This window comes from Thermohalobaculum sediminis, from assembly GCF_023487995.1.
Lineage (GTDB): Bacteria > Pseudomonadota > Alphaproteobacteria > Rhodobacterales > Rhodobacteraceae > Thermohalobaculum > Thermohalobaculum sediminis.
This window is the reverse complement of record NZ_JAMFKN010000007.1, coordinates 56,285-227,125: the sequence shown is the minus strand read 5'-3', so window position 1 is coordinate 227,125 and position 170,841 is coordinate 56,285. Positions and strand designations below refer to the sequence as shown.

Genomic DNA, 170,841 nt, shown 5'->3' with positions numbered 1-170,841 from the left:
GGAGGGCATCACTTCAATCGACCGAGCGCCTGCCATGCACTAACAATCAACTTGGACCGACCAATCTGGGCCACTCACATCTGCCAAGGCTCCGGCCCCATCCATTTTTAGGGCAGTAGGGAAAGTCGAGAAATAGCTTTCTGGAATTACTTTGCTCCATCACTCTGATATAGTCGAGAAATCCATACTCAATTAGCTTCGAATGAACGGGCACAAGGCGCTTTGAGGAATCCGTTTTAAGCTGCTTTTCATCAGCTTCATTTAAGTCGAAACACCAGATATCATCCTTCTTGCGAATGTCGCTCAGGTGGAGCTGTGCGATCTCCCCTAACCGGGCGCCAGTGAAGAGCGCTATCAGCGGTCCCCACTTTTGGTAGTCCTTGCGTATCAATCCGCGCTCGTTGTGTAGAAGCTCTGAAAGCATCAGCATGCACTGATCCTGACTAAATGCTTCTCGGCCATCGCCACTACGCTTGCTGCTTCCTCGAACATTCATGCCCGCAAAGAAGTTTTCATCCACATATCTATGCGACTTACCCCACTTGAAGAGCGCGCTATACGCTGCGAGGTACGTATTGATCGTCTTGACACTGATAGTAGAAACACCAGTGACTGATAGCACTTCGTCGAGGGGTAAGTTTCTCGTTTTGGGATTCTTATTTCTATTCTTTGGATAGTGGAGCAATACAGCCTTCAGATTACGCGCTTCGCTCGACGTTATCGAGCGTACGTCCGCCTCGGCTCCAACCACCTCAAACAGCAGTGCGAAGTGCTCTTCCTTCTCGTTCAGCGTCTTTGCGGACCACTGATTGCCGACCTTCCCTTCCTCGAGATAACGCTCCGCCATGTCCTTCAATGACGTTCGCCCTGCATTCGGTATCGCGGCGGGTTGAACGATCTCGGCACGGGGCGCTGCGGGATCGAAGGTGAAGCTCTCGAATGACGCATCGTGCGCCAGCACGGCTTCGATGTAGGCCCGATAGCCGCGCTGGAACTCGGCGGACAGGATTTCGTGCTCCGGCGTCCCTTGGGCCACGGAGAATCCGTAGAGCGCCTGTAAGCGCCGTAGAGCCTCGTCTCGGTCTTCCCGCTGCCCGGACCACAGCTCAGCGGACAAGGGCGCCTGAGCGACCGTACGCGCGCTCTCCAGCACCGCGAGATCGTAGCCCGAGAGACGGCCGTTCGCCGCGATGTGATCCGTCCGCTTGTCGAGAAGGGATTTGAAGTGCCGCTGGATGACGGCGCGCATTTCATCATAGCGCATTCGGGAGGCCACCGCTCTGGAGGTCAGGATGTCTGCGAGGGCAGCTAGCTGTCTCGCTAGGCTCAGAGCCTCACGACGATCTCTCGTGCGAAGCGAGACCTTGATATCCGAGACTTTGCCGTACGGATGCAGCGCCTCGGGGATCGGCCATCGGATATAGTAGACGCCATGTCGCGAGAGAGTCAGGTAGGCGGGAATCCCCATAGCAATGTCTCACCTGCATGTCTCACCCGAGAACTGCAGCCGCAAGGCATTGCATTTAAAGGATATGGTGGGCGGTACTGGGCTCGAACCAGTGACCCCAGCGATGTGAACACTGTGCTCTACCAACTGAGCTAACCGCCCGTGCGGCGGACACATAGGCGCGCGGGGGCGCCTTCGTCAAGCGGATTCGGCCCGCGCGGGCTGCAGGCGCTCCAGCAGGCCCGCGATCTCGTCGAAATGCGCGGCCACCGCTTCGGGGGCGAGCTGATCCAGCGGCTCGGCGGCGAAGCCGAAGCTCACCAGCACGCAGGGCACGCCGGCGGCGCGCGCGGTTTCGCGGTCGGTGACGGTATCGCCCAGCATGACCGAGCGGGAGGGGTTCGCGCCTATGCGGCGCGCCGTCTCGCGGAAATGCTCGGGGTCGGGCTTGCGCACGCTGAGGCTGTCGGCGCCCAGAACGGCCCCGAAGCGGTCCAGCACGCCCAGCCGCTCGAGCAGCATCAGCGCCAGCCGCTCGGGCTTGTTGGTGCAGACGCCCAGCCGCCAGCCCTGCGCGTCCAGCCGGTCGAGGCAGGCGCCAACCCCGTCATAGAGGCGCGAATGCACCGCAACCGCGCCGGTATAGGCATCGAGCAAGTCGAGATAGAGCGCATCCGTAAGTGCGACCGACTCGGGCGCGTCCGGGTCGCGGCCGTCGCGCGACAGCGCGCGGCGGATCATCGAGCGCCCGCCGCGGCCCGCGAACACCCGGTCCTCGGCCATCGTGAGCAGCGGCAGGCCGCGTGGCGCGAGCGCCGCGTTGGCGGCGTTGAGCAGATCCTCGGCCGTGTCCGCCAGCGTCCCGTCGAGATCGAAGATCGCGCCTCGCATCCGTCCCCTCCGCCCCGCCCCGCCGGGTCCCGGCAATGAACGGAAACAGTTTCTGATCCGCGCGCCACTTTGCGGGCGGCACGCGCTCGGGATATAGAACGCGAATGTCAGCGTCCAGCCCCACCGCCCGCCCCATAGCCGTCGTCGTGCTTGCCGCGGGCAAGGGCACGCGGATGCGCTCGGCGCTGCCCAAGGTGCTCCACCCCATCGCCGGGCGTCCGATGCTTGGCCATGCGCTGGCCGCCGCCGCGACGCTGGCGCCCGCGCGGGCCGCCGTGGTGGTCGGCCATGGCGCCGAGGCGGTGGGTGCGGTGGCCGAGGCGGCGCTGCCCGGCGCGCGGATCTGCCTGCAAGCCCAGCAGAAGGGCACAGCGCACGCCGTGCTGGCCGCGCGCGCGATGCTCGAGGGCTTCGCGGGCGACGTGGTGATCCTCTACGGCGACACGCCCTTCATCGCGCCCGGAACGCTCGCCCGCCTCGTCGCCGCGCGCGCCGGCGCGGCGGTGGCGGTGCTGGGCTTCGAGGCGGCCGAGCCCGGGCGCTATGGCCGACTGGTGCTCGGCGGCGACGGCATGCTCGACCGCATCGTCGAGGCGAAGGACGCGACCGAGGACGAGCTCGCCATCCGCAGCTGCAATTCCGGCGTGATGGCGGCGGACGCAGCGACGCTGTTGCGGCTGCTCGACCGCGTGGATTGCGACAACGCGCAGGGCGAATACTACCTGACCGACGTGGTGGGGCTGGCGCGGGCCGAGGGGCTCGCCTGCCGCGCCGTCCTTTGCGACGAGGTCGAGACCATGGGCGTCAACGACCGGGTCGAGCTTGCCCGCGCCGAGGCGATCTACCAGGCCCGCGCGCGGCACGAGGCGATGCTGGCGGGCGCGACCATGACGGCGCCCGAGACGGTGTTCCTCAGCTGGGACACGGTGCTGGGCCGCGACGTCACGATCGGCCCCAGCGTCGTCTTCGCCCCCGGCGTGCGCGTGGCTGACGGCGCCGAGATCCGCGCCTTCTGCCATCTCGAAGGGGCCGAGGTGGGGGAGGGCGCCATCGTCGGCCCCTTCGCGCGGCTTAGGCCCGGCGCGCGCATCGGCGCAGGCGCCCATGTCGGCAATTTCGTCGAGATTAAGAACGCAAGCCTCGGCGACGGCGCCAAGGCAAATCACCTGACCTATGTCGGCGACGCCTCGGTCGGCGCGGGCGCGAACCTTGGCGCGGGCACGATCACCTGCAACTATGACGGCTTCGACAAGCACCGCACGGACATCGGCGCGGGCGCCTTCATCGGCGTCAACGCCGCGCTGATCGCGCCGGTGAGCGTGGGCGCGAACGCCTATGTCGCGACCGGCACCGTGGTCACGCGCGACGTGCCCGAGGATGCGCTCGCCATCGCCCGTGTGCCGCAGGAGAACCGCGAGGGCAGCGGGCGGCGCCTGCGCCAGACGCTGAAGGCCCGCAAGGCCGCACGCAAGGACAAGCCCGATCGGGCGTAAGGGGGCAGCGAGACCATGTGCGGCATCATCGGCATCCTGGGGCAGCTCGAAGCCGCTCCCCGCATCCTCGACGCGCTCAAGCGGCTGGAATATCGCGGCTATGACAGCGCGGGGCTGACGACGCTGTCGAACGGCAAGCCGATCAGGCGGCGCGCGGTTGGCAAGCTGTCGGCGCTGCGACAGCTGGTGGCGGCCGAGCCCGCGCCCGGCAGCGCTGGCATCGGCCACACCCGCTGGGCCACACATGGCGCGCCGACGGTCACGAACGCCCATCCCCACGCGGCGGGCCCCGTGCATGTGGTCCACAACGGCATCATCGAGAACTTCCGCGAGCTGCGCGCCGAGCTGACCGCGGCCGGCCGCCGCTTCGAGACCGAGACCGACACCGAGGTCGTGGCCCAGATGGTCGCGCAGCTCATGGCCGAGGGGGCCGAGCCCTTCGAGGCGGTGAGCCGCACGCTCGACCGCGTCAGCGGCGCCTTCGCGCTCGCCTTCCTGTTCGAGAACCAGCCCGACCTGATGATCGCCGCGCGCCACGGCTCGCCGCTCGCGATCGGCTGGGGCGAGGACGAGATGTTCGTGGGCTCGGACGCGCTCGCGCTCTCGCCCATGACGGCCGAGATCACCTATCTGGACGAGGGCGACCGGGCGATCCTGCACCGCTCGGGCGCGCGGATCTTCGACGCGCAGGGCCGGCCGGTTGAGCGCGCCCGGCGGCATGTCTCGATCGAGCAGTCGATGGTCGAGAAGGCCGGGCACAAGCACTTCATGGCCAAGGAGATCCACGAGCAGCCCGGCGCGCTCGGCCTCGTGGTCGCGCGCAACGTGGCGGCCGACCGCACGCGCATCGCCTCGCCCGCCGACGCGCTGCCCTGGGCGCGGCTGTCGCGGCTCCTGCTGATCGGCTGCGGCACGGCCTCCTATGCCGGGCATGTCGCGAAATACTGGTTCGAGGCGATGGCGGGCCTGCCGGTCGAGCTCGACATCGCCTCGGAGTTCCGCTACCGCGACCACCCGCTCTCGGGCGAGGAGGGCGCGATCTTCATCAGCCAGTCGGGCGAGACCGCCGACACGCTGGCGGCGCTGAGGCACGTCGTCGGACGCGTGGCTGCGACCGCGGCGGTGGTGAACGTCGTTGAAAGCTCGATCGCGCGCGAGGCGGGGATCGTGCTGCCGATCCTTGCGGGACCCGAGATCGGCGTCGCCTCGACCAAGGCCTTTACCTGCCAGCTCGGGACGCTCGCGGCCGCGGCGATCCTGGCGGCCCGGCTGCGCGGGCGGATCGACGCGGGCGCCGAGGCCCGGCTGGTCGCCGAGTATGTGGAACTGCCCCGCCTCCTCGCCACCGCGCTCGAGGACGAGCCGCGCATCGCCGCGATCGCGCAGGACATCGCTCTGGCGCAGGACGCGCTCTATCTGGGCCGCGGCCCGATGTTCCCGATCGCGCTCGAGGGCGCCCTCAAGCTCAAGGAGATCAGCTACATCCACGCCGAGGGCCATGCCAGCGGAGAGCTCAAGCACGGACCCATCGCGCTGGTGGACGACAGCGTGCCCGTCATCGTCATGGCGCCGCGCGACGCGCTGTTCGAGAAAACCGTCTCGAACATGCAGGAGGTGATGGCCCGCGGCGGGCGCGTCGTGCTGGTGAGCGACGCCGCCGGGATCGCGGCCGCGGGCGACGGCGTCTGGCGCACCATTCGCATGCCGGACTGCGCGGCATGGCTCGCCCCGGTGCTCTACGCCGTGCCCGCCCAGCTTCTCGCCTACCACGCGGCGCTCGCCAAGGGGACCGACGTGGACCAGCCGAGAAACCTCGCCAAATCGGTTACGGTAGAGTAGACTTGCGCGCAAAACATAAAGTGCGGATCTATCCGTTGGGGAAGAGCGAGGGCATTCTCATGCTGAGGCATGCATTGATGGTGGCGGCGGGCCTTGCGCTCCTCGGCTGCGCCGGGAAGCCGAAGGAAGTCGCCCAGACGGCGGCACCCGAGATCACGATCCGGCCCGACTGCTACACGGTCGTGCTGTTCGACAAGCACCCGATCGTCCCGCCCGAGGCTGGGGTCGCGCCGGAACATGCCCGTTTCCTCGGCCAGTGGAAGCAGGGCGCCTGGAACGGCGAATGGTGCCATGACCTGTTGATCACCGAGGTCAGGAAGGACGGCGAGGTGCGCATGGTCGACATGCACGCGCCCTACGAGCCCTGGGGCCAGCCGGCCACCGCCTTCCAGCGCATCGGCCGGATCGACAAGGACGGCAATCTGATCGTGCGCTACGGCACCGAGTCGGTGCGCTACCGCATCGAGCAGGGGCGCCTCGTCGCGCAGCGCTCGGGCGTGCACGGAAACCTCGTGGCGGTGCTGCAGCAGGACGGCTACACGCCGCTGCCGCCGATGCGCCCCGCCAACTCCCTTGCCGCGAGCGAGACGCAGGGCCTCGCTGCCTCGAAGGTCGCAGCGCTCCAGTGACGCGGGGAGGGGCGGCGCGGGGTCAGCCTGTGCCGCCCTTCAGCGTCACCATGATCTCGTTGCGCCGCAATGCCGGGATGGTCCAGGGCGGGTTGTAGCCCGCCGCCTGCCAGTCGCCCTCATGTGCCATGCCCCGTTCCGCCAGCCACGCGGCAAGGCGGGCGCGCTCGCGTTCGATCGACTCGGCGTCGAGGACGCCCGCGAAGCGCGCCACGGCCACCCGCCGGGCAGGGATCAGCGCGATCGCGACCGTGGGGTCGGTCGGCCGCGGCGCGGTCTCGGGGGTCATGCTTTCGGGCAGCACGAAGACCGTCTCCCACCCGCCTTCGGCGGCGCCGGTCACGACCGGCGCGGTCATGGCGATCTCGCGGCCCCGTTCGGCCGTTCCGGTGATCACGGGCGCGGTCATCGTGATGTCCTGACCATCGTCATTCGCGCCGCCGATATAGTCGAACAGCCGCCCGAAGCCGCGACGCACGGCGGGGCCGCGCTCGGTGTCCCCGACCACGGTGCGTGCGACGGTCAGCGCGGGATAGTCGCGGATCTCGATGCCATCCTCGGCCGACACCAGCGTGAACGGGGGTTCCTCGGCCGCCTTTCCTCCCACCACGGAGCACCCCGCCAGCATCACCCCCGCCGCCATCGCGGCCAGCCGCGCCACCATCCGGCTCATCATGTCTCACCCTCGGAGTGCTCCGGCCTGCGGGTGATCTAGCGCGCCGCCGGACGGCTTCGAGGGATGGCGCTCAGAGCCTGCGGAAGGTCAGGTAATGCGGCCGCCGCCCCTCGCGCAGCGCCTTGGCCTCGTAGCGCGTGCCGGGCCAGTCGTCCCAGGGCACGGCGATCTCCGCGACCCGGACCCGCTCGAAGCGGGCATCTCCCGCCATCACCCGCAGGGCGTGGCGCACGTAGTCGGGCACATCGGTCGCCACCCGGAACTCGGCGCCCGGCCTCAGCACTCGGGCAAGCTGGTCGATCTGCGGCGGGTTGACGAAGCGCCGGTCGTGATGGCGCCGCTTCGGCCAGGGATCGGGGTAGTTGAGGAAGGCGCGGCCGACCGAGCCCGAGGGCAGCACGTCCATCAGGTCCCGCGCGTCCCCCGCCAGCACGCGAAGGTTTTCCACCCCCGCCCGCTTGATGGCCGCGAGCAGCATGGCGACGCCGTTGATGAAGGGCTCGCAGCCGATGATGCCGACATCGGGGTTGGCGACCGCCTGCGCGATCATGTGCTCGCCGCCGCCGAAGCCGATCTCGAGCCACGCCTCGCGCGCGCCGGGGAACAGCCGGGCGAGGTCGATGGGGTGCCGCTCGGGGTTCTCCTCCCACGACACGTCCGGGGGCGCCAGCGTGGCCAAGCGGGTGTCGATCAGCTCGCGCTGACCCTTGCGCAGCGTCTTGCCGTGCCGGCGGCCGTAGAAGTTGCGCCAGGGCGCGCCGTCCTCGCGGGTGGGCATGTCGCGCTTCTCGCTCATCACGGTCCCCGAAAGCGAAGGCGCCCGGGGTTGCCCCCGGGCGCCGGATCGTGGCCGACCGGGCGCCCGGTCAGATGACGCCCCTCAGCGCGGGCGCGAGGTCGAGCTTCTCCCACGAGAAGCCGCCATCGCCCTCGGGCTCGCGGCCGAAATGGCCGTAGGCGGCGGTGCGCTGGTAGATCGGGCGGTTCAGCCCCAGTCGCGTGCGGATGCCGCGTGGCGTCAGGCTCATCACCTCGCGGATCGCCGCCTCGATCTTGGCGGCGTCCTCGGTCTCGGTCCCATGGCCGTCGACATAGAGAGCGAGCGGCTCGGCCACGCCGATGGCGTAGGCCAGCTGGATGGTGCATTTCGAGGCGAGCCCCGCCGCCACCACGTTCTTGGCTATGTAGCGCGCGGCGTAGGCGGCCGAGCGGTCCACCTTGGTCGGGTCCTTGCCCGAGAAGGCGCCGCCGCCATGCGGCGCCGCGCCGCCATAGGTGTCGACGATGATCTTGCGCCCCGTCAGCCCCGCATCGCCATCAGGCCCGCCGATCACGAAGCGGCCGGTTGGGTTCACGTGCCAGACGGTCTTGGCGTCGATGAAGCCGTCCGGCAGCGCCTTTCGCACGAAAGGCTCGACCAACTCGCGCATGTAGGCCGAGGTCACCTCGCGCCCCGCTGCGTCGCGCTCCAGATGCTGGCTCGAGACCACCACGGTGTGGGCGCGCACCGGTCGGCCGTCGCGGTATTCCAGCGTGAGCTGGCTTTTCGCGTCCGGGCCGAACAGGGTCGAGGGGTCGGCATGGCGCGCCTCGGCCATCAGGCGCAGGATGCGGTGCGAATAGAGGATCGGCGCGGGCATCAGCTCCGGCGTCTCGTCGGTCGCATAGCCGAACATGATGCCCTGGTCGCCGGCGCCCTCGTCCTTGTTGTCAGAGGCATCGACGCCCTGCGCGATGTCGGCCGACTGCTCGTGCACATAGCAGTCGATCTCGGCCGTCTTGAAGTGGAAGCCCTTCTGCATGTAGCCGATCTTGCGGATCGTCTCGCGCGCCGAGTCGATCATGTCCCTCGGGGCGACGGCGTTCTCGGGGCTCACCTTGATCTCGCCCATCAGCACCACCCGGTTGGTGGTGGCGGCGGTCTCGATCGCGACGCGCGCCTCGGGCTCGCGCGCGAGGATCATGTCCACGATGCCGTCCGAGATCTGGTCGCAGACCTTGTCGGGATGCCCTTCGGAGACCGACTCCGAGGTGAAGAGATAGTCCTTGCGCGCCATGCCCTGCTCCGCCTCCGTACCTCGCGACCGGGTCCGCCCGATCCGGCCTGACGCCATTGCATGACGCGGCGCGCGGGTCAACCGGCAAGGGGTCGCGCGGGCGGCGGCGCAGCCGGGCGGCGAACAGTACGAACAGCACCACGCCCAGCGCGGGTGCATCGCCCGTCGCGGCATAGATGGTGGGCGCGAGCGGCGCGGGCAGGCGGGCGTCGAACGCGCCGTGGGTGCCCAGGGGCAGCGAGGCAAGGATGCGCCCATGCGGGTCGATCATCGCCGAGATGCCGGTGTTGGCCGCCCGCACGAAAGGCAGTCCCTGCTCGATCGCCCGGAAGCGCGCCTGCGCGAGATGCTGCTGCGGCCCGCCGAAATTGCCGAACCAGGCGTCGTTGGTGACCTGCAGGAACCACTCCGGGCGAGGCCCCTCGGGGATCACCTCGTGCGGGAAGATGGCCTCGTAGCAGATCAGCGGCACGAAGCCCGGCAGCCCCGCCACATCGATCCGCCGCGGGCCGGGGCCGGGCCGGAAGCCGCCCCGCACCGCGAGCTGGCGTATGCCGAGCCGCCCGATCACCGGCTGGAGCGGCACGTATTCGCCGAACGGCACCAGATGCGCCTTGTCGTAGCGACCGGCGAGGCTGCCGTCGGGCAGGATGGTCATCAGCGCGTTCGACCAGTCATAGCCCCCGGGAGCAGGTTCGCGGTGCAGGGCGCCCAGGATGACCGGCGCGCCGTTCGCGGTCGCGGCGATGGCGGCGCGCTCGTCCGGCCGCTCGGCCGGTAGGAAGGTCACGGCGGTCTCGGGCCAGATCACCGCGGCGGGCGGGCCCAGCGCGGGGTCGGCGGGTGCGGCGGTGGCGTCCAGCAGCCGCCGGTGGAAAAGGGCCGCGTAATCCGGATTCCACTTGAGTTTCTGCGTGGCGTTCGGTTGCACCACCCGCAGCACCGGCGCGTCGGGCGCGTAGGCGGTCGCCTCGGGCATCCGCGCCGCCCCCCAGGCCCAGAGCGCGGGGACCACGGCGACCGCGAGCGCCGCCGCCACCTGTCCCCGGCTGCGCCGGGGCGACGCGATCGCGACGACCGGCAGCGCCGCGACGCCGTAGGTTATCAGGCTCAGCCCATGCGGGCCGATCACGCTCGCCGCCTGCGCCACCGGCGTCTCGACCCAGACATAGGCGGCGAGCCCCCAGGGCAGGCCCGTCAGCACATGGCTGCGGGCGTATTCCACCAGCGTGATCAGCGCGGCGATCAGCGCCACGCGCCACAGGCTGCCTGGCTTCCAGCCGCGCCGGGCGAGCCAGAACGCCCCGGCCCAGAACAGCCCCAGCCCCGCCGGCAGCAGCGTCACCGCGAAGGGCATCATCCAGGCGAACTGCTCGGCATCGACCATGAAGGCGTGTCCGATCCAGAAGAGCCCGGTGAGGAACATCCCGAAGCCCGCCGCCCAGCCCACCGCCGCCGCCTGGATCGGCCGCGCGGTGCCGTCGACCAGCCAGACCAGCACGGGCATGGCGAGGAACCAGAGCGCGGGCACCGAGACCGGCGCCTGCCCGGCTGTCAGCGCCATGCCCGCGACGAAGGCCGCCAGAAGCCTCCGCCACCCGGCGAGCCCCGTCACCCCGGCGGCGAGGCGTCCGGCGAGCGTCATCGTGGCAGTCTCGGGCATGGTGTCGCGCATCCGATCGGCGTCCCCGGTGCTGGCGTCCGCGTGGGGGTCTGCTCAGGACGATGGCCGGACGGCGACGCCGCATGGCACGGCACGGCTCCAGCGTGCGCCCGGGGTCCTGCGCGCCGCGGTCACTCGGCGGCCTTGCGCGCGGCGGGGCTTGCCTGGCTCGCGCCCTGCACGATCAGGCGCAGCCGCTTGATCCGCCGCGGGTCGGCATCGACGATCTGGAATTCGTGGCCGGCGGGGTGCGCGATCACCTCGGCGCGGGCGGGCACGCGGCCCGTCAGCATGAAGACGAGGCCGCCCAGCGTGTCCACGTCCTCCTCCCAGTCGGGCAGGCGCAGGGTGACACCCTCGGCCTCCTCGAACTCGGCGATGTCGGCGCGGGCGTCGATGAGATAGACGCCCGGGCTCTCCTCGCGCCAGTGGGCGATCTCCTCCTCGTCGTGCTCGTCCTCGATGTCGCCGACGATCTGTTCCACCAGGTCCTCGATGGTCACGAGGCCGTCGACGCCGCCAAACTCGTCGATCACCAGCGCCATGTGGATGCGCGAGCCCTGCATCTTCTGCATGAGCGCCGCGATCCGCATCGAGGGCGGGACGAACAGTGCCGTGCGGATGTGCTTGCGCAGGTCGAAGTGCTCGTCGCTCGCGGCGCGGCCAAGGCCGTAGGCGATGGCGAGATCCTTGAGGTGGACGAACCCGATCGGGTCGTCCAGCGTCTCGCGGAACACCGGCAGGCGCGACAGGGACCCTTCCTTGAAGGCGGCCGTCACGGTGTCGAGCGTGCTGTCGACCCCCACCGCCACGATGTCGGCGCGCGGCGTCATGACATCGACGACGCGCAGGTCGCGCAGGCGCAGGATGTTGGCGATCATCGCCCGCTCGGCGTCCGACAGGGCGGCCATCGCCGCGCCGATGCCGGCAGCGGTCACGATCTCGCCGTCCTCGTGGAGGGCGGGCGACAGCGCGTCGGCGGCGCGCCGCAACAGGCGGCTCACGAAGGGTTCCGGCCCGGACTCGGGCCTCGTTCGGTAGGGTTCTGTGTCTTCCACGGTGCGGCCCTCGTCCGAGGGCCCGGGACTCGAGCCTGCGTCCATCGCTCAGTTTTCAGGCGGCTCTGCCGCGTCTCCTTCGCTATAGGGGTCCGCAATTCCGGCGGCGAGAAGCGCGCGCCGTTCGATCCCCTCCATCAAGGCTGCATCCTCGTCCGACTCGTGGTCGTGACCCAGAAGATGCAGGCACCCATGCAAGATCAGGTGGATCGCATGATCTTTCAAGGGGATTGACGCGCTTTCGGCCTCGCGGCGCATGGTCTGAAGCGCGATCGCCACATCTCCCAGCGGCACCGGCACCCCGGACTCTCCCGGCGGGGGCGGCATCGGGGCGTCGCCCGGGCGCGCGGGCGACAGATCGAAGGCGGGCCAGGACAGCACGTTCGTGGGCATGGGCTTGCCGCGGAAATCGGCGTTGAGCGCGGCGATGCGGGCGTCGTCGCAGGCGAGGATCGCGATCTCGTAGCCCTCGGGGGGAACGTCCGCGCCCTCGAGCGCCATGCGCGCCGCGCGCTCGGCGACCTCGGCGAAGTCAGGTAGCGCCTCGAGCCAGCCGGGCTCCTCGACGACGAGATCGACCAGCCTTCCCCCTTGCGGGTCGTCGCCCGCGGTCATGCCCCGCCCAGTCCCGCGCGGTCATAGGCGTCGACCACCTTCGCCACCATCGGGTGGCGGATCACGTCGGCCGAGGTGAAGCGCACGAAGCCTATGCCCTCGACCCCTTCCAGCACCCGCAGCGCCTCGACGAGGCCCGATGGGACGCCGCGCGGCAGGTCGATCTGGGTGGGATCGCCGGTGATCGCCATGCGGCTGCCCTCGCCCATGCGGGTGAGGAACATCTTCATCTGCATGGTCGTGGTGTTCTGCGCCTCGTCCAGAACGACGAAGGCGTTGGCGAGCGTGCGCCCCCGCATGAACGCCAGCGGCGCGATCTCGACCTTGCCCTCCTCCATCAGCTTGGGCAGCTGCTTGCCCGGCAGCATGTCGCCCAGCGCGTCGTAGAGCGGGCGCATGTAGGGGTCCATCTTCTCCTTCTCGGTGCCCGGCAGGAAGCCGAGCCGCTCGCCCGCCTCGACCGCGGGGCGCGAGAGGATGATCTTCTCGACCTGCCCCTCGATGAACATCGACACGGCCGCTGCCACCGCGAGATAGGTCTTGCCGGTGCCCGCGGGTCCGATGCCGAACACCAGCTCGCGCTTGAACAGCTCGGTCACATAGCCGCGCTGCACGGCCGAGCGCGGCTCGATCACCTTGCGCCGGGTGCGGATCTCGATCCGCCCGCCCGGGAACATGTCGAGCTGGCGCGCGGTGGCGGGCGGGTCCTCGGTCATGCCGCGGACCGGCGCGGGGTTCGCGCCGTGGGCGCCCATGCGGATCAGCGCGTCGACATCGCCCTTCTCGGCCGGGCGGCCCTGCTCGAGCCGGTCGTAGAGCGCCTCGAGCGCCGCGCCCGCGTCGTGGCGCGCGGCATCCGTCCCGTGCAGCACCAGCCGGTTGCCGCGGCGCATGATGACCACGTCGAAGCCCTGCTCGAAGGCCGCGAGGTTGCGGTCGAAGGGGCCGCAGAGGTCGATGAGGAGGCGGTTGTCGGGAAATTCTAGGATCGTCTCGTCGTCCATGGTCTCGGCCGTGCGGGTGTCCCTGAGGGGCGAGCTGACCACGAGATGATGTCTCCCTTGCGTCGTCTGCACACAAATCGTGGAGCAGGCCGCACCGGTCTGCAAGCGGAAATCCGCGGGCGCGGCGCGGCGCTACTTGATGAGCGGCAGGAGTGCCCGGAACGCATCGGTCCCGGCGCGACCCAGCCATTCGAACACCACCATCTCGGTCGTCACGATCCCCGCGCCGCTGGCCTGCAGGCGGTCGAGGCAGGCCTTCTCGGACTCGGGCGTGCGCGACGAGGTGGCGTCGGTCACGACGAACACGTCGACGCCCTGCTCCATCATCTCGGCCGCGGTCTGCATGACGCAGATATGCGCCTCCATTCCGGCGATCACCGCCTGCTTGCGACCCGTGGCACGGAACGCGGCCGCGAAGCCCCGGTCCTCCATGCAGGAGAAATGCATCTTCGGCAGAACCCGCGCGCCGGTGGCCTGCGCGACCCTGGCCAGTTCAGGCACGGTGTGGCCAAGGCCCTTGGGATACTGCTCGGTCAGCAGGACGGGCACCCCCAGTTCGTGCGCCGCCGTCATCAGCGTGCGGGCGTTGCGGATTGTGCGGGCCGGCGCCTGCATCGCGGGCACCAGCCGTTCCTGCATGTCGATGACCACGAGGCAGGACGCCTCGGCGCGGATCAGCATTCCCGGTTCCTCCCGGCAGCAGGGTGTGGCACGTGGTATACCACAGTTGCTGCCTGCGCGCCCGCCTGTCAAGGGCGGGCGCCGAGGGCCGGGGTCACTCGGCGGGGACGCGCTGCCCGATTCCGGCCTGCGCGGCGCCGTTCGACGTGGCGCGCGCGAGGACGATCGAGCCGGTCAGGCCCGAGAGGAGCGAACCCGCCAGCACGCCCAGCCGAACCGCGTTCTGGTGCTCGGGGTCCGAGAAGGCCAGCGTCCCGATGAAGAGGCTCATGGTGAAGCCGATGCCCGCGATCAGCGCAACCGCATAGAGCTGCATGAGCGTCGCGCCCTTGGGCGGCTCGGCCAGACCCAGCCTGATCGCGCCCCAGGCACAGCCGAACACGCCCACCTGCTTGCCGACAAAGAGGCCGAGCGCGATCGCGAGCGTGAGCGGAGCCGTGAGGTCGGCGAACGTGAGCCCGCCCAGCGGCACGCCGGCATTCGCGAAGGCAAAGATGGGCATCACGAAATAGGCGACATAGGGGTGCAGCCCGTGCTCGAGCGTTTTGAGCGGCGAGCGCCCCTCGTGGTCCTTGCCGATCGGAATCGCGAACCCAAGCGCCACGCCCGCGAGCGTCGCGTGCACGCCCGACTTGAGCACGCAGACCCAAAGGAAGATACCGACCAGGATGAAGGGCGCCTTGCGTTTGACGCCGCCGACGTTCATGCCCGCCAGCACCGCGAGACCGATGGCCCCGAGCGCGAGCGCCTCGATCGACAGGCTCGACGTGTAGAACAGCGCGATGATCACGATCGCCGCGAGGTCGTCCACCACCGCGAGCGCCAGCAGGAACGCCTTGAGCGCCGGCGGCACCCGGTTGCCGAACAGCGAGAGCACGCCAAGCGCGAAGGCAATGTCGGTCGCCGCCGGGATGGCCCATCCCACGGCCTCGGCCGAGTCGATCCCGACAATGCCGATGAACACCAGCGCCGGCACCGCCATGCCGCCGATGGCGCCATAGACTGGCAGCGCCGCCTTGCGCCATTCCGAGAGCGAGCCCTCGGCGATCTCCTTCTTGATCTCGAGCGCGACGAGGAAGAAGAACACCGCCATCAGCGCGTCGTTGATCCAGAGCAGGATCGGCTTCGAGATCGCGGCGCCCCCCACGCTGAGCGTGATGTAGGTGGTCAGGATCAGGTCGTAGGTGGGTTTCAGCGCGCCGATGTTCTCGGACAGCACGCCCGCGAGCGCGGCAAGCGCGAGCAGGATCCCCGCGCGTGTCTCGTTCGACATGGTGGCAAGACGCGCGATCATTTCCCCCTCCGAGCTGTTGTCCGATCAGATCCCTCAGATAATGTGGGGTAGCGCAGGGTCAACCTTGGGACGAGCGGATTTCGGGCCGGTCCCGCGCAGGCGGGCGAGAACCACGGCTCAGGCGACCAGCCGCCCCGCCAGCGAGTTGGTGCCCACGCCCTCGATGGCTACGGGCACGATCCGGCCGAGCAGCCCCGCATCCGCCGCGAGATGCACCGCCTGGAGCCAGGGCGAGCGGCCGACCATCTGGCCCGCGTGCCGGCCCGGCTTCTCGATCAGCACCGGCATCTCGCGCCCGACGCAGCCCGCCTGGAAGGCCGCCTGTTGCTCGCCGAGCAGGGACTGGAGCCGCGCGAGGCGCTCGGCCTTCACCGGCTCGGGCACCTGCGAGGCGGCATCCGCTGCCGGGGTGCCCGGGCGGGCCGAATACTTGAACGAGAAGGCGCTCGCATAGCCGACCTCGCGCACCAGCGTCAGCGTCGCCTCGAAATCGGCCTCGGTCTCGCCGGGAAAGCCCACGATGAAGTCGCCCGAAAGCGCGATGTCGGGCCGCGCGGCGCGGATGCGGGCAACAAGGCGCAGGTAGTCGGCCGCGGTGTGGCGGCGGTTCATCGCCTTCAGGATCCGGTCCGACCCCGCCTGCACCGGAAGATGCAGGTAGGGCATGAGCTTCGGCACCTCGGCATGGGCGGCGATCAGGCCGTCATCCATATCGTTCGGATGCGAGGTGGTGTAGCGGATGCGCGCGAGCCCCTCGATCTCGGCGAGCGCGCGAACGAGGTCGCCCAGACCCCAGGCGCGTCCGCCCGGCCCCTCGCCATGCCAGGCATTCACGTTCTGGCCCAGCAGGGTGATCTCGACGACGCCGCGGTCAACCAGCTCGCGGGCTTCCGAGAGGATCCGCGCGGCGGGACGCGAGACCTCGGCGCCACGGGTGTAGGGCACGACGCAGAAGGCGCAGAACTTGTCGCAGCCTTCCTGCACCGTCAGGAACGCCGCCGGCGCGCGCCGCGCCTTCGGGGCCTGTGGCAGGTGGTCGAACTTGTCTTCCTCGGGGAAGTCGGTGTCGATCTGGGGCCCGTCGCCACGGGCCGCGCGCTCGGCCATGGCGGGCAGGCGGTGATAGGCCTGCGGGCCGACGACGAGGTCGACCATCGGCTGGCGGCGCAGGATCTCGGCCCCTTCGGCCTGGGCGACGCAGCCCGCCACGGCGATCTGCATCCGCCCGCCAGCGGCCTCCTTCGCCGCGCGTAGGGGCCGCAGCCGTCCGAGGTCGGAATAGACCTTCTCCGCCGCCTTCTCGCGGATGTGGCAAGTGTTGAGGATCACGAGGTCGGCATCCTCGGGGCTCGCGCCCTGCTCGTAGCCCGCCGCCGCCAGCGCCGAGGACATGCGCTCGCTGTCATAGACGTTCATCTGACAGCCGTAGGTCTTGATCCAGAGCTTCCTCGGCGCGCTCATGTGCTTCCCCTCGGGCGGGCGGTCCGACAAAAGGCGACGGCGCGGGAGCACGCGCCCCCGCGCCGTCCTTATCCCAGCCGTTGCCTTCGCCGCAATGGCGGGCGGCGTTCTCAGGCCTTGCGCTTGCGGCCCAGCCCGATCTTCTTCGCAAGCTGCTGGCGCTTGGCGGCATAGCTCGGCGCGACCATCGGATAGTCGGGCGAAAGGCCCCACTTCGCGCGATACTCCTCGGGCGTCATGTTGTAGGCGGTCTTGAGGTGGCGCTTGAGCATCTTGAGCTTCTTGCCGTCCTCGAGGCAGACGATGTAGTCGTCCGTCACCGATTTCTTGATCGGAACCGCCGGTTTGAGTTCGACCTCGGGCTCCTGCTGCGGCGCTCCAAGCCCTGCGAGCGTCGAATAGACCGTCTCGATCAGGCCGGGCAATTCTGCGCTCGGCACCGCATTATTCGAAACATGCGCCGAAACGATTTCGGCCGTCAGGGCCATCAGTTCGCCGTGCTCCACGCTTTCGTCCGTCATTCCGCCGATCCCTTCGATTCTTCTGCCATCCATCGAACCGCGGCCATCCCGGTGCTCCAGAAAGCCGCGTGGCGCACCTTGATCCTGCGCCTGTTATTCCGAACCTTCGTCGGCAAATATAAGGATAGAGACGGGGTTGCAAATAAATTTCGCAAATTTTTTATCGATTATTTCGTGAAACCCGGTCGCGGCCGCCTGAATAGGCGCTAGTCGTGCCAGCGATGGACCATGCCTTCGACGCCCGTCATTGCGCCGGGTACCAATTCCCGCGCGAGAAGCCGGTTGAAGTTCACGGGCTTCGGGTAGTCGAGCCCCTCGGCCAGGTCGCGCCGGAAGCCGAACCGGCGATAGTAGGGCTCGTCGCCGACCAGCACGACCCGCTCCCACCCCGCCTTCTTCGCGAGATCGAGCGTCTCGGCGATCAGGAGGGCCCCCAGACCCTCGCCCTGCAGCGTCGGGTGGACCGCGACGGGACCGAGCAGCAGCGCCGGCCACTCGCGCTCGCCGATCAGCACCGGCCAGTAGCGGATCGCCCCCACCACCACGTCGAATTCGTCGCGCGCCACGGTGCAGAGCCCGGCCACCGGCGCCACGCCCTCGCGCAGCTGGTAGGACGACAGCGCCGAGCGACCCGGCGCGAAGCACAGGTCGTAAAGCGCCTCAACCTCCCAGGCGTCGCTTTCGCGTTCTCTCAGCAGGCGGAACATGTGGCGCGGGGCAGTCGGTCGGCGGGTTGCGGGCGGGCTCCCGGCTCGCTACCACGCATGACCCGGACTTGCCAGAGGGAGCCCCCGATGTTCTACCGCCCGGCCGACGGCCACGGCCTGCCGCACGACCCGTTCAAGGCGATCGTCGCCCCCCGTCCGATCGGCTGGATCTCGACGCTCGACGCGGCGGGTGCTGCGAATCTCGCGCCCTACAGCTTCTTCAACGGCTGCGGCGACCGCCCGCCGATGGTGATGTTCGCCCAGACCGGGGCCAAGGGGCCGGGCGAGCCACAGAAGGATTCGGTCTCGAACATCCGCGCGACGGGTGAGTTCGCCTGCAACGTGGTGGGCCGGGCGCTGACGGACGCGATGAACGCCTCATCCGGTCACTACCCTGCGGGCGCGGACGAGTTCGAGATCGCGGGGCTGGAGAAGGCGCCCTGCGAGGTGATACGCGCGCCCCGTGTCGCTGCGGCGCCTGCGGTGCTGGAATGCCGCGCCGTGCGCATCCTCGACGACCTGCCCGCGTGGTCGCCAGGCTGGCGCAACATCATCGTGATCGGCGAGGTGGTGGGCGTGCACATCGACGAGCGGTGTCTGAAGGACGGCCTCCTCGACGTGCTGACCTACAACCCGGTCGCGCGGATGGGCTACATGGACTACACCGCCGTGACCGACAAATTCGCGCTGAAGCGCCCGGGCTGAGGGGGACGTCATGACAGAGGCCATGATCGGCATCATCGGAGGCTCGGGCCTCTACGCCATCGACGGGCTGGAAGGCGCAGAATGGGTGAGCGTGGACAGCCCCTGGGGCGCGCCCTCGGACCAGATCCTGCGCGGGCGGCTGTCGGGCGTGCCCGTGGCCTTCCTGCCGCGCCACGGCCGCGGGCACCGCGTGGGGCCGACCGGCATCAACTATCGCGCCAACATCGACGCGCTGAAGCGGGTGGGGGTGACCGACATCCTCAGCTTCTCGGCCTGCGGCTCGTTCCGCGAGGAGATGGCGCCGGGCGATTTCGTGCTGGTTGACCAGTTCATCGACCGCACCTTCGGGCGCGAGAAGTCGTTCTTCGGCACTGGCTGCGTCGCCCATGTCTCGGTGGCCGAGCCCACCTGCGCGCGCCTGCGCGCGGCGCTTGCCGCCACCGGCGTCGCGGGGCTGCATGTGGGCGGGACATATCTTGCGATGGAGGGGCCGCAGTTCTCGACTCTGGCGGAATCGCGCCTCTATCGCGAGCAGTGGGGGGCCCATGTGATCGGCATGACCAACATGCCCGAGGCCAAGCTCGCCCGCGAGGCCGAGATCTGCTACGCCACGGTCGCGATGGTGACCGACTACGACTCGTGGCACCCCGACCATGGCGAGGTCGACATCACCGCGATCCTGCGCACCATGCACGCCAATGTCGACAAGGCCAAGGCGATGATCGAGGCCGCCGTCCCCGCGCTGGGCGGCCCGCGCGCGCCATGCCCGCATGGCTGCGACCGGGCGCTGGAATACGCGATCCTGACTGCCCCCGAGGCCCGCGATCCGGCCCTGACGGCCCGGCTCGACGCCGTGGCGGGGAGGGTGCTGTGAGCCTTTTCACCCTCGCGGAGCTCGAGGCCGCGGCCGATCTCGTCCACCGCCACATGCCGGCCACGCCGCAATACGCCTGGCCTCTGCTGGCCGAACGCATCGGTGCCGAGGTCTGGGTCAAGCACGAGAACCACACGCCCACGGGCGCCTTCAAGGCGCGCGGCGGGCTGGTCTATCTCGATGACCTCGCGCGCCGGGGCGGCTGCCGGGGCATCGTCACCGCCACGCGCGGCAATCACGGCCAGTCGATCCCCTTCGCCGCCCGCGCTCACGGCATCCCGGTGAAGGTCTACGTTCCGCACGGCAATTCGGTCGAGAAGAACCGCGCGATGGAAGGCTGGGGCGCGAGCGTCCACGTCCATGGCCGCGATTTCGAGGAGGCGCGGCTCGAGGCCGTGCGCGTGGCCGAGGCGGAGGGGCTGCACCTGATCCCGCCCTTCGATCCCGCTCTGGTGAAGGGGGTGGCGACCTACGCCCTGGAACTGTTCCGCGCGGTGGCCGAGCTCGACGCGGTCTATGTGCCGATCGGCATGGGCTCGGGCATCTGCGGACTGATCACGGCCCGCGATCTCCTCGGGCTGAGGACCGAGATCGTCGGCGTCGTCTCAGCCCATGCCGACGCCTATGCGCTGAGCTTCGAGGCGGGCGAGATCGTCGAGACCCCGACCTGCGTGACCTTCGCCGACGGCATGGCCTGCCGTGCGCCATGGGCCGGGCCGCTGGGGATCATCGCGAATGGCGCGGCCCGCGTCGTCCGCGTGACCGATACGGAGGTCGCCGAGGCGATCCGCGTCTACTTCGCCGACACCCACAACGTCGCCGAAGGGGCAGGGGCCGCGGCGCTGGCTGCGCTGATGCAGGAGCGCGAGAGGATGAAGGGCAAGCGCGCCGGCGTCATCCTGTGCGGTGGCAACATCGACACCTCCTGGTTCGCCGAGGTGTTGCGGGGCGGCGTGCCGAAGGCGGCCTGAGTGCCGCGCCTGCCGCTCGGCCTGCGGGAGGCCCTCGACGTGGCCGGCAGGCATTCCTGCCGTCACTCCGGACCGCGATAGTCCGCCAGCCCGTCCACGATGGCGCCGATGCCCCACAGCACCAGCGCGAAGGCCACGATGCAGATCAGCAAATTGCCGATGCTCTGCAGCAGCCGCTGCCAGCGCGGTGCGTCGTCGGGAAAGAATCGGATCTCCGGGCGCAGCAGGAAACGCGACGCGAGATAGCCGAACAGCAGCGCCGCGAGGGCCAGATGCAGCGCCCGGAAGCCAAGGCCGGGAAAGCGTGTCGCAAGGAGCTGGGCAAATCCGACGATGAGTGCCCAGCGCACCACCTGGAATGCCTCGCCGACGAACGCCTCGAAATTTCTCCCGAGGCGGTGCCGGAACGCCTGATCGGCCATCAGATCGACGAGCTTCCACATGCGGCCGAGCCTGCCCCGAGGCGATGGCCGGCGGGGGTCAACACTTCGTGCTCGACGCGCCGGACCAGCGCCCGCTGACCCGCCGCCCCGCGCATCCCTTGCGTGCGGTCCGCATTCTGTTCCGCATCTCGCGCCTCGGGCGCCAGCAAACCGGAACAGGAGAACGGCCATGAATGCCGCAGCAATCCGCACCCTCCAGACCCGCCTTGCCCTCGCGGGGCATCGGGCCGGCCCCGCCGACGGGCTGCTCGGACCGCGCACCGGGGCGGCGATACGCGCGTCGCTCGCGGCGCGGGCCGATGCGCCGGGGGGCTGGACGGGCTGGCCAGCGCCGCGCCGGGCGGTCGGGCTGCTGCAACTGATGGCCCGCGACGCGGGGATCGATCCCGGCCCGGTGGACGGGTTGTGGGGCCCGCGCACCGCCGCCGCGGCGGAGGCGCTGGCCGCCGAGACCTCCGCGCCGAACCCGCCCGGGCCCAACTCGCCCGCCCCGGCGGTGCCGGAGCCGCGGTCGCCCGAGCCTTCCATCGCCGCCGCCGCCGCAGTTCTGCCCGGCTCCACCGCTGACGCGCGAACCGCGCCCATCGACGCGCCGCGCCCGGTCGCGCGGCCCGCGGGTGCGGAAGGTGCGCCCTGGCCCCGGCAGGGCTTCGCCGCGATGACCGGCTTCTACGGCCCCAACGGCCTCCCGGGCGGGCACACGCCGCCGCTGGTGCGCGTGCCCTGCCCCTGGCCGCTGCGCCTCGCCTGGGAGTCCGACACCGTGGTGGGCGCCATCGCGATCCACGAACGCTGCGCCGACAGCCTTGCCCGCATCCTCGCGCGCGTCCGCGACCGCTATGGCCCGGCCGAGATCGCGCGCCTCGGCCTCGACCGCTTCGGCGGCAGCTATGCGGCCCGGCGGATGCGCGGCGGCTCGCGCTGGTCCACCCATGCCTGGGCGGCGGCGATCGACTGGGAACCCGCGCGCAACCGCCTGACCTGGCGGCGCGACCGCGCCATGCTCGCCCATCCCGACGCCGAGGACTGGTGGCGCATCTGGGAGGAGGAGGGCTGGCTCAGCCTGGGCCGCGCGCGCGACTTCGACTGGATGCACGTGCAGGCCGCGCGGCTGTGAGGGCAGGATTCCGGCTTGCATCGGTCGGGAATAAGTCTATACATAATCCTCGCGCAGATCACGACGCGGGGGCTTTCCATGACCACTCTCTTTGCCAGCCACGCGCTCCTGCCCGACGGCTGGGCCGAGGGCATCGAGCTCGACATCGCCGCCGACGGCAGCATCGCCGCCATCCGACGCGGCGTCGAGCCCGCGGGGCGGCCGGCCCGCATCCTGTTGTCCGCGCCCGCGAACCTGCACAGCCACACCTTCCAGCGCGCCATGGCGGGCATGACCGAGCACCGCGCCGAGGGGCGCGACAACTTCTGGTCGTGGCGCTCGCTGATGTACCGCTTCCTCGAGCATCTCTCGCCCGGTCAGATCGAGGCGATCGCGGCGCTCGCCTTCGTCGAGATGCAGGAGGCGGGCTTCGCCAGCGTGGCCGAGTTTCACTACGTCCACCATCGCCCCGGCGGCGGCACCTATGCCAACCTCGCCGAGACCTCCGAGCGGATCGTCGCGGCGGCCCACGCGACCGGGATCGGGCTCACCCATCTGCCCGTGCTCTACACCTATGGCGGCGCGGATGGGCAGCCGCTCGCGGGCGGGCAGCTTCGCTTCGGCTGCGATCTCGACCGCTTCGAGCGGCTGGTCGAGGCCGCGGGTGCGGTTGTCGCCGCGCATCTGCCGCATGACGCGCGGCTGGGCATCGCGCCGCACTCGCTGCGCGCGACCTCGCCCGAACAGCTTGCCGCGCTCGCGGCCAGCCATAAGGGCCGGCAGATGCACATCCACGCGGCCGAACAGCCCAAGGAGGTCGAGGATGTCGTCGCCTGGCTGGGCGCGCGGCCGGTCGAATGGCTGCTGGGCAATCTCGACATCGGGCCGCGCTGGTGCCTGATCCACTCGACCCACATGACGCAGGCCGAGACCGAGGCGCTGGCGCGCTCGGGCGCCGTCGCCGGGCTCTGTCCGATCACCGAATCGAACCTGGGCGACGGGCCGTTCAACGGTCCCACCTTCCTCGCGGCGGGCGGGCGGATCGGGATCGGCTCGGACTCGAACGTGCAGATCGCCGTGGCGGCGGAACTCAGGCAGATGGAATACAGCCAGCGCCTGCGCGACCTCGCCCGCAACGTCATGCTGACGGCGCCCGGCTCGGTCGGCGAGACGCTCTATGGCCGCGTGCTCGAGGGCGGGGCGCAGGCGCTGGGCCGCCCCTCGGGCGCGATCCGCCCGGGCCTGCTCGCGGATCTGGTGACGCTCGACGCCGATCATCTCAACTTCGCGGGGCTCAGGCCCGGCCAGTTCCTCGATGGCTGGATCTTCGGCGGTGCCGAGGGCGCGGTGCGCGATGTCTGGTCGGCCGGGCGGCACATGGTCCGCGACGGGCGCCACGTCGCGCGCGAGGGCGTCGAAGCCGCCTACCGGCGCGCCCTGGCAGACCTGGTCGACCGGATCTGAGGGCGGACGCGTGGTCACCTATCGCAGTATCAAGGCCGAGATCCTCGACGGCATCATTCGCCGCCGCTGGGCGCCGGGCGACCTGATCCCGAACGAGGAGGACCTCGCCCGCGACTATGGCTGCTCGCGCTCGACGGTGAACCGCGCGCTGCAGGAACTGGCCGATCTTGGCATCCTCGAGCGCCGCCGCAAGGCGGGCACGCGGGTGGCGCAGCGCACCTCGCGCGGTGCGCTGATCCAGATCCAGATCGTGCGCAACGAGATCGAGCAGAGCGGCCGGCGCTATGGCTACGTCCTTCTGGAGCGTGCCGAGGCGTGGGCCGGCAGCGAGACGGCGGCGCTGATCGACGCGCCGCGCGGCGCGGCGCTGATGCACCTGCGATGCCTGCACCTGGCCGATGGCGCGCCCTGGCAGATCGAGGACCGACTGATCAGTCTCGCCGCCCTGCCCACCGCGCGCGAGGTGGATTTCGAGGCGCTGAGCCCGAACGAGTGGCTGGTGACGCAGGTGCCCTACTCGCGATCCGAGCACATCTTCAGCGCCGAGCCCGCCAGCGCCGAGGAGCGCGAGCGCCTGCGGCTGCGGCCCGACGAGCCCGTCTTCGTGATCGAGCGCCGCACCTGGCTGGCCGGGCAGGCGCTCACTTACGTCCGCCTCTCGCATCCCGGTCTCGCGTATCGCATGATCTCGCGCGAGGATGATCTTCTCGCCGCGCCGGAGGCGTGACACCGGCGCGTTGTTGCGGGATCGTCGCGGACAGAAAAAGCTCGGGGCAGCGGAGGCGGACATGCGGAACAGCCGGGTCGGTATCGTCGGGATCATGGCGGCGGCGCTCGCCGCCATGGGGGCTGGCGCCGCGGGCGCGTCCGAGCGGATGACCGATGGCCTGCTCACCTACCTCGCCCGCATCGCCCTGCCGCCCGAGGCGGTGGCCGTCGTCGAGATCCGCGGGCCCGACGGCGCCCTGGCCGCTGAGGCACGCATCCCGACTGCGGGCCGGCAGGTGCCGATCCCCTTCGCGCTCGCCCGCCCCGAGGGTGAGGGCATGTCGCTTGGCGCCGCCATCTTTGACGGCGGCCGGCCGCTCTGGCTCGGTGGCCCCGTGCCGCTTGGCGCCGACGGCGAGGGACCGGGCGAGATCATGCTCTCGCCTCTGCCGGCCGCGGGCTACCTCCATGTCCTGCGCTGCGGCGCCGAGGAGATCACGCTCAGCCTCGCGGCCGAGGCCGCCGCGATGACGGCGCGCGGCAAGCGGGCGGTGCTCGAGCAGGTGCCCGCCGCGTCCGGCGCGCGCTACGAGGCGCCGGGCGATCCCGGCACCTATCTCTGGCTCAAGGGCATGGAGGCGCTCGCGAGCCTTGGCGGCGCGGAACTCGGTCCCTGCGCGATGGGCGTGCCCCGTGCCGAGCCGCCGCTGCGCGCGCGCGGCAACGAGCCGGGCTGGAACCTCGAGATCGCGCAGGGGCGCCTCACCCTCGTGACCGCCTATGGCGCCGAGCGGCGCGAGGCGGCGCTGCCGATCCCGGTCATCAACGCGGCCGAGACCGTCTACCGCCTCACCGGGCCCGATGCCACGATCCGCGTGTCGACCGCGCTCTGCCGCGACGATGCGACCGGGATGCCGCATCCGCGCACCGTTAGCGTCGAGATGGGCGAGACCCTGCTTCGGGGCTGCGGCGGCGCTCCGGTCGACCTGCTCGCAGGGGGCGAATGGGTGGTCGCGGATATCGCCGGGCGCGGCGTGATCGACAGCGCGCGCGCAACCCTCGACTTCGCCCCCGGCGAGGCGGCGGGCCCCGGCCCGATGGCCGAGGGGCGCGTCTCGGGCAGCGGCGGCTGCAACCGCTACAGCGCGGGCTTCAGACTGACGGGCGAGGGGCTTTCGGTCGGCCCCGCCGCCTCGACCATGATGGCCTGCGCCGAGTCGGTGATGAACCAGGAACGGGCCTTCCTCGATGCGCTGGCGGGCATTGCGGCCTTCGACATCGACGAGACCGGCGCGCTGATCCTCAAGGCCGCGGACGGGCGCAGGCTGCTCCTGGCCCGGCGCGGCTGACGCCCCACCGGCGGACGAAAACGGCTCCGGGGTTGCCCCCGGAGCCGAGACGCGGCCGCCTTCCGTTCAGCTCGCGCTGGTGATGCGCTCGAGCGAGACGTCCTTGCCGTCGCGGATCTCGTAGAGCTCGAAATCGCGGCTCGCCAGCATGCCGTTCGGAAGGAAATCGACCGACGAGCTTGCGCCGTCGTAGTTGACCTCGGCCCCCGCCGCGATCTTCTCGGCGCCTTCGGCATAGGTCGTGACCCGCTCGCCCGGCGCGTTCGAGATGGCGAAGATCGCCTTCGCGACCTCGAAGGGATCGAGATTGCCCGCCTTGGCGATGCCCAGCAGCAGCGTGTTGATCTGATCGTAGCCGGCCGAGCCGAAGGGCCGCTGCACCTGCCCGTTGGGCTCGAGCCCGACGAAGCGCAGATAGGCGTCGAAGGTGTCCTTGCCCACGGGCGGCACCGGGAAGCCGTGCAGGATGCCGTTCGCGGCCTCGCCGACCGCCTCCTTGAACTGCGGGCCGGTCGAGAGCGAGATGGTGATCACCTGCCCCTCGTAGCCCGAGCGGAAGATCTCGCGATAGACCGCCGTGAAGTCGGTCACGTAGGACGGGATGAACACCGCCGGCGGGTTGCCGGCGATCAGCCGCTCGACCTCGGCGCGGTAGGAGGGCTGGTTGGGATTGTAGAGGAAGGGCTCGTTGACGACCTTGCCGCCGCCCTCCTCCAGCGACTGCTGGAAGGTGCCGATCATCGAAGTGGTGAAGTCGTTGTTGATCCCCATCACCGCGATTTCCTTGAAGCCGCGCGCCACGGCGAGGCGCGCGATTGCCTTGCCCCAGGCAGGGTTCAGCGCCTGGAAGTCGAAGAGCAGCCCCTTCTTGTCGCCGGCCGGGATCGACTCGGACGACGAGGTGCACATCTGGATGACGTTCGCCTCCTGGCAGAGCGGCATGACGCCCAGCGTCACCGAGGACGACCAGGTGCCGAGGATCGCCATCACCCGGTCGGCGTCGATGAGTTTCCGCGCCGCCCGGACCGCGACCTCGGGGTTGGTCTCGGAGTTCTCCTGCGTCAGGATGATCTCGCGCCCGTTCACGCCGCCCTGGCTGTTGACGAGCTCGACCACCAGGCGGTGGGCCTCGGCGATCTCGGGGCCGAAGGGGCTGCCGCCGCCGGTGTTGGGCGTGAGGCTGCCAATGCGGATGGCGTCGCCTTGCGCGAAGCCGGGGCGCGCGATCCATGGCGCGGCGAGCGCGCCTGCGCCCAGCACGAGGGCATGGCGGCGGGTGAAGCGGGGGGTCTTCAGGCTCGGCATGGTCGGACTCCTCTCGGTTGTCATGCGCCCTTTGCGGGCGTCTCCAGTCGGATGCGGGGTTCGGGCAGAAGTCCCTCGGGGCGGAAGCGCACGGTCACGATGATCAGCACCCCGATGAGCGCGATGCGAAGTGCCGAGAGCCGCTCGGCGTCGAGCCCGGGCACGACGCCGGTCAGGAACCGGCTGCCCTCGAGGATCACCATCACCAGCGTAGCCCCCACCAGCACGCCGCGGTTGTTGCCGGTGCCGCCCACGATCAGCGACATCCAGACGCCGATCGCCAGCGCCGTGGTGAAATGGTCGGGCGAGATGTTCTGGACCCAGTGCGCATAAAGCGAGCCTGCGGCCGCCGCCAGCGCCGCCCCCAGCGCGAAGGCCTTGAGCTTGAAGCGGAAGACGTCCTTGCCCAGCGCCGCGGGCACCAGCTCGTCTTCGCGGATCGCGCGCAGCACGCGGCCCATGGGGGCGGTGCGGATGCGCTCGACGATGACGAAGGCGACCACGACCAGCAGCGCCACGAGGCCGAGATAGGCCCAGGCGCTGGCCTCGCGGCTGAGCCCCTCGGGGATCGGGCGGGTCTCGATGGGAAAGCCGCGTGGGCCGCGGGTCAGCCAGTCCTCGTTGAGCGCGAGGAACCGCACGATCTCGGCAAATCCCAGGGTGGCGATGGCGAGGAAGTCGCCCACCAGCCGCGCCGAGAGCCCCGCCACCGCGAGCCCCGCCAGCGTGCCCACCACGATCGCCATGGCAAAGCCCGCGAGGAACGGCATGCCGCCGAGTTCCGTCGTGATGGCGCTGGCATAGGCGCCCAGCGCATAGAAGCCCGCGAGGCCGAAGTTCAGCATCCCCGTCAGGCCCCATTGCAGGTTCAGCGCCAGGGCGAGGACGACGTAGAAGCCGACAGAGGTGAGGATGGCGACGAGATAGGCGGTCATCGGCTCACTTCCTCACCAGCTCGCGCCCCAGAAGGCCGTAGGGCCGCAGCAGCAGCGCCAGCACGATCACGACGAAGCCCACCGCCGCCTTGTAGGACGGGCTCATCACCAGCGCCGTCACCTCCTCGGCCAGTCCCACCAAGAGCGCGCCCAGCACCGCCCCCATGGGCGAACCCACGCCGCCGAGGATCGCGGCCGCCAGCACCGGAATGATCAGCGCCCAGCCGAGCCCGGGCTCGATGGCGAGGTCCACGCCGGCCAGCACGCCGCCCAATCCCACCAAGGCCCCCGCGCCCGCGATTCCCGCGGCATGGATCTTCCCCACCGGCACGCCGCGCACCGCCGCGAGCGTGGGGTCGTCGGCCGCCGCCCGCACCGCCCGGCCCCAGCGCGAGAGCGAGAGCCACAGCATGACGCCCGCGACCGAGGCCGCCGAGACCGCGATCACACCAAGCTGCTCGGGCGCGAGGCGCACCGGGCCCAGCACCCATGGCCGGCTCAGCGGCAGGTCGAAGCCGCGGATCTGCCCGCCATAGCCAAGGCGCAGCGCGTTCTCGACGACCAGCGCGACCGCGATCGAAACCAGCAGCAGCGTGGCGCCTCCCGCCGCGCGCAGCGGCGCATAGGCCAGCCGGTCGGCGAGCCACAGCCCCGCCGCCGCCACCGCCATCCCCCCCGGCGCCGCCAGCCACAGCGGCAGGCCCACGGGCACGTTCAGCGTCCAGCAGGCAAAGGCGCCCAGCGTCATCAGCGCGCCCACGGCGAAATTGGCGAAGCGGAACAGCGCGAACAAGAGTGTGAAGCCCACCGCGGCGGGGGCGATGATCGCGGCCGAGGAAATCGCGTTCAGGATCGTCTGCATCAGGCCGCCCGCCCCAGGAACAAGGCGCCCAGATCCGGCGCGGCCTCGATCTCGGCGGCTGTGCCGGCGGCCGCCACCTGCCCGTCGACCAGCACCATCGCGCGGTCGGCCCGGGCCAGGGCCGCGCGCGCGTTCTGCTCGACGATCAGCACGCCCAGGCCCTCGTCCGCCAGCCGGCGCAGCAGCTCCAGAAGCCGCCCCACGAGCGCGGGCGAGAGGCCCGCCGTCGGCTCGTCCACCAGCAGCACCTTCGGCTCGACCATCAGCGCCATGCCGACCGCGAGCGTCTGCCGCTCGCCGCCCGACAGCCGCCCGGCGATGCGGCGCGAGAACCCCGCCAACTCTGGCAGCAGGCGCAGCACCTGCGCGCGCCGCTCGGCCAGCGCGGGCCCTGCGAGCCAGCCGCCGATGCCGAGGTTCTCCTCGACCGTGAGGCTGCGGAAGATGTTGCGCTCCTGCGGCACATAGGCCGCACCGCTCGCGGCGATGCGCGCAGCGCTCGCGCCCGTGACGTCCTGTCCCATCAGCGTCACACGGCCGCCCATGACCTGCGCGGCCCCGGCGAGCGCCTTCAAGAGCGTCGATTTGCCCGCGCCATTCGGGCCGATCAGCGTCAGCATCTCGCCCGCCGAAAGGCTCAGCTCGACGCCATGCACGATCTCGGCAGCGCCATAGCCCGCGCGCAGCCCGGAGGCTTGCAGCAGCAGGCTCATGCGGCCAGCCCCAGATAGGACTCGACCACGCGCGGGTCGGCGCAGACCGCGTCGAAATCGCCGTCCGCGATGGGCTTGCCGCCGGCCATCACCACCACCCGGTCGCAGAGCCGCCCGATCAGGCCCATGTTGTGCTCGATGACCATCAGCGTGCGGTCGTGCTCGCGCCGGATGCGCGCGATGGTGTCGGTGAGGTGGTCCAGAAGGGCAGGCGCCACGCCTGCCCCCACCTCGTCCAGCAGGATCAGCGGCGCCCCGGTGATGAGGCAGCGCGCGAGTTCCAGGAGCTTCTTCTGCCCGCCCGACAGCGCCCGGGCGGGTTCGTGCCGCTTGTCGGCAAGCCCCACCGTCTCGAGCAGTTCCCCCGCCCGCGCGATGGCCGCGCGCTCGGCCCGGGCCACCGCGGCGGGCCGGACCAGCGCGCGCCACAGGGCCTCGCCCGGCTGGTCGGGGGCGGCGAGCACCAGGTTCTCGATCACCGTGAGCCGGTCGAGCTCGCGTGCAAGCTGGAAGGTGCGCGTGAGCCCGCGCCGCGCGCGGGCGTGGGCGGGCAGCGCCGTCACGTCCTCGCCGAACAGTAAGACCTGCCCGCGATCGGCGCGCTGCACGCCCGACAGGAGGTCGAACAGCGTCGACTTCCCAGCCCCGTTCGGCCCGATCAGCCCGAGGATCTCGCCGCGCCCGACCGACAGCGAGGCTCCGTCCACCGCGACGACGCCGCCGAAGCGCTTGCCGAGCCCCCGCGCCTCGAGCGCGGGGCCGGGTGCGGGGGTCATGCGCCCAGCGCGGCCACGCGCGCGGATGCCTCGACCTCTTCCTCGATCTGCAGCGCGTCGTTGAACTTGTTGAAGAACCCGCACAGCGTCGTGCGCAGCGTCAGCTCGACGATCTGGGCCTCGGTGAAATGGGCGCGCATCCGCTCGAACAGCTCGTCGCGCAGGCGGTGCGGGTCGGTCCAGACTTTCTCGGCGAATTCGGCGACGAGGCGGTCCACCTCCGTGAGGCCCGGCGCGGTGTCCCATTCCAGCAGGCGGTCGATGGTGTCCGGCGCCATGCCCTCGACGGCGAGGAAGGGCTTGTGGTGGGCCACGCAATAGTCGCACTCGTTGAGCTTCGAGACCACGACGATGGCGATCTCGAGATAGCGCTTGGGCAGGGTCTTGGCCTCGCGCAGTTCCATCAGCATGCCCATCAGGTGCCTGAGCGCGGGCGGAACATGGGCGAACACGGCCGCCTGGTTGCGGAACGGGCCGTAGCCCGAGGCGAAGTCCTCGTAGACCTTCGCGAGGTCGGCGGGAAGCTCGTTCGACGGAATGCTGCGGACGCGTGCCATGGATCACCTGTGGTCGGTCTCAGGGAGACGCCATCAAGCAGCCTCGAGCCCCAGCTTGTCCAGTTCCGACTGCAGGAAATTCGCGATCGCGCGCATACCCGTGAGCTTGATTTCAGCCGCGGCCTCGGCGCTCGCGTTGTAGTTGGTGTTCGTGTTCACGTCGTAGACCAGCGGCATGCCGTCCCGGCCGGTGGCGAACTCGATCCCCGCGATCTCGATTCCCGCGATCCGCAGGAAGCGCTCGAGCCGCGCGCGCAGCGTGTCGTCGATGAGCGGGATCACCCTGAAGGCCGGGCGCGCGCGCCCCGGCACCTCGCAGACATCGGCGGGGCACAGCTCGAAGCCGCCCGAGGCGACATGGGCGGCGAGCGCGTCGGCGTTCTCGAACAGCCGCACCCCCAGCCCCTTGCCGCCGCGGTTGGGCTTGAGGATGAAAGATCCGGCGCCGAAGGCCGCGCGAGCCGCCTCGACCAGCCGCTCGCGCCCGACCACCGCCACGGTTCGCGGCGTCGCCACGCCTGCGCGGGCCAGCGCCGCGTACTGGCGCACCTTGCTGATCTCGAGGTCGAGCGCCGCGGGGCCGTTCACCACGCGCCGCCCGTGCTGCGTGAGCCAGGCCAGCGTCGCCGCCGTCAGCTCGGCCGAGAAGCGGTGGCCGCGGGTGTGCGACGACGCGCTCATGCGGTTGTAGAACACGCCCTCGGGCGGCGGGGCCGACAGGTCGATGGCGCGCTCGACCAGGAACCAGTCCTCCCAGTTCGCGCCGATGCCGTCCAGCGCGGCGGCGAGCGGCGGCAGCCAGTCGGGGTTCTCGTGCGACACATGGATGCGGGTCATCGCGCCTCTCCTCGGGCCGTCCGGGATGCCTGCGCCGGCCGCGGCGCGGGCCACGGCAGCGATTGGACGCAGAAATGGGTGAGTCGCGAATGATTTACAACTTCTTCATATTACACGAATAATTTCACGAGATTTATGGTAAAATATGCTCCAACGCCCGACGTCGCGCCCGGGGCAGTCCGACTCCGCCTCAGCCCTCCGGGACCGGCCAGGGCACGCCGGCACGCGCCGCGATCCCTGCGGCCAGTTCGGCCGCGGCCCCGGTGCGGCTCAGGGTGTTCGCGCGCACCTCCTCGGGGTCGACCGCGCGCCGGGCCTCGCCCGCCTGCTGCGCAGCGTACGCGACCGCGGCGGCCACCTCGGCCGCGGCCAGCCGGTCTTCGATCGGCGGCAGGATCATGCCGGGCCCGTCTGCCGACAGCGACTCGGCCCGCCGCACAAGGGCGTCCGCAGCCGCGAGCGCCATGGCGTCGGTGATGCGCCGCGCGCGGGCGTCGAGAACGCCGCGGAACAGGCCCGGAAAGGCCAGCGCGTTGTTGACCTGGTTGGGAAAGTCGCTGCGCCCGGTCGCGACGATCTCGGCGCCGGCGGCCAGGGCATCCTCGGGCCAGATCTCGGGCACGGGATTCGCGCAGGCGAACACGATGGCCCGCGGCGCCATGCCCGCGACAGCCTCGGGCGGAATGGTGCCCGGGCCGGGCTGCGAGAAGGCGAGGCAGACATCGGCCCCCCTCAGCGCCTCGGCGATGCCGCCGGCGATCCGCTCCGGGTTGGTCTCGCGGCAGATCGCCCATTTCTCGGGCAGCGTCTCGCGCGCGGCCTCGATGTCGGCGCGCCCGGTATGCAGCGTGCCTGTGCTGTCGCAGGCGACCATCCGCACGGGATCAGCCCCCGCCGCGCGCAGCAGCCGGCAGGTCGCCATGTTCGCGGCCCCGATGCCGACGAAGGCGATCCGCACCTCCCCAAGCCGCCGGCCCGTCAGCGCGAGGGAGCGCCTCAGCCCCGCGAGCGCCGCCACGGCCGTGCCCTGCTGGTCGTCGTGCCAGACCGGGATCGGCAGGGTCTCCTGCAAGGCTTCCAGCACGCGAAAGCAGGCGGGCGTCGCGATGTCCTCGAGATTGATCGCCCCGAAGCCGGGCGCGATGGCGCGGGCGATGGCGATCAGCTCGTCGGCGCCGCTCGCCTCGACGCAGACCGGCACGGCATCGACGCCGCCCAGCATCTTGAAAAGGAGCGCCTTGCCCTCCATCACCGGCAGCGCGGCCTCGGGGCCGATGTCGCCCAGGCCCAGCACGCGGCTGCCATCGGTCAGGATCGCCACGGTGTCTCCCCGGCCGGTGAGGTCGAACGAGGCCGCGGGGTCCGCCGCGATCGCCCGGCTCACAGCCGCGACGCCGGGCGTGTACCAGAGCGCGAAATCCTCGCTGCCGCCAACCGGCACCTTCGGCGCCATCTGGATCTTGCCGCGAAAGCGCCGGTGCCCTGCCAGCGCACGCGCCGCGATGTCGGCGCCGCGGGGGTCGCCAACGTTCACCGCATCGCCTCCGACAGATACGCCACCGCGGCGTCCGGCGTGGCGATCCGGGGGTAGTCGGCCTCGGGGATGGCGACGCCCAGCCGCTTGTGCAGCGCGGTCACGAGGTTGAGCACGTCCATCGAGTCGAGCCCGAGATCGTCCTGCAGATGGTCGCCGCCCCCGATCGTGTCAGCGTCGAGATCGGGCGCGACGCGCACGAGTTCGGCAAGGAAGGCGGATCTGATCTCCTCGGGTGTCATAGTCCCTCCGGGTCCTGCATGAGCCGGTCGATCCCGGCGAGGAAGCGCGCGCCCTGCCGTCCGTCGCTGGCGCGATGGTCGGCGGCCAGCGTCACGGTGACCAGCGTCCGGGGAACGACCGAATCGCCCATGACCCAGGGCCGCCGCGCGGGCGTCCCGAAGCCCACCAGGGCCACCTGCGGCGGGTAGATGACGCCGGTGAGGCTGTCAGCCCCGCGTTCGCCGAGGCTCGAGACCGTGACGGTCCCGTCAGTCATCTCCGATCCCCTCAGCCGCCCCGCGCGGACGCGCTCGACCAGATCGCGCATCGCCGCCATCAGTGCGTCGAGCGACAGTTGGTCGGCGTCGCGGATCGCGGGCGCGATCAGCCCGCCGCCCCGCATCGCCACCGCGACGCCCGCGTGGACGGCCGTCGCGGGCCGGAAGGCACCGCCCTCGTGATGGCCGTTGACCTCGGGCACCTCGCGCGCCGCGAGCGCCGCGGCCTTAACGAACAGCGCGCCCATCAGCAGGCGCTCGGCCGGCGGGCGCGCGGCATTGCGGGCGGCGAGCCAGTCGGTGGCGGCCTGAAGGTCGATCGTCTGCGACAGGTAGTAATGCGGGATCTCGCGCTTCGAGCGGCTCATCGCCGCCGCAATGGCCGCGCGCATCGCGCCGAGGTCAAGGCCGGGCTTGCCAGGCCTCGATGCGGGCGTTCCAGCCGGCTCGGCGCTGGGGGCCGCCGACGCCGACGCCTCCGCGCTCCGGGCCGCCGCCTCTACATCCGCGATCAGGATGGAACCCCCCGGCCCTGACCCCCGCACCGTGCCGAGCGCGATGCCCAGTTCCACCGCCCGCGCCCGCGCGGCGGGCGAGGATGGCGGCGCGCCCGCGGCGGGCAAGGATGGCTGCGGTGCGCCTGCCACGGGCACGGGCATCGGTGGGCGGGGCGCCGCGGCCGCCTCGGGCGCCGGTCGCGTCGGCGCGGGGCCTTCGTGTGCGGTGGCAGCCGATCGCCCCGCTGTGGCAGGGACCACGCTCTCCCGCGCCTCAGGATGCGCTCCTGGCTCGGCGCTCGCGGGGCCGGCCGCCGCCTCGCCGTCGCCCCGGATCAGCGCCATCGGCGTGCCGACGGGCAGCGTCGCGCCGATGGCGGCGTCGAGGCGCTCGACGACGCCCGCCTCGAAGCACTCGATCTCGATCGCGCCCTTCTGCGTCTCGACCACCGCGATCACGTCGCCGCGGTTCACCCGGTCGCCGGGAGCGATCAGCCATTCGACCAGCTTGCCCGCCTCCATGTCGGCGCCGAGCGAGGGCATGGCGAAGACGCCCATCTCACGACCTCCCCAGCGCGGCCTTCGCCGCCGCGACGATGGCGGGCACCTGCGGGATCGAGGCATCCTCGAGATGCTTGGGGTAGGGGATCGGCACCTCGGCCGAGCACACACGGCCCACCGGCGCGTCGAGCGACCAGAACGCGCCCTCGACAATCCGCGCCGCGATCTCGGCCGACAGCGAGCCGGTGCGCCAGCCCTCGTCCACCACCACCGCGCGGCGCGTGCGCGCGACCGAGCCGAGGATGGTGGCATCGTCGAGCGGGCGCAGCACCCGCAGGTCGATCACCTCGGCCTCGATGCCGTCCGCCGCCAGCGCCTCGGCGGCCTCGAGTGTCTTCCACAGCGAGCCGCCATAGGTGATGAGGCTCAGGTCCCGCCCCGGCCGGCGCACCGCGGCGCGCTCGATCTCGACGGCGCCCGCGTCCGCGGCGATCCGACCCGCGCGGTTGTAGAGCATCACGTTCTCGAAGATCAGCACCGGGTCGGGCTCCTGCAGCGCGGTCCAAAGCATGCCCCGCGCGTCCTCAAGCGTCGCGGGCGCCAGCACCCTCAGTCCCGGAATATGGGCATACCAGCCTTCCAGCGAATGCGAATGCTGCGCCGCCAGCTGCCGCCCCGCCCCGGTGGCCATGCGGATCACCAGCGGCACCCCGAACTGGCCGCCCGACATGTGCCGGATGGTGGCGGCGGTGTTCAGGATCTGGTCCAGCGCGAGCAGGCTGAAATTGACCGTCATCAGCTCGACGATCGGGCGCATCCCCGCCATGGCCGCCCCGATCCCGGCACCGGTGAAGCCCGACTCGGACAGCGGCGTGTCGCGGATGCGATCGGGCCCGAACTCGGCCATCAGGCCCTTCGAGACGGCATAGCAGCCGCCATAGGCGCCCACGTCCTCGCCCATCAGGAACACCCGCTCGTCGCGGATCATCGCGTCCATGATCGCCGCGCGCACGGCCTCGCGGTAGGTGGTCTCGACGGTGTTGCCGGGCTGCGCGGGCGGGGGCGGCGGCGCGGGGCGCGCCTCGGCCACCACGTGATGGGTGAGGTCCTCCAGCGGCTCCCAGGCGGCTGCTTCGGCGAAGGCCACGGCGGCGTCGATCTCGGCCTCGGCCTCGGCCTCGATCCGGGCCACGTCGTCCGCGTGGATCAGGGCGTTTTCCATCAGCCAGCCCTGGAAGCGCACGATCGGGCCCTTGCTGCGCCACGCCTCGACCTCGGCCTTGTCGCGGTAGAGCTGGGCGTCGAACATCGAATGGGCGCGGAAGCGGTAGGTGCGGCATTCGAGGAAGCGCGGGCCTCCGCCCTCGCGGATCGTCGCCACCGCCCGGCGGGTGGCGGATTCGACGGCGACCACGTCCATGCCGTCCACCTCCTCGGCCTCGATGCCGTAGCAGGCGGCCTTGTCCCGGATGCTGGCGACCGATTCCGAGCGCCCAAGCGCCGTGCCCATCGCATAGAGGTTGTTCTCGCAGACGAAGAGGCAGGGCAGCCGCCACAGCGCGGCAAGGTTCATGGTCTCGTGGAACTCGCCCTCCGCGACCGCCCCCTCGCCGAAGAAGCAGGCGGTCACGCGGGCTTCGCCGCGCATCTGGTCGCCGAGCGCGAGCCCCGCCGCCAGCGGCAGCCCGCCGCCGACGATGGCGTTGCCGCCGTGGAAATTCGTGGCCGCATCGAACAGGTGCATCGACCCCCCGCGCCCGCCCGAGCAGCCGCTAGCCTTGCCGAACATCTCGGCCATCACCGTCGTCATCGGCAGGCCGCGCGCCAGCGCGTGCCCATGCTCGCGATAGGTCGCGACCACGCGGTCCTCGGGTTCCAGCACCGGGATCGATCCCACCGCCACCGCCTCCTCGCCGTCGTAGAGGTGCAGGAAGCCGCGGATCTTCTCGCGCGTGTAGAGCTCGGCGCAGCGGTCCTCGAAGCGGCGGATACGGATCATGCCGCGCAGAAGCTCCAGCATGTGCGCGCGCGTGAGGTGCGGCTTGAGGTCGGTGCTCATGTCTCGTCGGTCTCCAGCGTCGAGAGGTCCCCCTCGGGCAGGCCAAGCTCGCGCGCCTTCAGAAGCCTGCGCATGATCTTGCCCGAGCGGGTCTTGGGGAGCGTCTTGCGGAAGGCGATCTCGCGGGGCGCGACCGCCGGCCCCAGCCGCTTGCGCGCATGGCCGCGGATGTCGCGCTCCAACTCCTCGGACGGCTCGAATCCCGGGTTCAGCGTGACATAGGCCTTGACCACCTCGCCCGCGGTCTCGTCCGGCAGGCCGATCACCGCGGCCTCGGCCACCGCGTCGTGCTCGATCAGGGCGCTCTCGACCTCGAAGGGGCCGATCAGGTGGCCGGAGCTCTTGATGAGGTCGTCCGCCCGCCCGACGAACCAGTAATAGCCGTCGCCGTCGCGCATCGCGAGATCGCCGGTCAGGTACCAGCCGTTGGCGAAGCACTTCGCGTAGCGCGCGGGCTCGCCCAGATAGGCGCGCATCATCGACGGCCAGCCGGGCCTGAGCGCCAGTTCCCCGATCGCGCCGTGGCCGAGTTCCCGCAGGCCCCCGTCGGCGCGCGCGACGATCCCGGCCTCGACGCCGGGCAGGGGCTTGCCCATCGAGCCCGGCTTGACGTCCATCGCGGCCGTGTTGGCGATCATGATGCCGCCGGTCTCGGTCTGCCACCAGTTGTCGTGGAAGGGGCGGCCGAACACCTCGCGACCCCAGACGACGGCCTCGGGGTTGAGCGGCTCGCCCACGCTCGCGAGGAAGCGCAGGGCCGAGAAGTCGTGCCCGCGCGCCGCATCCGCGCCCGCGCGCATCATCATGCGGATGGCGGTGGGGGCGGTGTACCAGACCTCGACCCGCTCGCGCGCCAGCGTCGCATACCAGCGCTCGAGCTCGAACTCGGCCTCGTCCACGATCATCCGCGCGCGATGCACCAGCGGCGCGATGATGCCGTAGGAGGTGCCGGTCACCCAGCCCGGATCGGCGGTGCACCAGTAGGTGACGCCCGGCCCCAGTTCCAGCGCGAAGGCGCCTGTCGCGGCATGGGCCGCCACCGCGCCGTGGACATGCACCGCCCCCTTGGGCTTGCCCGTGGTGCCCGAGGTGAAGTGGATCAGCGCCATGTCCTCGGGGCCCGTCGCCACGGTCTCGAAGCGGTCGGGCGCGGCCGCCATGGCGGGCCCGAGCGCGATGCAGCCTTCGGGTGCGTCGTCGTCGGCGATCAGCACGGCCTTGAGCGACGGCAGATCGTGGCGCCACGCCGCCACCTTGCGCCGGTAGAGCGCGCCGGTCGTGACCAGCACGCTGGCCGCGCCGATCTCCATCCGAGAGCGGATCGGCTCGGGGCCGAAGGCCGCGAACAGCGGCGTGAAGGTCATCCCCGCCTTCAGCGTTCCCAGCGCCGCGGCATAGAGGGCGGGCACCCGCCCCATGAGGGCGAACACCCGGTCGCCCGGCTCCAGGCCCAGACCGGCGAGGACGTTCGCGAACCGCGCGGCGTCTGCAGCGAGTTCGGCGTAGGTGAGGTCTCGAGACCCGCCCTCGCGGCCCAGCCAGCGGATCGCGGTGTCGGCGCCGTGGCCGGCCACGACATGGCGGTCCACTGCCTCGTGTGCGATGTTGAGCCCGCCGCCCGGCAGGCCGTCGAGCATCTCGCGCGCGTCCTCCCACGTGAAGCGGGCCCGCGCGGTCTCGGGGTCGGGCAGGCGGGCTGCCCGCCGCTCGGCCTCGGTCTTGTGGATCGTCTCCCAGGCCATCGCGACTCTCCGCCCGCGGCGTTCCGGGCGAAAGACTAGCCCGAGACCGGGGCGCGGCGTCTTGATCGGGGTCAAACCCGTGCGAGGCAGGTCCTCAGCGCCGGATCGCCAGCAGCACGGCACCCGCCACCGCCGCCAGCGCGCCAAGCCGCAGCGGCCCGACCGGATCGCCCAGCAAGAGCCCCGCCGACAGCACCCCCACCACCGGGATCAGGAGCGTGCCGATCGTTGCCGCCGCAACCGGCAGGCGGCCCACGAGCACCACCCAGGCGGCATGACAGGCGACCATCGGCCCCGCGATGTGGAAGGCCAGCACCCACAGCACCGGCGCCGAGGGCAGCGCCGCCTCCCACGGCCGCTCGAACATCAGGGCGCCGACCACCGCCGGCAGCGCGGCCACGCCCACGAGCCATGTGGTGCGCGCGACCGGCCCCATGCCGGGCGCGGCGCCCTTCAGCAGCACGGTGCCGATCGCCCAGGACAGCGCCGCCCCCAGCATGAAGGCGGGCCCTGCGGGCGCGGCCACCAGCCCCACCGGATCCTCGGCGATCAGCAGCGCCAGCGCCCCCATCCCCAGCGCTATGGCGCCCGTGCGGCGCGGGCCGACCCGCTCGCCCAGGATCATGGCCGACAGGATCGCCGCCCAGACCGGCATGGTGAAGGCGATGATCGCGGCCTTCGACGTCTCGGTCAGAAGCTGCCCGAAGGCCGTCAGGAGGTTGAACCCGAACACGGTGAACAGCCCCGCCGCCACCAGCCGGCCTGCCTCGCCCCGCGGGGGGGCGAGGCTCTCGTCCCTGAGCCGCGCGATCGCGGCGAGGCAGGTGGCGCCGGCCAGCAGCGCGACCGCCCGCAGGGTCCAGGGCTCGACCTCGGCGAGGATCGTCTTGACCGCGGGCCAGTTGAGCCCCCACAGTAGCCCGATCACCCCGATCAGCGCGAGATCGCCCATGCCGCCGCCCCTCGCGTCGCCGCGGGCACGCGTGGGGTCGTGGTCGGGCTGATCCTTCATCGGGCGGGGGCTTTCCTTGCGGCGCGCCGGCCGCGCGGGCAAAGTCGCGCGACGACCGTCGAGAATTTCCCCGAGGATAGCATGATCCCGCTCACCGGCTATACCGACCGCCTGTCCGCACGCCCGGGCGAGGCGATCGCCTTCCGCATATCGTCCTCGGGCGAGGGGCCCTATGACGCCCGGCTCGTGCGCATCGTCTGCGGCGACCCCAATCCCGCGGGGCCGGGGCGGATCGAGCACGACCTTGGCCATGTCTTTTCGGGTCGATTCCCCTCGCGGGTGCAGACCCATGACATCGGCTCGATGGCGGTGGTCGAGGCCGGGGTGCAGCCGGCAGGTGCAGTCACGCTCGAGGCCATGGTCTGGCCGACCCTGCCGGGCAGGGGCGCGCAGGCGGTGTTCTCGGCCTTCGACCCCGAAACCGGGGCGGGGGTGGCGCTGGGGCTCGACGAGACCGGCGCCGCGATGGTGGTGATCGGGAGGGCGGGGCAGGCGCCGGTCGCGGTATCGACCGGTCGCCCCCTCGCAACTCGGCACTGGGCGCGGCTCCGCGCCAGCATCGACCCCGCGACGGGCGCGGTCGAGGTGGGGCAGGAGGCGCTGCATCCGCCCTTCGGCCGCCCCGAGGTCGCGCGGGCCACGGGCAGCATCCCGCCGGGTCCCGTGCCGCTGGCGCCGCGCTGGCACATCGCGGCGCTGGGGGTCGATGGCACCGGTCGGTCGGTCCGGCACTTCAACGGCAAGATCGAGGCGCCCGCGATCCTGTTGGGCCTGCCCGCGGGCGTGCTTGGCGACGCGGCGGGCTGCGCGCCGGTCGCGCGGTGGGACTTCTCGCGCGACATTCCCGGCACCGCGATCCGCGACACCGGGCCGAACCGCCTCGACGGCCGCCTCGTCAACCTGCCCGCGCGCGGCATGACGGGGGCCGCATGGACCGGGCGCGAGATGTGCTGGCGCCACGCGCCCGACCAGTATGGCGCGATCCATTTCCACGACACCGACCTCGCCGATTGTGGGTGGGAGACCGATTTCACCTTCACGGTGCCCGCGGACCTGCCCAGCGGCGTCTACGGCATGCGCCTGACCTGCGGGGGCGAGGCCGACACGATCCCCTTCTTCGTCCCCGCCGCCCGCGGGCGGCGCGGCGCCGACCTCTGCGTGCTGATCCCGACCTTCACCTATGTCGTCTACGGCAATTTCGACCGGCCCGACTTCGACGACACCTACCGCGCGCGGGCGGCGGAACTGGGCATGGGGCGGCATTTCCCCTCGGATCACCCGGAATACGGGTTCTCGACCTACAACACCCATTCCGATGGCAGCGGCGTGTGCCATTCCTCGCACCTGCGCCCGCTGATGACGCTGCGGCCCGGCTATCTCAACCAGGTGGACCGGGCAGGCTCGGGCCTGCGGCATTTCTCGGCCGACACGCATCTGCTGGCATGGCTCGACGCGCGCGGCATCGCCTTCGACGTGATCACCGACCACGAGCTCGACGCCGAGGGGCTCGGGGCCATCGCGGGCTATCGCGCCCTGCTGACCACCACGCATCCCGAGTATCACACGGCCGCGACCCTCGACGCCCTTGTCGACTACCGCAACGGCGGCGGGCGGTTCTGCTACCTTGGCGGCAACGGCTTCTACTGGCGCGTCGCCCGCCACCCGGAGATGCCCGAGGCCATCGAGATCCGCCGCGGCGAGGGCGGCATCCGCGCCTGGGCGTCCGAGCCAGGCGAGTATTTCAACGCCTTCGACGGCGCCTATGGCGGGCTGTGGCGGCGGCAGGGGCGCCCGCCGCAGTCGGTTGCGGGGGTTGGCTTCTCGGCGCAGGGCACGTTCGAGGGCTCGCATTACCGCCTCGCGCCCGGCGCCCGCGACCCCCGCGCCGCCTGGATCTTCGAGGGGGTCGAGGGCGAGGTGCTGGGCGATTTCGGCCTCTCGGGCGGGGGCGCCGCGGGCTTCGAGCTCGACCGCGCCGACACCCGCCTCGGCACGCCCGCCCACGCGCTGATCCTCGCGCGGTCGGAAGGCCATTCCGAGCGCTTCGTGCTGGTGCACGAGGAGCAGCTCACCCACCTCGTGACCCTGCCGGGCGAACCCGCGCGCGACCTGATCCGCGCCGAGATCGTCTTCTACGAGACACCCGCAGGCGGCGCGGTGTTCGCGACGGGCTCGATCACCTTCTGCGGGAGCCTGCCGCACGACCGGTTCCACAACCCGGTGTCGCGGATGATGGAGAACGTGGTGCGCCGCTTCCTCGACCCCGCCCCCTTCGCGATGCCGGGCTGAGGCATCAGGCCGTAACGGCGGGGCGGTGTTCGTCGAGGAAGCGCCGCGCCCGCTCGTAGCCGCGCGCGGCGCGCAGGATCGTGGCCTCGGCGAAGGGGCGCCCGACCAGCTGGAAGCCCACCGGCAGGCCGTTCGCGCTGACACCGCAGGGCAGGGTGACGGCGGGCAGGCCGAGGTAGTTGAAGGGCCGGGTGCAGTGGCCCAGATCCTCGGCCCGCACGCCGGGCGCGCCGGCGTCCGCGTCGATCGCCGGCGGCTCGAACGGCCAGACGGGGGCGAGGATCGCATCGACCTCGCCGAACGGTCCATCCAGTGCCGCGCGCAGCAGCCGTGCCCGTCGCCCCAGCGCGGCGAGATAGGCGGGCGCGCTGACGAACAGGCCCGCGGCCATCCGGCCCAGCGTCTCGGGGCCGTAGTCGGCGGCGCGGGTCCCAAGCCAGGCCCGGTGCTGCGTCGCCGCCTCGACATTGATGAGCACGACGTTGAGGCGGTTCGCAAGCTCGATGCCGGGGATCGCGACGCGGCTGACCCGCGCGCCTTCCGCCGCCATCAGATCCGCCGCCGCCCCGATCTGCGCGCGCGTGGCTTCGTCGAGCGGGTCGAAGAAATAGCTCTCAGCGACCCCGATCCTCAGGCCCGCGAGCCCGTCCTCGATGTCCGCCATCAGGTCCACGGGCGGGCGGTGCTGCGACTGCGGGTCGTCCGCGTCGAACCCCGCCATCGTCTGCGTCAGCAGCGCCGCGTCCCGCACGCTGCGGCAGAGCGGCCCCACCGTGTCGAGCGAGCCCGCGAGCGGGAACACGCCCGACCGCCCGATCAGCCCGGCCGTGGGCTTGAGCCCGACCAGCCCGCAGGCCCCGGCCGGCAGGCGGATCGAGCCACCGGTGTCCGAGCCAAGCGCCGCCGGCACCGCGCCCGCCGCCACGCAGGCGCCCGAGCCCGACGACGAGCCCCCCGGCAGATGCGCGGGGTTCCACGGGTTTCGCACGGGCCCCGTGTGGGCGTTGCGCCCGTCCGGCCCCAGCGCGAACTCGACGGTGTTGAGCCGGCCCAGATCGACCGCCCCCGCCGCGTCGAGCGCCCGGATCGCCGTCGCCGTCCGCGTCGCGACATGCCCCCTGAGGATGCGGCTGCCGGCCTCGAGCAGCCAGCCCTCGCGTCCGTAGAGGTCCTTGTGCGCCATCGGCACGCCGGCGAGCGGCCCCACCTCGTCGCCGCGCGCGAGCCGCGCGTCGATCGCGCGCGCCTGCGCCAGTGCCGCCTCGGGCTCGAGCCGGGCGACCGCGTTGAGCCGCGGGCCCACGCGGCCGAGCGCGTCGAGATGCCGCTCGGCCAGTTCCACGGCCGAGACGGCGCGGTTCCGCACCAGGGCTGCGATCGCCTCGACCCCCGCGCCCAGCGTGGCGTCGGCGGGCGCGGGCGCCATGGGCGCGGGCGCAGCACCGCCTCCCGTTGCCGGGCGCGCGGCCTCGGCTGCCAGGGCCGCGGGAAAGACCGAAGGATCGGCGGGCTCGGCCGGGTCGTGCGCCAGCCCCTCGGCTACGGCGCTGTGGCGCGCGGCCATGGCGCGCGCGCCGTCGATCATCGCCTCGGGCACGCCCTGCCGGGCCAGCACCGCGCCCCAGTCGGTCATGTCGGTCATGCGCTCGCGGCCTCCGCCAGTTCCGGGATCTGCCACTCGCGACCGGGGATCGAGGCCAGCAGTTCGCGGGTGTAGGCGTGCTGCGGGTCGGCGAAGACATCGGCGACGGGGCCGTGCTCGACGATCTCGCCCTTCGACATCACCGCGATGGTGTCGCAGACCTGCGCCGCCACCCGCAGGTCATGGGTGATGAAGACGATGCTGAGGCCCAGCCGCTCGCGGATCTCGGCCAGGAGCTCGAGAACCTGCGCCTGCACCGAGACGTCGAGCGCCGAGACCGGCTCGTCCGCCACCAGCACCTCGGGGTCCATGGCGAGGGCACGGGCAAGCCCGATGCGCTGGCGCTGCCCGCCCGAGAACTCGTGGGGGTAGCGCTCGGCCATGTCGGGCTTCAGCCCCACGAGCCCCAGCAGCTCGCGTGCCCGGGCCTGCGCCTTCGCATGCGGCGCGCCTTGCGTCACCGGCCCCTCGGCAATGATGTCGCCCACACGCCTACGCGGGTTGAGAGAGGCATAGGGGTCCTGGAACACCATCTGCACCCGGCGCCGGTAGGGCTTGAGTGCGGCCTTCGAGAGCCCCGCGAGGTCGATCCCGTCGAGGTCGATCACCCCCGCATCGGGTTGGATCAGCCGCACCAGCATCCGGGCGACCGTGGACTTGCCCGAGCCGGACTCGCCCACGATGCCCAGCGTCTCGCCGCGCCTGAGCGTGAAGTCGACATCGCGCACGGCGTGGACCTCGCGCGTCTTCGCGGGCCAGCCGCCCATCCGGTAGGTCTTGGTCAGACCGTCCACCTTCATCAGGCCGCGTGCCTCCGCCCGCGCGCGCGGGCGCGGCGTGAGGCTGGGGATCGCGCGGATCAGGGCGCGCGTGTAGGGCGCCTCCGGCCGGTTCAGGATCTGGTCGGCCTCGCCCGTCTCGATCACGCGGCCGTGCTGCATCACCACGATGCGGTCGGCGATCTCGGCCACGACGCCGAAATCATGGGTGATGAACATCACCCCCGTGCCATGGCGGTCCTGAAGCTCGCGGATCAGACGCAGGATCTGGGCCTGCGTGGTCACGTCGAGCGCGGTGGTGGGCTCGTCGGCGACCAGGACCTTTGGGTCCATGATCAGCGCCATGGCGATCATCGCGCGTTGGCGCTGCCCGCCCGAGAGCTGGTGCGGGAAGGACGCCATGATCCGCGGCGGGTCGGGAAGCTGCACCTCGGCCAGAAGCGCCAGGATCCGCTCGCGCCGCTCGGCTGGGCCGAGGTCGCTGTGGACGATCAGCACCTCCTCGATCTGGCGGCCCACGGTCATCAGCGGGTTCAGCGCCGTCATCGGCTCCTGGAACACCATTGACAGCTGCTCGCCGCACAACCGCCGCCGCTCGGCCCGCGTCAGGGTCAGCAGGTCCTGCCCGGCGAACAGGATCTGGCCCTTCGAGGCGCGCACCCGCGGCTCGGGCAACAGCCCCATCATCGCGCGCGCGGTAAGCGACTTGCCCGAGCCCGACTCGCCCACCACGCAGACGATCTCGCCCGGCGCCAGCGTCATCGACAGGTTCTCGACCGCGTAGGGGCGGTCCGAGCCCGGCGGCAGGCTGACATGCAGGCCGCGGATGTCGATCAGCGGCGCGCTCATGCCTTGCCCTCGCGCAGGCGCGGGTTCAGGGCGTCGTTCAGCCCCTCGCCGACGAGGTTGATGGCCAGCACGGTCAACAGGATCGCGAAGCCCGGGAAGGTGCAGATCCACCACGCCCGGCGCAGCACCGTGCGCCCCGCGCCGACCTGGAAGCCCCAGCTCATCACGTTGGGGTCGCCGAGACCCAGGAAGGACAGCCCCGACTCGATCAGGATCGCGGTCGCCACCATCAGCGAGCCCGCGACTATGATGGGCGAGAGCGCGTTCGGCAGGATCTGCACCAGGATGATCTTCCAGTCCGGCATCCCCATCAGCACGTTCGCCTGCACGAACTCGCGGTTCCTCAGCGACAGGAACTCGCCCCGCACCAGTCGCGCGAGCGCCGGCCAGGACACGACCGCGATGGCGATCACGATCGACTGGATCGAGGGGCTCATGATCGCGACCAGGAGGATCGCGAAGACGAAGGAGGGGATCGTCTGGAACACCTCGGTGATGCGCATCAGCAGGTCGTCGATCCAGCCGCCGTAATAGCCCGCCAGCGCCCCCATCGTGGTGCCGAACACCACCGCCACCAGCGTCGCCACCAGCCCGATCATCAGCGAGGTGCGCGCGCCATGCGCGATCCCCGCCATGACGTCGCGGCCGAGCGTGTCGGTGCCGAACAGCCAGTCGCCGAAGGGCGGCGACATCGGCCGCCCGGCAAGGCTGAACGGGCTTTCGGGGTAGAGCACCGGCGCAATCGCGGCGAGGGCCACCACGCCCGCGAGGATCGCAAGGCCGAACAGCGCCGCCCGGTTGCGGGCGAACAGCCGCCATAAGCGGGCGAGGCGCGCAAGTCGCCCCGGCGCCGCGCCCTGCGGAAGGGTTTCGGAAAGCTCGTTCATCGTGCTTCGATCCTCGGGTCGAGGAAGGTGTAGAGGATGTCGACGGCGAGGTTCACGACCAGCACCAGCATGGCCGACAGGAGGAAGATCCCCATCAGCAGGTTGAGGTCGCGCGCGAACAGCGACTCGAAGGCAAGCTGCCCCAGCCCCGGCCAGCCGAACACGGTCTCGACGATGACCGAGCCGCCGATCAGGCTCGAGACCTGCACCCCCGCCATGGTCACGACCGGCAGGAGTGCGTTCCTCAGCACGTGCCGGAAGGTGATCCGCCGCTCCGACAGGCCCTTGGCGCGGGCGGTGACCACGTAGTCCATCCCTGCCTGTTCGAGCATCGAGGCACGCATCAGCCGCGTGTAGAGCGCGAGGTAGAACAGCGACAGCGTCACCGCCGGCAGCACCAGGTGATGCGCGATGTCCCACACCCGGTCCCAGCCGGTGTGGAAGGCCGCGACCTCCTCCATGCCGCTGGTCGGGAACCAGCCGAGGTTGATCGAGAACACCACGATCAGCATCAGCCCCACCCAGAACAGCGGCGTCGCGTAAGAGACCAGCGCGAGGATCGAGATCAGGTTGTCGCGCCAGGTGTTCAGCCCCGTCGCGGCCAGCAGCCCCAGCAGCACGCCCGAGCCGACCGCGATCACGATGGTCGTGACCATCAGGATCAGCGTCGGCCCCAGCCGGGCGAGGATGAGGTCGATCACCGGCATCTCGTGCCGGAAGGAATAGCCGAAGTCGAGCATCAGCACCCGCCCGACATATTGCGCGAGCTGCAGCGGCACCGGCTGGTCCAGCCCGAACTTGGCGCGCAGCTCGGCCATGTATTCGGGTGTGGCGCTGCCCGCCTCGCCCGCCAGCACGTCAGCGGCGTCGCCGGGCGCGAGCTTGAGCAGCAGGAAGTTGATGATGACGATCGCGAGCAGGATCGGGATCGCCTGCACCACACGGCGCAGGATAAGAGCAAGCCGGCCGGTCATGCTGTCCTCCGCGCGGGCGCCCCGGCCCGATGGCGGGGGGCCGCGGGCGACGGCCCGCACCCCCCCTTTTCAAACGCGCGGGACACCGCGCCGCTCACTCCTCGAGCCAGACGTCGGCGAAGGAGTGATAGACGCCGAGCGGCCCCATCACGGCGTTCTTCACCTTGGTGTTGTGGACCGTGGTGAATTCCAGTTCGTGCATGAAGATGATCGGCGTCGCATCGACGACCTTGCGCTGGAACTCGTGATAGATTTCGGCGCGCTTTGCCGGATCGTTCTCGATGCGGGCCGCGTCCATCAGGGCGTCGGTCTCGGGCGAGGACCACTTGGTGCCGTTGACGAACACCGTGCCGGGCCGGATCTGGTTCGAGTGGTACTGCCGGTGGACGCCCAGCACCGGGTCGGGCAGGCCGTAGAGCCAGTTCGACGACATCTCGTAGTCGTAGTCGGTGTAGACGCGCTTGAGCCAGGTCGGCACGTCCTCGTAGCGCAGCTCGGCCGCGATGCCGAGCTCGGCCAGCACCTGCTTGACGTATTCGCCGAAGCGCCGCCACTCCTCGCCGTAGGGCGTCAGGTCGTGGATCATGCTGAAGCGGATCCCGTCCGCGCCCCGGGCCAGCCCCGCCTCGTCCAGCATGGCGTTGGCCTTGGCGATGCGGTCGTCGACATTGATGAAGTCGGTCACGCCCTCGGTCGTGTAGAGCCCGGTGGGCTCGAAGGCCGAATGGATCGGGCCGGTGGCGGGCTTGCCGAAGCCGAACCAGACATTGTCGATCACGAACTGGCGGTCCACGGCGGTGGCGATCGCCTTCCGGACCAGCGCGTTGTCGAAGGGCGCCTTAGTCGTGTTGAACTGGAGCTGCATCATCGGCGCGACATACTCGTAGCCCTTGGTCGTCACCTCGATCTCGGGCATGTCGGCAAGGCGGGGCACGTCGATGTTCGGGATCGAGCCGAAGGCGCCGTAATGCACCTCGCCCGACTCGATCGCCGCGGTGCGGGTCGAGGCGTCGGCGATGAAGCGAACCACGACGCGGTCAAGGTAGGGCTTACCCTCCTGCCAGTAGTCGTCGTTGCGGTCGAGCCGGACATACTGGCCCTTCTGCCACTCGACGAACTTGAACGGCCCGGTGCCGATGGGCGCGTTGGCGGTCGGATTGTTGCGCGGGTCTGTGCCCTCGAACAGGTGCTTGGCGGTGATCGGGCTCTCGTAGCCGTTGAGCGAGACCATCAGGTAGGGCGCGGGCTCCGAGAGCTTGAGAACGGCGGTATGATCGTCGGGCGTCTCGACGGACTCGACCACCTTCAGCGTCGCGCCGCCGCGGGGATGGACCTCGCGCAGCACATTCATGATGCCGTACTGCACGTCCGCCGAGGTGAATGGCTTGCCATCATGCCACGTCACGCCCTGGCGCAGCTTGAAGGTGATGCTCAGTCCATCGTCGCTCATCGACCAGCTCTCGGCCAGCGACGGCTTGATCTCGAAGCCGGGGCCCACGTCGATCAGCCCCTCGTAGACCTTGGCCACGACCTGTCCGATCGGGCCCGAGGTCGACAGATAGCTCGCCAGCGTCGGCGGCTCAGGCACCGTGACCATGACCAGCGTGCCCCCGCGGGTCTGCGCGAGCGCGCCGGGCGCGGGATGCGCCGCGACGAGCCCGAGCGAGAGGCCCAGCGCGGCGAGGATGCGGCTGTGTCGTCCCATGCGTGTGATCCTTTCCCTGTTCCCTGTTGGGCCCTGTTCCCTGGCGGGCAGCCGGCCGGCCACGTCCTCGGCAGTCCGGCACGAACCCTGCCGTAACGTTAGCCCAGTCGCGACGCGTGAGAAGGCGCGTTCTGCCGATTTGTGGGGAAATCTTTGAGCCAGTTTGCGAAAAATCGTTGGCCAGTTGCGAGGTGCCGGGTTCCGCGGCAATCGGCGGTGCAGATGCCGCGCTTCGGGGCAGTCTGCGCAGCGTCGCGGCGAATCGTTGCGCAAGCCAGGGCGTGCCGGTCGGGCGCCGGGAATCGGCTGCGCCTGCTCGGGCAGTTGCCATCTGATTGCGATTAATTTAATTTGAGCGCTCAGATAAAATAGTGGATCACGAGATGCCTCTCGAAAACGATCTCCTGAGCGTGCCAAACGACTGGGACCGCCGCGGCCTGCCGGCCTGGACCTACACGAGCGAGGACCTGCTCGGGCTGGAGGCCGAACACCTGTTCCGCAGCCACTGGCAGATCGTCTGTCACGTGGCCGACCTGCCCGAGCCGGGGGACTTCCTCACCCTCGATCTCTGCGGCGAGCGGGCGCTGGTGGTGCGCGGGCGCGATGGCTTGCTGCGCGCCTTCCACAACCTCTGCCGCCATCGCGGCTCGCGGGTGGTGGCGGGCGAGCGCGGCAACATTCGCGGCGCCATCATCTGCCCGTTCCACGGCTGGACTTACGACCTCGACGGCTGCCTGCGGGGCGTTGCACATCCGAAAAGCCTGCCGCCGCTCGATCCCTCGGAATGGGGTCTCAAGCCGCTCGAGATGGAAATCTGGCATGGCCTGATCTTCGTGCGCTTCAAGCCCGGTCCGCAGCCCTCGGTGGCCGACCTCATGGCCCGCCACGAGGCCGAGGTCGCGCCCTACGGCATCGCCGACATGGTGGCCTGCGAGCCGGTCGACTGGGGCGAGGAAAGCCCGGTCAACTGGAAGGCCGTGCGCGACGTCGACAACGAGGGCTACCACGTCGCCATGGCCCATCCCGGCCTGCACGACCTCTATGGGCGCTATTATTTCGACGAGGCTTTCCACCAAGGCACCTCGCGCAGCTTTGCCACCTTCAACCCCGGCCCCGGCAAGCTGTGGAGCGTGCGGGGCTACAAGTCGGTGCTGCCCGAGGCCACCTGGCTGCCTGAGAGCCACCGCCGAGCCTGGCTCTATATCGGCATCTTCCCGAACGCGGTCATCGGGCTCTACCCGGACTCGGTGATGTTCTACCAGGAGTTCCCCCTCGCGGTGGATCGCACCCGGCTTCGCGCCGCCGTCTACCGCCGCCGCGACGAGAGCCGGGCGCTGCGCGCCGCGCGGTACCTCAGCAGCCGCATCGACCGCATCACCGCCGAGGAGGACCGCCAGCTCACCGTCTGGTCCTGCGAGGCCACGCGCTCCTCGGCCTATGACGGCGTGATGCTGTCGGACCTCGAATACGGGGTGAAAAGCTATCACGACCACTTGCGCGCCGTGCTTCCCGTGGTGAATCTGCGCGAGTGCCCGCCCGCGGGCGAGATCGCGGCGATCAACGAGCGCATGAGCGCGGAGCGCGGATGAACGACGGCCGACCACGCAGCACGGAGCCGGGGGCTTGAGCCTCGCAGCGGCTGAGGCCCCGCCCGCGCCCCGCCGGCGCTGGCTGCGTCTGCCGGGCCGCGAGGCCCGGCGCGGGCTGGCGCTGGTCAGCCCGACTTTCCTCTATGCGCTCATGCTGCTGGCGGCGCCGCTTACGCTGGTCGTGCTGATCAGCTTCTGGACGCAGGACTACCTGACGCTCGACCGGACCTTCACGCTCGCCAATTATCGGACCGTCTGGCTCGATCCGCAGGAATCGCCGCTCTACCGGCTGCTGATGGGCCGCTCGCTGGCGATCTCGGGGCTGGTGACGGTGGCGACCGTGCTGCTCGCCTACCCGATCGCCTATTTCGTGGCCTTCCATGTCGAGCGCAACAAGGCGCTGTGGTTGTTCCTGATCACCATTCCGTTCTGGACCAGCTACCTGCTGCGGGTGTTCCTGTGGAAGGTGATCCTCGGCTACAACGGGGTGCTGAACAGCGCGCTCATGGGCATGGGCTTCATCGACCAGCCGCTGACCTTCCTGCTGTACAACGCCAACGCCGTGGTCATCACGCTCGCCCATGCCTGGGCGCCCTTCGCCATCCTTCCGATCTACGTCGCGCTGTCCAAGATCGACCGCAGCCTGCTCGAGGCGGCCGAGGACCTCGGCGACGGCCCGCTGCGCCGGTTCTGGCGGGTGACGCTGCCGCTCTCGATGCCCGGCGTGATCGCGGCCGCGCTGATCGTCTTCATCCCAACGGTGGGCGACTACGTGACGCCGCGCCTCGTCGGCGGCACCGACGGGCTGATGATCGCGAACATGATCCAGGTGCAGTTCGGAAAGGCCAACAACGCGCCCCTCGGCGCTGCGCTCTCGGTCTCGGCGATGCTGATCGTGGCAGCGATCTCGCTGCTGTTCCTGTGGCTCAACCGCCGCTTCTCGCGTGGTGGCGCATGAGCGGGCGGCGTGGCGGACCGGGCTGGCTCAGGGGATACGCCATCGGCTATCTCGTGTTCCTCTATGCGCCGGTGTTCCTCCTGCCGATCTTCGCCTTCAACGACAGCGCCATCATCGCCTTTCCGCTGAGGGGCTTCACCACGGCGAATTTCGAGCAGCTCTGGGCCACCGAGGCGATGCATGGCGCGCTGGCGAACAGCCTCAAGGTCGCCGTCGCGGCGTCGGTGATCTCGACCCTGCTGGGCATCTGCGCCGCGCGCGCCTCGGCGCGCTACGAGTTCCCGGGGCGGCGCCCGATCATCGGCTTCATCATGCTGCCGCTGGTGCTGCCCGAGATCATCGTGGCGGTGGCGCTTCTGGTGGTGCTGGTGCAGCTCGGCTTCTCGCTCTCGCTCTGGACCGTGGTGCTGGGGCATGTGCTGATCTGCACGCCCTTCTCGATCGCCGTCCTGTCCTCGGCCTTCCTCAACATGGACCGCAGCCTCGAGGAGGCGAGCCAGGACCTCGGCGAGGGGCGCGTGATGACCTTCCTGCGGGTGACGCTGCCGCTGGTCGCACCGGGCATCGTCGCGAGCCTGCTTATCGGCTTCACCATCTCGCTCGACGAGTTCATCATCGCCTTCTTCCTCACCGGCACCGAGCCCACGCTGCCGGTCTATATCTGGAGCCAGCTTCGCTTCACCGCCAAGCTTCCGGGGGTGATGGCGCTGGGCTGCATGCTGCTTCTGCTGTCGCTCGCGCTGCTCGGCGCGGCCGAGTATTTCCGCCGCCGCTCGGCGCGGCAGACCGGATCAACCGGGGGGTATCTGTGACCGACGACCGGACGCGCGGCCGCGCGCTCATCACACTCGACCGGGTCGAAAAGCGCTTCGGCGAGGTGGCGGCGCTGGACGGCGTCTCGGCCGAGATCATGGAGGGCGAGTTCTTCTCGCTGCTCGGGCCCTCGGGCTGCGGCAAGACCACGCTGCTGCGCCTCATCGCGGGCTTCGACGAGCCCACGCGCGGCACCATCGCCATCGACGGCAAGCCGATGGCGGGGGTGCCCGCGAACCTGCGCCCCACCAACATGGTGTTCCAGAGCTACGCGATCTTCCCGCATCTCGATGTCGCCCAGAACGTGGCCTACGGCCTGCGTCGGCTCAGGCTCGGGCGCGAGGAGACCGCGCGCCGGGTGACCGAGGCGCTCGGCATGGTCGATCTCGCGGGTTACGGCAAGCGGGCCGCGCACGCGCTCTCGGGCGGCCAGCGCCAGCGCGTGGCGCTCGCGCGCGCGCTGGTGATGCGGCCCAGGGTGCTGCTGCTCGACGAGCCGCTCTCGGCCCTCGACAAGAAGCTGCGCGAGCAGATGCAGGTCGAGCTCCGGCGCCTGCAGCGGGCCGTCGGCATCACCTTCATCCTGGTCACCCACGACCAGGAGGAGGCGCTCATCATGTCCGACCGCATCGCGGTGATGTTCGACGGCCAGATCGCCCAGCTCGCCAGCCCCGAGACGCTCTACCGCCGCCCCGTGAACCGCCGCGTGGCCTCCTTCATTGGCGTGATGAACTTCTTCGAGGCCCAGGTGACCGGCGAGGCGGCGGGGCTGATCGAGCTCGATGTCGCGGGGCTCGGCCGCATCGCCATCCCGGCCGAACAGGCGCCGGGCGGCGTCAACGGCGCTTCCGTCAGCGTCGGCATCCGGCCCGAGATGCTGACACTGCTGTTCTCCGAGAGCGACCGCGCCGAGCACGAGGTCAGCGGCGAGGTGGTCGACGCGGTCTACTACGGCGACATGACCTATTACGACCTCAGGCTGCCCGGCGCCGCGCGGCCCGCAACGGTGTCGATGCGCAACACCGCCGGCCGCCCGATCCTGCGCCCCGGCGAACGCGCGCGAGTGGGCTGGGGCCGCGAGTCGCTGATCCTGCTCGCCTGAGCCGCGCAACCCGGGGCGCGCGCGCCTCCGCGTCTTGCGACCGCGCCGTTGCGGGCGTCGCCCGCCCCGCCAGCCAGAACGCGCCGGTGCCGTCCGGCGCGGCGTCACGACCCGAAGATTGCGTCCATGTTCCTGATGATCGTGACCAGCAGGCATATGCCTCCGATCACGAGCGCGAGCCAGAACAGGAACTGCATCAGGAAGGCGGTGCTGCCCATCGCGATCGCAATGCCGGGCAGCATCGGGGCTTCCCGAAGGAACAGCCCGATCGCCCCGAGAACGGCCGCCACGCCGGCAAGGACGGGTCCGGCGAACAACATGATCCGCTCGGTGGTCCATGTCCGGGAAGCCACCTCCGGCGCCGGCGACGGCCCCTCCGACGGCGCGCGCTTCGCGCTCGCCCGGATCTCGGCCGCGATTTCGCCGATCGTCGTCGCCGCACTCTTCTTCGGCTCCGCGAAGGTGCCGGACATGTGCAGCGTCACGACGACGAGCGCGATCGCCGCGACGATGAAGGCCGCAAGTCCCCAGACAGGACGCCGCTCGCTCGCGCGTGTCGTCATGAGAGCCCCTCAAATCCACCCAGTGCCAAGGTCTTGTCTCAGGTCAATGCGTCTCGACTGTGGCAGATCCTCGTGATCGGATCTACGGGCACCAGTCGCGACCGGCACGATGGCGCAGGACCGTTCGATACCGACCACCGGCGTCTCCGGCGAGAGCCCGGCAGGGGCGAGAACCTGGGGGCGAGAACCGGGGGGCGAGAACCGGTGGCGGTCGGCCATGGGCGCGGACCGGCTCCCGTTGCCTCCCTCGAGAACCGGCCGCTGCGCACGCGATCAACGCCGTCCGTCCTGGCCGGGCCGCCAGTCCTGCGCCGCGTCCAGCCGCGCGCGGGTCCAGCGGTGGAAGGCATGGATCTCGCATTCCTCCTGCATCGGCATGCCCTGCGCGAAGGGCGCGGCGCGCAGCCCGCGCTGGTTCATTGCGCAGGCGGCGGCGTCCTCGGCCATCACCTGCCGGGCGAAGGCGACGATCCGCCCGAGGTCGAAGCCCCGGCTCGGCCGCTCGACCCTGCGCCCCGGCGACACGGCGCGCGTGGGCTGGGGGGGAGTCGGTGATCCTGCTGGCGTGAGGTGGCCTGTGGGCGAGGGGTGCCGATGCTTCGAGCCCGTGCCCGCGACTGATGGCAGCCATGTGGCGCCCAAGTTCTTTGCCGGACGAAGCGACCCTTGATTTTGGAAGGTTCAGTCCTCGACCCCGAACTGCTCAGCGGGTCAGGGAATTCTCGACAAAACCGCGAAGGGGTCATCGACGGCGATTGTGAACGCAGCGTTCAGGGCGACGCAGCTAGTGACTGCCTTCCGGACGGCCGTTTATGTACGGCGACAGCACGGCATATGCGAATTCGTGGCAGGGCGTCGGGATGTCCAGTTCCCTGCCCCGACGGATCACTTCGCCGGATATCCAGTCAAGCTCGATCCGTTTGCCGCGCAACAGGTCATCAAGCATCGACGCATGAATGTGCGGTGGAAGACTCATGAGAAAGTCGAAAGCGCTTTGCCCCGCGTCTTTGGGCAAGGCCTCATGCGACGCCCGGGCTATCGCTGTTGTCTCGTCGACAAGGGATTTCAGAAGGTTTCGTGCGGCTTCCGTCTTTTGGATGGCGCCGATATCCAGCCTCGTCGAAACCGTTATCGCCGAGTAAGCCGAGAGCCGGATGAATTTCTCCCAAAGGGATCGCCAGATATCCTCCGACAGCGTTGCCGGAACGCCGCTGGTCGTGAAGGCGTCGTGGATCTTTGCGGCTTGCTCTGACGACCCGCCCTCGTAAGGGCCGAAGGTAATACCGCCCAGTTCCGCTTCTGCAGGAGTTCTGATGACACCGGGTTCCTTGATGTCTGCAGGCAGCATCACGACACCCGGAAGGACGCGGTGCGCACCAAAATGTCTTGCCAGGACCGGTTGCGCCCACACGCCATTCTGGACCGTCATGATCGCGGTCTCCGGCCGCAGAAGGCCGCTGATCTCGGGGACCGCCGTTTCGACGTCATAGTTCTTGACCGCGAAGAAGATCAGATCGCCCTCGCCGACCTTTGTGAGGTCATCGGTCGCATCGACGTGGTTCAAGTGAAAATTCCCCGAGCGGCTTTCGATGCGCAAGCCATTCTGTTGCATGGCCTTCAGATGCGCTCCTCTGGCAATGTAGGTGACGTCGTGCCCGCTCTGCTGCAGTCGGGCGCCGAAAAAGCATCCCAAAGCGCCTGCGCCATAAATGATCGTCCGCATTGTGCTGCCTCTTCGAACAAATTCCTCAGTCTATTTAAAAGGAAATGATCGTCGGAGTCTCGGATTCGCTTGCGTTTTATACAGAACAGATAAAGTTGGTGCCCACTTGTAGCCTGGAGAAGCCGCCCGGAATTCCTGGAATATAGCTCCGGGGTGGAGGCATCCCCCCGGTCGATCCGTCACCCGTCCGTCTCCGCCAGCCGTTCCCGGACCCAGCGGTGGAAGGCGTGGATCTCGTATTCCTCCTGCATCAGCGTGCCCTGTGCGAAGGGCGCGGCGCTCAGCCCGCGCTGGTTCATCTCGCAGGCAGCGGCGTCCTCGGCCATCACCTGGCGGGCGAAGGCGACGATGCGCCCGAGGTCGAAGCCGGGCTCGGCTGCGCGTCCCGGCGGCAGCAGCCACTCGGCGGTGAGGCGGGTGCGCACGGGGCCCAGCGGCGTCACCCGCACCGCGCGGGCGTAATCGACATGGCCCACGACATAGAGCGAGGGCAGGGCGACCCCGAAGGTATGTCCGCGCGCGACATCCTCGGCCGTCAGGCCCGGCAGGGCCGCGCCCTGCGCCTTGCCCCCCACCGCCCAGGTCTCGGCCCCTGCGCGCAGCGTGCCGGCAAGCCGCGGGTCGGGCGCGTCGGGGCGGGCCCGCCAGTCGGGGTCGTCCTCGCGCACCATGATGCCGCGGCCGTAGATCGGCACCAGATCGCACAGCGCCGGATGGATGCCAGGGCAATGCAGGCACTCGTTGAAGTTCTCCCAGAAGATCTTCCAGTTGCAGGCGACTTCGATCTCCTCGCGGTGCGCCACCTCGAGCGCGGCCAGCGGCCAGTTGGCGATCGGCGCGAGGTCGCGCGACGCCGCCGCCTCGAATCCGGACTGCCCGCCGCCCGCGGGGTTGACGAAGACGAAGCCGCCCCATTCCGCCACGCCCGCGGGGATCAGCCCGTGTTCGGCGCGCACGAAGCCCTCGACCGACCGCGCCGGGCCGGTGGCGATCAGGCGGCCCGTCAGGTCATAGGCCCACTGGTGGTAGGGGCAGACCATGAGCGGGCGATCGAGCCGCCCCGCGCCGTGCGGGCAAATCTCGGCGCCGCGGTGACGGCAGACGTTGTGGAAGGCAGCGAGCGTGCCGTCCGCCCGGCGCACCGCCACGATGTTCGCAGGCCCCGCCGGCCCCGCGCGCCAGCTTGCGGGCGCGATGTCGGATACGCGGCAGAAGGCGATCCAGCCGTGGCCGAAGATGGCCCGCATCTCGCGGGCATGGTGGTCGGGGTCGGAATACCATGTAACCGGCAGCCCGGGTTCGGCCCGGGCAAGGCCGTTGAAGTCGGCTCTGAAGGGGCTCTCTCCGGGCATCCTCGCCCTCGTCCTGCATGCGCCGCCCGGACCGGCCCGGACGGCGCCGGTGTCGGGCTCAGAAGCCCGCCTTGATCTTCTCGAACTCGGCGATCATCGCCTCGCGCATCGCCGAGGGCACTGGCGCCTGCCACAGCGTCTTGTCGGTGTAGGCCTCGAAGTTGTCGAAGCCCATCTCGGCCAGCGTCTCGGCCGGGATCGCCTTCATCCCCGCCTCGTTGGAATGGCCGTAACCCCACGCGGTCACGATGTATTCGGCCGTGCGGTGCTCGAGCCAGGCGTTGATGAAGTCGTAGGCCTTGGCCTCCGATCCCTGCCCGTCCTTGAGATCGACATAGCCGCAGACCCAAGTGGACGATCCCTCCGCCGTGTCGCGGTTCATGGCCACCGGCTGGCCCTCGGCCTGCATGGTGGTCGGCGTCTCGTTCCACGCCCAGGACAGCACCACCTCGCCCGAGCCCATGAGCTGCGCGAGCTCGGCGCCGTCCTGCCAGTAGGCGCGCACGTTCTGGTGCACCTTGCGCAGGAAGTCGGACGCAGCCGCAAGGTCGGCATCGGTCGCCTTGGTCCAGTCCTTGACGCCGGTCGCGAGGAAGCCCAGCGCGTAGGCGTCGTCCACGTTGTCGGGGATCGAGACGCGGCCCTGATATTTCGGATCGGCGAAGGATTGCAGCGTCGCCGCGTCCTCGGCCGGCACGAGGTCGGTGCGGTAGGTCAGCCCCGTGGCGCCCCAGTCCATCGGCACGACGTAATACTTCCCGTCGACCGAGAAGCCCTCCATGTCCTTGAAGCCGGCCATGAGGTTGCCCCATTCCGGGATCAGTTCGGTCTTGATAGGCTCGATCAGCCCCGCCTCGCGCCACTTCACCACCGACTGCGAGCAGGGATGGGCGAGGTCCGCGCGGAAGCCCGCGCGCATCTTCTGGAATGCCTCCTCCTCGTCGCTGAAGAAGCTGAAGGTCGGCACGTCGCCATGCTTCTCGGTGTAGGCCTTGAAGAATTCGGGGTCCTCGTAGCCCGCCCAGTCGAACACAACGAGCTCGGGGTCGGCGGCCATGGCTGGGACCGCGACGAGCGTCGCGAAGGCGGTCGTGGCGAGGATCCGGCTGATCGGCTGCATCGTTCCAACTCCCTGTCAGCTTCGGGCTCCGGCCACGCGGACTTGACCTCGAAGGTACCCGCCGCCCCACCCGTTTCCCTTTATCGGCGAAAAGGTTAGCAGGGTCGGCGGCAGGCACAAGCAGAATCCCGCACAAGCCCCGCGCTGGGCGCGGCGGACGGCGCGCATGGGGCTGGCGGAGGCGCCACACGGCTGCCATGATCGTCGCCGCAGACCCGACGGAGGATCCGTGCAACGCGATCGCAGCCCCGAGGCGGAAGTCGAGGCCTATCTCGCCCGCCACCCCCAGACCCGCCATGTCGATGCCTTCCTGATCGACCTGAGCGGCAATGCCTTCGGCAAGCGCCTGCCCGTCTCGGAACTCCCCAAGCTCTACGCCGAGGGCACGACCATGTGCGCGGCGATGCAGCTTACGGACGCGCGCGGCACCTGCTGGGACGTGGCCGGGCTGGGCTTCTCGGACGGAGACCCGGACGGGGCCTGCCGCCCGGTGCCGCGCACGCTGGTCCCCGTCCCCTGGGCGCCCGAGCCGCGCGCGCAGGTGCTGATGCGCTTCCGGGATTCACAGGGCGCGCTGTGGTACGAGCCGCGCACGATCCTCGAGGGCGTGGCCGCGCGGTTCAAGGCGCTGGGGCTCAGGCCGGTCGTCGCGGTCGAGCTGGAATTCTACCTCATCGACCGCGAGCGCACGGCGCTGGGTGGGCCGCAGCCCCCGGCCTCGCCGGTGTCGGGCCGGCGTGGCGCCGCGGGGCACGTCCTGGGCATGGCGCAGCTCGACGAGTTCGCCGCGGTGATCGACGCGATCGAGGACGCCTGCCGGGTTCAGGGCCTGCCGGTCACCACGGTCTCGAAGGAATACGGATCGGGCCAGTTCGAGATCAACCTCGCGCATCTGGCCGACCCGATGCGCGCGGCCGACCACGCGGCGCTCATGCGCCGCGCCGTGGTGGCGGTGGCGCGGGCGCGGGGCATGGACGCGACCTTCATGTCCAAGCCCTACGCGGACCAGTCCGGCAGCGGGCTCCAGATCAACCTGAGCCTCGAGGACGAGGGCGGCGGCAATGCCTTCGATCCGGCCCGCCCGAAGGCCGCCGAGCGGCTGGGGCAGGTGATCGCCGGCATGCAGGCGATGCTGCCCGAGACGATGGCGGTGTTCGCCCCCAGCTTCCACGCCTATCGCCGCTTCGCGCCCGACCAGTTCACGCCGGTGACGCTCGACTGGGGCGAGAACAACCGCTCGGTCGCCTTCCGGGTGCCGCTGTCCGACGGGCCGGGGCGCCGCATCGAGCACCGCGCGGCGGGAGCCGAGGCGAACCCCTACCTGGTGATGGCGGCTGTGCTGGCGGCGGCGCATCACGGGCTCGCGCGCGGGCTCGAGCCCACGCCCGTCGCGACCGGGAATGTCGGCGCCGCGGTGGACCCGAGCCTGCCGCTGACGCTGTGGTCCGCGCTCGACGCGATGGAGCGGGCCACGGTGCTGCCCGAGTATTTCTCGGCCCGATATGTCGAGGCCTATGTCCAGGCAAAGCGCGCCGAGTTCGACGCCTTCATGGCCGAGATCCTGCCGCGCGAGCATGAATGGTACCTGTGAGGGCATGATGGTCGAGGGTGCGATTCACGCCGGCGGCTGCCTCTGCGGCGCCTGCCGCTTCGAGGCGCAAGGCGCGCCCCTCGACGCTGCCTACTGCCATTGCCGGATGTGCCAGCGATCCTCCGGCGGGCCGGTGCAGACATGGGCCCTGTTCCCCGAGGCGCGCTTTCGCTATGTCGCGGGCCGTCCCGCGGTCTACCGCTCGTCCGACTGGGGCGTGCGCGAGTTCTGCCCGGTCTGCGGCTCGCAGCTTGCGTTCCGCGACGCGGACGGGGTGTCGCTCAACACCGGCTGCCTCGACGACCCCGAAGCGATGCCGCCCCGCAAGCACATCTGGTGCGAGAGCCGCATCCGCTGGTTCGACACGGCCGACGACCTGCCGCGCGAGTGAGGGTGCGGCCTGTCCGGCGCGCAGGCCAGCCCGCTCCGATCTGAACGCACGCCGTCATCGCCGCGCCGCTGCGGGGTTGGACCCGGGGCGGCCGGTGTCGTCGGCCGTCCGGGAGCGGCCCCGGCGCGTGGGCCGGGGCCGCGGGATCGCCCGTGTGGGTGCAGCCTCACCCGAGGCGCCCTCACATCATCTCGGCCTCGACCTGTCCGATCGCCTTGTCGAGGATGTCGAACATCCGGTCGATCTGCGGGCGGGTGATGATCAGCGGCGGCGAGAACACGCACATGTTTATCAGCGGCCGCACGATCAGCCCCATCGCCTCGCATCTGGCATCGACGCGGGCGCCGAACTCGGCGTCGATGGCAAGGCGCTCGCGCTCCGACATTCCCGGCGCGGGGCGCCCCTCGACGCAACCGACCAGCCCCATGCCGCGGGTGTCGCCCACGATCGGGTGGCGCCTGAGATCGTGCAGCCGCGCCTGGAAGTGGGGCGCGATCTCCCGGACATGCTCGAGCAGGCCCTCGCGCTCGATGATCTCGATGTTCTTCAGGGCGGCCGCGCAGCAGACCGGGTGGCCGGAATAGGTGTAGCCGTTCTTGAACACCGCGTCCTCGCCGCCATGGGCGCAGATCTCGGCCATCAGCCGGTCCGAGATGAGCGTCGCCCCCAGTGGCAAATAGCCCGAGGTCAGCCCCTTGGCGCAGGTGATCATGTCGGGGACGATGCCGAACACGTCCTCGGACGCGAACCAGTGGCCGAGCCGACCGAAGGCCGTGACCACCTCGTCCGAGATGTAGAGGATGTCGTTCGCCCGGCAGATCTCGCGCGTCCGGCGGTGGTAGCCGGCGGGCGGGACGATCACGCCGCCCGAGGCCATGACAGGCTCCGAGATGTAGGCCGCGATGGTCTCGGCGCCATAGACGCTGATCGCGGCCTCGAGATCGGCCACCTTGGCGTCGCACCAGTCCTCGACGCTCATGCCCTCGGGCCGGATGTAGGGGTTGATGTTGGGCAGGAAGTGCACCAGTCGCTTCTCGGTGTCGAGCGGGTTGCCATCGCGCTCCTTGGCGGTCACGCTGGCGGCGAGATAGGTCGAGCCGTGATAGCCCTTTTCGCGCGCGAGGAAGCGCTTCTTCTCGGGCTGGCCGCGCAGGTTGTTGTAGAACTGCGCGAACCTCAGCGCCGTGTCGACCGCCGACGACCCGCCGGTCGAGAAGAACACCGTCTTGAGGTCGCCCGGCGCCATCGCCGCGAGCCGGCGCGCGAGCAGTGCCGAGGGTTCCGACGCGAACGCCCAGGGGCTGTGATAGGCGAGCTTGAGCGCCTGCGCCGCGATCGCCTCGGCCATCTCGGCGCGGCCATAGCCGATCTGCACGTTCCACATGCCGCCAGGGCCGTCGATAAAGCGCCGCCCCTCCGGGTCTATGAGGTGGATGCCCTCGCCCTCGGCCGCGATCATGCGGTCGGCATCCTCGCCGCCCACGGTGTCCCATGGGTGGAAGAAATGCCGGTTGTCCCATTTCTGGACCGTCTCGGGCGAGATGTTCGGGGTCTTCTGCGAGGTCACGGTGTTCATCGGCGTCACGCTACTTTCGGCTTCCGGCGAAAGCTCCTTCAGAAGCGGCCGGGCGGGGTTGCCCGGGCGCGGGGTGGGCGGAAGACGCCGCGGTCGGTGACGGTGGCGCGGGTCATCGTCCGCTCCCAGCGGCCTTCCTTGAGGGTGTAGATCTCGGCGCGGAGGCCGGCGCTGAGCGCTGCGCGCGCCTCGATCTCAGCAAAGGCGATGTTTCGCTTGGCGGTCGGCGCCCAGACGGCGGATGTGGCGTGCCCGACCTCGTGCCGCCCGCGGCGGTAGATCATCGCGCCCGCGGCGGGCTTCGTGCCCTCGATGTCGAGCATGACGAGGCTGCGGCGCGGCCCGTCCTTGGCATGACGCACCAGCGCCCGGCGCCCGTTGAAATGGGGCTTTGCAAGATCGACCAGGTGCCCGAGCCCAAGCTCGAAGGGCGTGCGCCCGCGCGAGGGCCTGAGCGCCCGGTGGATCGGCTGGAACTCCGCCCCCGCCGCGATGAACCCGGCCTCGATCCGGGCGATATCGACCGCCGCATACCCGATGGCGCGCAACCCCAGATCGACCCCCGCGGCCCACAGCCGGTCCCACAGCGCCAGCGCACCCTCAGGCCTGACCCACAGCTCGTAGCCCAGATCCCCAGTGAAGCCGGTGCGCGAGACCGTCAGTCCCGGCTCGGGCTCGGCCATGCCGAAGGGGCGCAGCGCGGGCAGGCCGAGCCCCGCCGCCTCCAGCACCGCATGGCTGGTCGGGCCCTGCAGCGCGAGGGCGGCAACATCGTCCGTCTCGTCCGCGATGGTGGCGTCGAAGCCCCAGGCGATGTCGTTGAGCCATGCGAGTTGGCGCTCTTGGCAGCACAGCCGGAAATCGTCGGCCCCAAGACGGAACAGCGTCCCGTCGTCGATCACCATCCCGTCCTCGTCGCACCACAACACATAGGCCACGCGCCCCGGTGCAAGGCGGCTCACGTCGCGGGTGACGAGGCGGTCCATCACCCGCGCGGCGTCGGGCCCCGTCACGCGGTATTTGCGCATTGGTGAGACGTCGAACAGCGTCGACTGGTTGCGGATGGCGAAATACTCGGTCTCGACCGCCCCCAGCGCACGCGGGCTGAGGCAGCCCGCCCAGTCCATCCAGTCCTCGGCCGTCGAGAGCGCGCGCAGCCGCGCCTCGAAGGGCGTGCCGATCAGCCCCGCGCGGCTGGCCGGGCGGGGGCGGGGCGAGACGGTCTCGCGCGCCATCCGGTTCATGCCCGCACCCCCGCGCCAAGCGCCGCGAGCGCGGCATTCCGCCCGGGCAGGCCGGTGACATCGCCGCCCGGGTGCGCCGCGGCGCCACAGAGCCACAGGCCCGGCAGCCCCGTGGCATACCGCGCCATGCCGTTGACCGGCCGCAGCGTCAGAAGCTGGTCGGCTGCGAACTCCGCATGGTGCCAGTGGCCGCCGGGCGCCCCGGTTGCGGCCTCGATCTCGGCCGGCGTGGTCAGCCGCGCCTCGCGAACCAGATCCGGCAGGCCCGGCGCATGGACTGCGAGCGCAGCCACGACCGAGCCGATTACCCCCTCGCGCGCTTCGGTGGTCCACCCCCCGTCCGGCGCGCGCGGCAGGTGCTGCACGATGGCCGAGAGCCGCGCGCCCGCGCCCTCGGGCTCGATCAGGATCTCGGCCGCCGGCGCCCCGGGGACCGCGCCGTATTTCACCGGATCGAACGCCGCCTCAAGCGCCGCGACCGAGGGCGCGAGCAAAAGCCGCGCGCGGTGCAGCGTCGCGGGCAGCCCCTCGAGCCGTGGCATCGCCGAAAGGCACAGGTCGAGCCGCCCCGCCGTCCCCTCGGCCCGCACCTGCCGGATGCGCCGGCAGGCCTCGGCGTCGAAATGCGTGGCCCCGGCAAGCCGCAGCGTCGGCAGCGCGCCCAGCGACGAGAGCACCAGCCCCGCCCCGATCACCTCGCCCGAGGCGAGCCGCAGACCGCGCACCCGGTCGCCCTCGACCACCAGCCCCGCCGCTTCCGCGCCATAGCGGATCGCAGCTCCCCGGGCCTCGGCGGCACGCGCGAGGCGCCCGGCAAGGACCGCCATCCCGCCCTCGGGGCGATACCGTTCGCCGCCCTGCAGGTGGCGGTAGATGAGCGTCAGCACCGTCCCCGGCGCCCGCGGCCCGGTGCGCGAGCCGAGAACGGCATCGAAGGCGAGGCTCGCGGCCAGGGGTCCGTCCGGCATCGCGTCGAGCACCAGATCGGCCGCGTTCGACAGGATCACCCGCAGGAACTCGCGCCGGTCGTCGCGGGCAAGGCGGCGGATGTCGAGGCCGAGCCGCGCGAGGCCCAGAAGCTCGGGCAGCCCCGCGCGGTTCATCAGCCCCACGCCGAGGCGCGGCGGCGCCATCCGCACCAGCGGCGCCAGCACCGCGGCGAACCGCGCGACCCGCCAGCGCAGCGCGCGGTAGGCGGCGGCGTCGGGGTGCGCCGCGCCGTCGGCGAAGCGCGCGGCCCCGCCTTCGATCACCACATGCCGGCCATCGGGCGAAAGCGCGACGGTGGGCAGCGCTGGGCCGAGGCCCAGATCGGCCGGCGAGACACCGAATTCTGACAGCGCGTCGGGGTGCAGGTTCCAGACGAACTGCCCAAGCTCGCCCGTCCCCGCCCCGGTCATCAGCCCGCCGGGGCCCTCGCCCTTCTCGACCACCGTCACCCGCGCGCCACGCCCGGCCAGCGTCGCGGCCGCGGTCAGCCCGTTCAGCCCCGCCCCGATCACCACCGCCGAGAGGTTGCGCGCGCTGTCGAATGCCATCGCCCCCTCCCTCACGCTGCCCGGAAGGCGCGCTCGGCCCGGCAGCGGCGCCCCGCGTCGCGCAGGATCTCGCGCGCCGCGTTCGCGCCGGGCGCGGCCATCACGCCGCCGCCGGGATGGGCCGAGGACCCGACGAGGTAGAGCCCCTTCACCGGGCTGCGGTAGTCGGCGTAGCCGGGAACGGGGCGGTTGAACAGCAACTGGTCGAAGGTCAGCTCGCCCTGGAAGATGTTGCCCTCGGTCAGCCCCACCTCGCGCTCGAGATCAACCGGCGTGCGGACCTCCGCATGCAGGATCAGGTCACGGAAGCCGGGGCTTACCGCCTCGATCCGGTCGAACACGGCGTCGGCGAAGCCCCGTCGGGCGGCCTCGTCCCAGTGCGCCGGGTCGCGCGTGCCGTCGCGCGCCAGATCGTAGGGCGCGTATTGCACGAACAGCGTCATCATGTGCTTGCCGGGCGGCGCCATGGTGGGGTCGATGCGGCTGGGGATCAGCATGTCGAGATAGGGCAGGGCCGACCAGCGCCCGGCCTTCCAGTCGTCATAGGCGCGTTCGAGCTCGGCGAGGCTCTCCGACACATGCAGGTCGCCCGACAGGAACGATGCGCCTTCGGGGGCCGCCAGGAAGCGCGGCATGGCGTCGAGCGCGATGTTGATCTTGCCGCTCGAGCCCCGGATCTTGAACCGGCGCACGGCGGCGAGGAAGTCGGTGGGCAGGTGCTGCGGCTCGACATGGCCTAGGTAGGTGCGCTTGACGTCCATGCCCGAGGCGACGATGGGCGCGCGGTATTCGTCGCCGTTGTCGAGCGCCACGCCCACCGCACGGCCGTTCTCCACGAGGATCCGCTCGACGCCAGCGCCCGTGACGATCTCGCCTCCCGCGGCGCGGAACGCCGAGGCGAGCGCTCCCGACACCGCCCCCATGCCGCCGCGCGCGAAGCCCCAGGCGCCGATCGCGCCATCGACCTCGCCCATGTAGTGGTGCAGCAGCACATAGGCCGTGCCGGGCGAATAGACCCCCAGCCCCGTGCCGATGATCCCGCTGCCCGCCAGATGCGCCTTGATCAGCGGGTGCTCGATGAAGCCGTCCAGATAGTCGCCGACCGAGGCGGTCCAGAACCGCATCGCCTCGCCCGTCTCGCGCGGGCCGAGATCATGGAAGCGGCGCAGGAGGTAGACGAGTTCCGCCACGTCGCGCGGCCCCGGCGCCACCGGGTCGGGCGGCGTGCGCAACAGCAGCGGGCGGATGAACCGGCACTGGCGCATCACAGCCAGCGCGAAGCGCTCGTAGCCCTCGACATCGCGGGGCGAAAGGCGGGCGATCTCCCGCTCGAGTGCGTGGCGGTCGGAATGATAGGCGAAGTAGTCGCCATCCCGCGTGAAGGTGGTGCCGCCGGTATAGGGGATCACCTGCAGCCCGTGGCGCGGCAGGTCGAGGTCGCGCACCACCTCGGGCCGCAGCAGCGAGCAGACATAGGAACAGTTCGAATAGGTCCAGCCTTCGTGCAGCTCGCGGCTGACGGCGGCGCCGCCGAGCCAGTCGTTCTTCTCGACCACCAGCGTCCTGAGCCCCGCGCGCGCAAGGTAGCAGGCGGCCGTCAGGCCGTTGTGCCCGCCGCCCGCGACGATCGCGTCGAATTTTGCCGCCCTGCCCATGGGGTGTTCCGATCCTTTTTCCCAGACTATCCCGCCGGGCGGCTGGGCGGCAATAATTATTTTGAGCGCTCAAATAAAAACAGGCTCGCGCCCGCCCGCAAATTCCCCTTGCATGCTGCGCGCGCTGTGATTGAGTGAGGCCAATTCGAGCCCGGAGGGTCGATCAGAATGCCGTCAGAGGGCGACGCAGGCACCGGACGACCTAGAAAGCCGCGGGCCGAGAACGCCGCGCGGCGCAGATTGCAGATGATCGAGGCGACGCTGCGCTCGGTGGCACGCAACGGGCTTGCCGCGACCACCCTTGCGACCGTCTCGAAGGAGGCGGGCCTCAGCCAGGGCGTGGCGGTCTTCTACTTCGAGAGCAAGGAGCGCCTGCTCGCCGCGGCGTTCCGCCATCACTACGACATCTACCGCCGCAACTGGCACCGCGCCCACGAGGTGTCGGGCCCGGACCCGGTGGACCGGCTTTGCGCCATCGTGCGCGCCGATTTCGATCCCGTTGTGTTCAATCCCGAGGCGACGGCGGTGTGGCATGCCTTCTGGGGGCAGGCGACGGCAAAGCCGCTCTATGCCGAGATTTCGGACGAGTTCGACGGCGAGCGCGCGCGCGCGCTCGAGGCGATCGCGGCCGAGCTGCTCGCGCGCGATCCCGGCCCCGTCGATGCCGCGAGCCTGTCGGTCATCATCGACGCGGTGACCGACGGGCTGTGGCTGAGGAACTATCTCGCCCCCGGCTGGCCCGATCCGGCCGAGGCGATCCGCCATGCGGCCGAGGCGATCGGCGCGCTCTTCCCGGCCGCGACCGAACGGATCATGGCTGGGATCATCCATCCTGCCACGGAGGACAGGGAATGAGCCACGAAGGCGACCTCTACGACGACCGGCACATAGCGTTCCTTGAACGCCTCTGGGGCGAGGGCTACCTCTCGCCCGGCGGGGTCGACGAGATCCGCCGCACACTCTCGGGCATCGACCTCGCTGGCAAGACCGTGCTCGACATCGGCTGCGGCGCGGGCGGTATCACGGTCGAGCTTGCCCGCACTTTCGGCGCGGCACATGTCATCGGCATCGACGTCGAGGAGCCGGGCTGCGCTACTGCCCGGCGCCGGGTCGCCAAGGCCGGGCTCGATGGCCGGGTCGAGATCCGCAAGGTCGAGCCGGGGCCGCTGCCGCTGCCCGACGCCTCGGTCGACGTGGTGTTCTCGAAGGACTCGATCGTCCATATCCACGACAAGGACTTCCTGGCGCGCGAGGTCTTCCGCGTGCTGAAGCCGGGCGGCTGGTTCGCGGCCTCGGACTGGCTGATCAGCCATGACGGCGAGCCGAGCCCCGAGATGAAGACCTATCTCGCGGCCGAGGACCTCGACTTCGGCATGGCCTCGCCCCGGCGCTACCGCGAGGCGCTGGCGGCGGCGGGCTTCACCGACATCGTGCTCGACAACCGCAACCCGTTCTTCCGGGTCGAGATGCGCAAGGACCTCGCGCGGCTGGAGGGGCCCGAGCGGGCCGAGTTCGACGCGATGCTCTCGCCCGCCGAGATCGACCGCCAGATCCGCACCTGGAAGACGATGATCGTGGTGCTCGACACCGGCGAGCATTGCCCGCACCTGTTCCGTGCGCACAAGCCGGGCTGAGCGCCCCGCAGGCTGTGCGGGCGCCGTGGCGGCGCCCGCAAGCCGGAACATGAAAAAATCTTCATGTTCCGGCAAAGCCGCCTCCATCGGTTGCCTCCATCTCTGGCGGAAGCCCGCGATCCGGCGGGCCGTCAACCGAGACGGAGGATGCCAATGCCCCAGATATCGAGCGGCACGGCAGCACGGCGCGCGGCGCCCGCTGCCCTGGGAATGCTTGCCGCTACCGCGATCCTGTGGACCCCGCTCGCGCGTGCCGAGGCCGGGCGCGGCGAGATCGCCGACCTGGTCGAGCGCGTGCAGCCCGCGGTCGTCACGATCCTTGCCGAGCCCGAAATGGCAAGCGAAACGCATATGGACGCCCCGAGCCAGTTCGGACCGGGCTCACCCTTCGAGGAATTCTTTCGCCAGTTCGGCCTGCCGCGCGGCTTCCCCGCGCCCGAGGGCCCGGGCGATGCGCCGCGGCACGGCGAGGGCGGCGTCTCGATCGGCTCGGGCTTCGTTATCGCGGCGGACGGCTACATCGTCACGAACAACCACGTCGTCGAGGACGCGGCCAAGGTCACCGTGCGCTTCGCCGACGACCGCGAGTTCGGCGCCGAGATCGTCGGCACCGACCCGCGGACCGACCTCGCGCTCATCAGGATCGACGGCGCGGACCTGCCGCATCTCGCGCTCGGCGACAGCGATGGCCTGCGCGTGGGCGAGGACGTGATCGCGGTCGGCAACCCCTTCGGCCTCGGCGGGACGGTGACCCGCGGGATCGTCTCTGCGCTGGGCCGCGACATCCAGGCCGGGCCTTATCTCGACTTCATCCAGACCGATGCCGCGATCAACCGGGGCAATTCGGGAGGGCCGCTGCTGAACCTCGATGGCGAGGTGATCGGCGTGAACTCGGCCATCTACTCGCCGAACGGCGGCTCGGTCGGCGTGGGCTTCGCCATCCCCTCGAACGTCGTCAGCGAGGTGGTCGCGCAGTTGCGCGAGCAGGGCATGGTCGCGCGCGGCTGGCTCGGCGTCTCGATCCAGCCGGTGACCGAGGGCATCGCCGATGCGCTCGGCCTTGACGCGCCGCAGGGCGTGATCGTCTCGGAGGTCGTGCCGGGCAGCCCGGCCGACGGCACGCTGCAAAGCGGCGACCTGATCCTCGCCTTCGACGGGACCGAGATCACGGCAGTCCGCGACCTGCCCAAGCTGGTGGCCGCGGCGCGTCCGGGCGAGGAGGCACGGCTCGCCATCCAGCGTGACGGCGCGCGCCAGGACGTGACCATCGAGCTTGGCGTGCTCGACGGCGAGCGGCTGGCGAGCGCCCGCGACACGCATGGCGAGGCCGCGCCGTCCGAGCGCATCGGCGCGACGCTCGCCCCGCTCACGCCGGCGGTGCGCGACCAGCTCGGGCTCGACGCGGATGCCGAGGGCGTGGTCGTGACCTCGCTCGCCGCCGGCGGCCATGCAGCGAAAGCCGGGCTGCGGGTGGGTGACGTGATCCTGTCGGTCGCCGGAAAGACGGTCCGCGAGCCTGCCGAGGTGGCCAGCGCGATCGCCGCGGCGGAGAAGGACTCGGTGCTCGTCAAGGTGGCGCGTGGCGCGGCGCAGATCTTCATCGGCGTGCCGCTGGCCTGAGCGCCGTGTGATAGCCGATCGCGGGGGGCGGGCATTCCGCCCGGCCCCCGCTTCGCCTAGATTGGCCGCGAGCGAAGGCCGACGCGGTCCGCGAGGCCGCCGGGAGGAAGGGAATGCCGCGCCGCATCCTGCTGGTCGAGGACGACGCCGAGACGCGCGACTACATCGCGCGCGGGCTGACGCAGGCCGGCTACCTCGTCGAGGCCACCGGCTCGGGGCGCGACGGCCTCTATCTCGCGACGGGCGGCGGGTTCGACGCCCTCGTGCTCGACCGGATGCTGCCCGATCTCGACGGCCTCAGCCTGCTGAAATCGGCGCGCGCCGCCGGGGTGGCGCAGCCCGCCATCCTGCTGACCGCAATGAGCGCGATCGACGAGCGGGTGCGCGGGCTTCGTGCGGGCGCCGACGACTATCTCGTCAAGCCCTTCTCGTTCGCCGAGCTCGAGGCGCGTCTCGAGGCGGTGCTGCGCCGCCCCGCCGAGCCGCGCGGCGAGGTCGAGACCGCGCTCGCCTGCGGCGATCTCGCGCTCGATCTGATCGCGAGGCGGGCCGAGCGCGCAGGGCGGCAGATCGAGCTGCAGCCGCGCGAGTTCCAGATCCTCGAGTTCCTGATGCGCCGTCAGGGCCGGATCGTGACCCGGACAATGCTGCTCGAGGGCATCTGGGATTATCATTTCGACCCCCGGACCAACGTCATCGACGTCCATGTCAGCCGCCTGCGCCGCAAGATCGACGCGGAGGGCGAGGCCCCCCTCATCCACACCGTGCGCGGCGCCGGCTACATGATGTCGGCGGAGGGCTGAGGCGTGGCCCGCAACGCCACGACCCGCCTCGTCGCCGCGCATCTGGTGCTGGTTGCGCTGGCGACGGCGCTGGTGCTGGGCTTCGTCTACTGGCGCGCCGGCGGCGTGATCGACGCCGAGCAGCGCGCCGTGGTCGAGGCCGAGCTGCGCGGGCTGGCCGACGACTACCGCCGCGCCGGCCTGCCGGGGCTCGCCACCGCGGTCGAGCGCCGGCTCGACCGGCCCGGCGGCCGGGACGAGGTCTACCTGCTGACCGACGCGCTGGGCCGTCGCATCGCCGGCAACCTCGCGGACTGGCCGCCCGGCGTCGTCCCCGGCGGCGGCTGGGTCACGCTCGAGCTCTACCGCCTCGACGCCGAGCGGCCGACGACGATCTCGGCGGTGTCGATCCGGCTTGGGCGGGGCGAGCGGCTGCTGGTCGGGCGCGACGTGGCGGCGCGCGCGGCGTTCGATGCGACGCTGCTCCGCGCGCTGGGCTGGGGCCTCGCGGCGATGGCGCTGATGGCGCTGGGCACGGGCTGGCTGCTGTCGCGCCTGATCCTTCGGCGTATCGATGGGATCGCGGGCACGGCGCAGGCGATCATGGGCGGCGCGCTCGACCGCCGCATTGCGGTCAGCGGCGCGGGCGACGAGTTCGACCGCCTCGCCGGCACGCTCAATGCCATGCTCGACCGGATCTCGGGGCTGGTGGGCGACCTTCGCATGGTGACCGACAGCCTCGCGCACGACCTGCGCAGCCCGCTCGGCCGGTTGATCCGCCACATCGACGGCGCGCTCGACGAGGCGGCGCCGGCCGAGGCGCGCCTTGACCTCGTGCGCCGCGCGCGGGCCGAGGCCGAGACGGTGCTGGCCATGGCGACCACGCTCCTCGACCTCTCGCGCATCGAGGCGGGCATCGGCGCCGAGCAGTTCGAGACGGTCGATCTGGCGCGCATCGGGCGCGACGTGGCCGAACTCTACGCCGCGGCGGCCGAGGAACGCGGCCTTGCGCTCGAGGCCGAGACCGAGGGGCCGCTGTGCGTGCGCGGCCATCCCCAGCTTCTCGCGCAAGCGCTGGCGAACCTCGTGGACAATGCGTTGCGGCACGCGCCCGCGGGCACACCGATCCGCATTTCGGCCCGGACGGTGGGGCGGGCGCCGGTGCTGTCGGTCGCCGACCACGGCCCCGGCATCCCTGCCGCCGAGCGTGAGCGGGTACGCCAGCGCTTCGCGCGGCTCGATCCCAGCCGCGGCGCGGGCGGCGCGGGGCTCGGGCTTGCGCTGGTCGATGCGGTCGCGCGGCTGCACGATGCGTCTTTGGTGCTCGAGGATCACGCGCCGGGCCTGCATGCCGCGCTGGTGTTCGGGACTGGCCGCGCGGTGGCGGCGTCCGGCGGGGCCGCGGGTGCTACGGCTGCCTCTGGCGCCCCAGCCTGCCCGGCGATAGAAGACCCCGCATGACCGAGAATGTCACGACACCTGCCTACCTCACGACGCGCGAGCTCGCAGACCTCCTGCGCATCAAGGAGCGCAAGGTCTACGACCTCGCGGCCAGCGGCGACGTGCCCTGCGTGCGCGTCGTGGGGAAGCTCCTGTTCCCGCGCCACGAGGTCGATGCCTGGATCGCCGCCTCGCGCTCGGGGCCGGGGACGGACGCGCCGCCGCCGCCGATCCTCGCGGGAAGCCATGATCCGCTGCTGGAATGGGCGCTGCGCGAGTCGGGCAGCGGGCTCGCGGCGTTCTTCGACGGCAGCCTCGACGGTCTCGAGCGCTTCGCGCGGCGCGAGGCGGCGGCCTGCGCGCTGCACTTGCATGAGCCGGATGGCGGATGGAACGTGGCCACGCTGTCGGGCCGGTTGCCGGGCGAGCCGGTGGTCCTCGTCGAGTTCGCTCGGCGCCGGCGCGGCCTCGTCGTGGCCGCGGGCAATCCCCTGCGGATCGAGGGCATCGGCGATCTCGGGGGGCGCCGCGTTGCGCGCCGCCAGCCCGGCGCCGCCAGCCAGCGCCTGTTCGAGGACCAGGCGCGCGCCGCGGGCCTCGACCCGGACGGGCTTCCCGGCCCGCTCACGCCGTCGCGGACCGAGGCTGACGTGGCGCTGGCCGTGCTCGAGGGCAAGGCCGACGCGGCCTTCGGCCTTGCCGGCGTCGCGCGGCAGTTCGGCCTCGGCTTCGTGCCGCTGATCGAGGAGCGCTACGACCTCGCCGTCTGGCGGCGGAGCTGGTTCGAGCCGCAGTTCCAGCGGCTTCTGCGCTTTCTCGGCTCCGAGCCCTTCCGTGTCCGCGCGGCCGAGAGCGGCGGCTACGGCATCGCGGCGCTCGGCGCGGTGCACTACAACGCGCCGGTGGGCTGAGGCCGCCACGGGCTGTAGCAGCGCACGGCGCCAATGTCGGGCGGGCAGGCTGACAGCCGGTTATCGGCTCCGGGAAAGTCGTTGGGAAAGTCGTTCCACGACAATTCCAGAGCCGCGACCTCACGCGGGAAACCGCGGCCCGGAGGCGCCATGTGCGAGGCCTGGTCCCGCGTCCCTCAGCCCTGCACGGCGGGCTTGCGTGCGGCGTTCGGGAAGAACAGCTGCTGGCCCTCGATCGTGAAGCCGGCGATGGCCTTCTGCCCCTCGGGGCCGGTCAGCCAGTCGATGAAGGCCTGCCCGTCCCCGGCCTTGACGTTCGGGTGCTTCTGCGGGTTCACCAGGATGACGCCATACTGGTTGAACAGCCGCTGGTCGCCCTCGACCGCCACGCCGAAGTCGCCCTTGTTGCCGAAGCTGATCCAGGTCGCGCGGTCGGTCAGCACATAGGCGCCCATGCCGACGCCCGCGTTGAGCGTCGCGCCCATGCCCGAGCCGGTCTCTCGATACCAGCCGCCCGAGGCGGCGGCCACGTCGACGCCCGCCTCCTTCCACAGCTTCAGCTCGGCCTTGTGGGTGCCCGAGTCGTCGCCGCGCGAGGCGAAGGGCGCGCCCGCGGCGGCGATCTTCTTCATCGCCGCGACCACGTCCGCGCTGCCCTTGATGCCTGCTGGGTCGGCTGCGGGTCCCACGACCACGAAGTCGTTGTACATGACGTTGAAGCGCTCGACGCCCCAGCCTTCGGCCACGAATTTCTCCTCGGCGGATTTCGCGTGCACTAGGAGGACGTCGCCGTCGCCGTTCGTGGCGTTCTTGATCGCCTGCCCGGTGCCCACCGCGACCACGCGGACCTCGATGCCGGTCTTGTCGGTGAAGGCCGGAAGGATCGCATCGAGCAGGCCCGAATTGGCGGTCGAAGTGGTCGACTGGACGATGATGAATCGCTCGGCGGCCTGCGCCTGAGGGGCCGCGAGGCCAAGGCCTGCCACGAGGGCGAATGCCATACCGATGAATTGACGTCTGAGCATAAGTCCTCCGCTTGTTCTGGATCGGGTCGGGTCAGAGCACCAGTTCGCCCGCAAGGAAAGCGCGCGCCTCGCGCGAGCCGGGCTGCCTGAAGAACGCGTCCGCGTCCGTGTGCTCGGCAATGCGTCCGCGATGCATGAATACGACCTCGGCGCCGAGGCGGCGGGCCTGGCCGGGATCGTGGGTCACCATCACGATCTTGGTGCCGCGCGCGGCTGCATCGGCGATCAGCCGCTCGATCGCCGCGGTGGCGGCGGGATCGAGGCTCGCGGTGGGTTCGTCTAGGAACAGGATCTCGGGCTCGACCGCCAGCGCGCGCACCAGCGCGAGGCGCTGCTGCTCGCCGCCCGACAGGGTGCGCGCGGGCTGGCGCGCCTGCGGCTCGAGGCCGCCCAGTGCCAGCGCCCGGGCCACGGCTGCCGGGCGCCGGACGCGCGGGACGCCGTTTACCTTGAGTGCATAGTCGATGTTCGCGGCAACCGAGCGGCGCAGCAGGACGGGCCGCTGGAACACCATCGCCTGCCGCAGCCGGATGCCTGCCCGCGCGGGCTGGCCGGCCCAGAGAATGCGGCCCGCGTCCGGCTCGATCAGCCCGTGCAGCAGGCGCAGCAGGATGCTCTTGCCGGCGCCGTTCGGGCCCATGACCATGGTGGGGCCGCCCTCGTCGATCGTCAGCCGCGCGATGTCGATCAGAGTCTGCCCGGCCATGCGCAGGACCAGCCCCTCGGCGGACAACGGCAGGATGCCCCGTGCCGCGTGGATGGCGGACGGCGCGATCGCTCCCGCGTCACGCATGGGCCACCTGCCGCTCGGAGCCGCGCATGAGCCCCACCGCCGCGTTCACCGCGATGGCGATCGCCACCAGGATGATGCCCAGCGCCAGCGCGAGCGCGAGGTTGCCCTTCGACGTCTCGAGCGCGATGGTCGTGGTCATCACCCGGGTCACGTGGTTGATGTTGCCGCCGACGATGATGACGGCGCCCACCTCGGCGATGGCACGGCCGAATCCGGCGAGGAAGGCTGTCATCAGGCTGTAGCGCCCGTCCCACAGCAGCGTCGGCACCGAGGCCACGCGCGAGACGCCGAGCGAGCGGAGCTGTTCGGCATATTCGCCGTTGAGATCCTCGATCACCTGCCGGCTCAGCGCGGCGATGATGGGCGTCACCAGCACGACCTGCGCGATGATCATCGCGGTCGGGGTGTAGAGAAGCTGCAGGACGCCGAGCGGTCCGGCATTCGAGAGCAGGAGATAGATCACCAGCCCCACGACGACCGGGGGAAGCCCCATCAGCGCGTTCACGGTGACGACGAGCGCGGCCCTGCCGGGGAAGCGGCCCACCGCCAGCACCGCGCCCAGCGGCATGCCGATGAGGGCCGCGATCAGCACCGCCGAGAGGCTGACCCGCAGGGACAGAAGGACGATGCCCAGAAGCTCCGCGTCGCCTGCCAGGATCAGGCGCAGCGCGAGGCTGAAAGGCTCTGTGAAATCCTGCATTTCCTACCGATTCAGTGGCGCCTTCGTATGGCGCGCACAAAATGGACCAGTCAGGCGGCCATGTCCAGAACGGATCGCGATGGCGGGTGGCTTCGGCGAAGCGCATGCCGCTCGGCGCGCCATGTAGGCGCGGCCGGCCTTGGCGCGTCGGGTCGGATGGCGGGCGGGGCGAGCGGAGCGGAGCGAGCGGGCCGGTTCAGTTCCCGGCGCTCTCGCCCGCGGCCTCGGCGCCGGCCTTGCCCTGGCGGCGAGCCTCGAGCAGGCGGTCGAGCCAGTCGGGATCCATGTCGGGGACCGAGGACAGCAGGAGTTCGGTGTAGGCGTGGTGCGGGGGCGTGAACATCTCGCCCTTGGGCCCTTGCTCGACCACGCGGCCGTCCTTCATCACCACTACCTCGTCCGCAATGGCGCGCACCGTGGCGAGGTCGTGGGTGATGAACATGTAGGCGAGGTCGAATTCCGCCTGCAGCCGGTCGAGGAGCTTGAGGATCCCCTCGGCCACCAGCTGGTCGAGCGCCGAGGTCACCTCGTCGCAAATGATGAAGCGCGGCTCGGCCGCCAGCGCCCGCGCGATGCCGATGCGCTGCTTCTGCCCGCCCGAGAGCTCGGACGGCAGCCGGTCGATGAACCGGTCGGGCTCGAGCTCGATCAGGTGCAGAAGCTCGCGGATCCGCTCGGTCAGCGCGCGGCCCCTCAGGCCCAGATAGAACTCGACCGGTCGGCCGATGATCTCGCGGATGCGGTGCCGGGGGTTCAGCGCGGTGTCGGCCATCTGGTAGATCATCTGCGCCTGCCGCAGCTGATCCTTCGACCGCTGGCGGTAGTCCGCCGGCAGCACCTTGCCCTCGAAGGCGACCTCCCCCGCCGACGGCGGCAGGAGTCCGGTGATCACCCGCGCGGTCGTGGACTTGCCCGAGCCCGACTCGCCCACCACCGCGACGGTGCGGCGGCGGTGGATGTCGAAGCTCACCTCGTGCAGCACGGGCACCTTGCCATAGGCCGCCGTCACCCCGCGGACCGAGACCACCGGCGTCTCGGAGGCTGGCGCGGGGGGCTGTTCGGTCCGGGCATGGCTGCGCACCGCCCAGAGCGATTTCGTATAGGCCTCGCGCGGCGTGCTCAGCATCTCGCGGGTCGGCGCCTCCTCGACCTCACGGCCCTTGAGCAGGACCTTGATGCGGTCGGCCATCTGCGCCACCACCGCGAGGTCGTGGGTGATGTAGATCGCCGCCGTGTCGAACTGGCGCACCGCGTCGCGGATCGCCGAGAGGACCTCGATCTGGGTGGTGACGTCGAGCGCGGTGGTCGGCTCGTCGAAGATGATGAGATCCGGCCGGCAGGCCATCGCCATCGCCGTCATGGCGCGCTGGAGCTGGCCGCCCGAGACCTGGTGCGGATAGCGGAAGCCGATCTCGCCGGGGTTCGGCAGGCGCATCCGGCGGTAAAGCTCGACGGCGTCGCGCTCGGCCTCGGCGCGGCTCATCACGCCGTGCTGGACGGGCGTCTCGCAATACTGGTCGATGAGGCGGTGGGCGGGGTTGAACGATGCGGCCGCGGACTGCGCCACATAGGCGATGCGCCGGCCTCTCAGCCCGCGCCGCTCGGCCTCGGGCGCAACGATCAGGTCGATCCCGTCGAAGCGGATCGAGCCCTCGGAGATCCGGCAGCCGTCGCGGGTGTAGCCCATCGCGGCGAGCCCCAGCGTCGATTTTCCCGCGCCCGACTCGCCGATCAGCCCCAGCACCTCGCCGCGGTGCAGCGTGAGGTCGATGTCGCGCACGATGTCGGACCAGGTCTCGTCCGCGCGGCCCTCGATCCGCACGCCGCGCATCTCGAGGAGCACCGGCTTCGTGGTCATCGTCTCACTCCTTCAGCCCGCTCGCCCGGTGCAGCATCCAGTCGACGACGAAGTTGACCGCGACCGTGAGCAGCGCGATCGCCCCCGCGGGAAGAAGCGGGGTCACGTCGCCGAAGGTGATCAGCGTCGCGTTCTCGCGCACCATCGAGCCCCAGTCAGCCGTTGGCGGCTGGATGCCGAGCCCGAGGAACGAGAGCGCCGAGATAGACAGGAACACGAAACAGAACCGCAGCCCGAACTCGGCGACCAGCGGGGCCATCGCGTTCGGCAGGATCTCGCGCAGGATCAGCCGCGGCAGACGCTCGCCCCTCAGCTTTGCCGCCTCGATGTAGTCCATGACCACGATGCCCTGCGCGACCGCCCGCGCCAGCCGGAACACGCGCGTCGCGTCGATCACCGCGATGACGAGGATCAGGGTCACGACCGAGGTCCCGAAGATCGTGAGCAGCAAGAGCGCAAAGATCAGCGCCGGGATCGCCATCAGCACGTCGACGAGGCGGCTCAGCCCCTGGTCGAGCCAGCCGCCGACCGTCGCCGCGAGAAGCCCCAGCACCGAGCCGAGCAGGAAGGCGAGCGCCGTGGTCGCAACCGCAATCCCCACCGTGTTGCGCGCGCCGTAGATCAGGCGCGAGAACATGTCGCGTCCCAGATTGTCGGTGCCGAGGATGTGCGCGCCCTCCCAGGGCAGATACTCGGCGCCGACCACGGCGCGTTCCGGGAATGGCGCGATCAGGTCGGCGAAGACCGCCGCGACGACATAAAGCAGGATCACCACGAGGCCGAAGCTCGCCGTCAGCGGCGCCGTGCGCATCACCCGCGCCGCCGTCGCGGGCAGAAGGGCGACCAGGGCCGCGCGGAATGCCCAGGCCAGCGCCGCCGACCCCGCGAGGATCGCCGCCAGCCACATCGCGCCCGAAAGGAATGCCATCTGCCCGCCCCCTCAGCGCCGGTGAACGAGGCGCGGGTTCGACAGGGTCGACAGCACGTCCGCGATCAGGTTGAGGGTGACGAAGGCGGCCGCGAAGATCAGCGCCGAGGCCTGAACCACCGTGATGTCGCGCTTGGCGACCGAGTCGACCATGAGCTGCCCCAGCCCCGGGTAGACGAACACGACCTCGACCACCACCACGCCGGTGATGAGATAGGCGAGGTTCAGCGCGATCACGTTGATGATGGGCGCAAGCGCGTTCGGCAGGGCATGGCGCAGGATGATGCGCCGGGGACTGAGGCCCTTGAGGCGCGCCATCTCGATATAGGGCGAGGCCAGCAGGTTGATGATCGCCGCCCGGGTCATCCGCATCATGTGCGCGGTCACCACCAGCGTGAGCGTCAGTGCCGGCAGGAAGGTCCGGTAAAGCCGCTCGCCGAACGACACGTCGGTCGAGACATTGGCGATCGAGGGGAAGAACCCCGCCTGCGCGATGAAGAACACCAGGATGTAGGCGACGAAGAACTCGGGAAACGAGATCGAGCTCAGCGTCGCAACGTTCACCGCGCGGTCATAGATCGAGTTGCGCCAGAGCGCCGCGAGAATGCCGAGCACCAGCGACAGCGGGACCGAGATCGCCGCGGCATAGAGCGCGAGGAACAGCGTATTCGAGAAGCGCACGCCGATCAGGTCGGCGATCGGCCGCCGGTTGGCGAGGCTGTTGCCGAAGTCGCCCTGCAGGACCCCGCCCAACCAGGAGAGGTAGCGCTCGTGTGCCGGCAGATCGAGCCCGAGCTCGCGCCGGAAGGCCGCGAGCGTTTCGGGCGTCGCCGCCTGTCCCAGCACGGATTGCGCGAGATCGCCGGGCAGCAACTCGACCGCGCCGAAGATGATCAGCGAGATGACGAAGAGCGTGAATATCCCCAGCGCGACCCGTTGTGCGACCATCCCCCAGACCCGCGCCATTTCAGCCCCTCATTCTGCCGCCCCGCGCTGCACGGCATTCTGCCGGTCGGCGGCCGGATCTCCGGATCGCCCTGTGCCCCCCGCACAGCACGCTTTGGCGCAACCCCGATGTCAATGGTCTTTGCGACCCCGCAGCGGGCAGAAGCGACGCGGCCGCGCGGGGAGCTCACAGCTCGACGCCAACTTCGGCATAGGCGGCCCGGATCACCTTGAGCGCATGATTTGCCGCCGGCACCCCGGCATAGACGGCGACATGCAGCATGGCCTCGCGCAGCTCGTCGGGCGTCGCGCCCGTGTTGAGGGTGGCGCGGACATGCATCGCCACCTCGTCCCAGTGACCCAGCGCCGCGAGGAGCGCCAGCGTGATCAGCGAGCGGTCGCGCAGCGACAGCCCCGGGCGCGCCCAGACGCTGCCCCAGGCGCCTTCGGTGATGAAGTCCTGGAAGGGCGCGTCGAAGGCGGTCTTGGCGGCCTCGGCGCGGTCGACATGCGCATCGCCCAGCACCGTGCGGCGGGTCTTCATGCCGGCCTGGTGGCGGTCAGACATGGTGGCGGCTCCCTGCGGCGGCTATCGGCGTCCCGGTCCCCCGGCGTGACCAGACCCTGCCAACGATAGCGACCCGGCGCCGAATGCGAAGCGGGAATATCGCGCGGGCGGCTCCGCGGCGCCGGTCTGCGGTCAGCCCCGGCGCAGGAATGTCAGCCCCATGCTGTCCCGCAGGGTGAGGCGGCCGCCGCTATACTCGGGGCCGATCGGGGGCGTCGCGAGGGCAAGCTCCCAGCCGTCTCGGCCGGTGCCGGGGGGCAGATGCTCGAGGGGGTCCATCTCCTCGATCGGCCCACCCTCCATGTGCGTCAGCATGAAGACCGTCTCGCGCCGGGGGGCCGTCTCGGGTGCATGGCGCAGGGAGGTGAAGAGCACGCGCCCCTCGGTCGGCCGGACGTAGTCGAAGCTGTCGTCCGGCCCGAGGTTCCACCGCAGCCAGGGCCGCTCGAGGCGGAACTGCCGCAGGGCATGGGTGAACCCGGTCTGGGCCTCGCCCAGATGCTCGTGGTAGCGCGACACGTTGCAGTGGTCGTGCATGTCGTCCATCCAGGCGCGGGCGATCTGCTTGAGCCCCGCCACCGTGAGCGGCATCGGGCCGTCGAGCGGGGGGTCCACCGCGTTCAGGAGCTTGACGATCACCTCGAGGTCGTAGCCGGTGACGTCGACCAGCGCCGGCAGGAATTCGAGGAACCGGGCGAGGGCGGCGCGCGTCTCGAAGCCCATCTCCTTGAGCCTGCGGAACGCGCCCGGGACCGAATAGGCGTAGTCGTCGATCTGCCATTTCAGCGAGATCGCCTCCTCGGCGACGATCTTGACCCCCCAGCGGTCGTCCTGGTTGCGGATGAAGCCCCACGAGGCGCGCGCCCCCGCGTTGAGGAAGTCCATCGGCACGCCGGGGAAGGCAACATAGGTCAGCATGTTGACGGCCGGGTTGTCGTAGGCCTTGTCGAGGATCTCCATCTGGGTGGCGCCGAGGCGCGTGTTGACATTGAGCCGCGGGCTGATCTGCGTGCCGCGCCGCAGCGTGTCGTGATTGGCGCAGCCCGAGATCCAGTTCTCGCCGCAGGTCAGGATCTCGCGGATTCGCCAGAACTTCGACAGCCAGAAGGTGTAGAGGAACGGCGTATTGTGGGCGAAGGTCAGCGGCCCCCACTGGAACACGTCCGGGTCGCGCTGGCGCTCGATCACGGAGCGGTAGGTCGACGAGAGCTCCCAGTCCGGCTCGGGCCAGGGGCGGCCGTCCTCGAAGATGAACCACGGGCGATAGCGTCGTCCCGCCACCTCCTGCACGACATCCGCCATCTGCTGGAGGTAGTCGTCGTCATGGCGCATCACCTGCGCGTCCGCGTCCCACCACTGGAAGTCCTGCGCCCCGTCGACCCGCACGCCGTCGGCGCCGAAATCGACCTTGCGCCGCTGCATCTCCAGCAGGATCGCGCGCACCGCCGGGTTCCGGTAGGCGATGTTCTGGCCATACATGTTGGGCCCGGCGAAGAAATGCGCGTTCAGCGCATCCAGCCCCTGGTTGTCCGAGTGGCCATAGACCACGTCGAGGATCAGCTTCCTCGGCCCGCCGGGGAAGGTATGGAGCACGGCCGCGAGATCGACCAGCTCGTCGGGCCGTCCGGATTCTAGCAGCGCGGGATTGACCGCCGCCATGCCCGAAATCACGACGTCGTATCCCCAGTTGGTGGTGTCGGGGCGGCGCAGGTCGACCTCGACGGCGTCGTCCCGCAAGGCCGTCTCGACCCAGAAGGCGGGGCCGGCCTCGTAGACGGTGGTGGGCTCGACCGGCATCAGCTGCACCGCGTCATAGCCGAGAAAGATCCGCTCCGACGGCTCGGGCGCGGCGCCCCGGCGGACGCGGTCGGCCAGCATGCCGAAGTGCCGCGCAAGGCTCGCGAGCGTCCCGCCCGCCGTCGCGGTCGGCACATGGATCTGGAGGATGTTCGCCGCCGGCCCTAGCTTCGCGACCTCCTCCCCCGCAAGGTCGCGGAAATAGGTGGCATCGGCGCGCGCGGCCTGCATGGCGCCGATGTCGTAGAACTCGGCCGGTGCAAACGCGCCGAAGGGCAGGGATGCCGCGAGCGGATCGAGCACGCGGTGCCAGCGCCCCTCGGTGTCACGCCAGGCGAGGGCGTAGAAGGTGCCGACGCGGTCGCGCCGCCCCGCCACCATGCCGTCGACGGCGATCCAGGCATAGGCGTCGACCCGGGCCATGGGCAGCCGGGTGCGGCGGAAGCGGAGGCGGTGCCGCGCCACGGTCAGGTCGAGCGGCTCGAGCGGGTCGAGGATCTCGAGGAAGACATCGCCCTCGGGCACGCGCAGATCGACCAGTTCGGGCACCCAGAAGCCGATCTCGGCCGACCCGCCCACCACGCGGGCGCCGAGTCGCCGCGCGATCCGCCGCGCCGCCTCGAAGGCCGAGGGCGCCTCGACCAGCGCCGCCTGGCAGCGGGCGGCGAGGCGGGCGGTCCGCGCCTCGTTCCGCTCGATCGGCGGGGGCGATGCCGGAGTCGGCAGGGTCATCGGACCCGCTCCCGCCAGTCAGTCTGGAGGCGGGCGGGCGGGCCGATCCGCATCGCGGCCCTCATGCGGCAGCAGTTCGCGGCTGAATACCGTCGCGGAACGCGGCGAGCACCTCGGCACAAGCCGGATCGGCGGATGCCCGCGCGAGGGTCGCCGCCAGCATCCCGGCCTTCGACCCGCAGTCGTAGCGCGTCCCCGAGAAGCGGAACCCCGCGAGGCCCACGCGCTCGATCCCCGCGGCGATCGCGTCCGTGAGCTGGATCTCGCCACCTGCGCCGGGCCCCTGGCGGGCGAGGTCGTCGAGGATCGACGCATCGAGGACGTACCGCCCGACCACCGCGAGGCGCGAGGGCGCCTCGGCCGGGGCGGGCTTCTCGACGATCCCCCGGGCGGGCACCAGCCGGCCCTCGACCGCGCCGGGTTCGAGGATGCCATAGCTCGCGGTCGCATCGGGCGGCACCTCCATGGCGGCCACCAGGTGGCCGCCATGGAGCGCGTGGGCGCGGATCATTTCCTCGAGGCATCCGGGCCGGCCGAGGATCAGGTCGTCGGGCAGCAGGACCGCGAAAGCCTCGCCCTCGACATGCTCGCGCGCGCACAGCACGGCATGGCCCAGCCCGAGCGGCTCGGGCTGCATGACGAAGATCACGTCCTCGTCCGCGTCAAGCGCCAGCGCGTCGAGCCGGGCCGCGAGGCGCGCCTTGCCGCGTTCGCGCAGGGTGCGCGACAGCGCAGCGTCCTGCCGGACATATGTCTCGATCGCGCCCTTCGAGGGGTGGCTCACGAAGACCATGCGATCGATGCCCGCGGCACGGGCCTCGTCGATCGCGAACTGGATCAGCGGCGTGTCGACGACCGGCAGCAGCTCCTTCGGGGTCGCCTTCGTCGCCGGCAGAAAGCGCGTGCCAAGCCCTGCGACCGGAAAGACGGCCGTCCTGATCCTTGTCGAACTCATGCCCTGTCCTCCAATTCCATCCAACAGCATATGAAGAGTGACGAGATCCCCGCCGCGATTTCGCACTGCAATATAGAGCGTGAGCCAGGGAAATTTCAACATCCGATGAAAACAGGAGAGATATCCCGTAGATCTCACAGCGTTTACTTAAAATTATTTCAACTTTACTTGGGATCGACCTGCCGAGAACTTCTTCCCAGGGCGCCTTGGCGCGGTCTTGCCCCCGTGCATTGCGCGCCACGCCATGTAAAAATCATGTATAATTATTGTATATATAAGTAAAAAATATAAAACTGATACAGTCCAGCCCTGCCCAGGATGCGATGCTGTAAACAAGCTCGGCATGAATTTCCATCTATATGGCTTTTATGTGATCATTTGCGTAATTTATGGGCAAGGAGTCGTGGCCGAACGCTCCTCGGCTCGGGTTTGGGCGGGTTGATTCGATTCTATGCTTGACCTTTCGCCTTTCGTGATTACCTTCTCGCACATGCGATAAACAGCCGTGAGCACACGCCGGCAGCGTGCCGCATCCCGCGGCCATCCATGCTGCCACTGGCGAAAGATGCCTAAGGGGGTGTAATCCTGTGCGCGGGTTACCCGCGACCGGAGCCTGGCGCCGTGATCGAGACCGACGAGCCCCGCCCCCACGACAACGACACCGCCGCCGGCTCGCCGGCTCGCGGGACGGGAGGCGAGGAAATGAACGCATTCGACACCGGACTGGCTACGACGGGCGAGACGCGGGAGGGACCCTACGGGCGAATCGGGGTCGTCGGCGCCGGGGCGTGGGGCACGGCGCTGGCCGTGATCGCGGCGCGCGCGGGTCGGAGCGTCGCGCTCTGCGGGCGCGACGCGGCGGCGATCGCCGAGATGGAGGCGGCGCGCGAGAACGCCCGCTACCTGCCCGGCATCGCGCTGCCCGGCAGCATCGCGCTCACCGATGATCTGGCGGTGATGGCGCGGCAGAGCGATGCCGTGCTGATCGTGACGCCCTCCGAGACGATCCGCGCGGTCTGCCGTGCGCTCGGCCCCTGCCTGCCGGCGGGCGTGCCTGTGGTGCTGTGCGCCAAGGGTATCGAGGCGGGCACCGGGCTCCTGATGTCGGACATCGCGGCCGAGGAGCTTCCCGGCCACCCGATCGGGGCATTGTCGGGCCCGACCTTCGCGGACGAGGCCGCGGCGGGCCACCTGACGGCGGCCACCATCGCCTCGGATTTCCCCGAAGGCGTCGCGCCCGGCGAGACGCTGGCGGCGCGCATGGCGCTGTCGCTGGGGACCGCGAATTTCCGGCCCTACGTGTCGGATGACCTGGTGGGCGTCGAGGTGGGCGGCGCGGTCAAGAACGTGGTCGCCATCGCCTGCGGGATGATGGAGGGCGCGGGCTTTGCCGCCAATACGCGCGCCGCGCTGATCACCCGCGGGCTCGACGAGATCAAGCGGCTGGCCGAGGCGCTGGGCGGGCGGCGCGAGACCGTGACCGGGCTGTCGGGCGTGGGCGATCTCACGCTCACCTGCTCGTCCACCCACTCGCGAAATCTCAGCCTCGGCATCCAGCTTGGCCGCGGCCGCCGGCGGGCCGATTGCTTCGACGGCCGCCCCGTGGTGGTCGAGGGCGAGGCGAACGCGATCTCGGTCACCGACCTCGCGCGGATGAAGGGCGTCGACATGCCCATCGCCGAGGCGGTGCGGGCGATCCTGCACGAGGGCGCGCCGATCGGGCGGACCTTCGCGTGGCTCTGGACCCGGCCGATCGAGGCCGAGCCGCGGGCGCTGCGCCTCTCGCTCGACCACCCGGCGCCGGAGTCCCAGGTGCGCGACCTCGCGGAGCGCATGCCGTAATGACTGATCCTGCCGCAGACCGCCGGCCGGAGAGCCCGCTCGCCGGAGCCCGCCTCGTTCTTGCCACCGATCTCGACGGGACCTTCCTCGGGGGGGCGGACGGAGCGCGGCGCGCGCTCTACGACTGGATCGAGACGCACCGCGCCGGGATCGGGCTGGTATTCGTCACCGGGCGCGAGCCCCGCTTCATCGAGCGGCTCTGCGCGGGCGAGGAAGGAATGCCGGTGCCTTGGCCGGATTACGTCATCGGCGACGTGGGCACGACCATCGCCGAGGTGCTGCCGCCGGGCATGGGGCAGCGTGTCCGCCCGATTCCCGCGCTCGAGGCGGAGATCTCGAGGGCCTGGGCGGGCAAAGGCGAGCGCGTGCGGACGCTTCTCGAAGGTCACCCGGGTCTGACCATTCAGGATGTCGAGTTCCGGCACCGTGTCAGCTACCACTACGATCCGGCTGCCTACTGCGCCACGGCAGAGGCCAAGGTCGCGCGGCTCGGCCTCGATCACCTGGTGTCGGATGGCCGGTTCTTCGACGTGCTGCCGAGGGGGGTGTCCAAGGGGCCGTCGCTGCGGCGCCTGATCGACCATCTCGGCGTCAGCACCGAGCGCGTGCTGGTCGCGGGCGACACGCTCAACGATCTCTCGATGCTCGAGGCCGGGCTCAAAGGGGTCGCTGTCGGCGGTTCGGAACCTGCCCTGCTCGACCGGCTGCGCGGCCGTCCCGGGGTCTACAGCGCCGTGCGCCCCGGCGCGGCCGGCATCGCCGAGGCGATCGCCGTCTTCGACCTCTTCACCCCCCTGCCAACGGACACGGGAGGCCCCGATGCCCTCTGATCTCGTCATCGTCTATCACCGCCAGCCCTACGAGGAGGTCGAGGAGAACGGCCGCATCGTGCGGCGCGAGAACTCCTCGCCCAACGGCATCGTGCCCACGCTCAAGAGCTTCTTCGGCCGCGTCGGTCACGGCTCTTGGGTCGCCTGGAAGCTGGCCGAGGACCCGGCCGACCCGAACTGGGAGCGCGTGGTCGAGATCGAGGACAGCTTCGGCCGCTACTCGGTCTCGCGGCTTCCGCTGACCGAGGCGCAGGTCCGCAGCTTCTATCACATCACCTCGAAGGAGGCGTTCTGGCCGATCCTCCACTCGTTCAAGGAGCGCTACAACTACGACCCGGTCGACTGGCCGGTGTTCCGCGAGGTCAACTGGGCCTTCGCCGAAGCCGCCGCCGCCGAGGCCGCGCCGGGAGGCGTGGTCTGGGTGCATGACTACAACCTTTGGCTGGTGCCGGGCTATGTGCGACGGCTGCGGCCGGACGTGAAGATCGCCTTCTTCCATCACACGCCCTTCCCGTCGGCCGACATGTTCAACGTGCTGCCCTGGCGGCGCGAGATCGTCGAAAGCCTGCTGGCCTGCGACGAGGTGGGCTTCCACATCCCGCGCTACGCGGCCAACTTCGTCTCGGTCGCCCGCAGCCTGTTCGACGTGGCGGTGACGGGCGAGGAAAAGACGCGCCCCGATTTCTCCGCCGACGGGACGGCGCTCGCCGAGCACCGGGTGCCGACGCGGATCGCGCATGGCAGCCACGAGGTCTTGTTGAGTGCCTTCCCCGTGGGGGTCGATGCCGGGTATATCCGCGAGCTTGCCGACGGGGACGACACCCGCGCCCGTGCGGCCGCGATCCGCGATGAGCTGGGCGGCTGCCAGATGATCATCTCGGTCGCGCGGACCGATTACACCAAGGGCAACATCGAGCAGCTCCTGACCTTCGAGCGCCTGCTCGAGCGGCGGCCCGAGTTGCGCGGCAAGGTGCGCCTGATGCATGTCTCGGTCAGCGCCAACCGCAACATGACCGCCTACGAGGAGGTGCAGTCCGAGATCGAGCAGATCACCGGGCGCATCAACGGCCGCTTCGGTAGCTTCGAGTGGCAGCCCGTCTCGCTGATCGGCCAAGCCATTCCGTTCCGCGAGCTCGTGGCCTATTACCGCGCCGCCGATGTCGCCTGGATCACGCCGCTCTGCGATGGCCTCAACCTCGTCGCGGCCGAGTTCTGCGCGGCGCGCGGCGATGGCGAGGGCGTGCTGGTGCTGTCCGAGTTCGCCGGGATCGCGGTCGAGCTGTCCGAGGCCGTGCTGACCAATCCCTTCTCGAACCGCTCGATGGACGCTGCGATCGATCAGGCGCTGGCGATGGCACCGGTCGAGCGCCGCTCGCGGATGGAAGCCTTGCGCGCCAAGGTCGCGCGCTACGACATCCGCGCCTGGGCCGCCGAGCAGCAGAGGCTGTTCGACTCGATCCATCGCCCGCTCGACGCGGCGCCCGCGCGCCCGGCGTCGCGTGCCGGCGGGATTCCCCCGCGCGACGCGGCTTGATCCCGCGCGCATTGCGCAGCCACTGCCGCACCGCCCCCGCCTTGTCTAGCAGGGCGGGGGCGTTTGCGTGTCCGCGCCAAACTTTGACATAACCATAATATGAGTATACATAATGGCCACCACGCCGAATCGCGGGAGGCCGCCGATGGATTGCCCTGACGTCGTGATCTCGAACGCCGCTCTCGCCACCATGGTGCCGGGCGATGCGCCCTATGGCCTTGTCCCGGATGGCGCCGTCGCGGTCAGGGGCGGCCGCATCGCCTGGGCGGGTCCTGTCGCCGAACTGCCGGCCGAGTTCCGCGCGATGCCGCGCGAGAATGCGGGCGGCCGGCTGGTGACGCCGGCGCTGATCGACTGCCACACCCATCTGGTGTTCGGCGGCAACCGCGCGCGCGAGTTCGAGATGCGGCTCGAGGGCGCGAGCTATGAGGAGGTGGCGCGGGCGGGCGGCGGCATCGTCTCGACGGTCCGGGCCACCCGCGAGGCGGATGAGGCGACGCTTCGCCAAGGGGCGATCGGCCGCCTCGACGCCCTGCTGGCCGAAGGGGTCGCGACGGTCGAGGTGAAGTCGGGCTACGGCCTCGACCGCGAGACCGAGCTTCGCATGCTGCGGGTGGCGCGCGGGCTGGCCGCGGCGCGCAACGTCCGCGTCCGCACGACTTTCCTCGGCGCCCATGCGGTCCCGCCCGAATATTCCGGCCGGCCCGATGACTACATCGACGAGGTGTGCCTGCCCGCGCTCGATGCCGCGGCGGCCGAGGGGCTGGTCGATGCGGTCGACGGGTTCTGCGAGGGGATCGCGTTCACGCCGGCGCAGATCGGGCGCGTGTTCGACCGTGCGAAGGCCCTGGGCCTGCCCGTGAAGCTCCATGCCGAGCAGCTCTCCAATCTCGGCGGCGCGGCGCTCGCGGCGTCGCGCGGCGCGCTGTCGGCGGATCACCTCGAATACCTCGACGATGCGGGCGTGGCCGCGATGGCGAGGGCGGGAACCGTCGCGGTGCTGCTGCCCGGCGCGTTCTACACCCTGCGCGAGAGCCAGCTTCCGCCGGTCGAGGCGCTGCGCGTGGCCGGCGTGCCGATCGCGGTTGCGACCGATTGCAACCCGGGGTCGTCGCCGATGACCTCGCTGCTGCTCGCGCTCAACATGGCCTGCACGCTCTTTCGCCTGACGCCGGAGGAGGCCCTGGCCGGGGCAACCCGCGCGGCGGCGCAGGCGCTCGGGCTCGCGGATTGCGGCCGGATCGCGCCGGGGCTGCGCGCCGATCTCGCCATCTGGGATGTCGGGCATCCTGCCGAGCTTGCCTACCGCATCGGCTTCAACCCGCTTCACCGCCGGATCTTCGGAGGCACGGAATGACCATCACGCTGACGCCCGGCGCCGTGACGCTGGCGGATCTCGAGCGCCTTTACCGCAGCGGAGCGCCGGCCCGGCTCGACGCGGCCTCCCGCGGGTCGGTCGAGGATGCCGCGCTCCGGATCCGCGAGGCGGCGGAAGGGTCGGCGGCGGTCTACGGCGTCAACACCGGCTTCGGCAAGCTCGCCGCGGTGCGCATCGCGCCGAAGGACACGGCGGCGCTGCAGCGCAACCTGATCCTGTCGCATTGCGCGGGCGTGGGCGCGCCGATGCCGCGGGCGGTCGCGCGCCTCATGATGGCGCTCAAGCTCCTGTCGCTGGGCCGCGGCGCCTCTGGCGTGCGCTGGAAGGTGGTCGCGCTGATCGAGGGGATGCTGGCCCGCGGGATCACGCCGGTGGTGCCCTGCCAGGGCTCGGTCGGCGCCTCGGGTGACCTCGCGCCGCTTGCGCACATGGCCGCGGTGATGATCGGCGAGGGCGAGGCCGAGTGCGGCGGACGCGTCCTTTCCGGCGCCGAGGCGCTGGCCGCGGCGGGGCTTGCGCCGGTGGTCCTCGGCCCGAAGGAGGGGCTCGCGCTGATCAACGGTACGCAGTTCTCGACCGCCTATGCTCTTGCCGGCTTGTTCGACGCCTGGCGCTGCGCCGAGGGGGCGCTGGTGGCCTCGGCCCTGTCGACGGACGCGATCATGGGATCGACCGCGCCGCTCGAGCCCGAGATCCACGCCCTGCGCGGCCATCGCGGGCAGATCGAGGCCGCCGCCTGCCTGCGCGCCCTGATGGCGGGGTCCGAGATCCGCGAGAGCCACCGCGAGGGCGACGCGCGGGTGCAGGACCCCTACTGCATCCGCTGCCAGCCGCAGGTGACCGGCGCGGCGATCGACCTTCTGCGCTTCGCCGGGCGCACCCTCGAGATCGAGGCCAATGCCGCCACCGACAACCCGCTGGTGCTGACCGGGCGGGGCCTCATCGTGTCGGGCGGCAACTTCCACGCCGAGCCCGTGGCCTTCGCCGCCGACCAGATCGCGCTCGCGGTGGCCGAGATCGGCTCGATCAGCCAGCGCCGCGTCGCCCTGATGGTCGACCCGACGCTGAGCCACGACCTGCCGCCGTTCCTCACGCCCGATCCGGGGCTGAATTCGGGCTTCATGATCGCCGAGGTCACCGCCGCGGCTCTGATGTCCGAGAACAAGCAGCGCGCCAATCCCTGCTCGACCGACTCGACGCCGACCAGCGCGAATCAGGAGGATCACGTCTCGATGGCCGCCCACGGCGCCCGGCGGCTGATGGAGATGACGCAGAACCTCGCCCGCATCGTCGGCATCGAGCTGCTGTGCGCGGCGCAGGGCATCGAGTTTCGCGCGCCGCTGCAAACGAGCCCCGCGCTTTCCCGTGCGATCGAGCGGCTGCGCGCGGCGGTCGGGACGCTCGAGGGCGACCGCTTCATGGCCCCTGACCTCGAGACCGCGAGCGAGCTCATCCGCTCGGGCGCGGTGGTGGAGGCGGCGGGAGCGGCCGAGTTCCCGACGCTGAATGGCTGAGCGGCCACGGCCGGGAGGCGGATCCGCTTGCATGGCCAGCCCCCGCGCGCCATGGTGCCGGCGACCAGTCGGAAGGGGCGGATGATGCGGATCACGATCGACGAGGAGGCCGGCACGCTGACCTGCGAAGGCCCCACGGGGCCCGAGAGCATGCCCCTGTGGTCCGACCGCGCGTTCGAGGTGATTGCCCGGCAATATGTCCGGGTCGGCTGGAACCAGAAAGACACTTACAGCTTCTCGTGGATGGGGCGGCCGGTCATCCAGCTTCCCGACGACATGGTGCGGTTGCAGGAGGTGATCTGGGCCACGAAGCCGGATCTGATCGTGGAGACCGGGATCGCCCATGGCGGCAGCCTGATCTTCTATGCCTCGCTGTTCGAGGCCATGGGCAGAGGCCATGTCCTCGGCGTCGACATCGAGATCCGCCCCCACAATCGCGAGGCCATCGAGGCGCACCCGCTGTCCCGGCGGATCGAGATGATCGAGGGCTCGTCCACCGCCCCCGAGATCGTCTCGCGCGTCCGCGAGCGCGCCAGGGGCTTCGAGAGCGTCATGGTGATCCTCGACTCGAACCACAGCCATTCGCATGTGACGGACGAGCTCGATGCCTACGCCGATCTTGTGACCCCGGGCTGCTACCTGGTGTCGACCGACGGCGTGATGCGCGATGTCGCCGACGTGCCACGGGCCGGCGCCGGCTGGGCCACCGACAACCCCGCGAACGCGGCCGAGGATTTCGCCGCGCGCCGCCCGGACTTCGTGCTGGAGCAGCCGGCCTGGCCGTTCAACGAGTCGACGCTGTCGCGCAACGTGACCCATTTCCCCAGCGCCTGGCTGCGGCGGCTGCAACCCCCGCGTGCGGGGTCTCAGATCAGTCGGCGCAGCGGGACCACCCGCCGGTCGATCTGGCGGATCAGCGCAAGCTCCATCACCAGCCGGCGAACGCCGCTTACCCCGGCGCGATCCATCTCGGCGCGGCATTCCGCGCGATACGCGCCCGCGAGCCGCCGAAGCCGCGCGCGCTCGCCGGGCGACCAGTCGGACTTGTAGGGCCGGTCGGCCTGGCGAAGCGTCAGGCGCGCAGCGTCGTCGAATACCACGGCGCCGCGGCAGATCGCCGGGAACATCGCGAGGTGGTCCCAGGCCCAGAGGTCCGGCTCGAGCGCGGCGACGGCCCGCTCGAAGGACGGGATCAGCGCCTCGCGGCGCCAGAGCCCGTAGATCCAGCCGGCCTGCGAGCGGCCAAGCACGGTCGCGGGATGACGCTGCCGCCCTTCGAGCCCGGCGACCGGGCGCGACCGCCGCTTGCCCGAGCCGAGGCGCAGGGTCTCGACATGCGGGGCCGCCAGCATCGCGCCCGGCGCGGCATCGAGGCGCGCGCTGAGCCGCTCGAGATAGTTGTCCGAGCAGAGGTCGTCGTACGAGCGCCACATGAAGTATGGCGCCGTCGCCTGATCGAGGACGAAGCGGAAATTCGCGGTCGGGCCGATGTTGCGCGGCTGCCTGACGGCGCGGAACCGCGGCTCGCGCGCGCACATCCGGGCGATGATGCGCGGGGTCGCATCCTCCGAGGCGTTGTCCGAGATCAGTGCCGTCCAGTCGCCAAGGCTCTGCTGCCGCAAGCCTTCGAGCGACTCCTCCAGCAATGCCTCGCCGTTGTAGACCGGAATGCCGATGTCGATGCGTGCCATGTGCGCGAGTGTCCCTGCGTCAGCGCCGCGAGGCTAGCGTTGCGCCGCCGCGGCCGCCAGCATGCGCGAATATCCCGCAAGATCGCCGCGGAGAAGCCCTTTCGTCTCGATCCCGAGAGCCGCGAGCCTGCTCGTGTCGGCCACGAGCGAGAGGGGTTCGCCGGCGGCGGCTGGGCGGGCGCTGTAGCGGATCGGCACGGCGCGGCCCAGAGCGCCGCCGATGATCCCGGCAAGCGCGTCGAGCCGCGTCGCCTCGCCGCTCGCCACGTTCAGCGGGCCCTCGGCGTCGCTGGCCGCGATCCGCGCGATGACCTCGCCGAGCCGGTCGACGCCGAGGAAATCCCTCGCAAGCTCGGCGGGGCCCGTGTCGAGCCTCGTCTCCTCGATCGCGGCGTGGGCCATCGAGGGGACGAGGCGGGACGGGGCCTCGCCCGGGCCGAAGGTGAAGAAGACACGCGCCCAGGCGTGGCCTATGCCGGCGGATGCGGCGATCCGCGCCAGCGCATCGGCCGTGCGTGCCTTCGCGGCGCCATAGGCCGTGGCCGGCAGGATCGGCGAGGTCTCGGCGAGGCGGTCGGCGCCGGTGCTCCAATCGTATTCCGCCACCGACCCGATCCCGACGATCCGGCGACCGCCAGCGGCCGCGAACCGCGCGAAGAGATCGGCTGAGGCTTCGTGCCAGTCCGCGTTCAGGGGCGATGTCCAGAACAGGCCGTGCGAGGTGACCCAGGCCGTGTGGACCAGCACCTCGGCCCGCGCCGCGCGCACGGCGCGCGCGCGGGCCTCGCCGCCGAGAAGATCGCCGCCCACGGCAAGCTCGCGGGCGTCGAGAACCTCATGGCCGAGATCTCGCAGCCGTGCCGCGACCCGCGATCCGATGAAGCCCCGGGCGCCGGTCATCAGAACCCGCATCACGCCATGCTCCCGTTCTGCCCGTCGCATCGCCGTCCCGTCGCCGCAGCCGTCGCCCGGGATCGACGCCGCTCGCGGGGCTCCCGCATGCTTCGCGATTGCCTCACCGCGCCGCCTGCCAATACCCTTGCGGCAGAACGGGCGCGAGCGCGCCCCAGCCGGCGGGGAGGGGCATGGCAGCGCAGCGCGAGGGTGCCACAGACGGTATGCGGCCCGGGCTTCTCGTCGTCAACGCGGGATCCTCGAGCATCAAGTTCGCGATGTTCGATGCGGGCGAAGGGGATCGCCCGCACCTGTCGGGGCTTGCCGAGCGGATCGGCTCGGCCGATGCCCGCGTCACGGCGCGCGACGGCGAGGGGCGCGCGGTCGGTCTGCCGGATCTGCCCGCCGGGACGGGGGCCTCGCACGAGACGCTCATCCGGTGGCTTCTGCCCGCGCTCGCGCCGCTCGCGGGCGGGCCGGTCGTCGCGTCGGGGCACAGGATCGTGCATGGTGGCGCCGGCTTCACCGCGCCCGCCCTGATCGGCGCGGCCGAGATCGACGCGCTCGAGCGCCTCGTGCCGCTCGCCCGCACGCACCAGCCCCATGCCATCGCCGCGCTGCGCGCGGTCGGCGCCGTCTGGCCCGATCTGCCGCGGGTCGGCTGCTTCGACACCGCCTTCCACGCGACCATGCCCGCCGTCGCGCGGAGCTTCCCGCTGCCACGCCGCATCACCGATGCAGGTGTCAGGCGCTACGGCTTCCACGGCCTCTCCTACGCGTGGATCGCCGGGTGCCTGCCCGCGCATCTGGGGCCGCGCGCCGATGGCCGGGTGATCATCGCCCATCTGGGCAACGGCGCGAGCCTGTGCGGCATGGTCGGCTGCCGAAGCCGCGCGACCACCATGGGGTTCACGCCGCTCGACGGCCTGATGATGGGCGAGCGGCCCGGCGCGCTCGACCCCGGGATCCTGCTGTTCCTGCTCGAGGAGATGAAGCTCGACGTGGCCGACCTGCGCCGCATCCTGTTCCGCGAGAGCGGCCTCCTCGGCGTCTCGGGCCTGTCGAACGACATGCGGACGCTTCTGGCGAGCGGGGATCCCGCGGCCCGGCTGGCCGTCGATCTCTATGTCTACCGCGCGGTGCGCGAGATCGGGGGCGTCGCGGCCGAGATCGGCGGCTGCGACGCGATCGTCTTCACGGCCGGGGTGGGCGAGAACGCCGCCCCGATCCGCGCGCGCATCGCGCAGGGCTGCGGCTGGCTGGGCGCCGCGATCGACGCCCAGGCGAACATGGCCGCCGTGGGCGGGCGCGAGGCGCGGTGCATCTCGGCGCCCGGCAGCCGCGTCGCGCTGTGGGTCGTTCCGACCAACGAGGAAGCGGTGATCGCCCGGGCCACGCGGGGGTTCGCCGGGCAGGCGCGCGCCTGACGCAGGGTCAGTTCACCGTCTCGGCCACCTGCAGGAGGCCGATCGGCGGAAAGCGCCCGAGCGCGCGGGCCACGCCGAGATTGATCACCACGGCAAAGCCGGTGACGCGGGCGACCGGCAGTTCCCCGGCCGACGCCCCGTCCCTGAGGATGCGGAGCGCCTGCTGCGCCGCAAGCCGGCCCACATCGTGATAGCGCGCGGCGACCGAGATCAGCGCCTCGCCCGAGCGCACCATCTCCTCGTAGGGGCTGAGGAGCGGGAGTCCCGCCGCCCGTGTCGCTTCCGCAAGCTCGCGGCCATGCGCGCGAAGGAAGGACGACGAGCCCAGATAGACGAACTCGACCCCCGCCGCCTTCAACGCCGCCGCCTCGGCCGCGAGGTCTTCGGGGCGCGGCTTGCCGTCGTCGCCCAGCGGCAGGGCGCGCGCGACGAGCTCGAAGCCGAGCGCTCCGGCCAGCTCGGCCAGTTCGTCGCGCTTAAGGGCGGAGTTCGGCTCGTTCTCGTTGTAGATCAGGCCGAGCCGGCTGAAGCCCGGCATGTAGGCGCGGATCGTGTCGATGTTCACCGCCTCGGGCACCCGGTTGTAGGTGCCGGTGATGTTCGGCCGCCCGCTGTTCTCGAGGCTCTCGACGAGGCCAGCGCCCACGGGGTCGGCGACGACGGTGAACACCTGCGGGATGGCGGCGCCGTCCGCGTCAGCGAGCGCCTGCGCAAAGCCAACCGAAACCGTGGTTCCCCAGGTGAGGACGAGGTCGACCTGCCGCTCGCGCGCCTCCGCCGCGAAGGCCGGGATTCGCGCGGTATCTCGGTCGGCGTCCCGCAGCACGATCTCGGCATCGAGGCCCGAGCCGGCGATTTCGTCCCGGAACCCCTCGCAGGCTTCCTCGCAGCCGCGCCATGTCGCCACCATGATCGTGATGTCGGCGGCCGCCGCCGTCGTTGCGCCCGCGGCCAGAAGCCCGATTGCGAGCAGTGCACCCCTGACGGCTTCCAGCAAGCTCCGGCTCCTCATGGCGTCCTTCCGCGTCCTTGCCCGTCGCGATCGAGGATCAGGACCACGGCATAAAGGCCCGCGCCGGCAAGGACCGCAAGACCGAGCAGGGCGATTCCCGCCCCTGCCCCCTGCGGCCCGATCAGCAGCGCGGCCATCAGAAGGCCTGCGATCGCCCCGATCCGCTCGAACAGCCTGAGCGTCCCGAGGCCGGGCCCGCCCCGTGCCTCGATCGCCACGGCGATGGCGTATTGCGGCGCGCGGATCAGCGTGTGGCCGAGGCCCAGCACCGCGATCATCGCGGCGATCGGCCAGAACCCGCTCCAGAGCGCGAGGGACATGAGCGCGCAGCCTGCGATCAGCGCACCGGCAAGGACCGGGCCGGTGGGCCCCGACCGGCCCTCGGCGAAGCGGGTGGTCCGCGCGCCGAAAAGGACCGCGGCGAGGTAGTAGAGCATGACTACCCGGCCCGTTTCGGCCGGACCGGCACCGGCCTCGGTCAGCATCAGGGGCGTGAGATACCAGACGACGATCGCTGTCGCGGCATTGAGCGGCATCGCGATCCCAAGCACCAGCGCGAGATGGCGCAGGTCCAGCGGGCGCCGAGCGGGCGCCGCGCGCGGTCGGGGCTGCGTCCGGGCGGCGCCGCGCGGGTCGCCCACCATGGTCCCGAGGGCAAGCGCGCCCGCAAGCGCCACGAGGCCGGCGGCGAGCATGAAGGCCGCCTCGGTCCCGAACCGGTCGGCCACGACGCCGCCGATGGAGGCGCCGCAGAACACGCCGGCGTAGATGACGGCCATGAACCCGCCCACGGCGCGCGCGGCCCCCGCGGTGCCGCCGGCCCGGATGGCGTAATCCTGGCAGGCGATGGTCGCGGCGGCGTAGGCGAGGCCGATCACGCCGCGCCACAGCGCGATCCCGGCCACGCTCTGCGCGAAGCCCATCGCGGCGAGCGCGACGACGATGACCGGCAGCGACCCCAGAAACAGCGCGCGCGCGCCGACATGCCGGACCAGCCTGCTGCCGAAGGGCGTGAGGCAGGCGATCGCGGCGAGGTAGGCGAGGAGTGGCGCCGCCGCCGCCAGTTCGGGCGGCAGCCAGTCGGGGCGGGCTGCCGCGCGGGAATAGACCGGCAGGAATGCGGCCGCGATCTCGCTGCCGACCGACAGCAGGAAAAGCGAAAGCCGGATGTCGGCAAGATCGGTCAGCCGCAGCTGCGCCGGTAGACCCGCGGCGAAGCGTGTCCCCGCCGCCGCCTCGAGCCTTGCGCACGCGGCCGATGGCAGGGCCGCGAAGCGCTGCGCGAGGTCGGCCGCATGGTCGTTGAGGCGCGCCGCCGTGCGCCCCAGCCCGCCGAGACCGCCCGGCCGGATCCGATGCAGGAAGACCCCCGCGCGCTGCTCGTCGAGCAGGCGCATCACCCGCGCCAGAGGCTTGCTCACCGACTGCGTGACGATCGCCAGCGCAAGCTCGAGCGCGATCAGCACCGCGACCAGCGCGATGACGACGATGTCGAGGAACACGTCGCGCATGCGCGTGCGGACGAAGCCCGGACTGACGTCTATGGCGATCTCGCCGACCAGCCGGTTGCCGTCGAGGATCGGCAGGCTGAAGGTGGCGGCCCGCATCGCCACGGCGTCCCACAGCGCGCTCTCGGCGAGGAAGCCGCCACTCTCAGGCCGCCTGTATTCCGCGATGACGCGCCCGGTCTGCGACGAGATGGCGATGCGCTCGACCTCGTCGAACTTCTCGATGGTGTCCGCCAGATAGACCTCGACGCCCACCAGCGCGTCGAAGGGGATGCCGAGATCGAGCGCGCGCTGCACCTCGTCGCGCAGGATCAGACCGATCAGCCGGGTGCGGTTTGCCAGCTCGGGCGCGACGGCCGTCTCGAAGGCCCAGACCGAGACGATACCGAGCGCGAGCACCGTCGCCGTGACGACGACCGCCAGCGCCCGCGAGAGCCTGACGCGCAGGCCCTCGTGATCTGGCCCGATGGAGGTCCCGTCGCTCATCGCGTTGGCTCCGCCGAGCGCTCGAGCGTCCGGCCCGTCTCGCGGTAGCGGGTCTCGGCGGCATCGAGCCGGGCGCGGATGCCCTCGCCCCCGGGTGGCGTCGCAGGCGGTGCGCCCGCCGCGCTTCGCCAGGCGTCGCGTTCGAAGCCGTGGATGGCGGCCTCGAGCGCCTCGAAGCCACGGAACTCGCGGCGCAGCCCCGCCCGGATCAGGGCGCCACCGAGCCCGGTCGCGAGCACGAGGATCACGAGGGCCGAGACCATCAGCTCGGACCCCATCGCGCGGATGCGCGTGACGCTCGGCGCCGCCGGGTAGAGGACGAGGACGCCGCCGACGCTGCGGCCCGAGGTGTCGCGGATCTCGGCCCCGCCAAAGGGCTCGCCGCGGTCGTTGCCCGCCCAGGAGCCCGCGGCCGCCATGCTCCTCGCCGCGATGGCGCCGGGCGGGATCCGCGGCGGCGGCGCCGGATCGGTCGAGTGCAGGATCGCGCCATCCGGGGCGAAGACATGGATGGCCGAGATGTCGGCATCCGTCTGCTGGATGCGCAGCAGCAGGCCGCTGGCATTGCGCACGCCGCCGAGCGGCAGGCCGAGCCGCGCGGCGGCCTCGAAGGGGCCGGCAGCATGGCCGGCGATGACCTCGAGCCGCTCGCCGACCAGCCGCGACTGGATGGTGGCGAACTGCAGCGTGGCGAGCCCGACGAAGATCGCCAGGATCAGCAGGTTGATCGCACTGATCGCAAGCCAGATACGCCAGAACAGCGCCATGTCGCCGCGCCCCCGATACCCCCGACGGGGACTTGAGCATCGCGGCCGCCGGGAATCAACACCCGCGCGCTGCGCGGGCCCTCAGCCGGGGCGACCGAGCGCGTCGAGGAGCCGCTCGACCAGCGCCGCCGCGGCGTCGGTCGCGTCGCCGCTGCCGGGCGCGGGCGCGGGAAGGCCGCGCGCATGGCACAGCTCGGTAAGCCGCTCGCCGAGCGTGCCGCCCGCCTCGGCGACGCGCCGGGCGGCGGCCTTGACGATCGCCTGCGCCTCGTCGAGGGGCACATGGCGCGCGAGGGCGAAGGCCAGCGCCTCGGCCTCGATCGCGCCGCCGCCCGTCGCCATGGCGCCCTGCATCCGCCCGGGCGCGGGGCGCAGGCTTGCGGCCAGCGACAGTGCGTGCGTGACCCCAGCGCCCGTCGCGGTCAAAAGCTGCGGCAGCGCCGCCCATTCGATGGCCCAGGCGGTGGCGTCGCGCTCCTCGGTATGGATCAGGGCGGCCTGCATCAGGCCCGTCTGGGCAGCGGCGATGCGCGCGAGCGTGATCAGCGTCTCGGCCGCCACGGGGTTCGCCTTCTGCGGCATGGTCGAGGAGCCCCCGCCTTGGCCTGCGGCAAGCTCGGCGATCTCGGAGCGCCCCATCACGATCAGGTCCGCGCCGATCCGGCCGAGCAGGCCCGAGACCATGGCAAGCCAGTTGGCGAGCTCGACAAGCCCGTCGCGCTCGGTCCCCCAGGGCTTGGCGGGCACCGCGAGCCCAAGCTCGGCGGCCAGCGCCTCCATCGCGGCCGGCCCCTGCGCGCCGAGGATCGAGAGATTGCCCGACGCGCCGCCAAGCTGGACCACGAGGAGCCGCGGCCGCAGCTCGGCCAGCCGGTCGAGGCAGCGCGCGAGTGGCGCAAGCCAGGCCGCGATGCGCAGCCCCAGCGTCGTCGGCGTCGCGATCTGCGAGCGCGTGCGCCCGGCCATCGGCAGGCGGGCATGGCGCCGCGCCTCGCCCGCCAGCAGGTCCACCAGGCGCCGCAGCCGCTGCTCGAGGATGTCGAGGATCGGGCCGAGCCGCAGCACGAGCCCCGTGTCCATCGCGTCCTGCGAGGTCGCGCCCCAGTGCACATACCCGCCATGCGGCGCACCCACTGCCGACCGCAGCGCCTTGACGAGGCCCGGCACCGGCACCCCCGCCGCGGTCGTGCCGGCCGCGAGGCTCTCGGCAGGGATGCGCAAGCCCCCGAGCACGGCGTCGATCGCGGCGCCCGCTTCGTCCGGGATGATGCCGAGCCGCGCCTCTACGCGGGCGAGCGCCGCCTCGAAGCGGATCATCGCGCCGATCTCTGCCTCGGGCGACAGGTGCGCCACGACCTCGGCGTCGCCGTAGAGCCCCGCGAGCAGCGGGTTGGGGGCGGTGCCGGTCACGTCAGGCCGCGGGCCGGAGGCCAAGGATCGCGCGCGCCTCGGCCACGGTGGCCACGGGCCGCTCGAACTTCCCGCAGAGCTCGACCGTGCGCCGCACCAACGCCGCGTTCGAGGGCGCGAGGCGGTCGCGGTCGAGGCGCACATTGTCCTCGAGCCCGGTGCGGCAGTGGCCGCCGGCGGCGATGCACCACTCGTTCAGCGTGATCTGGTGGCGTCCGATCCCGGCCGCGCACCACTCGGCGTCCGGGGCGAGGCGCTTGACGGTGTGGACGTAGAAGTCGAACACCTCGCGGTCGACCGGCATGGCGTTCTTCACGCCCATCACGAACTGGATGTAGAGCTGCCCCGGGATGCGCCCGTCGCGGTTCATCGCCGCCGCCTGGAAGATGTGGCTGAGGTCGAAGGCCTCGATCTCCGGCTTGATCTGGTAGGTGCGCATCTCGGCGGCGAGCCAGTCCACCAGATCCGGCGGGTTCTCGTAGACCCGCGTCGGGAAGTTGTTCGAGCCCACGGTCAGCGAGGCCATGTCGGGCCCGAGCGGCAGCATGCCGCCGCGCGCCGCGCCCGCGCCCGAGCGCCCGCCGGTCGAGAACTGCACGATGATGCCGGGGCAGTGCTTCTCCAGCCCCTCCTTCAGGCGGGCGAACTTCTCGGGGTCCGAGGTCGGCGTCTCGTCGTCGTTCCTGACATGCAGATGCGCGATCGAGGCGCCGGCCTCGAAGGCCTCGTGGGTCGATTCGACCTGTTCGGCGATGGTGATCGGCACGGCAGGGTTGTCGGCCTTCCGCGGCACCGAGCCAGTGATCGCGACGCAGATGATGCAGGGCCTGGTCATCCTGGGGCCTCCTCAGATGTCGAAGAAGACGGTCTCGCGATCGCCTTGCAGGTGGATGTCGAAACGGTAGCGCCCGGGGGCGGTGCGCTCGGCGATCAGCGTCGCGCGGCGGTGGACCTGCTCGATCAGGTTCAGCAAGGGGTCGGCGGCGTTGGCCGCGTCCTCGTCGCCGAAATAGAGCCGGGTCTGGAGCCCGACATTGATGCCGCGCGCGACGATCCAGAGGCTGATATGCGGCGCCATCATGCGCCCGCTGCGGCCTCTGACCGCGCCCGGCTTGACGGTGTCGACCGACCAGAGGCCGGTGTCGAAGTCGGAAATCACCCGCCCCCAGCCGCGGAAGCCCGCCTCGACCTCCGATACGCGCGGGTCGGCGGGGTGGGGGTGGATGCCGGCGGCATTGGCCTGCCAGGTCTCGATCAGCACGTCCTTCATCGGCGCGCCGGTGCCGTCGAACACCGTGCCCTCGATGCGGATGCGCTCGCCCGCGGCATTGGGTCCGGCGATGTCGCGACCGAGCTCGGTCTCGAAGATCTCGAACCCCGCGGCCCCGGGCGCGAGCCCGATATGGACATAGGGCCCGGCGGTCTGCGAGGGGGTCTCCTTGAGGTAGTCAAGCGGTTGGCTCATGGCTCAGTTCCCCTCCAGCCGGTTCTCGAACAGCGTCGAGCGCCGCCCGCGCAGCACGATATCGAACTTGTAGGCGAGGCTGTCGAGCGGCACGGCCGCGTTCAAGTCCAAGGGCGCGATCAGGCTGTCGATCGCGCGCGGATCGGGGATGGTGTTGACGATCGGACAGCGGTGGATCAGCGGGTCGCCCTCGAAATACATCTGCGTGATCAGACGTTGCGCAAAGCCCGAGCCGAACACCGACACATGGATATGCGCGGGGCGCCAGTTGTTCACCCAGTTGCGCCATGGATAGGCGCCAGGCTTGACCGTGCGGAAGAAGTAGCGCCCCTCTTCGTCGGTCAGCGCCCGGCCGCAGCCGCCGAAATTGGGGTCGATGGGCGCGAGATAGGTGTCCTTCTTGTGCCGGTAGCGTCCGCCCGCATTGGCCTGCCAGACCTCGACCAGCGTGTTCGGCACGGGCCGCGCGTTCTCGTCCAGCACCCGGCCGTGGACGATGATGCGCTCGCCAACCGGCTCGCCGCCATGGGCGTAGTTGCGGATCAGGTCGTGGTCCAGCGGCCCGATGTCGCGATGCCCGAAAGTGGGGCCCGTCACCTCGGAGAGCGACTGCTGCAGCGACAGCAGCGGCAAGCTGGGCGAGCGCGCCACGCTGGTCTTGTAGTCGCGCGCATAGGCAGGGGGATGCCAGGTCCGGTCGCGCTGGAAGAATTCGTCGGTCGGTCGGTTCATCGTCTCTCTCCCCTGGGGCGGGCTCGTGTTGTCGTGGCACGTCACCGGCGCGGCACCGCCGGGTGACGCGAGAGGCGCGCCTGCGCCGCCAGCCGGATCGGCGCGTTCGGTGCCCCGAACCCGCGATAGCCCTCGCGGCAGACCACCTCGAAGAAGAAGCGGTCGGCGAACACGCGGGTGTAGACTTGGTAATACGCCCCATGCTCGTCCTCGTCATAGAGGATGTCGAGCGCGCGCAGCTTGGCGCTCAGCGTGGGCTCGAGGTCGAAGCGCGCCTCGAGGTCGTCGTAATAGTTCTCCGGGATCGGCAGCGGCTCGAAGCCCGCGGCCCGCATCCGGCGCGCGGCCTCGAAGATGTCGCCGGTCGCGAAGGCGATGTGCTGCACACCCGCGCCGAAGAACTCGTTGATGAAGCGGCTCGACTGGGTCTGGCGCGCCTGGCTCGCGTTGAGCGCGATCTGCAGCGCGCGGTCGGCGGTGTGCAGCACCTCGCTCTCGACCAGCCCTGCGGGGTCGACCACGTCGACCTGCGGAGTTTTTCCCAGGGACAGGACGGTGCGGTAGAACAGCCGCCAGCCGGGCAGCTCCTCGAAGAACACCGATTGCGCGATGTGGTCGACGACGGTCAGGTCGGCATCGTCGCCTTCGCCGCCGACCGGCTCGAACTCCACCTCCCAGACACGGCCCAGCGGGCCCTTGCGGTCGAGGAAGTAGATCAACGCGCCGCCCACGCCGCGGATCGCCGGGATCTCGAGCTCGCCCGGCCCCACCGGCTGGCGGAAGGACTGCGCGAGCAGTGCTTCGGCCCGGTCCATCTGCACGCCCGCGTCGCTCACCCACAGCCCGATCGCGGCGACCGAGGGCCCGTGCGTGATGTAGTGCGAATGCGCGAAGCCGTCGGTCTCGGTGTTGATGACGAGGTTGATGTCACCCTGTCGCCACCAGGCGACATCCTTGGCGCGGTGCTGTCCGGCATGGTGGAAGCCGAGTGCCGCGATCAGCCGGGCGAGATCGGGCGCCTCGGCCTCGGACACGGCGAACTCGATGAAGGCCACGCCCTCGGGCGACGGCGCCGCGGGCAGCACGCGCCCGCCGCGGGTGCGCCCGGTCATGGCAATGATCGACCGTTCGCCGTCGCGCGCGATCTGGCGGGGCGAGGCCATGCGGAAGCGGTCGTTGAAGATCTCGTGGCTCAGCCAGCCATCATAGCCAGTGGCCCCCAGCGCCGCCATGAAGCCCGTGATGTCGAGATCGCCCTGCCCGGGGAAGCAGCGGAAATGGCGCGAAAGCTGCAGCAGGTCCATGTCGATCTTCGGGGCGTCGGCCACCTGCACGAAGCTGATCCGGTCGGCGGGGATCGACCGGATCGGGTCGAGCGGGTAGCCGGGCGCGAGCGTGTGGTAGCTGTCCAGGATGATGCCGACGGATGGGTGATCGGCGCGGCGCACCACCTCCCACGCGTCGCGGTAGTCGCGGATATGGACGCCCCAGGCCAGCGCCTCGAACCCCACCTCGACGCCGAAGCCCGCGGCGATCTGCCCGAGCTCGCGCAGGTCGGCTGCGGCTCGGTCGATGCCGCCCAGCGCGTGCGGCGAGACGTTCGAGCACACCAGCACCCGCGGCGCTCCAAGCTCGTTCATCAGCGCGAACTTGCGCCGGGCGCGCTCGAAGCCGCGGGCGCGGCGGGGCTCGGGCATCCCCTCGAAGTCGCGGAAGGGCTGGAAGGCCACGATCTCGAGCCCGAGGTCGCGTACCATCCGGCCCACGTCCGCGGGGCTGCCGTCGTGGGCGAGGATGTCGGCCTCGAAGATCTCGACCCCCTCGAAGCCCGCGCCTGCTGCCGCCTCGAGCTTCTCGCGCAGCGTGCCGCCCAGCGAGACGGTGGCGATGGAGCTGCGCATCACGCGGCCTCCGGCTCGGCCAGCGCCGCGCGCAGGCGGGCCTGGTCGAGCGGGCGGCCGACGAAGATGTCCCAGGCGTCGACGCCCTGATAGAAGAACAACTCGTAGCCCGAGATGATGGTCAGCCCCGCGGCCGCGGCATCCTGCAGGAATTGGGTGTCGATGGGGGTGTAGACCGCATCGAACGCCCATTCCGCGCCTGCCATCAGCGCGGCCGGCAGGGGTGTCCCCTCGTAGCCGACCATGCCGACGGGCGTGCAGTTGATCAGCCCCGCGGCCCCCATCGCGGCCGCCGCCGGGTCGTCCGTGACCATCACCGCGAGGCCCGGGCGCGCCGCGCGCAAGGCGTCGGCCAGCGCCTCGGCCTTCGCAAGGTCGCGCTCGACGATGCGGATGTCCTGCAATCCCAGCGTGATCAGCCCGAAGGCCACCGCCTTGCCCACGCCGCCCGCGCCGATCATGCAGACCGGGCCGGGCGCTGCCTCGCCCCGCACGCGACGATATCCGGCCACGAAGCCGGAATAGTCGGTGTTGAAGCCCTTCGGCCCCTCGGGCGTGAAGATCACCGTGTTGACGGCGCCGATCGCGCGCACCAGCGGGTCGTCGATCGCGACCTTCGCGGCCGCGCGCTCCTTGTATGGGTAGGTGATGTTGATGCCGCGGAAGCCGCGCGCGGCGCAGCCCGCGAAGACGGCATCGAAATCGGCGCCCATGTCCCGCGGGATCAGCCGGTCATAGGCCACGTCGAGGCCGCAGAGTTGCCCCGCCAGCCGGTGCAGGCGGGGCGCCTGCGAGCGGGCGATGTTGTCGCCGATCAGGCCAAGCTGCACATCGGGCATCGGTGTCGCCCCTCCTTCGGGCAGTCAGCGCGGCGAGCGCCGGCGCGGCCAGAGCGGTGTCTGGCTGACGAAGATCAGCACCACGGCCAGCAGCAGCACGGCCGAAAGTGGGCTCGCGATCAGGTTGAGGAAGAAGTCCGGCAGGCTCTCGCGCTCCGAGATGATCGCGCGCCGCCAGTTCTCGTCGATCAGGCGGCTGAGGATCACGCCCAGGATCACGGGGCCCACCTGGTAGCCGTAGATCTTCATGAAATAGCCCAGCACGCCGAAGCCCAGCATCCAGTAGACGTCGCTGACCGAGTTGTTGACGGCGTAGGCGCCCACGACCGACAGCAGCAGGATCAGGGGGATCAGCACGCCGCGCGGGCATTCCACGATCTTGGTGAACAGCCGGATACCGGTCAGCCCGAAGATCAGCAGGAAGACGTTGGCAAGCGTGAGGTTCCCCACCATGAACCAGAACATCTCCGGGCGGTCGATCATCAGCATGGGCCCCGGGTTCAGCCCGTGGATGTAGAGCGCGCCGATCATGATCGCGGTCACCGCGTCGCCGGGGATGCCGAGCGTGAGCATTGGAATGAAGGCGCCGCCCACGGCCGCGTTGTTGGCGGTCTCGGGCGCCACAAGACCCTCCTTCGCGCCCTGACCGAAGGGAACTTCGGGGTCCTTCACGACGCGCTTGGCATGGTCGTAGGCCATCAGCGCCGCGATGTCGCCGCCGGTGCCGGGCAGGGCGCCGATGATGACGCCGATTCCCGAGGTCTGGAGTGACAGCGGCAGATATTTCCGGATCGCCGAGAAGGACGGGACGATCTTCGACACCTGCTGCCTGACCGCCGCCTTGTCGAGATGGTGGAGCTGCGCCAGCGCCTCGGAGACGCCGAACAGGCCGATCATCACCGCGATGAACGAGATGCCGTTCCAGAGTTCGACGATCCCGAAGGTGAAGCGCTCCTGCGCCGTGAGCGGGTCGAGGCCCACCGCCCCGATCAGCATGCCCAGCGCGCCGGCCATCACCCCCTTGGCGAGGCTCTCGCCCGACAGCGAGCCGACCAGCAGGATGCCGAGCACGCCCAGAAGCATGTAGTCGCGCGGCTGGAAGGTCAGCGCGAAGTCGGAAACCACGGGCGCGGCGATCGCGAGGACCAGGATGCCAAGGAAGCCCCCGATCACCGACATCACCGTGGCGATGCCGATCGCCTGCCCCGCCTCGCCCTTCTGCGCCAGCGGATAGCCGTCGAGCGCGGTGGCAATCGCCGAGGGCGCGCCGGGGATGTTCAGGAGGATCGCCGTGCGCGAGCCGCCATAGACGCCGCCCATGAAGATGCCCACCATCAGGCACAGCGCGTCGTTCACCTCCCACGAGAAGGTGAACGAGATCAGGATCGATACCGCCATCGTGACCGACAGGCCCGGGATCGCGCCGATATAGATGCCGGCGAAGGTCCCCGCCGCCACGAGAAGCAGCAGCGAGGGGTCGAGCCAGGCGATGGTGAAATACGCGAAGGCCTGTTCCATCACTGCGCCCCCCCGGAGACGAGACCGCCCAGCCAGGCCATGATCTCGCGCTCGGGCACGATGCCCTCGGGCAGGATCACCTGGAACACGAGGCGGAAGACCGCGTAGATCACCGTGAGCGCCAGCAGCGTGACGCCGAAGCTCAGGACAACCGGCCCGCGGTGCAGGAAGTGGATCGCCGCGAACAGGAAAAGGAAGGACGATGGCAGAAAGCCCAGCGTGTCGAGCAGCGCCGCATAGCCGATCACGAAGCCCGCGAAGATCACCACCACCGAAGGCGTGATCTCGGCCGTGAAGGCGCGCGCCGTCTCGGCAAGCCGGGGCCGGTCCCGAAGCGCAGCGCGCCAGTCGCCGACCACCACCACGGCCCCCGCGATCACCATCGCGGCCGCGGCGGCCATCGGGAAGGCGCCGGGCGAACTCAGGGCCTCGAAGCCGGCGATGCCGTAGGCTTGCCAAGCGAGGAACAGGCCGAGCCCGAGCATCATGATGCCGAAGCCGCGCTCGCCCGGCTGTCTCTGGCGTTTCTGGTCCATGTCATCCTCCCATTGGCCCCGTGGGGCGCGGGCTCCGCGCGGGCCGCCTTGACGGGGTCTCGATGCGCGGTGCGGTGGCGTCGTTTCTGCCGGTCGGGCTGCCGGTCCGGGCATGGCGACCGGGTGATGGCGGCCGCGGCCGGGTGAGGGCCGGGATCGGCGGGCGCGCCTCGCGCGCGCCCGGCCTTGTCATGCACCCGGCCCCCGTGGGCCGGGCGCTGGCGGCGTCAGGGCCGCGGGATGCCGAAGTCCTCGGGCGAGTGCTTGGCGATGCCGGCGTCGAACACCAGCCACGAGGTTACGGACTGCCACTTGGCGAGGAAGGCCTCGGCCTCGGCGCCGGAGATGTTCATCAGCTTGAACCCGCGCCCGTCCATAAGCGCCTTGAAGTCGGCCTCCTCGGCGGCGGCCTGATAGGCGGCGCGCAGCTTTGCGACCGCGTCTTCGGGCGTGCCCTTCTTCACGAAGACGCCGAAGAACGGGCCCCAGGGCAGGTAGTCACCGAAGCCCGGATACTCGGCGGTGATCGGCGCGATCCCCGGAAGGGCGGGGTTCTCGACGGTGTCGATCAGCGCCAGGACCTTCATCCGTCCGGCGCGCACATGCTCGATCGCGGCGCCAAGCACGGCTGGCATCACGTCGATCGCGCCGCCCTGCAGCGCCGTCAGCGCCGGGCCGTCGCCGTCATAGGGGACCGCGGTCACCGGAAGCTCGACCTGCGTCGTCAGCATCGCGGTCACGACCGAGGGCACGCCTCCGGGGCCGGTCGAGCCGATCCGGACCTTGCCGGGATTCGCCTGCGCATAGGCCACGAACTCGGCGAAGGTGTTGTAGGGGGCGTCGTTGTTCGCGACGATCAGCGGCACGCCACGCGCGAGCACGCTGATCGGGATGAAGTCCGAATAGTCCGTGTCGGCGAGGCCCATCACCTTGTAGATCTGCGGGTTCTCGGCGCTCATCAGCAGCGTGTAGCCGTCGGCGTCCTGGCTCTGGACGAACTTGGTCGCGATCACGCCGACCCCGCCCGTCCTGTTGGTCATCACCACGCTGCGGCCCAGGAGCTTCTCGGCGTGCGGCGTCACCGCGCGCATCACCGTGTCGGTAGAGCCGCCGGCGCCCCACTGGATGACGCCCTGGATGTCCTTCTCCGGGTACTCGGCCAGCGCCGGCGCAACCGTCAGTCCGAGCGCCGCGACGGCGCCGAGCAGGATGTGTCTCATCTCTCTCCTCCCAAATGTCGGCATCGTGCTCCGGTGCCCGATCGATCATGCCGGGCCTGCCGCAACAGAAAGCCCGGGCAAGCTCGCATCGGGGTCGGATAACGTCAAATACCAAGATGATCCGGTCGATAACCCGATGTTAATGCCCGGGGGCTCCCGCGCGCTCCCAGGGGCGCGAGCGGACGGCGGCGCTGAGCTCGTGGCGCAGCGCCTCGATGGCATGCTCGGCGAAGCTCGAGAGCACGCGGCCGCGTTTCTGCATCGCGAAGGCCGACACCTCGACAGTCTCGCTGAGCCGCACGCGGACGAGGCCGGGCATGTAGACCTCGGCGACCGAGAACTCGTCGATCAGCGCGACGCCCAGCCCGTGGCGCACGAGGCTCACCACCGTCTGGGCGAAGCGCCCGCGGATGGCGTGGCGCGGCTCGATTCCGGCATCGCGGAAGGGGCGGGCGACGATGGCGCCGTAAGGGTCCGAGGGATCGACGCCGATCAGCGGCTCGTCGGCGATGTCGTGCACCGAGATCGACTGGCGCCCCGCCAGCGGGTGGTTGTGCGGCAGGATCGCGACCACCTCGCCGCGCGCCAGCAGGTGGCAGTCGAGCGCGGGGTTCTCGACTGCGTAGCTCATGGCGACGAACTCGCCGCGCTCGAGCAGGAGATAGTCGACCGCGTCCTCGATGGTCAGGATGTTGAGGTCGATGTAGAGCTCGGGGAAACGCGACCGCACCCGGCGCAGCGCGCGCGAGGCGATGAACTGCGCGATCGAGGGCACCGAGGCGAAGGCGAGCCCGGCGTCGCGGCCCCGCCGCAGGTTGCCCACGACGAAGCTCAGGTTCTCGACCTTCTCGTAGACTTGGTGGACCTGCTCGAACACGCGCGCAGCCTCGGTTGCCGGGATGAAGAGTCCGGCCTTGCGCTCGAAGAGCCGCACGCCGAGGCTCGCCTCGGTGTGCTTGAGCAGGCGGCTGATGCCGGGCGCCGACACGTTGAGCAGCGCCGCCGCCCCGGCGATGGTGCCGGTCATCATGACGGCGCGGATCACCTCGATCTGCCGGAGCGTGAGGTCCCTCATGTGCCGAAGCCTAGCCCGCCCGAGACACGCCGCCAAGCGGGGCCGCGACGGGGACAGGGGTAGCGCGATCGGACGGCGCGGGCGAGGCTTTCACGTGAGGTCGGGATCAGGATGAGCGGTCGTCGCCGAAACCCGGCGCGTGCGTCCCGCGGCGGCCCTGCCGGGGCGCGCGGCGGCCACAGCGGGAGCGGTCAGACCGCGACGGCCCGGCTGACGGTGGAGCGGTCGAGCCCGGATCTCGCGCCCGAGATCGCCACCGCCCCGCGCTCCAGCACGACGACCCGGTCGGCCAGCGCCCAGGCGAAGTCGAAATACTGCTCGACCAGCACGATCGCCATGTCGCCGCGCGCGCGCAGGGTCTCGATGGCGCGGCCGATGTCCTTGATGATCGAGGGCTGGATGCCCTCGGTCGGCTCGTCCAGCAACAGCAGCTTCGGCCGCATCGTCAGCGCGCGCCCGATGGCAAGCTGCTGCTGCTGCCCGCCGGAGAGATCGCCGCCGCGGCGCCTGAGCATGTCGGACAGCACGGGGAACAGCTCGAACACCTCCGCCGGCACGTGCCGCTGGCCGCGCGGGAGCGGCGCGAAGCCGGTCTCGAGGTTCTCGCGCACGCTGAGCAGCGGGAATATCTCGCGTCCCTGCGGCACGTAGCCGATGCCGGCGCGGGCCCGGGCGAAGGGGCGCGCGCGGGTGATGTCAGCCCCCTGCAAGCGGATCGTGCCGCCGCTCACCGGATGCTGCCCGGTGATCGCGCGCATCAGCGAGGTCTTGCCCACGCCGTTGCGCCCCAGGATGCAGGTCACCTCGCCCGGCCGGGCCTCGAGCGAGACGCCGCGCAGGATGTGCGCGGCGCCGTAATGCAGGTCGATCCCCTCGACCGACAGGGTTGGCCGCGCGGCCTCGTCCGTGGCGGGCGCGGGCAAGGGGGCGGGATGGGAGGCCGCGCGTGCCGATGCGGCGGCGGCGATGAGATCAGCGGCCAAGATACACCTCCACGACCCGCGGGTCGGCGCTCACATGGTCGATCGAGCCTTCGGCGATCACCGTGCCCTCGTGCAGCACCGTGACCTTGACGCCCAGCGCGCGCACGAAATCCATGTCGTGCTCGACCACCATGATGGTGTGCTCGCCCGCGATGCGCCGCAGCAGGGCGGCGGTCTGGGCGGTCTCGGCATCGGTCATGCCGGCGGCGGGCTCGTCGATCAGCAGCACCTTCGGGTCCTGCGCCAGCAGCATGCCGATCTCGAGCCACTGCTTCTGGCCGTGACCGAGATCGGCGCCAAGGTCGCGGCGCCGGGGCTCGAGGCCGATCAGGTCGAGAAGCTCGTCGATCCGCGCGCTCTCGGCCGCCGTGCGCCGCGCCCGCAGGACGTCGAAGACGCCGCGCCTGCCCTTGAGGGCAAGCAGCAGGTTGTCCTCGACGCTGTGGGTCTCGAACACCGTGGGCTTCTGGAACTTGCGGCCGATGCCTAGGCGCGCGATCCCGGCCTCGTCGTGGCGCGTGAGGTCGATCTCGCCGGCGAACAGGACGTCGCCCGCATCTGGCCGGGTCTTGCCGGTGATGATGTCCATCATCGTGGTCTTGCCGGCGCCGTTCGGCCCGATCACGGCGCGCATCTCGCCCGGCGCCATCACCAGCGAGAGCCCGTTGATCGCCCGGAAGCCGTCGAAGCTGATCGAGACGCCGTCGAGATAGAGCATCGAGTTCGCGGCCTGTCTGACCATGATCCTACTCCGCCGGCTGGGTTGTGCGACCGGACGTGGCCGTGCGCGGGCGATACTCGCGCCGCCGACGGCGCCCGAGCCGGTCGCCCGCCGCGGTCAGGCCGCCCAGCACGCCCCGGGGCAGGAAGATCGTCACCAGCACGAACACGCCCCCGAGGAAGAAGAGCCAGATCTCGGGCGCCCAGCCGGTGAGCAGGGTCTTCGCCGCGTTGACGAGGATGGCGCCCAGCGCCGCGCCCGCCAGCAGGCCGCGCCCGCCGACCGCGACCCAGATCACGATCTCGATCGAGTTGGCCGGGCTGAACTCGCCCGGGTTGATGATGCCGACCTGCGGCACGTAGAGCGCGCCCGCCACCCCCGCCATCATCGCCGAGATGGTGAAGACGAACAGCTTGTAGCTCTCGACCCGGTAGCCGAGGAACCGCGCCCTCGCCTCGGCATCGCGGATCGAGACGAGGACCTGGCCGAGCCGCGACGTCACGATGAACCGGCAGATCAGGAACCCCGCCGCCAGCGCCAGCGCCGAGGCGACGAAGAGGCCCGCCCGCGTGGCATCGGACTGGAGGCTGAAGCCCAGCAGGTCCTTGAAATCCGTGAGCCCGTTGTTGCCCCCGAACCCCATGTCGTTGCGGAAGAAGGCCAGCATCAGGGCATAGGTCAGCGCCTGCGTGATGATCGAGAGATAGACGCCGGTGACGCGCGAGCGGAAGGCGAGCCAGCCGAACACGAAGGCGAGCGCGCCGGGCACCAGCACCACCATCAGGCAGGCGAACCAGAACATGTCGAAGCCCCACCAGTACCAGGGCAGCGCGTCCCAGTTCAGGAACACCATGAAGTCGGGCAGGACCGGGTGGGCATAGACCCCGCGCGGCCCGATCTCGCGCATCAGGTGCATGCCCATGGCATAGCCGCCCAGTGCGAAGAAGGCGCCGTGGCCGAGGCTGAGGATGCCGCAATACCCCCAGATCAGGTCGACCGAGAGCGCCAGCAGCGCGTAGGTGAGATACTTGCCGAACAGCGAGACGGCGAAGCTGGACAGGTGCAGCGCCGATCCGGGCTCGGCCGCGAGATTGGCCATCGGCACGGCGACGGCGGCAACGGCAATCAGCGTCAGGAACACCACCGAGCGGGTGTCGAGGAGGCGCGGGGCGGTCATCGGCGGCTCTCCGGCGCGTGAGGGTTGGATGCGGGGGCGCTCATTGCTCGACCGCCCGGCCCTTGAGGGCGAACAGTCCCCTTGGTCGGCGCTGGATGAACAGGATGATGAAGACCAGCAGCAGCACCTTCGCGAGCACCGCGCCGGCATGGGGCTCGAGGAACTTGTTGACGGCGCCGAGCGTGAAGGCGCCGGCAAGCGCCCCCCACAGGTTGCCCACGCCCCCGAACACCACGACCATGAAGCTGTCGACGATGTAGCCCTGCCCGAGATTGGGCGAGACATTGTCGATCTGGCTCAGCGCCACCCCCGCCAGCCCCGCGATGCCCGCGCCCAGCCCGAAGGTCAGCGCGTCGACCCAGTCCGTGCGCACGCCCATCGAGGCCGCCATCCGCCGGTTCTGCGTCACCGCCCGCATCTGCAGCCCCATCGGCGTGCGCTTGAGCACCGCCAGCAGCAGCGCGAAGACCGCGAGCGCGAAGATGAGGATCCAGAAGCGGTTCCAGGTGATCGCGATCTGCCCGATTTCGAAGGCGCCCGACATCCAGGACGGGTTGCCGACCTCCTTGTTCGTCGGCCCGAACACCGAGCGCACCGCCTGTTGCAGAATCAGCGAGACCCCCCAGGTCGCGAGCAGGGTTTCCAGCGGGCGGCCGTAGAGGTGGCGGCAGACCCCGCGCTCGATCGCGACCCCCACGGCGCCCGAGACCAGGAAGGCGAGGGGGAGGGCGATGGCGAGCGACCAGTCGAACAGGCCGGGCGCTGCGGCGCGGATCGCCTCCTGCACCACATAGGTCGTGTAGGCGCCCAGCATCACCAGTTCGCCATGCGCCATGTTGATGACGCCCATCACCCCAAACGAGATCGCAAGCCCGATCGCCGCGAGCATCAGCACCGAGCCGAGCGAAAGCCCGTACCAGAGGTTCTGCGCCGTGCCCCACAGCGCCCTCACCCGCTCGACCTCGGCGCGGCCCGCCTCGGCTGCGGCGGCAAGCGCCGCGTCGGGCGAGGCGGCGGCGGCCGTCAGGATCGAGAGCGCGTCGCGGTCGCCGCGGGCGACCAGTCGGTCGATGGCCTCCCGCTTCTCGGCCAGCGGGCGGTCGGACGCCATGACGCTGGCCGCGCGCGCATCCATCATCGCCGCGCGCACCGCCGGGTCGGTCTCGCGCGCGAGCGCCGCGTCGAGGGCCTCGATCTGGCCGGGATCGGCGCCGGCGAACACCCTGGCCGCGGCGGCGAGGCGGCGGGCGGGGTCGGGACTCATCAGCGTGAGTGCGCCAAGCGCTGCCGCGATGTCGCGCCTGAGCGCGTTGTTGACCTTGATCTTCTCGCCGTCGCGCCGGCCAAGCGGGCCGATCTCGGCGCCGGTCAGCGGATCGACCGCGACCGTTTCGCCGCTACGCTCAATGCCGCGCACCACCCGGCCGTCGGCCTTCAGCGCGAAGAGCTCGCCTGCCGCCAGTGCCTCGAGCACCCCGGCCGCGCGGTCGTCGCCACTCTCTGCGATCGCCGCGATGACGCGGGCGCGGTCGGGATAGCCGCCTGCGGGCAGCTGCGCGACGAGCGCCTCGAGCGGCTGGGCGAGAGCGGCGCCGGATGTCAGGAGGGCCGCGAGAAGGCCGAGGGTGAGGGCGAACATGCGCATCTGGGGCGGGCTCCGGTCGGCGTGGCGGCGGGGGATGCTGGGGACGGGGCGAAGCGCCCCTTCCCAATCCCTCCCCGCAGGCGGGGGAGGGGGTTTGGCACGCCGCAGGGGGGCAGCGCCCCGGGTCCTCACCTGCGGGTGGGCGCACGGCCCAGCAGGCCGTGCGGTCGCGTCAAGCGGGGCTCAGTTGGTGCCGCCGCCGCACTGGCCGGTCCGGGTGTTGAAGTTCCCGCAGGACATCGGCGCGCGCCAGTCGGCGATCAGCGGCGCCGAGTCCGGCAGATAATCGGACCACTCGTCGCCGACCACGAGGCCCGAGGTCTCCCACACCACCTCGAACTGGCCGTCGGCCTGGATCTCGCCGACCAGCACCGGCTTGGTGATGTGGTGGTTCGGCATCATCGCCGAGAAGCCGCCGGTCAGGTTGGGCACCGCGACGCCAACCAGCGCGTCGATCACTGCGTCGGCGTCCGTGGTGCCGGCCTTCTCGACCGCCTTCACCCACATGTTGAAGCCGATGTAGTGCGCCTCCATCGGATCGTTGGTGACGCGGGTCTCGCTGCCGATGAACTTGTGCCAGGCCTCGATGAAGGCCGCGTTCTCGGGCGTGTCGACCGACATGAAGTAGTTCCAGGCCGCGAGGTGGCCCACCAGCGGCGCCGTGTCGAGGCCCGCCAGTTCCTCCTCGCCGACCGAGAAGGCGACCACGGGGATGTCGGTGGCCTTCACGCCCTGGTTGCCAAGTTCCTTGTAGAACGGCACGTTCGCATCGCCGTTGATGGTCGAGACCACGGCGGTCTTCTTCCCGGCCGAGCCGAAGCCCTTGATGTCCGAGACGATGGTCTGCCAGTCGGAATGGCCGAACGGGGTGTAGTTGATCATGATGTCCTCGGGCGCCACGCCCTTGGACTTGAGATAGGCCTCGAGGATCCGGTTCGTGGTGCGCGGGTAGACATAGTCAGTGCCGGCCAGCACCCAGCGCTCGACACCCTCGGCCTCCATCAGATAGTCGACGGCCGGGATCGCCTGCTGGTTGGGGGCGGCGCCGGTGTAGAACACGTTGCGCTGGCTCTCCTCGCCCTCGTACTGGACGGGGTAGAACAGGATCGAGTTCAGCTCCTCGAAGACCGGCAGCACCGACTTGCGGCTAACGCTGGTCCAGGCGCCGAACACGGCCGAGACCTTCGAGACCTCGATCAGCTCGCGCGCCTTCTCGGCAAAGAGCGGCCAGTCCGAGGCGGGATCGACCACCACGGCTTCGAGTTTCTTGCCTAGGAGCCCGCCCTTCCTGTTCTGCTCCTCGATCAGCATCAGCATGACGTCTTTCAGAGTCGTCTCGGAAATCGCCATCGTGCCCGAGAGCGAGTGGAGGACGCCGACCTTGATCGTGTCCTCCTGCGCCGTGGCGGCGGGCGCGGCTCCGAAGGCTGCCGCCGCCAGGGCGGCGAGGCCGAGGGCCGAGCATGTCATCTTCTTCATGGTGTTCTCCTCGCGGGGTCGGCAGCCCCCCGGAACGCGCCCGGCCCGCGTGAGCATGTGTTGCCGGGCGAGGCCGGGACGCCTATGTCCCGCCTGCAGCCATCGTGTTGCACCCGTGTGGCGGCGGTTGCGATGTGGAAGTCCACCGCCGTCACACACCCCCTCGAAACCCCGGATTCACACCCAACCTCGATGCGACCTCCTGCGAATGCGTGGGAGCGAATCGACGCTGCCACCGCGGATGCGGGGGGTCAAATCGTTATGATGAAAATAACGTCAAAAATGATACATTGCATAAAATTATTTCACTTATGATGGTCAAATTTCGAATTATGATCATCGACTAGGCACATGCGTTGGTGCGGAACCAGAACCTTCGGGTTCTCTGGCCGCGCGGCGAATCCAGCAGCACACCTATCCGCCGCGGTCACGACCCCCGTCGCGGCGTCGAGAGACACCGCGCCGCCGACGGCGTTGGGGCGGGTGGCGCATGGTCGGCCGGCCGCGCGCGCCACCCGCGCGGGCGCCACCAGATCGCGCCGCTGCGGCATGCCGCGGCGGAAACCTCGGCGGCGTTGCGTGTGATGGGGTCTCAAGCCACTGAAATCAATACATTGTCCAGGACCCGCCGAGCCGTCCCCCGGCCATGGGAGGGCTCGGTCCGAAACTGTCATGAAAGTGTCGAATTTTGTTCACCCGGTCGAAATCTTGCTCCAATATCCCGCAAAACGGCTGAAATCCCGGGAGAGGAAGCAACCCATGAAACGTATCGTGTCCGCAGTCGCCGCCGGCCTCGTTCTGGCCGCCACGCCGGCCCTCGCAGAATTCAAGCTCGACAGCCGTTACACCGATGCCGATGGCGACCTGATCGCCGACATCCCCTCGGACCCCTCCCAGCAGGTCGACCCGTCCACGCTGATCTTCGCCTACACCCCGGTCGAGGACCCGGCCGTCTATGCCGAGGTCTGGGCGGGCTTCCTCGAGCACATGGAGACGCTGACCGGCAAGAAGGTGCAGTTCTTCCCGGTCCAGTCGAACGCCGCCCAGATCGAGGCGATGCGGGCGGGACGGCTGCACATCGCGGGCTTCAACACCGGCTCGAACCCGCTCGCGGTCGCCTGCGCGGGGTTCCGGCCCTTCACGATGATGGCCTCGGCCGACGGCAGCTTCGGCTACGAGATGGAGATCATCACCTATCCGGGCTCGGGCATCGAGAAGGTCGAGGACATCAAGGGCAAGAGCCTCGCATTTACCTCCGAGACCTCGAACTCGGGCTTCAAGGCGCCCTCGGCCCTTCTCAAGGCCGAATTCGGCATGGAGGCCGGCAAGGATTTCGAGGCCGTCTTCTCGGGCAAGCACGACAACTCGATCCTGGGCGTCGCGAACAAGGACTACCCGGCCGCGTCGATCGCGAACTCGGTCAAGGCGCGCATGATCGAACGCGGCGTCGTGACCGAGGACCAGCTCAAGATTGTCTACAAGTCGCAGACTTTCCCGACGACCGGCTATGGCATCGCCCACAACCTGAAGCCCGAGCTGCAGGAGAAGATCAAGGAAGCCTTCTTCACCTTCCCCTGGGAGGGTTCGAAGCTGGCCGAGGAGTTCGCGAAATCGGGCGAGGCGCAGTTCATTCCGATCACCTTCAAGGACAACTGGGCGGTGATCCGGCAGATCGACGAGGCCTCGGGCGTCTCCTACACGTGCAATTGACGTATCAAGCCTGACAGTGCCGGGCGCGGGCAAATCCGTCCGCGCCCGGTTTCTTTCTCTCCAAAGTGACCCGAGGGCTGGATGCTCACCGTCGACGCGCTGACCAAGACCTACAAGACCGGCGACAAGGCCCTCAGGGCCGTGGGTTTCACCGTCCCGAAGGGCCAGGTCGTCGGGCTCATCGGCCCGTCGGGCGCGGGCAAGTCGACCCTGATCCGCTGCATCAACCGCCTGGTCGAGCCGACCGAGGGGCGGGTTCTGCTCAACGATCTCGACGTCACCGCGCTGCCTGCCGCGGGGCTGCGGCGCGCGCGGCGGCGGATCGGGATGATCTTCCAGGAATACGCGCTGGTCGAGCGCCTGACGGTGATGGAGAACGTGCTTTCCGGGCGGCTTGGCTATGTCGGTTTCTGGCGCAGCTTCCTGCGCCGCTTTCCCGAGACGGACATCGAGAACGCCTTTCGCCTGCTCGACCGGGTCGGGCTGATGAGCCATGCCGACAAGCGCGCCGACGCGCTCTCGGGCGGGCAGCGTCAGCGCGTGGGCATTGCGCGGGCGCTGGCTCAGGATCCCGAGCTTCTGCTGATCGACGAGCCCACGGCCTCGCTCGACCCCAAGACCTCGCGCCAGATCATGCGCCTGATCGTCGAAATCTGCGCCGAGCGCGGCCTCCCCGCGATCATCAACATCCATGACGTGCTGCTGGCCCAGCAGTTCACGCAACGCATCATCGGGCTCCGTGCGGGCGAGGTGGTGTTCGACGGCGACCCCGCCGCGCTCGACGAGAACGTGCTGACCCGGATCTATGGCGAGGAGGACTGGACCGCCATGCGCCGCGCCGCCGAGGAGGACGACGCCGCCGAGCGCGACGCCGCCGAGCGCATGGCAGGCATGGTCTGAGGGGCCCGCGATGTCCGTGACCACCTATCCCCGCACGTGGCGTCGCCCGCCCACGATGATCCGCGACGCCCGGCTGCGCTATGCCCTCTACGCCGGCATCCTCGTCTACCTCGTGCTGGCGGTCGGGTCGGTCGAGGTCAACTGGGCGCGCGTCTGGGAGGGGCTGGACCGCGGCTGGCGCTTCGTTCTGGGTTTCCTGCAGCCCGACTTCACCAGTCGCTGGCGCGACATCAGCCAGGGCCTGGTCGAGAGCCTGACGATGACCATGACCGCGACCGTCGCGGGAGTGATCATCTCGGTGCCCATCGGCATCGGCGCCGCGCGCAACCTAGCGCCGCGGCCGGTCTACTACCTCTGCCGCGGCATCATCGCGCTCAGCCGCTCGTTGCAGGAGATCATCATCGCGATCCTGTTGGTCGCGATGTTCGGCTTCGGCCCCTTCGCCGGGTTCCTGACGCTGACCTTTGCGACCATCGGCTTCCTGTCGAAGCTGCTGGCCGAGGACATCGAGGACATCGACGAGGCGCAGGCCGAGGCGATCCGCGCCACCGGCGCCTCGTGGTGGCAACTGGTGAACTACGCGGTGCAGCCGCAGGTCATGCCGCGGCTGATCGGCCTCGTTCTCTACCGCTTCGACATCAATTTCCGGGAATCCGCAGTGATCGGCATCGTCGGCGCGGGCGGGATCGGGGCCACGCTGAACACCGCGATCGATCGCTACGAATACGACAGCGCCGGGGCCGTCCTGCTGATCATCATCGCCATCGTGATGGCGGCGGAATATTCCTCGAGCCATATCCGCAAATGGGTGCAGTGACATGCCGGTGACCGAGACTGCACGCGGGCCCGTCTGGCAGCTTCGCACGCCGAGGGCCCGCCTCCTGATGTGGCTCGGATGGTTCGCGGTCGTCGCCCTGACGGTGTGGTGCTGGCAGGTGATGACGAAGGACACGATCTGGGCCTTCGTCGCAGATGCCCCGAGCCAGGCGGCCGACATCGGCGCGCGCGCCTTCCCGCCGCGCTGGAGCTATGCTGAAAAGCTGTGGCTGCCGCTGTGGGACACCATCAACATCGCCACGCTGGGCACCATGCTGGGCGTGGCGATCGCGACGCCGGTGGCCTTCATGGCGGCGCGCAACACGACGCCGAGTGCGATGTTCGCGCGGCCAGCGGCGCTGTTCATCATCGTTGCGTCGCGCTCGATCAATTCGCTGATCTGGGCGCTCCTGCTGGTATCGATCCTGGGACCGGGCCTTCTGGCCGGCATCATCGCGATCGCGCTCCGCTCGATCGGCTTCGTGGGCAAGCTGCTCTACGAGGCGATCGAGGAGACCGATGCCACGCAGATCGAGGCGATCGAGGCCACGGGGGCGTCCGGCGCGCAGCTTCTGACCTATGGCTACTGGCCGCAGATCGCGCCGGCCTTCTGGGGCATCTCGGTCTTTCGCTGGGACATCAACATCCGCGAGAGTGCGGTGCTGGGCCTCGTCGGCGCGGGCGGGCTGGGCCTGCAGCTGCAGGCGTCGCTCAACGTGCTGGCCTGGCCGCAGGTCACGATGATCCTGATCGTGATCCTGGGCACGGTGGTGTTCAGCGAGTGGGTCTCGGCGCGCGTGCGCCACGCCATCATCTGAGGCCCCGGCGCCGCCTGCACGCGGGTGGCAAGTCGCGACGCTCCGGCCACAACCCTTGGTCGAGCGGTGCGGCGACGTTATCCTCCGGGCAGTCAAACGGAGGTGCCAGATGCGATTCCCCCTCATCTGCGCGGCGGCCATGGCGATCGCCGCGCCCGCCGCTGCCGAGACCTACGCGACCGGGCTCGGCACGATCTCGGACCGGCTCACCGTCGAGGGCGGCGGTGCGGTGATGATCACCGGATCGGCGGTCGCCGAGCTCGCCTCGGGCGGCTCGGTCACGGCCACCGTGCTGGTCGATGGCGCGCCCTGCGCGCGTTCGATCCGCGACGGAGTCGCCGGGATCGCGATGGCGAAGGCAAGCTGCCTGTTCGCTGCCGAGGCCGGGCGCACGCATGTGGTCGAGCTGGTCGAGTCGCACGACGCCGGCAGCTCGCGCCGCTCGACCCTGCGCACGCGGCTGGTCGCCGATCCCCTGATCCCCGGAACCCTGCTCGGCGAGGCGTCCGGCAACCGGCTCGCCGGCGCCTCGGTCGACGCCGGGATTGCGCTGGCGATCGCCGTCTCGGGCTCGGCCGAGATCGAGTTCGCCGATGCCCCTGGGAGCTTGACCGGGAGGTCGGGCGTCGGCAGCCTCGAGGCGGTCTCGCGCCGGGGCGAGGCGGTCGAGCTGTGCTTCGAGGGCGCCTTCAACCAGTTCCGCGAGCCGCCCGCGCGCATGTCCTGCACCGTCGCGGCAGCCGAGGGCGAGCGGGTCGAGATCGGTCTCGCGGCCCCGGTGGGCGGCGGCGCACGGGTGGCGGGCGCGCGGCTGGTGCTGCGGACGGCCGAGTGAGGACCTTCAGCTCTTGAGCCGGTAGCCCGTCGCGATCCAGCGGTAGGCCAGCCACCACAGCGCGGCATTGAGCGCGGTCGTCACCCCGAGGCCCAGCCAGGGGTCGGCATCGGCCACGCCCAGCGCGCCGTGGCGGAACCCGTCGATCAGGTAGAAGAACGGGTTCAGGTGGCTCAGCGTCAGGAACGGCTCGGGCAGGACGCGGATCGAGTAGAAGGTGCCTGAGAGGAACGACAGGGGCGTGACGACGAAGTTGGTGATCGCCGCCATCTGGTCGAACTTCTCGGAATAGATCCCCGCCAGCAGACCCAGCAGCGCGAGCATGAGCGAGCCCTGCACCGCGAAGGCCAGCGCCCAAAGGGGGGCTGCGAGGCCGACGCCGACGGCCGGGAAGATCAGCGCGCCGATCGCCATCGCGCAGGCCAGCCCGCGCGTGGCACCCCCCAGCGCATAGCCGGTGAGGATCTCGCCCGGCGACAGCGGCGGCATCAGCGTGTCGACGATGTTGCCCTGCACCTTCGAGATGAGCACCGAGGATGAGGTGTTGGCGAAGGCGTTCTGGATCACCGCCATCATCAGAACGCCGGGCGCGAGGAACATCTCGAACGGCACGCCTTCGACGGGGCCACGCCGCGCCGAGAAGGCGAGCGTGAACACGATCATGAACAGCACCGAGGTGGCCATTGGCGCGAGGATCGTCTGGCTGTAGACCGACACGAACCGCAGCACCTCGCGCTTGTAGAGCGTCCAGAGCCCGAGCCAGTTGACCGCGCCGAAGCGGCGCACGCCCATGCTTTCCTCGCCACCCATCGCCGTCTCCGCTGGTTGCTCTCTCCGGGGCGACTTGTAACGCGCCAGCCAGTGCCTACAATAGGTCCAGTCCGATCAGCCGGGCGCGCCGGGGTCTGCGGGAAGCGCCCGGCGCCCGGTTCCGCCACCACGAAGGAGTTCCGAATGTCCTGGACCGACGAGCGGGTCGAGAAGCTCAAGGAGCTGTGGGCCGACGGTATGAGCGCGAGCCAGATCGCCAAGCAGCTGGGCGGCGTGACCCGCAACGCGGTCATCGGCAAAGTGCATCGGCTGGGCCTGTCGAACCGCGTCGCCGGCGGCGCGCAGACCGCTGCCGAGGACCCGCCGGCGCGTCCGGCCGCCGCCGCCGCGCGGCCGGCCGGAGACGGCGTGTCGGGGCGGGCGGCGGCGGCGGCCGCGGCCGATCCCGCCGATGCCCCTGCGCCCGCTGCGGCCGCGGCGCCGGCCGGCAGGCCGTCGCCCGAGGCGGCAGCCGAGGCCGCGTCGCCCGAGCAGTCCCGCCGCGAGCCGGCGATCCGCGACGCCACGCTGCCGCGCCCCCCGGGCCCGCCCACGCCCGAGGAGGAAGAGGCGCGCGAGACGCTGGCCGAGATCGAGAAGATGGCCCGCCGCCTCGACCTGCTGGACCTTACCGAGCGGACCTGCAAATGGCCGATCGGCGACCCGACGGACGATGATTTCCACTTCTGCGGCTTGCCCTCGGTCAGCGGCAAGCCGTATTGCGAGCACCACGTGCTGGTCGCGTTCCAGCCGATGTCGACCCGGCGCGACCGCGGCCGCGCGATGCGCTGAGGCGCTCCGCCGGCCGCGGCGGCGCCGTTACGACGAATAGGTCTCGTCGAGCGCGTAACCCGCCGCGCGCACGGTGCGGATCGGGTCGCGCTCGCCACGCGCGTTCAGCGCCTTGCGCAGGCGCCCGACATGGACGTCCACGGTGCGCGCCTCGACATAGACGTCGCGTCCCCATACCAGGTCGAGCAGCTGCTCGCGCGAGAACACCCGCCCCGGCCGCTGCATCAGGCAGTCGAGCAAGCGGAACTCGGTGGGACCCAGATGCACCTCGCGCTCGCCCCGCCGCACGCGTCGCGTCTCGCGGTCGAGCACCAGATCGCCGAAGGTCGCAACATCGGCGGCAAGCGTCGGCCGCGTCCGGCGCAGGATCGCGCGGACCCGCGCGACCAGTTCGGGCACCGAGAATGGCTTGGTGAGGTAGTCGTCGGCGCCGGTGTCGAGGCCGCGGACGCGGTCCTCCTCCTCGCCGCGGGCGGTCAGCATGATGACCGGAATGTCGCGGGTCTGGGGCCGGGCGCGGATGCGGCGGCAGATCTCGATCCCCGAGAGCCGCGGCAGCATCCAGTCGAGCAGGACGAGGTCGGGCTTCTCCTCCTCCATGGCGATCAGCGCCTCCTCGCCGTCGCCCGCGACGCGCACGTTGAAGCCTTCCTTGCCGAGGTTGTAGTCGAGAAGCGCCGCGAGCGCCTCCTCGTCCTCCACCACCAGGATCCGTGCCGACATCCTCCAGCCTTCCTTCGTCGCGACGACGTCCATTGTCTGCGCCCTCAATCCGGAATGCCGGGCATCTCGCCCAGCGGGTCGCCCTTGGGCCGGTCGTCGCCGAGCGGCTTGCCCTCGACCACGAAGTAGGTCATCTCGGCGATGAAGGTGGCGTGGTCGCCGATCCGCTCGAGGTTCTTGGCGACAAACAGAAGCTGCGAGCAGAGCGAGATGACCCGCGGGTCCTCCATCATGTAGGTGGTCAGCTCGCGGAACAGCGAGTTGTACATCTCGTCGATCTCGACATCGCGCTTCCAGACGGTGACGGCGAGCGCGGTGTCGCGCGAGGTGTAGGCGTCCAGCACCTCCGAGAGCAGCTGCTGCACCTGCTTGCCCATCCTGAGGATCGAGCCCGTGACCTTCAGCGGCTGTCCCTCGACCAGGATCTGGGTGCGCTTGGCGATGTTCTTGGCGAGGTCGCCGATGCGCTCGAGCGTCGAGGATACCTTGAGGGCGGCCACGATCTGGCGCAGGTCGTTCGCCATCGGCTGGCGCAGCGCGAGCATCTGGATCGCGTCATGCTCGAGCCGCGTGTCCATCGCATCGAGCCGGTTGTCCGAGGCGATCACCCGCCGCGCGAGATCGGCGTCGCGCAGCCGCACGGCTTCGAGCGCCATGCCCAGTTCCTCCTCGGCCAGTCCGCCCATTTCGGAGATGCGGGCATTGATGGCCTGGAGCTCCTCCTCGAACGAGGTGACGATGTGCCTGCTCATGGGTCTACTGCCTCTCCGTCTGTGCCGTCTCAGCCGAACCGGCCGGTGATGTAGGCCTGCGTCTTCTCGTGATCGGGGTTGGTGAACACCTTGGCGGTGTCGCCGTATTCGAGCATCGAGCCGAGGTGGAAGAACGCCGTCTTCTGGCTCACCCGCGCGGCCTGCTGCATCGAGTGAGTGACGATCACCACCGAATAGCTTTCGCGCAGCTCGTCGATCAGTTCCTCGATCTGGGCGGTGGCGATGGGGTCGAGGGCCGAGCAGGGCTCGTCCATCAGCAGGACCTCGGGCGCGGTCGCGATGGCGCGGGCGATGCAGAGACGCTGCTGCTGGCCGCCCGAGAGGCCCGTGCCGGGCTCGGCGAGGCGGTCCTTCACCTCGTTCCAGATCGCGGCCCGGCGCAGCGAGCCTTCGACGATGCCGTCGAGATCCGCCTTGGTGGCGGCAAGGCCGTGGATGCGCGGCCCGTAGGCCACGTTGTCGTAGATCGACTTGGGGAAGGGGTTGGGCTTCTGGAAAACCATGCCGACGCGGGCGCGCAGCTGGACGGGATCGACCTCGCGCGCGTGGATGTCCTGGCCGTCGAGGGTGATCTCGCCTTTCACGCGGCAGATGTCGATCGTGTCGTTCATCCGGTTGAGGCAGCGCAGGAAGGTCGACTTGCCACAGCCCGACGGCCCGATGAAGGCGGTCACGGCGTTGGCGAGGATGTCGATCGACACGTTCCGGATCGCCTGCGTCTCGCCGTAGAAGACGTCGACGCCCTGGGCGCGGATCTTGGTGGCGGTGGCCATCTTTTGCATTCTCCGCTCGTCCTCGTTACCAGCGCCGCTCGAAGCGCTTGCGCAGCAGCACCGCGAGGCTGTTCATCGCGATCAGGAACACCAGCAGCACGCAGATCGCCGCCGAGGTGCGCGACACGAAGCCGCGCTCCGGGCTGTCGGCCCAGATGAAGATCTGGGTGGGCAGCGCGGTCGCGGGCGACATGACGCTGTCAGGTGCCTGGGTGATGAAGGCATTCATGCCGATCAGCAGGAGCGGCGCGGTCTCGCCCAGCGCCTGCGCCATGCCGATGATCGTGCCCGTCAGGATTCCCGGCATCGCCAGCGGCAGCACGTGGTCGAGCACGACCTGGTGCTTCGAGGCGCCGACGCCCAGCGCCGCTTCCCGGATCGAGGGCGGCACCGCCTTCACCGCCGCGCGGGTCGCGATGATGATCGTGGGAAGCGTCATCAGCGCGAGCGTCATGCCGCCCACCAGCGGCGAGGAGCGCGGCAGCCCGAACCATCCCAGGAACACCGCCAGCGCCAGCAGGCCGAACACGACCGAGGGCACGGCGGCGAGGTTGTTGATGTTGATCTCGATGAGGTCGGTGAGCCGGTTCTTCGGCGCGAACTCCTCGAGATAGACCGCCGCCGCGATGCCGATGGGGAAGGACAGCAGGAAGCAGACCATCAGCGCGTAGAACGACCCCCAGAGCGCGCCGGCAAGCCCCGCCTGCTCGGGGAAGCGGCTGTCCGCATTGAGGATCAGACCGAGATTGAGGGGCTTCGAGATTCGCCCCTCGGCGTCGAGACGGTCGAACCAGGCAATCTCGGCGTCGCCGAGCCGGCGGTTCTCGGCCGGCGTCGCGCGGTCGATCGCGCCCTTGGCAAGCTGGTCATAAGGGTCCGACACCAGCACGTCGAGCGTGAGGGTCGAGCCGATCAGCGAGGGGTCGGCCACGACGCGGTCGCGCAGGTCGTATTGCACGCCGTTGCTGATGAGGTTGGCGAGGTCGCGCTGCTGGGTGCGCCCGGTGACGTCCGGGAACAGTCGGAACACCGCGTCGCGCGTGATCGCGCGGTAGTTCCCGGCCTCGGGTTTCGCGGGATCGACATGATCTGCCGAAATCTCGAACTCGAGCGTGACATGGGTCTGCTGGAACGCCAGCGCACCGTTGTAGACGAGCGAGCCCACCAGGATCAGCAGCATCAGCGCGGCAAGGCCCAGGGCGCCCGCGCCAATCGCCTTTAGCCGAAGGTCGCGGCGGTGGCGCCGGGCGATGCCGCGGAGTCGCGCGGGCTCGTTCCAGTCGACGCTGTGGGCGATGGCGGTCTCGGACATCCGGCGATCCTCAGTCATAGAGTTCGCGGTACTTGCGCACGACCCTGAGCGCGAGGACGTTGAGCGCCAGCGTCACGATGAACAGCATGAGCCCGAGCGCGAAGGCCGCGAGCGTCTTGGGATTGTCGAACTCGCTGTCGCCGATCAGCAGGGTCACGATCTGCACCGTCACCGTGGTGACCGAGTCGAGCGGGTTGATGGTGAGCGTGGCGATCAGCCCCGCGGCCATCACCACGATCATGGTCTCGCCGATGGCGCGGCTGACGGCCAGCAGCACGCCGCCGACGATGCCGGGGATCGCGGCCGGGAACAGCACCTTGGTCATCGTCTCGCCGCGCGTGGCGCCCAGCGCGAGCGACCCGTCGCGCAGGCTGCGCGGCACCGCCGAGAGGGCGTCGTCGGCGAAGGACGAGATGAAGGGGATCAGCATGATGCCCATCACGCCCCCCGCCGCGAGCGCCGTGTTCGGCGAGACGTCGATGCCCGCGGCCGCACCCGCGCCGCGAATGGCGGGCGCGACCACGAGGATCGCGAAGAAGCCGTAGACGACCGTCGGCACGCCGGCGAGGATCTCGAGCACGGGCTTGCCGATGCTGCGCACGCGCGCGCTCGCGAACTCGTTGAGATAGATGGCCGACAGAAGCCCGATTGGCACCGCCACGACGAGGGCGACCACGGTGATGACGATGGTGCCGAGGAACACGGGCAGCCAGCCGAAGGCGCCGGCGCCGGCGATCTGGTCCTCGCGAAGCGGGATCTGCGGCTCCCAGTTCAGGCCGAACAGGAACTCGGCGACCGGGACGCGCTCGAAGAAGCGCACGGATTCGTAGATCAGCGAGGCGATGATCCCCGCCGTTACCAGGATCGCGACGCCCGCGCAGGCGATCATGATCCAGCTCGTGATCTCCTCGACGCGATGGCGCGCCCGGAAGTCGGCGGCCACGCGTCGGCGGGCGATGTAGAGGCCGATGCCGCAGACCAGGAGCACCGAGATCCAGAGCGCGGCCCGGAAGGTGCCGCGCAGGCTGGTGTAGTATTCGGCGGCGGCGAACTTCCAGGGCTCGGGCTCGCCGAACACGTTGCCGGCCGCGATGGATTTGACCTCGGCCTCGATCAGCGAGAGCTTGCCGGCGTCGAGGCCGGCGACGCCTTCGGCGGGCAGCGAGGCCATCACCACGGCGTCCACGATCGGCCCCTCGAAGGTCAGCCAGACGAGGACGAACAGGAAGGCGGGCAGGCCGGTCAGCAGCAGAGCATACGCCCCGTGAAATCCCGGCAGCGAGTGAAACCGCGCCCCACTCCCGAATGCCTGGCTGCGTGCGGCCTGACGGTTAACGACGTACCCCGCGATGGCGGCGACGAGGATCAGGAGGAAGAGGTAGCCGATCATCGGAGCTTCCGGGCGGGGGGCGCGGCTCGCGCGCGGGATGCGGCCGGCGCTGGCGCCGGCCGCGGGGTTCGGATCGGGCTCAGGCGCCCGGGGCGTCCATCTTCTTGCCGGCAAGCGCCGCGTCCTGGACCGCCTTGCGGCGCTCGTCGCCGAGCGGGATCAGCCCGCGGTCGGAGAGGTAGCCGCCAGGGCCCATCGCCGCTTCCGAGACGTACTCGGTGATGAACTCGTCGAGGCCCGCGATCACGCCGCGATGCGCGTTCTTGACGTAGAAGAACAGCGGGCGCGAGATCCCGTACTCGCCCGAGGCGATGGTGTCCTCGTTCGGCGCCACGCCCTCGATGGCGACGGCCTTCAGCGTGTCCGAGTTCTCGAACAGGAACGAGTAGCCGAAGATGCCGAGCGCGCTGGGGTCGGCCTGAAGGCGCTGGACGATCAGGTTGTCGTTCTCGCCCGCCTCGATGAACGGCCCGTCCTGGCGCATGCGCTGGCAGACCGACTTCTTCGCGTCCTTCTCGAGCGCCTCGACGGCCTCGAAGGTCGCGCAGCCTTCCTCCATCACCAGTTCCACGAAGGCGTCGCGCGTGCCCGAGGTCGGGGGCGGGCCGAACACCTGGATCTTGGCGTCGGGTAGGGCGGGGTCGATCTCGCTCCACTTGGTGTAGGGGTTCGGGACGATCTTGCCCTCGACAGGCACCTCGGCCGCGAGCGCGAGGAAGAGCTGGGCCTTGGTGACGTCGATCTCGGGCGCGCTCGATGCGTGGGCGACCGAGAGGCCGTCGAAGCCGATCAGCACCTCGGTGATGCTGTCCACGCCGTTCTCGGCGCAGAGCTTGAACTCGGACGCCTTCATCGCGCGCGAGGCGCCGGTAATGTCGGGATGACCCTCGCCAATGCCGCCGCAGAAGATCTTCATGCCGCCGCCGGTGCCGGTCGACTCGACTACGGGCGAGGCCTGGCCGGTCTTGTTGGCGAATTCCTCCGACACCGCCTGGGTGTAGGGGAAGACGGTCGAGGAGCCGACGATCCGGATCTGGTCGCGGGCCGCGGCGCTTCCCGCCATGGCGAGGGTCGCGATGGCGGTGGCCGCCATGCCGATGCTGAATTTGGTCACGGGGTGTCTCCAGTCCTGCGTTGCCGGCACCGGCGTCCCGGGGGGCGGCCGCGTGCCTGGTGAGTCGCTCGCGAGAGGTTCCGTGCCTCCCGTGGGGGCCTGCCTAGACGCCGCTTACAACAGTTTGATGACAGTTTGATGATGCTGTCACGTCATCTCAAGGGGCCCATTCTCCCACGGCACAAGGCGTCGCGGCGGGACACTGGGGCGATGGACGTTCAGCCGCCCGAGGCCAGCCGCAGCTGCGGCGCCCCGGCCGCCGCGGGGCGGCTCGCCGGCTCGGCCACCGGAAGCCACACCGTGAAGCGCGCGCCCAGCCCTGGGGCGCTTTCGATCGCGAGCTGGCCGCGATGGCGGTTCAGGATGTGCTTGACGATGGCGAGCCCCAGCCCCGTCCCGCCGCGCTCGCGCGAGCGCGAGGCCGAGACGCGGTAGAACCGCTCGGTCAGTCGCGGGATGTGCTCGCGGGCGATGCCAGGGCCGTCGTCCTCGATGGCGACGCCCAGCATGCCCGGGCGGTCGGGATCGTCCGCAAGCAGCCTCACACGGACCTCGGGCGAGGGGCGGCCGTAGCGCAGCGCGTTCTCGATCAGGTTCACGAAGACCTGGCACAGCTCCTCGCGGTTGCCGGGAACGGTCGGCAGGTCGTCGGGCGGGGGCGCGACGATCCGCATGCCTGCTGCATCCGCCACGGGGCGCAGCGACTCGATGGCTTCGTGCAGGATCCGCGTCACCGGCTGGGGCGTGCGCGGGTGGACGCGCTCGTTGATCTCGATGCGGTTGAGCGAGATCAGGTCCTCGATCAGGTGCTTCATCCGCTGGGTCTGGGCCGCCATCATGCCGAGGAACCGTGCCTGAGCCTCGGGGTCGTCCTTCGCGTGCCCCGTCAGCGTCTCGATCAGGCCCGAGACGGCGGCGAGCGGGGTCTTGAGCTCGTGGCTCGCATTCGCGACGAAATCGCGGTGCAGCTGCTCGGCGCGGCGGGTCTGGGTGCGGTCCTCGATGACCACGAGCACGCGGATCGCCTCGGTCGCCGGGTCGGGCGCCGCGTCGAGTGCGATCACATGCGCCGCGAGGTCGAGCTCGGCCGCCCGTGTCAGCCGGAAATCGACGGGGCCCTCGACGGCATCGCCCTGGCCGCCGTCGCGCGCGGCGTCGATCGCCTCGAGCAGGCGCGGCACGCGCAGCGCGGCGGCCGGGAAGGGGGGCGGCGGCAGGGTGCCGAAGACGCGCCGCGCGCTGGCGTTGAGAAACACGGCACGGCCCGCGGCATCGACCAGCAGCACCCCATGCGGCATGTGCTCGAGGATCGCGGGCGCTCCGCCCGGCAGTGCCGCGGCCCCCCGCGAGCGCGACGACGGCCGCACGGGGCCCACCGGGGGCGCCGCGGCAGCGCCCGGCCGACGCGCGGGCCACGCCCCCGTCAGCCAGCTTCCGGCGAGCGCGCCCGCCGCCGCCGCGAGCGCCGCGACCGGCAGCGGTGCCGCAGCCGCGCCGGCCCCAAGCGCGGCGGCCGCGGCGCCGACGCCTGCGGCCAGCACATCGAGATTGCGCGAATGGATCACGCCCTGCACGCCTCGCCTGATTTGGATCGGTTTTTCCGCAGCATATCACAGCCCGAGTCGCGCGATTAACTGGAATTGCCGTCATCGGAGCTTCATATAGAGGCGACGATCCGCGCGGGGCCGCGGCAGCCGGGGATGGAAAGATGATCCGCTACGCACTGAGATGCGCGCATGGCCACGGCTTCGACGCCTGGTTTCGCAACTCGTCGGCATTCGACGAGCAGCTGGCGGCCGGTCAGATCGGCTGCGCCGTGTGCGGCGAGCGCGAGGTCGGCAAGGCGGTCATGGCCCCCTCGGTCGTGTCGGGCGGCGCCGCGCCCGAGTCCGGCACCGCGACCGGGCTCGGGCTCGACCGCCCCGCCTCGCCGCTCGAGCGCGCGCTGGCCGAGCTGCGCCGCCGGATCGAGCAGGAGTCGGATTACGTCGGAGACGACTTCGCCGCCGAGGCCCGGCGCATCCACGAGGGCGAGTCGGACCAGCGCCCGATCTGGGGCGAGGCCACGCTGGGAGACGCCCGCGCGCTGGTCGAGGACGGCATACCCGTCGCGCCGCTGCCCTTCATCCGGCGCCGGGACGACTGATCCGCCCGGCCCCGGCCTGACGCTACGGCAACACCCCCGTTCCGCGGCACCGCCGCCGTTGCCGGGGCCTTGTCGCAAGCGAACCCTGCCGCTATAGACCCGCGCGAAGTGAACCCCGGCCGCGAAGGCCGCGACCGCCGCGGTCGCACCCGCAGGAAGCTGCCCATGACCCGCGCCGCACCCCGCCTGGTGATGAAATTCGGTGGCACCTCGGTCGCCGATCTCGATCGCATCCGCAATGCGGCCGGCAAGGTCAAGCGCGAGGTCGAGCGCGGCTATGACGTGACCGTCGTCGTCTCGGCCATGGCGGGCGAGACCAACAAGCTGGTCGATTATGTGCGCGAGGCCGCGGCGCCTCCGGGAACCAACGGGGCAGGGCTCTACGACGCGCGCGAATACGATGCGGTCGTCGCGGCGGGCGAGCAGGTGACCTCGGGCCTGATGGCGCTGGTGCTGCAGGAGATGGATGTGCCTGCGCGGTCGTGGATGGGCTGGCAGGTGCCGATCCGCACCACCGGCGCGCATGGCTCGGCACGGATCGTCGAGATCCCGACCGAGAATCTGGTGAAGAAGTTCGGCGAGGGGTTGCACGCCGTGGTCGCGGGCTTCCAGGGGATCGGCCCGGACGGGCGGATCTCGACGCTGGGCCGCGGCGGGTCGGACACCTCGGCGGTGGCGCTCGCCGCCGCGCTGGGGGCCGAGCGCTGCGACATCTACACGGATGTGGACGGCGTCTATACCACCGACCCGCGGATCGAGCGCCGCGCCCGCAAGCTTGACCGCATCGCCTACGAGGAGATGCTCGAGCTTGCATCGCTGGGCGCCAAGGTGCTCCAGACCCGCTCGGTCGAGCTCGCGATGCGCTACAAGGTTCGCCTCCAGGTGCTGTCGTCCTTCGAGGACAAGCCCGGCACGCTGGTCTGCGACGAGGAGGAACTGGTGGAACAGAACGTCGTCAGCGGTGTCGCCCATTCGCGCGACGAGGCCAAGCTCACGCTGGTCAAGGTGCCCGACCGTCCCGGCGTCGCGGCCGCGATCTTCGGCCCGCTGGCGGATGCCGGCGTGAATGTCGACATGATCGTCCAGAACATCGGCGCCGACGGCATGACCGACATGACCTTCTCGACCGCGACCGACCAGATCGCGCGCGCCCGTGCCGCGCTCGAGGCGGCGCGGGCCGAGATCCGCTACCAGGACCTCGTGATCGACGACGACGTGTGCAAGGTCTCGATCGTCGGCATCGGGATGCGCAGCCATGCCGGCGTCGCGCAGAAGATGTTCTCGGCGCTGGCGGCCGAGGGGATCAACATCAAGGTGATCACCACCTCCGAGATCAAGGTATCGGTATTGATCGACCGCAAGTACATGGAGCTGGCGGTTCAGACGCTCCACAAGACATTCGGGCTCGACGGCGGCTGACGGCCGCGGGCTGCGCGCCGGGCGGACGCCCCCGCCCCCGGTGCGAGGCGCATTTCTGCAGGGGCGGAAGGGGCCATCCATGCCCACGGCTGACAAGGGCGGATCGCGGGTTCTGCTGCGCACGCTGCGGGCTGCCATGGCAAGCCCCGGCGAGGGCCAGCAGCGGCTCGACAAGGTGGTCTACCTCGTCGCCTCCAACATGGTGGCCGAGGTCTGCTCGATCTATCTCAAGCGTGACGAACGCACACTCGAGCTCTGCGCGACCGAGGGCCTCAGGAAGGACGCCGTTCATCGGGTCCGGTTGCGGGTGGGCCAGGGCCTTGTCGGCCGGATCGCCGAGAGCGCGCAGCCGCTGGCCACGGCGGATGCGCAGAACACGCCCGGCTTTCGCTACCTGCCCGAGACGGGCGAGGAGATCTACCAGTCCTTCGTCGGCGTGCCGATCCAGCGGCTGGGCGAGGTGATGGGCGTCCTCGTCGTGCAGAACCGCACGGCGCGCCATTACACTGACGACGAGATCGAGGCGCTCGAGGTCGTCGCCATGGTGATCGCCGAGATGGCGGAGGCCGGCGCCTTCCTCGGCTCGGATGGCATGGTGACGGGCCCCGGGCGGCGCATCGGGCCGGTCCTGGTGATCGGCACATCGGCCTCGGAGGGGATCGCCGAGGGGGTGGTGCACCTGCACGAGCCCCGCCTCGTGGTGTTCGACCCGATCGCCGAGAACACCGAGACCGAGCGCCGACGCCTTGGCGAGGCCGTGGCCGCGATGCGCGGCGATATCGACCGGCTGATCGAGGGCGGCGGCCTTGGCGCCGCGGCGCCGCACCGCGACATCTTCGAGGCTTACCGCATGTTCGCCCATGACAAGGGCTGGATGAAGCGGCTCGAGGAGGCGGTCGAGTCGGGCCTCTCGGCCGAGGTCGCGGTCGAGAAGGTGCAGTCCGCCGTCCGCGCCCGCATGGAGCGCGCAACCGACCCCTACCTGCGCGAGCGGCTGCACGATCTCGACGACCTCGCCAACCGTCTGTTGCGCTATCTGGTTACCGACGGCGCCGACGCGGCCGAGGGGCTGCCCGAGAACGCGATCCTCGTCGCCCGCTCGATCGGGCCGGCGGAGCTGATGGACCATGCCGGGCGCATCCGCGCGGTGGTTCTCGAGGAGGGCTCGCTCTCGTCCCACGCCGCGATCGTGGCGCGCGCGCTCAACATCCCGATGGTGGTGCAGGCCGAGCGCGTCACCCGCGACGCGAATGCCGGCGACCCGATCGTCGTGGACGGCGATGGGGGACGCGTCCACCTGCGGCCCGAGCCCACGGTGATCGCGGCCTTCCGCGAGAAGATCGACCTCGAGCGCGAGGCGCGCGCCCACTACCGCGCCGAGGCGGGCCAGCCCGCGACCACGCGCGACGGCATGAACGTGCGCCTGAGGATGAATGCAGGCATCCTTGCCGACCTGCCCTCGCTCAGGCAGTCGGGCGCCGACGGCGTGGGCCTGTTCCGGACCGAGCTGCAGTTCATGATCCGGGGCCGGATGCCGGGGCGCGAGGTGCAGGCCGGGCTCTATTCGCGGGTGCTCGATGCCGCCGGCGGGCGCGAGGTCGTGTTCCGAACGCTCGATATCGGCTCCGACAAGGTGCTGCCGTTCATGCGCCGCGAGGAGGAGCCCAATCCCGCGCTCGGCTGGCGGGCGATCCGCGTGGCGCTGGACCGGCCGCGGCTGTTCCGGATGCAGATCCAGTCGCTCATCCGCGGTGCGGCGGGGCGGTCGCTGACGGTGATGTTCCCGATGATCGCCGAGGCCGACGAGTTCTATGCGGCGCGGGATCTGTTCCTCGCCGAGGTCGAGCGCCTCGCCGACCTTGGCCATCCCCGGCCGGGGACCTTGCGCCTCGGGCTGATGCTCGAGACGCCCTCGCTGGTCTTCGCGCCCGACCGGCTGTTCGAGACGGCGGATTTCGTCTCGGTGGGCGGCAACGACCTCATGCAGTTCTTCTATGCCGCCGACCGCGAGAACGAGCGGGTCCGCGGCCGCTACGACGTGCTGAACTTCTCGTTCCTCGACCTGCTCGCCCGCGTGGTCGCGCGCTGCGAGGCGGCGGGGACGCCGCTGTCGTTCTGCGGCGAGGCGGCCGGGCGGCCGATCGAGGCGCTTGCGCTTGCCGCGATCGGGTTTCGCGAGCTCTCGATGCGGCCGGCCTCGATCGGCCCGGTGCGGCGCGTCCTGCGCGCGGCGGCGCTTGGCGAGACCGTCGAGCGGATGGAGGCGGCGCGGCGCGCCGGCGCCGTGTCGGCGCGCGGCGCGCTCACCGGCTGGGCGCGCGGCATCGACCTGCCGGTCTGAGAGGCTGCGGCCAAGCCGCGTTCCATCCTTTCCGCGCGGTGGGGGTGTGGCAGGAATCTTGTGGCATCGACTCGCGCTCTCGGGTATCCGGTCAGAAAAGCAGACCAATTCTGAGAGGTGCGCCGCCATGGAGATGCCGCAGCCGGATGCCCGTGCCCTCGCCGCGCGCGAGCTGCTGCTCCGCCGCCTGACCGAGGCGCTGGGCGCCGATGGAGTGATCTCGGCCGCCGAGGAACTGATCGCCTATGAATGCGATGCGCTGACCGCCTATCGCTGCCCGCCCATGGCGGTGGCGCTGCCGCGCACGACCCGGGAGGTGGCCGAGACCGTCCGCATCTGCGCGAGCCTTGGCGTTCCGATCGTGCCGCGGGGCGCGGGGACGTCGCTTGCGGGGGGCTCGCTGCCCACCGCCGACAGCGTGATCCTGGGGGTCGCGCGCATGAACCGGGTGTTGGAGGTCGACTACCCGAACCGGGTGATCCGGGTGCAGACGGGCATGACCAATCTCGCCGTCACCGGCGCCGTGCAGGGCGACGGCTTCTTCTATGCGCCCGACCCGTCGAGCCAGCTCGCCTGCGCCATCGCCGGCAACATCGCGATGAATTCGGGCGGCGCGCATTGCCTGAAATACGGGGTGACCACCAACAATCTGATGGGCGTCACCATGGTCACCGCCGAGGGCGAGGTCGTCGAGATCGGCGGTGCCCATCTCGACCCTGCGGGCTATGACCTGCTGGGGCTGATCTGCGGCTCGGAGGGGCAGCTCGGCATCGTGACCGAGGCGACGCTGCGCATCCTCGCGACGCCGGAGGGCGCGCGCCCGGTGCTGATGGGCTTCGCGAGCTCCGAGGTTGCCGGCGCCTGCGTGGCCGACATCATCCGCTCGGGCGTCATCCCGGTCGCCATCGAGTTCATGGACCGCCCCTGCATCCACGCGACCGAGGCGCATGCGAAGGCGGGCTATCCGCTCGATGTCGAGGCGCTGCTGATCGTCGAGGTCGAGGGCTCGGACGCCGAGATCGAGGCCCAGCTTGCCACGATCAAGGAGATCGCCGGCCGCCACTCGCCGATGGTGATGCGCGAATCGACCTCCGAGGCGGAATCGAAGGCGATCTGGCTTGGCCGCAAGGCGGCTTTCGGCGCGATGGGCCAGTTGGGCGATTACATCTGCCTCGACGGCACCGTGCCGGTCGGAACGCTGCCCGAGGTGCTGCGCCGCACGGCGGAATTGTCGGCGCAGTACGGTCTCGAAGTCGCCAACGTCTTCCACGCGGGCGACGGCAACCTGCATCCCCTGATCATCTTCAACGCGAACGCGCCGGGCGAGCTGGAAAAGGCCGAGGCGCTGGGCGCGGACCTGCTGAGGCTGTGCGTCGATGTCGGCGGCTGCCTCACCGGCGAGCATGGCGTGGGCGTCGAGAAGCGCGACCTGATGCTGCACCAGTATCGCCCCGCCGATCTCGAGCAGCAGATGGCGGTGAAGGACGTGTTTGATCCGCGATGGATGCTGAACCCCGCCAAGGTCTTTCCGCTCGCGATCTCCGAGAGCCGCCGCACAGCCGCCTGACCGTCACCCTGCCCCCTTCCGCCGCGCCACGCCGCGCGCGACTCGGAGCGATATCCATGACCACCCTCACTCCCGCCACCGAGGCCGAACTCTGCGAGGCGATCGCAGGCAGCGCCGCCGCCCGCACGCCGCTCGAGATCGCCGGCGGGGGCACGCGGCGCGCCCTTGGCCGCCCGGTGCAGGCCGAGGCCGCGGTCTCGACGGCCGCGATCTCCGGCATCCGGCTCTACGAGCCGGGCGCGCTCACGCTGGTGGTGGCGGCCGGGACGCCGCTCGCCGAGGTCGAGGCCGCGCTCGCCGCCGAGGGCCAGCGCCTGCCCTTCGAGCCGATGGACCACCGCGCGCTGTTGGGCAGCACGGGCGAGCCCACCATCGGCGGCGCGGTCGCCTGCGGTGTCTCGGGCCCGCGGCGCATCCAGGCCGGGGCCTGCCGCGATTCGATGATCGGCGTGCGCTTCGTCAACGGCCGGGGCGAGGCGGTCGCGAATGGCGGGCGGGTGATGAAGAACGTCACGGGCTACGACCTCGTGAAGCTGATGGCCGGCAGCTACGGCACGCTGGGCGTCCTGACCGAGGTGGCCTTCAAGGTGCTGCCGCGGCCCGAGCGGGCGCTGACGCTGGTGCTCGAGGGGCTAGAGGACGCCCGCGCGGCGGCCGCGCTCTCGGCCGCGGTGACCGCACCCTTCGACGTGAACGGGGCGGCGCATCTGCCTGCCCGCAATGGCACGCCCGCGCGGACGCTCCTGCGGGTCGAGGGGCTGGAGGCGCAGGCCGAATACCGCGCGACCTCGCTCGCGCGCGTGCTCGCCCCCTTCGGCGAGGCGGGCCGTGTCGAGGGCGAGGCGCATGAGGCGCTGTGGCGCGATATCCGCGATGCGGCGCGCTTCAAGGGCCGCGATGGGGCGGTCTGGCGCCTGTCGCTGCGCCCGTCGGACGCCCCGGGCGCGGTCGCGCGTCTCCGGACGGCACTGGGGGCGGATGCGTTCTACGACTGGGCCGGCGGTCTCGTCTGGCTCTGCCTGCCCGAGACAGGCGATGCGGGCGCCAGCGCGATCCGGGCCGAGACGGCGCGGCTGGGCGGCCATGCCACGCTGATCCGCGCGAGCGCCGCGACCCGCGCCGCCGTCGAGGTGTTCGAGCCCGAGCCAGCGCCGCTCGCCAGCATCTCGGCCGGGCTGCGCGCCAAGTTCGACCCCGCCGGCATCCTGAACCCCGGCCGGATGAGGGCCTGACCACAATGCAGACGAACTTCTCCGACACCCAGCTCGACGTTCCCGAGATCGCCCGGGCGAACGCGATCATCCGCAAATGCGTGCATTGCGGCTTTTGCACCGCGACCTGCCCCAGCTATCAGGTTCTGGGCGACGAGCTCGACAGCCCGCGCGGGCGCATCTACCAGATCAAGGAGATGCTGGAGCATGGCCGACCGGCCGACGCCAAGCTGGTCAAGCACATCGACCGCTGCCTGAGCTGCCTTGCCTGCACCACCACATGCCCCTCGGGCGTCGATTACATGCATCTGGTCGATCACGCCCGCGAGCATATCGAGCGGACCTACACCCGGCCCTGGCACGACCGGGCGCTGCGCTGGGTGCTGCAGATGATCCTGCCCTATCCGGGGCGCTTCCGGCTTGCCCTGGCGGCGGCGAAGCTTGCCCGGCCGGTGCGGCCGCTGATCCCCGGTAAGCTGGGCGCGATGCTCGACATCGTGCCGCCGCGGATCGAGCCGCCCGCGCGCCACGACGACCCGCAGGTGCATCCCGCGCAGGGCGAGCGCCGCGGCCGGGTCGCGCTGATGACCGGCTGCGCGCAGAAGGCGCTCAACGCCGACATCAACGCGGCCACCATCCGCCTCCTGACCCGCCACGGCTGGGACGTGGTAATCGCCGAGGGCGCCGGCTGCTGCGGCGCGCTCACGCACCACATGGGCAAGACGGACGCGAGCCACGCCTTCGCCGCCGCCAACATCCGCGCCTGGATGCGCGAGGTCGAGGGCGAGGGGCTCGAGGCCGTCATCATCAACACCTCGGGCTGCGGCACGACGGTGAAGGATTACGGCTGGATGTTCCAGGACGACCCGGCGATGTCGGCGCCCGCGGCCACCATCTCGGGGCTCACGCGCGACATCACCGAGTTCATGGCAATGAAGGGGCTGACCCACCCGGTCCATGCCGCGCCGCTGAGGGTCGCCTATCATGCCGCCTGCTCGCTCCAGCACGGGCAGAAGGTGACCGAGGCGCCGAAGAAGCTCTTGCGCGCCGCGGGCTTCACGGTGGTCGAGCCGCGCGACGCGCATCTGTGTTGCGGTTCGGCGGGCACCTACAACCTGCTCCAGCCCACGATCGCGGGCGAGCTCAGGCGGCGCAAGGTGGCGACGCTGGAGGCGACCGCGCCACAGGTTATCGCGGCGGGCAATATCGGCTGCATGATGCAGATCGGCTCGGGCACCGGGGTGCCGGTTGTGCACACGGCCGAGCTCCTGGACTGGGCCACCGGCGGGCCCGCGCCGGAGGCGCTGTCCGGCCGGGTCGAGGGCATCGCGGCCGAGTGACGGCAGGCATGTTCTCGGCCCCTCACGCTCGAATTCGTGGCCGGGGGCGTTGTAAGCCTTTCATGAAACGGTGTCCCGACGTTGCCGCGGGACTCGCGTGCCGGCCCCGGGCGCGCTAGCCTCGACCGCATGAGGTGGGCTGTCTTCTTCGTGGCGCTGGCGATCCTGCTGACGGGGCTGGCGCGCCCCGTCGAGGCGGTCGACCTCGAGCGGCGGCGGATGCTGACCGGGCCGGAGCATGTCCCCTGGCGCGGCGTGGGCCGGGTGAATGTCGCAGGCTACCGCGAGAGCGGCATGTGCACCGGCACGCTGATCGCCGAGGACCTGGTGATCACGGCGGCGCATTGCGTTGTCTCGGCGGTCAGCGGCGCGCCGCAGCCGGTCCATGACGTGCATTTCGTCGCCGGCTGGCGGCGCGGGCAGAAGGTGGCGAACCGCCGGGCAGCCGAGATCACGATCCATCCGGGCTATGTCTACGGCCCCAATCCCGGCTTCGAGCAGATCGGGACCGATCTTGCGGTGATCCGGCTCGAATCGCCCATCGCGGCGCAGGATGCGCCGTCCTTCGAGGTTGCGCCGCCGCGGGACGCGGAGGACGCGCTGACGCTTATCAGCTACCGGCGCGACCGGCCGCATGCCCTGACGCGGCAGGACGGCTGCGCGCTCAAGGGCGCGGACGGGCCGGTGCTGGTGCTCGACTGCGACGTGACCTTTGGCGCGTCGGGCTCGCCAGTGTTCTCGAACGCCGACGGCGTGCCGCGGATCGTCGCCGTCATCTCGGCCAAGGGGGTGGACAGGGCGACGCGCCGGCCGCTGGCCTTCGCCGTCCGTGTCGACCGCGCGATGCCAGAGGTCCTGGCGGCGATGCGCTGAGGGCCCGCGGCACCTCTTGACCCCGCCGCGCCGTTTCCCCATCTCAACGCTGCCTGGCGCCGCGCAGCGGGCCCGGCAGACCGACAGGGCCAGCCCGTTCCGGGTGGCCCGCACGCATATCGCTTCGACGGAGGATATGAGACCATGCGCAGCATCGACCTGACCCCCCTCTACCGCTCGACCGTGGGCTTCGACCGGCTCGCCCAGATGCTCGACCAGGTGACGAGCGGCGACGCGCCTGCTCCGGGCTATCCGCCCTACAACATCGAGAAGACCGGCGAGAGCGCCTATCGCATCACGCTGGCGGTGGCCGGCTTCGGCGAGGACGAGCTCAATGTCGAGGTCAAGGACCAGACCCTGACGGTGACCGCCCGCAAGCAGGAGACCGAGGAGGCGGCAGCCCGCGTCTACCTGCACCGCGGCATCGCCGAGCGCGGCTTCGAGCGGCGCTTCCAGCTTGCCGACCACGTCAAGGTCAGCGGCGCCGAACTGGTGAACGGGCTTCTCCACATCGACCTCGTGCGCGAGGTGCCCGAGGCGCTGAAGCCCCGCACCATCGCCATCTCGACCGGCGCGCAGTCGGGCAAGGTGATCGAGGGCTGACGCCCCGACCGCGCCAACTGGGGCGGTGCGGCGACATACCGCGTCCCGCACAGCCCTTGAGACGGAAACATTCTTTCGCGCGCCCGGGAAACCGGGCGCGTTTTCGCTTGCAAGGCGGGATGATCCCCACTAATTGAACACTTGTTCAAATCTGTGTCCTTGACCGCGATTCTGAGCTGGAGATCTACTTTTCCGGCAGGGCGCACCGGCAGGGCGCAGGCATGACAGGGACGGCGCGGGACCCCTCGACAAGAAGGGGCGAGGTGCCGAAGGGAGGTTGACCCGTGACGGCTCCGCAGGCGGCGGCCGAAGGCCGCGACACGTTTCCCAAGCTGTTGATCGCCAATGCGCGCGAGCGCGGCCATCTCCCGGCGAGCCGCGAGAAGGAATACGGCATCTGGCAGAGCTGGAGCTGGGCCGAGGTGGCCGGCGAGACCCGCGCGATGGCGCTGGGCCTGATCGCGCTGGGGCTCGAGCCCGGCCAGCGGGTCGCGATCATCGGTACGAACCGGCCGCATCTCTACTGGTCGATGGTGGCGGCGCAGATGGCCGGCGCGATCCCGGTTCCGCTTTACCAGGACAGCGTGGCCGAGGAGATGGCCTATGTCCTGGACCATGCCGAGGCGCGCTTCGTCATCGCCGAGGACCAGGAGCAGGTCGACAAGGTGCTGAGCGTGGTCGACCGCCTGCCGAACCTCGCGCAGGTCATCTATCTCGACCCGCGCGGCCTCAGGAACTACGACCACACCGCGCTGCACGCGCTGAGCGACGTCTGCGCCGAGGGGCGCGCGGCCGAGAGCCGGCTGGCGCGCGAGCTCGACCAGCGCATCGCGGCGGGCAAGGGCTCGGATGTCTGCGTGATGCTCTATACATCGGGCACCACCGGCAAGCCCAAGGGCGTGGTGCTGACGCATGACAACATCCTGATCACGGCGCGGGCCTCGGCCGGGTTCGACCGGCTGACCGACACGGATTCGATGCTCGCCTACCTGCCGATGGCCTGGGTGGGCGATTTCATCTTCTCGATGGGGCAAGCCTATGTGACCGGCTTCTGCGTCGCCTGCCCGGAAAGCGCCGAGACGATGCTGTCCGACCTCAAGGAGCTGGGGCCGACCTATTTCTTCGCGCCGCCCCGGATCTTCGAGACGCTCCTGACGACGCTGATGATCCGTATGGAGGACGCGAGCCCCCTCAAGCGGCGGATGTTCCATTTCTTCGTCGGCGTCGCGCGGCGCGTGGCGGCGGCGAGGAAGGCGCACGAGACGCCCTCGGCGGCGGACCGCCTTCTCTACGCGCTGGGCGAGCTCTTGGTCTACGGGCCGCTCAAGAACAATCTGGGCCTCAGCCGCGTCCGGGTGGGCTACACCGCGGGCGAGGCGATCGGGCCCGACCTGTTCGAGTTCTACCGCTCGATCGGTGTGAACCTGAAACAGCTCTATGGGCAGACCGAGGCCTCGGTGTTCATCACGCAGCACCCCGACGACGCGGTCGAGCTCGAATCGGTGGGCGTGCCGACGCCGGGGGTCGAGATCCGCATCGACGAGGCCACGGGCGAGGTGTTCTACCGCTCGCCCGGCGTGTTCCAGGAGTATTTCAAGAGCCCCGAGGCGACCGCCGAGACCAAGGACGCCGAGGGCTGGGTGGCGACGGGCGACGCGGGCTTCTTCGACCAGCGCTCGGGGCAGCTCAGGATCCTCGACCGCGCGAAGGACGTGGGCCGGCTGGCCGACGGGTCGCTGTTCGCGCCGAAATACATCGAGAACAAGCTCAAGTTCTATCCCAACATCCTCGAGGCGGTGGTGTTTGGCGACGGGCGCCCGTCCTGCATGGCCTTCGTCAACATCGACCTGATGGCGGTCGGCAACTGGGCCGAGCGCAACAACATCGCCTATTCGAGCTATCAGGAGCTGGCCGCCCATCCGCGTGTCTACGAGATGATCGAGCGCAACATCGAGGAGACGAACCGCAGCCTCGCCGACGACCCGATGCTTTCGGGCTGCCAGATCACGCGCTTCCTGGTGCTGCACAAGGAGCTGGACGCCGACGACGGCGAGCTCACGCGCACCCGCAAGGTGCGCCGGCGCATCATCGCTGAGAAGTTCGCCGACCTGATCGACGCGCTCTACGGCGGCAAGGACAGCATCTACACCGAGACCGAAGTGACCTACGAGGACGGGCGCAAGGGCAAGATCAGGGCCACCCTCGAAATCCGCGACGTCAAGACCTTCCCGCGCGCCGAGGCCGCGCGACAGGCCGCCTGAGGAGAGCCGCCGATGAGCCTGCCGCCGACCGCCGAGGCCGCCGCCGACGACCAGACCTATGCCGTGGTCGAGGAGGAGCACGGCCTCAGCCCGCGCCGCGTCGGCCCGGTCGTCATGGACATCCGCAACATCACGCTGCGCTTTGGCGGTGTGGTGGCGATCAAGGACATCTCGTTCGACATCCGCGAGGGCGAGATCCGCGCGATCATCGGGCCGAACGGCGCGGGCAAGTCGTCGATGCTCAACGTCATCAACGGCTTCTACCACCCGCAGGAGGGCGAGATCTGGTTCCGCGGCGAGAAGCGCGGGTCGATGAAGCCGCACGAGATCGCCAAGCAGGGCATAGCCCGCACCTTCCAGAACATCGCGCTGTTCAAGGGGATGACGACCCTCGACAACATCATGACCGGTCGGCTGACCAAGATGCGCCGCAACATGTTCTGGCAGGCCGTCTGGTCGGGGCCCGCCGAGGCCGAGGAGATCGAGCACCGCGAGAAGGTCGAGAAGATCATCGACTTCCTCGAGATCCAGCACATCCGAAAGACGCCCGTCGGCCGGCTGCCCTACGGCCTGCAGAAGCGGGTCGAGCTGGGCCGGGCGCTGGCGGCCGAGCCGCAGCTCCTGCTGCTCGACGAGCCGATGGCCGGCATGAACGTCGAGGAGAAGGAGGACATGAGCCGCTTCATCCTGGACGTGAACGAGGAGTTCGGCACCACCATCGCGCTGATCGAGCACGACATGGGGGTGGTCATGGACATCTCGGACCGGGTGGTGGTGCTCGATTACGGCCGCAAGATCGGCGACGGCACGCCGGACGAGGTGCGGACGAACCAGGATGTCATCGACGCCTATCTGGGCGTGGCGCACGATTGAGGGGAAGGCGATGTTCCTGACCGATCCGTTCTTCTGGGAGATCGTCGTCTCGGGCCTGCTGGCCGGGGTGATGTATTCGCTGGTCGCGCTGGGCTTCGTGCTGATCTTCAAGGCGTCCGGCATCTTCAACTTCGCGCAGGGCGTGTTCGCGCTCTTCGCGGCGCTGACGCTGGTCGGCTTCCAGACCGGGCAGGTGCCTTTCGCGCATCTCCTGAGCTGGATCACCGGGACCAGCATCCACACCTGGGGCTCGGGCATGCCGACGCTGGTCGCGATCGTCTTTGCGCTTCTGGTGATGATCGGGCTTGCCTGGCTGGTGGTGCGGATCGTGCTGCGTCCGCTGGTGAATCAGGAGGGCATCATCCTTTTTATGGCCACCATCGGGCTTGCCTTCGTGCTGGAGGGCACGGGCGACCTGATGTGGGGAGCGAACGTCAAGGCGCTGGACGTGGGCCTGCCGCAGGGTCCGTCCGACACCATCATCGACGCGACGGGGATGTTCGTCGACAAACTCGAGATCTCGGCCGCCGTGGTGGCGGTGCTGCTGGTGGTCGCGCTCACGCTGTTCTCGCAGTTCACCCGGATGGGCCGGGCGCTGAGGGCGGTGGCGGACGACCATCAGGCGGCGCTGTCGGTCGGCATCTCGCTCGAGACGATCTGGTGGATCGTGTGGTCGATCGCGGGCATCGTCGCGCTGGTCGCGGGGATCATGTGGGGCGCCAAGTCGGGCGTCCAGTTCTCGCTGTCGCTGATCGCGCTCAAGGCGCTGCCGGTGCTGATGCTGGGCGGCTTCACCTCGATCCCCGGCGCGATCGTGGGCGGGCTGATCATCGGCGTGGGCGAGAAGGTGTTCGAGCTCTATGTCGGCCCGATGATCGGCGGCGCTACCGAGAACTGGTTCGCCTACATGCTCGCGCTGCTGTTCCTGCTGTTCCGGCCGCAGGGCCTGTTCGGCGAGAAGATCATCGAGAGGGTGTGACCGTGCATCACTCGCGCCTCGGCGTCATCGTGATCGACTGCCGGACCGACGATCTCGGCCCGGCCACAGCGTTCTGGAAGGGCGTGCTCGGGGTCGAGGGCGAGGTGGACGCGGATGGCAGGTATGCCGTGCTGCGGACCGCCGAGGGTCGGCCCAAGGTTCTGCTCCAGGCGGTCGATCACGATCCGCGCATCCACATCGACTTCGAGACCGAGGACCAGGCCGCCGAGGCCGCGCGCATCGTGGCGCTGGGCGGCAGGGTGATCGGCAAGGTCAAGCGCTGGACCGTGATGGAGGCGCCGACGGGGCACCGCTTCTGTCTCGTCAATCCGCAGCAGGACGATTTCCCGGCCCACGCGGCCCGGTGGGAGGACTGACCGAATGTTCTACCGCGAGGCAGGCGAGTTCAAGACGAGCTATCAGGCCGATCAGGCGACCTTCCCGATCGCCTTCGACCGCTGGGGCTATTGCGCGGTGGTGGCGGTTGCCTTCCTGGTCGTACCCTTCCTGATCAATCCCTACTGGGAGCAGGCGATCTTCCTGCCGTTCCTGGTGTTCGCCATGGCGGCGCTGGGGCTCAACATCCTCACGGGCTATTGCGGGCAGGTCTCGCTGGGCACTGGCGGGTTCATGGCGGTGGGGGCCTATGCCTGCTACAAGCTGATGACCGCCTTCGTCTGGATGCCGATGCCGCTGGTGGTGATCCTCGCCGGGCTGTGCGCCGCGGCGGTGGGCATCGTGTTCGGGCTGCCGTCGCTCAGGATCAAGGGCTTCTACCTCGCGGTCGCGACGCTTGCGGCTCAGTTCTTCCTGATCTGGCTGTTCAACAAGGTGGGCTGGTTCTACAACTACTCGGCAACCGGACAGATCAACGCGCCCGAGCGCGACTTCCTCGGCATCCTGGTCACCGGCCCGAACACCAGGCCCTGGGCGACCTACCTGTTCTGCCTCAGCTTCGTCTTCGTCTTCGCCTGGGTCGCGCGCAACCTCACGCGCGGGCGGATCGGGCGGTCGTGGATGGCGATCCGCGACATGGACATCGCGGCCGAGATCATCGGCGTGAACCCGCTGATGGCCAAGCTGTCGGCCTTCGCGGTCTCGTCCTTCTACATCGGCATGGCAGGGGCGATGTATTTCGCGATCTGGAAGGGCGCGGCCGAGGGCACCGAGGCCTTCTCGATCGAGATCTCGTTCGTCGTGCTGTTCATGGTCATCCTCGGCGGGCTCGGCTCGATTTTCGGGAGCCTCGTTGGGGCCGCCTTCCTGACCCTTCTGCCGGTGCTGTTCAAGAACGTGCTCGCAGTCCAGCTTGGCTGGCCCACCGACATCGCGGCGCATCTCGAGGTGATCCTGATCGGCGCCCTGATCATCTTCTTCCTGATCAAGGAGCCGCATGGCATCGCCGCGCTCTGGCGCATCATCAAGGAGAAATTGCGCCTCTGGCCATTCCCGCACTAGGCTCTGGCCATCGGCACAAGCGGGTCCGAACGGCATGCACCGGCTGGCCCGACAGCAAAGAAGTCCAACAGGGAGGACGACTATGAAGTTCAGCAGACTGGCATTTGCCGCAGCCACGGCGCTCGCGTTCGCGACGCCCGCGGCGATGGCGGACCTCGTGTTCCCCTCGCTCGACTATCGCACCGGGCCTTATGCCCCCAACGGGATTCCCTTCGCCGACGGCTATGCGGACTACTTCACGCTGGTCAACGAGCGCGACGGCGGCATCGGTGGCGTCAAGGCCAGGGTCGTGCCCTGCGAGACCGAGTACAACACGACGAAGGGCGTCGAGTGCTACGAAGCCACCAAGGGTGAAGGGGCGCTGCTTTATCAGCCGCTCTCGACCGGCATCACCTACCAGCTGATACCGAAAGCCTCGGCTGACGGGATCCCGATCCACTCGATGGGCTATGGCCGCACCTCGGCTGCGAACGGCAAGGTGTTCGAGTGGGTGTTCAACTATCCAGGGACCTACTGGGACGCCGCCTCGATCATCGTCAAGCATATCATCGACCAGGAAGGCGGCGACATCTCGGGCAAGAAGATCGCGCTCGTCTACCACAACTCGGCCTATGGCAAGGAGCCGATCCGCACGCTCGAGGAGCTGGCGAAGAAGCACGGCTATTCGCTGACGCTGCTGCCCGTCGATCATCCGGGGCAGGAGCAGAAGGCGACCTGGCTGCAGATCCGCCGCGACCGGCCCGACTATGTCGTGATGTGGGGCTGGGGCGTGATGAACCAGGTGGCGGTGCAGGAGGCGGTGAACATCCGCTTCCCGATGGACAAGTTCATCGGCGTCTGGTGGTCGGGGGCCGAGACCGACGTGCTGCCGGCGGGCGAGGGCGCGCATGGCTACAAGGCGATCACGATGCACGGCGTGGGCATGGACTTCCCGATCTATGCCGACCTGAAGACGCATGTCTATGACAAGGGCCTCTCGGCCGGTGCGGGCGACCAGCATGGCTCGGTGCTCTACAACCGCGGCATGCAGGCGGCGATGCTGGCGGTCGAGGCCGCCAAGACCGCGCAGGCGATCCACGGCGCCCCGAACATCACCGCCGCGATGATGCGCGACGGGATGGAGGCGCTGGAGATCACCGACGAGAAGCTGACCGCGCTTGGCCTGCCGGACTTCATGCCGACCTTCGAGGTGACCTGCGCCAACCATGGCGGCTCGGGCCTCGGCGCCATCCAGCAGTGGGACGCCAAGACCAAGACCTGGAGCCTGGTGACCGACTTCATCGCCTCGGACCGCGAGGTGATCGACCCGCTGATCGCCGAGGATTCGGCGGCTTACGCGGCCGAGGCGAACATCACGCCGCGCACCTGCGAGTGAACCGTGCCGGGCGGGCCGCGCGTCGCGGCCCGCCCGATCCTCGTCCCGCCCGGCCGGGCGGGCTGCCGACGACGTGGCGCGCCCCGGCCGCAGGGTGCGCGATAGGGGAATCGCAGGGATGCGTGAAACGAGCCACGACGACGCCTTGCTCGACGTCTCGAACATCGAGGTGATCTACAACCACGTGATCCTCGTCCTGAAGGGCGTGTCGCTGAGCGTGCCCAAGGGCGGGATTACCGCGCTTCTGGGCGGAAACGGCGCGGGCAAGACCACCACGCTCAAGGCGATCTCGAACCTGCTGCATTCCGAGCGCGGCGAGGTCACCAAGGGCCAGATCCTCTATCGCGGCGAGCGGGTGGCCGAGCTCAACCCCGCGGAACTGGTCAAGCGCGGCGTGATCCAGGTGATGGAGGGGCGCCACTGCTTCGAGCACCTGACGGTCGAGGAGAACCTGCTGACCGGCGCCTACACCCGCACCGACGGGCGCGCCGCGGTGCAGCGCGACCTCGAAATGGTCTACAGCTACTTCCCCCGCCTGAAGGAGAGGCGCCGCAGCCAGGCGGGCTACACATCGGGCGGCGAGCAGCAGATGACGGCGATCGGCCGCGCGCTGATGAGCCGGCCCGAGACGATCCTGCTGGACGAGCCCTCGATGGGCCTCGCGCCGCAGCTGGTCGAGGAGATCTTCGGCATCGTGAAGTCGCTCAACGAGAACGAGGGCGTGAGCTTCCTGATCGCCGAGCAGAACACCAACGTGGCGCTGCGCTTCGCTCATCACGGCTATATCCTCGAATCGGGCCGCGTGGTGATGGACGGCCCCGCGGCCGAGCTGCGCGAGAACCCGGACGTGAAGGAGTTCTACCTCGGCATGTCCGAGCAGGGCCGCAAGAGCTTCCGCGACGTCCGCAGCTACCGCCGGCGCAAGCGCTGGCTGAACTGACGGTGCCCGGGAGGCAGGCATGACCGAGCATTACGACGCCCTCGAGACCCGCAGCCCCGAGGCGCGGGAGGCCTCGCTGTTCGAGTGCCTGCGGGCACAGATCCGCGCGGCCAAGGCGGCGGCGCCCGGGATCGCGCGGCTGCTCGAGGGTGTCGAGCCCGGCGACGTGGCCGACCGCGCGGCGCTGGCGAGGCTGCCGGTCCTGCGCAAGTCGGCGCTGGCCGCGATGCAGAAGGCCGAGCCGCCCTTTGGCGGGCTGACGACGCGGCCCGCCACCGCCTTCGACCATGTGTTCCAGTCGCCGGGGCCGATCTACGAGCCGGGGATGTCCTCGGTCCCCGACTGGTGGCGGTTTGCCCGGGCGCTGCATGCGGCGGGGTTCCGCAAGGGCGATCTCGTGCACAACAGCTTCGCCTATCACCTGACGCCCGCGGGAGTGATGCTGGAGGCGGGCGCCCGGGCGCTCGGCTGCTGCGTGCTGGCGGGCGGCGTCGGCAACACCGAGGCGCAGGCCGGGGCGGCGGCGGACCTGGGCGCCAGGGGCTATATCGGCACGCCCGACTTCCTCAAGGTGATGATGGAGAAGGCCGCGGAGCTGGGGCGCGAACTGAGCTTCGCCCGCGCCTGGGTGTCGGGCGGGCCGCTGTTCCCGTCGCTCAGGGCCTGGTACGCCGAGCGTGCCATCCCCTGCCTGCAGGGCTATGCCACCGCGGATGTCGGCTCGATCGCCTACGAGACTCCGGCGATGGAGGGGATGGTGGTGGACGAGGGCGTGATCGTCGAGATCGTGCGTCCCGGCACCGGCGACCCGGTGCCCGAAGGCGAGGTCGGCGAGGTTCTGGTGACCGCGCTCAACCCCGACTACCCGCTGATCCGTTTCGCCACCGGGGATCTCTCGGCGGTCATGCCGGGCATCAGCCCCTGCGGGCGGACCAACATGCGCATCCGCGGCTGGATGGGACGCGCCGACCAGACCACCAAGGTCAAGGGCATGTTCGTGCGCCCCGAGCAGGTGGCCGAGATCGTGGCCCGCCACCCCGAGGTCAGGAAGGCCCGCCTCAGCGTGACCCGCGAGGGCGAGCAGGACCGCATGATGCTGGCAGTCGAGACCCAGACGCCTTCGGCGGAGCTTGCCGCCCGGGTGCGCGAGACGATGCAGGCCGTGCTGAAGCTCAGGGGCGAGGTCGAGGCGGACGTGCCGGGGTCGCTGCCGAACGACGGGAAGGTGATCGACGACCTGCGAAAGTTCGACTGAGGGATATCAGCCGGCGCACGACGAACGGCCCTGCCTGCGGCGGCGCGTCGGGCGCGGACGGGTTGCGCGTCATTCTCCTCGATCGTCCGCACCCGGTTGGCTGCCATCGGGTGCCACCCTCTCCCCGGCCCTCGAGACCAGCACCTTGTCGATGCGGCGCTCATCGAGATCCAGGATCTCGATGCGCCAGCCCATGTGGATCAGGCTCTCGCCGACATCCGGCAGCCTGCCGGCGAGGTCGAGCACGAGGCCGGCGACCGTCTGATACCCGCGATCGACGGGCAGGGTGATGCCGATGCGGTCGGCGAACTCGTCCACCGGCATCGAGCCCGCGACGATGAGGCTGCCGTCGGCGCGCTCGATCACCTCCTCCTCCTCGCCGCCCGGCTCGCCGGTGAAATCCCCGGTGATTGCCTCGAGCAGGTCCATCGCCGTGATGATCCCCTCGAAATGCCCGTACTCGTCATAGACGAAGACCATGTTGGCCGGTGTCTGCCGCAGCATCTCGATGACGTCGAGCGCCGCCATCCAGTCCTGCACCACGGGCGTGGGGATGATGAGCGAGCGCAACTCGGTCTCGTCCCGCGGCGGTGGGCGGTCGAGGAAGTCTGTGGTGGTGAGCACGCCGATGAGGTTGTCGCCCTCCCCGTCCCTGACCGGCAGGCGCGAGCGGCGCGTCGCGCGGAAACGCTCGATGATCGAAGACGCGCTGTCGGTGACGTCGACCATCTCGACCTTGCGGCGCGGCGTCATCAGGCCGCGCGCGGTGCGGTCGGCGATGCGCATCACGCCCGCGATCATCTCGGTCTCGGCGGGCTCCATGATGCCGGAGCGGCGCGCCTCGGCGATCACCATCCTGACCTCCTCGTCGGTCATGTTGCCCTCGGCCTCGCGCGATTGGCCGAGGAGGTCGAGCACGAGGCGCCCGGAGTGGTCCAGCAGCCAGACGAGCGGTGCCGCGGCCAGCGCAAGGGCCTGCATCAGGGGAGCGACGCGGGCGGCCACGGCCTCGGGCGCGCGCAGGGCGACCTGCTTGGGGACGAGCTCGCCGATGATCAGCGCCAGATAGGTGATCACGATAACAACCCCGCCCACGCCCATGGTGCGTGCGAGCGCGGGAGCAGTCCCCGCGGCCGCGAGGGTATCGGCGAGCCGCACGCCGAGGGTCGCGCCCGAATAGGCCCCCGACAGCACGCCCACGAGGGTGATGCCGATCTGGACCGTGGAGAGAAATCGGCCCGGATGCCCGGTGAGTTGCAGCGCGACCGCCGCGCCCCGGCTGCCGCCGTCCGCCATCACCTTGAGCCGTGCCGGGCGCGCCGAGACGAGGGCGAGCTCCGACATCGCGAGCAGGCCGTTGGCGAGGATCAGGACGAGGACGATGGCAATTTCGAGGAACATGTGGGCAAGGCGGCTCTCTGTCGACGCTGGCGGGGGTTTAAACCCGATGGTGCCACGTTAGAGCGTTGCGGCGGGATCGTCGCCCCCTGCGTGGCGAGACAAGGGTTGCGCCCCGCGGGCACGGTCATGGGGCGGCGTTCGAGCGCCCACCCCCGAAAGCGGAAACGCCGCCCCGTTCCCGGAGCGGCGTCCCCAAGTCCACCCGGCGCGCAATCGCGCCCGGTCCAGTCTCAGCCCTGACGCGCCTTGTAGCGACGCTGGGTCTTGTTGATCACGTAGACGCGGCCCTTGCGGCGGACGACACGGCAGTCGCGGTGGCGGCCCTTGAGCGAGCGCAGCGAGTTCTTGACTTTCATCTCTCTATCTCCTCGGACGGCGCGGCTCAGGCGAGCGCGGCCCTGGCCTTCTCGACGATGGCGCCGAAGGCCGCGGGCTCGTGCACCGCGAGATCGGCAAGCACCTTGCGGTCGACCTCGACCCCGGACTTCGCGAGCCCGTTGATGAAGGTCGAGTAGTTCAGGCTCTCGTCATGCGCGCGCACGGCGGCGTTGATGCGCTGGATCCACAGCGCGCGGAAGGTGCGCTTCCGGCGCTTGCGGTCGCGCGTCGCATACTGCATCGCCTTCTCGACCGACTGCTTGGCGGTCTTGAAGCTGCGCGAGCGGGCGCCGTAATGGCCCTTGGCCTTGTCGAGGATCTTCTTGTGACGGCGATGCGTCACGGTGCCGGATTTCACTCGGGACATCTGTCAGCCCTCCCCTCAGCCCGCATACGGCAGGAATTGCTTCACGATCTTCTCGTCCTGGGCGGAGAGAACGGTCGTGCCGCGCGCCTGGCGGATGAACTTGGGGGTGCGCTTGATCATGCCGTGGCGCTTGCCGGCCTGTGCGACCTTGATGCGCCCCGAGGCTGTGACCTTGAAGCGCTTCTTGGCGCCCGACTTGGTCTTCATCTTGGGCATTTCCGTCTCCTGTCATGTCTGACGCGTCAAGGGGCGGCACGGCAGCCCATACCGGCCGGCAGCCCCGTCGAAAGTCTGGGAGCGCGTTCTATACAGGCGCGCCCCGGTGAAGGCAAGGGGCGGGCGCGGCTCAGTATTCGGCGCTCGATTCGTAGATCTGCCGCTCGTCGCAGGGCGCCACGCGCAGGATGTTGGTCGAGCCCGGCACGTTGAAGGGCACGCCGGCGGTGACCACGATGCGGTCGTCCGAGCCCGCGAAGCCGTCGCGCAGAACCGCGCGCACCGCGCTCACCACCGCCAGCTTGAAGCGGTCGACCGGCTCGCCGATGACGCAGTGCAGGCCCCAGACCAGGCTGAGCCGCCGGGCGGTCGCGCGGACCGGCGTGAGCGCGAGGATCGGAACGGCCGGGCGCTCGCGCGCGGCCAGAAGCGCGGTGGTGCCGGAATGGGTGAAGCAGCAGATCGCCTTGACGCGCGTCGCCTCGGCCACCTCACGCGCGGCCGCGGTGATCGCGTCGGCGACCGAGGTGCGGTCGACCTGCCGCGCCGCGGTGATGATCTGGCGGTGCAGTTCCTCGCCCTCGACCCGGCGCGCGATGCGGTCCATCATCGAGACCGCCTCGACCGGGAACTGGCCGGCGGCCGATTCGGCCGACAGCATCACCGCGTCTGCCCCCTCGTAGATGGCGGTCGCGACGTCCGAAACCTCGGCCCGGGTGGGCACGGGGCTGGTGATCATGCTCTCGAGCATCTGGGTCGCGACGATCACGGGCTTGGCGGCGCGGCGGCATTCGCGGATCATCCGCTTCTGGATGGGCGGGAGTTCCGCGATGTCCATCTCGACGCCAAGGTCGCCACGCGCGACCATGATGCCGTCCACCACCTTCAGGATCTCGGAGAAGCGCTGCACCGCGGCAGGCTTCTCGACCTTGACCATGACGGCGACCTTGCGCTCGCCGATCAGCTCGCGCGCCTCGAGCACGTCCTCGGGGCGCTGGACGAAGCTGAGCGCGAGCCAGTCGACGCCCTGTTCGAGCGCGAATTCCAGATCGGCGCGGTCCTTGGCCGTGAGCGCCGCCAGCGGCAGCACCACGTCGGGCACGTTCACGCCCTTGTTGTTCGAGATCTCGCCGCCCACCACCACCTCGCAGTCGGCGCTTTGCTTGTCGCAGGCGCGCACCTTGAGGCGGATCTTGCCGTCGTTGACCAGCAGCGTCGCGCCGGGTTCCAGCGCCGCGAAGATCTCGGGATGCGGCAGCTGGACCCGCGCGCCGTCGCCCGGCGTGTCGTCGAGGTCGAACCGGAAGGGCTGGCCCACCTCGAGTGTCACTGGGCCCTCGGCGAAGCGCCCGACGCGCAGCTTGGGGCCCTGCAGGTCGGCGAGGATGCCGATCGGACGCTCGAACTCGTGTTCGGTCTCGCGGATCAGTCGGACGCGCTCGGCCTGGTCGTCCTGGGTGCCGTGGCTCATGTTGAGGCGGAACACGTCGACGCCGGCCTCGAACAGGCGGCGCAGCATCTCGCGGCTCGACGAGGCGGGGCCGACGGTGGCGACGATCTTGACGTTTCTCTGGCGGCGCATGTCTCTCCCCCTCGGCCGGGCGCGGTGTTGCGGCCGGGATCATCCGGGCGCGCGTGATGCATTGCAAGCGGGCATGCGCTAACAATCTTGCGTTCTGGTATACCAGAATGTCGGCAAGGTGACCGGTCCGTGCGACCCGCTTGTGCGCCGCCTGCCGGCAAGGGTAGGGTCCGGCGCCCGCGCGGCCAGCGAAGGGTTGCAACTCAGGGAGCAGAATGAGCGTCTTCGTCCCCGTCGAGCATGTCTCGCCCGGCTCGAGCCAGCAGGCGATGACCGACCTGATCCTGCTCTGCGACCATGCCCGCAACGCCGTGCCGCCCGAGATCGGCGCGCTCGGCCTGCCGCCCGAGGACATGGCGCGCCATATCGCCTTCGACGTCGGCGCGCGCGGCGTGACGCTGGGGCTGGCGGCGCGGCTGGGGGCGGGGGCGGTGCTATCGACCTATTCGCGGCTGGTGATCGACCCCAACCGCGGCGAGGACGATCCCACGCTGGTGATGAAGCTCTATGACGGGTCGATCATCCCGGCGAACCGCCATGTCGACGAGGCCGAGGTCGAGCGCCGCCTCGCGGCGTATCACCGGCCCTATCACGACGCCATCGGGCTCGCGATCGACGAGGTGCTCGAGGCCGGGCGGGTGCCCGTGCTAGTCTCGATCCACTCCTTCACGCCGCAGCTGAGGGGGCGGCCGCCGCGGCCCTGGCATGTGGGTGTGCTGTGGGACCGCGACGCGCGGCTGGCGGAGCCGCTGATCCGCCGGCTCGAGGCGGAGGGCGACCTCTCCGTCGGCGACAACGAGCCCTATTCGGGGCAGCTTCGCGGCGACTGCATGTGGCGCCACGGCACGGCGCGCGGCATCACGCACGCGCTGATCGAGGTGCGCAACGACCTCATCGCCACGCATGACGGACAGGCGGACTGGGCGCGGCGCCTCGCGCCGGTAATTCGGGGCGCGGTCGACGACATGCGCGCGGCAGGGCATTGAGCCCGCCCGCGCCGGCCACGATATCGGGAACGAGCCACAAGGGAGGACGGAGCATGACGAGGCCCGACGACATCGAGATCGAGGCGGCGATCTACCGCCGGCTGAGGGATCACCTGCGCGCGCGCACCGACGTGCAGAACATCGACCTGATGAATCTTGCAGGGTTCTGCCGCAACTGCCTCTCGACCTGGATGAAGGAGGCGATCGAGGAGCGCGGCGGCGAGATCACGAAGGAGGCCGCGCGCGAATCGGTCTACGGCATGCCCTATGACACCTGGCGCGAGAAGCACCAGACCGAGGCGAGCGCCGAGCAGAAGGCCGCCTTCGCCAAGAGCCATCCGGGCCACTGAGCCCGCGCAGCCCGGCGGGCAGCAAAGGGTTTGCGCCATGCGGCGTGCAGGCGCCCGGCCTGCCCGCGAGATCGCGCTGGCACGGGGCGCGCGGCCACGCTAAAGGCTGACGCCTCGTGCGAGCCAAGGAGACCTCCGCAATGGAAGACATCTCGACCACCACTGTCGCCGCCGGGCAGCTTCGCGCCATCATCGAGCGCATCGAGCGGCTCGAGGAGGAGAAGAAGGAGGTCGCCGAGCAGATCAAGGAGGTCTACGCCGAGGCCAAGGCCAACGGCTTCGACGCGAAGATCCTGCGCAAGGTGGTGTCGCTGAGGAAGAAGCCCGTCGAGGAGCGCCAGGAGGAAGAGGCGGTGCTCGAGCTCTACCTCGCCGCGCTGGGCATGCTGCACGCGGGCGACTGATCCCGCCCGCGCCCGCGCGTTCCGCCGCTCACGCGCCGGGCTTGCGGATGTCGTAGTCCTCGAGCTTGCGGTAGAGGGTCGAGCGGCCGATGCCGAGGCGGCGTGCGACCTCGGCCATGCGGCCGCGATACTGCCCGAGCGCGCGGCGGATCGCTTCGGCCTCGATTTCCGCGAGCGGGCGGACATGGCCGTCGGGCCGATGAAGGATGTCGATCCGGCTATCCGGCGGCGGCGTGTGCTGGCGGGTGCCGTTCGCCGGCTCGCTCGGGCCGGCATCCGCCCCGGCGAGGTCGAGGCCGACGAGGTGCTCGGGCCGGATCAGCGGGCCGTCGGCCAGCACCACGGCGCGGTGGATCGTGTTCTCGAGCTGGCGGACATTGCCCGGCCATTCCGCGCGGCGCATCGCCTCGATCGCGGCCTGCGAGAAGCCCTGGATGCGGACCGCGGCGGCGGTGCGGTATCGCGCGAGGAACATCTCGGCCATGCCGGCGATGTCGGCCCGCCGCTCGCGCAGCGGCGGCAGGTGCAGCGGAAAGACGCTGATCCGGTAGTAGAGATCCTCGCGGAACGTGCCGGCCGCGACCATCGCGCGCAGATCGCGATTCGCGGCCGATATCAGGCGGATGTCGACCTTGACCGAGCCGGTGGCGCCGACCGGGTCGATTTCGCCCGTCTGGATCGCGCGCAGGAGCTTGACCTGCGCCGGCATCGGGAGCTCCCCCACCTCGTCGAGAAACAGCGTGCCGCCCGAGGCCTCCTTGAACTTGCCGGGCCGGCGGTCGACGGCGCCCGGGAAGGCACCCTTCTCGTGCCCGAACAGGATCGATTCGATCAGGTCGCCTGGCAGCGCGCCGCAGTTCACGGCCACGAAGGGCCGGCCCGAGCGTGCCCCGGCGCCGTGGATGGCGCGCGCGAACACCTCCTTGCCGGTGCCCGATTCGCCCGTGACGAGGACCGGGATGTCGGTCGTCGAGGCCCGCCGCGCAAGCGAGATCGCCTCGCGGATCGCCGGGCTCGCGGCGATCAGGTCGTCGAAGCCGAGCCGGTCGGTCTCCTGCCGCGTCAGTCGGCGCACCTCGGTCGAGAGGGCCGACATCTCGAGCGCGTTGCGGATCGAGACCTCGAGCCGCTCGGGGCCCACAGGCTTGACGAGAAAGTCGATGGCGCCTGCCCGCATCGCGTCGACCGCCCGGGTGACCGAGCCGTCGGCGGTCAGCACGATCACCGGCACGGACGAATCTGCCGCGCTCAGCCGGCGCAGCACGTCGAGGCCGTCGAGATCCGGCATGTTGAGGTCGAGCAGGCAGATGTCAGGCTGCGGGCCGCGCCCGCTCAGGCGCTCGAGCGCCGCCGTCCCACCATCGGCCGCCTGGACCTGGAACCCTGCCGACGACAGGACCGCCGAGAGGTAGTTCCTCTGGAGCCGATCGTCGTCCGCCACCAGAACGGTCGCCGTCATCACGCACCCACCCGCAAGCGCACACCCTTCACCAAGGTGCCATCAGGCCCCGGCTTGTGGGTCTGGTCGTGGCATGATTGAGGCGATTTCGTGCGCTGACGCTGCGGCAAGGCATCGTCGGTGCGACCCGGTGACCGAAATACTGCGACCCTGTTGTTAATCTGCGACGACCGGGATAAATTCACTTCCCGGGGCGGTCCAAATCCCTGCGCTGATTGTGCTGATGTGCTGAATATGCCATTGCAGATGAGCGGAGCGGCATAAGTGGCCGAAAAACCAATTCCGGGGCGTGCTTTCGATGCGTCCCTTAAGGAACGGAGAGAGGGATGAAGACTGCAACGAAACTGATGCTTGCGGTGTCCGCGGTCGCGCTGGCCGCCTGCACCAAGCCGGATCTGCCCGGGTCGAACCTTGGCGGCACCTTCACCGCCGAGCGTTTTCTGGAGCAGGACCATGGCGGGTCGGGCTTCAACGGCGCCCTCGCCAAGGAATACACCGAGCTCGCCCGCCGCTCGGCGAACAAGGATCAGCGCTGGTACAACGCCACCGCCTACATCGCGAAGGCCGAGGCCGCCGAGGCCGGTGCCGATGTCGGCCCGTGGAGCCCCGAGTCGCTGGGCGTAAGCGGCGACGCTGCGAACATGTATGACCAGGTCGTGGCCACCATCCTCGCCAACCGCGCCGAGCGGCCCGAGGCCTGTGCCCGCGCCCAGGCGATGTGGGACCAGTACCTCGAGGCGCTGCGCGGCCATCCCGCCAACTGCATCAACCCGGATGACGCGAAGGCCCTGCTGGACGAGGCGCTTGCCGCCTGCGCCGGCCGCGCGTTCGCCAGCGACTACGTGGTGTACTTCGGCTTCAACCGCACCAACCTGACCGACACCGCCCGCGCGACGCTGGACGAGGTGGTCGAGGCGGTGAAGGCTCTCGGCAGCACGGCGCTCTCGGTCGTCGGGCATGCCGACACCGTGGGTTCGGCCGACTACAACCAGGGCCTGTCGGAGCGCCGCGCCCGCCGCGTAGCCGATGCTCTGGTCGAGCGTGGTGTGCCGCAGGGTGCGATGACCTTGGCCGGCCGCGGCGAGCGTGAGCTTGCGGTGCCGACCCCGGACAACACTCGCGAGCCGCTGAACCGCCGCGTCGAGATCACGCTGTCGCAGTAATCGCGACGGCCTGACACGGAAAGGAATCGCCCCGCGCCGGCCGCGCGGGGCGGTTCTACTTTTTCGGGCTCCCGCCGGATGCGGCGACCCAGCTTTCGCTCCTTTCCTTCCGAGTGCCGGGCGGGCCCATCGGATCGTGCTCCCGACCCGGTTCAGGCGCGGATTTCGCAGGCGCGCCCCCGTGAGAGGGACCGATCCGCCCGTGCGCGAGCCGGGTCGAGGCGGTATGCTTGCGGGGCCGCGCGCAAGTCCATGGCGCGGACGGGCGAGGGAGGCGAGACCATGCGAGACACAGCTGGCAGACCCATGCCGCGCCGTGCCCGTCAGGGCGCCCGATCGGTCCTTGGCGCGCTCGTGGCCGGCGCGCTGGCCGCGGCGGCTCCCTCAATCCCGACCGGCGCCCGCGCGCAGGAGACCGGGCAGCGGCTCGACATGGAGGAGTTCAAGCGCAAGCTGGACGAAGCCTGGGACGAGATGATGCGCGAGCTCGGCCCCACCATCGACAGCCTCGGCGCGCTCATGGAGACGCTCGACCGGATCGACTCGCTCGAGCATTACGAGCGGCCCGAGATCCTGCCGAACGGCGACATCGTGATCCGTCGCAGGCCCGACGCCCCGCCCCTTCCCGAAGCGCCGGGGGAGAAGGACGAGCCGGCCGGGCAGACGCCCGGAATTCGCACCTGACGGGGTTTCGCGTCGCCTGCCCGCGGGCTATCTCTGCGTGCAGGACAACGGAGTGAACTCATGCCGAAGCTGCACGACCTCGCCCTTCCGGGCGCGCGCCCCCGCCTTGTGCGCGACACCGCCGCCGAGCGCGGCGCGGCCCCCGACCTGGGCGCCCTGCCGGACTGGGACCTGAGCGATCTCTACGCCGCGCCCGATGCGCCGGAGCTTGCCGCCGATCTCGCCCGCGTCGAGGGCGAATGCCGCGACTTCGCGGCGCGCCACGAGGGCAAGGTGGCCACGATGGCTGCCGAGGATCTCGCCGCCGCGATCGAGGCATTCGAGGCGATCGACCTCACGCTGGGGCGGGTGATGTCCTATGCCGGCCTGCGCTATTACCAGAACACCACCGACCCCGCGCGCGCCAAGTTCATAGGCGACACGCAGGCCCGGGTGACCGAGATCACGACGCCGCTGGTGTTCTTCACGCTCGAACTCAACCGCATCGAGGAGGAACGCATGGCGGCGCTGGTGGGCGAGAGCCCGCGGCTCGCGCGCTACGGGCCCTGGCTCGACCGGCTGCGCGCCTTCCGGCCGCACCAGCTTTCGGACGAGCTGGAGAAGTTCCTGCACGACCAGTCCGTGGTCGGCGCCGCCGCCTGGAACCGCCTGTTCGACGAGACCATGGCCGCGCTGACCTTCGAGGTCGAGGGCGAGGAAGAGCCGCTTGGCCTCGAGGCCACGCTGAACCTTTTGTCGAACAAGGATCGCGCGCGGCGGCAGGCTGGCGGCGAAGCGCTGGCGCGTGTGCTGGCGGGCAATATCCGCCTTTTTACCCTGATCACCAACACGCTGATCAAGGAGAAGGAGGTCGAGGACCGCTGGCGCAAGATGCCCGCGCCCGACCACGGCCGCCACCTTGCAAACCATGTCGAGCCCGAGGTCGTGGACGCGCTGCGCGAGGCGGTCTGGGCGTCCTTCCCGCGCACCAGCCATCGCTATTACGCGATGAAGGCGCGCTGGCTTGGGCTGGAGAAGCTGGAATACTGGGACCGCAACGCGCCACTGCCCGAATCGGACGACCGAGTGGTGCCGTGGGACGAGGCGAAGGCGCTCGTGCTCGACGCCTATGCGGGCTTCAGCCCCAGGATGGCGGAACTGGCCGAGCCCTTCTTCGAGCGCGGCTGGATCGACGCGGGCGTCAAGCCCGGCAAGGCGCCCGGCGCCTTCGCGCATCCTACCGTCGTCGATGTCCACCCCTACGTGATGCTCAACTATCTGGGCAAGACGCGCGACGTGATGACGCTGGCGCACGAACTTGGCCACGGCGTGCATCAGCGGCTGGCGGCGGGGCAGGGTGAATTGCTCAGCCGCACGCCGCTCACGCTGGCCGAGACGGCCTCGGTGTTCGGCGAGATGCTGACCTTCCGCAAGCTGCTTGCCGCCGAGACCGACCCCGCGCGGCGCAAGATGCTGCTGGCGGGCAAGGTCGAGGACATGCTGAACACGGTCGTGCGCCAGATCGCCTTCTATGAGTTCGAGCGGCGCATCCATGCCGCCCGGCGGCAGGGTGAACTGACGGCCGAGGACCTCGCCGCGCACTGGCTGGCGGTGCAGTCCGAGAGCCTGGGCCCGTCGATCAACCTGGCCGAGGGCTACGAGACCTTCTGGTCCTATATCCCGCACTTCATCCACTCGCCCTTCTACGTCTATGCCTACGCCTTCGGCGACGGGCTCGTGAACGCGCTCTATGCGGTCTACGAGAACGCGACGCCCGGCTTCGAGGACAGGTATTTCGACATGCTGTCGGCAGGTGGGGCGAAGCATCACCGCGAACTGCTGGCGCCCTTCGGGCTCGACGCCTCGGACCCGGCCTTCTGGCAGAAGGGGCTGGGGCTGATCTCGAGCTTCATCGACGAGCTCGAAGCGATGGGCTGAGGCGGCGCGATGCGGCGGGGCGGGATCGCGGCGGCCCTCGGGCTGGTGGCGCTGGCGGTCTTCGCCGCGCTGCCCGCGCGGGCCGGGACGCCTTCCGGCGTGACGGAGATCGCCGCGGCCTTCGCCGGGCCGCCGGCCGCCGGCGAGACGCGCGTCCTCTTCATCGGCAATTCCTTCACCCGCGAGCATGACCTGCCCGAGCTGGTCAAGGGCATCGCGGCGCGCGAGGGCGTGCGGCTGCGGCCCGCGATGATGGTGCGGGACGGCGCGCATCTGGCGCAGCACGCGGCCGCGCCCGAGGTCGCGCGGCTGGTCGCCGATCCCGGCTGGGAAGTGCTGGTCCTGCAGGATCACAGCGTCGCGGCCCTGACGCCCGAGTCGGCGGCGGCATCGCGCGCGGCGGCGGCGCGGCTCGCGGGGCTGACCGCGGCGCGGCTCGTGCTGTTCGCGACCTGGCCGCGGGCGCCGGGGCACGCGCTCTATGCCGAGCCGGGGATGCCCGACACGCCGGCGCGGATGAACGCGCGGGTGGCCGCCCATTACGCCGGGCTGGCCGAGGCGCTGGGCGCGCGGGTCGCGGGGGTGGGGGATGCATTCCTCGCGGTCGGCGCGCGCGCCTCGGGACCCGGGCTCCATGCAACGGACGGCTATCACGCCTCGCCCGAGGGCGCGCGCCTTGCGGCGAGCGTGCTTGCCGCGGCGATCCTCGCGCCGCCGCTCGTGCCGCGGGCCGAGCGCGCGGCGCTGTCGCCGGCGCCGGCTCAGCCCGCGCGGTCGATCGCCGCGCGGTAGAGGTGCCAGGTCGCGTGCCCCAGCCAGGGCAGCACGATGACCAGACCCGCGAACAGCGGCAGCATGGCCAGCGCCAGCAGCACCGCCACGGTCAGCCCCCATGCCGCGATCGTCACCGGGTTCTCGGCGCAGGCCCGGAGCGAGGTCGCCATCGCCCTTGCGGCCGAGGTCTCGCCATCCACCAGCATCGGCAGCGAGAACACGCCCAGCACCAGCGCCGCGAGCGCGAACAGGAAGCCCACGCCATTGCCGAGGATGAACATCGCCTGCCCCTGCGGGGTGGTGGCGACCTGCGCGAGGAAGGCGGCGAGGCCGGCGGGCGCCTCTGCGCCGATCGTGGAGAAGACGATCTGCCGCGCCGCGACCAGCCAGACCACGAAGAGGCCGAACAGCATCAGCCCCACCCGCAGGATCGCCCCGGTCGAGGGACCGGACAGCACCGACAGCGCATCTGCGAGCCGCAGGTCGCGGGCGCCCGCCTCGTGCTTGCGGCTCAGCTCGAACACGCCCACGGTGGTGAGCGGGCCGACGAGCGCGAAGCCCGCGATGATCGGCACGAGCAGTGGCAGAATCGCGTAATCGAAGGCGGCGTAGGAAAGCACGAAACCGACGGCGGGATAGACGACGAAGAGCGCGACCATCGAGGTCGGCCGGGCGAGGAAATCTTCCCAGCCGCGCGCCAGCGACAGGCGGATGTCGGCGATGCCGATCTGGCGGATTGCGGGCTCGGGGGCCTCGTCGGCAAGATGTCCGGCGGTTCGGGAAATCATGGCGTGCCTCCCCTGGCTGCTCGAAGGCCGGGCTGCAGCCAAGCCTCCCCAATGGGACTATAACGCATCGGACGGCCGATCGGCACCACGATGCGCGGTCCTCGCCCGCTTGTGTTTTCGCGCGCGCCCGGCTAACTCGGCGGCCGAGGAGCCAGAGGATGGAGCCGATGCAGGACCTCGACCCGATCCGCGCGAAATACCTTGCCGAGGTCGCCGATGCCGCCGACGAGGCCGCCATCGAGGCGGTGCGCGTGGCAGCCCTTGGAAAGAAGGGCGAGGTGAGCCTGATGATGCGCGAGCTGGGCCGCATGGAGCCCGAGGCGCGCAAGGCCGCGGGGCCCGCGCTCAACGCGCTCAAGGACGAGATCGAGTCGGCGGTCAGGGCGCGCCGCGCGGCGCTCGCGGATGCCGCGCTGGCCGAGCGGCTGCGGGCCGAGTGGCTCGACGTCACGCTCGACCCCCGGCCCGCGCGGGCGGGCACCATCCACCCGGTGAGCCAGGTGACCGAGGAGGTGGTGGCGATCTTCGCCGCCCTGGGCTTCGCCGTCGCCGAGGGCCCGCAGATCGAGACCGACTGGCACAACTTCGACGCGCTCAACATCCCGCCCGAGCATCCCGCACGGCAGGAGATGGACACCTTCTACATGGCCCGCGCGGCAGGCGACGAGCGGGCGCCGCACGTGCTGCGCACGCATACGAGCCCCGTGCAGATCCGCCACATGACAGCCCACGGCGTGCCCTGCCGCGCCATCGCGCCGGGGCGGGTCTATCGCTGCGACTACGACCAGACCCACACGCCGATGTTCCACCAGGTCGAGGGCTTGTGCATCGACCGCGCGATCTCGATGGCGAACCTCAAATGGGTGCTCGAGGAGTTCTGCCGCAGCTTCTTCGAGGTCGAGGGCGTCGAGCTGCGCTTCCGCGCCTCGCATTTCCCCTTCACCGAACCTTCGGCCGAGGTCGATATCCGTTGCTCCTGGGCAGGCGGGCAGCTGCGCATTGGCGAGGGCGACGACTGGCTGGAAATCCTCGGCAGCGGCATGGTCCATCCCAAGGTGCTGGCGGCGGCGGGGGTCGATCCCGACCTCTGGCAGGGCTTCGCCTTCGGCATGGGGATCGACCGCATCGCGATGCTGAAATACGGCATCCCCGACCTGCGGGCCTTCTTCGATTCCGACCTGCGCTGGCTGAGGCATTACGGTTTCGCGGCGCTGGACATGCCCACGCTGCATGGCGGCCTGAGCCGCTGAGGCGGCGCAACACCGGTCTGCGACACCCGTTCGCGCCTGAATCCGACATTTTCGTCGGATTTCGGCATGCGCGCCACCCGAGGCGGGATTAGACCCGCCCCGCCGCCGGGGGGCGGCACATTATGGGGACTCAAACAATGAAAAGCGCTTTGAGGCCGGCAATTCTTGCCGGGTCGATGGGTATTCTTGCGATCCTGCCGCAGGCCGGGCGTGCCGGCGATGCCGACATGGTGGCGCGCGGCGCGTATCTGGTGGCGATCATGGACTGCACCGGCTGCCACACGCAGCACTCGCCCGACTTCGAGCCGATCGAGGGGATGCACCTCGCGGGCAGCGGGATGGGCTTCGACATGGGGCCGATGGGGATCGTCTGGCCTCCGAACCTCACGCCCGACGCGACCGGCCTCGCGGCCTGGTCGGACGCCGAGATCGTCGCGGCGGTTCGCACCGGGGTGCGGCCGGACGGGCGGGTCCTGGTCCCGATCATGCCGTGGCGGTCTTACGCCGCGCTGTCGGACGAGGACGCTGCGGCGCTGGTCGCCTATCTCCGCAGCCTGCCGCCGGTGTCCAACACGGTGCCCGGCCCGATCGGCCCCGGCGAGGCGGCGACGGCGCCGTACCTCACACCCCGCTTCCCGGGGTGATGTCGCCAAACCGGTAGCGGGTGACGCGCGCGCGCTCGCGCGTCACCCTGGGCCGCGTGATCCTGCGCCGGTTTCGGGGTGCGGGAGGGTGGGATGGCGACGGTCCTGGTGGTCGAGGGCAACACGCCCGAAATCGTGGCGCGGATGCGGGCCGAGGGGCGCGTGCCCTCGGCCGAGAATTACGCCGCGGTGCTGACGCGCCTTGCTCCGGGGCTGGCGACGCGCATCGTGCGGCCGTCCTTCCCCGGCTTCCGGCTGTCGGACATGACGCTCGGCTATGCCGCTGGCGTGGTGTTCACCGGCTCGGGCGTCCATTGGTCGGCCGATGCGCCCGAGGCCGCCGACCACCGCGCGGTCATGGAGCATGTGCTGGCCGCGGGCCTGCCGGTGATCGGCTCGTGCTACGGGGTGCAGCTTGGCGCCGTGGTGCTGGGCGGGCGGGTGCGCTGGAGTCCGAACGGGACGGAACTGCCCATCGCCCGCGCGATCCGGCTGACCGACGCCGGGCGGACGCACGCGCTCCATGCCGGGCGCGCCGAGGTGTTCGACTGCCCCTGCATCCACCGCGACGAGGTGTCCGACCTGCCGCCCGGCGCGATTCTGACGGCGACCAACGACCACTCCGCCGTGCAGGCTATGGCGGTCGAGCGGGGCGGCGTGCGGTTCTGGGGGATGCAGTATCACCCCGAGATGACGCTGGCCGATGTCGCGCGCTCCATGGCGCGGGGCAAGGGCGCGGTGATGGACGCAACCCCCGGCGGCGAGACGCCCGACCCGGCCATCCCCGACTGGATCGCGGTCTCGGAGGCGCCCGAGGCGCATCCCGGTCTGGCCGCCCGCCGCGCCGTCGCGCCCGAGGTGCTTGCCTTCCATGCCCGCACGGTCGAGCTTGCCAACTGGCTGCGCGTCGTGGTTGGGGCGGCGGTTGCGGAAGGGCTTGCGGCCGAGTGACCGGCCCCCTTCCCGCGCCGGGGGAATTTCGCTAAGGACGGGCTCCGAACCCGCCGGGCGCCGTTCCCGCGCCCGCCCGAGCCGAGCGAGAGAGCCATGAAGTTCACCCTGTCCTGGCTGAGGGAGCATCTGGAGACGGATGCGACCCTGACGGAGATCACCGACGCCCTGACCGATCTTGGCCTCGAGGTCGAGGGGGTCGAGGACCCCGCGGAAAAGCTCGGCGCCTTCACCATCTGCCGCGTGATCGAGGCGAAGCCGCATCCCGACGCCGACCGGCTGCGCCTGTGCAGGGTCGAGGCCTGGCCGGATGGCCCGGGCAAGCCCTCGCAGGTTGTTCAGGTGGTCTGCGGCGCGCCGAACGCGCGCACGGGGCTGGTCGGCGTCTTCGCCGCGCCCGGCACGCATATCCCTGGCACGGGCGTCGACCTCAAGCCCGGCGTGATCCGGGGCGTCGAGTCGAACGGGATGCTGTGCTCCGAGCGCGAGCTCATGGTCTCGGACGACCACGAGGGCATCATCGACCTGCCCGCCGATGCGCCGCTGGGCGCGCGCTACATCGACTACGCCAAGCTCAACGACCCGGTGATCCAGATCGCCGTGACCCCCAACCGCCCCGACGCGCTGGGGGTGGCCGGGATCGCGCGCGACCTTGCGGCGCGGGGGCTGGGGCGGCTGGTCACGCCCGAGACGGCGCCCGTGAAGGGCGCCTTCTCCAGCCCTATCGGCGTGCGGCTGATGGACGACGTGAAGGACCACGCCTGCCCGCTGTTCGTGGGGCGCTACATCCGCGGCGTCAGGAACGGGCCGAGCCCGGACTGGTTGCAGCGCCGCCTGCGGGCGATTGGGCTCAGGCCCATTTCGGCGCTGGTGGACATCACCAACTTCCTGACCTTCGACCGGGCGCGGCCGCTGCATGTCTTCGACGCCGACAAGGTGACGGGCGACATCCATGTGCGCCTGAGCCGCGTGGGCGAGACACTCGAGGCGCTCGACGACAAGACCTATGAATTCGACGACCAGATGACGCTGATCTGCGACGACGCGGGGCCGGAAGGCATCGGCGGCGTGATGGGGGGCCTCGCCTCCGGCGTCACGCCGGAGACGGTCAACGTCTTCGTCGAGGCCGCCTATTTCGACCCGGTGCGCACGGCCGCGACGGGCCGCAAGCTGAAGATCAACTCGGACGCGCGCTACCGCTTCGAGCGCGGCATCGACCCCGCCTTCACGCCCGAGGGGATGGAGATCGCGACGCGGCTGATCCTCGACCTCTGCGGCGGTGAGGCGTCCGAGCCGGTGGTGGCGGGGCGCGTGCCCGACACCGCGCGCGCCTATGCGCTCGATCCCGCGCGGGTGATCAGCCTCGTCGGCATGGAGATCCCGCGGGCCGAGCAGGTGCGCATCCTCACGGCGCTGGGGTTCTCGGCCACCGGGCTGGGCGAGAAGCTGGAAGTCTGGGTGCCTTCGTGGCGGCCCGACGTGCAGGGCGAGGCGGATCTGGTCGAGGAGATCGCGCGCATCGCCTCGCTGACCAGGCTGCCCGCGAAGCCGCTGCCCCCAGCATCCGAGGGCGTGCCCGCGCCGCAGCTCTCGCCCATGCAGCGCCGGGTTAGTGCGGCGCGGCGCGTGCTGGCGGCCGAGGGGCTGAACGAGTGCGTGACCTACTCGTTCGTCCCGGGCGCCCAGGCCGCGCTGTTCGGCGGCGGCGACGTGGCGCGGCGGCTCGAGAACCCGATCTCGGCGGACCTGTCGGACATGCGGCCCGACCTGCTGCCGGGGCTTCTGGCCGCGGCTGCGCGCAACCAGGCGCGAGGTGCGGGCGAGATCGGGCTGTTCGAGGTCGGACCGGTCTTCTCGGGCGGCGAGCCGGGCGAGCAGGAAACGGTGGCCGCAGCCCTGCGCGTGGGTGCGACGAGCCCGCGCCACTGGGTGGGCACGCGGCGAGCGGTGGACCTGATGGACGCCAAGGCCGACGCGCTGGCGGTGCTGGCCGCGGCGGGAGTGGACACCTCGAAGCTGATGGTCGCGCGCGAGGCGCCCGGCTGGTTCCATCCGGGCCGGTCGGCGGCGCTGAAGCTGGGGCCGAAGAACGTGCTCGCGGTGTTCGGCGAGCTGCACCCCAAGGTGCTGGAGGCACTGGACGTCAAGGGCCCGGCGGTGGCCGCGGTCGTCCATCTCGAGGCCGCGCCCTTCCCGAAGAAGAAGGGCACGACCCGGCCCGCGCTGGTGGTCTCGGACTTCCAGGCGGTCGAGCGCGACTTCGCCTTCGTGGTGGATGCGCGCATCGAGGCCGAGGCGATCCTGAAGGCCGCGCGAGGCGCCGAAAAGAAGCTGATCGAGCGCATCGCCGTCTTCGACGTGTTCGAGGGCCGGCGCGCGGCCGAACAGCTTGGCGAGGGCCGCAAGTCGGTCGCGATCAGCGTGCGGCTCCAGCCCACCGCGGGCACCCTGACCGAGGCCGAGATCGAGGCCGTCTCGGCCCGCGTGGTCGAGGCCGTGGGCAAGGCCACCGGCGCAAGCCTGCGCAGCTGAGCGGTTTTCCCGCTTCCGCGCCCGCCCCTTCCGTGACAAGGTTTCCCCGCGAAATCATTGCGGAGGGGGCGCGATGCTCAAGGAATTCAGGGAATTCGCGATCAAGGGCAATGTCGTCGACATGGGCGTCGGCATCGTCATCGGCGCGGCCTTCACCTCGATCGTCAACAGCTTCGTGGCGGACATCATCAACCCGATCATCGGGCTGATCACCGGCGGCATCGATTTCTCGAACATCTTCATCAATCTCAGCGGGCAGGAATTCGCCTCGCTGGCGGCGGCACAGGCGGCGGGGGCCGCGACCGTCAACATCGGGCTGTTCATCAACGCGATCATCAGCTTCCTGATCGTCGCCTGGGTGCTGTTCTTCGTGATCAAGGGCGTCAATCAGCTCAAGCGCAAGGAGGAGGCCGCGCCCGCAGCCCCGCCCGCGCCCAGCGCCGAGGAAAAGCTGCTGACCGAGATCCGCGACCTGCTGGCCCGTCAGTCGGCCTGATCAGAACCCCGCCTGGCCCAGCGCGATATAGGCCGCCATCCCCGCGAGGATGCCGGGTAGCAGGCGCCGCGTGGCAATGCCGGTGCCGAGCGCCGCCACCGCTGCCAGCACGCGCTGAGGATCCGCCGCGATCTGGCCGTCGCTGACCAGCACCATCGGCGCGATCAGCGCAGGCAGGACTGTGACGGGGACGTAGTTCAGCGCCTACATCACGATGGGCGGCAGGCGGCGGCCGGCCAGCAGCCCGATGAAGGAAAAGCGGATCAGGTAGGTCGCGACCGCAAGCCCCGCGATCATCGTCCAGACGGTGGCATCGGTCATTCGGCGGGCTCCATCACGGGCGCGGCCCGCCGCGCGACGCGCCGCCCCGCGGCCATGCCCGCGGCGATCCCGGCGGCGGCTGCGACCAAGAGCCCCGCGCCGCCCGGAAGCCCAGCGAGCAGGACCGCGAGCACGCTGGCCGTCAGCGCCGCCACCACATTCGCGGTGCCGCGGATCATGGGGGCGGCCACGCCGATGAAGCAGGCGGGCGCGGCGAAGTCGAGGCCCCAGCCCTCCGGAATGCGCGCGCCGATCTCGGCGCCAAGCCAGCTTGCGGCGATCCAGACGGTGACGGTCGTGGCTCCGATCCCGAAATAGAATCCTGCGCGGTCGGCCACGCTCTCGCCCGGATGCGCGCGATAGCGGTTGAGCGACAGCGCGAACGCCTGATCGTGCAGGAAGAAGGCGGCAGGGATGCGCCACGCCATGCCCAGCCCCTGCCAGTGCACCGCGATGGCCGCGGAATACATCGCCATGCGCAGGTTCACCACCGCGCCGGTGATGATCGCGACGATCGCGGGCGCGCCGTCCGACAGGAGTTGCAGCGCCGCAAGCTGGCTCGCCCCAGCCACGACCAGCGAGGTGAAGGCCATGGTCTGGGCAAGGTCGAACCCCGCCTCGGCCGCCAGCGTCCCGAAGATCAGGCCGAAGGGCGCGACTGCCAGCAGCACCGGCAACGCCGCCCAGACGCCCGCGAGGAAGCCGCGGCGCGAGGGGCTGACGGTGATCTGATCGGGCGTGCTCATGCGCTTTCCGTAACCGGCCTTGACTGGGGGGGCCAGTCAGGTTTTGTGAAGGACGATGACAGAATTCCTGATCGCTCCCGACCCGAACGACCCGCGGCTCACCCGGCCCGTGACCGGAATCGACCAGACCGGCCACGCATCCGAGATACGTGTCGTCGAGGAACGCGCGCTCACGATCTACCTGAACTCTCAGGAGATCGTGACGGCGATGACCATCGGCGACTACCCGGAATACCTCGCGCTCGGCTACCTGCTGAACCAGGGGATGCTGCGGCGCGACGACCGCGTGACAGGGGTGGACTACGACGAGGAGATCGAGACCGTCGTCGTGCGCACCGAGCGCGAGACCGATTACGAGGAAAAGCTGAAGAAGAAGACGCGCACCAGTGGTTGCGCGGTCGGCACCGTGTTCGGCGACGTGATGGAGGCGCTGGAGGGGCTGCAACTGCCGCAGGCCGAGGTGCGGACCTCGTGGCTCTATGCGCTGGCGAGGAAGATCAACACCGCACCCAGCCTCTACCTCGAGGCCGGGGCAATCCACGGCACGGTGCTGTGTTCGCGCGACCGCCCCCTCGCGTTCATGGAGGACGTGGGCCGGCACAACGCGGTCGACAAGATCGCCGGCTGGATGTTCCGCGAGGGCGTGGGCGGCGCCGACAAGATCCTCTACACCACCGGGCGGCTCACGTCCGAGATGGTGATCAAGACGGCGCTGATGGGCATTCCCGTGCTCGCCTCGCGCTCGGGCTTCACGGCCTGGGGCGTCGATATCGCGCGGCAGGTGGGGCTGACGCTGATCGGCCGGATGCGCGGGCGGCGGTTCAACTGCCTGTCGGGCGAGGCGCGGCTCAGCTTCGACGAGGACCCCGAGGCCGTGGGCGAGGAGGACGCCCGCCACCGCCGAAAGGGGGCCGTCGATGCTGACTGACCGGTACAACGCCGCCATCGACGCAGCGCGCCGCCTGATCGCCGCGCGCGCCAAGGAAGGGCGCCACCACGTCGCCGCCACGGTGCTGACGCGCGCGGGCGGGAGCTACACGGCGGTCAATGTCGACTCGACACTCGGCCGTGCCGCGGTCTGCGCCGAGGCGGTGGCGATCGGAATGGCCTGTGCCGCCGAGCAGGACGCCGAGATCGTGTTCTGTGCGGCCGTCAACCGCCGGCTGGTCGTGGTGGCCCCGTGCGGGCTTTGCCGCGAGTTGCTGCTCGACTACGGCCCCGAGGCGGTGATCGCCGTGCCGCGCGACGGCGAGGGCTTCGCCCTGCGCACGCTGGCCGAACTCATGCCCGAGGCCTACAAGGCGGGGCGGCGCGGTGTCTGAGGTGGCGGAAGAGAGCATGCGGATTGCGGGCATCATTCTGGCCGGGGGGCTCGCGCGCCGCATGGGCGGCGGCGACAAGGCGCTGCTCGAGCTCGAGGGCCGTCCGCTGCTGGGGCATGTGATCGACCGCCTCGGGCCGCAGGTCGGCGCGCTGGTGCTGAACGCGAATGGCGACCCTGCGCGCTTCGCGCGCTTCGGCCTGCCGGTGGTGCCCGATACGGTCGAGGGTTTCGCAGGTCCCCTTGCGGGGGTTCTGGCGGGCATGCGCTGGGCCGCGCCCCGCGGCTTCACGCATGTCGCGAGCGCGGCGGGCGACACGCCCTTCTTCCCGCGCGACCTGGTGGCGCGCCTTGCCGCGGCGCTGGGGCCGCGCGACCGGATCGCGATTGCGGCCACCAACGACCCCCAGCGGGGCCTGAGCGAGCATCCGACCTTCGGGCTGTGGCCGGTCGATCTCGCGGACGACCTGGAAACCGCGCTGACGACGGGCAACATGCGCAAGGTGATCGTCTGGGCCTCGCGCCATGGCTGCGCGCGGGCGGTGTTCGACGAGGCCGGCGCCTTCCCGTTCTTCAACGTGAACACGCCCACGGACCTCGAGGAGGCCGCACGGCTGGCATGCGAGCGGAGCGGCGCATGAAGATCTACGGCGTGATCGGCTGGAAGAACGCGGGCAAGACCACGCTTGTCGAGCGGCTGGTGGCCGAGATCTGCGCGCGCGGCTACAGCGTTTCGACGCTCAAGCACACGCATCACCTGGTCGATCTGGAACGTCCCGGCAAGGACAGCTACCGCCACCGCGCGGCGGGGGCGCAGCAGACGGTGCTGGCCTCGTCCTCGCGCTGGGCGCTGATGACCGAGCTGCGCGGCGCGCCCGAGCCGGCGCTCGAGGCCCTGATCGCCCGGCTCGACCCGGTGGACCTGGTGATCGTCGAGGGCTGGAAGCGCGACCGCCACCCCAAGGTCGAGGCCTGGCGGGCCGAGACCGGGCAGCCGCTGATCGCCCTCGATGATCCCACGATCCGCGTGATCGCCACCAACGACCGCCCGCCCGAGGGGCATGGGCGCCCGCTGATCGGGCTCGATGACATCCCGGCGATCGCGGACTTCGTGCTCGAGGATGTCGGGCTCGCGCTGCGGAAATCGGCCTGAGCATGGGCAAACGGCTGAGGGACGATTGTTTTGCCCTGCCGCCGGGGATCCGCTGGACGCCGGTGGACGAGGCGCTGGCGCGGCTGAGGACCGGGCTCGACTGTGTGGCCGGGACCGAGGAGGTGCCGCTCGGGACCGCCGCGGGGCGCATCCTCGCGGCCCCCGTGATCGCGCGGCGCGCCAACCCGCCGGCGGCGAATGCGGCGGTCGATGGATATGCCTTCGCCTTCGCGTCGCTGGGCGGCGCCGACGAGGCGCGGTTGCCGCTGATGACCGGGCGCGCGGCCGCGGGCCGCCCGCTGGGCGCCGCCGTGACGCAGGGCCACGCCGTGCGCATCCTCACCGGGGCCGAGATCCCCGAGGGCGCTGACACCGTGGCGCTGCAGGAGGATTGCGAGGTAGCGGGCGGCCATGTCCTGATCGGCGCGCCTCGGAAGCGCGGCGCCAACACCCGCGCGGCGGGCGAGGATGCGGCCGCGGGCGAGGCGGTGCTGGACACGGGCCGCAGGCTCGCCCCGCAGGATCTCGCACGCATCGCATCGGTGGGTGTCGAGCGCGTGCCGGTCCACCGCAGGCTCAGGGTGGCCGTGCTCTCGACCGGCGACGAGGTGATCGAGCCGGGCGCCGACGGCCCCGGCATCTTCGACGCGAACCGCCCGATGCTGCTGGCCTTCCTCGCGGCGCAGGGGTTCGAGGCGATCGACCTCGGCCGCGCTCCCGACCGGGCCGCGGAGGTGCGCGCGGCGCTCGACCGGGGTGCGGCCGGGGCGGACGCGATCCTCACGACCGGCGGCGCCTCGGACGGCGACGAGGACCACGTCTCGAAGATCCTGCGCGCCGAGGGCCGGGTCGAGACCTGGCGCATCGCGGTCAAACCCGGCCGCCCGCTGGCGCTGGGCCTGTGGCGCGGCGTGCCGGTGTTCGGGCTCCCCGGCAACCCGGTCGCGGCCTTCGTCTGCTCGCTCATCTTCGCGCGGCCGGCGCTCATGCTGATGGCCGGTGCGGGCTGGAGCGCGCCCGAGGGCGTCATGCTCCCGGCCGCGTTCGAGAAGCGCAAAAAGCCGGGGCGGCGCGAATACCTTCGCGCACGCCTCGACGCCGGGGGCCGGGTCGAGGTGTTTCGCTCGGAGGGCTCGGGGCTCATCGGCGGGCTCAGCTGGGCCACCGGGCTGTGCGAGTTGCCCGACGGCGCGCTCGATGTCGTGCCGGGTACACCGGTGCGCTTCCTGCCCTTCGCCGCCTTCGGGATATGAGGCCCGCGCTCGCGAGCCGGGCGGGGCTTCTGACCTGCGGCTATTACGCGGCGCTGTTCCTGGCGATCGGGGCGCATCTGCCCTACTGGCCGGTATGGCTGAAGGACTGGGGACTGACCGAGGGCGAGGTCGGCACCTGGCTGGGTGCCGCGCTGGCGGTGCGGCTGGTGGCCAATGCCGCGCTCTCGGCCGTTGCGGACGCCTATGCGG

157 protein-coding genes, 1 tRNA gene and 2 pseudogenes (1 of these 160 running past the window's edge) are annotated in these 170,841 nt (G+C 70.4%); 70 read left to right on the top strand and 90 right to left on the bottom strand.

What is annotated here, in order from left to right:
* Positions 1-46: 46 nt before the first annotated feature.
* From M1105_RS15225 to M1105_RS15215, 3 genes are all read right to left on the bottom strand, one after another.
* Positions 47-1,468: a DUF6538 domain-containing protein gene (locus tag M1105_RS15225; RefSeq protein ID WP_249581229.1), complete on the bottom strand. Its 1,422-nt coding sequence runs from the start codon at positions 1,466-1,468 to the stop codon at positions 47-49.
* A gap of 65 nt (positions 1,469-1,533) precedes the next feature.
* A tRNA-Val gene (locus tag M1105_RS15220) sits at positions 1,534-1,609 on the bottom strand.
* 36 nt (positions 1,610-1,645) lie between these two features.
* Positions 1,646-2,338 (bottom strand): HAD-IA family hydrolase, encoded by a 693-nt coding sequence (locus tag M1105_RS15215; protein WP_249581228.1) that lies wholly within the window; start codon positions 2,336-2,338, stop codon positions 1,646-1,648.
* A 104-nt stretch (positions 2,339-2,442) separates the two neighbouring features.
* On the opposite strand from M1105_RS15215, the gene glmU reads away from it, so the two are divergent.
* Genes glmU through M1105_RS15200 form a run of 3 tightly spaced genes read left to right on the top strand, consistent with a single transcriptional unit; the run spans position 2,443 to position 6,299 of the window.
* On the top strand, positions 2,443-3,831 hold the full coding sequence (gene glmU, locus M1105_RS15210) for a bifunctional UDP-N-acetylglucosamine diphosphorylase/glucosamine-1-phosphate N-acetyltransferase GlmU (protein WP_249581227.1): 1,389 nt from the start codon (positions 2,443-2,445) through the stop codon (positions 3,829-3,831).
* A gap of 15 nt (positions 3,832-3,846) precedes the next feature.
* The gene (gene glmS, locus M1105_RS15205) at positions 3,847-5,670 is read left to right on the top strand and encodes a glutamine--fructose-6-phosphate transaminase (isomerizing) (RefSeq protein ID WP_249581226.1); all 1,824 of its coding nucleotides are present in this window, start codon (positions 3,847-3,849) and stop codon (positions 5,668-5,670) included.
* Between the two features lie 59 nt (positions 5,671-5,729).
* Positions 5,730-6,299 (top strand): hypothetical protein, encoded by a 570-nt coding sequence (locus tag M1105_RS15200; protein WP_249581225.1) that lies wholly within the window; start codon positions 5,730-5,732, stop codon positions 6,297-6,299.
* Between the two features lie 22 nt (positions 6,300-6,321).
* Here M1105_RS15200 and M1105_RS15195 read toward each other — a convergent pair whose 3' ends face one another.
* From M1105_RS15195 to M1105_RS15140, 12 genes and pseudogenes are all read right to left on the bottom strand, one after another.
* Positions 6,322-6,975, bottom strand: a complete 654-nt coding sequence (locus M1105_RS15195; protein WP_249581224.1) for an SOUL family heme-binding protein — start codon at positions 6,973-6,975, stop codon at positions 6,322-6,324.
* 70 nt (positions 6,976-7,045) lie between these two features.
* Positions 7,046-7,771 carry a tRNA (guanosine(46)-N7)-methyltransferase TrmB gene (gene trmB, locus M1105_RS15190; protein WP_249581223.1) on the bottom strand — a complete coding sequence of 242 codons (726 nt, stop codon included), beginning with the start codon at positions 7,769-7,771 and terminating at the stop codon, positions 7,046-7,048.
* 70 nt (positions 7,772-7,841) lie between these two features.
* Complete coding sequence (gene metK / locus M1105_RS15185) at positions 7,842-9,032, bottom strand: methionine adenosyltransferase (protein WP_249581222.1); 1,191 nt, start codon at positions 9,030-9,032, stop codon at positions 7,842-7,844.
* Between the two features lie 217 nt (positions 9,033-9,249).
* Positions 9,250-10,596: pseudogene (gene lnt, locus M1105_RS15180) on the bottom strand (apolipoprotein N-acyltransferase); the annotation flags it as partial.
* Positions 10,597-10,826: 230 nt separating this feature from the next.
* Positions 10,827-11,699, bottom strand: a complete 873-nt coding sequence (locus M1105_RS15175; protein ID WP_249581221.1) for a hemolysin family protein — start codon at positions 11,697-11,699, stop codon at positions 10,827-10,829.
* A 102-nt stretch (positions 11,700-11,801) separates the two neighbouring features.
* Positions 11,802-12,368 carry an rRNA maturation RNase YbeY gene (ybeY, locus tag M1105_RS15170; RefSeq protein ID WP_249581220.1) on the bottom strand — a complete coding sequence of 189 codons (567 nt, stop codon included), beginning with the start codon at positions 12,366-12,368 and terminating at the stop codon, positions 11,802-11,804.
* Positions 12,365-13,372, bottom strand: coding sequence for a PhoH family protein (locus tag M1105_RS15165; protein ID WP_249581239.1), 1,008 nt, complete (start codon positions 13,370-13,372; stop codon positions 12,365-12,367). The genes ybeY and M1105_RS15165 overlap by 4 nt, the downstream gene beginning before the upstream one ends.
* A gap of 132 nt (positions 13,373-13,504) precedes the next feature.
* The gene (locus M1105_RS15160) at positions 13,505-14,053 is read right to left on the bottom strand and encodes a hydrolase (protein ID WP_249581219.1); all 549 of its coding nucleotides are present in this window, start codon (positions 14,051-14,053) and stop codon (positions 13,505-13,507) included.
* A gap of 94 nt (positions 14,054-14,147) precedes the next feature.
* Positions 14,148-15,347 (bottom strand): Na+/H+ antiporter NhaA, encoded by a 1,200-nt coding sequence (gene nhaA, locus M1105_RS15155; protein ID WP_249581218.1) that lies wholly within the window; start codon positions 15,345-15,347, stop codon positions 14,148-14,150.
* A 117-nt stretch (positions 15,348-15,464) separates the two neighbouring features.
* Positions 15,465-16,808 carry a tRNA (N6-isopentenyl adenosine(37)-C2)-methylthiotransferase MiaB gene (gene miaB, locus M1105_RS15150; RefSeq protein ID WP_249581217.1) on the bottom strand — a complete coding sequence of 448 codons (1,344 nt, stop codon included), beginning with the start codon at positions 16,806-16,808 and terminating at the stop codon, positions 15,465-15,467.
* 110 nt (positions 16,809-16,918) lie between these two features.
* Complete coding sequence (locus tag M1105_RS15145; RefSeq protein WP_249581216.1) at positions 16,919-17,329, bottom strand: MucR family transcriptional regulator; 411 nt, start codon at positions 17,327-17,329, stop codon at positions 16,919-16,921.
* Positions 17,330-17,535: 206 nt separating this feature from the next.
* A complete protein-coding gene (locus M1105_RS15140) occupies positions 17,536-18,036 on the bottom strand; it encodes a GNAT family N-acetyltransferase (RefSeq protein ID WP_249581215.1) in 501 nt (166 codons plus the stop codon).
* Between the two features lie 87 nt (positions 18,037-18,123).
* Between M1105_RS15140 and M1105_RS15135 the strand changes: the two genes are divergently transcribed.
* Genes M1105_RS15135 through M1105_RS15125 form a run of 3 tightly spaced genes read left to right on the top strand, consistent with a single transcriptional unit; the run spans position 18,124 to position 20,586 of the window.
* Positions 18,124-18,741 (top strand): flavin reductase family protein, encoded by a 618-nt coding sequence (locus M1105_RS15135; protein WP_249581214.1) that lies wholly within the window; start codon positions 18,124-18,126, stop codon positions 18,739-18,741.
* Between the two features lie 10 nt (positions 18,742-18,751).
* Positions 18,752-19,615 carry an S-methyl-5'-thioadenosine phosphorylase gene (locus tag M1105_RS15130; protein ID WP_249581213.1) on the top strand — a complete coding sequence of 288 codons (864 nt, stop codon included), beginning with the start codon at positions 18,752-18,754 and terminating at the stop codon, positions 19,613-19,615.
* Positions 19,612-20,586 (top strand): threonine dehydratase, encoded by a 975-nt coding sequence (locus M1105_RS15125; protein WP_249581212.1) that lies wholly within the window; start codon positions 19,612-19,614, stop codon positions 20,584-20,586. The genes M1105_RS15130 and M1105_RS15125 overlap by 4 nt, the downstream gene beginning before the upstream one ends.
* Positions 20,587-20,648: 62 nt before the next feature.
* Here M1105_RS15125 and M1105_RS15120 read toward each other — a convergent pair whose 3' ends face one another.
* Positions 20,649-21,008 (bottom strand): hypothetical protein, encoded by a 360-nt coding sequence (locus tag M1105_RS15120; protein ID WP_249581211.1) that lies wholly within the window; start codon positions 21,006-21,008, stop codon positions 20,649-20,651.
* 190 nt (positions 21,009-21,198) lie between these two features.
* Here M1105_RS15120 and M1105_RS15115 point away from each other — a divergent pair, with 190 nt between their 5' ends.
* From M1105_RS15115 to M1105_RS15100, 4 genes are all read left to right on the top strand, one after another.
* Positions 21,199-22,146 carry a hypothetical protein gene (locus M1105_RS15115; RefSeq protein WP_249581210.1) on the top strand — a complete coding sequence of 316 codons (948 nt, stop codon included), beginning with the start codon at positions 21,199-21,201 and terminating at the stop codon, positions 22,144-22,146.
* Between the two features lie 78 nt (positions 22,147-22,224).
* Positions 22,225-23,589: a formimidoylglutamate deiminase gene (locus M1105_RS15110; RefSeq protein ID WP_249581209.1), complete on the top strand. Its 1,365-nt coding sequence runs from the start codon at positions 22,225-22,227 to the stop codon at positions 23,587-23,589.
* A 10-nt stretch (positions 23,590-23,599) separates the two neighbouring features.
* Positions 23,600-24,316 carry a UTRA domain-containing protein gene (locus M1105_RS15105; RefSeq protein ID WP_249581208.1) on the top strand — a complete coding sequence of 239 codons (717 nt, stop codon included), beginning with the start codon at positions 23,600-23,602 and terminating at the stop codon, positions 24,314-24,316.
* Positions 24,317-24,377: 61 nt separating this feature from the next.
* Positions 24,378-25,646 (top strand): META domain-containing protein, encoded by a 1,269-nt coding sequence (locus M1105_RS15100; RefSeq protein WP_249581207.1) that lies wholly within the window; start codon positions 24,378-24,380, stop codon positions 25,644-25,646.
* Between the two features lie 66 nt (positions 25,647-25,712).
* On the opposite strand, the gene M1105_RS15095 is transcribed toward M1105_RS15100, so the two are convergent.
* The 13 genes from M1105_RS15095 to M1105_RS15035 all read right to left on the bottom strand — a co-directional run bounded on the left by M1105_RS15095 (position 25,713) and on the right by M1105_RS15035 (position 39,476).
* The gene (locus M1105_RS15095; protein ID WP_249581206.1) at positions 25,713-26,951 is read right to left on the bottom strand and encodes an ABC transporter substrate-binding protein; all 1,239 of its coding nucleotides are present in this window, start codon (positions 26,949-26,951) and stop codon (positions 25,713-25,715) included.
* A gap of 20 nt (positions 26,952-26,971) precedes the next feature.
* Positions 26,972-27,886 carry a branched-chain amino acid ABC transporter permease gene (locus M1105_RS15090; protein ID WP_249581205.1) on the bottom strand — a complete coding sequence of 305 codons (915 nt, stop codon included), beginning with the start codon at positions 27,884-27,886 and terminating at the stop codon, positions 26,972-26,974.
* 4 nt (positions 27,887-27,890) lie between these two features.
* A complete protein-coding gene (locus tag M1105_RS15085) occupies positions 27,891-28,748 on the bottom strand; it encodes a branched-chain amino acid ABC transporter permease (RefSeq protein ID WP_249581204.1) in 858 nt (285 codons plus the stop codon).
* On the bottom strand, positions 28,748-29,461 hold the full coding sequence (locus M1105_RS15080) for an ABC transporter ATP-binding protein (RefSeq protein WP_249581203.1): 714 nt from the start codon (positions 29,459-29,461) through the stop codon (positions 28,748-28,750). Before M1105_RS15080 ends, M1105_RS15085 begins: the two co-directional genes overlap by 1 nt.
* On the bottom strand, positions 29,458-30,237 hold the full coding sequence (locus tag M1105_RS15075; protein ID WP_249581202.1) for an ABC transporter ATP-binding protein: 780 nt from the start codon (positions 30,235-30,237) through the stop codon (positions 29,458-29,460). The genes M1105_RS15080 and M1105_RS15075 overlap by 4 nt, the downstream gene beginning before the upstream one ends.
* Entirely contained in the window at positions 30,234-30,794 is a 561-nt protein-coding gene (locus M1105_RS15070; protein ID WP_249581201.1) for a carboxymuconolactone decarboxylase family protein, read from the bottom strand. The genes M1105_RS15075 and M1105_RS15070 overlap by 4 nt, the downstream gene beginning before the upstream one ends.
* 33 nt (positions 30,795-30,827) lie before the next feature.
* Positions 30,828-31,631 carry an ATP-grasp domain-containing protein gene (locus M1105_RS15065; protein ID WP_249581200.1) on the bottom strand — a complete coding sequence of 268 codons (804 nt, stop codon included), beginning with the start codon at positions 31,629-31,631 and terminating at the stop codon, positions 30,828-30,830.
* A 190-nt stretch (positions 31,632-31,821) separates the two neighbouring features.
* On the bottom strand, positions 31,822-33,165 hold the full coding sequence (locus M1105_RS15060) for an NAD(P)-dependent malic enzyme (RefSeq protein ID WP_249581199.1): 1,344 nt from the start codon (positions 33,163-33,165) through the stop codon (positions 31,822-31,824).
* On the bottom strand, positions 33,162-33,407 hold the full coding sequence (locus tag M1105_RS15055; protein WP_249581198.1) for an acyl carrier protein: 246 nt from the start codon (positions 33,405-33,407) through the stop codon (positions 33,162-33,164). The genes M1105_RS15060 and M1105_RS15055 overlap by 4 nt, the downstream gene beginning before the upstream one ends.
* A complete protein-coding gene (locus M1105_RS15050; protein WP_249581197.1) occupies positions 33,404-34,720 on the bottom strand; it encodes a dihydrolipoamide acetyltransferase family protein in 1,317 nt (438 codons plus the stop codon). The genes M1105_RS15055 and M1105_RS15050 overlap by 4 nt, the downstream gene beginning before the upstream one ends.
* Before the next feature lies 1 nt (position 34,721).
* A complete protein-coding gene (gene pdhA / locus M1105_RS15045) occupies positions 34,722-36,722 on the bottom strand; it encodes a pyruvate dehydrogenase (acetyl-transferring) E1 component subunit alpha (RefSeq protein ID WP_249581196.1) in 2,001 nt (666 codons plus the stop codon).
* Entirely contained in the window at positions 36,719-38,464 is a 1,746-nt protein-coding gene (gene acsA / locus M1105_RS15040; RefSeq protein WP_249581195.1) for an acetate--CoA ligase, read from the bottom strand. The genes pdhA and acsA overlap by 4 nt, the downstream gene beginning before the upstream one ends.
* 94 nt (positions 38,465-38,558) lie before the next feature.
* Positions 38,559-39,476, bottom strand: coding sequence for a DMT family transporter (locus tag M1105_RS15035; RefSeq protein ID WP_249581194.1), 918 nt, complete (start codon positions 39,474-39,476; stop codon positions 38,559-38,561).
* Positions 39,477-39,557: 81 nt separating this feature from the next.
* Here M1105_RS15035 and M1105_RS15030 point away from each other — a divergent pair, with 81 nt between their 5' ends.
* Positions 39,558-41,765: a N,N-dimethylformamidase beta subunit family domain-containing protein gene (locus M1105_RS15030; protein ID WP_249581193.1), complete on the top strand. Its 2,208-nt coding sequence runs from the start codon at positions 39,558-39,560 to the stop codon at positions 41,763-41,765.
* Between the two features lie 4 nt (positions 41,766-41,769).
* Here M1105_RS15030 and M1105_RS15025 read toward each other — a convergent pair whose 3' ends face one another.
* The 5 genes from M1105_RS15025 to M1105_RS15005 form a co-directional block, all read right to left on the bottom strand.
* Positions 41,770-43,407, bottom strand: a complete 1,638-nt coding sequence (locus M1105_RS15025; RefSeq protein WP_249581192.1) for an amidase — start codon at positions 43,405-43,407, stop codon at positions 41,770-41,772.
* Entirely contained in the window at positions 43,404-45,035 is a 1,632-nt protein-coding gene (locus tag M1105_RS15020; protein ID WP_249581191.1) for an ABC transporter ATP-binding protein, read from the bottom strand. The genes M1105_RS15025 and M1105_RS15020 overlap by 4 nt, the downstream gene beginning before the upstream one ends.
* Complete coding sequence (locus M1105_RS15015) at positions 45,032-45,922, bottom strand: ABC transporter permease (protein WP_264759651.1); 891 nt, start codon at positions 45,920-45,922, stop codon at positions 45,032-45,034. Before M1105_RS15015 ends, M1105_RS15020 begins: the two co-directional genes overlap by 4 nt.
* Positions 45,919-46,896: an ABC transporter permease gene (locus tag M1105_RS15010; RefSeq protein ID WP_249581190.1), complete on the bottom strand. Its 978-nt coding sequence runs from the start codon at positions 46,894-46,896 to the stop codon at positions 45,919-45,921. The genes M1105_RS15015 and M1105_RS15010 overlap by 4 nt, the downstream gene beginning before the upstream one ends.
* Positions 46,897-46,990: 94 nt before the next feature.
* Positions 46,991-48,601 carry an ABC transporter substrate-binding protein gene (locus tag M1105_RS15005; RefSeq protein ID WP_249581189.1) on the bottom strand — a complete coding sequence of 537 codons (1,611 nt, stop codon included), beginning with the start codon at positions 48,599-48,601 and terminating at the stop codon, positions 46,991-46,993.
* A 383-nt stretch (positions 48,602-48,984) separates the two neighbouring features.
* Between M1105_RS15005 and M1105_RS15000 the strand changes: the two genes are divergently transcribed.
* The 4 genes from M1105_RS15000 to M1105_RS14985 all read left to right on the top strand — a co-directional run bounded on the left by M1105_RS15000 (position 48,985) and on the right by M1105_RS14985 (position 53,063).
* Complete coding sequence (locus tag M1105_RS15000) at positions 48,985-50,190, top strand: aromatic ring-hydroxylating oxygenase subunit alpha (protein ID WP_249581188.1); 1,206 nt, start codon at positions 48,985-48,987, stop codon at positions 50,188-50,190.
* An 82-nt stretch (positions 50,191-50,272) separates the two neighbouring features.
* Entirely contained in the window at positions 50,273-51,148 is an 876-nt protein-coding gene (locus M1105_RS14995; RefSeq protein ID WP_249581237.1) for an ABC transporter permease, read from the top strand.
* Positions 51,145-51,960 carry an ABC transporter permease gene (locus M1105_RS14990; RefSeq protein ID WP_249581187.1) on the top strand — a complete coding sequence of 272 codons (816 nt, stop codon included), beginning with the start codon at positions 51,145-51,147 and terminating at the stop codon, positions 51,958-51,960. Before M1105_RS14995 ends, M1105_RS14990 begins: the two co-directional genes overlap by 4 nt.
* Positions 51,957-53,063: an ABC transporter ATP-binding protein gene (locus tag M1105_RS14985; protein ID WP_249581186.1), complete on the top strand. Its 1,107-nt coding sequence runs from the start codon at positions 51,957-51,959 to the stop codon at positions 53,061-53,063. The genes M1105_RS14990 and M1105_RS14985 overlap by 4 nt, the downstream gene beginning before the upstream one ends.
* A gap of 104 nt (positions 53,064-53,167) precedes the next feature.
* Here the strand turns inward: M1105_RS14985 and M1105_RS14980 are convergent, their stop codons facing one another.
* From M1105_RS14980 to M1105_RS14960, 5 genes are all read right to left on the bottom strand, one after another.
* Positions 53,168-53,626 carry a hypothetical protein gene (locus M1105_RS14980; RefSeq protein WP_249581185.1) on the bottom strand — a complete coding sequence of 153 codons (459 nt, stop codon included), beginning with the start codon at positions 53,624-53,626 and terminating at the stop codon, positions 53,168-53,170.
* Between the two features lie 273 nt (positions 53,627-53,899).
* Entirely contained in the window at positions 53,900-54,151 is a 252-nt protein-coding gene (locus M1105_RS14975) for an SRPBCC family protein (RefSeq protein ID WP_249581184.1), read from the bottom strand.
* A gap of 259 nt (positions 54,152-54,410) precedes the next feature.
* Entirely contained in the window at positions 54,411-55,349 is a 939-nt protein-coding gene (locus M1105_RS14970; protein ID WP_249581183.1) for a ketopantoate reductase family protein, read from the bottom strand.
* Positions 55,350-55,528: 179 nt separating this feature from the next.
* Positions 55,529-56,701: an aromatic ring-hydroxylating oxygenase subunit alpha gene (locus M1105_RS14965; RefSeq protein WP_249581182.1), complete on the bottom strand. Its 1,173-nt coding sequence runs from the start codon at positions 56,699-56,701 to the stop codon at positions 55,529-55,531.
* A gap of 58 nt (positions 56,702-56,759) precedes the next feature.
* On the bottom strand, positions 56,760-57,821 hold the full coding sequence (locus tag M1105_RS14960) for an extracellular solute-binding protein (RefSeq protein WP_249581181.1): 1,062 nt from the start codon (positions 57,819-57,821) through the stop codon (positions 56,760-56,762).
* Between the two features lie 229 nt (positions 57,822-58,050).
* Between M1105_RS14960 and M1105_RS14955 the strand changes: the two genes are divergently transcribed.
* Entirely contained in the window at positions 58,051-59,412 is a 1,362-nt protein-coding gene (locus M1105_RS14955; protein ID WP_249581180.1) for a glutamine synthetase family protein, read from the top strand.
* Complete coding sequence (locus M1105_RS14950) at positions 59,396-59,803, top strand: GFA family protein (protein WP_249581179.1); 408 nt, start codon at positions 59,396-59,398, stop codon at positions 59,801-59,803. The genes M1105_RS14955 and M1105_RS14950 overlap by 17 nt, the downstream gene beginning before the upstream one ends.
* Before the next feature lie 181 nt (positions 59,804-59,984).
* Here M1105_RS14950 and M1105_RS14945 read toward each other — a convergent pair whose 3' ends face one another.
* Genes M1105_RS14945 through M1105_RS14930 form a run of 4 tightly spaced genes read right to left on the bottom strand, consistent with a single transcriptional unit; the run spans position 59,985 to position 65,816 of the window.
* Complete coding sequence (locus M1105_RS14945; RefSeq protein WP_249581236.1) at positions 59,985-61,379, bottom strand: aminotransferase; 1,395 nt, start codon at positions 61,377-61,379, stop codon at positions 59,985-59,987.
* A 38-nt stretch (positions 61,380-61,417) separates the two neighbouring features.
* On the bottom strand, positions 61,418-62,623 hold the full coding sequence (locus tag M1105_RS14940; protein WP_249581178.1) for an aminomethyltransferase family protein: 1,206 nt from the start codon (positions 62,621-62,623) through the stop codon (positions 61,418-61,420).
* Positions 62,620-64,161, bottom strand: coding sequence for a phytoene desaturase family protein (locus M1105_RS14935; RefSeq protein ID WP_249581177.1), 1,542 nt, complete (start codon positions 64,159-64,161; stop codon positions 62,620-62,622). Before M1105_RS14935 ends, M1105_RS14940 begins: the two co-directional genes overlap by 4 nt.
* Positions 64,162-64,172: 11 nt before the next feature.
* Positions 64,173-65,816 carry a phytoene desaturase family protein gene (locus M1105_RS14930; protein WP_249581176.1) on the bottom strand — a complete coding sequence of 548 codons (1,644 nt, stop codon included), beginning with the start codon at positions 65,814-65,816 and terminating at the stop codon, positions 64,173-64,175.
* 246 nt (positions 65,817-66,062) lie between these two features.
* Here M1105_RS14930 and M1105_RS14925 point away from each other — a divergent pair, with 246 nt between their 5' ends.
* The 6 genes from M1105_RS14925 (at position 66,063) to M1105_RS14900 (ending at position 72,203) form a co-directional block, all read left to right on the top strand.
* Entirely contained in the window at positions 66,063-66,671 is a 609-nt protein-coding gene (locus tag M1105_RS14925; protein WP_249581175.1) for a TetR family transcriptional regulator C-terminal domain-containing protein, read from the top strand.
* The gene (locus M1105_RS14920) at positions 66,668-67,450 is read left to right on the top strand and encodes a methyltransferase domain-containing protein (protein WP_249581174.1); all 783 of its coding nucleotides are present in this window, start codon (positions 66,668-66,670) and stop codon (positions 67,448-67,450) included. Before M1105_RS14925 ends, M1105_RS14920 begins: the two co-directional genes overlap by 4 nt.
* Positions 67,451-67,603: 153 nt before the next feature.
* On the top strand, positions 67,604-69,070 hold the full coding sequence (locus M1105_RS14915; RefSeq protein ID WP_249581173.1) for a Do family serine endopeptidase: 1,467 nt from the start codon (positions 67,604-67,606) through the stop codon (positions 69,068-69,070).
* A 113-nt stretch (positions 69,071-69,183) separates the two neighbouring features.
* Positions 69,184-69,873, top strand: a complete 690-nt coding sequence (locus tag M1105_RS14910) for a response regulator transcription factor (RefSeq protein ID WP_249581172.1) — start codon at positions 69,184-69,186, stop codon at positions 69,871-69,873.
* A gap of 3 nt (positions 69,874-69,876) precedes the next feature.
* Positions 69,877-71,313 (top strand): sensor histidine kinase, encoded by a 1,437-nt coding sequence (locus tag M1105_RS14905; RefSeq protein WP_249581171.1) that lies wholly within the window; start codon positions 69,877-69,879, stop codon positions 71,311-71,313.
* Complete coding sequence (locus M1105_RS14900; RefSeq protein WP_249581170.1) at positions 71,310-72,203, top strand: helix-turn-helix transcriptional regulator; 894 nt, start codon at positions 71,310-71,312, stop codon at positions 72,201-72,203. Before M1105_RS14905 ends, M1105_RS14900 begins: the two co-directional genes overlap by 4 nt.
* 176 nt (positions 72,204-72,379) lie before the next feature.
* Here M1105_RS14900 and M1105_RS14895 read toward each other — a convergent pair whose 3' ends face one another.
* The 9 genes from M1105_RS14895 to M1105_RS14855 form a co-directional block, all read right to left on the bottom strand.
* Positions 72,380-73,228, bottom strand: coding sequence for a substrate-binding domain-containing protein (locus tag M1105_RS14895; RefSeq protein ID WP_406600629.1), 849 nt, complete (start codon positions 73,226-73,228; stop codon positions 72,380-72,382).
* A gap of 31 nt (positions 73,229-73,259) precedes the next feature.
* Positions 73,260-74,021: an ATP-binding cassette domain-containing protein gene (locus M1105_RS14890; RefSeq protein WP_249581169.1), complete on the bottom strand. Its 762-nt coding sequence runs from the start codon at positions 74,019-74,021 to the stop codon at positions 73,260-73,262.
* On the bottom strand, positions 74,014-74,721 hold the full coding sequence (locus M1105_RS14885) for an ABC transporter permease (RefSeq protein ID WP_249581168.1): 708 nt from the start codon (positions 74,719-74,721) through the stop codon (positions 74,014-74,016). The genes M1105_RS14890 and M1105_RS14885 overlap by 8 nt, the downstream gene beginning before the upstream one ends.
* Positions 74,722-74,917: 196 nt before the next feature.
* Positions 74,918-76,579, bottom strand: a complete 1,662-nt coding sequence (locus M1105_RS14880; protein ID WP_249581167.1) for an ABC transporter ATP-binding protein — start codon at positions 76,577-76,579, stop codon at positions 74,918-74,920.
* 4 nt (positions 76,580-76,583) lie between these two features.
* Positions 76,584-77,507, bottom strand: a complete 924-nt coding sequence (locus tag M1105_RS14875) for an ABC transporter permease (protein ID WP_249581166.1) — start codon at positions 77,505-77,507, stop codon at positions 76,584-76,586.
* Between the two features lie 12 nt (positions 77,508-77,519).
* Entirely contained in the window at positions 77,520-78,473 is a 954-nt protein-coding gene (locus M1105_RS14870; RefSeq protein ID WP_249581165.1) for an ABC transporter permease, read from the bottom strand.
* A gap of 166 nt (positions 78,474-78,639) precedes the next feature.
* Positions 78,640-79,020: a 4-carboxymuconolactone decarboxylase gene (gene pcaC / locus M1105_RS14865; RefSeq protein WP_249581164.1), complete on the bottom strand. Its 381-nt coding sequence runs from the start codon at positions 79,018-79,020 to the stop codon at positions 78,640-78,642.
* A gap of 132 nt (positions 79,021-79,152) precedes the next feature.
* Entirely contained in the window at positions 79,153-81,549 is a 2,397-nt protein-coding gene (gghA, locus tag M1105_RS14860; protein WP_249581163.1) for a glucosylglycerol hydrolase, read from the bottom strand.
* Between the two features lie 61 nt (positions 81,550-81,610).
* Positions 81,611-82,504 (bottom strand): UTP--glucose-1-phosphate uridylyltransferase, encoded by an 894-nt coding sequence (locus M1105_RS14855; protein ID WP_249581162.1) that lies wholly within the window; start codon positions 82,502-82,504, stop codon positions 81,611-81,613.
* 702 nt (positions 82,505-83,206) lie between these two features.
* On the opposite strand from M1105_RS14855, the gene M1105_RS14850 reads away from it, so the two are divergent.
* From M1105_RS14850 to M1105_RS14825, 6 genes and pseudogenes are all read left to right on the top strand, one after another.
* Positions 83,207-84,346, top strand: a complete 1,140-nt coding sequence (locus M1105_RS14850; protein ID WP_249581161.1) for an NAD(P)H-dependent glycerol-3-phosphate dehydrogenase — start codon at positions 83,207-83,209, stop codon at positions 84,344-84,346.
* Positions 84,346-85,176 (top strand): HAD family hydrolase, encoded by an 831-nt coding sequence (locus M1105_RS14845; RefSeq protein ID WP_249581160.1) that lies wholly within the window; start codon positions 84,346-84,348, stop codon positions 85,174-85,176. The genes M1105_RS14850 and M1105_RS14845 overlap by 1 nt, the downstream gene beginning before the upstream one ends.
* Complete coding sequence (ggpS, locus tag M1105_RS14840; protein WP_249581159.1) at positions 85,166-86,710, top strand: glucosylglycerol-phosphate synthase; 1,545 nt, start codon at positions 85,166-85,168, stop codon at positions 86,708-86,710. The genes M1105_RS14845 and ggpS overlap by 11 nt, the downstream gene beginning before the upstream one ends.
* Positions 86,711-86,855: 145 nt before the next feature.
* Positions 86,856-88,067 carry an imidazolonepropionase gene (gene hutI, locus M1105_RS14835; protein WP_249581158.1) on the top strand — a complete coding sequence of 404 codons (1,212 nt, stop codon included), beginning with the start codon at positions 86,856-86,858 and terminating at the stop codon, positions 88,065-88,067.
* A complete protein-coding gene (gene hutH, locus M1105_RS14830) occupies positions 88,064-89,602 on the top strand; it encodes a histidine ammonia-lyase (protein ID WP_249581157.1) in 1,539 nt (512 codons plus the stop codon). Before hutI ends, hutH begins: the two co-directional genes overlap by 4 nt.
* A 51-nt stretch (positions 89,603-89,653) precedes the next feature.
* Positions 89,654-90,433 (top strand): annotated as a pseudogene (locus M1105_RS14825) (cephalosporin hydroxylase family protein); the annotation flags it as partial.
* Between the two features lie 35 nt (positions 90,434-90,468).
* Here M1105_RS14825 and M1105_RS20855 read toward each other — a convergent pair.
* Together M1105_RS20855 and M1105_RS14815 are read right to left on the bottom strand one after the other, a co-directional pair.
* Positions 90,469-91,293, bottom strand: a complete 825-nt coding sequence (locus M1105_RS20855) for a glycosyltransferase family 2 protein (RefSeq protein WP_319936798.1) — start codon at positions 91,291-91,293, stop codon at positions 90,469-90,471.
* 33 nt (positions 91,294-91,326) lie between these two features.
* Entirely contained in the window at positions 91,327-92,205 is an 879-nt protein-coding gene (locus tag M1105_RS14815; protein WP_249581155.1) for an NAD-dependent epimerase/dehydratase family protein, read from the bottom strand.
* A gap of 173 nt (positions 92,206-92,378) precedes the next feature.
* Here M1105_RS14815 and M1105_RS14810 point away from each other — a divergent pair, with 173 nt between their 5' ends.
* Positions 92,379-93,614: an acetate/propionate family kinase gene (locus M1105_RS14810; protein ID WP_249581154.1), complete on the top strand. Its 1,236-nt coding sequence runs from the start codon at positions 92,379-92,381 to the stop codon at positions 93,612-93,614.
* A gap of 7 nt (positions 93,615-93,621) precedes the next feature.
* Here the strand turns inward: M1105_RS14810 and M1105_RS14805 are convergent, their stop codons facing one another.
* The 18 genes from M1105_RS14805 to urtA all read right to left on the bottom strand — a co-directional run bounded on the left by M1105_RS14805 (position 93,622) and on the right by urtA (position 114,088).
* Positions 93,622-94,626, bottom strand: coding sequence for an ABC transporter substrate-binding protein (locus M1105_RS14805; protein WP_249581153.1), 1,005 nt, complete (start codon positions 94,624-94,626; stop codon positions 93,622-93,624).
* Positions 94,623-96,620 (bottom strand): MFS transporter, encoded by a 1,998-nt coding sequence (locus M1105_RS14800; RefSeq protein WP_249581152.1) that lies wholly within the window; start codon positions 96,618-96,620, stop codon positions 94,623-94,625. Before M1105_RS14800 ends, M1105_RS14805 begins: the two co-directional genes overlap by 4 nt.
* Complete coding sequence (locus M1105_RS14795; RefSeq protein ID WP_249581151.1) at positions 96,617-97,387, bottom strand: hypothetical protein; 771 nt, start codon at positions 97,385-97,387, stop codon at positions 96,617-96,619. The genes M1105_RS14800 and M1105_RS14795 overlap by 4 nt, the downstream gene beginning before the upstream one ends.
* 81 nt (positions 97,388-97,468) lie before the next feature.
* Positions 97,469-98,797, bottom strand: coding sequence for a lyase family protein (locus M1105_RS14790; protein ID WP_249581150.1), 1,329 nt, complete (start codon positions 98,795-98,797; stop codon positions 97,469-97,471).
* Between the two features lies 1 nt (position 98,798).
* On the bottom strand, positions 98,799-99,632 hold the full coding sequence (locus tag M1105_RS14785; protein WP_249581149.1) for a BKACE family enzyme: 834 nt from the start codon (positions 99,630-99,632) through the stop codon (positions 98,799-98,801).
* Positions 99,633-99,644: 12 nt separating this feature from the next.
* The gene (gene pcaG, locus M1105_RS14780; protein ID WP_249581148.1) at positions 99,645-100,262 is read right to left on the bottom strand and encodes a protocatechuate 3,4-dioxygenase subunit alpha; all 618 of its coding nucleotides are present in this window, start codon (positions 100,260-100,262) and stop codon (positions 99,645-99,647) included.
* Positions 100,263-100,265: 3 nt separating this feature from the next.
* On the bottom strand, positions 100,266-100,994 hold the full coding sequence (gene pcaH / locus M1105_RS14775) for a protocatechuate 3,4-dioxygenase subunit beta (RefSeq protein WP_249581147.1): 729 nt from the start codon (positions 100,992-100,994) through the stop codon (positions 100,266-100,268).
* Positions 100,995-101,035: 41 nt separating this feature from the next.
* Complete coding sequence (locus tag M1105_RS14770; RefSeq protein WP_249581146.1) at positions 101,036-102,895, bottom strand: bifunctional sugar phosphate isomerase/epimerase/4-hydroxyphenylpyruvate dioxygenase family protein; 1,860 nt, start codon at positions 102,893-102,895, stop codon at positions 101,036-101,038.
* The gene (locus M1105_RS14765) at positions 102,895-103,734 is read right to left on the bottom strand and encodes a shikimate dehydrogenase family protein (RefSeq protein ID WP_249581145.1); all 840 of its coding nucleotides are present in this window, start codon (positions 103,732-103,734) and stop codon (positions 102,895-102,897) included. The genes M1105_RS14770 and M1105_RS14765 overlap by 1 nt, the downstream gene beginning before the upstream one ends.
* A 24-nt stretch (positions 103,735-103,758) precedes the next feature.
* Positions 103,759-105,252 carry a tripartite tricarboxylate transporter permease gene (locus M1105_RS14760; RefSeq protein ID WP_249581144.1) on the bottom strand — a complete coding sequence of 498 codons (1,494 nt, stop codon included), beginning with the start codon at positions 105,250-105,252 and terminating at the stop codon, positions 103,759-103,761.
* Positions 105,252-105,788: a tripartite tricarboxylate transporter TctB family protein gene (locus M1105_RS14755; protein ID WP_249581143.1), complete on the bottom strand. Its 537-nt coding sequence runs from the start codon at positions 105,786-105,788 to the stop codon at positions 105,252-105,254. The genes M1105_RS14760 and M1105_RS14755 overlap by 1 nt, the downstream gene beginning before the upstream one ends.
* A gap of 227 nt (positions 105,789-106,015) precedes the next feature.
* Entirely contained in the window at positions 106,016-107,008 is a 993-nt protein-coding gene (locus M1105_RS14750; protein ID WP_249581142.1) for a Bug family tripartite tricarboxylate transporter substrate binding protein, read from the bottom strand.
* A gap of 139 nt (positions 107,009-107,147) precedes the next feature.
* Positions 107,148-108,083 carry a LysR family transcriptional regulator gene (locus M1105_RS14745; protein ID WP_249581141.1) on the bottom strand — a complete coding sequence of 312 codons (936 nt, stop codon included), beginning with the start codon at positions 108,081-108,083 and terminating at the stop codon, positions 107,148-107,150.
* 191 nt (positions 108,084-108,274) lie between these two features.
* Complete coding sequence (gene urtE, locus M1105_RS14740) at positions 108,275-108,967, bottom strand: urea ABC transporter ATP-binding subunit UrtE (protein ID WP_249581234.1); 693 nt, start codon at positions 108,965-108,967, stop codon at positions 108,275-108,277.
* Positions 108,968-109,055: 88 nt separating this feature from the next.
* Positions 109,056-109,808, bottom strand: a complete 753-nt coding sequence (urtD, locus tag M1105_RS14735; protein WP_249581140.1) for an urea ABC transporter ATP-binding protein UrtD — start codon at positions 109,806-109,808, stop codon at positions 109,056-109,058.
* Between the two features lie 4 nt (positions 109,809-109,812).
* Complete coding sequence (gene urtC, locus M1105_RS14730) at positions 109,813-110,964, bottom strand: urea ABC transporter permease subunit UrtC (protein WP_249581139.1); 1,152 nt, start codon at positions 110,962-110,964, stop codon at positions 109,813-109,815.
* A gap of 40 nt (positions 110,965-111,004) precedes the next feature.
* Positions 111,005-112,609, bottom strand: a complete 1,605-nt coding sequence (urtB, locus tag M1105_RS14725) for an urea ABC transporter permease subunit UrtB (RefSeq protein ID WP_249581138.1) — start codon at positions 112,607-112,609, stop codon at positions 111,005-111,007.
* 183 nt (positions 112,610-112,792) lie between these two features.
* Positions 112,793-114,088, bottom strand: coding sequence for an urea ABC transporter substrate-binding protein (gene urtA, locus M1105_RS14720; RefSeq protein WP_249581137.1), 1,296 nt, complete (start codon positions 114,086-114,088; stop codon positions 112,793-112,795).
* Between the two features lie 759 nt (positions 114,089-114,847).
* Between urtA and phnD the strand changes: the two genes are divergently transcribed.
* From phnD to M1105_RS14695, 5 genes are all read left to right on the top strand, one after another.
* Positions 114,848-115,798 carry a phosphate/phosphite/phosphonate ABC transporter substrate-binding protein gene (phnD, locus tag M1105_RS14715; RefSeq protein ID WP_249581136.1) on the top strand — a complete coding sequence of 317 codons (951 nt, stop codon included), beginning with the start codon at positions 114,848-114,850 and terminating at the stop codon, positions 115,796-115,798.
* 81 nt (positions 115,799-115,879) lie between these two features.
* Positions 115,880-116,698, top strand: coding sequence for a phosphonate ABC transporter ATP-binding protein (phnC, locus tag M1105_RS14710; RefSeq protein ID WP_249581135.1), 819 nt, complete (start codon positions 115,880-115,882; stop codon positions 116,696-116,698).
* Between the two features lie 10 nt (positions 116,699-116,708).
* Entirely contained in the window at positions 116,709-117,515 is an 807-nt protein-coding gene (gene phnE, locus M1105_RS14705; protein ID WP_249581134.1) for a phosphonate ABC transporter, permease protein PhnE, read from the top strand.
* A 1-nt stretch (position 117,516) separates the two neighbouring features.
* Complete coding sequence (phnE, locus tag M1105_RS14700) at positions 117,517-118,332, top strand: phosphonate ABC transporter, permease protein PhnE (RefSeq protein WP_249581133.1); 816 nt, start codon at positions 117,517-117,519, stop codon at positions 118,330-118,332.
* A gap of 109 nt (positions 118,333-118,441) precedes the next feature.
* Positions 118,442-119,167, top strand: coding sequence for a hypothetical protein (locus M1105_RS14695; protein ID WP_249581132.1), 726 nt, complete (start codon positions 118,442-118,444; stop codon positions 119,165-119,167).
* A 6-nt stretch (positions 119,168-119,173) separates the two neighbouring features.
* Here the strand turns inward: M1105_RS14695 and M1105_RS14690 are convergent, their stop codons facing one another.
* A complete protein-coding gene (locus M1105_RS14690; RefSeq protein ID WP_249581131.1) occupies positions 119,174-119,977 on the bottom strand; it encodes an ABC transporter permease in 804 nt (267 codons plus the stop codon).
* A 144-nt stretch (positions 119,978-120,121) separates the two neighbouring features.
* On the opposite strand from M1105_RS14690, the gene M1105_RS14685 reads away from it, so the two are divergent.
* Complete coding sequence (locus tag M1105_RS14685; protein ID WP_249581130.1) at positions 120,122-120,769, top strand: GcrA family cell cycle regulator; 648 nt, start codon at positions 120,122-120,124, stop codon at positions 120,767-120,769.
* Between the two features lie 27 nt (positions 120,770-120,796).
* On the opposite strand, the gene phoB is transcribed toward M1105_RS14685, so the two are convergent.
* From phoB to M1105_RS14650, 7 genes are all read right to left on the bottom strand, one after another.
* Positions 120,797-121,492 (bottom strand): phosphate regulon transcriptional regulator PhoB, encoded by a 696-nt coding sequence (gene phoB / locus M1105_RS14680; RefSeq protein ID WP_249581129.1) that lies wholly within the window; start codon positions 121,490-121,492, stop codon positions 120,797-120,799.
* Positions 121,493-121,536: 44 nt separating this feature from the next.
* On the bottom strand, positions 121,537-122,244 hold the full coding sequence (phoU, locus tag M1105_RS14675; protein ID WP_249581128.1) for a phosphate signaling complex protein PhoU: 708 nt from the start codon (positions 122,242-122,244) through the stop codon (positions 121,537-121,539).
* A gap of 29 nt (positions 122,245-122,273) precedes the next feature.
* On the bottom strand, positions 122,274-123,047 hold the full coding sequence (gene pstB / locus M1105_RS14670) for a phosphate ABC transporter ATP-binding protein PstB (RefSeq protein ID WP_249581127.1): 774 nt from the start codon (positions 123,045-123,047) through the stop codon (positions 122,274-122,276).
* A 16-nt stretch (positions 123,048-123,063) separates the two neighbouring features.
* A complete protein-coding gene (gene pstA / locus M1105_RS14665; RefSeq protein WP_249581126.1) occupies positions 123,064-124,350 on the bottom strand; it encodes a phosphate ABC transporter permease PstA in 1,287 nt (428 codons plus the stop codon).
* A gap of 10 nt (positions 124,351-124,360) precedes the next feature.
* Entirely contained in the window at positions 124,361-125,740 is a 1,380-nt protein-coding gene (pstC, locus tag M1105_RS14660; RefSeq protein ID WP_249581125.1) for a phosphate ABC transporter permease subunit PstC, read from the bottom strand.
* Between the two features lie 79 nt (positions 125,741-125,819).
* Entirely contained in the window at positions 125,820-126,854 is a 1,035-nt protein-coding gene (locus M1105_RS14655) for a substrate-binding domain-containing protein (RefSeq protein WP_249581124.1), read from the bottom strand.
* Between the two features lie 218 nt (positions 126,855-127,072).
* Positions 127,073-128,419, bottom strand: a complete 1,347-nt coding sequence (locus M1105_RS14650) for an ATP-binding protein (RefSeq protein WP_249581123.1) — start codon at positions 128,417-128,419, stop codon at positions 127,073-127,075.
* A 143-nt stretch (positions 128,420-128,562) separates the two neighbouring features.
* On the opposite strand from M1105_RS14650, the gene M1105_RS14645 reads away from it, so the two are divergent.
* The 16 genes from M1105_RS14645 (at position 128,563) to M1105_RS14570 (ending at position 147,495) form a co-directional block, all read left to right on the top strand.
* Positions 128,563-129,000 (top strand): DUF1178 family protein, encoded by a 438-nt coding sequence (locus M1105_RS14645; protein WP_249581122.1) that lies wholly within the window; start codon positions 128,563-128,565, stop codon positions 128,998-129,000.
* 165 nt (positions 129,001-129,165) lie between these two features.
* A complete protein-coding gene (locus tag M1105_RS14640) occupies positions 129,166-130,419 on the top strand; it encodes an aspartate kinase (protein ID WP_249581121.1) in 1,254 nt (417 codons plus the stop codon).
* Positions 130,420-130,498: 79 nt separating this feature from the next.
* Positions 130,499-132,760: a phosphoenolpyruvate--protein phosphotransferase gene (ptsP, locus tag M1105_RS14635; protein WP_249581120.1), complete on the top strand. Its 2,262-nt coding sequence runs from the start codon at positions 130,499-130,501 to the stop codon at positions 132,758-132,760.
* A 127-nt stretch (positions 132,761-132,887) separates the two neighbouring features.
* Complete coding sequence (locus tag M1105_RS14630) at positions 132,888-134,327, top strand: FAD-linked oxidase C-terminal domain-containing protein (RefSeq protein ID WP_249581119.1); 1,440 nt, start codon at positions 132,888-132,890, stop codon at positions 134,325-134,327.
* A gap of 56 nt (positions 134,328-134,383) precedes the next feature.
* Positions 134,384-135,559, top strand: coding sequence for a glycolate oxidase subunit GlcE (glcE, locus tag M1105_RS14625; protein ID WP_249581118.1), 1,176 nt, complete (start codon positions 134,384-134,386; stop codon positions 135,557-135,559).
* A gap of 5 nt (positions 135,560-135,564) precedes the next feature.
* Positions 135,565-136,878 (top strand): glycolate oxidase subunit GlcF, encoded by a 1,314-nt coding sequence (gene glcF, locus M1105_RS14620; protein ID WP_249581117.1) that lies wholly within the window; start codon positions 135,565-135,567, stop codon positions 136,876-136,878.
* Between the two features lie 129 nt (positions 136,879-137,007).
* A complete protein-coding gene (locus M1105_RS14615; RefSeq protein ID WP_249581116.1) occupies positions 137,008-137,751 on the top strand; it encodes a trypsin-like serine peptidase in 744 nt (247 codons plus the stop codon).
* Positions 137,752-137,895: 144 nt separating this feature from the next.
* The gene (locus M1105_RS14610; protein ID WP_249581115.1) at positions 137,896-138,354 is read left to right on the top strand and encodes an Hsp20 family protein; all 459 of its coding nucleotides are present in this window, start codon (positions 137,896-137,898) and stop codon (positions 138,352-138,354) included.
* 284 nt (positions 138,355-138,638) lie between these two features.
* The gene (locus tag M1105_RS14605) at positions 138,639-140,615 is read left to right on the top strand and encodes an AMP-binding protein (protein ID WP_406600628.1); all 1,977 of its coding nucleotides are present in this window, start codon (positions 138,639-138,641) and stop codon (positions 140,613-140,615) included.
* 114 nt (positions 140,616-140,729) lie between these two features.
* Positions 140,730-141,488: an ABC transporter ATP-binding protein gene (locus tag M1105_RS14600; protein ID WP_249581232.1), complete on the top strand. Its 759-nt coding sequence runs from the start codon at positions 140,730-140,732 to the stop codon at positions 141,486-141,488.
* Positions 141,489-141,498: 10 nt separating this feature from the next.
* Complete coding sequence (locus M1105_RS14595; RefSeq protein WP_249581114.1) at positions 141,499-142,467, top strand: branched-chain amino acid ABC transporter permease; 969 nt, start codon at positions 141,499-141,501, stop codon at positions 142,465-142,467.
* A gap of 2 nt (positions 142,468-142,469) precedes the next feature.
* Positions 142,470-142,844, top strand: coding sequence for a VOC family protein (locus tag M1105_RS14590; RefSeq protein ID WP_249581113.1), 375 nt, complete (start codon positions 142,470-142,472; stop codon positions 142,842-142,844).
* 4 nt (positions 142,845-142,848) lie between these two features.
* On the top strand, positions 142,849-143,925 hold the full coding sequence (locus M1105_RS14585; RefSeq protein ID WP_249581112.1) for a branched-chain amino acid ABC transporter permease: 1,077 nt from the start codon (positions 142,849-142,851) through the stop codon (positions 143,923-143,925).
* Between the two features lie 82 nt (positions 143,926-144,007).
* Positions 144,008-145,300 (top strand): ABC transporter substrate-binding protein, encoded by a 1,293-nt coding sequence (locus M1105_RS14580; protein ID WP_249581111.1) that lies wholly within the window; start codon positions 144,008-144,010, stop codon positions 145,298-145,300.
* Positions 145,301-145,418: 118 nt separating this feature from the next.
* Positions 145,419-146,240 carry an ABC transporter ATP-binding protein gene (locus M1105_RS14575; protein ID WP_249581110.1) on the top strand — a complete coding sequence of 274 codons (822 nt, stop codon included), beginning with the start codon at positions 145,419-145,421 and terminating at the stop codon, positions 146,238-146,240.
* 19 nt (positions 146,241-146,259) lie between these two features.
* Entirely contained in the window at positions 146,260-147,495 is a 1,236-nt protein-coding gene (locus tag M1105_RS14570) for a phenylacetate--CoA ligase family protein (RefSeq protein ID WP_249581109.1), read from the top strand.
* Positions 147,496-147,564: 69 nt separating this feature from the next.
* Here the strand turns inward: M1105_RS14570 and M1105_RS14565 are convergent, their stop codons facing one another.
* From M1105_RS14565 to pyk, 5 genes are all read right to left on the bottom strand, one after another.
* Positions 147,565-148,896 carry a hemolysin family protein gene (locus M1105_RS14565; RefSeq protein WP_249581108.1) on the bottom strand — a complete coding sequence of 444 codons (1,332 nt, stop codon included), beginning with the start codon at positions 148,894-148,896 and terminating at the stop codon, positions 147,565-147,567.
* Positions 148,897-149,126: 230 nt separating this feature from the next.
* Positions 149,127-149,252, bottom strand: coding sequence for a type B 50S ribosomal protein L36 (gene ykgO, locus M1105_RS14560; RefSeq protein ID WP_249581107.1), 126 nt, complete (start codon positions 149,250-149,252; stop codon positions 149,127-149,129).
* Positions 149,253-149,278: 26 nt separating this feature from the next.
* A complete protein-coding gene (gene rplT, locus M1105_RS14555; protein WP_249581106.1) occupies positions 149,279-149,641 on the bottom strand; it encodes a 50S ribosomal protein L20 in 363 nt (120 codons plus the stop codon).
* Positions 149,642-149,656: 15 nt separating this feature from the next.
* Positions 149,657-149,857: a 50S ribosomal protein L35 gene (rpmI, locus tag M1105_RS14550; protein ID WP_249581105.1), complete on the bottom strand. Its 201-nt coding sequence runs from the start codon at positions 149,855-149,857 to the stop codon at positions 149,657-149,659.
* Between the two features lie 130 nt (positions 149,858-149,987).
* On the bottom strand, positions 149,988-151,439 hold the full coding sequence (gene pyk / locus M1105_RS14545) for a pyruvate kinase (protein ID WP_249581104.1): 1,452 nt from the start codon (positions 151,437-151,439) through the stop codon (positions 149,988-149,990).
* A gap of 269 nt (positions 151,440-151,708) precedes the next feature.
* Between pyk and M1105_RS14540 the strand changes: the two genes are divergently transcribed.
* The 3 genes from M1105_RS14540 (at position 151,709) to M1105_RS14530 (ending at position 153,179) form a co-directional block, all read left to right on the top strand.
* Positions 151,709-152,425: an N-formylglutamate amidohydrolase gene (locus tag M1105_RS14540; protein WP_249581231.1), complete on the top strand. Its 717-nt coding sequence runs from the start codon at positions 151,709-151,711 to the stop codon at positions 152,423-152,425.
* 53 nt (positions 152,426-152,478) lie between these two features.
* On the top strand, positions 152,479-152,775 hold the full coding sequence (locus M1105_RS14535; protein ID WP_249581103.1) for a DUF1244 domain-containing protein: 297 nt from the start codon (positions 152,479-152,481) through the stop codon (positions 152,773-152,775).
* Between the two features lie 140 nt (positions 152,776-152,915).
* Positions 152,916-153,179, top strand: coding sequence for a DUF2312 domain-containing protein (locus tag M1105_RS14530; protein ID WP_249581102.1), 264 nt, complete (start codon positions 152,916-152,918; stop codon positions 153,177-153,179).
* Between the two features lie 28 nt (positions 153,180-153,207).
* On the opposite strand, the gene M1105_RS14525 is transcribed toward M1105_RS14530, so the two are convergent.
* Positions 153,208-154,638: a sigma-54-dependent transcriptional regulator gene (locus M1105_RS14525; RefSeq protein WP_249581101.1), complete on the bottom strand. Its 1,431-nt coding sequence runs from the start codon at positions 154,636-154,638 to the stop codon at positions 153,208-153,210.
* Between the two features lie 326 nt (positions 154,639-154,964).
* Between M1105_RS14525 and M1105_RS14520 the strand changes: the two genes are divergently transcribed.
* The 4 genes from M1105_RS14520 to M1105_RS14505 all read left to right on the top strand — a co-directional run bounded on the left by M1105_RS14520 (position 154,965) and on the right by M1105_RS14505 (position 159,194).
* Positions 154,965-155,801, top strand: a complete 837-nt coding sequence (locus M1105_RS14520) for an OmpA family protein (RefSeq protein ID WP_249581100.1) — start codon at positions 154,965-154,967, stop codon at positions 155,799-155,801.
* Between the two features lie 282 nt (positions 155,802-156,083).
* Positions 156,084-156,485 carry a hypothetical protein gene (locus tag M1105_RS14515; protein WP_249581099.1) on the top strand — a complete coding sequence of 134 codons (402 nt, stop codon included), beginning with the start codon at positions 156,084-156,086 and terminating at the stop codon, positions 156,483-156,485.
* Between the two features lie 60 nt (positions 156,486-156,545).
* Positions 156,546-158,402 (top strand): M3 family oligoendopeptidase, encoded by a 1,857-nt coding sequence (locus tag M1105_RS14510; RefSeq protein WP_249581098.1) that lies wholly within the window; start codon positions 156,546-156,548, stop codon positions 158,400-158,402.
* A 9-nt stretch (positions 158,403-158,411) separates the two neighbouring features.
* The gene (locus M1105_RS14505; RefSeq protein ID WP_249581097.1) at positions 158,412-159,194 is read left to right on the top strand and encodes a hypothetical protein; all 783 of its coding nucleotides are present in this window, start codon (positions 158,412-158,414) and stop codon (positions 159,192-159,194) included.
* On the opposite strand, the gene M1105_RS14500 is transcribed toward M1105_RS14505, so the two are convergent.
* Positions 159,164-159,964, bottom strand: coding sequence for a DUF2189 domain-containing protein (locus M1105_RS14500; protein WP_249581096.1), 801 nt, complete (start codon positions 159,962-159,964; stop codon positions 159,164-159,166). The genes M1105_RS14505 and M1105_RS14500 overlap by 31 nt on opposite strands.
* Positions 159,965-160,131: 167 nt before the next feature.
* Here M1105_RS14500 and pheS point away from each other — a divergent pair, with 167 nt between their 5' ends.
* The 5 genes from pheS to mscL all read left to right on the top strand — a co-directional run bounded on the left by pheS (position 160,132) and on the right by mscL (position 165,837).
* Positions 160,132-161,214, top strand: coding sequence for a phenylalanine--tRNA ligase subunit alpha (pheS, locus tag M1105_RS14495; RefSeq protein WP_249581230.1), 1,083 nt, complete (start codon positions 160,132-160,134; stop codon positions 161,212-161,214).
* A 176-nt stretch (positions 161,215-161,390) separates the two neighbouring features.
* Positions 161,391-161,858, top strand: coding sequence for a c-type cytochrome (locus M1105_RS14490; RefSeq protein ID WP_249581095.1), 468 nt, complete (start codon positions 161,391-161,393; stop codon positions 161,856-161,858).
* Between the two features lie 93 nt (positions 161,859-161,951).
* Positions 161,952-162,809: a type 1 glutamine amidotransferase gene (locus tag M1105_RS14485; protein ID WP_249581094.1), complete on the top strand. Its 858-nt coding sequence runs from the start codon at positions 161,952-161,954 to the stop codon at positions 162,807-162,809.
* A gap of 96 nt (positions 162,810-162,905) precedes the next feature.
* Positions 162,906-165,341 (top strand): phenylalanine--tRNA ligase subunit beta, encoded by a 2,436-nt coding sequence (gene pheT, locus M1105_RS14480; protein ID WP_249581093.1) that lies wholly within the window; start codon positions 162,906-162,908, stop codon positions 165,339-165,341.
* A 73-nt stretch (positions 165,342-165,414) separates the two neighbouring features.
* Entirely contained in the window at positions 165,415-165,837 is a 423-nt protein-coding gene (gene mscL, locus M1105_RS14475; RefSeq protein ID WP_249581092.1) for a large conductance mechanosensitive channel protein MscL, read from the top strand.
* Here the strand turns inward: mscL and M1105_RS14470 are convergent, their stop codons facing one another.
* The 3 genes from M1105_RS14470 to M1105_RS14460 are packed head-to-tail and all read right to left on the bottom strand — an operon-like array spanning position 165,838 to position 166,904.
* Positions 165,838-166,038, bottom strand: coding sequence for an AzlD domain-containing protein (locus M1105_RS14470; RefSeq protein WP_264759655.1), 201 nt, complete (start codon positions 166,036-166,038; stop codon positions 165,838-165,840).
* Between the two features lie 3 nt (positions 166,039-166,041).
* Positions 166,042-166,158, bottom strand: a complete 117-nt coding sequence (locus tag M1105_RS14465; RefSeq protein ID WP_249581090.1) for an AzlD domain-containing protein — start codon at positions 166,156-166,158, stop codon at positions 166,042-166,044.
* Positions 166,155-166,904: an AzlC family ABC transporter permease gene (locus M1105_RS14460; protein ID WP_249581089.1), complete on the bottom strand. Its 750-nt coding sequence runs from the start codon at positions 166,902-166,904 to the stop codon at positions 166,155-166,157. Before M1105_RS14460 ends, M1105_RS14465 begins: the two co-directional genes overlap by 4 nt.
* A gap of 55 nt (positions 166,905-166,959) precedes the next feature.
* Here M1105_RS14460 and fdhD point away from each other — a divergent pair, with 55 nt between their 5' ends.
* The 6 genes in view from fdhD to M1105_RS14430 are tightly spaced (at most 16 nt apart) and all read left to right on the top strand, a layout consistent with a single transcriptional unit that may run on beyond the window.
* On the top strand, positions 166,960-167,832 hold the full coding sequence (fdhD, locus tag M1105_RS14455) for a formate dehydrogenase accessory sulfurtransferase FdhD (protein ID WP_249581088.1): 873 nt from the start codon (positions 166,960-166,962) through the stop codon (positions 167,830-167,832).
* Entirely contained in the window at positions 167,822-168,226 is a 405-nt protein-coding gene (locus tag M1105_RS14450; protein WP_249581087.1) for a cytidine/deoxycytidylate deaminase family protein, read from the top strand. Before fdhD ends, M1105_RS14450 begins: the two co-directional genes overlap by 11 nt.
* Before the next feature lie 16 nt (positions 168,227-168,242).
* Entirely contained in the window at positions 168,243-168,866 is a 624-nt protein-coding gene (gene mobA / locus M1105_RS14445; RefSeq protein WP_249581086.1) for a molybdenum cofactor guanylyltransferase MobA, read from the top strand.
* Positions 168,863-169,378, top strand: a complete 516-nt coding sequence (mobB, locus tag M1105_RS14440; protein ID WP_249581085.1) for a molybdopterin-guanine dinucleotide biosynthesis protein B — start codon at positions 168,863-168,865, stop codon at positions 169,376-169,378. The genes mobA and mobB overlap by 4 nt, the downstream gene beginning before the upstream one ends.
* Positions 169,379-169,380: 2 nt before the next feature.
* Positions 169,381-170,631: a molybdopterin-binding protein gene (locus M1105_RS14435; RefSeq protein ID WP_249581084.1), complete on the top strand. Its 1,251-nt coding sequence runs from the start codon at positions 169,381-169,383 to the stop codon at positions 170,629-170,631.
* Positions 170,628-170,841: the 5' portion of an MFS transporter gene (locus M1105_RS14430; protein ID WP_249581083.1), read on the top strand. It continues 971 nt past the right edge of the window; the window shows 214 of its 1,185 coding nt (coding positions 1-214); the start codon lies at positions 170,628-170,630; the stop codon falls past the right edge of the window. Before M1105_RS14435 ends, M1105_RS14430 begins: the two co-directional genes overlap by 4 nt.

Bases quoted from the DNA above. Each gene is read 5' to 3' on its own strand.
- M1105_RS15225 (WP_249581229.1), bottom strand. From the start codon at position 1,468: ATGGGGATTCCCGCCTACCTGACTCTCTCGCGACATGGCGTCTACTAT.
- M1105_RS15215 (WP_249581228.1), bottom strand. From the start codon at position 2,338: ATGCGAGGCGCGATCTTCGATCTCGACGGGACGCTGGCGGACACGGCC.
- glmU (WP_249581227.1), top strand. From the start codon at position 2,443: ATGTCAGCGTCCAGCCCCACCGCCCGCCCCATAGCCGTCGTCGTGCTT.
- glmS (WP_249581226.1), top strand. From the start codon at position 3,847: ATGTGCGGCATCATCGGCATCCTGGGGCAGCTCGAAGCCGCTCCCCGC.
- M1105_RS15200 (WP_249581225.1), top strand. From the start codon at position 5,730: ATGCTGAGGCATGCATTGATGGTGGCGGCGGGCCTTGCGCTCCTCGGC.
- M1105_RS15195 (WP_249581224.1), bottom strand. From the start codon at position 6,975: ATGATGAGCCGGATGGTGGCGCGGCTGGCCGCGATGGCGGCGGGGGTG.
- trmB (WP_249581223.1), bottom strand. From the start codon at position 7,771: ATGAGCGAGAAGCGCGACATGCCCACCCGCGAGGACGGCGCGCCCTGG.
- metK (WP_249581222.1), bottom strand. From the start codon at position 9,032: ATGGCGCGCAAGGACTATCTCTTCACCTCGGAGTCGGTCTCCGAAGGG.
- ybeY (WP_249581220.1), bottom strand. From the start codon at position 12,368: ATGACCGCGGGCGACGACCCGCAAGGGGGAAGGCTGGTCGATCTCGTC.
- M1105_RS15165 (WP_249581239.1), bottom strand. From the start codon at position 13,372: ATGGACGACGAGACGATCCTAGAATTTCCCGACAACCGCCTCCTCATC.
- M1105_RS15160 (WP_249581219.1), bottom strand. From the start codon at position 14,053: ATGCTGATCCGCGCCGAGGCGTCCTGCCTCGTGGTCATCGACATGCAG.
- nhaA (WP_249581218.1), bottom strand. From the start codon at position 15,347: ATGATCGCGCGTCTTGCCACCATGTCGAACGAGACACGCGCGGGGATC.
- miaB (WP_249581217.1), bottom strand. From the start codon at position 16,808: ATGAGCGCGCCGAGGAAGCTCTGGATCAAGACCTACGGCTGTCAGATG.
- M1105_RS15145 (WP_249581216.1), bottom strand. From the start codon at position 17,329: ATGACGGACGAAAGCGTGGAGCACGGCGAACTGATGGCCCTGACGGCC.
- M1105_RS15140 (WP_249581215.1), bottom strand. From the start codon at position 18,036: ATGTTCCGCCTGCTGAGAGAACGCGAAAGCGACGCCTGGGAGGTTGAG.
- M1105_RS15135 (WP_249581214.1), top strand. From the start codon at position 18,124: ATGTTCTACCGCCCGGCCGACGGCCACGGCCTGCCGCACGACCCGTTC.
- M1105_RS15130 (WP_249581213.1), top strand. From the start codon at position 18,752: ATGACAGAGGCCATGATCGGCATCATCGGAGGCTCGGGCCTCTACGCC.
- M1105_RS15120 (WP_249581211.1), bottom strand. From the start codon at position 21,008: ATGGCCGATCAGGCGTTCCGGCACCGCCTCGGGAGAAATTTCGAGGCG.
- M1105_RS15115 (WP_249581210.1), top strand. From the start codon at position 21,199: ATGAATGCCGCAGCAATCCGCACCCTCCAGACCCGCCTTGCCCTCGCG.
- M1105_RS15110 (WP_249581209.1), top strand. From the start codon at position 22,225: ATGACCACTCTCTTTGCCAGCCACGCGCTCCTGCCCGACGGCTGGGCC.
- M1105_RS15100 (WP_249581207.1), top strand. From the start codon at position 24,378: ATGCGGAACAGCCGGGTCGGTATCGTCGGGATCATGGCGGCGGCGCTC.
- M1105_RS15095 (WP_249581206.1), bottom strand. From the start codon at position 26,951: ATGCCGAGCCTGAAGACCCCCCGCTTCACCCGCCGCCATGCCCTCGTG.
- M1105_RS15090 (WP_249581205.1), bottom strand. From the start codon at position 27,886: ATGACCGCCTATCTCGTCGCCATCCTCACCTCTGTCGGCTTCTACGTC.
- M1105_RS15085 (WP_249581204.1), bottom strand. From the start codon at position 28,748: ATGCAGACGATCCTGAACGCGATTTCCTCGGCCGCGATCATCGCCCCC.
- M1105_RS15080 (WP_249581203.1), bottom strand. From the start codon at position 29,461: ATGAGCCTGCTGCTGCAAGCCTCCGGGCTGCGCGCGGGCTATGGCGCT.
- M1105_RS15075 (WP_249581202.1), bottom strand. From the start codon at position 30,237: ATGACCCCCGCACCCGGCCCCGCGCTCGAGGCGCGGGGGCTCGGCAAG.
- M1105_RS15070 (WP_249581201.1), bottom strand. From the start codon at position 30,794: ATGGCACGCGTCCGCAGCATTCCGTCGAACGAGCTTCCCGCCGACCTC.
- M1105_RS15065 (WP_249581200.1), bottom strand. From the start codon at position 31,631: ATGACCCGCATCCATGTGTCGCACGAGAACCCCGACTGGCTGCCGCCG.
- M1105_RS15055 (WP_249581198.1), bottom strand. From the start codon at position 33,407: ATGACACCCGAGGAGATCAGATCCGCCTTCCTTGCCGAACTCGTGCGC.
- M1105_RS15050 (WP_249581197.1), bottom strand. From the start codon at position 34,720: ATGGGCGTCTTCGCCATGCCCTCGCTCGGCGCCGACATGGAGGCGGGC.
- pdhA (WP_249581196.1), bottom strand. From the start codon at position 36,722: ATGAGCACCGACCTCAAGCCGCACCTCACGCGCGCGCACATGCTGGAG.
- acsA (WP_249581195.1), bottom strand. From the start codon at position 38,464: ATGGCCTGGGAGACGATCCACAAGACCGAGGCCGAGCGGCGGGCAGCC.
- M1105_RS15035 (WP_249581194.1), bottom strand. From the start codon at position 39,476: ATGAAGGATCAGCCCGACCACGACCCCACGCGTGCCCGCGGCGACGCG.
- M1105_RS15030 (WP_249581193.1), top strand. From the start codon at position 39,558: ATGATCCCGCTCACCGGCTATACCGACCGCCTGTCCGCACGCCCGGGC.
- M1105_RS15025 (WP_249581192.1), bottom strand. From the start codon at position 43,407: ATGACCGACATGACCGACTGGGGCGCGGTGCTGGCCCGGCAGGGCGTG.
- M1105_RS15020 (WP_249581191.1), bottom strand. From the start codon at position 45,035: ATGAGCGCGCCGCTGATCGACATCCGCGGCCTGCATGTCAGCCTGCCG.
- M1105_RS15015 (WP_264759651.1), bottom strand. From the start codon at position 45,922: ATGAACGAGCTTTCCGAAACCCTTCCGCAGGGCGCGGCGCCGGGGCGA.
- M1105_RS15010 (WP_249581190.1), bottom strand. From the start codon at position 46,896: ATGACCGGCCGGCTTGCTCTTATCCTGCGCCGTGTGGTGCAGGCGATC.
- M1105_RS15005 (WP_249581189.1), bottom strand. From the start codon at position 48,601: ATGGGACGACACAGCCGCATCCTCGCCGCGCTGGGCCTCTCGCTCGGG.
- M1105_RS15000 (WP_249581188.1), top strand. From the start codon at position 48,985: ATGCCTCTCGAAAACGATCTCCTGAGCGTGCCAAACGACTGGGACCGC.
- M1105_RS14990 (WP_249581187.1), top strand. From the start codon at position 51,145: ATGAGCGGGCGGCGTGGCGGACCGGGCTGGCTCAGGGGATACGCCATC.
- M1105_RS14980 (WP_249581185.1), bottom strand. From the start codon at position 53,626: ATGACGACACGCGCGAGCGAGCGGCGTCCTGTCTGGGGACTTGCGGCC.
- M1105_RS14970 (WP_249581183.1), bottom strand. From the start codon at position 55,349: ATGCGGACGATCATTTATGGCGCAGGCGCTTTGGGATGCTTTTTCGGC.
- M1105_RS14965 (WP_249581182.1), bottom strand. From the start codon at position 56,701: ATGCCCGGAGAGAGCCCCTTCAGAGCCGACTTCAACGGCCTTGCCCGG.
- M1105_RS14960 (WP_249581181.1), bottom strand. From the start codon at position 57,821: ATGCAGCCGATCAGCCGGATCCTCGCCACGACCGCCTTCGCGACGCTC.
- M1105_RS14950 (WP_249581179.1), top strand. From the start codon at position 59,396: ATGAATGGTACCTGTGAGGGCATGATGGTCGAGGGTGCGATTCACGCC.
- M1105_RS14945 (WP_249581236.1), bottom strand. From the start codon at position 61,379: ATGAACACCGTGACCTCGCAGAAGACCCCGAACATCTCGCCCGAGACG.
- M1105_RS14940 (WP_249581178.1), bottom strand. From the start codon at position 62,623: ATGAACCGGATGGCGCGCGAGACCGTCTCGCCCCGCCCCCGCCCGGCC.
- M1105_RS14935 (WP_249581177.1), bottom strand. From the start codon at position 64,161: ATGGCATTCGACAGCGCGCGCAACCTCTCGGCGGTGGTGATCGGGGCG.
- M1105_RS14930 (WP_249581176.1), bottom strand. From the start codon at position 65,816: ATGGGCAGGGCGGCAAAATTCGACGCGATCGTCGCGGGCGGCGGGCAC.
- M1105_RS14925 (WP_249581175.1), top strand. From the start codon at position 66,063: ATGATCGAGGCGACGCTGCGCTCGGTGGCACGCAACGGGCTTGCCGCG.
- M1105_RS14920 (WP_249581174.1), top strand. From the start codon at position 66,668: ATGAGCCACGAAGGCGACCTCTACGACGACCGGCACATAGCGTTCCTT.
- M1105_RS14915 (WP_249581173.1), top strand. From the start codon at position 67,604: ATGCCCCAGATATCGAGCGGCACGGCAGCACGGCGCGCGGCGCCCGCT.
- M1105_RS14910 (WP_249581172.1), top strand. From the start codon at position 69,184: ATGCCGCGCCGCATCCTGCTGGTCGAGGACGACGCCGAGACGCGCGAC.
- M1105_RS14900 (WP_249581170.1), top strand. From the start codon at position 71,310: ATGACCGAGAATGTCACGACACCTGCCTACCTCACGACGCGCGAGCTC.
- M1105_RS14895 (WP_406600629.1), bottom strand. From the start codon at position 73,228: ATGCTCAGACGTCAATTCATCGGTATGGCATTCGCCCTCGTGGCAGGC.
- M1105_RS14890 (WP_249581169.1), bottom strand. From the start codon at position 74,021: ATGCGTGACGCGGGAGCGATCGCGCCGTCCGCCATCCACGCGGCACGG.
- M1105_RS14885 (WP_249581168.1), bottom strand. From the start codon at position 74,721: ATGCAGGATTTCACAGAGCCTTTCAGCCTCGCGCTGCGCCTGATCCTG.
- M1105_RS14880 (WP_249581167.1), bottom strand. From the start codon at position 76,579: ATGACCACGAAGCCGGTGCTCCTCGAGATGCGCGGCGTGCGGATCGAG.
- M1105_RS14875 (WP_249581166.1), bottom strand. From the start codon at position 77,507: ATGGCATTCCTTTCGGGCGCGATGTGGCTGGCGGCGATCCTCGCGGGG.
- M1105_RS14870 (WP_249581165.1), bottom strand. From the start codon at position 78,473: ATGGCGCGGGTCTGGGGGATGGTCGCACAACGGGTCGCGCTGGGGATA.
- pcaC (WP_249581164.1), bottom strand. From the start codon at position 79,020: ATGTCTGACCGCCACCAGGCCGGCATGAAGACCCGCCGCACGGTGCTG.
- gghA (WP_249581163.1), bottom strand. From the start codon at position 81,549: ATGACCCTGCCGACTCCGGCATCGCCCCCGCCGATCGAGCGGAACGAG.
- M1105_RS14855 (WP_249581162.1), bottom strand. From the start codon at position 82,504: ATGAGTTCGACAAGGATCAGGACGGCCGTCTTTCCGGTCGCAGGGCTT.
- M1105_RS14850 (WP_249581161.1), top strand. From the start codon at position 83,207: ATGAACGCATTCGACACCGGACTGGCTACGACGGGCGAGACGCGGGAG.
- M1105_RS14845 (WP_249581160.1), top strand. From the start codon at position 84,346: ATGACTGATCCTGCCGCAGACCGCCGGCCGGAGAGCCCGCTCGCCGGA.
- ggpS (WP_249581159.1), top strand. From the start codon at position 85,166: ATGCCCTCTGATCTCGTCATCGTCTATCACCGCCAGCCCTACGAGGAG.
- hutI (WP_249581158.1), top strand. From the start codon at position 86,856: ATGGATTGCCCTGACGTCGTGATCTCGAACGCCGCTCTCGCCACCATG.
- hutH (WP_249581157.1), top strand. From the start codon at position 88,064: ATGACCATCACGCTGACGCCCGGCGCCGTGACGCTGGCGGATCTCGAG.
- M1105_RS20855 (WP_319936798.1), bottom strand. From the start codon at position 91,293: ATGGCACGCATCGACATCGGCATTCCGGTCTACAACGGCGAGGCATTG.
- M1105_RS14815 (WP_249581155.1), bottom strand. From the start codon at position 92,205: ATGCGGGTTCTGATGACCGGCGCCCGGGGCTTCATCGGATCGCGGGTC.
- M1105_RS14810 (WP_249581154.1), top strand. From the start codon at position 92,379: ATGGCAGCGCAGCGCGAGGGTGCCACAGACGGTATGCGGCCCGGGCTT.
- M1105_RS14805 (WP_249581153.1), bottom strand. From the start codon at position 94,626: ATGAGGAGCCGGAGCTTGCTGGAAGCCGTCAGGGGTGCACTGCTCGCA.
- M1105_RS14800 (WP_249581152.1), bottom strand. From the start codon at position 96,620: ATGAGCGACGGGACCTCCATCGGGCCAGATCACGAGGGCCTGCGCGTC.
- M1105_RS14795 (WP_249581151.1), bottom strand. From the start codon at position 97,387: ATGGCGCTGTTCTGGCGTATCTGGCTTGCGATCAGTGCGATCAACCTG.
- M1105_RS14785 (WP_249581149.1), bottom strand. From the start codon at position 99,632: ATGACCAGGCCCTGCATCATCTGCGTCGCGATCACTGGCTCGGTGCCG.
- pcaG (WP_249581148.1), bottom strand. From the start codon at position 100,262: ATGAGCCAACCGCTTGACTACCTCAAGGAGACCCCCTCGCAGACCGCC.
- pcaH (WP_249581147.1), bottom strand. From the start codon at position 100,994: ATGAACCGACCGACCGACGAATTCTTCCAGCGCGACCGGACCTGGCAT.
- M1105_RS14770 (WP_249581146.1), bottom strand. From the start codon at position 102,895: ATGCGCAGCTCCATCGCCACCGTCTCGCTGGGCGGCACGCTGCGCGAG.
- M1105_RS14765 (WP_249581145.1), bottom strand. From the start codon at position 103,734: ATGCCCGATGTGCAGCTTGGCCTGATCGGCGACAACATCGCCCGCTCG.
- M1105_RS14760 (WP_249581144.1), bottom strand. From the start codon at position 105,252: ATGGAACAGGCCTTCGCGTATTTCACCATCGCCTGGCTCGACCCCTCG.
- M1105_RS14755 (WP_249581143.1), bottom strand. From the start codon at position 105,788: ATGGACCAGAAACGCCAGAGACAGCCGGGCGAGCGCGGCTTCGGCATC.
- M1105_RS14750 (WP_249581142.1), bottom strand. From the start codon at position 107,008: ATGAGACACATCCTGCTCGGCGCCGTCGCGGCGCTCGGACTGACGGTT.
- M1105_RS14745 (WP_249581141.1), bottom strand. From the start codon at position 108,083: ATGAGGGACCTCACGCTCCGGCAGATCGAGGTGATCCGCGCCGTCATG.
- urtD (WP_249581140.1), bottom strand. From the start codon at position 109,808: ATGGTCAGACAGGCCGCGAACTCGATGCTCTATCTCGACGGCGTCTCG.
- urtC (WP_249581139.1), bottom strand. From the start codon at position 110,964: ATGACCGCCCCGCGCCTCCTCGACACCCGCTCGGTGGTGTTCCTGACG.
- urtB (WP_249581138.1), bottom strand. From the start codon at position 112,609: ATGCGCATGTTCGCCCTCACCCTCGGCCTTCTCGCGGCCCTCCTGACA.
- urtA (WP_249581137.1), bottom strand. From the start codon at position 114,088: ATGAAGAAGATGACATGCTCGGCCCTCGGCCTCGCCGCCCTGGCGGCG.
- phnD (WP_249581136.1), top strand. From the start codon at position 114,848: ATGAAACGTATCGTGTCCGCAGTCGCCGCCGGCCTCGTTCTGGCCGCC.
- phnC (WP_249581135.1), top strand. From the start codon at position 115,880: ATGCTCACCGTCGACGCGCTGACCAAGACCTACAAGACCGGCGACAAG.
- phnE (WP_249581134.1), top strand. From the start codon at position 116,709: ATGTCCGTGACCACCTATCCCCGCACGTGGCGTCGCCCGCCCACGATG.
- phnE (WP_249581133.1), top strand. From the start codon at position 117,517: ATGCCGGTGACCGAGACTGCACGCGGGCCCGTCTGGCAGCTTCGCACG.
- M1105_RS14695 (WP_249581132.1), top strand. From the start codon at position 118,442: ATGCGATTCCCCCTCATCTGCGCGGCGGCCATGGCGATCGCCGCGCCC.
- M1105_RS14690 (WP_249581131.1), bottom strand. From the start codon at position 119,977: ATGGGTGGCGAGGAAAGCATGGGCGTGCGCCGCTTCGGCGCGGTCAAC.
- M1105_RS14685 (WP_249581130.1), top strand. From the start codon at position 120,122: ATGTCCTGGACCGACGAGCGGGTCGAGAAGCTCAAGGAGCTGTGGGCC.
- phoB (WP_249581129.1), bottom strand. From the start codon at position 121,492: ATGTCGGCACGGATCCTGGTGGTGGAGGACGAGGAGGCGCTCGCGGCG.
- phoU (WP_249581128.1), bottom strand. From the start codon at position 122,244: ATGAGCAGGCACATCGTCACCTCGTTCGAGGAGGAGCTCCAGGCCATC.
- pstB (WP_249581127.1), bottom strand. From the start codon at position 123,047: ATGCAAAAGATGGCCACCGCCACCAAGATCCGCGCCCAGGGCGTCGAC.
- pstA (WP_249581126.1), bottom strand. From the start codon at position 124,350: ATGTCCGAGACCGCCATCGCCCACAGCGTCGACTGGAACGAGCCCGCG.
- pstC (WP_249581125.1), bottom strand. From the start codon at position 125,740: ATGATCGGCTACCTCTTCCTCCTGATCCTCGTCGCCGCCATCGCGGGG.
- M1105_RS14645 (WP_249581122.1), top strand. From the start codon at position 128,563: ATGATCCGCTACGCACTGAGATGCGCGCATGGCCACGGCTTCGACGCC.
- M1105_RS14640 (WP_249581121.1), top strand. From the start codon at position 129,166: ATGACCCGCGCCGCACCCCGCCTGGTGATGAAATTCGGTGGCACCTCG.
- ptsP (WP_249581120.1), top strand. From the start codon at position 130,499: ATGCCCACGGCTGACAAGGGCGGATCGCGGGTTCTGCTGCGCACGCTG.
- M1105_RS14630 (WP_249581119.1), top strand. From the start codon at position 132,888: ATGGAGATGCCGCAGCCGGATGCCCGTGCCCTCGCCGCGCGCGAGCTG.
- glcE (WP_249581118.1), top strand. From the start codon at position 134,384: ATGACCACCCTCACTCCCGCCACCGAGGCCGAACTCTGCGAGGCGATC.
- glcF (WP_249581117.1), top strand. From the start codon at position 135,565: ATGCAGACGAACTTCTCCGACACCCAGCTCGACGTTCCCGAGATCGCC.
- M1105_RS14615 (WP_249581116.1), top strand. From the start codon at position 137,008: ATGAGGTGGGCTGTCTTCTTCGTGGCGCTGGCGATCCTGCTGACGGGG.
- M1105_RS14610 (WP_249581115.1), top strand. From the start codon at position 137,896: ATGCGCAGCATCGACCTGACCCCCCTCTACCGCTCGACCGTGGGCTTC.
- M1105_RS14600 (WP_249581232.1), top strand. From the start codon at position 140,730: ATGGACATCCGCAACATCACGCTGCGCTTTGGCGGTGTGGTGGCGATC.
- M1105_RS14595 (WP_249581114.1), top strand. From the start codon at position 141,499: ATGTTCCTGACCGATCCGTTCTTCTGGGAGATCGTCGTCTCGGGCCTG.
- M1105_RS14585 (WP_249581112.1), top strand. From the start codon at position 142,849: ATGTTCTACCGCGAGGCAGGCGAGTTCAAGACGAGCTATCAGGCCGAT.
- M1105_RS14580 (WP_249581111.1), top strand. From the start codon at position 144,008: ATGAAGTTCAGCAGACTGGCATTTGCCGCAGCCACGGCGCTCGCGTTC.
- M1105_RS14575 (WP_249581110.1), top strand. From the start codon at position 145,419: ATGCGTGAAACGAGCCACGACGACGCCTTGCTCGACGTCTCGAACATC.
- M1105_RS14570 (WP_249581109.1), top strand. From the start codon at position 146,260: ATGACCGAGCATTACGACGCCCTCGAGACCCGCAGCCCCGAGGCGCGG.
- M1105_RS14565 (WP_249581108.1), bottom strand. From the start codon at position 148,896: ATGTTCCTCGAAATTGCCATCGTCCTCGTCCTGATCCTCGCCAACGGC.
- ykgO (WP_249581107.1), bottom strand. From the start codon at position 149,252: ATGAAAGTCAAGAACTCGCTGCGCTCGCTCAAGGGCCGCCACCGCGAC.
- rplT (WP_249581106.1), bottom strand. From the start codon at position 149,641: ATGTCCCGAGTGAAATCCGGCACCGTGACGCATCGCCGTCACAAGAAG.
- rpmI (WP_249581105.1), bottom strand. From the start codon at position 149,857: ATGCCCAAGATGAAGACCAAGTCGGGCGCCAAGAAGCGCTTCAAGGTC.
- pyk (WP_249581104.1), bottom strand. From the start codon at position 151,439: ATGCGCCGCCAGAGAAACGTCAAGATCGTCGCCACCGTCGGCCCCGCC.
- M1105_RS14540 (WP_249581231.1), top strand. From the start codon at position 151,709: ATGACCGACCTGATCCTGCTCTGCGACCATGCCCGCAACGCCGTGCCG.
- M1105_RS14535 (WP_249581103.1), top strand. From the start codon at position 152,479: ATGACGAGGCCCGACGACATCGAGATCGAGGCGGCGATCTACCGCCGG.
- M1105_RS14530 (WP_249581102.1), top strand. From the start codon at position 152,916: ATGGAAGACATCTCGACCACCACTGTCGCCGCCGGGCAGCTTCGCGCC.
- M1105_RS14525 (WP_249581101.1), bottom strand. From the start codon at position 154,638: ATGACGGCGACCGTTCTGGTGGCGGACGACGATCGGCTCCAGAGGAAC.
- M1105_RS14520 (WP_249581100.1), top strand. From the start codon at position 154,965: ATGAAGACTGCAACGAAACTGATGCTTGCGGTGTCCGCGGTCGCGCTG.
- M1105_RS14515 (WP_249581099.1), top strand. From the start codon at position 156,084: ATGCGAGACACAGCTGGCAGACCCATGCCGCGCCGTGCCCGTCAGGGC.
- M1105_RS14510 (WP_249581098.1), top strand. From the start codon at position 156,546: ATGCCGAAGCTGCACGACCTCGCCCTTCCGGGCGCGCGCCCCCGCCTT.
- M1105_RS14505 (WP_249581097.1), top strand. From the start codon at position 158,412: ATGCGGCGGGGCGGGATCGCGGCGGCCCTCGGGCTGGTGGCGCTGGCG.
- M1105_RS14500 (WP_249581096.1), bottom strand. From the start codon at position 159,964: ATGATTTCCCGAACCGCCGGACATCTTGCCGACGAGGCCCCCGAGCCC.
- pheS (WP_249581230.1), top strand. From the start codon at position 160,132: ATGCAGGACCTCGACCCGATCCGCGCGAAATACCTTGCCGAGGTCGCC.
- M1105_RS14490 (WP_249581095.1), top strand. From the start codon at position 161,391: ATGGGTATTCTTGCGATCCTGCCGCAGGCCGGGCGTGCCGGCGATGCC.
- M1105_RS14485 (WP_249581094.1), top strand. From the start codon at position 161,952: ATGGCGACGGTCCTGGTGGTCGAGGGCAACACGCCCGAAATCGTGGCG.
- pheT (WP_249581093.1), top strand. From the start codon at position 162,906: ATGAAGTTCACCCTGTCCTGGCTGAGGGAGCATCTGGAGACGGATGCG.
- mscL (WP_249581092.1), top strand. From the start codon at position 165,415: ATGCTCAAGGAATTCAGGGAATTCGCGATCAAGGGCAATGTCGTCGAC.
- M1105_RS14465 (WP_249581090.1), bottom strand. From the start codon at position 166,158: ATGACCGATGCCACCGTCTGGACGATGATCGCGGGGCTTGCGGTCGCG.
- M1105_RS14460 (WP_249581089.1), bottom strand. From the start codon at position 166,904: ATGAGCACGCCCGATCAGATCACCGTCAGCCCCTCGCGCCGCGGCTTC.
- fdhD (WP_249581088.1), top strand. From the start codon at position 166,960: ATGACAGAATTCCTGATCGCTCCCGACCCGAACGACCCGCGGCTCACC.
- M1105_RS14450 (WP_249581087.1), top strand. From the start codon at position 167,822: ATGCTGACTGACCGGTACAACGCCGCCATCGACGCAGCGCGCCGCCTG.
- mobA (WP_249581086.1), top strand. From the start codon at position 168,243: ATGCGGATTGCGGGCATCATTCTGGCCGGGGGGCTCGCGCGCCGCATG.
- mobB (WP_249581085.1), top strand. From the start codon at position 168,863: ATGAAGATCTACGGCGTGATCGGCTGGAAGAACGCGGGCAAGACCACG.
- M1105_RS14435 (WP_249581084.1), top strand. From the start codon at position 169,381: ATGGGCAAACGGCTGAGGGACGATTGTTTTGCCCTGCCGCCGGGGATC.